Below are 228,224 nucleotides of genomic sequence, written 5' to 3'. Positions count from 1 at the left end.
GTGGCCGAGCAGGTGGCAGGGCGGGGCATCGAACAGCGGCGCGGGGCGGGACGAGGCAGCCGGCCCGGTCGAGGCCCCGTAGGGTGACCCTGCGAGCCGTAAGGGAACTGGAGACCCGTTGTGACAGCTGAACCGGGGGCCCGGCGGAGGGCGACCGGCCCGGGAGCCGCCGCCTCACCCGGCACCGTACGGCCCGGAGGACGTACGGCGCGGGTGCGCGAGGCGGTGCTGCGCGCCGCCGGGGACGCCCTCGCGGAGCACGGTTTCGCCCACCTCGACCTCGCCGAGGTGGCCCGCCGCGCGGAAGTGGGCAAGACGACGGTCTACCGGCGCTGGGGGACGGTCACCGCGCTGCTGGCGGATCTGCTGGACGACATGGCCGAGCAGTCCGAACCCCGCACCGAGACGGGCGCGCTCCTCGACGATCTGACGGCCAACGCCGCACTGGTGCGCCGCACCCTGACGGATCCCCGGCAGGGCGCCCTGTTCAAGGCGGTCATCGCCGCGGCCACCTGCGACGCGCCCGCCGCCGAGGCCCTGCACCGGTTCTACGCGGCCCGGATCGCGGAGTGGGCGCCCTGCGTGCGGCAGGCGGCCGAGCGGGGAGAGGTACCGTCCGACACGGATGCGGAGGAGGTCATCCGCGCCGTCTCGGCACCGCTGTACTACCAACTGCTGACCACCGGCGCCCCCGTGGACCGGGCAGTGGCCGAACGGGCGGCGCTGGCGGCGTACGAGGCGGCCCGCGCGGGCGCGTTCCGCACCGGCCGCTGAGCCGGAGGGCACCCACCCCGGACAGTAGGACAATCCGCATGGATCGGGCGCTGTTGACCGGTGTCGGCGGGGATCGGGTTCTTACGGAGCGATGACACGGTGCCGCCTACCGTTGCGCGGCGCCCGTGCGCCTCTAGCGTGGCTGTATGCGCGTTCTTGTCACCGGCGGTGCCGGATTCATCGGTTCCCACGTCGTGGAGGCCCTGACCGAAGCGGGCCACGAGGCGGTCGTCCTGGACGCCCTGCTGCCGTCGGCGCACGGAGCGGGCGCCGCGTCCCCCGCCGCCGCGCCCGGGGTGCGGCAGCTGCGCGGCGACGTGCGCGACGGGGACGCCGTCGCCGAGGCGCTGCACGGCGTGGACGCGGTGTGCCACCAGGCGGCGATGGTCGGGCTGGGCAAGGACTTCTCCGACGCCCCGGAGTACGTGAGTTGCAACGACCTGGGCACGGCGGTGCTGCTGACGGCGATGGAGCGGGCCGGGGTGCGGGCACTGGTGCTGGCCGGTTCGATGGTCGTCTACGGGGAGGGCCGCTACACCTGTCCGCAGCACGGGGTCGTCCGGCCGGGGCCGCGTGCCGTGCCGGATCTGCGTGCCGGGCGGTTCGATCCGCCGTGCCCCGACTGCGGCGCCGCGCTGCGCCCCGGACTGGTCGGCGAGGACGCGCCGCTGGACCCGCGCAACACCTACGCGACCACCAAGCTCGCCCAGGAGCACCTGGCGGCGGCGTGGGCCCGCGCGGTCGACGGGGCCGCGGTCTCGCTGCGCTACCACAACGTCTACGGGCCGGGGATGCCCTGTGACACGCCGTACGCGGGAGTGGCCTCGTTCTTCCGCTCGGCGCTCGCCCGCGGGGTGGCCCCCACCGTCTACGAGGACGGGGCGCAGCGCCGGGACTTCGTCCATGTGCGGGACATCGCGGCCGCCAACGTGACCGCGCTGGAGGCGCTGGGCACGCCGGGCGCCGACCGGGCGCCGGGGTCCTTCGCCGCGTACAACACCGGTAGCGGCGACCCGCACACCATCGGCGAGACGGCGAGCACGCTGGCCGAGTTCTACGGCGGGCCGGACCCGGTGGTGACGGGCGAGTTCCGGCTGGGCGACGTACGGCACATCACGGCGTCCTCCGAACGGGCCGCGCGGGAGCTGGGATGGCGCGCGCAGATCGGTTTCGCGGAGGGTATGAAGGAGTTCGCGGCGTCCGACATGAGGGCGCCGTCGGGCCGGGCGTAGCGGACCGTTGCGCCACCGTGCCCGCTCCCGCGCCGCCGGGTGCAGCCGCTTCGCCGGGTGCAGCCGCCCCCTCGCGTGCTGCCGGTCCGCCGGTGGACCGCTCGGCGCGGGCTCAGCCCGGCCCGGCGGTCGGCAGGGTGAGTTCGAAGCAGCAGCCGCCGGTCACGTTGCGGACGGCCGCCGTGCCCCGGTGGGCCTCGACGATGCCCCGGACGATGGCCAGCCCCAGGCCCGCGCCCGGGGGCGTGCGGGCGTGGGTGCCGCGCCAGCCGGTGTCGAAGACGCGCGGCAGGTCCTCCTCGGGGATGCCGCCGCAGCCGTCCGTGACGGAGAGGACGACCTGTTCCTGGACGCTGCGCACATGCACCGCGACGGTGCCGTCGGCCGGAGTGCGCCGGATGGCGTTGACGAGCAGGTTCCCCAGCACCCTGGTCATCTCGCGCGGGTCCACCTCCACCGGCACGTCGGTCAGCGCGTCGCCCACCAGCCGGACCCCGCTCTGCCGGGCCAGCGGGTCGGCGCCGGCCAGCGCCTCCGAGACGAGTTCGGCGGAGGCCACCCGGTGGGTGGTCAGGGCGAGCGCGCCCGCGTGGATCCGGGAGAGCTCGAACAGGTCGCCGACCATGGAGTTGAGCCGTTCGACCTCGGTGCGGATCTGCCGCAGGCAGCGGCCGGTGTCCTCCACCATGCCGTCCTCCAGCGCCTCGGACATGGCGCGCAGTCCGGCCAGCGGGGTGCGCAGGTCGTGCGAGATCCAGGCGACCAGCTCCCGCCGGGAGCTCTCCAGTGCCCGCTCGCGGTCCCGGGAGGCGGCGAGTTTCTCGCTGGTGGCGGCCAGCTCCCGGGTCAGTGCCGCGAACTCGGCCGGGTCGTCCGCCTCGGCGGCGCCGGGTGCCGGGAAGCTGCCGCCGTCCCCGAAGGACCGCGCCGCGCGGGTGAGGGCGTGGCTGCGGGACGCCACCCAGCGGCCCAGCAGCAGCGCGGTCGCCAGCGAGACGACGGCCGCCATGGCGACGACCGTGGTGATGACGAACAGGTCGTGCCGGGAGAGGAACATGGCCCAGGCGACGGCCAGCGTCCCGGAGAGCATGGCGGTCACGGCGACGGTGGAGACGACCGTCAGGGACACGGCGAGCGAGCGGTGCCGCAGGGCGCGCAGCGCGAGGGCGCCCAGCAGTCCGGCCGCGGCGGCCCCCAGGAAGGCGAACAGGGCGATGAGCAGCATGTCGTGCACGGTGGTTCAGTCCTCCTGCGCGCCGGCGACCGGGTCGAACCGGTAGCCGACCCCCCACACGGTCTGGATCAGCCGGGGCTGCGCGGGATCGTCCTCGATCTTGGCGCGCAGCCGGCGTACGTGGACGGTGACCGTCGAGAGGTCGCCGAAGGCCCAGCCCCACACCTCGCGCATCAGCTCCTCGCGGGAGAACGCGCGGGCGGGGTGCCGCAGCAGGTGGGCCAGCAGGTCGAACTCGCGCACGGTGAGCGAGAGCTCGGTGCCGTCCCGGCAGGCGCGCCGGGCGAGGGGGTCGACGGCCAGCCCTCCGGCGCGCAGCACCGAGGCGGGCCGGGGGGCCTCTTCGGCGCGGCGGCTGCGGCGCAGCACGGACTCGACGCGCAGCACCAGCTCGCGCGGGCTGAACGGCTTGGTGACGTAGTCGTCGGCGCCGACCTCCAGGCCCAGCACTCGGTCGCCCTCGTCGCCGAGTGCCGTGAGCATGATGACGGGCACGGGTCCCCTGCCGCGCAGTTGGCGGCAGACCTCCAGACCGTCCATGCCGGGCAGCATCAGGTCGAGCACGACCAGGTCCGGCCACCGGGCCGCGGCACGCTCCAGCGCGTCGGGGCCGGTCTCCGCGCGGTCGACGGCGTATCCGGCGCGCTGGAGGTACCCGGTGATGACCTCGGCGACGGTGGGGTCGTCGTCGACGACCAGGACACGCCCGGCGGGTGGTGGCTGCATGGCCTCAGGGTCGCACCGGATACCGGAGCGCGGGAGGCGGGTCGGCGGCAGCCGGGGCGATGTCCGTGTTTCGTAAGAACGCGAAGTCTGGAATGTCGCGTTTGGCTCCGTAGGGTGTGCGGAGCGTGATCGAACCTCGTCCGAAGGAGGCCGTGCCCGTGCCCGGTGTCGATGTCGTACTCCCCTGCCTCGACGAGGAAGAGGCACTGCCCTGGGTGCTGGAGCGGATCCCCCCGGGCTGGCGCGCGATCGTCGTCGACAACGGCTCGACGGACGACTCGGCGGCCACGGCTCGCGGACTGGGCGCGACCGTCGTGTCCGAGTCCCGGCGCGGCTTCGGCGCCGCCTGCCACGCGGGGCTGACGGCCGCCGAGGCGGACATCGTCTGCTTCTGCGACTGCGACGCCTCGCTCGACCCCGCCCTCCTGGTGCCGTTCGTGGAGGCGGTGCGGGAGGGCCGCAGTGACCTCGTCCTGGGCCGCAGGCGCCCGCAGACGCGCGGCGCGTGGCCCGCGCACGCCCGCGCGGGCAACCTCGCGCTCTCCAGGATGCTGCACGCGCGTACCGGCGTACGGCTGCACGATCTGGGCCCGCTGCGCGCGGCCCGCCGCGAAGCGCTGCTGGGGCTCGGACTGACCGACCGGCGCAGCGGATACCCGCTCCAGATGGTCGTGCGGGCGGCGGACGCCGGGTGGCGCATCGAGGAGCGCGACGTGCCCTACCGCCCGCGCACCGGCAAGTCCAAGGTGACCGGCACCTGGCGGGGCACCTGGCACGCGGTACGCGACATGCGGGCGGTGCTCCAGGAGCCGCCCGTCACCGAACAGGAGGCTGCCCGATGACGACGCCGTCCCGTCCTGCCGGGGAAACCGACCCGGAGGGAGCCATCCCGGCAGGAGCCGCCCCGGAAGAACCCGCCCCGGCGGGAACCACCACACTGCTCGTCATCGCCAAGGAGCCGCTGCCCGGGCGGGCCAAGACGCGGCTGTGCCCGCCGTGCACCCCGCAGCAGGCGGCCCGGCTGGCGGCGGCCGCGCTGCACGACACGCTGGAGGCCGTGCGGGCCATGCCCGCCGCGCGCCGGGTGCTGGTGCTGTCGGGACAGCCCGGCGCGTGGCTGCCGCCCGGCTTCGACGTCGTGCCGCAGTGCTCCGGCGGCCTGGACGAGCGGCTGGCCGCGGCGTTCGCCGCAGCGGGCTCCGGCCCGGCGCTGCTCGTGGGGATGGACACCCCGCAGGTGACCCCCGCACTGCTGGAACCCGCGCTCGGCCCGGACGGCTGGCAGGAGTGCGACGCCTGGTTCGGGCCCGCACTGGACGGCGGCTTCTGGACACTGGGGCTGGCCCGCCCGGATGCCGCACTGCTGCGCGGGGTCCCGATGTCCACCGCCACGACCGGCCAGGCGCAACTCGACCGGCTCACCCAGGAGGGGCTGCGGGTGCGCCGACTGCCCGCGCTGCGCGACGTGGACACCGCCGAGGACGCGGTGCGGGTCGCCGCCGAGGCACCGGACGGCCGGTTCGCGGCCACCGTGGCGGCGGTACCGGAACTGCGGCCCTACCGCACCGGCATCCCCGCGGGCCGGGCCCCGGAAGAGGCCGCGCCGCACCGGACGGCCGCCCCATGACGGCCACCACACGCGCCACGCCCCCGCACCAGGCGGCACCCGCGGACGCGGCGGCCCCGGCGGGCACCGCCGCGGCGCCCGAGAAGAAGGACGCCCCGGGCACCCCGTGGGGCGCCGACCCGTACGCGGACGCGCTCCGCAGCGGCCGCGGCCCGCTCTTCCTGCGGCGCAGCGACGGCTGGCTGCTGCCGCTGGAGGTGGAGCGCTGGTGCGCGAGCGCGGACTCCGCCGACATGTCGGTGCTGCGCCGCTGCGAGGGCGCGGTGCTGGACGTGGGGTGCGGGCCCGGCAGGCTGGTGGCGGCCCTGTCCTCGCTCGGCCACCGGGTGCTGGGCATCGACGTGAGCCCGGAGGCGGTCGCCCGCACCGTCGGTCTCGGCGGTACCGCGCTGCACCGCTCGGTCTTCGAACCGCTGCCCGGGGAGGGCCGGTGGGGCAGCGTGCTGCTGATGGACGGCAACCTCGGCATCGGCGGCGCCCCCGAGGCGCTGCTGGAGCGCTGCGCCCGGCTCCTGGCGCCGGACGGGCTGCTGCTGGCCGAGACCTCGCCGCTGGACGTGGACGAGCGGGCCCAGGTGCGCATCGACGACGGGCGCAGCGCGCACCACGCGCACCCCGGCAGCGGCCGGCCGTTCCCCTGGGCCCGGCTGGGCACCGCGGCCCTGCTGCGGTACGCGGCGCCCGCCGGGTGGACGACGGCGGGTCAGTGGGCGTCCGGCGGGCGCTCGTTCGTCGCGCTGCGGCGTCCCTGAGGGGCCGGCTGCCGGTCCCGGCGGCCGCGCAGGGTCCGCACGGCCAGCCACAGTCCGGAGGCGGCGAACAGGCCGACGGTCAGCCACAGCCAGTGCAGCGCGTAGCCGTTGTTGCCGGGCGGCCGTCCGGTGAGTCCCGCGTACCGGTCGGCCGGTCCGGTGATCAGCGGGAACCAGACCAGCAGCAGCAGGAGGGAGAGCAGGGCGGGGATCCGCAGGTGGTTGACGTACCGTCCGGCGAGCCGGGGCACCCGGTCGGCCAGCGTGTACAGCGGCACCAGCACCAGGTCGTGCAGCAGTGCCGCGCCCACGAACCAGACCGCGACCCCGAGCCAGTCGTCCGCCAGGAAGCGCGCGCCCGCGTATCCGGCGAGCACGAACGAGGCCAGCAGCAGGACGATCTGGAACGGGCTGCCCAGCAGTCGGCGCAGCCCGGCGGCTCCCGGCTGCCGAGCGGCTCCCGGCTCCCGGTCCGCTCCGGGCTCCGGGTCTGCTCCCGGCTTCGGCCCTGCTCCCGGCTCCCGGGCGGCCTCCGCCCCGGCACCCGCCCGGCCGTCCGCCTCGCCGCCCGCGGCGGCTTCCTCGGGGCCGCCGCTCATCGGTCCGCTCCGAACGCCAGCCGCTGCACCCACTTGGTGTTGTGCACCCCGGGCGCGGCCGGAACGATGACGCGCGCCGGGTAGCCGTGGTCGAGGGAGAGATCCTCACCACCCACGCGCAGCGCCAGCAGGGACCGCGGGTCGCGCACCTGGTTGTCCCGCAGCGCGGCGTGCCGGAAGGCGCCGGAGCGTTGCAGGGAGGCGACGAACACCCCGGGCATTCCGTCCCGGGGGTCGAACCCGGCCAACTCCGCCAGGTCGCGCAGCCGCACGCCGCTCCAGTGCTGGTCGGAGGTCGACCAGCCCTCCACGCAGGCGATCGGCAGCGCGGCGGTGTGCTGCGGCATGGCCAGCAGATCGGCCCGCGAGAGGCGCTGCGTGCGTCCGCCCGGGCGCTCCAGGGTCAGCCGCCAGCCCGCTCCGGTCTCCGCGTCGGTGACGCCGACGGCGGCAGCCGTCTTGTTGATCTGGAAGGCGTTCGCGCCGGTCCCCGGCTCCGGCCCGCCGTGCGGCGCCAGCAGAGCGGTGCGGCGGGGCAGTCCGTCGAAGTTCTGGCCGACGGTCACCGCCAGCAGCAGCACGGATCCGCCGCCCACCGCAGCGAGGGCGCCGCGCCGCGTCAGGGTCGGCGCCGCCGGACGGGGCGCGACCAGCCCGGTGTCCAGGTCCGGCTCGCGTGCTCCCGGATGGGCGCGCTCGGGCGTCCCGCCCACGGCCCGCCCGCCGGGCCGGTGGTACTCCTCGGGGCCGTCCTGCTCCCCGCCCTCGTCGTACTCCCCGGCGGCGGTCCGCTCCTCCGCTCCGCCGGACTCGTCGGCGGCGGCGCGCTCCTCGGCCTCGCCCGGCTCGGACTCGCCCGGCTCGCGCTCCCCGGTGCCGGCCCGCTCGGCGGCCGCCTCGTACCGGCGGGCCGCGCGCTCCTCCCGCCCGGCCCGTCCGGCGCCGGCCGAGGCGACGTCGCGCGGCGCCCCGTTCCGCAGCGCCTGGAGGGCCTTCGGCAGCCGCAGGACGACGTGCACCACGAAAGCGGAGATGAACACCCAGGCGCCGTAGAAGTGCAGCGGGTAGAACGAGCCGGGGAACAGGTAGTCGAGCTGGACGTTCAGCAGTCCCGTGACGAACTCGAACAGGACGCCCCCCACGAGCAGGAGCAGCGAGATCCGCTCCAGCGCGTGCGCCGCCGAACGCGCCGGCGGCAGGGTGAACAGCTTGGGGACGACCGACCAGAGCTTCGCCAGCAGCACGGGGACGAGCACCACACCGAGTGTGACGTGCACTCCCTGGGTGAGCCGGTAGAGCCAGTAGGGATCGGTCGGCCAGGCGAACAGGTAGAACCCCAGCAGCCCGCGGTCCGGTGTCCGGTCGTTGGGGGCCGCCAGGTCCGGGTTGTAGGCCGCGTACGACAGCAACCCGGTGACGAACAGCACGGTGATGCCGAGCAGCAGCACGACGCCGAGCAACGCCGTCAGCCAGGGGCCGCGCAGCGGACTGCGCCAGAAGCGGGGATCGGTGGGGAGCCGGGGGGACGGGGGTGGTCGAAGGGTGCGGTGGTCGCCCATGCGGCGACCGTATGCGCACGCACGGCTCCGCGGGGGCCCGGAACCCATGACGAAACGCTGACATCCTCCCCTGGTGGCCCCCGTACGGCCCCGCGCGGCCTAACGTGCCCCTGTGGCTGCCGAACCCTCCTCCACCCGCCCGGACAGCGCCGAGGCCGGATCCGCACCCGGAGCCCCGGACGCGCCCGACCACCAGCAGGGGCGCACAACGCACGCCCCGGGGGCGCGCGCGCCCGGCGGCGCCCGGGCCCCGCACCAGCGCGGGGCCGGGACCGTCCCGCGCACCCGCTCCCGGTGGCGGGGCCCCGGGGCGTGGCCGCGCGGGCTGCGCCCCGACCTGGCCGTCGTGGCGGCGGCCGGGGCACTGGTGACCGCGGCCGTCGTCATCGGCGGCGCCATCGAGCGGGAACACGGCACCCTGCGGGTCCACTGGCCGCCCTACTACGCCCACCTGGAACCGCACGTGGGCCCGGGTACGCCGGCCGCGCTGCTGGTGGCCGGAGCCGTGCTGGGCTACGGGCCCGCGCTGGCCGCACGGCTGCGGTGGCGGCGGCTGCTGCCCGCGGTCTGGCTCGCCTCCATGGCCTGGATCTGGTCGCTGGCGATGGTGGACGGCTGGCACCGGGGCGTGGAGAACCAGCTGACGTCAGCCTACGAGTACCTCCAGGAGATCGACCGGTTCGCGGACGCCGGTGCCGCGCTGCGCACCTTCACCGATCACATCCTGCTGCACTCCCCGGACAACTGGGTGCCCCATGTGGCGGGCCACCCGCCCGCCGCGGTGCTCACCTTCGTCGGACTCGACCGGATGGGGCTCGGCGGCGGCCCGTGGGCCTCCACCTGGGTCATCACCGTCGGCGCGTCCGCCGCGGCCGCCGTCCTGGTGGCCCTGCGCGCACTCACGGACGAGGAGCACGCCCGCAGCGCGGCACCGTTCCTCGTCCTGGCACCCACCGCCGTGTGGGTGGGGGTCTCCGCGGACGGCTACTTCACCGCGGTGGCCGCCTGGGCGCTGGCCCTCCTCGCCCTGGCCGCCCGCTCGGGTACCGGCACGGTCCGCGCGCCGCGCTCCGTCGCGTTCGCCGCCGGGCTGCTGTTCGGGCTCACCTGCTACCTGTCGTACGGACTGACCCTGTGCGCCCTGCTCGGCCTCACCGTGCTCGCGCTGTCCCGCACCCTGCGGCCCCTGCCGTGGGTGCTGGCCGGGGTCGCCGTGGTGGCGGCCGCCTTCACCCTCGCGGGCTTCAACTGGTGGGAGGGCTACCGGCTGCTGACCGAGCGCTACTACGAAGGGGCCGCGCGCATCCGGCCGTACAGCTACTGGGTGTGGGGCAATCTCGCCTGCGCCGTCACCGCTTCCGGCCCCGCCGCGGTCGCCGGGGCGCGGCGTGCGCTGGTGTCCGCGGCGCGGACCGGGCGGCGGGCCGCCGTACGGCTGCGGGCCCGGCAGCCGGACGGCGAGCTCGCGGCGGCCGGTCCGGACAGCCGGGCGCGGCTCGCGGCGGTGGTGGCCGCCGCGGTGCTGACGATCGCCGTCGCCGACCTGTCCGGCATGAGCAAGGCCGAGACCGAGCGGATCTGGCTGCCCTTCCTCACCTGGCTGCTGCCCGCGGCGGCGCTGCTGCCGCGGCGGGGGGCGCGGTACTGGCTGGCGGCCCAGGCGGCGACCGCGCTGGCGGTCAACCACCTGCTGCTGACCGGCTGGTGAGCCCGCGGCCGACCGCTGGCGAGCCGACGCTGACCGGCCGGCGAGCCGCACCGATTGTCACACCCCTTCCCTAGGCTGGCCGGTCGAGCACTTCCGTTGCGCCGGCCGGCGCGGGTCGCCGGCCGGGAACCTAGGAGAAGCAGGATGCCGGCCCAGAACACGCCGCTGACACCCGCCGACAACCACACCGTCATCGAAGTGCGCGGAGCGCGCGAGAACAATCTCGCGGACGTCTCCCTCGACCTGCCCAAGCGCAGGCTGACGGTCTTCACCGGAGTCTCGGGGTCGGGAAAGTCCTCGCTCGTCTTCGGAACGGTCGCGGCGGAGTCGCAGCGGCTGATCAACGAGACGTACACGGCGTTCGTCCAGTCGTTCATGCCGAGCCTGGGCCGCCCCGACGTGGACAGCCTGCGCAACCTGAGCGCGGCGATCGTCGTCGACCAGGAGCGGATGGGAGCCAACTCCCGCTCCACCGTGGGCACCGCCACCGACGCCTACACGATGCTGCGGATCCTCTTCAGCCGCCTGGGCACCCCGTACGTCGGCCCCGCGACCGCGTTCAGTTTCAACAGCACCGAGGGCATGTGCGCCGAGTGCGAGGGACTGGGCCGGACCACGACGATCGACATCGAGCAGATCGTCGATGCCGGGCTGTCCGTACGCGAGGGAGCGCTCACCGCACCGGGGTTCGCGGTGGACAGCTGGTTCTGGCAGGTGGTCGTCAACTGCGGATTCTTCGACCCGGACAAGAAGGTGCGCGACTTCACCCCGCAGGAGTGGGACGCGCTGCTGTACCAGCCGATGACGAAGGTCAAGGTCGGCACCTCCAACCTCACCTACGAGGGTGTGGTCGCCCGCATCCGGCGCACCTACCTGTCCAAGGACCGGGAGGCGTTGCAGTCCCACATACGGGAGTTCGTCGACCGGGCCGTCGTCTACACCGACTGCCCGGCGTGCGGCGGCAGCCGGCTCGGCCAGGCGGCGCTCTCCTCCCGGATCGGCGGGCGGAACATCGCCGACTGCGCCGCGATGCAGATCAGCGACCTCGCCCCGTTCGTCCGCGGACTGGCCGACACCGCCCCGGGCTCCCGGCCGTCCGGGGATGGCCGGGACTCCGGGGACTCCGGGGACTCCGGGGACTCCGGGGAAGGGGAGCAGCACGCGTCGAGCGGCGGGCACGCCAACGTCGCACCGCTGCGCGACGCGCTCTGCCAGACGCTCGACTCCCTGGTCGACATCGGGCTGGGGTATCTGAGCCTGGACCGCCCGGCCGGGACCCTCTCCGGCGGCGAGGCGCAGCGCGTCAAGATGGTGCGCCACCTCGGCTCCAGCCTCACCGACGTCACCTACGTCTTCGACGAACCCACCATCGGCCTGCACCCGCACGACATCCAGCGGATGAACGAACTGCTGCTGCTCCTGCGCGACAAGGGCAACACCGTCCTGGTGGTCGAGCACAAGCCGGAGGTCGTCGCCGTCGCCGACCACGTCGTCGACCTCGGTCCCGGCGCGGGCACCGAGGGCGGCCGGATCTGCTACGAGGGTGACGTGCCCGGGCTGCGCGCCTCCGGGACGCTCACCGGCCGCCATCTCCACCACCGCGCCCGGCTGCGCGAGACCGTCCGTGAGCCCAAGGGCGCGGTCCGGATCACCGGAGCGGATCTGCACAACCTCAAGAACGTCGACGTGGACATCCCGCTGGGCGTCCTCACCGTCGTCACGGGCGTGGCGGGGTCCGGCAAGAGCTCCCTGATCCACGGCTACCTCTCCGGGCGGGACGGCGTACGGGTGGCCGACCAGTCCCCCATCCGCGGCTCCCGCCGCAGCAATCCGGCCACCTACACCGGGCTGCTCGGGCCCATCCGCACGGCCTTCGCCAAGGCCAACGGCGTCAAGCCGGCGCTGTTCTCGGCCAACTCTGCGGGTGCCTGCCCGAACTGCAACGGCATCGGGCTCGTCTGGACGGATCTGGCGATGATGGCCGGCGTCTCCTCGGTGTGCGAGGACTGCGAGGGCAAACGCTTCACCCCGGCGGTGCTGGAGTACACGCTGCGTGGCAAGAACATCAGTGAAGTGCTGGGCATGTCGGTGGCCGAGGCGGCCGCGTTCCTCCCCACCGGGCAGGCCGCCGCGATCCTGGGCCGCCTCACGGACGTCGGCCTGAGCTATCTGCGGCTGGGGCAGCCGCTCAACACCCTCTCCGGCGGCGAGCGCCAGCGGCTGAAACTGGCCATCCACATGGCCGAGAAGGCCGCGACCTACGTCCTGGACGAGCCGACGACGGGGCTGCACATGGCCGACGTCGACCAACTGCTGGCGCTGCTGGACCAGCTGGTCGAGGACGGCAACTCGGTCGTCGTCATCGAGCACCACCAGGCGGTGATGGCCCACGCGGACTGGATCATCGACCTCGGTCCTGGCGGCGGGCACGACGGCGGGGAGGTGCTGTTCACCGGATCGCCCGCCGAACTCGTCGCCAAGGGCGACACCCTGACGGCGCAGCACCTGCGCGCCTATGTCGGAGCGCAGGCCGCACAGCCCGCCGACTGAGCCGATCTGGGGCGCTCACCCGGCGCTCCGCGCTCCGCGACCGTGCGGGGTGCCGGCCAGGTCATCACCGGGACCGGGTCCGGGCGTGTCGGCCAGGCACCAAGGGGCCGGGTCACCACGAGGGCGAGGTCACCACGAGGGCCGGGCCGACACCCCGCCGTCCAGCACGAGATCGTGCCCGTTGATCCAGCGGGCCCGCGGCGAGGCGAGGAACACGCACGCGTCCCCCACGTCCTCCGCGGCACCCAGCCGCCCGTCCGGCGCTGCCGCGCGCCAACGCCGGACCCCTTCGGGCCACTCCTCCTCGATGCCGTCCCGCGCCACCAGTCCCGGCGAGACGGTGTTCACCCGCACCCCGAGCGGCCCGTACTCCAGCGCGGCGGCCCTGGCGTGCGCGACGATCGCGGCCTTGGACGCGGCGTAGTGCGCGTGCCCCGGCGCGGGCTGCGCCGCCTCGACGGAGGCGATGTGCGTGACGCTGCCGCCGCCGCGCTCCGCCAGCAGCGGAGCCGCCACCTGAGTGCAGGAGAAGACGCTGGAGAGGTTGGTGTCGACGACCGCGCGCCACTCCTGGACCGTCATCCCGGCCAGCTCGCGCACGGGCTGCACCCCCGCGTTGTTGACCAGCGCGCCCAGCCCCGCGGCGCGCCACCCGGCCGCCTCGGCCACCACGGCGCGGCAGCCCTCCTCCGTGGCCAGTTCACCGTGCAGGGCCAGCGCTTCGCCGCCGTCCCGCTCGATCGCGGCGACGGTCGCGCGGGCCCCCTCCGGATCACCGCGGTAGTGCACCGCCACCGGTGCGCCCGCAGCCGCGAACCGCAGCGCGATACCGCGCCCGATGCCGCCGGAGGCGCCCGTCACCAGCACCGTGCGCCCCGGCGCCGCGCTCATCGGGCCAGCTCCCGGATCAGCCCGGCGTGCTCGGGGTACGCACGGACCAGGGCCTCCGCATCGCCGTGCTCGTAGTCCGCATCGGTGTAGCCAGGGGCCATCGTGCAACCGAACAGCGTCCACGCGCCCGCCCGGCCCCGCGGCTCGCCGGGCCCCGGCCCGCCCGCTCCCGACTGGCCCGGTCCCGGGTCGTCCGGTCCCGGGTCGTCCGTCGCGCGCCGGGCGACGCGGGCTGCCATCCAGGTACCGGCGGGCACCGTGAACTGCACATGGTGCCCCGCACCCAGCACGTCGGACCCGAGCACCGACGTCCTCGCCGTGCCCTCGGGCCCGAGCAGCAGCAACTCCAGCGGGGAGCCCAGATAGTGGTGCCACACTTCGTCGGAGGGCAGCCGGTGCAGCGCGCAGTAGTCGTCCGGGGCATCGGTCAGCAGCAGCACGATCGCGGAGCCCTCCGGCCGGCCGTCGCCCCGTTCGGGACCCGCCCACAGCCGCCGGAACCTGCCGCCCTCGCGCGGCAGCGGCTCCAGTCCGTAGTGCGCTGCCAGTGCCTCCGCTGTCGCGCGTGCCTCGTCTCCCGCCTCGCGTCGCATTCCTCAGCCCTGCCCCGGCGGCACATCCGCCATGCGCCCTCCATGCGCCCCTCCCGGCTCCGCAGCACCCTGCTGTCACTCGGACGGGTGAGATCGAGGCACTGAAGGGTTCGGTGTCCGCACTCGTGCCTCAGCAGCCCCGGGACATGTTTAGAGTGCACATGTTCGGCCCCGGACCCGGCCGAACGGCCGTACCGCCGGACGCGTCGCGCACGTACGGCCCGATCGGCGCCCGCGTCGCACCACCACCCCTCATCTCCCTCGCCCCCTCACCCCGTCGCCCCTTGTCCTGTCGCCGCACCACCCGCCCGCTCCGCCCAGCCCTCCGTACCGCCCGACAGTGGAAGGGGTCTTCGATGGTCGCCGTCCCGCGCTCCGACACCCCGGGCTCCGCCCGGTTCCGGACCGTACGCGCGAGGGGCGAACTGGACATCGCGACGCTGCCCGAGCTGGAGAGCGACCTGGTCCGGGCCCTCTCGGACACCGTGCCGCCCCGGGTCGTCCTGGACATGCGGGACGTGACGTTCCTGGACTGCTCGGTGCTCCGCGTCCTGCTGCGGGCCCGCTCGACCGCGCTCGCCCGGGAGGGCTGGCTGGTGCTGCTCTGCGGGCAGATGCCGGTCGGCAGGCTGCTGCGGCGGCTGGAACTGGGCCGGTCCCTGCCCCGCTACCCCTCCGTCGACGCCCTCGACGCGGCCCTGCCTCCCGCCGAAGACCTGCGCTGAGCCCCCGGCCCCCGCCTCCGCCGCGGCAGCGGGCCGGAGGAGCCACCGGGCCGCGCACCGCCGCACCACCCTCCCCGTACCCGGCCGGCACCCTGCTCCGGCCGCCCCGGGAACGGGACCACAACGACCACAACGACCAATACTTTTCTTGCTGTACGAGGGCAGACACCGCCCCGCCGCCCGGGCAGCATGTGGGCCTTCCCCACCTGTCCCCCCGGACTGCCTCGGAAAGGCGGTGTTCCGCGTGCGCTCGCGCGCCCTGCTCTCCCCTCTGGCCGCCGCAGCGGTCGTACTGCTCGTACCCCCGCTGATCACTTCCGGCAGTGGTGCCTCGGGCGGCACGAACATCCCCGGTCTGCGCTTCATGGTGCCCAACACCCCCGGCGGCGGCTACGACATCACCGCCCGTACGGCGGCGAAGAACGCCGAGGACGCCGGCCTCAACCACAACATCGAGGTCTACAACCTGCCCGGTGCCGGCGGCACCGTCGGCCTCAGCCGGCTCGTCAACGAGCGCGGCAACGGCAAGCTGACGATGTCCATGGGCCTCGGTGTGGTCGGTGCCGTCCACACCAACGACGCGCCCTCCACCCTCGCCGACGCGACACCCGTCGCCCGGCTCACGGAGGAGCCCGACATCGTGGTCGTCGCCAAGAACTCCAAGTACAAGACGTTCCGGCAGCTCCTGGCCGACTGGAAGAAACACCCGGGCGCCATGCCGGTCGGCGGCGGATCCTCACCGGGCGGACCCGACCATCTCGCACCGATGCTGATGGCCCGCGCGGCGGGGATCGGGACCAAGGAGGTCAACTACGTGCCGTTCGACGGCGGCGGCGAGCTGCTGGCCTCCGTGCTGGGCGGCAAAGTCGCCTTCGGCGTCTCCGGCCTGGGCGAGTACCGCGACCAGATCGAATCCGGCGAGCTGCGGCTGCTCGCCGTCACCGGCCCGAAGCGGGCCGCGGGCTTCGACGCGCCCACCCTCAAGGAGTCCGGCGTCGACGTGGAGTTCACCAACTGGCGCGGCATGATGGCGCCGCCCGGGCTCTCCGAAGCCCAACGGGACAAACTCGTGCGGTTCATGAGCGAGTTGCGGCGCTCCGAGCAGTGGCGCGCCTCGCTGCGGACCAACGGCTGGGAGGACGCCTGGCTGCCGGGCGACAAGTACGGCCGCTTCCTCAAGCGCGAGGACGAGCGCGTGAACACCGTCCTGAAGGAGCTGGGACAGTGAGCGACGCGAACAGCACCCGGTCCCCCCGCCTCCCGCGCAGCCCGCGGGCCGACCGGCAGCAGGGGAGAACCCGAACCGGATCCGGCGCCGCCCGGCGCCGCGGCTACTCCGAACTCGGACTGTGCGCCCTGCTGCTGGCCGTCGGCGTCCTCGTGCTGGGCGACGCGCTCACCATGGACACCGTCGCCTCGGCCCGCGGCCCGGTCGGCCCCCGCACGGTCCCCCTCGTCGTCGGGACGGCCCTGCTGGTCGTCTCCGTCGTGCTCACCGTCGACGTCCTGCGCGGCGCCACCGAAGACACCACGGCCGGAGGCGGTGCGACGACGCTCCCGGAGCCCGGGGACGCGGAGGCGGAGACCCCGCACCCGGAGCCGGGGTGCGAGGCGGCCGCGGTACCGGAGCAGGGGAGCGAGGCGGCCGCGGTACCGGGGCAGGGGAGCCCACGCACCGCGCAACCGGACGCGGAGGACAGGAAGGACGGGAAGGACGCAGCCGGAGCGGTCGACGCGGAGGAGGACGAGCCGGACGACTGGCGTACCGTCGCGCTCCTCGCCGGAGTCTTCCTCGCCTTCGCCGCGCTGATCGAGCCGCTCGGCTTCCCCCTCGCGGGCGCCCTGCTCTTCTGGGGCTCGGCCTTCACGCTGGGCAGCCGCCGCCATGCCCTCACCCGCGACCCGCTGATCGCGGCCGGGCTGTCCCTGCTGACCTACACGGTCTTCCACCTCCTCCTCGGCGTCCATCTGCCGGGCGGACCCCTGATGGGAGTGATGTGACCATGGATTCCGTCAACTCCCTGATCGACGGCTTCGGCACCGCGCTGACCCCGCTCAACCTGCTGTGGGCGGCCGTGGGCGTGCTGCTGGGCACCGCCATCGGCGTCCTGCCGGGCATCGGCCCCGCGATGGCTGTCGCGCTGCTGCTGCCCGTCACCTACGGCCTCGACCCGACCGCCGCGTTCATCATGTTCGCCGGGATCTACTACGGCGGGATGTTCGGCGGCTCGACGACCTCCATCCTGCTCAACACCCCCGGGGAGAGCGCGGCGGTGATCGCCGCCATCGAAGGCAACCCGATGGCCAAGGCCGGACGCGGCTCCCAGGCCCTGGCCGCCGCGGCCGTCGGGCACTTCGCGGGCGGCATGATCGGCACCGTCCTCCTCGTCCTGCTCGCCCCGACCGTGGCGAGCCTGGCGGTGGACATCGGCGCCCCCGACTACTTCGCCATCATGGTGCTGGCCTTCATCGCCGTCACCTCCGTCCTCGGCTCCTCCCGCGTCCGCGGCTTCGCCTCCCTGCTGATCGGCCTGACCCTGGGGCTGGTCGGCCTGGACCAGATGACCGGCCAGCAGCGGCTGACCTTCGGCAGCCTGCAACTCTCGGACGGCATCGACGTCGTGATCGTCGCGGTCGGCCTCTTCGCCATCGGCGAGGCCCTGTGGGTCGCCGCGCACCTGCGGCGCGACCCCGGCACCTCCATCCCGGTGGGCCGCCCGTGGCTGGGCCGCGACGAACTGCGGCGCACCTGGAAGCCGTGGCTGCGCGGGCCGCTCATCGGTTTCCCCTTCGGGGCGATCCCGGCAGGCGGCGCGGAGATCCCCACCTTCCTCTCCTACATCACCGAGAAGCGGCTCTCGAAGCACCGCAAGGAGTTCGGCAAGGGCGCCGTCGAGGGCGTCGCCGGACCCGAGTCGGCCGCCTCCGCCTCGGCGGCGGGCACGCTCGTCTCGATGCTGACGCTCGGGCTGCCGACGACCGCTGTCGCCGCCGTGATGCTCGCCGCCTTCCAGCAGTACGGCATCCAGCCGGGCCCGCTGCTCTTCGAGCGGGAACCCGAACTGGTGTGGGGGCTGATCGCCTCGCTCTTCATCGGGATGGCGATGCTGCTCGTCCTCAACCTGCCGCTGGCGCCCGTCTGGTCCAAGCTGCTGCGCGTCCCGCGCCCCTACCTGTACGCGGGCATCCTCTTCTTCGCGGCGGTCGGTGCCTACGCGGTCGGCGGCCAGGCCGTCGACGTGGTCATCCTCCTCGTCATCGGGCTCCTCGGCCTGCTGATGCGGCGCTACGGGCTGCCGGTGCTCCCCGCGATCATCGGCGTCATCCTCGGCCCCAACGCCGAGCAACAGCTGCGCAGGGCACTCCAGATCAGCGACGGGAACGTCACGGGACTGGTCGACACCCCGTTCTCCGTCACCGTCTACACGGTGATCGCGACCGTCCTGCTGTGGCCCCTGCTGAAGCGCCTGCTGCCCGCGCGGCGCGGCGGTCCCGCACCGTCTGCGGACACGGACGGGGAGGGCGCCACGCGCGTGGACGGGACTGGCGGGAAGAACGAGAAGGACCGCGCCGTGAGCGGGGACTGAGTCCCCCGACGACGCATCCCGCTGAGCCAGAGCGTCCCGTCCCGGTCCCCCGTCCGGGACGGGACGCGGTCTGCGCACCCCCAGCGCGTACGTGGCTCACCCACGCGGCTCACGTGCCCGTGGCGCGACTCGCCTGGAACGTCCGTTCCTCGTCCACTCCTCGTCCGGCCCGCCTCCGACCCGCATCCGGGCACTTCCGGGCACTTCCGAGCCGTCGGACCAGCGCGGCAGTCGCCTGGCACGGCGACCGCGAGGCCGGCCTTGAGTTGTTCTCCGGCACCCTGACGCCCTGACCCCGGCCTCCTGAGCAGGGCCGGGCTGCTCGGGAGTGCGAGGACCCGGGCCTCCTCGGCCCCCTCAGCCCCTCAGCCGATCCGCCGGACGTGTCTCAGCGGCGGGCGTGCCGACCGCGCCCGGTGCGGTTCTGGGGAGCGGACGGGTCCTCGGGCGGGGCGGGCGGGCCCTGCGGCGCCGCGCCGTCGTCGTACGGACCCGGCGCACCGCCGTGCGGGTTCTGCGCCCCCGCACCCGCGCCATAGGGGTCCTGGGGAACCTGGGAGCCCCCAGGCGCCGCGCCGCCGTACGGAGTGCCCTGCGGCGCGCCGCCGCCGGAGGCGCCGTACGGGACCTCGGGCGGAAGCGGATGGCTGCTGCCGTACGCACCCGAAGCACCCGGAGGCATCATCCCGCCGCCGGGTCCGTGGCCGGGCGCCGCCTGGCCGCCCTGGCCCTGGTACGGACCGGGTCCCTGATACGCGCCGTGCCCCTGGTACGGGTCCTGACCCTGATATGCGCCTTGGCCCTGGTGCGGTCCCTGGCCGGGACGGCCCTGCCCCGGTCCGCCGGGGGCGCCCGGGTGATTGCCGACGGCGCCCGGATGGTGTCCGGAGGCGCCATAGGGAGCGCCGGGCGCGCCAGGGGCCGGAGGGTGGTCCTGCGCGCGGCCGGGGGAGCCCGGCGCCTCGTCCTCGGTGTCGGCGGCACCGCCCTTGCGGCGGCTGCGCAGGTACTCGATCACGATCGGGAGGACCGACAGCAGCACGATGCCGACGAGGAACGACTCGATGTGCTCGTGCACCAGGTCGATCTGTCCCAGCGCCGCGCCCAGCAGGGTGACACCCGCGCCCCACAGGGTGCCGCCGATGACGTTGAAGAGGACGAAGGACCGGTACCGCATCCGGCTGACACCGGCGATGATCGGGGTGAACGTCCGCACGATCGGTACGAACCGGGCCAGCACCAGCGACTTCGGGCCGTGCTTCTCGAAGAACTCGTGCGCCTTCTCGACGTTCTCCTGCTTGAAGAACCGCGAGTCGGGCCGCTTGAAGAGCGTCGGCCCCACCTTCTTGCCGAACAGGTATCCAGCCTGGTCGCCCAGCACTGCGGCAAGCACGATCAGCAGGCACATCAGCCACAGCGGCATGTGGAGCTGGTCGGTGACGATCAGGAGCCCCGTGGTGAACAGGAGTGAGTCACCGGGCAGGAAGAAGCCGATGAGCAGGCCCGACTCCGCGAAGACGATCGCCAGGATCCCGACCGGGCCGAAGGTCTGGATCAGGAAGTCCGGATCCAGCCAGCTGGGTCCTAGTGCGAGGTTGGTCACGGAAGGCTCCTGATCAGGGGCGCGGGGCGGGGGTCTCCCGGCCGGCGGGCCGGCGGGCGGCGCGCAGAAACGGCACACAGGCGGTATCGGACGCTACACGCTACCAACGCGGTTCCCCGCCCCCTGCGTTCCCGGCCCGGGTTCCCGGGGCCGCACACCGGAGCCGGAAGCCGGGACCGTGAGCCGGAACAGGGGCCGGGACGGAAGTCCGAACGGGTCGCGTACCCGCCGGGCGACGCGGCGGTACACGCACAGGCGTTCCCTCGGGGCCCGTCGGCCACTAGCTTCCCTCTCACCGAGTCCGCGCGTCCGGATCCCGGACGCGCGGGCATGGAGCACCAGTGAGCACCACACGCCGAACAGCCGTTCCCGAAAGGACCACGACTGTGTCCGTACCGCTCCGCTCCCCCCGCTCCTCGCGCGCGCTGCGCCACAGATCCGTGGCAGCCCTGGCCGCGACCGCGCTGGCCACCCCGCTGCTGCTGATCTCGTCCCCCGCAGCCGCTGAGCAGTCCGCAGCCGACCGGAAGCCGCCCCGGCAGTCCGCGAAGCAGTCCGCGAAGAAGGCCGACAAGCTGGCCAGGAAACTGGTCCGGCGCACCAGCGGGCACGGTGCCCGCAAGCACCTGGCGGCGCTCAGCGCCATCGCCCACTTCAGCGACGGCAACCGCGGCGCCGGCTCCGCGGGCCACGACCGCTCCGCGCGCTACGCGGGCACCCTGCTCAAGGCGGCCGGCTACAAGGTCACCTATCAGAAGTTCGAGTTCACCTTCCGCGAGACCCTCGCCGAGAAGCTCTCCGTACTCGGGCCGAACCAGCGCGACGTCCCGATCACGCTGATGACCTACACGAAGAGCACCCCCGAGGGCGGCGTCGAGGCCCCGGTCGCGGTGGTTCCGGTCGACGCGGACGGCACCACGGGCTGCGAGGCCGGCGACTACGCACAGGGCGCGTTCGACGGCAGGATCGCGCTGATCAAGCGGGGCGGCTGCACGTTCGCGCAGAAGCAGGCGACCGCCGCCGACGCGGGCGCGGTCGGCGCGGTGGTCTACAACAACGAGGAGGGCGCGCTCAACGGCACCCTCGGCAGCCCCGACGCCGCCCGCATCCCCACCGGCGGCATCACGCTGGCCGACGGTGAGGCGCTCGCCGGGCAGGCCGCGGACGGCGACGTCACCGTCAACCTGGAGGTGCGCGAGCACCAGGAGCAACGCACCACGCAGAACGTCGTCGCGGAGACCCGCGGCGGCGACCCGGACAACACGGTGATGCTCGGCGCCCACCTCGACTCCGTCCCCGAGGGCCCCGGCATCAACGACAACGGCTCCGGCTCGGCGGGTGTCCTGGAGACCGCCCTCCAGCTGGCCAGGGCCGACCACAAGGGCAAGCACGCGAACAAGGTCCGCTTCGCGCTGTGGAGCGCCGAGGAGCTGGGTCTGCTCGGCGCCGAGCACTACGTGTCGGAGCTGTCGGCCGCCGAACGCGGGAAGATCTCGCTGTATCTGAACTTCGACATGATCGCGAGCCCCAACTACGGGATGTTCGCGTACGACGGAGACGACTCCGACGGCACGGGCGCGGGTCCCGGTCCGGAGGGCTCGGCGGTGCTGGAGAAGGATCTGGTGGACTTCCTCGCCACCCGCGGGACGGAGACCCGCGGCACCGACTTCACCGGCCGCTCCGACTACGGTCCGTTCATCGAGGCGGGTATCCCCTCGGGCGGCACGTTCACCGGCGCCGAGGGGATCAAGACCGCCGAGGAGCAGAAGCTGTGGGGCGGCACGGCCGGAGAGGCCTACGACGGCTGCTACCACCAGGCATGCGACACCCTGGGGAACGTCGACCCCCGCGCCTTCGACCTGAACGTCAAGGCCATCGCGAACGCCGTCGGCCACTACGCGTGGGACACCAGTGCGCTGCCGCGCGGCACCGACCGCCCGGCAACCCAGCGTCTGGCCGCCACGGAGTCGGCCGACAGCGCCCCGTCCGCGGCCGGGAAGCCGGTCACGGGCCCGTACAAGGGCGCCCGCCTGATCCGCTGACCCGGGCCCGGCGGTCCGCGTGCGGCGCCGGGCGCTCGGCGTCCGGCGCCCGTACGGCCGCGCCGCCGCATTGTCCACAGGCTGTGGACAATGCGGCGGCGCCGCACCCCTCCTCGCCCCGGCGGATTCGCCATGCGCTTCTCCACCGCCCGTCCACGGTCTGCCCACTTTCTCTCCGCTTTACCGGCGAATCGCCCGGATTGCACCACCGGCACAGGGCTGCGCCCGGTACCGGTGGCCCGGTAGGCTTTCCGTGTGATCTTCAAGCGAATCGGAAACGGGCGGCCGTACCCCGACCATGGCCGGGAGAGCACCCGTCAGTGGGCGGATGTGGCCCCGCGCCCGGTGCGCCTTGACCAGCTCGTCACCACCAAGGGCCAGCTCGACCTGGAGACGCTGCTCGCGGAGGATTCGACGTTCTACGGCGATCTGTTCGCCCACGTCGTGAAGTGGCAGGGCGACCTGTATCTGGAGGACGGACTGCACCGCGCGGTGCGCGCGGCGCTCCAGCAGCGCCAGGTGCTGCACGCACGCGTCCTCGAACTGGACTGAGCACAGCTCCGCGACCGAGCCGTCCACCGCGCCGCCGGCCGCCGCGCTGCCCGCGGCCGCGCCGGATCAGCCACCCACGAGCCGCGCCCGAACCCTCCCGGCCACGCTCTCGATTCGGCAACCGGAGGCTCCTCGCGTTCCTCCGTTCGGGTACGCGTCGCGGGCGCGGCGAGAAGCCTTTGATCATCTAGTAGGCAGTACTGCATCCGGCCACTACCCTGCGCACATGAGCATGCTCACTCCCCCGGGCCTGGGCGGGAAGTACCGCATCAGGGGTGACCGCTACCCGCGGATGCGCAGACCGCGCAGGTGGGGGCGGATCGTCGCCGCCTCACTGGCCTCGGTGCTGGCCGCGGCGGTACTGGGATGGGGCGCGCTCCAGGTCATCGGCATCTTCGCCGGCAGCGGCCCGGCCAAGGCCGCCGACCGCCCGGGCAAGGGGGCGAAATGCGCCTCGGCCGCCCCCGCCGCGGAGGCCCGCACCAGCGGCAGGAAGGCCGCGGAGGGCAAGCCGGAGAGCAAGAAGGCCGCGGGAGGCGAAGACCTCCCCGAACCCGGCGACATCACCGTGAACGTCCTCAACGCCACCTCGCGCAGCGGACTGGCCAAGGACACGGCCGACGAGCTGAAGAAACGCGGCTTCAGGATCGGCAGGATCGGCAACGCCCCGCCGGAGTTCGACAAGAAGATCAAGAAGGCCGCCTTCCTCGTCGGGGCCCCCGGCGCGTCGACCTCCGACCGCATGCACGTCCTGGGCACCCAGCTCGCGCACACCGAGACCCGGTACGACGAGCGGGACGGCAAGGACGTGGACCTGGTCCTCGGCAACGGCTTCGAGGACCTGGCGAAGAAGAAGGCCGCCACCGCGGCCCTGGCCGAACTGGCCGGGCCCGCGGCGGGTCCGGGAGAGCCCGGAAAGCCGGGAGCGTCACCCTCGGCCTGCTGAGCCCCCGCCCCGCGGGCCTGCGTGACGCGACCGGCCGCGTCAGGCTTCCGGGAGACGCGCGCCCCGGGCGGGAGCCACAGCCGAGCAGCCGGGTCCGCGATCGGCCGCGGCCGCAGGGACCTGCCGGACGGGCCGGACGGACGGATCAGACGGACGGACGGACCGCCCGGACGGACGGACCGGTCAGACGGTGCCGTACATCCGGTCGCCGGCGTCGCCCAGGCCCGGCACGATGAAGCCCTGTTCGTTGAGGCGCTCGTCGACCGAGGCGGTCACGACGGTCACCGGTGTACCGGCCAGGTCCCGTTCCATGACGGCGACCCCTTCGGGCGCGGCCAGCAGGCACAGCGCGGTCACGTCGTCGGCGCCGCGCCGGATCAGCTCCTGGATCGCGGCGACGAGTGTGCCGCCGGTGGCCAGCATCGGGTCGAGGACGTAGACCTGCCGCCCGGACAGGTCGTCGGGCATCCGGTTCGCGTAGGTCGACGCCTGGAGTGTCTCCTCGTCGCGGATCATCCCGAGGAAACCGACCTCGGCCGTCGGCAGCAGCCGGACCATGCCCTCCAGCATGCCGAGCCCGGCGCGGATGATCGGCACCACCAGCGGGCGGGGCCGGGACAGCTGCACGCCGGTGGTGTCGGTCACCGGCGTGGTGACCCCGACCTCCTCGACGCGCACGTCGCGGGTGGCCTCGTACGCCAGCAGCGTCACCAGCTCGTCCGCGAGGCGGCGGAAGGTCGGTGAGTCGGTGCGCGCGTCGCGCAGGGTGGTGAGCTTGTGCGCGACCAGGGGGTGGTCGACGACCTGCAAACGCAAAATGTCCTCCAAGGGCCTGAACAGCAGCGAAGGCCGCGCAGCGGCCCTGGGTCTCCAGGTTACCGAGCCCCCGTGCGCGGGCACCGGCCGACCGCGCACAGCAGTTGCGTACGCGCTCGGCGATCACGCACCACGGCACATCCGCCCCGCCCGTCGGCTGTCGAGGAGCGCCCTGCTCGGCGCGGTCACGGCTCGGCCGCGACCCGGGCACGAATCACCGGCTGCGGCCTCCGCCCCGCAAGCCGGACGGCCCGGCGGCGGCATCTTCCGCCCCGTCCTCCCGCCTCCCCGGCCGGCTTTCCGGACGTCTTCCCCTTCGTCGAAAGCGGACCCGAGGCGGGCACAGCACATGAATGAACGGGCAATCCTTCATTTCTTTTGGGGCATCGCTCCTGGCAAATCGAAGCGACCGGGCAACAAGCAAAACAGGACGGCAGTACCCGGCGATTGCCCGACACCCCCCGAGAGTTCCGGGATGAACCACCCCGAAAGTTCCCGGCTCTATCGATCCATTAACTTCCTTTTATGGCACAGGAGTTGCTCGCGCGCTTCACTCCACATACGTTGAATGCGACATCAACCCGTACCGCCCGGGAAGTCGAATGCGTTGTGCACGCGACGCGTTGACGCCTCCGCGCGGAGCGGAGACGACATCTCCACTTGTCTCCGGCCTCGACCGTCAGCGGCCACACCAGGCCGGACGCGTCCATGCGCAGCGTTTTCCCCGGCGTCGCCCGGACTCCACGAGGATCCGTTCAGGCGCAGCCCGGGGCGGTCAGCGCATCGCGGGCGGGCACAGGGACGCAATCCAGAACTGGAGAAGAATGCACACGACGAAGCGTAAGGCCGCCCTCGCCGCAGGCAGCCTGGCGGCGGCCATGGGAATCTCCCTGCTCGGCGCCGGCGCCGCGGCCGCGTCGCCGATCAGGCCCTGGACAGGCGTGATCGGCGACGGCAGCTACCGGGCCTGTCTGGAATACGGCAACACGATGGCCCAGAAGGGTGCACTGCACGGCTACACCTGCACCCAGCTGTCCAACGGCAAGTACTTCTTCCGCTGGTACTGACAGACCCCCACGGGCTTGCCCGGGCACGGTTCGAGCGAGGACAGCTCACACGACTTCCGTGCCCGGGCAAGCCCGTGTGCCGTGGCCAACCCGGGCTGTCCGGGGTGTGGCTGATCAGCGGCCCGGCAGCGGCAAGTCGTTCGTCGCAGGCGGACCACTGAGGCACGTGGCTCCCTCCGGCACCCGCCTACCCGGTACCGCGGCGCCCGGCGCACCCACCCGGCGCGCGCCGTACCCAACCGCGCCGGGGGCCGGGGGCGGGGATGGCACCGACCGCTACGCGGTACGCACCATGGCCGGATGCGCCGGGGCGCACTGGCATACGCCCGGCGGACCGGGGAAGGTGGCTCTACACCGGAGGTGCATATGTCAGAGCCACGTGAGCCCGGGCAGCGAGCGCGCCGACGTCCGGGAAGGCCATCCAGGCCGCACCCGGGATCGGGCGCCCGCACGGAACCCGACCGCCGCGGGGACCCTCGTACGCAGTCGGAGCTCCGGACGGAGGGGGACCGCGACACGGACGCCGAGCGGCTGCGCCGCCGCGCACGCTTCCTCCGCGAGCTGAACGAGGCGAAGGAGCTGCGCGAACGCGTCCATCCCCGCCGGTCGCGAGCGGTGCGCCGACGCCGGCAGGCGCTGCGGATGCGAGCCTTCCGCTGGTGAGCCCCTCCGCCGCCGAGCCCCTCCACGGACGAGGACCGGCCCGCGGCGCGACGGCCGCCCACAGGGCCCCGCCACGCGGCACCCCGGCGACACAACCGCACGAACCGCACTGAGTGGCGGCTTGTCACACTGGGTCGATGCAGGCGAGCGCGGGGTAAACGTTTGGGCAACAGTCGGGCAAACAGCACGACGACGCACTGCCGAAGACCCTTCGCACGGCGCAGGTTTCTGCCACGATTCCGATGGGGCGGGGCACGGTCCTCGTCAGCACTCGGGCACATCTTGAATCAGTGGGAGAGTCACGGTGTATTTCGCCGCACTGCTCGCGCGCACCGAAGACGGGTGGGAAGCGAGCGACACGGAGCTGGACGATGTGGAGACCCTGGCCGACTTGGCCGACCTGGCCCGCGAGGCCACGACAGACGACGAGACGGTACTGGTCTGCATCGAGCAGGACGGCATGTGGTTCGGCGTCGTCCGCGTGGACGGCGAGGACGACCCGCGGGTGTTCGTCTCGGACGCCGCGGCGGCGATGCGCAGCTCATACGGCGAGATACTGCTGTCGGACGAGCTGCTCGGCCGCCAACCGGAGGATCCGTCGGCCCTCGACCAACTCGTGGACCTGGACGGCACGGAGGACGGGGAGCCGGAAGGCAGCGAGGACGACGACGGGACGGCCGAACGCGCCGCGGCAGCCGACGTGGAGGGCGCACCGGCGGGACCGCTGGGCGACGCGGACCTCCTCAGCGACCTCGGCATGACGGAGAAGGTGCTGCTCACCCTCTCCCCCGAGGACGCACTGAGCGAGGTCGCCGACGCGCTCGGCTGCACGGATGTACTGGAGGCCGTCCGCTGAGCCGGAGCACAGCAGGCGCCACACTGGCACCATGACCCCCGCGACCCCCGCACCCGGCGACCGGCCGACCGCCGCGTCCCCCGCCCCCAGCCCGGACACCGCCTCCGGGCCGGGGGCCACTCCCGGCGACCCCGTACGCGATCCCTGGCGCGCACCCATGCGGCTCGCGCTCGCGGAAGCCGCACGGGCACCCGGGACCGGGGACGTGCCGGTCGGCGCCGTCGTGCTCGGGCCGGACGGCACCGTACTGGGCCGGGGGCACAACGCCCGCGAGGCGGACGGGGACCCCACCGCCCACGCCGAGCTGCTCGCCCTCCGCGCCGCCGCCCGGGCCCGCGGCGGCCGCGACTGGCGACTGACCGGCTGCACCCTCGTCGTCACCCTGGAGCCGTGCACGATGTGCGCGGGCGCGGCCGTGCTCTCCCGCGTCGACCGCGTCGTCTACGGCGCCCCGGACGCGAAGGCCGGCGCCGCGGGCTCCCTGTGGGACGCCCTGCGCGACCGCCGCCTCAACCACCGCCCCGAGGTCGTCAACGGCGTCCTGGCCACCGAGTGCGCCACCCTCCTCACCAGCTTTTTCCGCCCCACCGGCCCCACACCCCCCACGGCACAGGGCACCACCCCGGATACCGATTTCGACCCCGGGCCCTCAGTGGGCTAGAGTTCCTCTCGGTAGCGTGTCCGAGCGGCCGAAGGAGCTCGCCTCGAAAGCGAGTGAGGGGGCAACTCCTCCGTGGGTTCAAATCCCACCGCTACCGCTTCTGAGCAGGAACGATGGAGGGCCGGACCCCAGCAGGGTCCGGCCCTCCATCGTGCTCCGTCTCAGTTCACGTCTCAGTTGACTCGGCACCCGGTGCTCCGGTCTAGATCTCGCACCACGCTATGTCAGAGGCCTCCCGTTGTCCGACACAGCATGACCCGACAGCCTCGTTTCTGGCGTCGCGAACTCTCTTGGACTAACGGAACGCATCCGACCGCTTCGGGCGGGCTTGGCATGGTGGCGCCCCCTCGGGGGCAACATGGATAGGATCAGCACGCCTATCACAGAATAGGAGATCCCCTATCTTGGAACCCGTACTTGTAGCATCCTTAATAACCTCTTGCGTCGCCCTGGTAACAAGTGCTGCAGGTTGGGTTATAACTAGCCATCAAACAACCCGCAATATCCATATTGAGCGGGATCAATGGCGGCGCAAAATCCGTGGGGACGCATATGTCAACTTGATAACAGCGTTCCGGCGACTCCTGGAGATCTTCCAAAACACCCCCATGGCGAAGGGCCTGGAAGAATCCGCCGACGAATACGTCACGCCTGAGATGGACGAGGCACTTGCCGATTTGCGCCTCAAGGCTCTAACAGTCAAGTTCGAGGGGCCTGAGACGATGCGCAATCTCGCAGGGGGCGCCGAAACGTGCGGCAACCGTCTGATCCAGGGATGGCAGCATGAATACTGCATTGGCGAATCGGAGACCAATATCTCCCTGGAAGAAGCTCTTCAACTAGCTCGATCTCACGAGAGTGAACTCATGGCCGAAGCAGAGTCAATTCTCCATCGAACGTAACTAAGGAGCACAGAAGTCTTTTACCATCAGAATGGAAATGGGGCTGACTGGCGTCAGGGTCAGTGATCTGCCCAATTTTACAACCGAGGCCTACGAAGTAAACGCACACCTTCCCGGGATTTCCAGATAGGCGATGGACGGTCCGGTTGCCATGCACGTCGAGTGACGAATTCCCCCCACAGAGGGATACTGATGCAGCGGGTTCGCTACAGGGACGTCGTACATGAAACATTCCTGCACGACATGAGACTCCGAGCTCCGGCGGAAAGGCGTCGAATATGGAAATTCATCGACGCCATCTCGCCGCTATCCGAATCCGAAAAGCGACAAATTCAGGCCTCGTACATGCGGGCCTGGCGTCGCGACCAGTGGCATAGCAGCACTTTCTATCGAAATATTTCCTTTGGACTACTGTCTGTCACCTATCTGGGCTATGCCTCTTTCGTGGTGATCGCCGATCACGCCGGGGCAGGCTTTTGGGAAAATTATTCAGGCCTGGCGAACACGGCACTGGCAATCACAGTACTCGTCACTATTAATTGCCTGGTAGCTATGCGACGGTATGAGCGCAATAATTTCGCGGGCCCCAGAGCTCGCCGCTCGGACCTTCTCTTGAAGTTCCTCATTGAGATTACCGGCCAGGCCCACACAGTTAGACAAACGTGGTGGGATAATAGAGAGTGCAGAAGAGTAATGTTTCGCATCGACTTTGCGGCGCGGAACATGAAACTCACTCGCGTTCGATTAAGACGTACCGAGGTTTGGACGGACCGATCCTTCCGCGCCGAGATTCGCCTGGAAAACAGAAGGATCGCAGAAGTCCTACGCGAACACTCGCGTGCGCTCTCGAAGGCAGGGAATCAGGCGGAGTACGAGAGAATTCTCGACTCTCTACGCGACGGACTTACCGCAGCGGCCATTGACGACTGGGACTCCCTCCTGGAGAATTCCCCCAGCATCACTCAGAGTCCCATAGCACTTCGCATATTCGCCCGACTTTGGCCGTCCGGCCTGCTCCTTGGCACTGCCGCATTACTACCAATGGTCCCAGGGTTCGAGTCGTCGGCGGATGACATTCGAAAATTCCTCACCCCAATGGGCGTACTCGCGGCCTTGGGCGCCTCAGAGACGGTGACTAGCTCTGTACGTAACGTTCTTGACAAGGTCGTTTGGGGCTCGAAATAATTCGCGGCCCGTACGGGGTCACTACTCAAAAGCGACCTGCACCTCGTAGACGATCTCGACTTCCGCAGCGGGTACCACGATGTCGGCAGTTTCGACTGGAAGTCCTTCGTGGTCGTAGTACGTGCGCTCGATACGCGTTACAAGCGCACCACGTTGGATACCGAGGAGTTGGGCTTCCGCTACCGTCGCCTGTCCCGGATCCGGCTGCTCAATTGCCCGGCTGATCTCGACATCGATCGCAGCCATGCGCTCGACAACTCCGCGGCCAGCGTATGGCCCGCCTTCCGGTAGGACGATGATTGTCCCGCCCGTCAGGGCGTATGGTTCCCAACTGGTCGAGAGCTGTACCGGCTTGCTGTCCGACAGGAACTCATACCGCGTACGGACGCACAGGTCACCCTCGGCGATGCCGAGACGGGCCGCGATATCCGGCGGCGCTGGCACCTTCGCATCCGTCTGATGCTCCCATGAGCCGCTGCGGCCGAGCGCGGCCATGTCCGCGCGGAACGGTGACCCGCCCCGACGCTCCCGACTGAGCGAGCGCACCATGCGCATGCGCCGGCGAGGCTCCGAGACGTACGTGCCCGAGCCCGCACGACCCTCCAACAGCCCCTGAGAGATCAACAGCTCCTGAGCTCTGCGGATGACGTTGTCACCGACGCCGTACTCGGCGCCCAGAGCGGAGCGGGACGGGAGCCGGTCGCCGGGTGCCCAGTTGCCGTCAGCGATGCGCTGCCGGAACAGGTCGGCGATGCGGAGGTAGGGCGGCTGCTCAGGCATGTGGAAAATCTAGTCCACTAGCTCTAACCTAGTTAACTAGCTTTACTCCACGTGACTGACTCGTGGCGGAGGATCGCCGTGCCTCAATCCATTGTTCGAGTCCGTTCGATCGCGGCACGTCTCTCCGCCCTCGGGCTCGAACCACACCTCAAGCGCGATCGTGAGTGCGTTCGGATCGAGGTAACGCCTCCCAGCGCGCCGACCTCGGCAACCTGGCTGGCTCTCCTGGCTGCGCTGGAGCAAGGCGACCAGTTCGGGCTCCACACCGACGGCCATGCAGCCGTCGCGTGGGCCCTCGTCGTCAACGAGGGTCCCCCTGCGCCTCCGGCGCAGCGAGCGGATCCGCAGCCATAAGGAGCTGCAATTATGCGCGACTGCCTTCGCCGAGCATTCGGCCGGCTTCTGTGTCGGTCCTTCGACCCCACAGGCCGGTCCCACCAGGACGACGCCCCCTGGGCGCCCCCGTCCGCACTCCCGTGCCGCCCCCGCTCTTCTCACTGGCGGCCACCCCTCACCCCGGTCTTCGACGACGGCGCGCTCGTACGTCCGTACGTCCTGGCGCACGAAGCTCGCATGCGGGGGGCCACGCTCTCTCCGCTTCCGCTCGGCGGTGAGCGACCGTGAGCTACCGCTCTCCCGCGTGCGGGCTCGGTCGGCACCACGAATGCCGTCACGGGAACCCTAAGCAGCCGCCTCCGCACAGGGGCGTGTTCTTCGAACCGTGTGACTGCCCGTGCCATCGGGGGCGGCCCAGCTTCCCGGCCAGGGAGAGGACTGGTCATGGCGCGGAATGAGCAGCAGGTGGCTGTCATGGTCGACGGCGGATCGCTCCGACGAGGGGACGTCATCCACATAGGCGGTCAGCCGATGGCCGTATTCGATCTCCACCACGTCGCCGGCGGCGCGAAGCGCATCGCGTTCAGGAGCGGCGACGTACTCACCATCACCCCCCGGACGGCCCTGGTCGTCCTGCGCACCGTAGCGGGCTGGGAGGGCCCCCAATGCTGATCTACGACCGAGACATGACTCCTGTGCCCTCATCCGAGCTCCGGCTCCTGCCCTGGACAACGGAGACCGGGAAACCCTGCTATCTCAACGGCAACGCCAACTCCGGCCTGGCGCTGTACGCCGACGAGATGGAAGAGGCCCACCTCACTATGGGTGGTGACGCCCTCAAGCGGGCCGTGCAGGCGCTCGAAGCTCTGGCGGTCGAGGAAGAGAAGGAAGAAGCATTCCACGTGCTGGAAGCCGCAGCCGTCGCCCTCAGCAACGCCCTCCGCGTCGCCGACAGCAGGGGTGCACGCCTGCCAGGCCACGAGGGCACCGAGATCATGTGCGGCACCGTCGATGACGACCAGGACGACGGCGACGGCCCTCAGCTCCCCGCCGAATCCTTCGGCTGAGCTGCACCGATGCCAGCAGCCTCCGTCTCAGTTTCCGTCTCATTCATCCCCGTCCGGGCTCGTTCATCGGTGTCCGCCACCACCCCAGCACCGCTCCTGAGCAGCACCAGCGAACGGCCCTGAACGACCCCGTACACCCTCCTCTCCGCCCCGAACAGACCTCGAAAGCGAGTGAGGGGGCAACTCCTCCGTGGGTTCAAATCCCACCGCTACCGCTTCTGAGCAGGAACGATGGAGGGCCGGACCCCGGTGGGGTCCGGCCCTTCGTCGTGGGGCCCCGGTTCGGTTCTCAGTTGGCCGGTACGCGGGCTCCGCCCAGGCCATCGTTGTCCGGCGTGCCCCGTGACCGCTCCCAGATCAGCCCATCGACATGCTCGGCGATGCACGTATGCCCTGTGTCAAGCATGCGCTGATACCGGGCGGCCATCGAGGTTGGGAGCCAGCCCATGGGGCCCATGGCCGCTCACTCGGGTGCGCCGGGCAATCCGCAGCACGGTGGCGACGGTGTGAGTTCGTCATGCGGCGGCCGATTCTGGACCTTCGCGCCCCGAAACGGCTCCACAAGCTGTGAACAGTCCTGCCGCTCGACGACCGGCCCGCGACATGGCATCTGCTGTCTCCGGGTTGGTCCGGCGGCGCTGGGGCAGTGGTCGGACTTGAGGTCGCACGTTTCATCGCAACCATACGCGCAGCTTGGGCGCCGCCAGGTGCTGCGGACCCACAGGAGGCCTTCGACTGGGCTGCTCGCAACGACTTAGGACTGAGTGAGGCGGCGGGCTCAGGCGTGGCGGGGTCGCGGGGGTCGCCGGGAACTTCATCGCGCCTGTCTGGGGCCACTCCTGTCAAGAGCGGGAGGGGTCGCTGCCTTCCGGTGCTTCGTAGCAAGGCGAGACGAGGGTAATGCTGATCTGTGGCTTGAGGTCGCCTGAGCGCTTCTTGAGTGCCTCGATTGCCACACGATGTCCGGATGTGGTGTGTACCGCTTTGATCTCCGGATTGCGGGCCATGCTGTTCTGGGGCCCGTCCTTGGTGATACGCCAGCCCATACCCGGAAGTCGAGAGCGCAGGTTCTCCATGGCGGTGTCGATTCCGGGTCAACGGCGTCACACGGTCCGGCGGCGGCGGGAAGGGTACTTGGGGTGCCGGGGATGCCCATGGCCTCCAGCAGTCGGGACGAGATCCGGTTGACCTCATCCTCTGCTTGGGGCACCGCGCGCACCTCCGGTGTGTATCCGAGGATCTTGCGCACCTTCGACGGTTTGGCGACCGGTCCGGAGCCAGTGCTTTCCATGAGCGAGCATCCCCTCAGCAAAATCAGGATCAGCAGGGTGGCTGTAACGGTAGCTTTCCGCTGACCGGTCACTCTTCGAGCGTGACGTTGATGTAGTCGCCAACCACTACCTTGGACATGTTGCGCAGACTGACCGTCGGGTCGCCATCGGATTCCTCATCCCAGTACTTGCCATGGCCCGTGGCTCCTCCCCATGGGCCATAGTCCATGACGTTGCCTCCGAAGCGCTCGTCGGTGGGTATAGCCCGGTCCGGGCCGCCGCCGTGGAAGGCGCGCCCTCCCTGGCGCACCGTGGTGTCATCGACCGTGTTGTCGGCGCCGACGGCCCATACATGGTCGGCGCCGACACCGAGGTCTCCCGCGCGGCGTACGTGGACGCCGGGAGACCCCTGGAACATGATGTCGTCGGCCGGGAGTCGGTGGCCCTTGGCGGCTTCACCGACAACGGCGGAGCCGTGATCGGCGGTGTCGGGGTTTCCGTTGGCCAGGATGATCCGCCCGTCTCCGCGGCCTTTAGGGTCGAAGCCGAGCAGGTATGCAGCAGGGAGTCCTTTAACACCGGTTCGGTCGAAGCAGCTCTCGACGGCTTCGATGCCTTTTAGGGTGTCATTGATGTGATCCCTGCGGTCTCTCCAGCCGCGCGGTTTTTCTGCTCCCAGCTGGTCGAGTTCGGTCTCATAACGGCCTTTGGTCATGGCCATCTCGGCACGATTGGCTTCGTCGCGTATGTCAGCAGGCAGTCCGTCGAGTACGCCGATTTCTGCGGGATAGAGGGCGAGGTAGTTTTCCCTGTTCTCGTCGCTGAGGAGGTTCCACCACTGTTTGTTCTCCTGTGGATCACCTCCCTCGGGAGGAGGTGGAATGGAGGGTCCGCTTTGGGCGGCGGCCTTTCGAGAAGCTTTGGTGTCGGCAGCAGTGTCGTTCCAGTCCCCGGACGAGACGTATAGGTCGTCGTCTGCTTTCAGACGCCGCAGGACGCGAGCGTATACTCTGTCGGCTTCGGTTGCTTGCCCGACGGCCTCGGCGATTTCCTGGGCTACGGCCAGGGCTCTGCTCTTCTCAGGGTCGGCGCCGTGGGCTGTGCCGCCGTCGGGTTGGTTTCCATCGTCGTCGCCCGAGCTGGCGGCGGAGTGGGAGACCGAGCCGTCGAATTCGACGGTGAAACCTTCTCTCTTAGCTTCTTGCAATGCCTGGTTGAGCCTGACCTGGGCTTTACTGAGAACCTCTTGCAGCAGCTCGATGTTGGCGCGTATCAGTCCGGTCTGCACTTGCATGTAGTGGAAGTTATCTGACAACCGGCCCACTTGACGCAGGGCAGCATCGGCGGCGCACCCCTCAAGCTTGCCTCGAATTCCAGGAGCCACATTTTTGTTGAGCCTTTCCTTTCCCTGATCTCCGGCGGAAGAGAGGCTCTTGTAGAAGTCGGCGGCGCGGCCTAGGTCTTCGGTGTCAAGCTTGGCAAGCGTCTGCCATCTCACCTTCTCTCACCGCCCGGGGGTATCGCGGTAGCGGCGTGCGAGCCGGTCGAATTCGCTGCGGCGTTCCTCATCGTTGTCGTGCTGCATGGTGCCCGCGTTCTGCATGATGCCGGCAAGGCGAACACAGCGGTCTGCGAGGTTTGCGGCGTACTCATTCCAAGAATTCCGCAGGGTACCGGTAATAATACTGGCGCACTCGAAGTCCCCGTCGTCTCCGTCTATACCGAATAGCATGTTGACGGCCGTTTGAATTCCGACACCGATGAGGGGGCGCTTGAGCTGATCGGTATCGTGCGCGGCTTTGCGCCAGGTCGCCCGGTCGGAAATGGTCTGTCCGTCCGAACCTGTCCCGTGCGACTGTTGCGGGAGGTGGCTCGCCAGCTGCAAACGCGCCGACCCGGAGCGGTGGGAGGATAAGTCGTTGATCGCCGAAGAGCCAGGATCGACGATTGCACGCGGGTCGGATGCTCCGACCACATCGGAGATCGCCGAACGCTCAACCACGTGTTGCCCCCGTACCCTCTCGCTGGTTGAGTGAACCTGCCGGAAAGCAAGGCACCCGTAGGACGATGAGAACCATAGTTCGGAACCTGTCCAGTCGGCGGTTCTTCGGGCTGTTTGAGCCGAAGATGAGTATGTGCAATCAGGCGCTCTGCGTCGGTGGGGAACAGTTGGCCACCGGTTTCCCGTCGGCGAGCGAGGGAGGAAGACCTGTTGACCAGGTACAGGCGGTACAGCACTGTGGCGCGGTATCGGCTTTCGTTTCCAGCAACGCTGTCGCAGGCAGACGGAAGGGGCGGAGTTCCTATCCTGCCAATGGAAATCTTCGAATGGTGGTCTGTCAGGAGCGCACGACGGGGCTCATTCGTGAGCCTCCGGGGGCCATTCGTCGAGGTAGACGCGGACCACCGACCGGTGTCCTGAACGACCCCGCACCGCCCCCTCACCAGCCCGAACGGACGTCGGGAAGAAGGTTGAGGGGGCAACTCTCCGTGGGGCCGGCCCTTCGTCGTGGAGACCGGGGTCAGCTCGGGGTCGGGAAAGCGGGCAGGGTGAGGGCCGAGTGGGTCGGTCGGCCCTCCGCGGGGGGCATGGTGTCGAGGTTGCGCAGCATGTCGTTGCGCCGGGCCAGGGCCTGGGCGGTGGTCGGGAAGAGTACGGCGTCGCCCTCGCCGACCAGGTCCTGGTTGGCGGTGACGAACTCGCGGGTGTGCTGCTCGTATGCGGCGAAGCCCGCGGTGTGGTCCTGGTCGGCCAGGGCGGCGGCGAGCATGTACGCGCCGACGAGGGCGAGGCTGGTGCCTTGTCCGGTGAGGAACGAGGGCGCGTACGCGGCGTCGCCCACCAGCGCGACTCTGCCGCTGGACCAGCGGGGCAGGCGGATCTGGCTGACCGCGTCGAAGAAGAGGTCGTCCGCGTCGTGCAGTGCGGCGAGCATGCCCGGGACCTCCCAGCCCGCGTCGGCGAACACGTCCGCGACCAGGTCGCGTTGGGCCCGCGGGTTCCGGAACGCCTCGAACGGCGGTTCCGGGTGGGCGAAGTTCAGGAAGGCGTGCACCCCGTCGCCGCCGCCCGCGGCGGAGCCGTTCCCCGCGGAGCCGCCCTCCGCAGCGCCGTCCCCGACCGCGTACAGGACCGCGGCCCGGCCCGGGGTGTTCCAGATCAGGGCCTCGCGGGAGAGCCCGAGAGGGTTGCGCATGGTGAACCCGGCGAAGCAGTAGCCGAGGTAGCGGTGGAACTGCTCCTCGGGGCCGAAGAGGAACTCGCGGGTGTGGGAGTGCAGCCCGTCGGCGCCGAAGACGAGGTCGAACATACGTGTGTCGCCGCTGCGGAAGGTGACGTCGACGCCGTGGTCGGACTGGTCGAGGGTGTCGACGGAGTCGTCGAACACGAACTCCACGTCGTCGCGGACCGCCGCGTGGAGGGCGCCGACCAAGTCCCCGCGCGGCACCTCCAGATCGCGTCCCTCGACACCGCCGGTGACGGTGTGCGGGTGGATCGCCGCCACTTCGCCGCCGTCCCCGTCGAGGAAGGCCAGCCGGCGCAGGTCGATGTGCGCGTCCCGCAGCCGCGGCAGGATTCCCATCCGCCGCACGACCTCGAGCGCGGTGCCCCGCACGTCGATCGGGTAGCCGCCGCCGCGCAGCGCGCTCGCCTTCTCGACGACCGTCACCGCGAATCCACCGCGGTTGAGCCAGTAGGCGAGGGCGGGCCCGGCGATGCTCGCGCCGGATATCAGGGCGGTGCGGCGCGATGCGGCAGCTCCCGTACGTGCGGTGCCGCTCGGCAGGTCGGTGCGGGTCATTCGGTGACTCCCTTGCTCATGGTGCGGGCGACGAGGAGGGACAGCGCCGTGACGGCGCCGGCGAGGACGAAGCCGGTGACGAAGGCCGATTCGGCCGGGACATGCGAGCCGGAGGGGGTTCCGGCGGTGAGGATCGCGCCGCAGGCCTGCATCCCCACGGCGTAGCCGAGCACGCGGGTGACCAGGACCAGGCTGGTGGCGATGCCGGTGTCGCCGTGCTCGACGGAGGTGGCGGTGCTGGTCACCATCGCCGTGACGCAGAGGCCGCTGCCGAGCGCGATCGCCGTCTTGGCGACGACGAGGTGCCAGATCTCGGTGTGGACGGCTGCCAGCACGAGCAGCGAGCCGGCCATGAGGACGATCCCGGCGGTGACCACGGCACGCGAGCCGAACCGCCGCGCCCCCATCCCGCCGAGCGGCCCGGCCACCGACGCGGCCACGGTGCCGGGCAGCAGGAAGAAGCCGATCTCGGTGGCGCCGGCCCCGAACCCGTACGCGTCGGTGGGCACGTCGAAGAGCTGCGGGACGAGGTAGAGCGCCCCCGAGGTGCCGACGCAGATCATGAACGTCAGCACACACGACTTCCACACCGCGGGCCGCGCCAGCATGCGCAGGTCGACCAGCGGTGAGGCGGCTCGGCGCTCGGCGGCGATCCATCCGGCCACGAAGGCGGCCAGCACCACGACGAGCGCCCCCAGCGCGAGTGGCTGCGAGCCGGCTTCGGGCGCCAGCTGGAGCACGAGCATGAGCGTGATCAGCGTCCCGCTCAGCAGGACCAGGCCGGGCCAGTCGATCCCCGTCCCGTCCGACCGAACCGGCGGATCCTGCGGCATCAGCCGGTTCACCAGCAGGGTCGATCCGATGACGGCGAACGTCGGCAGTGCGAACATCCAGTGCCGGGACAGCCCTTCCGCCACGGGCCCGGCCGACAGCGTCCCCGCCATCCCGCCCGCCACGAACAGCCCGCTCACCACCCCGATGGCCACCTTCGACTCGCCCTCGGGGAGGTGCGCGCGCACCAGGATGAACGACAGCGGCAGCGCGCCGACCATCGCTCCTTGCAGCAGTTGGCCGAGCAGCAGCACCGGCAGGTTCGGCGCCAGCGACGACACCATTCCTCCGACGCCGACCACCGCCATCAGCCGGACTAGGACCCGCTTCCCGCCGTACCGGTCGCCGAACGTGCCTGCGACCGGTGTGACGAGCGCGCCCGTGATGAGCAGCATGATGCCGAGTAACGCCCCTTCGGCGGGGCTCATGTCCAGCTCGCGCTGCAGGAGCGGCAGCGTCGGTGTCACCACCGACTCCAGAGCGCCGGAGGCGACTGCCAGCAGGCCGAGGGCTGCGACAGCGGGCTTGCCGATGCGGATCGGGGGAGCCGTCGTCATGGTCATGGAGATCCTTCCGTCGGTGCCGGACGCGTTGTCGGCGGCGGGATACGTCGTCGGCGGCCGGATACGTCGTCGGGGCCGCCCGGTGGGTGGTCCCGGAAGAGCGATGGCGGGGGTCGGCCGATGTGGGCGCAGCTCCGCCGGGCAGGACGGTGCACGGGGCGGTGCGGAGGAGCAGTACGCGCCGCGATCCGAGAACTACACTACACGGTGCAGTGTAGACCGCTAGGATGTGCCCATGCCGACCACGAAGACACTGCGCGAGGGGTCAGCGCAGAAGCGGGCCGCGATCCTCTCGGCGGCCCGGGAACTGTTCCTCGCCGACGGCTTCGACCGGTCCAGCGTCGACGCGGTCGCCGCACGGGCCGGGGTCTCCAAACGGACGGTCTACGACTACTTCGGCGACAAGCAGACGCTGCTGCACGCGGTCGTCGACACCGTCGGCCAGGCTCTGATCACCACGGTCCGGAGCACACTGGACGACACCCTCACCGACCGCACCGGGACGGCCGACCTCGAGGACGCCCTGGTGGCCTTCTCGATGCAGATCGCGACCGAGATGCTCGACTCGGCAGAGTACGCGACGCTGCTCCGGCTGGTCCGGACGGAGTCCGGCCACCTGCCGCACCGGGGCTACAACCCCATGGCAGACACCCCCGACGAGGCGATCGGCGAGCGGTTCGCCGCCTTGGCGGACGCCGGACTGCTGGACGTCCCCGACCCGCGGCTCGCAGCCGACCAGTTCCTCGCGCTGACCTTCGGCGTCGCACTGGACAGGCTCGGTTCGGCGAACGCGGCGGAGGACGCCCGCGTCCGACCGCTCGTCGTCGAGGGAGTGCGGACCTTCTTGCGGGCATACCGCACCAGGTAGGCATACCGCACCCGGACGGCGCCGCCCTACGGCCGCCGGGACCGCTCTTCGCGATGCCCTCCGGTGTGTTCATTCGAGTTCGGTTCGAGTTCGGCGACGTTTCCCGCTGTGCGCTCGTGTTCGCCGCGAAGATCGATCGTGATGAACCGATGAACGCGATCTTCGCGTGACGATGATGTTCACGATTTCTCCATCGACTTCTCCGGCGACGCTTGCCGATGTCCGCCGGTGTTTATCGGTGTCCGTCGATGTTCACGGAAGTTCGCCGACGTTTCGGGTTCGGCGCGCACCCACCGCCACACCGGGCGAGACGCCACGGAACTCCGACGAAAATCCGTGCGAAACCCCGTGCGGAGGGTCGGATTCCGCGCGGTTCGTGCCGATAAGCGCGCGCGTGTTCCCTCTCGTCACCCGATACTCGCCGGTTCCGGCAGCCCCGGGTGGCGCGGGAACTGCGCGCGCATCACGATCCGGAACCGATCAAGTGGTGCGGCACCGGATTCCCTCGCCAGAAAGCGCTCCGTTTTCCTAAGCTCCAGCCCCCCGGCCCGAAAGTGTGACCGCGTACGCGGTATGTACCAAAGGCGCTCCGCAGCACAGGGAGTAATACATGATCGCCCTGACCGTCCCCGTCATGATCACCTTTGGCGTCTTCTTGATCGCGATGGTCATGGTCGGTGTTGTGACGCACGAAGAAACGACCACATTCGATGATTTCACCGTCGGCAGCCGTCGGCTCACCGCACCGGTGGCGGCGCTGTCCGCCGGAGCCGCCGATATGTCCGGCTGGCTCTTCCTGGGCCTGCCGGGCGCTGTGTACATGGCCGGGATCGGCGCCACCTGGATCGCCGCAGGACTGATCGTCGGCACGTATCTCAACTGGCGTTTCGTCGCACCCCGCTTGCGGATCTACACCGAGCGGGTGGGGGCTGTGACCCTGCCGTCCTATCTGGAGGAGCGGTTCGAGGACGGGAGCAGGGTGATCCGGCTGCTGTCGGCCGTCGTCACCGTCGTGTTCTTCACCGTCTACGTCGCCAGCGGACTCGTCGCCTGCGGGCTACTGGCGGACGAAATATTCGGCGCGGGCTTCGAGTTGGGGCTCACCGTCTTCGCCGTGGTGATCGTCATCTACACCATTCTCGGCGGATTCCGGGCCCTGAGCGTCAGCCACTCCATACAGGGAACACTGATGTTCCTCACGGCGATCGCCCTCCCCGCTATCGCCCTGTGGCAACTCGGCGGCTTCGGCGCGCTGCACGACCGGCTCACCGCCGCCACCCCGGCACTGCTCGACCCACTGGCCGAGGCGTCCTTCGCCGACAAGAAGTGGACATCGGGCCACTCGCTCGGGGCCGTCGCGACGATCTCGCTGCTCGCCTGGGGCCTGGGCTACTTCGGCCAGCCCCACATCCTGACCCGCTTCATGAGCATCCGCAGTACCCGGGACATACCGCTGGCCCGCCGACTGGGCGTCATGTGGGTGGTCGTCGTCCTGACCGGCGCCTCGCTCGTCGGACTCGCCGGGATCGTCGCTCTCGACAAGCCGCTCGACAACCCGGAGACCGTCTTCATCGCCCTGTCCACCCAGCTGACGTCCCCCTGGCTCGCGGGAGTCCTGCTGGTGGCGGTGCTGGCCGCGATCAAGTCCACGGTGGACAGCCAGCTTCTGGTCTCGGCCACGTCCCTCACCGAGGACCTCTACCGGGCGTTCTTCCGACGGCGGGCCCAGATCTCGGACACGATGCTGCTGCTGATCGGACGGCTGAGCGTGGTGGCCGTGGCACTGGTGGCCTATGTGATCGCGTTGAGCGGCGGTGCCGTGCTCGACATCGTCGCCTACGCCTGGGCGGGATTCGGCGCGGCCTTCGGTCCGGTCATCCTCCTGTCGCTGTTCTGGCCGCGGATGACGGCGGCCGGTGCGAAGGCGGGCATGCTCACCGGAGCCCTGACGGTGCTGCTGTGGAAGCAGATCGACCCGCTCCTCGGGCCGCTGCAGACCGGCATCTACGAGATGGTGCCCGGCGTGCTCGCCGCCACCGCGGCGGCCCTGTTCTTCGGCACGTTCGTCGGTCGCCCACCCGCGCTCGACTGGTCGAGGGTGGCGGAGGAGCCGCTGGGCACCGAGCCGCGGCACCCCGACGAGCAGCAGGTGGCGGGGCAGGTCCCGGGTCAGCCGCAGGGCCGGGAACAGCGGCAGGGCCAAGGCGCGTGGCAGGGCCAGGGCGGATGGCAGAGCCAGGAGCAGCGTCGGCCGCAGCGCCCGCAGCAAGGGGCCTCGCATCCGGGTTCTCCTCAGCCGCCTTCGTATCCCGCATATCCCACGTCGTATCCCTCGTCCTGGCCCGCACCGCCCGCGGACGGCGGCGGCAGCCCGTACCCCGGGCCGCCCGCCGACGGCTCCGGGAGGTGACCCGGCAGCGGGGGCGGTCCCGGCCCTGACGGGCGGCCCGTGAGCGTGCCGCCGACGGCGCGCCCGGGCAGGCCCTCCGCGGCCCGGCCCCGACACGGCCGGTCAGGCGCGTTCCGTACCGAACGCCTCCGCCGGCGCGGCGGGCGTCAGGACGCGCGGGAAGGGGAGGACGACGAGGGCGACCGCAGCGGCGAACACCAGGAACGCCGCCCGCACGCCGCACCATTCGGCCAGCAGGCCCATCAGTCCGGCCCCGAGCGGCATGGCACCCCAACTGAAAAGGCGGCTCACGGCGTTGTAGCGGCCGAGCATGCTGTCGGGCACCAGGTGCTGGCCGATCGTCCGGAAGTTGACGGCCCACAGCGTGCCCCCGGCGCCTCCGGCGAACGCCGCGGCGGCGACGCCCCAGACGCTGGTGGTGAGCGCCGGTACGGCCATCGTCACGAAGGTGCCGACCGGGTCGGCGAACATCACCCGGCGGCGGCCGAGGAGCCGGTTGGCCCGAGTGACGACGAGGGCGCCGACCAGGCCGCCGATCCCCAGCGCGCTCAGGATGGCGCCGTACCCCTGCGGACTCACCCCCATGGCATCGGTGGCGAACAGCGGCATCAGCGCCAGCCAGGCGCGCCAGCAGGCGCACAGGACGGTCAGGATCAGTGCCATCGTGCGCTGCTGCTGCCAGAGATGGCGCAGCCCGTCGGCGATCTGCCGGTTGACGCTCTCGGGCCGGTCCGGCACCGGCGTCTCCCGGGCCGCGCGGAAGCGGCCGACGAACAGGAGCGCCACGAACGAGACGGCCGGATAGGACACCCAGGTCGCCCCGAGGGCGACTCCCGTGCCCGCAGCGAGCAGCAGACCGCCGACGAAGGGGCCGCAGAACTCGTTGCAGACCGCCCACGCCCTCCGGAACCCGCCGAGCCCGCCGAGCCCGCCGGAGGAGCCCGGGGGGACGGGGGGCGGGGGAGCCGGAGGGAGCCGGAGGGAGCAATTCACGCATTGCCGGGATTGCCATTCGACAATTCGCCGGAACAATAATGGCGTTTTTCTTCGGGATGTGCTTGCGCGTTGCTGTATCGTCATCCCAACCTCCCTTTGAGAGGGGGTGAGGAGAAATGGCCGGTGCGGGCTGGAAGTCTGAACCGGCGAGGACGACATTGCAGCGTTTCGCTGATCTCGCACGAGCGATCGCCGGCCTCTTCCAGGCGGTGTACTACGCCGTCCGGACAGAGCAACTGTGGTAGTTCCCCTACGAGATGATGGGCCCACCCCCGGCACGGGATGAGCCCATCGGAGGTCCTCGTCCGCGGCCCCGCTCTTCGTTCCGACAAAGGTGCGGGGTCCGCATCCTGCGGACCGTCAGCAATGACGCTGCTGGCTGCAGACTAGCATTGTTCCCGCCCTTTATTCGGTACGGATCCGGTTCCGCCTCGCGCGGAATGCCGCTGCCCGGAGAGAACCCGCCTCTTTCCCGGACCCCCTGCATACCCCGCGCCTGCATACCCCGCGACGGCGCGCAGCGCCGGACGCCTGCTGCGCGCCGCCGAACGGCAGCTCGCCGCCGCTCGCCCCCGCTTCCGCACCCCGTTCCGCGCCGGATTCGCCGGTGCTCTGCGGGGGGCTGTGTGCTGTCGTACGTTGAGAGAGGTCCGCTGGTCCCAGGGGGGAGCAGGGAGGCGCGGTGGATGCGTGCTGTCGGTGTACGGGAGCGGAACGGGCGGCCCGAGATCCTGCAGGCGAGGCGGCCCGAGCCCGGCGAGGGCGAAGTGCTGGTCCGGGTCGTTGCGGCAGGCCTGAACCCGCTGGACTGGAAGATCGCCGAGGGCATGCTGGAGAGCCTGGTCCCCTACGACTTCCCGCTCGTCATGGGGGCGGACTTCGCCGGGACCGTGGAGAGCTGCGGCCCCGAGGCGTACCGCTTCACCCCGGGTGAGCAGGTCTTCGGCCACGTGGTGAGCGAGCCGGTGGGGGGCGGGACGTACGCGGAGTACGTGGTCGTCAACGAAGCGGGCAGTATCGCGCGCGCCCCCACCAGCATCCCGCTGACCACCGCGGCGGGCGCCCCCACCGCGGGGATGACGGCACTCGGCATCATGGATTCCGCAGCGCTGCGCTCGTACGCGAGCGTGCTGATCATCGGAGCCGCGGGCGGCGTCGGCACCTTCCTCACCCAGCTCGCGGCGGCTCGCGGACTGCGCGTGGTGGCCGCCACCCACGGCCATGACCGGGCCCGGATGGGCGCCTTCGGCGCGGCGTCGGCCGTCGACGTCCGTACGACGGACCTGGCTGCGGCCGTCCGGGAGGAGTACCCCGGCGGCGTGGACGCGCTGGTCGACCTGGGGTCGACGTCGGCCGCGGAGTTCGCCCGGAACACGGCACTGGTCCGGGACGGCGGCGTGGCCGTCTCCACCCTGGACGCGGCATCGCTGGACGCCCTCCACGGGCGCCGCATCGAAGGCATCAACTACCACCTCGCGGCCTCCGCCGAGCTGCTGGAACGGCTCGGCGAGGAGATCGACAGCGGGCCGCTGACCGTGCCGATCGAGGTCGAGGTACCGCTCGACGAGGCGCCGGGGGCCGTGGCACGCAACCGCGCGGGAGGCGCGCGGGGAAAGACCGTCCTCCTCACCTGAGCCCACCTGCGCCACTCCCCGGCCCGCGCCGCGTCCGCCCACCCGCACGGCCGTCCACCCGCGCCGCCTGCGGCCGTCCGGCTCACGTCCGGGGTCCGCCGGCTCCCCCGGATCGTCTCCCTTCCCCTGCCCGTTCCCGAGACCGGAGGGAGCCGGAGGGCCGGAGGGAGGAGCCGGCGGGGGAGCGCCTGCCTGCCCGGATCTGCCCCCAGGGCCCCTGGCCAGCTGTGAGCCGACCGGAAGCCCGCCGCTGCCCTCCCCTGCGTCTCCTGCGGGCCCCGCGCCTCCCGCACAGCCTCCGACGCCCTCCTACGGCCCCGCATGCCCTCGCACAGCCCCGCGAGGCCAGCGACGGAGCAGCAGAGCGGCGAGGAGCGAACAGTGGCCCCGAGGGGCCACGAGAGGCGGCGAGGGGGAAGGCGGGAGGGAGCCGGACCGGGAAGCAGGGGGGCGGGAGAGCCCGGAAGCTCCTGCGCCTGCTGGCCGCTCACTGTTCCCGCTACACTCGCACCGCCACATCGGTGGACAGGGTGTCGATGATCGAACACCCGGGGGTCGGAATGCCCGGGGGAGGGACAGCGCGATGGCGCAGACGAAGAAGATCGCGGGTTATGTGCTTGTCGTCTTCGTGCTGTACACGATCATCACGTCCCCCGAACGCTCGGCCGGCTTGGTCCAGATAGGTTTCGAAGGCATCTCCAGTGCCGCGCAGGGCGTCGGCCGGTTCATGACCTCTCTGGTCAACTGAGCCCACGCTCCGTCCGTCGCTCCCGCGGCTCGCGAACACCGCCGGACCCCGTCACGCCCCGGCGTGTCCCGCCGCGCCCTGCCGTTTCCCGCCGCGGCGCACGGACCGCCGCTGCGGCCTGCGTCCTCCTCGGCGATGCGACCGGCGTGCGCCCCAGCGCAACTGGTAGGCAACACGGAGTCATTCGGTGCTTGCACACGGTGCACATGTCTTGTGATGCTATGACCGCTTTTTGGCTGATGAATCGTGCCCGCACCGACACCGCGGGTGATACGGCAGGGGCACGCCGAGCGAGGGCAGCATGCGACGCGGTCCACGTGATCGACCAGGACAGATCTGCACCGTAAGGGGTGGTGGCTGAGTGGACGGGACCCGTACCCCCACCCAGACTCCCTCCGGCGACGCCGAAGCGCCCCCCTCCCCCGCCGAGGCGCAGCGGGAAAGAGCCGCGCGGACCCGGGCGCTGACGCAGTCCCTCTTCGAGCAGCTCGGCCGGCACGAGCACGGCACGGCGGAGCGCGAGCGGATCCGTGCCGCCCTCATCGAGGCCAATCTGCCGCTGGTGCGGTATGTCGCTGCGCGGTTCCGCAGCAGGAACGAGCCGATGGAGGACGTGGTCCAGGTCGGCACCATCGGCCTGATCAACGCCATCGACCGGTTCGACGCGGGCCGCGGGGTGCAGTTTCCGACCTTCGCGATGCCGACGATCGTCGGCGAGATCCGGCGCTACTTCCGGGACAACGTGCGCACGGTGCACGTGCCGCGCCGGCTGCACGAGATGTGGGTCCAGGTCAGCGGCGCCACCGAGGATCTGACGACGCTGCACGGCCGGTCCCCGACCACGGCCGAGATCGCCGAGCGGCTGAAGATCAGCGAGGAGGAGGTGCTGGCCTGCATCGAGGCCGGACGGGCCTACCGGGCCACCTCGCTGGAGGCCGCGCAGGAGCGCGAGGACGGCATGCCGGGGCTGCTGGACCGGCTCGGCTACGAGGACCCCGAGCTGGACGGGGTGGAACACCGGGACCTCGTACGCCATCTGCTCGTACAACTGCCCGAGCGGGAGCAGCGGATCCTGCTGCTGCGGTACTACCGGAATCTGACGCAGTCCCAGATCAGCGCCGAGCTCGGGGTCTCCCAGATGCACGTGTCGCGGCTGCTCTCGCGCAGCTTCGCGCGGCTGCGCGCCGCGAACCGGATCGACGCGTAACCGGATCGAGCGACGTCAACTTCTGTCCCATCGCTCTCAACTGTGCAGTTTTATCGACATGAGGCTACGTCGCGTTGCCTACTTGTGACATTCTGCAAGAGCTGCGTTTGCCGCAGTGGCGTGCCCGGTATGGAGGGGGAGGTGCTTCTCTCCGAGCCGAGGGCGCCGCAGCGACCGTCCGCGACCTCAAGGGGGTGGCATGTCCGTAGAACTGGGCAGCTCCAAGGTGCTCGCCGAGAACACGTCCCCGACCCCGGGGGCACCTCCCGGGCCCGCCGAGCCCGGCAGTGTGCCACCGATGCTCGACGAAGTGGCGCCGGACGACCTCGCGGCGGAGGCGCCGGCGGAGCTCGCCGGAGCCGCCACGGCGTTGCCGGGCAGCGACACGCTCGACACCCGCACCCTGTCCCGCTCCCTCTTCCAGCGCCTCGCCGCGCTGGACAGGGCGGCGGCCGACTCCCCGGGCGCGGCCAACACCGCGGAGCGGATGTATGTACGTGACACCCTCATCGAACTGAACCTGCCGCTCGTCCGCTACGCCGCGGCCCGCTTCCGCAGCAGGAACGAGCCGATGGAGGACATCGTCCAGGTCGGCACCATCGGTCTGATCAAGGCGATCGACCGCTTCGACTGCGAACGCGGCGTGGAGTTCCCCACGTTCGCGATGCCGACGGTCGTCGGGGAGATCAAGCGCTTCTTCCGCGACACCTCGTGGTCCGTGCGGGTGCCCAGGCGCCTCCAGGAGCTGCGGCTGGCGCTGACGAAGGCGAGCGACGAGCTGTCCCAGACCCTGGACCGCTCCCCGACCGTGACCGAACTCGCGACCTGCCTCGGCGTCTCCGAGGAGGACGTGGTCGACGGGCTGGCCGTCGGCAACGCCTACACCGCCTCCTCGCTGGACTCCCCGGCGCTGGAGGAGGACGGCGGCGAGGGCTCGCTCGCGGACCGGCTGGGCTACGAGGACAGCGCGCTGGAGGGCGTCGAGTACCGGGAGTCCCTCAAGCCGCTGCTGGCCAAGCTCCCGCCGCGGGAGCGCCAGATCATCATGCTGCGCTTCTTCGCGAACATGACGCAGTCACAGATCGGCGAGGAGGTCGGCATCTCCCAGATGCATGTCTCCCGGCTGCTGACGCGCACGCTCGCACAGTTGCGCGAAGGGCTGATCGCGGAGGACTGACCGGAACGGGGGCGGAGTGGCACGGGGGACACCGGCAGGGACATCGACCGGGACACCTGCGAAGACATCGACGAACACATCGACGGACATCTCGACCGTGCCCCCGGCAGCAGGACCGCGACGCACTTCTCGCGGCACACCTGCGGGGATGTCGGGGAGGCGAGTCGCCGGAACGCGGAGAGGGGCACCAAGAGGGACCGGGGCGACGAGAAGCACCGCGGAAGGGACACCTGGAACCGCCGACAGTGGCCGCACTTCTGACAGGGCGTCAGTACCATTGACGCCCTGCGGACCCAGGGGAGCACGACACGAAGCCGTCGAGGCAGCGGGATAGCCGCCTCGGCGGCTCTCGTCCGTCTCGGGCGCGTGCCGCTTGGCATGCACATCGAGACTCGCGAGGTCCGGCTCACCGGCTGGCAGTAGCGGGATACGGGCTCGGACCGGGCACCCGAGCCTGCCGGGACCGGAGCCGGGCGGGACCGGAGTCGGGCGGGACCGCCCGAACCGCCGGTGCCGTCGGGGCGTCAGGTCCGGACCGTCGGACACATCACCCTCCGGCCCCCGGCGAAGGCGTCAGGTCGTCAGAAGGCCGCACACCACCAGTACTTCACAGAGCGCGCCGGACGGTGCCGACGCGTCAGGCGTCACACCGTCGGCACCTCACAGGGCGCCAGTCGGCGTCACGCCGTCACCCCGTCAGGGCATCCGCGCCGTCAGGGCGCCTTCGCCGTGCGGGCGTTGCGCCGCCAGTCCGTCGGTCAGCCCGCCAGGGGAAGGCGAGGTCGGTCCGTCAGGAGAAGGCGAGCCAGGCGACACCGGCGAGTACGACGAGCGCGACGACGACGCCGACGATCAGACCGATCCGGGGACCCGCGGGGGCCGGTGCGGCCGCCTGCCTGCTGCCGGGCCGGGGGCTGCCCTCGTCGACGAAGGCGCGGAACATCTGCGTGCTGCCGGCCGGGTCGTGTCCCTGTCCATCGGGACCCTGCGGCGCCTGCGGGTTGTGAGCCATGCCCCAGGACCCTAGCGAACCCTCCCCCGGATGGCACAGCCGCACCGGGGCAGACACTGTGCACTCGCTCACACCCGGCCCACCGGCGGCCATCCCGCCCTCCTCTACATCCTCTTCCGGACTTCCTGTACACAGTCGACCGCGCTCCGTACCGGAGAGTCGGTCCACTACAGCAGCTCAGCCCGTACCCCGGGGGCGCACACCGGGAGCACACACACTCTTTACCAAGCGTTTGCCTGGGTTGTCCGAAATCAATTTGCCTACAGCAACCAACCATCCTTATGGTTGCCCTAAGCAACAAGTATCTGAGGTGCAGATGGCCGAACGCAGTCAGTACGAGGAGCTGGCCCGGCAGATCAGCGCCATCGGCGCCGTCAAACGAGAGATGGCGCGCGGCCTCCCCCCGGAGTGCCCACCCGCCTCGGCGGCCGTCCTGGCGCTCCTGGACAAGCACGGGGAGATGCGCACCAGCAGACTGGCCGAGCTGATGGCGATCGACATGTCGGTCACCAGCAGACACGTCACCCACGTCGCCGACCGCGGCTGGATCGAGCGCCGCCCCGATCCGCAGGACGGCAGGTCCCGACTGCTGCGGATCAACGAGAGCGGCGAACGGTTCCTCGCGGACCTCACCACGCATCTCGTCGAGGCGTTCGCCTGCCACCTGCAGGACTGGAGCGACGAGGACGTCGCCCGGCTCAACACCCTGCTCAGCCGGCTCCGTACCAGCTTCGGGGACTGCCGCGCCCGCGGCGGGACGCCCCACGAGACAACACCGACCGCACCACCGAGTTAGAAGGACGCCGAATGGCAACAACCCGATCCCAGCCGCCGGCTGGGGGGTCCCGCGACGCCGCGCCGGGAGCCGGCGGTGGGGCCCGGCACGCGGCGCACGCCGCGTCGTCCGGCCGCATCCAGACCGCCGGGGCCGAGTCGGCCGCGGCGGCGGGCACCACCGCGACGGCAGCCGAGCGCACGGCACCGATGACGCACCGGCAGATCATGGAGGCGCTCTCCGGGCTGCTGCTCGGTATGTTCGTCGCCATCCTGTCGTCGACGATCGTCTCCACCGCACTGCCCAGGATCATCTCTGATCTGAACGGCAGCCAGAGCTCCTACACCTGGGTCGTGACCGCGTCGCTGCTGGCGATGACCGCGTCGACCCCGCTCTGGGGCAAGCTCGCCGACCTCACCAGCAAGAAGCTGCTGGTGCAGATAGCCCTGATCGTCTTCGTGCTGGCCTCGGCCGGAGCCGGCCTGTCGCAGAACCCGGGGACGCTGATCTCCTTCCGGGTCGCGCAGGGCATCGGCATGGGCGGGCTCTCGGCCCTCGCCCAGATCATCATGGCCGCGATGATCTCCCCCCGGGAGCGCGGCCGCTACAGCGGCTACCTCGGCGCCACCTTCGCGATCGCCACCGTCGGCGGCCCGCTGCTCGGCGGCGTGATCACCGACACGAGCTGGCTCGGCTGGCGCTGGTGCTTCTACGTCGGCGTCCCGTTCGCCGTCATCGCGCTGATCGTCCTGCAGAAGACCCTGCACCTGCCCGTCGTCAAGCGGCCGGGCGTCAAGGTGGACTGGGCGGGCGCGTTCTTCATCGCCGCCGCCGCCTGCACCCTGCTGCTGTGGGTCACCTTCGCCGGGGACAAGTACGACTGGCTGTCCTGGCAGACCTACACGATGGTCGGCGGATCGATCGTGCTGGGCCTGATCTTCGTACTCGTCGAGTCGAAGGCCAAGGAGCCCATCATCCCGCTGCGGCTGTTCCGCAACAGCACCATCACGCTGGCCGCGGTCGCCTCGCTCTTCGTCGGTATCGCGATGTTCGGCGCGACGGTCTTCCTCAGCCAGTACTTCCAGCTCGCCCGGGGGAAGTCCCCCACGATGGCCGGCGTCATGACGATCCCGATGATCGGCGGACTGTTCGTCTCCACCACCATCTCCGGGCAGGTCATCACCCGGACGGGCAAGTGGAAGAAGTTCCTGGTCTCCGGCGGCGTGCTGATGGCGGCGGGCATGGGCCTGCTGGGCACGCTGCGGTACGACACCGAGTACTGGCACATGGCGATCTTCATGGCGCTGCTCGGCCTCGGCGTCGGCATGATGATGCAGAACCTGGTGCTCGCCACCCAGAACCAGGTGGCGGCGAACGACCTCGGGGCCGCCAGCTCCACGGTCAACTTCTTCCGTTCCCTGGGCGGCGCGGTCGGCGTCTCCGCACTCGGAGCGGTGCTCTCCAACCGGATCACCCACTACATCGAGGACGGCTTCGCCAAGCTCGGCATCAACCCGGGCGGCGCCACCGGCGGTGGCGGCAGCGCCCTGCCGGACCTGGACGAACTGCCCCCGCCGGTCCGTAGCGTCGTCGAGAGCGCCTACGGGCACGGCATCGGTGACATCTACCTGTACGCCGCGCCGGTCGCACTGCTGGCGCTGGTGTGCGTGCTGTTCATCCGGGAGGTCCCGCTGCGGACCACGTCCGCGAACCAGGCGAGCGCGGACGAGGACGCCGCCGCGGCGGCGGAACACCCCGCCGACGCGGTCGCGGACCCCATCCGGGCGGTCGAGGCCCCCGTTCCGGCCGCGGCGGTGGCCGGGGCGGCCCGCGGAGACGCACCGTCCGACCCTGCCGTGCCGCAGGACTCCGCGGCAGCCGCCCCCGCCTGGGCACCCGCGGGCGCCGCAGCGGGGGGCGACTCCCAGCAGCTCAGGGAGTACGCGGCCATGGCCACAGCACAGCCCCCGGCACCGATGCCGACCAGCGGCTACGGCGTCTACGGCACCGTCCGCAACGCGGAGGGCATCGGCGTCGCCCGTGCGGCCGTCACCCTGATCTCGCTCAGCGGGCGGCAGCTCGGCCGCTCCGTCGCCCACGCGGACGGCTCCTACGGACTGGACGCGCCCGGAGCCGGCTCCTACGTGCTGATCGCGGCCGCCGACGGCCACCAGCCGCAGGCGTCCACGGTCGTGGTCGGCGAGGAACCGCTCAGCCACGACCTGCTGCTCTCGGGCACCAGCGGCCTCTCGGGCCAGGTCCGCGGCCGGGCCGACGGCGCCCCCGTACAGGGCGCGATGGTCGTCGTCACGGATGTCCGCGGCGAGGTGCTCGCCACCGGAGTCACCGGCGAGACGGGCGAGTACCGGTTCGACGAACTGGTCACCGGCAGCTTCACGGTCGCCGTGAACGCACCCGGCCACCGGCCCACCGCGCTCCCGGTCGAGGTGCAGGGCCAGGGCACCACCCGGCTGGACGTCGACCTGGCCGCGGGCGCCCGGGTGACCGGCACCGTCCGCGCCGGGAGCACGCGCAGGCCGCTGCCCGACGCGCGGGTCACGCTCGTCGACGCGGCCGGCAACGTCATCGCCACGTCCACCACCGGTGAGGACGGCGCCTACGCCTTCTCCGACCTGGACGCGGGCGACTACTCGGTCATCGCCGGCGGCTACCCGCCCCAGGCGAACGCCCTGCATCTGACCGGGCCCGGAGTGGACGCATACGACATCGAGTTGCACCACCCGGACGAATGACCCCCCGGTCCTGGCGGCGCGTGAGACGAGCGGAGCACGCGCCGCCGGGTCCGGTTCGGGGAAGGGCCCCGGCGGCCCGGATCAGCGCGCTGCGCGAGCGCGGGCAAGGGACGGCCCGCCGCCGGGACGCCGGGGCCCGTCATCCATGAGGCTGTTGAGGCCGTGAGGCTGCGCGGCCATCAGGCCATCAGGCCACGGTCCGTCTTCGCCCGAGGGGCCGTGGTGAACGACACCGGGGAACCGGCGTGTACGTCGCCGGGGCCCGCCGTCGCAGGTGAGAGAGAGCTGGGAGAAAGATGACAGGCGGGGCAGACGGAACGGACCCGGGTGCGGCCGACGGCGTCACCGGCAACGGGGCCGACGGCGGTACCGGAGCCCGGGCCGGGACCGATTCCGCAGCGGTGGCCGAGACCGGGGCCGGGGCCGCGAGTGGCGGGGTACGGGCCCGGGTGCGCACCCGGGACGGATGGGCGGTGCAGCACGCGGTGCTCACCGTCACCGACATGACGGGGGCCCAGGTGCTGCGCGTCGAGGCCGACGAACACGGCGTCGTACGCAGCGGGCAGCCGCTGCCGCAGGGCGCGTACACGGTCATCGCCACAGCCGTGGGCTACGCGCCCGCCGCCTCCACGGCGATGGTCACCGCCTCCGGGCGCGCGGACCTGGGGGCGGTGGTACTGGCCAGGCAGGGCGGCGTCGAGCTGCCGCCACCGGGGCCGTGGACCATCGACCCGATGCACTCCACCGTGGCCGCGAGCGCCCAACACCTGGGGATGACCAGCGTGCACGGCCGCTTCACCGAATTCGGCGGCCGCATCGAGATCGCACAGGACGCGGAGAAGTCGTCCGTCGAAGCCGTCATCAAGGCGGAGTCCATCGACACCGGCAACGCCATGCGCGACCAGCACCTGCGCTCGGGCGACTTCCTCGACGTCGAGAACCACCCGGACCTCACCTACCGGAGCACCGGCATCGACACGGCCGGACCGGACCGGTGGACGGTGCACGGCCGTCTCGAGATGCACGGCGTCGTGCGCGAGGTGGACCTGGACCTCAGCTACCTGGGCAGCGGCCCCGACCCCTGGGGCGGCCTGCGCGCCGCCTTCCGCGCCACGGCCGAACTGCGGCGCTCGGACTTCGCGATGAACTACAACCAGGTCGTCGCCGCCGGGATCGCCGCTGTCGGAACCACCCTGAAGGTGGACCTGGACATCCAGGCGGTACAGGGGGAATCGCTGCCGTTCTGAGACCGGTTGCCCGGCCTCGGGAGGCGCCGAGGGCGGTCCCCCGGCGCTCGGCGCCCACTCCTGCGGTTCAGCGGTCCTCGGGAGCCGGAGGCTGGGGCGGAATCACGGGCGCGACCCGGTCCTGCGGGGCCGGGCCGCGCCCGTACCGCGCCATGGCCTCGATACCCGCGATCACGCAGCCCAGCGCGACGCCGAAATCCCGCTGCTCCACCGGGCGTACGGCCTCTCCGCGCAGGCCCGCTCCGCACTCCGCGTACTCGGGGCGCGCACCGACCGTCGAGCGCAGCGCGTCGACGCAGTCCTGCGAGCTGACGCCCGCCTCACTGCACCGGCGCTGCCAACTGGCATCCACCGCGGCGTGCCCGTAGACGAACGAGAACAGCGCCGCCAGCGCCCCGTCGGCCTGCTGCTCGGACAACCCGGAGCGCAGCAGCACGCGCCGCACCCCCAGTTGGAAGGACATCGCGCTCGGCCCGACGTTCAGGAAGCTGCCCAGCGTCCCCGACGCCCACGGGTGACGGTGCAGCAGCCCGCGCAGCGCGTAGGCCGACTGCCGCAGCTGCTCGCGCCAGTCCGCCCCGGCAGCATCCGCGTCCGGCACCTCCAGTTCCCCCTCGACGGCGTCCAGCGCCAGTTCGAGCAGGTCGTCCTTGCGGTCCACGTACCAGTACACGGACATCGCGGTGACGCCCAGACGGGCCGCCAGGCGGCGCATGGAGAACTTCGCCAGCCCCTCGGTGTCCAGCAGCCGTACGGCAGCCGCCGTGATCTTCTCCCGGTCCAGCCCCTCGGCCTGGCCGCTCCCGGTGGCTCTGCGGCGGTTCTCCGTCCGCTCCTCCAACCACACGCTGGTCCTGCGCATCCGGCTCGTGCGGCTGCCGTCGCTCATGGCACGCGCTCCTTGGGGGCCGGCCCCACGGGCCGGTCGGAAGACGGAACGGGGCGGCAACGGCCGAGAACAGCACGGACCGTCACCCCTCGATGTTAATCCGTATCCGACCCTTCATCCGCCTTCGGCGACCGGTACGCCGGTATGACGGACTCGCCGGGTTTGAAGACATAGCCCGCCCCCCGCCGCGTGTGGATCAGTGGCTGCCCGCCCGTGTCGATCTTCCGTCGCACGTACGAGATGTAGATCTCGACCAGGTTGACCCGGCGGCTCACGTCGTAGTTCCACACCCGGTCGAGGATCTGCGCCTTGCTGAGCACTCTGCCCGGGTTGCGCATCAGGAAGCGCAGCAACTCGAACTCCGTCGCGGTCAGCCGGATCCACGCCCCGCCACGCCGTGCCCTGCGCTTCTCCTCGTCCAGCGCCAGATCCCCGACGACCAGCATCCGCGCCGCCTCCCGCCGGGCCGGGTGCCGCTGCGGAGGGTTCCGCTGCTGCGGGGCTGCCTGCTCCCGCGGGGGTGCGTGCGTACGCGGGGCGGTTCGCTGCCGCGGGATGCCGGGCTCCCGCAGGGCACGTCGCTCCCGCGGGGCACGCCCGGCCTCCGGTGGCGCCCCCTCGGAGCACCCGGCTCCCTCCGCCCGCGCCTGCTTCCTCGTCCCGGCCCGCTGCGGTGCCGGTGGCTGCACCGGCACCGGCACCGCACTCGCTCCACTCCGCATCATGGGTTCACCTTCGGGCGCGGGAGTGAGAGGGAGCTTGCCGCCGCATGTGAATTGCCTGAGAAACACTCGGGCCCGGCCCCTCAGCCGGCCGGCCGGGGAGGGCAGAAGTGAGTGTCGTACCACGGCCCTACATTCCTCCTATGAAGCCCGAGATCCTGGAGAAACTGGACCGGTTCCGGCAGGAGGCGTTCGCGCGCGATGTGCCGCCCGCCGACGTGGAGCGGTGGCTGGCGACCGCGCGTCCGTGCGCGACGCTGTCACCGCACGTGGACGGCCCGGTCGTGGGCCGCTTCGGCGGTCCGCTGACGCTTCCCGTCGGCGCCCCCGGTCCGGAGCACCTGGACGAGTTGCACCTCATCGCGTCCCTGGATCTCGCCGCGCTCCCCACGGACGCGACGCGCCTCCCGCTGCCGCACGAGGGCCGGCTCCTGCTGTGCGCCCATCCCGACGCGCTGGACACACACGGCACGGCGATACACCTCCCCGCCGACACACCCGTGGAGGAACGTCACGTGGAACGCGACCACAGCGCGAGCGACGTGTTCGCCGAACTGGACGCGCAGTTGCTCCGCATGGGAGAGCTGCGGCTGCGCCACGACATCTCCCTGCCGGACCACGACTCGCTCGTCGACCCCGCCGAACATCCATACGCCGGAGAACTGCGCGAGGCATGGCGCCAGGTGCGGGGCGCGGATCTGCACCTCACCAAGTGGTCGCAGATACAGCTCGACGGCTACGCCATGGACGCGTACGGCGAACTGGACCCCGTCCAGGCCGCAGCCCGTGCCGCGGCAGCGGACCACCCAGCGCATGTCGACGTCGCGCGGCCGGAGGACTGGGTGCTCCGGGCCCAATGGCAGCCGGACATCGACGACTGGGAGAGCGCGGTGGTCCACTGGTCCATCGCCAGGCAGGACGTGGCGGCCCGCCGCTTCGACCGGACGGACGTCTCCATGTTCTTCGCCCCCTGACCGCCCCCTGACCGGCCGCCCACCGCGCTTGCCGCATACGTCTGCCATACGACGCCAGAGGGTCCCCCTCGCCCGCCCAGCCGGAGCCGCGGCGCACCCAGCCGACGCACGCCCGCCCGCGCCCCGCAACTGCCCGCACCGCGGGACGCCCTGCCCACGGGCCGGAGCACGCCCCAGGGCCCAGGCTTCACGCTGCTCATCCCCGTGCCTGAAGTTCCGCCCACACGACCTTCCCCCACCGCCGCTCGTCCGCGCCCCAGCCGACCGCGAGCTCCTCCACGAGCGCGAGCCCCCGCCCGTCTTCGTCCCCCTCGCCCACCGCGCGTGCCACGGGCCGCGCCCGGGAGAAGTCCGCAACGGCAACCCGCACCGTCCGCAGGCCGGTCCGCTCCACCACCACACGGATCGACTCACGCCGAGCATGCTGCACGGGCCACCAGCTCGGAGACGACCAAGGCGGCGTCGTCGGCCACAGCCTCCAGTGCCCATGCGGTGCAGGCGGCTCGGACCAGGCGCCGGGCTCTGGCGGCGCTCTCGGGCTCGCGCGGCAGGGTCTCGCTGTAGCCGGGGTGCCCGGTCGGTCGGGATGTGGTGGTCGCGGTCATCTGGACCCCTCGTCGATGGGCGGGAGGTGAGGCCCACCCCGACGGGAACGGGCCACGCCAGCGGCCGCACGGTCCCTCCGGTAGCGGCCTGCACCCAGTGAACGACGGGCTGTGACAGCACGTGAGGAAACATCGGGCTGCCGTACAGCGTGATCGACCGGAAATTTCGCGCCCGCTCCAGCCCGGCCATCCTGCTGTCTCGCTACCTTGAAGCCGTGGAGGCGAACAAACACCTGGCGGACGCCCTCGATGAAGCGGGTTTCACACAGGTCGAGTTGGCAGAAGCCGTGAACGACTACCTTCGGTCCCTCGGCCGGGAAGGCACCGTGAGCGACCGCACGGTGCGCCACTGGCTGACCGGGAAGACTCGCTGGCCGCACCCCCGACAGCGCGAAGCCTTGGAAGCCGCTTTCGGCCGTAGCGCCGAGGACCTCGGGTTCCGGCTCCCATCAGGTCGACGAAGCTCTACCAGGACGGAGGACCCTGTGCACCGCAGGAACTTCCTCACCGCGGCCACCGGCACGACCGCCGCCGCCGTGCCCTTTGTGGCCGCCCGGCCACACTCGGTCGGCACCACCGACGTGATCCGGCTGCGCAACGGCCTGGACACCCTGACGGCCCTGGACGCCGCCAAAGGCGGGCACGAAGCACTGGAGCGGGCCGCGCTCGCCGGTGCCGCCGAGGCGCTGGAGTTGCAGAAGCGGGCCGCCTCGCAGCGCATCCGGCAGCGCCTCTTCAGCGTGGGAGCGAACTACACCGCGTCGGCGGCATGGTCGGCCGTGGACGCCCGCCGGAGCGCCCGTGCCCTCAGTCACCTGAACCGGGCGCTCTACCTGGCGGGCATGGCGAAGGATCCCGTAGCGGAACTGCGCGTATGGAACTCACACGCCATGCTCGCCCTGCATCGCGGAGAGTTCTCACAGGCTGTGGACGCAGGACAGGCCGCACAGGCAACCGCCGTGACACGCCGGGACCCGCTGTTCGCCTCGCTCGCGCAGGCCCGTACAGCCATCGGGCATTCCAGCGCCGGGGACCGGCGGGGCGCCCTGCGCTCCCTCGGGTACGCGCAAGAGGCGCTGACGAAGGCGTCCTCGGAGGAAGCCCGGCCGTCATGGGTGGCCTTCTACGGGCCGGCCGAGCTGCTTGCCATCACCGCTATCGTCCGAGACGAAACCGGGGACCCGGCGGGCGCAGAGGCAGCCTCGCACTGTGCCCTCTCAGCCATCCCGCAGCACTACCGTCGGAACCGCGCGCTGACCACCCTCCAGCTCGCTACGGCTCAGCTTCATCAACGCGATGTGGACCAGGCGTGCGGCACCGCCGACCAGGTGTTCGTCCTGATGGACGGCACCACCCTCCCCGGCCGGATGCGCTCCTACCTCGGAGGCTTCTACCGCGACTTGACCACCCTCGCACCGGGCTCCAGTACCGCGCGGGAGTGGAAGGACCGCTACCGATCAGAATGGAGCCAGGCTCGATGACCTCAGCTCTGGAGCTGCGACACTACGGCCACGACGACCTCTCGGAGATCCGGCAGACGTTGATCGACGTACACGCGGACGTCCACGCCGAGCGGATGGCTGACGACGAGTTCCGGCAGAAGTTCCCCTGGTTCGTCGATCACTGGGGCAGCAATCCGGGCTTCGCGTGCGTGATCGCCTACGACGGGGACGAGCCCGCGGGCTTCACCTACGGCGCCCCCGGTCCGGAAGGCCGCGAGTGGTGGAGGGAGCACCTGGACCCGGCACCGGAGATGCCGCGCACCTTCCACTTCTCCGAACTGATGGTGCGTGAGCCATGGAGGAAGACAGGCACCGCCGAGCAACTGCACCGGGCGCTCATGGACGCCCGCGACGAGGCATTGGCCGCGCTGCTGGTCGACGTGACACATCCGAAGGTGGAAGCGCTCTACACGTCGTGGGGGTACCGAAAGGTGGGGGAGGACCAGCCGTTCCCCGACTCTCCCGTGTACGCGGTGATGATCGCGAACCTACCGCTGGACTGACCCCTTGAGGCGTTTCCCATGCGGCGAGACGGTCTGCGGTCCGTCGTCGGGGTACCAGGGCCTCCGAGGTCCGCACCGCGACGTTCACCGCTGGAGCAGCGGGCGGGATCACGCCCCACCCGCCACGCGGTACGGCCACCGACAGCTGACCCGCTCGCCGCACTTCGCTGCCGCATGACACACGAAAGAGCCCCACTCCGATGATCCAGAGCGGGGCTCTCGCTTGCTGCGCGCTCGGCAGGATTCGAACCTGCAACCTTCTGATCCGTAGTCAGATGCTCTATCCGTTAAGCTACGAGCGCTTGTCGTCCGGCGGTTTTCTTGCCGGTCGGCGTTGCGGGAACAACATTACATGACCTGCGGTCCCAGGCGAAATCCATTACCCGCAGCCCGACTGACCTGCGAAAATGCACCCACGAAGGGGCTTCGGGTGCGGACCGGTCCCTTGTCGTCCCAGTCGCCCGGCAGGGGCTCGGAGGCGTGAAGGTGGCGGGGAGACTGCCCCGGAACGAGTGAAGCCCCGGACGGGGCCGGGGCTTCGGTGATCTTGAGGTCCGTATGCGAGCACGGACCCGTAGACCTCAAGCGGAGGCTGAGGGATTTGAACCCTCGATCAGGGGGTTACCCCGAAACCGCATTAGCAGTGCGGCGCCATAGACCAGACTAGGCGAAGCCTCCAGACACACTCCGAGCGCCCGCAGGCGCGACAAAGTGTGTGCTGATGATGGCACAACCCTGGGGGCTGTCTCCAATCGGCTCCCACCGTACTCGGTCCGCGGACCCCTGGGCAAAGCACTTCGGCGGCCGGCGGGGAGGGGAGGCGCGGCCGGCCTCCGCGACGCTCGCCGCAACACGCCCCGGCCGCGCGCCCCGGCCGAGCGGCTCCGGGCCCTGCGGCGGGGGCACCCGCGCCGGCGGTGCGCCCATCCGGGGCGCGTCCCGGGCTCGGACGGGGCCGGACGGGTCCGTCCGCGCAACGGCGAGCCGGAAGCGGCGTTGAACACGGCGGGGGCGTACTCGCGGCGCCCCCGTCCCCTCGCCCTCGCGGAGTCGCCCCGTCCGGCCGGGCGGGAGCGCTCCCGACCTCTGGAGCCAGCCATGCCGCGCCGCACCGCCCCCGTACTCCTCCGCATCCGCCCTCTTCTCACCCTCACCGCGGTCACCTCGGCGACGGCCGGACTGCTCGCCCTCCTCGGGGCGCCCGAGGCATCCGCTGCGGGTCGGGCAGCCGCCCCCGCGACCGCTCCCGGCGAAGCCGCGGCAACTGTGTCTCCCGCGGACCGGCGCCCGGCCGCCGATCTGACCTTCACCGTGACCCGCAGCGGGCGGGCCGCGCGGGACGGGTCGTACACCCTGCGCTGCCACCCGGCGGGCGGCGAGCACCCCGCGCCGGGCCGGGCCTGTGCCGCGCTGGACCGGGCGGCTTCGGAGGGCAGGGACCCGTTCGCGCCCGTACCGGGGGACGCGGTCTGCACGATGATCTACGGCGGCCCCGCGCAGGCCCACGTGACGGGCACCTGGCGCGGGCGGAAGGTCGACGCCCGGTTCAGCCGGACCAACGGCTGCGAGGTGGCGCGGTGGAACCGCCTCGTTCCGGCACTGCCCCGGACCTCCTTCTGATCCTCCCCGGACCTCCTTCTGGTCCTCCCCGGGCCCCCTCCGGATCTCCTCCGGGCGCGGACAAAACCCCTCCACCCGGACGCCAAGCGGAACGACTAGCTCCGCAGCGTCCGGAGGAAGCGTCCGGCGGAGCCGCGTCCGCGCCCCGCCCGAGCCCCGGACAGTGGCCACGACGCAGCCGCGGACAGCGGCCGGAAGTCACCCCTGGCCGGCGACCGGAAGCCGCCTTGGCGGAGGTGCCCGGCAGAGGCCCCGGCGGGGGACCGGAAGGGTGGTCCGGCGGCGCTCGGCGTACTCGCCTCCGTGCGCCGCCCGTTGGGCACAGAGCGCTCCGAGGGCTGCCGCCCGGGCCCCCGTACCAGGTGACCTCTCTCGCATCCGGCGCCGCGCCCGAAAGGGTGGCCCGTAGACTCCCCCTAGTGACACGCCCGGGGTGAACGGCAGACTGGCAGCCGTGACCTGACCGGACCAACTGGGAAGAAACGGGCGGAAGGTCACGCGCACCTGAGGTCAGCAGGAGGGAATTGTCGCCGTGAGCAGCAGGCCATCCCGAGGCGCTGCTCGCCTCGCCGCCATACTCGACGCACTGCCCGACGCGCTGCTCCTGGTGAACTGCAACGGCACGGTGGTGAACGCCAACGCCATCGCGCTGGAGACCCTGGAGACGCCCGGCACGGCGCTCGTGGGGCGCGGGCTGCTGGACCTGCTGCCCGAGTTCGACTCGAAGCGCATCCCGGGGTCGATGCGGCGCCCGGACGAGGCCGAACAGGGTCAGGGGCGGCAGAAGCCGACCCGGATGGTGGCGCGGCGTACCGACGGCAGCGAGTTCCCGGTCGAGGTGACCAGCGCGAACCTGGAGGACGGCCGGACGCCCTACGCCTCCGCGATCGAAGCCGCCTTCGCCGACAATCCGGGCGGCGGGTACACCGGCGACGAACTGCTGATGCTCGTCGTGCGCGACCTCACCGGCACTCTCGACACCGAGGCCGAACTGGCGCGGCAGCAGCGTCAGACGGAGATGATCCTGCGTGCCGCCTCGGAGGGTGTCGTGGGGGTGGACTCCGAGGGCCGCGTGGTGCTCGTCAACCCGTCGGCGGCGCAGATCCTCGGCTACCGCGCCAGCGACCTCGGCGGCCAGGAACTGCACCCCCTCGTGCACCACTCGCGCCCCGACGGCACCCCGCTGCCGTTCGAGGAGACGCCGTTGGCGGACAGTCTGCGCTCGGGTCGCAAGCACCGGGTGCGGGCCGGGCAGGTGCTGTGGGCGAAGGACGGGCGCGCGGTGCCGGTCGACATGACGACGGCGCCGGTGCGGGACGGCGAGCAGTTGGTCGGCGCGGTGCTGACGTTCACCGACCGCCGCCCCTACGACGCGGTCGCGGGGCGGCAGGCGCAGTTGCGGGCCGTGCTGGAGGAGTCGCTGCGCGGGCCGCTGGAGCAGCTCCGCCAGGAGCTGTCGGGGCTGTCGTCCGACCCGGCGGCGCAGTTGTGGCCGGAGGCGAACCAGATCCTCCACCATCTGTCGGCGGGCTACGCCCGGATGACGACGCTGGTCGACAACGTGCTCGGCTACCAGCGGCTGGATTCCGGCCAGGAGCGGCTGCGGACCGAGCCGGTGCCGATGGACGCGGTGGTCTCGGCCGGCGTCGAGGGCGCCACGGAACTGATCGGTCCGGGGCGCGCGCAGTTCGCCGTGCACGCCCCGCCGATCGAGGCCGAGGTCGACCCCGAACGGCTCGCGGTGGCACTGGCGCACCTGATCGCGGACGTGGCGGGCGTGGACGCGACGGGTCGTGCGCAGGTCGCGCCGCCGCCCGGCGCCGACCCGACGATCGTGGTCGCGGCGGCGCAGCGGGGCGAGGTGGTCCGCATCGAGGTGCGCGGCCCGTACAGCGGTGGCAGTCCGGTGCACGAGCCGCTGGTGCGCGGCATCGTCACCCGGCACGGCGGCGTGCTGCAGACCCACGAGGTACCGGGTTCGGCGGGCGGCAGCGCGTACGTGCTGGAGGTCCCGGTCAAGGCGGTCGGCAACACGGCCAGGCAGTCCGGCAGCCGCGCCCGCAGGGGCGGCCCGGCCGACATGGACGGGTCCGGGACAGGCGACGGCCAGGGCGGCACGTCCGGTGCGGGCCGCGCGGCAGGCGGCGGTCACACGGCGGGCGGCGACTCGACCGGCGGCGGCGGCGCCCGCGGCCGTACGGGCAGCCACGCGCGGGGCGGTGGCCGTGCCCGCGGGGGCGCCTCGCACGGCGGCGAGGGCGGCGCCTTCGGAGTGCCGAGCGTGCTGCCCGGTGCGGAGCACGGTGAGACGACGGTCATGCCCGTGCCGGCGGCCCCGGCGCGGGGTGTCGTGGGGCAGGCTCCGGAGGGCACCGCCCGAGGCGGCCCCCCGGCCGCGCTCCCGGCACCGATCGAACGCCCCGGCGCGCAGGGCCTGACCGAGAGCCAGGGCCAGGGCCAGGGCCAGGGCCAGGGCCAGGGCCAGGGCCAGGGCCAGGACGACAATACGTCGGCGGCGGCGCTGGAGCCGGTGACCGATCCGCGGCAGGCGCGAACCGGGCCGGCCCAGGTGCCGGACCCACGGCAGAGCATGGAACTCACCGCCGGCCCGGGTCCGTCCGCGCCCGGCGGGGAACCCGGTGGCGCTCCCGGGGCCGTGCCGCCCGCGCTGGGCCCCGTCCCCTCCCCCGAGGGCGCCCGGCCGGGCGCCGGGAACGCGCAGCCGGGAACCGGGGGCGCACAGTCCGACGCCGGCGGCAGCTCCGAAGCCGGGCCCGTCGAGGGCCTGTCGGCGGTGCCCGGCCGTCCGGTCGCTCCGGTGCCCGCGCAGCGCCCGCACCAGCAGGACCCCCACGACGACGGCTCCGGCTCGACTTCTGACATGCCCCGGCCCACCGGGCGGCGGCGCGGACGCCCGAGTCCGGCGGAGGAGCAGCTCGCACAGGCGCCCTACGGGGGCGAGGCGGGCGCCGGCGGCGGATCCGGAGCGCTCGAACTGCCCGCGGGCGCCCCGAGCGGGAGCGCCTCCGTGCCGGTGGCCGCACAGGGGACCGGTAGGCGCGCCCGGCGTGCGCTGGGAGAGCGCACGGAGACCGCTCACGGCCCGCATGAGGTTGCAGGGGCGCAGGCTGCGGCAGAGGCTGCCGGTGTGGTGCCCGGACAGCCCGAACTGCCCGGACAGCCCGGCCCGCAGGACACGAGCGGCGCCGGGGCCGAAGAGGCCGCGGGCGGTCCGGAGCTCTCACCGCCCGACGGCGGGCGCAGGGCACGGCGCATCGCGGCGGCTCGCGCGCGGGCGGAGGCGGCGGAGGCCGAGGCCCAGCAGGCTCCGCGCCACGCGCCGTTCGCACTCCCTCCGGCCGCCTCGGAGGCGGGCCTCGCGTCCCCGGTCCAAGGTCCCGGTGCCGAACCCGGAATCGGTTCCGGTGCTGACGCCGGCGCCGGTCGGCCGCCCTCGGGAGCCCCGGCGGAAGCCGCGGGCGGGGACACCACTCCCCCTCCCGGCTCGCTCCCGGGACTCCCCGGAACGACCCCGGGGCCGGCCCCGGCGCCCGGCGCAGAGCCGGGGGCTGCGGCGGACGATCCGGCGTACGCCCCCCATCCAGCGCCCCCCGCACCCGACGGCGCCGGTCCGGGCACGTCGCCCCAGGCCGCCCCCGGCATGTGGGCGGCTCCGGGAACCGGCGCACCGGAATCCGCAGGCCCTGATGCCGCGGGCCGGGACGCCGCAGGCCCGGAAGCCGCAGGCCGCGACGGAAGCGTGCCCCCTCCCGGAGGCCTGCCCGCGGACGGAGGCGTGCCCTCCGGCGGACCCGCGGACACGGGCGGGGCAGCAGATACCCCGGACCCGCGCGAGGAGAGCGGTGAACCGCGGCGCGGGGACTCCTCGGTGGTCGCCGCCAGCCCGATCCTGGGCGGCGGGGCCCTCCCGGACCAGCAGCAGGCGGGGGCGCAGCAGGCGCACACGGCCTCTTCCCGGCGGGAGCAGGGACACCCGGGTGAGGCGGGCTCCTACGAGACCGGCCCGGGCCCCCGTGTGCGGACGCTGGGGCAGGGGGTCCCGTTCGCCGAGCGGATGGCGGAGCAGTCCGCGGCCCAGGCCCAGCAGTGGCCACCGACGCAGCATTCGACGCCCTCGGCCATGTCGGCCATACCGTCCACCCCGTCGACCCCCGCGCCCCCGGCCGGCTCCGGCCGCCGCCGGAAGCTGGCCACCCCGGAGGAACGCACGCAGGGCACCTCGCCCGGTACCCAGGGGGGCGCTCCGGCGGGCGCGCCCCAGAGCGGCGGCCCGACCGGCGCGCCGCACGGCGGTGCCGGCTCGTCGCCGGAGGCCCCGCACGGGCTGCCCCGTCCGGATACGGCTCCCGGCCAGGGCCGGTCCTGGCCGGGGCTGCCGGGACAAGCGCAGGCTCAGGGACAGACGCAGGCTCAGGGGCAGGGACAGCCACAGCCCCAGGCACCGGGACAGGCCCACGCGCAGCCGCACGGGCTAGCGCCGCCGCAGGGGCAGTCCGGCGCCGTGCCGGGGCCACTGCCACAGCCCCAGGCAGGTCCCCCAGGAGCGCCCGGTGCCCCGGGGGCAGGTCGGCCGGGCCCGGACCAGGCCCAAGGACAGCTCCAGGGGCAGAGCCAGGACGGACAGGTCCCCGGCCAGGGCGGCCCGGCGCAGGTCGGGCACGGTGGTCCCCAGGAGTTCGCCGTCGGCGGCCCCGGCGGCGGGCCGGGCGCGGAACTGGCAGAAGGGCCGGAACCACTGGACGGTCCGGACAGCCCCGTCGAGGTGACGGACGGGCGGGGTTTCGGCGTACCGCCGCACGCCCTGGACGACGAGCTGCCACCCGAGCCGCTCGACAACCCGCGGCGGCTGCTGGTCTGGCCGGAGCCGGACGTCTCCACCCAACAGGCGCTCTCGGACCGCGGCTACCGTCCCGTCCTGGTGCACTCGCGCGAGGAGGTGGACGCGCAGATCGCCGCGTATCCGGCCGCGCTGTTCGTCGACCCGCTGACCGGACCGATCACCAGGACGGCGCTGCAGTCGCTGCGTACGGCGGCAGTGGCTGCCGAGGTGCCGGTACTGGTGACGGCGGGGCTGGGCCAGGCCACCCGGGAGGCGGCCTACGGCGCCGACCCCGCGGTGCTGCTGAAGGCACTCGCGCCGCGCGACAGCGAGCAGCATCCGCCCCGGGTGCTGCTGGTGGAGGAGGAGCAGGCGATCGCGGCGGCCTTCGCCGCGACCCTGGAGCGGCGCGGCATGCAGGTCGCGCACGCGCCGACGGACGCGGAAGCGGTTCAGGTCGCCGCCCAGGTCCGGCCGAACCTCGTGGTGATGGATCTGATGCAGGTCCGGCGTCGGCGGGCCGGCATCATCGACTGGCTCCGGGTGAACGGGATACTCAACCGGACTCCGTTCGTCGTCTACACCTCGGCCGGTCTGGACCCCGACGAGCTGCCGCGGCTGGCCTCGGGCGAGACGGTGCTCTTCCTGGCCGAGCGCTCGACCAGTGCGGAGGTGCAGGCGCGGATCGTCGACCTGCTGACGAAGATCGGCGCGAACTGATTCACCGGGATCGGCCCGAACCGCACCACCAGGATCGGCCCGAACCACCAGGATCGGCCCGAACCGACCCCCCGGGGGCCGCTCCGGGTCCGGCCCGGGGCCTCGGTGCGGCCCCGGGGGCGTCCCGGGCCGGCGCGCCCTCGGGCGAGACCGTCGAACCGGTGCGCCTGACCATGCAGCTGCTGGCCGGCTCCTACCGCCACGCGCGGGACTACGCCGAGGTACCCGACACGGCACCGCGCCCCACATCATCAGCGCCCGCTACGCCCTGCCCGACGGCACACCCGAGCCGGTGCCGACCCGGCCCGGACCATCTGCCCCCACCCGGCGAAGCGCCCGCACCAGGCGCGGTGTGACCGCCCCCGCCGTTCTCGGATCCCGAGTGTGCGCCGAACTGCTGCGCCAGGGCAGGCCCGCGCCTGCATCGAGAGCATCCTGCACTGGGTCGACAGCATCGAGGGCGCCCCCGGACGAGGGCCGGGGGCGCCCTGCTGGGTGCTCTCTCAGACCTTCACGACCTGCAAAGCCCCCTCGGCGAAGCGCCCCCGCAGCACCTTCTTGTCGAGCTTCCCGACGCTGGTCTTGGGTACCTCGGCGATCAGGGCCCAGCGTTCCGGCAACTGCCAGCGCGCGATTCCCTTCGCTGCGAGGTGGTCACGGAGGGCGGCGAAGTCGGCCGCGGCACCGTCGCGGAGCACGACCGTGGCCAGCGGACGCTCGCCCCACTTCTCGTCCGGGACGGCCACGACAGCAGCCTCGGCGACGTCGGGGTGCGCCATCAGCGCGTTCTCCAGCTCGACGGAGGAGATCCACTCGCCACCGGACTTGATCACGTCTTTGGCGCGGTCGGTGAGCGTCAGATAGCCGTCCGGGCTGATGACGCCGACATCGCCGGTACGCAGCCAGCCGTCCGGGCTGAACTTGTCCTCGGGGCGCGAGGAGTCGCCCTCCACCCCGCCGAAGTACGCGCCCGCGATCCACGGGCCGCGCACCTCCAGCTCTCCGGCCGCCGCCCCGTCCCACGGGAGCTCGGTACCGTCCGGCCCGATGAGGCGCCCCTCGACACCGGCCGGGAACCGGCCCTGCGTCAGCCTGTAGGCGAACTCCTCGTCGGAGCCGGGTGCCACCGTGGCCGGCGGCCGGGCGACGGTGCCGAGCGGCGAGGTCTCCGTCATGCCCCATGCGTGGCAGACCCGCATTCCGAGGTCGTCGAACGCCTTCATCAGCGAGGGCGGACACGCCGACCCGCCGATCGTCACTTGCGACAGCGTGCTGACATCTCGCGGATTCGCCGTCAGCTCGGCGAGCAGACCTTGCCAGATCGTCGGGACGGCAGCAGCGTGCGTGGGCCGCTCCCGCTCGATCATCTCGGCGATCGGTCCGGGTTGGAGGAAACGGTCGGGCATGAGCATGCTGACGCCGGTCATGAAGACCGCGTGCGGCAGCCCCCACGAGTTGCAATGGAACTGCGGAACGATCACCAACGTGAGGTCCGCGTCCGTGAGGCCCATCGACTCGGCCATGTTGACCTGCATGGAGTGCAGATAGATGGACCGGTGCGAGTACGCGACACCCTTCGGTTCCCCCGTGGTGCCGGAGGTGTAGCAGAGGGACGCCGCGCGCCGCTCGTCCAGCTCGGGCCAGTCGTAGGCTGTGGGGCGCCCCGCGAGCAGTTCCTCGTACTCGTGCACCCGCACGCCGGAAACCCCGGCCAGCGCCGTCCGCGCCTCCTCCGCCATCGGCCCGGAGACGACCACGTGTTCCAGCCCCGGCAGCTGCGGGAGCAGCGGCGCCAGCAGCCCGACCAGCGACCCGTTCACCAAGATCACTTTGTCGCCCGCGTGGCGTGCGATGTAGCCGAGCTGGTCGGCAGGCAGCCGCAGGTTCAGGGTGTGGAGCACGGCGCCCATGCACGGAACGGCGAAGTACGCCTCCACGTGCTCGGCGTTGTTCCACATGAGGGTCCCCGTTACATCCCCCTCCGCGACGCCCAATTCCGCCAAGGCGTGCGCGAGCTGCGCGGCCCGCTCGCCGATCTCGGCGAAAGTGCGCCGCTGGGGGGTGTCGGTTCCCGTCCAGGTGGTGACCGTCGATGATCCGTGTACCCGTACGCCGTGCCGCAGGATGCGGCTCACTGTCAGCGGGGCGTCCTGCATGGTGCTATGCACGGTGGCCTCCCGAGATCACGCGGTTGCGACGGTTGCGGCGGGCACGTACGGCGCGGCGAGCCGCCCGCGCGGAGCGCCGCCTCGGCGGTGGGCGAGCTGCGCGGCGCGTTCCCCGGTCGCCCGGAAGGCCGCGCGGTGCGGCCCGGCCCCGCCGGTCCACGTGGTGATCCGCGCGTCCCCGTGGACGGTCATTCCGTGGCGCAGGATGCGCGAGATGGTCAGCGGTACGTCGTCCTGCATCGTGCTCAGCACCGGGGCCTCCCCATGGGCGGTGGATACGCGGAGCGGACGCACGCCGTGCGGTGCACACCCGATGCACTCACGCAGGGAAGCGGTTACGCACAGGTGTGGATTTACGCACGGGTAATGCGTCGGTTTCGCGGAAGCCTGCCACCGACCGCTCGGTATGTCACGGGGTCCTGTGCGGATCCGTCGCCGATCCCGGATCGCGGACCGCCCCCGACCCCGGTCGCGGGCCCGTCTCCCGGGCTCGTCGTCTCCCGGGCTCGCCCCCTTGTCCCCCGGTCCCCGTGTCCCCGTGTCCCCCTGTCCCCCTGTCCCCCTGTCCCCCTGTCCCCCGGACACCGTCCAGGAATTCCCTTCCGGCCGCCCGCCCGGCGGGGCGCCCCCGGCCGGCGGCCGGCCCACCCCGGGCTCAGGCCGCGACAGCCTCCTGGGCCGGGGTCTCGGCCGCGGTTCCGGTCACGGGGGCGTCCGCGCGGACGTCGGCGGCGAGCTGCGGGTCCTCCCGCAGCTTGGCCAGGGCACGCGAGACAGCGCTCTTGACCGTGCCGACGGAGACACCGAGCACCTCGGCGGTCTGTATCTCGCTCAGGTCCTCGTAGTAGCGCAGCACCACCATGGCGCGCTGCCGGGCGGGCAGCTTGAGCACCGCCCGCCACATGGCGTCCCGTACGGCCTGCTGCTCGGCCGGGTCGGGCGCGGGCAGCGGGTCGGGCTCCGGCAACTCCTCGCAGGAGAACTCGTCCACCTTGCGGCGGCGCCACTGCGACGTGCGGGTGTTGACCAGCGCGCGGCGGACGTAACCGTCCAGCGCGCGGTGGTCCTCTATCCGCTCCCAGGCCAGATAGGTCTTCGTCAGTGCCGTCTGGAGCAGGTCCTCGGCGTCACTGGGATTGGCGGTCAGGGAGCGGGCGGTGCGCAGCAGCACCGGGCCGCGCGCTTGGACGTAGGAGGTGAACGTCAGTGGCTGTCCCCCGGAGCCTGGCTGCACCGCAAGGGACCGCGCGTGCTTCGCATTGAAGGTCCGGGGAGTCCGAACTGTCCCAGGCGTGGTCATGGCATCCACGCTAGGAGTCGACCGGCCTCCCCGGATCGCCCGAAGGTCCCGATGCCGCGTCCGCCTCAGGGTGTAGTGGTGGTGCTTCCTACACCTCCTGAAGGTGGAGAGAATCCACCAGGCGGATCAGGGTGGGCCGGGGCCGGTCATCCGACGACCGCCACCGGCGCGTCCACGAGGTTCTCGTCGATGTGCACCGTGTGGCCGCCGTAGGTGCGCTTCACATTGCCCGTGTGCTGGTGGATGCGGCGGTGCGGCTGCCACGCCTGCGGATCGAGGTTGCGCTCCCCGTCGATGGACGGCTCGGTGCGCCAGCGGGCGAACCACACCGCCGACGGCAGGCCCCGGGCGCCCGCGGCGCGGGCCTTCTCCAGGTGTGCGACGCCGAAGTCCGCGCTGCTGTAGAAGCCGGCGACGTACCCCTCCGCACGCACCGCGCTGTTCCACCCCTGGATGAAGCGCAGCGTGGTGTCGGCGCACTTCTGCTGCTTGTACCGGTATGCCTCCATGTCGAGGTAGACGGCGCTGTTCCGGCCCATCCCGAGCTTCTCCGCCTGGCGTACCGCGTCCAGACCCTCGCGCTTCCCCTGCCCGTAGGGGTCCTTGTCGGACATCCGGAACCTGCGCTTGTTCTTGGCGATGACGCAGGGCGCCTGCGAACCCACGTAGACCGGCATCAGCTTCCAGCCCTGCTGGTCGACCGTCCGCACCCAGTCCGGGCTCAGATGCTTCTGCTTCGGGCACGCTCTGCCGCGGCCGCCGATGTAGACGCCGACGGCACCGAACGGCGAGGTGCCGTGCCAGGCCCGCATGGTGTCCGCCGAGGGAGCCTGGCAGGTGTCGAAGGCGTTGCCGCGGAAGATCTGCGCCCCGAAGTCGCGGGGGTCGCCCCGTACCAGGGAGGGCTGGTCCCCCGGGCCGGCGCCGAGTGCCCCCGGGTCGGCGGGCGCGTCCGGCGCGGCCGGGTCGTCCAGCCCCCGGGAGTCGCCGGGTTCGCTTCCGGCTTCTCCCGTTTCTACCTTCTCTCCCGTTTCGCGCGGTTCCCTTGACGCACCCGGCTCCCCGGGTGTCGGCGCTCCGCCACCGGGGGCGGGGTCGGACGGGGTGCCGTACGGGGCGGGAGCGGCGGGGCGGTAGGCGGCGGAGTCGGGGGGAGCGGGTTCGGCACCGGAGGCGGGGACAGCGCCTCCGGTGAGCACAGTGGCGAGCGCGGCCGACAGCAGGGCGGCCCGTCGCATCATCTGATTTTTGGTCGCCATGGGCCGAGTGAACGAGCCGGAACCCCCGGAACCGGTCAGGCACGCCCACCGCGCGCCACGATTCAGCCATCTGCCGCGCGCCTCCGGGGCTTCTCGCCTCTGCGGAACGCCGCCGGAGCACCGGCGGAGCACCAGGAGTTCCCGAGGAGGACCGGGAGCGCTCGGAGGGAGTGCGCAGCGGTCACCGGCACCAGTTCCGGCCGAGCATCCCGATACCCGCCATGCCGAACACCCGCGCGGATCCACCCGCCTGGTTGACGAACGCCCCGCGAAGCCGACGGGCCGACGAGCCCTGACGCCTTTCTCTCCACCTCGCACTACCTGATAGCGCGTCAGGCATGATGGGCCATCACTCACACGCACAGACTGCTGCTGACCCAGCGGGGGCGGCACAGGTCGAGCGCAGCACGGCACTGCGCGGCGCGGAGAATCCAGGAAACGGGGGCGCGAACGGCGACCGCGCGTCCGCGACAGCATCGCGAACGCGCGGCCTGAGCCCATCCCCACGAGCGACGGCCGCTCGATGCGAGCGGCCGTCAGCTCGTCACCACATGTTGCTGAAGACGACGGTGGCGGTCTCGTTGTGCGTCTCGTTGACCTGGTTCACGACGGCACCGTTCCCGTTGACGGTGGCGTTGTTGGCGTTGTTGGTGTTGTTCCCGTTGCCCACCGCGCCCTGCACCTGGGAGCTGGAGCTCGCGTTGGAGTTGGATCCGTCGTCCGCGAGGGAGCCGTTGTCCGCCTGGGCCACGCCGGACATGACGGCGAAAGCGAACGGAAGGGCGGCGGCCGCCGCGATGACGCGGGCGGTACGGATGCGTGCCATGTTCATTCCTCCAGGAACGGTAAGTGCGCCACGAATGGCGCTGCACCGGAAGTGCGTTGCTGCCGTGCACAGTTGGCCCACCGTCCACGGCTTCGCTTGCGACGTCGCGGGTCCAGAGTTGCCCACGGCACCCGGGGCGGATTCGCCCGGACGGCCTCATTCCCCCGCACGTATGACGAGCTGTCGATAAACCCCCTGTACGCCCCCAAGCCTGTGCTTTCCGCCCCCTGCTCCCCGTCCCGGTACGGCCGTTCCCGCACGTCGGAGCGAGATCGGCGACCGGAGCCCGGCCGTCGGCGAAGACGACTCCGCGCGGGGTCGCGTGCGCGTACCCGAACGACGGGGGCAGGGCTGACCGATCCGGAGCGCGTCCGGCGGCACCTCACCGCCCGCGACCGGCAGGCGGGAATCCGTGCGCCGACCCCGTCACCCGCCCACCACGGCACGGAGAGCACCCGCCGACCGCCACCCCTGCCCCCACGACTCGGACCCGGCGCTCGCCCCACCGCGCGCGCCGCCGTCCGAGCGCCGCCCCGAACCCCCACCACCCCGCGGGGACCTACGCCGAACGGCACCCAGGTGCGCCCACTGTCAGGCCGGAACCTCGTCGGGACGGCGCGCGTCGTCGGGACGGCGCGCGTCGTCGGGACGGCGCGCGTCGTCAGGACGGCGGCTCGTCAGGACGGCGGCTCGTCAGGACGGCGGCTCGTCAGGACGGCGGGCTCCAACCCGGATTCCGCCCGGCGAGGCCCACGATCCTGTCGAGCAGCGGGGCGTCCGCACCGACGTGCACGACCGGCCCGAAGATCCCCTGCTCCCCGTCCTCGGTGACCGCACCGGCCAGGAAACTGTGGACGGCGCGCAGACTCGGCTCGTCCAGCTCGTACTCCTGCCCGGTGGCCCGCGCCAGGTCCCAGCCGTGCACCACGAGCTCGTCCAGCGTGACCAGGCCGCCCTCCGTACCCGTCAGGGTGATGCCGCCCGCCTGCGTACTGCCCGTCCAGGCGTCGGGCGCCGACCACGCCACCGCCAGGTCCGCCAGCGCGTGCGGCAGGCTTTCGCGCCAGTCGTCGGGGAGCTGCTCTCCCGAGGAGGCGCCCGGAGCCCGGGCCGTACCCTCGCCCACCTCCTTGCGCGCCGTGCGCTGGAGGCCCACCGCCAGCAGGCCGATGTGCCGGAGCAGGTCCCGTACGGCGAACTCCGTGCAGGGCGTGGGGGCGCCGAGCTGGTCGTCCCCCACGCCGGTCACCACCGCCGCCGCGCGACGCGCCGCCGGACGCAGGTCGACGGGGACGTCCTCCCCGCCGCCCGGCCCGGCCCCCGCCCCGGACATCGCGTCACTGACACCGTCCACCATGCCGCTCGCCTCCCGTTCCGCGGATACGTCGCTGCCGCCAGAGCGAGGTGCCCGCGCGACGCGGTCGCCGCGCCCCGGCGCCGCCCCTGCGGACCGACGCCTGGGCCGTACAGCCGTGCGGCCGTGAACACCCCGTGACAACAGCCTCCGCCCCTGCAGACCATCCGGCACGGCGGAACTCATCGCCCCCGGGCCCGGCACCCTCCGGTGCCGCCTGTCGCCCCGGCTCGCGGGCGGGTGCTGTACGGCCGCCGCGCGGGAAGAGCCCTTCGCGGGTGCTCCGCCGTACGGGTGGATCAGCTACCGCCACACCCGCGGAGCAGCGGAGCTGCGGGCCGCTGCTCGCCCGCGCCCTCCGGCGGCCGGCGTACGCGGCGTGCCCGTATTCGGGCCCCCTTACCGTTTGGCAGTGATCTGCGCGGGAATGATCGACCCGCGGGGAGTATCGGAGCACCGGGGGGAAGCTCATGGGGGATAGGTCGCGCCCACGTCGCACCGACGCCGAGGCGGACGCAGCAGACGCCACAGGCGCCGCAGCGGGCGCCGGAGCCGCGGCGGAACGGGCCTCGATCCGCACCGGCGCGCGGGCACCGCTCCCGCGGCGCGACCCCGATCGGTTCGCCGACGGGCCTCCCGACCCACTCGCCTCGCTGCTGGCCAAGGTCACCAAGGGGGAGACGGTTCCGGCTCCCGGGAGCAGCACCCCCGGTGCCCATCCGGACGGCGAGGAACGCGACCCCCGCGAGGAGGAGTGGCGGGAGCACGACCGCCGCGGCCCGTACGGGCAGGGCCGTCGCCGCAGGAACTGACGGGCGCTCCGTTCTCCCCCCGTCCCCCGTCCCGACGGACCGCCCGCTGCCGGGGCCCGTGCGGCATGTCCGCCGGGCTTATACAGGGTGTTGCGGTCCCCGTCGAGACCTGCTTGTGCGCACGGCCGACCGGTCCACCGGAACAACCCGGAGCCGCACGGATCCCGCGGCTCCGTTTCAGAATGCTTCGGGGGTGGAGGTGGACACGATGTAGACGGTTTCGCCGGCACCTCGCGGGTCCACCAGGACGTCGCACCCGCTTCCGTTCCCGGTGAGGAAGTCGAGGTGGTGTTCATAGGTGACCTGCCGGTTCATGGACAGCCCGAAGGTCTCCATCACCTCCTTCCGGAAGGGCGGCCGGTACGGCGACACCGTCTCGCCGTTCGTGGTCCCCCTGACGCGGGAAGGCCATTCGAGGCCCCGGTCGAAGTCGACGCTGTGTGCCGACAGGTAGCTGTGCACGCACTCTTCCGAGGCGCGGAACCGGAGGAGCAGCTGGTGCCTCCAGTCGTCGGATTCGCCTCCGAACCTCACCCCCTCCACGTCGCAGTCGGGCAGCTGCAGGGCGAAGCTGCTGAGCATCTTCTCGAGGGTCTCGCCCCGGCCCGTGCCCGGAAGCGCGCGTGGGTCGTCGCTCTCCATGGAGCACCCGCCGAGCGACAGGCACACGAGTGCGGCTGCTGTCAGGGCCGTGCCGGCGCGGTTCTGTGCGGGTCTACTGCGTGCTGCCATGGCCGCGACTCCTCTGTGTGAGCGGTATTCCCGTCGATGTTCTCCGGGTGCGGGACATCGACGTGCGGGGAGCCGGTTCCGCCGCCGTCACGTCAGGCCCTTTCACGCCGTGCCCCGGGGCCGGCGAACGCGGCGCGCAAGCCCCCCGTCCGGTCCGGAACACCAGGTACACGAGGGTCACGTCCGGGACCGCCCGGCCTCGGTCGGCCCCTAGGCTGAGTGGGTGAGCGAACGTGACGTTGGGGATGTGCGGGGCGGAGTGCCGGCGTACGCGATCGAGGTGGGCACCGAGGTTCTGGCCCGGCCGGCGCGGAACTCGGTGGGCGGCCGGCCCTTCCTCGACGAGGGCCAGGAGTGGCCGCAGTGTTTCTGTGGCGTGCGGATGGTGCTGTTCTTCCAGCTCGACGTCCCTCCGGACCTGAAACCCTTCGGCGGAGACCATCTGTTGGTCTTCCACTGCCGCGCCCACAACGACGCTTCCAGCCCTGAGCTGTCCGACGGCCGACTCGTCCGCCGTTACTGGGACGCTCCCCAACCGCCCTATCCGCGCCCCTTCTGGCGGGTACTGCTCCAGCGTGCCGCGGCACAGCCGGCGGCCGAGCCCGAACCCTCCCTGCACGCCCTGCCCGTGTCGCTGCGCCCCTTCACGGACACCCCCGGTGAGAGGGAGCGAGGGGCCCGCACCTTCAAGGTGGGCGGCGTCCCCTCCTGGGCACAGTTTCCCGAGTCCTACCACTGTGCGTGCGGCGCGGAACTGGTGTACCTGTGCCAGGTGCCGGAGGACAGGGAGTTCGCCGCCTGTCCCGGTCAACCGGAGCAGCCCCACAGCGTAGGCATCGACACGTACCAGCTGTTCCTCGGCAACGAGGTCTACCTGCTGGCCTGCCCGGCCCACTGCGATCCGGCGGCGGTCTGGCCGGTGAACCAGCACTGAGGCAGACCGGGAGTCGGGCGAGCGCGTCGGTGCCGAGCCCGTGACTTCGCCACCGGGAGAGACCGGGGCCGTCCCGGAGGTTCGCCGGACGGCGGCCGCGGACGGCTTCGCCCCTCATGTGTGTACTGCTGAGCGCAGCGCCGTCGGGCACGGGATCCGGAGCGTTCCCCGCTCGTCACCGACCGGGGACAACCGGTCGCCCCTGGCCCCCGTATGGCCCGCACGCGCTGGTCAGCGCTGGCACATGAGGGAAACGGGATGCGACACGCACGCGCGGAGGGGGTTCCTCTCCGGCGGAGGAACCCCCTCTGACCTGCACGCTTTCTAGCTGTGCGGAGGCGGTGGGATTTGAACCCACGGAGGTGTCGCCACCTCTACGGTTTTCAAGACCGCTCCCTTCGGCCGCTCGGGCACGCCTCCAGGTGTCGTCGCGCGTACGACACGGGAACAGCCTAGCGTGTGATCAGTCGTCGCCCTTCCGGGATCCGAGGGTCAGCTCGACGGTCTTCTCCTTGCCGTTCCGCTCGTAGGTGAGCTTGACCTTCTCGCCCGGCTGGTGGGTCCAGATGGTGCCGATGAGGGTGGGCCCACTGTCGATCAACGTGTCGTCCAGCTTGGTGATGACGTCGCCGGGCTCGAGGCCCGCCTTGTCCGCCGGTCCGCCCGGGGTGACCGGGTCGGCGCCGCCCTCGCCGGTGTTGGAGATCGTGGCGCCCTTGCCGTTGCCGCCCAGCTGGACGGTCGCGCCGATCACCGGGTAGACCGGCCGGCCGGTCTTGATGAGCTGCTTCGCCACCCGCTTGGCCTGGTTGGAGGGGATCGCGAAACCGAGGCCGACGCTGCCGGACTGGCCACCCTCCATGCCGCCTCCGCCACCGCCCGGCTGGATGGCCGAGTTGACGCCGATGACCGCGCCCTGGGCGTTCAGCAGCGGGCCGCCGGAGTTCCCGGGGTTGATCGAGGCGTCGGTCTGCAGGGCACTCATGTAGGACGCCTTGCTGCCCTGGCCGTCGCTGGAGGCCACCGGACGGTTCTTCGCACTGACGATGCCGGTGGTGACCGTGCCGGAGAGGCCGAACGGGGCGCCGATGGCGATGGTGGCGTCACCGACCGCCACGTTGTTGGAGTCGGCGATCGGCAGCGGGTCCAGCTTGCGGCCGCCGAGACCGCTGAGCTTCAGCACGGCGATGTCGTAGCCCTGCGCCTTGCCGACCACCTGGGCGTCGTACTTCTTGCCGTCGGAGAACGTCGCGGTCAGCTTGCCGCCCTGCGCGCCGTTGGCCACCACATGGTTGTTGGTGAGGATGTGGCCTTCCTTGTCGAAGACGAACCCGGTTCCGGTGCCCTCTTCGCCGCCGCCGGAGGAGCGGATGGTCACGACGCTCGGCAGCGCCTTGGAAGCTATGCCGGCGACGGACTTGGGCGAGCGGTTCAGCTTCTCGGGGTCGCCGGAGGAGCTGATCGTGGTGGCGCCGCCGTCGCTGCGGTCGGCGGCCCAGAAGCCGATTCCACCGCCGATCCCGCCTGCCACGAGGGCGGCGACGAGGACACCGGCGAGCAGGCCGCCGCGGCGCTTTCTGCCGCCCGGTTCCGGGCCGGGCGGGCCGGACGGCATCGCCCAGGGGTCGTGCGGGGGCATTCCGCCGCCGCCCGGACCTCCGGCGCCGGGCCCCCCCGGGCTCCCCGGGCCCGCCGGACCACCGTAGGGCGGCGGCGGAGGAGGCATCGGGGTTCCCGTTCCGCCCTGGCCCCAGCCGCCGGACTGGCCCGCATCGGACTGCCCCGCGCCGGACGGGCCCGAGCCGGGGCCCGGGTCCCGTGCGGCACCGGCGCCCGGGTCGTCCCCGGGCTGCCGCGGGCCGCCGGCCTCGGTCGCCACCGGGCCCGGCGCGGCGGAAGCGGGCGGCGCGGGCGGCGTTCCGGGTGCGGCGGGAGCCGCTGCCGGGTCGGGGGCAACCGGTGCGTCGGCGGGCTGCTGCGGGGCGGGGATCCCCGGGTCGTCCGCCGCGGAGTGCCGGGCGGGGGGCGGCGCGTCCGTGTCCCCCTGCTGTGGCTGCACCAGCGTGTCGTCCATGGACTCCCTCTTCGATACGACCGTGTCCTGGACGTCCGGACCCTTCTGCGTACGGGCCGCGTCGGTGGCGGTGTCGGCGGAAGCGGGGGCGGAAGAGTCAGGGGAGGGCAGCGAGAAGTCGCCGTCCTCGCGGCTCGTCGGGGCGCCGGTCGACGGGGCCTGGACCGGCGCCGGGGGCGTGGGACCCGGCCCCGCCGCAGGCGTCACGGCAGCGCCCTCGTTCTCGGTGCTCACAGCTCACTCCTCATCAGGTACACGACATCGCAGAGATGGGCGTGTTCACGTACGCGGGTATCCAGAGACAGCTTTTCCCATCACACATCAGACGGGCGTAAACCGACGCTGAGCGTCCGCACCCCCTTCTTTACATCGGGCCAAAACCGGACAGAGCACTCTATTCTCCCCGCAGCTCCCGGATTTCCAGCCGCTGTCGGGCGCGCGCGGGTCGACTCCGGCGCGACGTCACCCACCCGCGTGATCACGGCACCCAGCCTAGGCGCGCCCGCTCCGGACCGCCCCTCGGCGGACCCGGCCCGAACCGTCCCTCGGCACACCGGAACCGGACCCACTGGATCCGGGCACCGGCCCGAAACCCCGCGACCGCCGGCGAAGTGCTCCGCAGAACCCTGCACAGTGTGTCCATTCGGCCCGGTGGCACGATATCCCGGTGAGCAACGAGATCCGTGCCGGGTCACGCCACCGCCCCGACCACCTGCCGTCCGTCATCGCCCATCGCGGTGCCTCCAAGGCGGCACCCGAGCACACGCTGGCCGCCTATCGCCGGGCCATCGAAGAGGGCGCCGACGGGCTGGAGTGCGACGTACGGCTCACCGCGGACGGCCATCTGGTCTGCGTCCACGACCGCCGGGTGAACCGCACCTCCAATGGACGCGGCGCCGTCTCGGCCCTGGAACTCGCCGACCTGGCCGCACTCGACTTCGGCTCCTGGATGGACCGGCACGCCGACCCGTACGAGTCGCCGGACAGCGCACTGGACAAGGACGCCGCCGACGCGCACGGCGGGAGCGCGGCCCCGGCCGCCGCCCCCGAGGCCACCGAGACCCCCGACCGCCGTGCCGGGACCCCGGTACGCCGCAGCGCGACCGGACACCCCCGCACCGCCGACCGCCCCGGCCCTGCGGAACCACCCGGCCCTGCGGAACCCCTCACCGCGGGGAGACCGCTCGGCGCGGCCGGACCACTTGGCGCGGCGGGACGGCTCGGGGTGGCGGCGGACCCGGAGAGCACCTCCGTCCTCACCCTCGACCGCCTGCTCACCCTGGTCGCCGAGGCACCGCGCCCGGTCGAACTGGCCATCGAGACCAAGCACCCCACCCGCTGGGCAGGGCAGGTGGAGGACCGGCTGCTGGAGCTCCTGGACCGGCACCGGCTCCGCACGCCGGTCCGCGTCATGAGCTTCTCCGCGCGCTCCCTGCAGCGGATCCGCGTCGCGGCGCCGGACATACCGACGGTGCTCCTGACCCAGTTCCTGCTCCCCCGCCACCGGGACGGCAGGCTGCCGTACGGCGTGCGCACCGTCGGCCCGAGCATCCGCATCCTGCGCACCCGTCCGGAGTACGTGGCCCGGGCGCACCGCGCGGGCCACGAGGTGCACGTGTGGACGGTCGACGAACCCGAGGACGTCGAGCTGTGCGTGCGGCTCGGTGTCGACGCCATCATCACCAACCGGCCCCGCCAGGTACGCGCCCAACTCCGGCGTGGGCTCGCCGGTTGACCTCGCGGGCGCCGGTCGGAGGGTGTGCCCCGGCGCACCCGGTGCTTATTGCAGCCGCGCGGGTGCGTCAAGAGAAGGGGCGTGGCCGGTTTCCGCCGCACTCTGCTGGGGCATTCATCCCGATGGCGTGGGGCAAAGGAGGTCTCGGGGGTGGCGTTGGTGGTGGCACAGGAAGTGCCTACTTCGTCGACCATGGCCGTGCCCCATGGTCCGTCGGGAGTACGCGTCGCACGGCGCAGGATGCGCGAGGAACTCCTCGCGTGCGGAGCACCCGACTCGGTGGTCGATGATGCGATCTTGATTCTTTCCGAACTCCTCAGCAATGCGTGCCGTCATGCGCGGCCGCTGCACGAGGAGACGACCGGAGCGAGCAGCGCGAGCAACCCGGTGGAGACCGTCAGGGCGTCGTGGCGCAGGGACGTACGAGGTGAGGTGACCATCGCGGTCACGGACGGGGGCGGCCCGACCCGTCCACTTCCGGCCAAGCCTTCCGTCACCGCCCGCGGCGGCCGAGGGCTCGCCATCATCACGGCTCTCGCCCGTGACTGGGGGGTGCGCTCGGAACCCGGCACCCCCGCGGACGAGCCACCCGGGGTGACGGTCTGGGCCGTGCTGCGACCGGACAGCTCGTTCAGCGGCCGAGTCGCCGCCAGCCTCGGGGGTGGGCTGAGCGGCGAGTTCGATCTGGCCTCCGTGGAGGAGCTGCGCTAGCCGGGGCGGCCCTCGACCGCCCCGCCCGGCAGCCGCCGGCCCGGCCCGGTCGGTCCGGGGTCGCCCGGGTCGACCCGTGGTCCCTGTCGGCCGCGTCGGTCCGTGTCGGCCCGTGGCCCGCGTCGGCCCATGCCGGCCCGTGGCCACTCGGCGCCAGGTGTCCGCCCGGCGCCACGGCATGCCCCGGCGCGCGACGAGCCGCAGCGGACCTCCCGATCGCCCCTGTTCGGCCATCGGACATCCCGCACGGAGCGACGCCCCCGCCCCCAGGCGGTCCGGCCGCGCCGAGTGCGGACGGCGGCGGATGCCGTCGAGCCACTAGGATCGCGGACTCCACAATCGCCGCACACCTGGAGAACCGCTCGCATGGCAAAGAAGCGCCGACCCCAGACAGCCGCCGCGGCGCCCGCCGGAACCTCCGCGGGCGCGGCAGCAGCCGGAGACTACCCGGTGGTGGGAGCCCGGCAGCCCTGCCCGTGCGGTTCGGGCCGCCGCTACAAGGCGTGCCACGGCCGGGCAGCAGCGCAGGCGGCCACCGAACTGGTGCGCCGCCCGTTCGAAGGACTTCCGCACGAGAGCGACTGGGTCGCGATGCGTGAGCTGGTCCCGGCCGCCACGGCACGCCTCACGCTCAAGGGGGGCCTGCCGGAGGGGGTTCCCGCAGTGACCCTGGCGACGGTGCTGCCGATGGCCTGGCCCGCGCTGCGCCGCGACAGCGGCGAAATCCTGCTGGGCCTGCAGAACGACACGGCGTCCGGCGACATCAGCCGCGATCTGGCGGACACCCTGAACCGGGCGCTGGCCGCCGAGCCGGGCACTCCGGTCGACGCGGGCCGGCCGGCGCCGGACGGGCCGCGGCTGCAGGACCTGCTGGATCTTGAGGCGCCGTTCGTGCCGGAGGTCCACTCGGGGTTCGAGTTCTGGCTGGACGGCGCGGAGCAGGCGGCCGGTGAGGTGGCGGCCTCTCTGGAGAGTGCCAACGAGGCGGTCATCCCGACCGCCAGGCTCGCGTCCGTGGCGGGCGCGTACTGGTGCGAGGCGCCGGAGAAGAACCATCTGCGCTGGGTGATGACCCACCCCGAGGAGCAGCTCCTGGACGCGCTGGCGCGGCTGCACGCGGCCGGTGCCTCGTCGCTGGGCGAGCCGGGCGACGGTTCCGGGGAGTCGCGGCTGGTGGGTTCCTTCCGCGCCCACGGGCTGACGGTGCCGGTGTGGGACCTGCCGCGCGGTATGAGGTCCGAGGACTGTGAGAAGCCCGCGGCGGCGTTCGCCGAACGGCTGGCGGAGGCACTGGCGGTGACGGCGCCGCTGACGGCCGAGGAGCGACGGGCGCGGAGCGGCCTCACCAACCGTCAGGTGACGCTGAGCTAAGGGGTTTCGGCGGATACCTGTGTGGATTCGGCGAAGGTTTCGTGACCGTGACTCCCGTCACACTGGCACCTCAACTCGCCCTACCCACAGGTAAATCGGCGTCCGGATCTGGGCGATCGAATTTGCTAACCGCCGATCTCTTGTTACCGTTCTAAGAGCCCGGTCGCTGGTGCATCCCCCGTCGCCAGCGACCGGGTTCTTTTGTGCCCGATGTCGGACGGCTGCGCCGGCGCCGACGAACTCCTCGTGCAGCACGGCGAGTTGACACCCCGTCGAGGGCTAGCGATGGCTTCCGGCACGCAGCAGCCGGTCCCCGTTCACCGAGCTGACCTCGGCCACCGCGGAGTACGCGTGCGCCGCCAGCGGCGCACGGTCATCCGAGGTCTCCGGGATCCCGCCGCGGGGCGTCTCGCAGACGCCGCCCTCGTGTCCGCCGCGCAGGACGCAGCGCACGCGCGCCGTCCACCCGTCCGGACCGTGCAGGGTGAGAAGAGCGGGCAGCCGGCTGCCGGTCGGGTTGCGGTAGTACGTACGGGCCCAGGTGTCACCGCCCTCGGTCAACACACAGACGCGGGCCGCCACTCCGTGGGGCGAGACGATTTCCAGCCCGCACGAGGTGGCCGGATTCCCCGCTTCGGGCGAGGGAGGGGCGGAGGAGTGCGCCCCGGGCGTTCCGTTCCCGGTCTGCCGCGGCTGGGAGGCCTGGAAGACTTCCGCGGCGAGGCGCGCGTCCTGGCCCGCCACCGCCGCCGCGAGAGGCACCGCGGCGACGAGCGCCACCACGCTGGCGAGTGTGACCACACGGAGCCGGGAAGCTCTCTGTTGCGGCTGGTGCATGAGGGAACCCACCTGGGACGCGGAGAGGACCGGACCGACTGATGAGGTGAACATATCGGGACCGAGGGGCCACCGAGGCACTACAGCGGCCCGTTTCCCCCGCAACTCCGGTCGGCTCCTACCCGTACGGGTGAATTCACCCGCTGCCGTACCGCCGCCGGTGAACCGGCGCGGCGGTACGAGCGACGCCACGAGCCGAGTACGGACGACGCTGGGCGACACCGAGCCGCCCACACGCCCGGGACAGCCGGCTCGGACTCCTCCGGCTCGGGCCCGTCCGCCTCGGGCGCCCTCGGCTCGGGGGGGCAGTCGGCTCTGGCACAGGCGTTCGGCGCGGTCGGTGCGCGGCGCGCACGCGCCGCGCACACGTCGTCAGTAGGCCAGCCGGCTTCCGCTGTCCGGGGAAGCGGCGCTCTCGGCGACCAGTACGTCGAGCAGCGTCTCCATCCGGGGCAGCCACGGGCGGCCCGCTTCCGGTCCGCCGGGCTCCCGCTCCCAGCGCACCTTGCCCGCGCCGGTGAGCGAACCGGGGAGCGCCACATAGCCACCGTCGCCGTGGAACCGCAGCGAGCTGGGCACCCGGTCCTGGGCGTACAGCAGCTCGCCCAGCTCTTCGAGGCCGTACGGCTCGACCAGCACCGAGAAGCGGGTGGGCGTCGCGATCACCGGGCCGACGCGGACGCCGGTGCGGTCGAACGTCGCGAGCGCCCGCGCCCCGGCGACGGCCGGAAGACTCAGCGCGCAGGGCGCGGCGCCGCCGGTCGCGAGGATGACGGGGGCGTCCGGCCGGTTCCGCCACCACCAGCGGACCATCGTCGGGTCGGTGGTGGCCGCCAGCAGTACGGGGTCGAAGGGGTGTGCCCCCGGAACCACGCACTCAGGGTCCGGGCACGCGCACACAGCCGACGCGCCGCGGGCCCCCGGGGCAATCAGCGCGGCGCCCGGCACCACCGGCCACTGCCACTCGGCGGCCGCCGTCAGCGCCGTGCTCCGCATCGGTGACCTGTGGTTGTACCGTCCGGACCGCGCCCAGAGCCGTCGGCCCTGGAGCTGCGCCCAGGCCCGGAGGGAGCGTCGCCTTCCGAGGATCTCGCGCATGAGCGCTCGTTCCTTTCCGTGAACGCCGAACAACGCCTATTTCATGAACACCGCAAACACCGCCAACTGGCCGTGCCGACCGATCTCTAGCTCAATACACCACGCGGAACTCTGGTGACCGTGCGTACCGAACAGCGCATCATGTTGCGGGTCGAGCGTGGAACGTGGCGGGGGGTGGCGCGCACATGGCGTTCGCTCCGTGGACTGCCACCTGCGCCGGTGCTGCTCGTACTTGCTCGTCTTCTACCGGGGACCGCTCGTGGCCCGCCGTACCGCGCATGTGCTGACTGGTGCAATCCTGCGGCTGGTGCCCTCCCGCAAGAAGCGGGCGGGTCAGCGCCCGCTGCTCCCTAGGACGCCGTGACTCTCCACAGGGTTCCGTACCCGCAACAGCGGTGCCAACGCGCCGCCGAATGGCCTCAGTCGACAGCAGTATGCGCGCCACGTGGGCGATTTTCCGCCAATCTTCTCACCCCTCGGCCTGCCCCCGTGGAACAGGCCCGCTCGCCGGACATTCTCGGCACTGCAGCGCACGTGCTGGACATGCCCCAACGGCATGTGTAGATGTAGTGGCATTGATAGCGGAGCAGCATGACATGGGGGTTTGCGATGCTATTGGGACAGTTCACCCGCAGCCCGAGCTGCCGCCCATGACCTCCCCGCACCTGCCGAAAGTGGCTGGAATCCAGTCGGCGGTTTCCTCGAACACGTCGCCGACCGCCGCGGCGTCCGCCGCCGCGGTCTCCACCGCGGGCCCGGGGCCCGCTCTCTCCACCTCTTCTGCCTCCTGCGCTGCGGATTCGTCCCCGCGTGCCGCCGCGCTCGACCCCGGAGGCTCGCCCGCCGACCGGGACCGGATCGGTGACCTCTCCTCTCTTCACGACCTCACCATTCGCCTCGTTCGCACCAGCAGTCTCGACTCGGCGCTCCGTGAGACGCTGCGCGCCGGCGCCGCGCTGCTGGGCGCCCCCCGCGGCATGGTCGCGCTCGCGCCCGGCACCGACCCTGGAAGCGAACCCTCCGATTCCCCGGAGCGGGCCACCGAACGCACCATCGGGCTCGGTCTCGGCCGCGCCGACCTGGGGCAGATCGAGACCGTTCCGCGCTTTTCCGCCACCTACGCGCGCGTCCTCGACGCAGACGACCCAGAAGACGGAGAAGACGCGGACACCGACCGCGGCCGTCCGGGCGGACCGAATGCCGGACGCGGCCATTCGGACGGACCGGACACCGGCCCGGCGGACGAGACGGGCGGGGCCCCTGCGGCGGACGGAGCGAACCGACCGCACAATCCCGGCCACGGTCCCGACCACGAAACCGGCCACGAAACCGGCCATGGAACAGGCCACGAACCCGGCCATGGAACAGGCCACGAACCCGGCCGGGCAAGTGGCCAGGGCCCCGGCCGTGGGGCCGGGCCGGGCGAGGCCGGGGCGGAGTCCGTACCCGGCCCGGGTGCCGGGCTCGCCCACTCCGCCCTGGTCTGCCCCGACATCGCGGCCGACCCGGATCTCTCCCCCCGCCACCGGGAGGTCGCGGCCCGCCTCGGCTACGCGGCCACCTACGGTGTGCCGCTCACCACCGGGTCCGGCACCCGGCTCGGTGCGGCGGTCTGGTTCTTCGACGAGCCGGGTGAGCCCACCGTCCGTCGGCGGGAACTCCTCGACAGCTATCTGCGGCACGCCACCGAGCACTGCGCGCGCCTGGGGGAGCGCGCACGCACCCGCGCGGACATGGTCACCCTCCGTGAGGAACTGCTGCCGAGTGCGCTGCCCCGCGTCCCCGGAGTCTCCCTCGCGGTGCGGCACCGCACGGGTCCGCGCGGAGGCGGCGACTGGTACGACGCGCTGCCGCTGCCGGACCGGGCGGTAGGACTCGCGGTCGGCGGTGTCACCGGCAGCGGGCCGGCGGCGGTGGCCGCCATGGGCCGGCTGCGGGCCTCAATGCGGGCGTACGCGGTGATGGAGGGGGAGGACCCGGTCGCTGTCCTGTCCGACCTGGAACTGCTGCTGCGGCTGACCGAACCCTCCTGCTCGGCCACCGCGCTGTTCGCCTACGCGGAGCCGGCGAGCCGAAAGATCCTGCTCGCCGGGGCCGGGCACTGCGCTCCGCTGATCGTCGGCCCCCGGCGCGTCGAACCGGTGGAGACCGCGGTCTCGGCGCCGCTGGGCATGCTGGCGTGCTGGGAGGCGCCGAGCGCGGAGGTCGTCCTGCGCGAAGGCGAAACGCTTCTGTGCTACACGGACGGGCTGCTGCACCGCACCGGCCACTCCATGGACCGCGCCTTCGCCCGGCTGCGCTCGGCCGCCGCCTCCGCCCCGCGCACGGCCCGGGACGATCCGGACGCCCTCGTCGACCACGTGCTGCGCACGGTGCTGCCCGGGCCGCTGGCGGATCTGCCCGACCATCCCGAGGACGTCGTCCTGCTGGCCGCCCGCTTCTGAACGGCGCCCCCGGCCCCGTTCCCGGCCTCCGGTTCTCTCCGGGCGCGGCCCCGGCCGGTGCGGGCGCGGCAGCAGCGCGCCCGCTCGACGGCGCCGTTCAACGTCACATGCGCACGGCTGTGGACCAACCGGGCCCCACCCATACGATGGAAGGTGGTTTTATCCGTCAAAGAGGAGGCAGACGTGGCAGACGCCGCCGACGAGCAGCCGATCAAGCAGCGGAAGAACGGCCTGTACACGGGCGTCTCCGACGAGCTCGCCGCGAACATGAAGTCCGGCTGGAGCGACACCGAGCTGCACGATCTGGAGCCCGTCGCACAGGCGGTGGAGCTCGCCGAGCGGCGCGAGCGGCTGTCGGCGCGCTTCCCCGGCGAGCGTCTGGTGGTCCCCGCGGGCAACCTCAAGACCCGGTCCAACGACACGGAGTACCCCTTCAGGGCCTCCGTCGAGTACGCGTACCTGTCCGGGAACCAGACCGAGGACGGCGTACTCGTCCTGGAGCCCACCGGTGCGCGCGGTCACCGCGCCACGCTGTATCTGCTGCCCCGCTCCGACCGGGAGAACGGCGAGTTCTGGCTGCACGGCCAGGGCGAGCTGTGGGTCGGCCGACGGCACAGCCTCACCGAGAGCGCGACGCTGTACGGGATGCCCTGCGCCGACGTCCGGACGGTCGCCGACACACTCCGCGCGGGCACCGGCCCGGTGCGGGTGGTCCGCGGCCACGACGCCGGGGTCGAGGCGGCGCTGGCCGACAAGGTCACCGCCGAGCGGGACGAGGAGCTGCGGGGCTTCCTGTCCGAGATGCGGCTGGTCAAGGACGCGTTCGAGATCGGTGAGATGCAGAAGGCCGTCGACTCCACGGTGCGCGGCTTCGAGGACGTCGTCCGCTCCCTCGACAAGGCGGAGGCCACCTCCGAGCGCTACATCGAGGGCACGTTCTTCCTGCGCGCCCGCGTGGAGGGCAACGACATCGGCTACGGCTCCATCTGCGCGGCCGGGCCGCACGCCACCACGCTGCACTGGATGCGCAACGACGGTCCGGTGCGCTCGGGCGAGCTGCTGCTGCTCGACGCCGGTGTGGAGACCCACACCCTCTACACGGCCGACGTGACGCGCACCCTGCCGGTCAACGGCCGGTTCACCGAGTTGCAGCGCACGATCTACGACGCGGTGTACGAGGCGCAGGAGGCGGGCATCGCCGCGGTCAAGCCCGGTGGCAAGTATCTCGACTTCCACCGTGCGGCACAGCGGGTGCTCGCCACCAGGCTGGTCGAATGGGGTCTGGTGGAGGGCCCGGTGGAGCGCGTGCTGGAGCTGGGTCTACAGCGCCGCTGGACGCTGCACGGTACAGGCCACATGCTCGGCATGGACGTGCACGACTGCGCGGTGGCCCGCCGCGAGACCTACGCGGACGGCACGCTGGAGCCGGGCATGTGCCTGACAGTGGAGCCGGGGCTCTACTTCCAGGCCGACGACGAGACCGTGCCCGAGGAGTACCGCGGCATCGGTGTGCGCATCGAGGACGACATCCTGGTCACCGAGGACGGCAACCGGAACATGTCCGCCGCGCTGCCGCGCAGCAGCTCCGAGGTGGAGAGCTGGATGGCGAAGCTGCGGGCGTGAGCCCGCACGCACCGGGCGGGCCCACCCCCGGTGCCTGCACGCCGACGGGCACCGCCCGGTAGCGGACGCCGCGGGGCGCACCCCGGCACCGGCCGGGCGCGGCCCCGGCGCCCGGCCGGGCGCGGCCCCGGCGCCCGGCCGGGATCCGGACCGGAACGGCCCACCGAGCACAGCGGCGATGACGGGAGACGACGTCACGGCACGAGCCTGCTGCGCCTGTCATCGACAAGGAAGAGAGCACGCTTTGGTCTCCCGGTTGCGGACCGGACTGCTGTCCGCGTTTCCCTTCCTCGCCATGGGTGCCGTCGGCGCCGCCGATCTGACCGGCGGGCCCGGCATCGGCCTGCAGCCGATGATGGCGCTCGGTCCGGCCTTCGCCGGGCTGAGCGGCGGCAAGCGGCGCACCGCGCTGGTCGGTGCGCTGGCCATGGCGCTGTCGATCGCGCTCGGCCTCTACAACGGCCAGTTCGGCGAGCGGCGCGGCAACGCGACGCTGATCTCCGTGGCCGGGGTCTCCGTGGCGGCGCTGGTGGCGACCGCGATGCGGCAGAAACGGGAGGCGGAGCTGGCCAACGTGCGCTCCATCGCGGAGGCCGCACAGCGGGTGCTGCTGCGCCCGGTGCCGCGCAGTGCCGGGCGGCTGCAGGTGGCCGTCTCCTACACCTCGGCCGTCGCCGAGGCCCGGATCGGCGGCGACCTGTACGAGGTGGTCACCTCGCCGCACGGGGTACGGGTGATCATCGGCGACGTCCAGGGCAAAGGCCTGGAGGCGGTGGAGACCGCCGCGGTGGTGCTCGGCGCGTTCCGCGAGGCCGCCTACGACGAGCCGGACCTGGCCACGGTCGGGGACCGGCTGGAACGGGCCCTGGACCGGCATCTGCTGGGCGAGAAGTTCGTGACGGCGGTGCTCGCCGAGGTGCCGCACGGCGCCGGGACACGCACCGCGACCCTGCTGAACTTCGGACACCCCGCCCCGCTGGCGGTCCGGCAGGACGGCAGCGTGCACTTCGCCGAGCCGCCGCGGCGCTCCCTGCCGCTGGGGCTGGGCCTGCACGGCAGCGAACCGCCGCGTCCGCACGAGGTGCCGTTCGCGCCGGGCGACCAACTGCTGCTGTACACCGACGGCGTCACCGAGGCCCGGGACAGCGACAACCTCTTCTATCCGCTCGACCACCGCGCCCATCTGCTCAAGGACCCGGACGCGGAGGGTGCACTGGAGGCCGTGCGGCTGGACATCCAGGAGCATGTGCGCTCTCCGCTGCACGACGACGCCGCCATGCTGCTGCTGCGCTACCGGAACCCCGCCGTGCCCCGCGGGCCGCGGTCGGCCGCGGCAGAGGCGTGAGGCAGCGGTCGGCCGCGGCCGAGGCGTGAGGCAGCGGACCGCCCGGTCCGGAGGCCCGTTCTTCCCTCGCGGCTGCCCAGGAGGTCCCGGATGGCCTGGCCCGGGCGTTCCCGGCCCCACCTGTCGCGCCTGCGGCCCGGACCGGGCCCTGCCGAATCCGCCCGGCTCAGGAGGCGGTCATCAGATGCCCGTCGCGGCGGGCGAGCACCTTGTCGAAGCTGACGACGGCTCCGCCGCGCCCGGAGCGGTTGCGGAACCGCACGTGGTCGGCGAGGGACTCGATCAGGTAGAGGCCGCGTCCGCTCTCCGCCTCGTTCCCGCAACGGGGGTCGTACCCGGCCGGGAAGCCGGGGCCGGTGTCCGCCACCTCGATGCGGCAGCGGTTGCCCTCCAGATAGGCCGACACGCGGTAGGCGCCGCCCAGGTCACCGGCGGCGCTGCCGTGCTCGACCGCATTGGCGCACGCCTCGGACAGCGCCAGGCACATGTCGTAGGCGACGTCCGGGTCGACACCGGCCGAGGCCATCGAGCTCAGCAGGAGTTGGCGCGCGAGCGGCACACTGGCGGCTTCGCGCCGTAGCCGGAGAGACCACCACAGGCTGCTCATGCTCACCCTCCATGCGGCTCGACACACGGCTTACCTATTGCCTGCGCGTACCGGCACTACGCGGTGCCGCGGCGATGCCCCCCGTACGGCGGAAGAGCGCGGCACCGGGTGGTGGGGCGGTGTCCCCGCGTGCGGGTACGCCGGAAACACGCACCGGGATGCGCACCCCGCCCGAGGGCACCCGCGCACGCTGGCCCCGGGCACCGGTGGGTCGGTCGAACACCGGTGGAGCGGGTGCGGCCCTGGTGTGTGCGGGCCGGGACGGCGGTGAGATGATGGCGCGGCCATGACTGCCGGTGCGGACCTGAGACTGCTGCGGGCCGCGGTGTTCGCCGCGGTCTGCGTCACCGTGTCCGCCGCGGGGCATGTACTCGCCGCCGGGACCGTCCTGCCGTTCGGCACGCTGACGCTCGGCTTCGGCTGCGTCTTCGCGGTCGCCGTCGCGCTCGCCGGGCGGGAGCGCTCGCTGCCGGGCATCGCGGGGCTGCTCGCGCTGGGGCAGATCGCCCTGCACCTGGTGTTCTCGATGGGCTCCCACAGGCTGCACGGCGGAGCGGCGGCGACCCCTCAGGCAGCGCCGCAGCCGGGCGGCATCCGGGCTCTGGCGGGAACGCTGCTGTGCCACGGCGGCGGCGCGCCGCTGAGCGACGCCGAGGCGCGGCGCGTGGTGGTGGACGCCGGACTCGATCCGCGGACCGCCGCGGGCGCGGGCGGCGCCGGAAACACCGGAAGCGCGGCGCACGCCGCACACGAGACCGCCACCGGCTCCTTTCCCGGCACCCCGCTCGACTGCCTGCACGAGGCGGCGCGCGCCGCGGCCGGACTGCTCGACGTACCGATGCTGCTCGGGCACCTGTGTGCCGCACTGCTGCTCGGCTGGATGCTGCGGCGGGGCGAGGCCGCGCTGTGGCGGCTGGTGCGGCTGTCCCACGCAGCCGCGGCGGTCGCCGAGGAGTTGCTGGCCGCGGGTGCCCTGCGCACCGCCCTGGCCTTCGTCCGGGCCCTGCACAGCGGGCTGCTGCCCCGGGTTCCGGAGCGGTCCGTCCGCGCGCGCCCGGAGGACGAGACGGCGCCCCCGTCCTCGCTGCTGCTCCAGCACTCCGTGCACCGGCGCGGTCCGCCCGCGCGGCAGGCGGACGCTTTCGCGCTCGCGGCCTGACGCACGCACGACGCTCACCGGAACCGAGCTGCCCGCCCCCGCCACGGGGTGCGGCCGGCGCGGCCATGGCAGCGGCGCGCGGTGCGGGTCCCCGCGCGCCCGCGTGCCCGCCTCCGATGCCATGCCATCCGTCCTGTGCCACTCAGGAGCTCATTTCATGAAGATCGCGAACCGTCGCGCCGCAACCGTCTGCGCGCTCGCCGCCGGAACCGTCCTGCTGGTCGCCGGGCCCGCGTCGGCGCATGTCGGCGTCGACCCGCAGGAGGCCGCCAAGGGCGGCTACAGCACCGTCAACTTCAAGGTGCCGAACGAGAAGGACGACGCGTCCACCGTCGAGCTGGAGGTCAACTTCCCGGCGGACCACCCGTTGACGTCCGTGATGCCGCAGCCGGTACCCGGCTGGGACGTCAAGGTCGAGAAGAAGAAGCTGGACAAGCCGATCACGATGCACGGCGAGAAGGTCACCGAGGCCGTCTCGAAGGTCACCTGGAGCGGCGGAAAGGTCGAGCCGGGCGAGTTCCAGCAGTTCCCCGTCTCCATGGGGCAGCTTCCGAAGGACGCGGACCGCCTGGTGTTCAAGGCGCTGCAGACCTATGACGACGACGATGTCGTGCGCTGGATCGAGGAGCCGAAGGAGGGCGCGGCGGAGCCCGAGCACCCGGCGCCGGTGCTGAAGCTGACGGCGGCCGAGGAGTCCGGCACGGACGCGGACGACTCGGCGGACGACGCCAAGGCCGCCGGAAAGGCCGCGGCAGCTCCCGAGGACGACTCCGGCTCCGGCTCCGACACCACCGCGCGCGTCCTCGGCACGGTGGGCATCGTCGTCGGCGTCGCCGGCGTCGCCTTCGGCGTCCTGGCGGGTCGCCGCCGTACCGCCTGACCCCGGCCCGTACCTTCCCCCGCGGTGGTGCGGGCGGCGCCGGCCGCCGCCCGCACCACCCCGGCCCTGCACGATCCCTACTGCACGATGCGGACAAGCACTATGCGCACCAAGAGAACGGCCGCGGCACTGGTCGCGGCCGCCGGGCTCGCCCTGGCGGGCTGCGGCTCCGACGACGGCGGCGGCAGCGCCGCAGACAAACCCGCGACGGTCGAGAAGCAGCAGCACAAGGGCGGCACGGTCCTCGACCAGCCCTTCAGCAAGCCCGATCTGACGCTCACCGACACACACGGCAAGAGCTACGACCTGATCGAGAAGACGAAGGGCCGCCCCACGCTGCTCTACTTCGGTTACACGCACTGCCCGGACATCTGCCCGCTGACCATGAGCAACATCTCCGTGGCCAAGTCCAAGCTGCCCGAGGAGCAGCAGAAGAAGCTGCGGGTCGTCTTCGTCACCAGCGATCCGAAGCGGGACACCCCCGAGGAGCTCCGGAAGTGGCTGGACGGCCAGGACCCGTCCTTCATCGGGCTCACCGGCGACTTCGACACCATCCAGGCCGGCGCCCGCAGTGTGGGCGTCAGCATCGCGCCCTCGTACAAGAAGAAGAACGGCGACGTCGTCTCCACGCACGGCGCCCAGGTGCTCGCCTTCTCCCCCGAGGACGACAAGGCGCACGTCCTCTACACGGAGGGCAATTCCGGCCCGGACGTCCTCGAGAAGGACCTGCCCAAGCTGATCGAGGGGAAGAACCCGTGACCGCCGCACGCCGCCCGCTCCCCGCCCTGGCTCTGGGCGCGGTGTTCGCGCTCGCCCTGACCGGCTGCTCCTCCGACGGCGGGGACGGGAAGGACGAAGGGAAGGGGGACGGCCGTCCGGAGCTGAAGGTCAGCGGCGCCTATGTGCCGCAGCCGCCGACCGAGGAGATGGCCGGAGGCTTCCTGACCATACGCAACAGCGGCGACAGCGCCGACAAGCTGACGTCGGTCTCCAGCGACGTGGCGGGCACGGTCGAACTGCACGAGACCGTCGACCAGCAGATGCAGCGGGTGAAGTCGCTGCCCGTGCCCGCACACGGCGAACTCGAACTGAGGCGCGGCGGCAACCATCTGATGCTGATGGATCTGGAGCGCAAGCCGACGAAGGGCCAGACGGTCACCTTCGTGCTGCACTTCCAGCGGTCCGGCGCGGTCACGGTCAAGGCACCCGTCGAGGCGACGAACTACACACACCGGAAGTGAGGTTCGCAGGCGTGTCGTCCACCGTCCCAGGCTCCCTCCGCACCACCTCCCGCACCGCCGTCCGCACCCTGTCGGCTCTGGCCGCGCTCACCGCCGCGCTGCTGGGCGTGCTGGCACTGGCGGGCCCGGCTGCGGCGCACGCCGCGCTGACGGGCAGCGATCCCGCGGAGGGCGCCGTGGTGGACGACGCGCCCCGGCAGGTCACGCTCGACTTCTCCGAGGGCGTGGCCATGTCGGACGGCGCCATCCGCGTCCTGGACCCGCGCGGTGCGCGGGTCGACACCGGGACGGTCCGCGACACCGGTACGAGCGGCACGGTGCGGCGCACGGTCGGGCTCGACCCGGGGCTGGACCAGGGCACCTACACCGTCGCCTGGCAGGCCGTCTCCGCTGACAGCCACCCGGTCTCGGGCGCCTTCACCTTCTCGATCGGCAAGCCGTCCGAGACGAGCGCGAAAGTCCCGCAGCAGGACGAGAACGCGGGCGGCGGGACCGTGGGCGCCCTCTACGGCATCGGACGGTACGCCGCCTACGCGGGCTACGTCCTGCTGATCGGCGGGGCCGCCTTCGTGCTGCTGTGCGCGCCGCGGGCCGCGTCCTCGCGCGCGGTGCAGCGGCTGGTGACGACCGGCTGGAGCCTCCTGGCGGCGTCGACGCTGGCGCTGCTGCTGCTGCGCGGGCCCTACACCGGTTCGGGCCGGTTCGCGGACGTCCTCGACCTGGGCGGGCTCAAGGACGTGGTCGCCACCAAGCCGGGAGCAGCGCTGGTCTCCCGGCTGCTGCTGCTCGCGGCGGGCGCACTGTTCACCTCGGTGCTCTTCGGCGTGTACGCGCGGCAGCGGGCATCCGACGACGAAGGGGATGAACGGGAGGAAGTCCCGCAGGAGGGTGCAGCCGTCCTGCCGCGGAAGGCCGGAGAATCCGAAGCCGCACCCCGGGACGGCACAGCCGCGTCCGGGGACGGCGCGGCCGTGCGGCAGCGGCGGGACCTGCACTGGGGACTGTCCGCCGGCGGTGCTCTGCTGGCCGCCGGTCTCGCGGCGACCTGGGCGCTGGCCGAACACGCCTCCACCGGTATCCAGACCGGGCTGGCGGTGCCCGTGGACGTGCTGCATCTGCTCGCCGTCGCCCTGTGGCTGGGCGGTCTGGCCGCGCTGTGCTGCCTGCTGCGCCGGGGGCCCTCGCCCACGGGCACGGAGGTGCGGCGGTTCTCGCGGCTGGCGTTCGGCTGCGTCGTGGTGCTGGCGGGGACGGGGCTGTACCAGTCGTGGCGTCAGGTGGGCTCCTGGAGGGCGCTGACGGACACCTCGTACGGGCAGCTGCTGGTGGTGAAAGTCCTGCTGGTGGGCGCCGTGCTGGCGATCGCCTGGTTCTCCCGGCGGTGGACGACCCGGTTGACCGAACTCCCGGAGCGGCCCGCCCCGGCACCCCCGAACGCCGCCTCCGGGAGCCAGGGGACCACCGCCGGCGCGACGGCAGCCGTCCCGCACGGTCGCTCCCCCGAACGTGCCGCTGTCCGGACCTCCGCACCGGGTGCCGACGGCACACCGCGGACGCGCGGCGCCCCCTCTCCGGAGGGCGGCCGCCCCGCGCAGCCGCAGGAGAGCGCCCCCCGCGACCCCGTCCGGGCCGCCCAGTTGGCCCGCCAGCGGGCCGCGGCCGACGCCGCCCGGCAGCGCCGGGAGCGGGAGGCCGATCCGGGGCGCAGCGGGCTGCGCCGCTCGGTGCTGGCCGAGGCGGCCCTGGCCGTGGTGCTGCTCGCCGTCACCACGGTCCTGACCGGCACCGAGCCGGGCCGCACCGAGGAGCAGGTGCGTGCGGCCGAGGCGGCGCGGGACCCCGGCGGGCCGGTGGATGTGGAGGTCCCGTTCGACACCGGCGGCCCGGGCGGGAAGGGGCGGGCCGCGCTGGAGATCTCCCCGGGCACCCGCGGCGGGAACACCCTGGAGCTGCGCACCACCGCGCCCAGCGGCAAGCCCGTCGAGGCGGCCGAGGTGAAGATCGCCTTCACGCTGCCCGCGCGGGACCTCGGCCCGCTGTCCGTTCCGCTCGAACCGGTCGGGCGGGAGAAGGGGCACTGGAGAGCCAGGGGGCTCCAGTTGCCCATGGCTGGAAAATGGAAGGTCGCGGTCACCGTCCGCACCTCCGACATCGACCAGGTCACCAAGACCACGACCGCCACCATCGGCTGAGCCGGAACCGAGCGACGACATGAGCACTCAGAACACCCGTAGGACTCCTCCCACGCAGCGCACGCCCGAAGCAGCGGGCACGCCGGACGGCAGCGCCGACGGCGACGGCCCGGCCGGCGGACAGGGCCGCGAGACCCGGCAGAGCGGGCGGATCACCCGTCGGCGGCTGCTGGGCACCGCCTCCGCGGCGGGCGCCGCCGGGCTGGCAGCGGGCGCCGCGGGCGGCGCCTGGGCCCACTCGGCGGCCCAGGACGCGCCGCCCGCGGCCCTGTCCTCGCTGGGCTCCACGGCCGTGTCCTTCCACGGCACGCACCAGGCCGGGATCGTGGCCCCGGCCCAGGCGCACGGCCATCTGCTGGCCTTCGACCTCGCACCCCGGGCCGGCCGCAAGCAGGCCGCGGCGCTGCTGCGCCGCTGGTCGGAGGCGGCCCGCCGGATGATGGGCGGCGAACCGCCGCAGGACGGCGAGCGGGACACCGGGATCGCGCTGGACGCCGGTCCGGCCTCGCTGACGGTCACCTTCGGATTCGGCCGTACGTTCTTCTCCCGTACCGGGCTCACCGACCGGCTGCCGGCGCAGCTCGCACCGCTGCCGGACTTCTCGGCGGACGCGCTGGACAAGAAGCGCTCGGACGGGGACCTGTGGGTGCAGATCGGTGCGGACGACGCGCTGGTGGCCTTCCACGCGCTGCGGGCCCTGCAGCGCGAGGCGGCGGACACGGCACGGGTGCGCTGGCAGATGTCCGGTTTCAACCGCTCTCCGGGTGCGACCGAGCAGCCCCGCACGATGCGCAACCTGATGGGGCAGGTCGACGGGACCAACAATCCCCGCCCCGAGGAGAAGGACTTCGCCGAGCGGATCTTCGTACCGGCCGCGGGTGACTCCTGGATGGCCGGGGGCTCGTACGTGGTGCAGCGGCGGATCCGGATGCTGCTGGACGCGTGGGACTCCCACTCGCTCGGCGAGCAGGAGCAGGTCATCGGGCGGCGCAAGTCCGACGGGGCCCCGCTCTCCGGCGGCCATGAGCGGACCGAGCCCGATCTGGACAAGCGCGGACCGGACGGACAGCCGCTGATCGCCGCGGACGCGCACATCCGGGTGACGGCCCCGGAGAGCAACGGGGGAGCGGCGATGCTGCGCCGCTCCTTCTCCTTCCACGACGGGTTCCGCGGCGACGGGGCGCCGGACGCCGGGCTGCTGTTCGTGGCCTGGCAGGCCGATCCGCTGCGCGGCTTCGTGCCGGTGCAACGGAAGCTCGACCGGGGGGACGCGCTGTCGCGGTTCCTGCGGCACGAGGCGAGTGCCCTGTTCGCGGTGCCGGGAGGCCCGGGCAAGGGCGAGTACGTGGGCCAGCGGCTGCTCGAGGGCTGAGATCGGCACCCGGTGCCCTGTGGACCGGACTACCGTGGCGGTATGTCATCTGCGAGCCGCTATACGTACCTCGGCCCCGAGGGCACCTTCACCGAGGCCGCGCTGCACACCCTGCCGGAAGCAGCCACCCGCCAGCTCACTCCCATGGTGTCGGTTCCGGCTGCCCTGGACCCCGTGCGGAACGGGGAGGCCCAAGCGGCGTTCGTACCGATCGAGAACTCGGTGGAGGGCGGCGTCACGGCCACCCTGGACGAGCTGGCGGGCGGCAGCCGGCTGATGATCTACCGCGAGGTGCTGCTGCCGATCGCCTTCGCACTGCTGGTACGGCCCGGCACGCCCCTGGCGGAGGTCAAGACCGTCACCGGCCATCCGGTCGCCCAGCCGCAGGTGCGCAACTGGCTCGCGGCGCAGCTGCCGGACGCCGTGTGGGAATCGGCGGCCTCCAACGCGGACGGCGCCCGGCTGGTGCAGGAGGGCCGGTACGACGCCGCGTTCGCGGGCGAGTTCGCCGCCGCGACCTACGGTCTGGAGCCGCTGGTCACCGACATCCACGACGCGGAGAACGCGACGACCCGGTTCGTGCTGCTGGGGCCGCCCGGGCGCCCGGCGGCGCCGACGGGCGCCGACAAGACCTCGGTGGTCTTCTGGCTGCGCGGGGACCAGCCCGGCGCGCTGCTGGAGGTGCTGCACGAGTACGCCTCGCGCGGCGTCAACATGATGCGGATCGAGTCGCGGCCCACGGGCGAGGGCATCGGGCAGTACTGCTTCCAGATCGACTCCGAGGGCCATGTGCAGGACCGCCGGGTGGGCGACGTGCTGATGGGGCTGCGGCGCTCGTGCCGAGCGGTGCGCTTCCTGGGTTCGTACCCGCGCGCCGACCGACAGCCGCCCACGGTGCGCTCGGGTACCGCGGACGAGGACTTCGTGGCGGCGGCCGACTGGCTGTCGCGGTGCCTGGACGGGCGGGACTGACCGGACAGGACGGACGGGGCCGGGCGCACGGGAGCGGGCGCGGACGGGCCGAGCTGACGGGGCCGAGCGGCGCCGGGGCGCCGCCCGGAGGCCGGGAGGCGCCGTACACAGGCCCCGCGAAGTTATCCACAGGGGTGGAGGGCGACCTGTGTACAAGTCGACAGAAAAAACGGACGCAGTCGACAAAACGGCATACAGACCGCATCCCCCTCCACAGGGAGCACCTCGCACCGCGTCACTACAATTCCCTTGATCAACTCTTTGGAGTGAGCTATTCCCCCTCGATTGAGTGGGCATTTCGGGTTTACCCCGGGAATTCCGCGCTGATCGCACAGGCGCCGGAACGGAACGCTCTCATTTCCACAGCCCCTCTTCCACCCCTGTGGAAAACTCGGCCGCCACCCTCCCCAGCTGTGGATAAGTGCACCCGGAGGCTCCGCTCAACTCCCCCGCGAGCGCCCTCAGTCCACGGGATCCCCGGCGCGGCGCACACGCGGATCCACCCCCGAGCGGAAGGCGTAAAGCAGGAGAACCGGAGAATCGGAAGAACGGAAATCCCCGAGGAGCGGCATTCTCCCGGAATACCAAAAACCTCAATTCGGGCAAACCGCATCAAAGGGATGTCGAATCGAGCGGCACCGGAGGCCACCGGTACCCTGGCGGGGTGATTGACCTTCGCCTGCTCCGTGAGGACCCCGACCGTGCGCGCGCCTCCCAGCGCGCCCGTGGAGAGGACGTCGACCTCGTCGACGCGGTGCTCTCCGCCGACGAGCGGCGCAGGTCCTCCAGTGTCCGCTTCGACGAACTCCGCTCCGAGCAGAAGCAGCTCGGCAAGCTCATCCCGAAGGCCGCGGGCGAGGAGAAGGACGAACTGCTGCGCCGCGCCGGGGAACTGGCCGGCGCGGTGAAGGCCGCCGACGCGGAGAAGGACGAGGCCGCGGAGGAGACCCAGCGGCTGCTGCGCCGGCTCAGCAACCTGGTGCACCCCGACGTCCCGGTCGGCGGCGAGGAGGACTTCACCGTCCTGGAGACCCTCGGGACGCCCCGCGACTTCGCGGCCGAGGGCTTCGAACCCAAGGACCACCTGGAACTGGGCCAGAAACTCGGCGCCATCGACGTCGAGCGCGGCGCCAAGGTGTCGGGCTCGCGCTTCTACTTCCTCACCGGCGTCGGCGCCCTGCTGGAGCTGGCCCTGGTCAACGCGGCGATCGCCCAGGCGACCGAGGCCGGCTTCACCCCGATGCTGACACCGGCGCTGGTCAAGCAGCAGGCCATGGACGGCACCGGCTTCCTCGGCCAGGCCGCGCAGGACGTCTACCACCTGGACAAGGACGACCTGTACCTCGTCGGGACCTCCGAGGTCGCGCTGGCCGGCTACCACATGGACGAGATCGTCGAGGCCGACCGACTGCCGCTGCGCTACGCCGCCTTCTCGCCCTGCTTCCGCCGCGAGGCGGGCTCGTACGGCAAGGACACCCGCGGCATCTTCCGCGTCCACCAGTTCGACAAGGTGGAGATGTTCTCCTACGTCGCGCCGGAGGACTCCCAGGAGGAGCACCGCAGGCTGCTGCAGTGGGAGAAGCAGTGGCTCTCGTCCCTGGAGCTGCCGTTCCAGGTGATCGATGTGGCCACCGGCGACCTGGGCTCCTCGGCGGCCCGCAAGTTCGACTGCGAGGCGTGGATCCCCACCCAGGGCAAGTACCGCGAGCTGACCTCCACCTCGGACTGCACCGAGTTCCAGTCCCGCCGGCTCGCGGTCCGGATGCGGGACGGCAAGACCGTCCGGCCGCTGGCGACACTGAACGGCACCCTGTGCGCGGTACCCCGCACCATCGTCGCGCTGCTGGAGAACCACCAGCAGGAGGACGGCTCGGTGTGGATCCCGCCGGTGCTGCGGCCGTATCTGGGTGGCCGCAGCGCACTGGAGCCGGTCGCCAGGTGAGCACGCCGCCCGCCGCGCCTTCCGGCCCGCCCGCCTTCCCCTACCGTCTGATCGCCACCGATCTCGACGGCACCCTGCTGCGCTCCGACGACACCGTCTCGGAGCGCACCCGGGCCGCCCTCGACGCCGCCACCGCGCGGGGTGCCGCACACATCGTCGTCACCGGCCGGGCCGTGCCGTGGACGAAGCAGATCCTGGCGGACCTCGGCCACCGCGGACTGGCGGTGTGCGCACAGGGGTCACAGGTGTACGACGCGGGCTCGGGCCGGCTGCTGACCTCCGTCACCCTCGACAGGCGGGTCGCCGAACAGGCCCTCACCCTGCTGGAGAAGGAGGTGGGCACCGTCGCGGTGGCCGCCTCCCGGGACGGCCTGGACGGCGAGGTGCTGGCCGGGCCCGGGTACCGGGTCCACGACGGTCCGCTGCCCTACGTTCCCTTCGAGGACCGCGAGACCGTCTGGCGGAAGCCGCTCAACAAGCTCTACATCCAGCATCCGCAGCTCGGCGACGACGAGTTGGTGAAGGCCGCACGGGCCGCCGTCGGCGATCTGGTGGGCGTGGTCATGGCCGGTGAGGGCATCGTGGAACTGCTCCCGCTGGGCCTCAGCAAGGCCAAGGGGCTCGCGCTGGCGGCCCGCCGGCTCAAGGTCCGCGCGGCCGAGACCCTCGCCTTCGGCGACATGCCCAACGACATCCCCATGTTCGCCTGGGCGGGGCGCGGTGTCGCCATGGAGAACGGCCACGAGGAACTGCTGGCCGTCGCCGACGAGGTGACCGCCTCCAACGACCAGGACGGCATCGCCCGGGTGCTGGAGCGGCTGGCCGCGTAGCGGGAGTCGGTCTCGGGGGCCGACGTCAGCCTCGGGGCCGGCCTCGGCCTCGTCACCCGACGTCGGTCTCGGGACGCGGCGGACGGCCGACCACGTCGCGCCGCCGACCCTCCGCCGGGCCGGCCAGGTCGCCGACGGCGCGCCTCAAGGCGCCCGGTTCGGATCCGGCCCGGCCCGTGTGCCGCGGATCCGGCTCTGCGGGAAGGGTCCCGGCCCCTTCAGGCTGCGCACCACCGGGTAGGTCTCGACGTTCTGCACCCCCGAGAGCCGGGCGACCGGACCTGTCAGGTACGCGTAGAGCTCCGCGGTGTCCCGGCAGACGACCGTCAGGAACAGGTTCGCCGCACCGGTGGTGGCGCACGCGAACGCCACCTCCTCGTGCGCGGCCAGTGCCTCCCCCGTGGCGTGCAGCCGGGCGGGCGGTACGGAGAGCCACACCGCTGCCCGCAGCCCCTGGCCGAAGACGCGCGGCCCGTACTCGACGTCGAAGTAGAGCGCTCCGCAGCCGCGCAGTTCCGCCATGCGCCGTCGCACCGCGGACGGCGACCAGCCGGTGGCCGAAGCCAGTTCGGCCACCGGGGTGCGGCCGTCGTGGGCCAGCCGGGTGAGCAGCGTGCGGTCGTCCGCGGTGAGCCGGACCGGCTCCTCGGGCGGGGTGGGCGGCGGCGGGGCGAGCTGTGCCACCTGGTCGGGCGAGAGCATCCCGGACTTGAGGATCAGTCCCTCGGCACCCCCGAAGAACTGGTGGAGCTGGCAGTAGGCGTGCACGGCCAGCACGCGCGGGGTGCGCGGCAGTTCGCGCAGCAGCAGCGCCTCGCCGCCGCCCTCGGGTGTCCAGTCGGAGCCGGCTCGCGCGACAGCGCTGACCTCGGTGCCGCCCGCCATCATCGCCACCCAGGTGGTGTCCGTGCGGCGCGCCAGCGCCTCCGCCAGCGGGACGGCCGCGTCCGGGGTCGTGGAGACACGGACCAGCCAGACGGTCTCGCCCAGCACGGCGGGCTCCGTGAGTCCCAGGACGCGCATGCTCCGGTCGGCGCGCAGCCGCGCCCAGCGGCGGGCGATCGTCTGGTCGGAGACGCCGAGCACCTCGGCGATCCGCGAGAAGGCGAGCCGCCCGTCGAGCTGCAGGGCGTGCGCGATCCGCCGGTCGAGGTCGTCCAGCGGCGCGGCATCCCCGTCCGTTCCGCCGCTTGCGCTTTTTCTCCATTTCCCGCCTTCTCTGTCCTTTCCGGCGGTGGGAGGAGGACCGGCTGAGGGCTTGCTGCCGCGGCGGCTGATGTCGGATCGCACCGTCTGAACGCTAGCCGATGTCGGATCCCGCCAACTCCGTGGCCGTGAATGGGCCCCGAGAGACGGTCAGGCCGAGCCTGGCGGCATGGAGAACGAGAACAACAGAGCCCGCTCATGGTGGCCGCTGACCGCCCTCTGCCTGGGCGGCTTCATGCTGCTGATCGATGTGACGATCGTGAACACCGCACTGCCCCGCATGGCGACCTCGCTGGACGCCTCGTTCACCTCCCTGCAGTGGGTGGTGGACGTCTACGCCGTCGCCCTGGCCGCGCTGCTCCTGGTGGCGGGCTCCCTGTCCGACCTGCACGGCAGGCGCCGGGTCTTCGTCGTCGGTATGGTGCTCTTCGCCCTCGCCTCGCTGGCGTGCGGGCTCGCGCCGGACGCCGGGACGCTGATCGCCGCGCGCGCCGTGCAGGGGGTGGGCGCCGCGGCGGTGTTCGCGGCGAACGCCCCGCTGATCACCGCGATCTACCAGGGGCGCGACAGGGGCATCGCCTTCGGCGTGTGGGGCGCGGTCAACGGCGCCGCGGCCGGCTGCGGGCTGGCCCTGGGCGGAGTGCTGACCGAATACGTCGACTGGCGCGCGGTGTTCTTCGTCAACGTGCCGCTGACGCTGATCGCCCTGTGGATCACTTTCCGCACCGTGCCGGAGTCCCGTGCGCCGCGCCGGCCAGGGGCGCGCGTGGACCGGGCGGGCGCCGTGCTGTTCACGCTGTGCGCGGGCACGCTGACGTACGGACTGGTGCGGGGCGGCGACGCCGGATGGAGCGATCCGCGCGCCGCCGGCTCACTGGCCGTTTCGGTGCTGACCGGCGCCGCCTTCGTCCTGGTGGAGCGGGCCCGCTCCGCCGCGCGGGCACACGGAGCCCAGGGGGACGCATCAGCGGGCCCGGAGCCGCTGCTGGACCTGGCGCTGCTGCGGAACCGGTCGTTCGCCGTCCTGATGGCCACCGCGCTGCTGACGCAGGCCGCCGCGTTCGCACACTTCATCTACAGCGCGCTGTGGGCGCAGTCGGTGCTGGGAATGAGCCCGCTGGAAGCGGGGCTGGCCATCCTTCCGATGGCCGGGTTCTCCTTCCTGGTCGCGAGCCTCTTCGGCGGCCGGTTGCAGCGGCTGCGGCCGCAGTACCCGCTGGGCGTCGGCGTGCTGGTGATCGGAGCGGGAGTGCTGTCCCAGCTCGCGGTGGCGCCGGAGTCCTCCTGGACTGTGCTGCTGCCCGGATGTGTGCTGATCGGCGTCGGGGTGGGCATGGCCGTCCCGGTGCTGATATCCGCCGCGCTGAGCGCCCTGCCGCCGGAGCGGGCCGGGATCGCCAGCGGCGCCGTGAACACCTTCCGGCAATTGGGCTACGCGCTCGGGGTCGCCGTGCTCGGTACCGTCTTCGCCGGCCGGGTGCGCGAGGTGCTGACCGGCCATGGCGTGCCGCGGGAGGCGGCCGAGGCCGCGGGAGGCGGGCGCGCGCGGGAGACCGGGGTGCCGATGGAACTGGTCCGCGAGGCGTTCGCCGCCGGGCTCGACCGGATCTTCCTGCTCTGCGGCGCGGCGGCGCTGGCGTCCGGTGCCGCGGTGCTGCTGTGCGTACGCGGACGTGCGGCCGCCGAGCACGGATCCGGTGGCGGCAGCGGCGCCGGACAGCCGGAGACACCGGAGCAGGACCACCGGCCGGACGGTGCGGCCGGGCCGGACACACGGCAGCCGGTGCACTCCCCGACGCCGTAGCAGGGCACGGGAAGGGAACGGTAGGAGGCCACACGCCGGACGGTGCGCCGGACGGCCTCAGCGCGGCCCCGGGGGCAACTCCGGCACCGCCCGCGGGGGCGCGCCGTCGGACGGGGCGCCCCCGCGCTGCTGGTCGTACAGCGCGGCCGTCTCGCGGACCCGGAGGAGCAGTTCCTCGATGGCTTCGGGCGGATCGACCACCCGCACCCAGGGGCCGAACTGGAGGAGCACCGACACGGCGGGGAGGGCGGAGAACGCGAGACGGGCGGTGACCCAGTCCCCCTCGTCCCCTTCATCCCCCTCGTTCCCCCCGTCTCCCCCGTCCGTTCTGTCACCCGCGTTCCCGCCGTCCCGCGCGTCCGGTCCCGCGGAGTCGCCGTCCGCCTCGGTACCGAGGGGTGCGGCCAGGACGGGCGCGACGATCCGGGCGAACATGCCCAGCCGGGACCTGTGCACCCGCGCGGTCACCCGCACGTCCCGGCTCCGCTCCTCCACCCGGCACCGCAGCGTGTGCCAGACGTCCGCCAGTTCGACACCCGCGCGCCGCCGCACGGGGTCCTCCAGCGCGGTCGCGGCGGCGATCCGATCCGCGCGGAAGAGGGCGGGGGAGCCGCGACGGTCGGCGACCAGATACCAGACACCGGCCTTGTTGACGAGACCGTACGGGTCGACGGTGTAGGTGCGCGGTCGGCTGTCACCGCTGTGCCGATAGCGGATGCGCAGCCTGCGGTCGCCGAAGACCGCGGTGTGCAGCACGTCCAGTTCCACCTCGGTACGGGGGCCGGGCAGCCACCGGTCCGGGTCGACCAGGATGCGGCGGCTGGTGAGGTCGGCGGCCGGGCGGTGCGGGGCGGGCAGCGCCGCCATCACCTTGCGGAGCGCGGACGCCAGCGCGCTGTCGAGACCGAGTGCCGCGTGCGGACCCGGCGCGGCCAGCACGAACAGCGCGCGGGCCTCGTCCGCCGTCAGCCCGGTCACGTCGGTGCGGTAGCCGGGCAGCAGCGTGATGCCGCCGTGCCGGCCGCGCTCCGCGTACACCGGGACCCCGGCCGCCGACAGCGCCTCGATGTCCCGGTAGATGGTGCGTGCGGAGACCTCCAGCTCCGCCGCCAGCTCCTCGGCGGGCACACGGCCGCGGGTCTGGAGGAGCAGCAGGATGGCAAGCAGCCGGTCGGATTTCACCCCACCAGAGTGCCGGAAAAATGTTGACGGGTCATGTCAGGTTTTCCCGGCAGACTCTCCTCCGCCGAAGCCGCGGCTCCGCCCTGCGGAGCCCGACCCACCAGGAGAGAACTGTGAGCAGCACACCCGCGATGCCCGACCCCCGCCCGCTGTACGCCCGCGCCACCGCGCAGTTGGCGACGGTGGTCGCCGCCGTCCGGTCCGAGCAGCTCGACGCACCGACGCCGTGCACCGAGTACGACGTGCGCTCCCTGCTGGGCCATCTCGTCGGCGGCACGCGGCGCATCTCCGCCGTTCCCGGGGGCGGCGACGGCAAGGGTGCCGACGTGCCCGAGTGGACGGCCGGTGTACCGGCCGGACAGTGGCCGCAACTCTTCGAGGACGGCCGCACGCGCATGCTCGAGGCCTGGGCGGACGACGCGCTCATGGAGACCGTCGTGACGGTGCCCTGGGGCCGGGTGCCGGGCCGGCTGGCGCTCTCCGGGTCGGTGATGGAGACCGCGGCCCACACCTGGGACCTGGCCCGCGCGATCGGCTGGAGCGGAACGCTGGACGAGGAAGTGGGACGGTTCGCGCTGGGTGTCGCCCGGCAGGCGGTGCCGGCGGCGGGCCGGGAGCAGCTGCCCTTCGGTGACCTGCGGGAAGCCGCGGAGGAGGCCGACGGCTACGGGCAGCTGGCCGCGTGGCTGGGCCGGGACCCCGAGTGGCGGGCGCCGGCCGCGGCGGACCGGTAGATCGGGGTCGGGCGGGAGGCCGGACGGATGCAGGAGCGACAGACGGAACCGGGCGACCGGTGGGCCGGGTCGGCCGGGTCGGCCGGCAGGCACCCAGGAACGGACAGGATGCGGACGAAGGCGCTGGAGACGCTGCGGGACGCGGTGCGCGGCAGCGTGCTCCTCCCCGGTGACGCCGGGTACGACCAGGAGCGCACCGGTTTCCAGAGCGGGGCCCGGCACGGTCCGGACGTGCTCGTCGCGGCACGCGCCCCGGAGGATGTGCGGGCGGCGGTGGACCACGCGCGGCGCCGGGGGATGCCGCTGGCCGTGCAGGCGACCGGGCACGGACTGCGCGCGGCGGCCCGCGAGGGTGTGTTGGTCGGTACGCGCCGCATGACGGGGATCCGGATCGACACGGCGGCCCGCAGCGCCTGGGTGGAGCCGGGGGTCCGGGCGGGCGACCTGGTGGCGGAGGCGGCGCGGCACGGCCTGGCGCCGGTCAACGGTTCGGCTCCCGGTGTCGGTGTCGTCGGTTATGCGCTGGGCGGCGGGGTCGGGCTGCTGGGGCGGGAGTTCGGCTACGCCGCTGACCTGGTGCGGCAGCTCGACGTGGTGACCGCCGACGCCCGGCTGCGCCGCGTGACCGCGGAGCGCTGCCCGGACCTCTTCTGGGGGCTGCGCGGCGGCGGTGGCGGGCTGGGAGCGGTGACCGGGCTGGAGCTCGGGCTGGTGCCCGTGGAGCGGTTCTTCGGCGGCCGTCTGGTGTTCGACGGCGGTCAGGTCGCGGAAGAGGTGTTGCGGACATGGCAGGAGTGGACTTGGTCGGTCCCCGACACACTCACCTCTGCCGTGACGCTGCTGCCGATGCCGGACCTGCCCGCGGTTCCCGCGGCACTGCGGGGGCGGTACCTCGCCCAGGTGCACCTCGCCTTCACCGGACCGCGGGAGGAGGGTGAGCGGTTGGTCCGGCCGCTGCGGGAGATCGGTGCGCTCCTGGTGGACGAGGTGCGGGAGAGGCCGTACACCGAATGCGCCACGGTCTTCAGCGAGCCGGAGACGCCGCACGCCTACCGCAGCTCCAACGTCCTGCTGGGCGAGGCGGGGCTGGACGACGGCGCACGGCCTGCCGTGCTGGCCGAGGCGGGTCCGTCCGCCGCGGCGATGTGTGTGCTGGGCGTGCGGCACCTGGGCGGCGCGTTCTCCCGCCCGCCCGAGGTACCGAACGCGGTGGACCACCGGGACGCGCGGTATCTGGTGTACGTGCTCTCACCGGTGCCGGAGCCGGACCGGGACGGCGCGGTGCGGAGTCTGCACGCGCGGGTGCTGGCCCCGGTGACCGGTCCGGCACCGGCCCGGAACGGCAACTTCCTCTACGGCCCGCAGGAGCCCGCCACCCTCCGGTCGGTGCACGGGGACCAGACGGCCGCACGGCTGGAGCGGCTGCGGGCCGAGTACGACCCGCAGGCGCTGTTCCGGGGCATCGGTCGGCTCGCCGGGCGCGGTTGAGCAGCTCACGGAGGGTGCGGAGGGGCGGGGAAGGTGCGGAGAGGGCGTCGGGTCCCCGGCCTCTCCGCATCGCGTGACTGTGCGACCGTCGAATCGTTGTACCTCTTGCGCGGAGGCGATGCGCGAGCGACGGCGGCGAGAGTTGTGAAGTGGTGGTAGCCGGTGGGGATGCGGCCCGATGCGGGGCCTCCCGCCGGTCGTGCGGTACGTGGGAAGACATGAGCTGACCTCCGCTCCTGGCTCCTGGATACGGACACCTGACCAACCCCCAGGTGAACGGGGTTTCCCAGACGTGTCCGAGACCAGAGCCCAGGAAGGTCTGCCATGTTCACCGAATCCGTCCTGCTGGAATCGCGCAGCGCGCGCTCCGGTATGACCCACCGGGTCGAAGTCCTCGACAGAGTGGCGGCGTTGGCGATTTCCACAGGTGGTGCACAGGCCACCACGCGGGATGTGGCCGACTACTTCGAAGTACCCCTCAAGACTGTGGAAAAGCTCGTCGAGCGGCACCGCGACGAGCTCCTCAGCAACGGAATGTCCGTACTCCGGAGCGTTGAGCTGCGGGAATATCAGACCGACAAGGTGTCGGTCCCCTCCGAGCAGGCGCAAGGTCGTCCACAGCACCGTAGTGGCCTCACCCTCTTCAGCCGCCGCGCCGTCCTCAACGTGGCGATGCTGCTGCGGGACAGCGTGATCGCGCAGCGGATCCGTACGTACCTCCTCGATGCCGAGGAGAGCGCTCGTGCACGCCCCGGGGTGGAGGACATGCGGCAGACGACGCGGGAGTTGCGGCAGACGGTCCGGACGCTGGCCGCCGGATACGGATCGCTCGACCGCAGGGTCGACAGCCTGGAGACGACCGGTGCCGAACTCGGCGCCGTTCTGCGGGAGCTGGCACCGGTCATCGGCCGTGTCTCCGCGCGCGCCGAGCACATGGACCACCGGTCGGCGGACACCGAACAGCGCGCGGAGCACGCCGAGCAGGTGGTGTGCGCGCTGAGTCGGCGGCTCGCCGACATGGGCGAGGAGATGCGGGGCGTTCGCCGGGAGTTGCGGGCTGTCGTACGCGCCGTGGGTGCCCAATCGACTCCCCCGGCGCCGCACACGGAGTCCTGAGCCGGCACACCGGGAGAGACGTCCGAGAGGAGTGACGTCGTGGGACAAGGGGTGATCCCGGCTCGTCGTTCCGGGCCGGGGTCACCGCCCGACCGGAAGTCGAGAACGACCACGGCGAGCGTCCGGAGCCATGTGGGCGGCAGCAGTCCCTGCTTCCGACTGCCTGCTCACTGCTCCCGCCTCCCCACTCGGTGCTGACGTGCGCGCAATCGTTGTGAGGCGCGTCTCGTCCAACAGTCCCGTGGAGCAGCCGAACACACTTGTAGGATGACTGGGCAACCGGGCGAATAGCTTGAGGAAGCCGAAGGAGCGGAAGCCATGACACTGCGGGCCGCGGGGCGGCAGTCCCTGGTGGACACCGTCGTCGCAGAGCTGCGCACGCAGCTCGCGGCGGGCGAGTGGCCGGTGGGCGCGCGCATCCCCACCGAACACAGGCTGGCCGAGCAGCTCCAGGTGGGACGCAACACCGTCCGCGAAGCGGTGCGGGTGCTGGTGCACGCCGGAATGCTGCGCTCCCGGCAGGGCGAGGGCACGTTCGTCGTGGCCACCGCCGACCCCGGCGAGATCGTCCGCGGGGTGCAGCGCGCCGACGTACGGGACGTACTGGAGCTGCGGATCGCGCTGGAGGCCGAGGGCGCCCGTCTGGCGGCCCTGCGCCACACCGCGGCAGACCTGGAGCGGATGCGCGCCGCTCTCGCCGCGCAGGCCGCCTTCCGCGACCCCCTCGGACAGCCCGCACACGGGCAGTACGAGCTGTACGCGGAGCACGACATCGAGTTCCACGTCGCGGTCGTCGACGCCGCGCACAACGCGGCACTGAGCGCGACCTACGGCTGGTTCAGCAGCTCCGTCCGGGACGCGCTGGTCGCCTCGCTGCACGACCGGCACATGCCCCGCATCCACGAGACCGACCACCACGACCTCGTGGACGCCATCGGGACCGGCGACCCGGAGGCCGCCGAACGTGCCGCGAGGTCGCTGCTCGCCAAACCGAAGCAGGCCGTGGACGCGCTGCTGGACAGCGGCACCGACCCCGGCGCCGGTCCGGACGCCGAACCCGGCACCGGAGCCGGCGGGGGCACCGGCTGAAGCACCGGCACCCCGCGCCACCACCTGCCCGTCGAGAAAGGCACCACCCCGCATGTCCCCGTCCCCGCACCCACCGTCGCCGAAGAAAGGGCTCAGCACCGAGGAGCTGCCGGCAGCCGAGCTGATCGACGCGGAGGAGGATCCGGCACCCGCGCCCGCCGTGGCGGCGGCCCGCCGCAGATTGCGCTCCCATCCGCTGCTGCTGCTGGCCGGCATCGTCCTCGCCTCGCTCAACATGCGCGCCGCACTGGCCGGGGTCTCCCCCGTGCTGGGGCAGATCAGCGACGACTTCGGCATGACGGCCACGGTCAGCAGCCTGGTGACGACCATCCCGCTGATCTTCATGGGGGTCGTCTCACCGCTCGCACCCGGGCTGGCCCGGCGCTGGGGCACGGAGACGGTGCTGTTCGGCGCGCTGGTGCTGCTGACGGGCGGCATAGCGCTGCGGATCGCGCCACCGATGGCCACACTCTTCCTCGGGTGCGCGGTGGTCGGCTCCGGCATCGCGCTGCTGAACGTCCTGATGCCCGGACTGATCAAGCGGGACTTCCCGGAGCAGGCCGCGGGGATGACGGCCCTCTACTCGACGGCGATGATCCTCGGCGCGACCGCCTCCGCTGCCGCTGCCGTGCCGCTGGAGCGCGCCCTGGGCGGCTGGCGCGGTTCGCTCGTCTCCTGGGCGCTGCTGGCCGGGCTCGCGGCCTGCGTATGGCTGCCCCAGGCCCTCCTCGTCCGGCGCGGAACACCGCACGGCCGCCCCGCCGCCACCGCGGCACCGCCCGCCGCGGCCGGTGCCGCGACGCCGCGGGAGGTGGCCGGTCCCCGGCTGACCCGGTCCGTACTGGCCTGGCAGATCACCCTGTTCATGGGGTCGCAGTCGCTCATCGCCTATGTGACCATCGCCTGGCTCCCGACCCTGTTCACCGACCACGGGATGAACGAGACGAACGCAGGCCTGGTCTTCGCGTTCAGCACGCTGGTGCAGATGGCCGGATCGTTCGTGGTGCCCGTGCTGGCCGGACGGATGCGCCGGCAGCGGCTGCTGTGCACGGCGGTTGCCCTGTCCATGGCAGCCGGAAGCGCCGGACTGCTGATCGCCCCGGTGGCCGGCGCATGGGTGTGGGCGGCGCTGCTGGGCCTGGGCCAGGGCGGTGCGCTCGGGCTGGCCCTCACGCTGATGGTGCTGCGCTCGGGGGACGCGCACACCGCTGCGCGGCTGTCCGGCATGGCGCAGACGTGGGGCTATCTGCTGGCCGCCGCGGGCCCGCTGCTGCTCGGCGCGGTACACCAGGCGACCGGCGGCTGGACGGTGCCGATCGTGCTGCTGCTGTGTGTGTGCGGGGGACTGGTGCTGCTGGGCCTGGGCGCGGGCCGGGACCGCAGGATCGGCGACGGCGGAACGGCTGGCTGAAGGCCCCGGCCCGGCGGGAGTTGCCCCGGGGCTGCGGAGCGGTCGGCCGCCCACGGCGGAGCGGTCGGCCGCGGCGGCCTGCCGGTGGGAACGTCTTCCTCCCACCGGCAGGCCGCCGTCCCGCTACTCCTCCCCGGCCAGTGTCAGGGTCCGCAGCTTCTGCCCCGCGAAGAGGGTGCCGCCCACGGTGACGACTGCCAGGAGCACCACCGCCGTCGGCACCGCCACCGACGAGCTGACGTCCGCACCGCTGCCCGCGACCTTCTCGGCGAGCGCGAGCGCCCACTGCTGCACGCTGAGCGTCTTGGCACCCGGCACCAGACTGCCGATGAGCGCCTCCCAGATCAGCGCGTACACCAGGCCGATCACGACGGCGTGCCTGCTGACCGTGCCCAGCAGCAGGAACAGCGCGCTGTAGGCGAGCGAGGCGACCGCGGCGGCCACCGCGTAGGCGACGGCGAGCTGCTGGCTGTTGCCGTTCAGGACGAAGCCCGCGACGAGGACCGGCACCGCCGCGAAGACGGCGGTCGTCCCGGCGGCGACGAGCAGCTTGGTGACGATGATCGAGGTGCGGCCGACCGGCTTGGCGAGCAGATAGACGACCGAGCCGTCGTCGATCTCCGGACCGATGGCGCCGGTTCCGGCGATCACGCCGATCAGCGGCACCAGGGTGGCGAGCGCGAAGCCGCCCAGCAGTTGGCTGGTGACCGCGTCGTCCGCGCCGTTCATGGCGCGTACGGCGGCGGCCACCACGAGCAGCAGCGCCGGCAGCGCGCACAGGATCAGCGCGCGGCGGCGGCCGAGGAGGGCGCGCCAGGTGAGCCGCGCGACCGTCGGGTTGTACATCGGGTCAGCTCCTTTCCGCCGCTCAGGCCGCGACGAGGTATGAGAAGACGCTCTCCAGGGACTCGTCGGAGGGCGAGACGGTGTGGAGCCGGATGCCGTGCTCCCGTGCGACCCGGGGCAGCAGCGTGGTGAAGCGGGTGAAGTCGACGGCCTGGATGCGCAGCGCCCCCTCGGTCCGGTCCAGCTCGATGCCCGCCGTGGAGGCGTCCGCGATGAGCGCGGCGGCCAGCCGCCGGTCGTCGCTGGAGCGCACCAGGTAGCGGTGCGGCCGGTCGGTCATCAGGCGGCGGATCTTGCGGAAGTCGCCGCTGGCCGCGTGCCGTCCCGCGACGATGACCTCGATGTGCGAGGCGAGCTGTTCGACCTCCTCCAGGATGTGCGAGGAGAACAGCACGGTGCGGCCCTCGTCGCCCATCCTGCGCAGCAGCTCCATCAGATGCATGCGCTGGCGCGGGTCCATCCCGTTGAACGGCTCGTCCAGCAGCAGCACCGTCGGATGGTGCACCAGTGCGGAGGCCATTTTCACGCGCTGCCGCATGCCCTTGGAGTAGGTGGAGATCCTGCGGTCCTGGGCGTGTTCCATCTCCACCGTCGCCAGCGCCTCGGCGGCGGCGGCACGCGGGTCGCGCAGGCCGTGCAGTTCGGCGTTGGCCAGGACGAACTCCTCGCCGGTGAGGAAGTCGTACATCCCCTCCCGCTCCGGCACCAGGCCGATGTGGCGGTAGGAGTCCTCGTTGCGCCAGATCGGCGCCGCCGCTGCCGGCCTGCTGTCCGGGCCGGGTGAGGGCTCCAGCGTGACGGTCCCGTTCGAGGGTGAGAGGAAGCCGCCCATCATGTGGATGAGGGTGGATTTGCCGGCGCCGTTGGGCCCGAGGAGACCGGTGACTCCGGGGGCGATGTCCATGGTGATGTCGTTGACCGCGACGACGTTCCCGAACCAGCGGGAGACGCGGTCGATGTGGATCGTGCTCACAGTCCGGCCTTTCGGTAGCGGCGCAGCAGCAGGGTGCAGAAGCAGACGATCAGTGCCGCGAGGACGACGAGGTAGACGGCGCCCTGGGCGCCGGTGAGGGTCTGCGCGTCCGGGAACCCGGAGCGGCCGCCCAGGAACCGGCTCTGCACGCCGTCCAGCAGCGTCCCCGGCGACCCCAGGCCGAGCCAGCCGATGGCGCCGTTGTTGTCCGAGGTCCAGGCGATGCCCTGGAGCGCGGTGACGAGGAAGTAGGGAACCGTGATCGCGACGATGATCGCGGCGACGCCGAAGCCGCGGCGCGGGGTGAGGGCCGCGATCCAGGCGGCGATGGCGGCGTGCAGCAGTGCGAACAGCGCACAGAACACCAGGCCCTGCGCGGCCGCCTCGGTCTGGTCGCCGAAGTCGAGCTTCACCAGCAGGGCACCGATGTACATGATCAGTACCGGGATGGCTGTGAACAGGAAGAGCGCCGCCGACAGCGCCGCGTACTTGGCGGCCACGTAGTCGCTGCGTTCCATGGGGCGCGAGAAGTAGAGCGGTGTCGTCTTGAAGCGCAGGTCCATGGAGATGGCCTGCGGCGCGGCCGCCGCCAGGTAGATGCCCAGCAGCGGCTGCATCAGCAGTACGTACTCCGCGTAGCCGACTTCCAGGTCTTTGGCCTTGGTCAGGGCCGCGACCGCCACCAGGATGGCGGCCGGGATGCACACGGCGGCGAACAGCAGCAGCGGCAGCACCTTGGACTTGGCCGAGCGGCCCAGCCCGTACGTACCGCGCAGCGACTGGCTGAACAGCGCCCGCCGGGCGTAGGAGCGGCCCAGCCGGGGCCCCTCGTAGCCGCGGTAGCCGATGTTGTGGATGACGTCCTGGCCGCGTTCGGCGGTGGCCGCCCCACCGCTCGCGGTGGCCGGGGGCGCGGGGGTCTGGTCAGGCGACATCGCCGGTGCTCCTTTCCGTGAAGACCTCGGAGATCTGGTGCCTGCGCCGTTCCATGCGGACCAGGCCCAGGCCGAGTTCGGCGACGGTGTCCCGCACGGTGTCCAGGACCGACTCGTCGGCGTCTCCGCTCTCGCCGCCGATGTCGAGGGTGACCAGGTGCCCGGCGCCGGGCGCAGGTGCGCTGCCGGGCGCGGGCTCGTGCGGGTCCAGGCCGCCCTTCCGGAGTGCGGCGCGGAGGACCGCCGTGCCGTCGGGGTGCTCTTCGGTGTCGGTCACCTCCACGGCCAGGACCGCGGTCCGCTGGGTGAAGTCGGCGGTCGAGGAGGAGCGCAGCAGCCGGCCGCCGTCGATGACGACTATGTGGTCGCTGGTGCGCTCCAATTCGCCCAGCAGGTGCGAGGTCACCAGGACGGAGATGCCGAAGTCGGTGTGCACCCGGCGGATCAGGCCGAGCATCTCGTCGCGGCCGACCGGGTCGAGACCGTTGGTCGGCTCGTCCAGCAGGACGAGCCGCGGGTCGTGCACGAGTGCCTGGGCGAGCTTCACCCGCTGCTTCATGCCGGTCGAGTAGCCGCCCATCGGCCGGTAGCGCTCCTCGTAGAGGCCGACGTGGCGCAGGGTGTCGGCGGTGCGCTCCCGAGCCGCGGTCGCGGGCAGTCCCGACATCCGCGCCATGTGGACGACGAACTCGGTGGCGGACACATCCGGGGGCAGGCAGTCGTGCTCGGGCATGTACCCCACGCGCTCCCGGATCGCGCCCCCCTGGGTGGCCACATCCATGCCGAGCACGGACGCGGTGCCCTCGGTGGCGGGTGAGAGCCCGAGCAGGATCTTGATGAGGGTCGACTTCCCGGCTCCGTTGGCGCCCACCAGACCGGTGACCCCCGGCTCTATGCCGACGGTCAGCCGGTCCAGGGCGGTCACCCGGGGGAACCGCTTGCTGAGGCTTTCGATCGCGATCACAGTCACGCTCCGACGCTATGAGCCGCTCGCCGCGTCCGCGTCAGACACTGCGCCGGTTTCGGCGCGGAGCACGTACCTCTCAAGTGCTCCGGCGCCTCACTCTCAGGTCGGAGGGACCCGTAGGGGAGGGCCACGACCGGGCCCGGAGCAGCCGCAGGCCACCGCGTCCGGGAGTTTTCCACAGGCGGGGAGGACCTCTTGACCCCGCCATGGACCGATGTCACATTCATCGGTGTCAAGTTGCGCAGGTGCCGGGAGCCGTCGACGAACGCACCGCGGAGGCAGGACAAGACGGGCGCGAAGTTCGAGGAGATCCTGGTCGTCACCGACTCCCGGGACCCGGTGGAGAGCGCGTTCTGGCTGGATGAGGATCTGCCGCATGTGCGGTGCCGGCAGGAGGAGGTACAGGCGGTATGAACGCGAAGACGGACGGTGGCACGGAGGCGGGCGGACTGCCGGCGGGCGCGCGGGTCCGCCGGGTCGCCACCGGGGGGATCGAGCTGTGCGTCGCGGAGCTCGGCGACACCGCACGGCCGACGGTGGTCCTGCTGCACGGCTACCCGGACAGCAAGGAGGTCTGGTCCGCGGTGGCCCGCCGGCTCGAGGACCGCTTCCACGTGGTCCTCTACGACGTGCGCGGCTGCGGCAGGTCCACGGCGCCCAAGCCGCTGCGCGGCGGGTTCACCCTGGAGAAACTCACCGACGACTTCCTCGCGGTGATCGACGCGGTCAGTCCGGGCGAGCCCGTGCACCTGGTGGGCCACGACTGGGGATCGGTGCAGGGCTGGGAGTTCGTGACGGTGCGCCGTACCGAAGGGCGGATCGCCTCCTTCACCTCGATCTCCGGCCCGTCGCTCGACCACTTCGGCCACTGGATCAAGAAGCGGACGACCCGGCCGACGCCGCGTCGCGCGGCCCAACTCCTCGGCCAGGGCGCCAAGTCCTGGTACGTGTACGCGCTGCACACCCCGATGCTGCCGGAGCTGGCGTGGCGGGGGCCGCTCGGCAAGCGCTGGCCCCGGCTCCTGGAGCTGTCCGAGAAGGTGCCGCGGGGCGGCTATCCGACCGACTCGCTGCCCGACGACGCCGCGCACGGCGCCTGGCTCTACCGCGACAACGTCCGGGCCCGGCTGCGCCGTCCGCGCACCGACTGCTACGCACACGCACCGGTGCAGCTCGTCACACCGACCGGGGACGCCTTCCTGAGCGAGCACCTGTACGACGACCTGGAGCAGTGGGCATCGCGGCTGACCCGGCGCACGCTTCCGGCCAAGCACTGGGTGCCGCGCACCCGGCCCGACCGGCTGGCTGACTGGATCGGCGAGTTCGTCGACGGCAGCGATCCGGAGCTGCCGGCCCCGGTGCCCGCGGCGGCCGGCTCGTACGCGGACCGGTTCGCCGGCCAACTGGTGCTGGTGACGGGAGCCGGCAGCGGTATCGGCCGGGCGACGGCGTTCTCCTTCGCGGAGGCCGGAGCCCGGGTGATCGCCGTCGACCGGGACGCGGAGAGCGCCGTCCGCACCGCCGACACGGCCCGGCTGGTGGGGGCGCCGCAGGCATGGGCGGAGACGGTCGACGTCGCGGACGAGCAGGCGATGGAGAAGCTGGCCGAGAAGGTGGCCGCCGAGTACGGCACGGTCGATGTGCTGGTCAACAACGCGGGCATCGGGATGGCGGGCGCCTTTCTGGACACCTCGACCGAGGACTGGAAGCGCACGCTGGACGTCAACCTCTGGGGGGTCATCCACGGCTGCCGCCTCTTCGGACGGCAGATGGCCGAACGGGGTCAGGGCGGGCACATCGTCAACACCGCTTCCGCCGCCGCCTATCAGCCCTCCCGCGCGCTGCCCGCGTACAGCACCTCCAAGGCCGCCGTGCTGATGCTCAGCGAATGTCTGCGCGCCGAGCTGGCGGGCAAGGACATCGGGGTGACGGCGATCTGCCCCGGATTCGTGAACACCGGCATCACCGCGTCCGCACGCTTCGCCGGGGTGGACGAGGCGGAGCAGCAGCGCCGCAGGCGCCGCACCTCCCGCCTCTACGGGATACGGAACTACCCGCCGGAGAAGGTGGCGGACGCCGTCCTGCGCGCCGTCGTACGCAACCAGGCCGTCGTCCCGGTGACACCCGAAGCCCGCGGCGCCCGGCTGCTGTCCCGCTTCACCCCGCGGGCGCTGCGCGGGATAGCCCGGATTCAACCGCCCGCCCAGGGAGTGTCTTCGAAGGAGCGTCGTCCGCCCGAAGGGTAGACGGGCTTCGAAGACACGACCCAGACCGAGGTGACGGCCGGCGGAGCCGAGGGCCCGTCGCGCCGTACCGGCCGTCAGAGGAGTTCACGACCATGCCTCCGTCCCCCCACTTCGCGGGGCCGACGTCGGCTTCGACGTCCGAGTCCGAGTACCGCATCGAGGACCTCGCGCAGCGCAGCGGCGCGACGGTGCGCACCATCCGCGCCTACCAGGACAAGGGCCTGCTGCCCAAGCCCGGGCGGCGCGGCCGTGCCAACGTCTACGACGACTCGCATCTGGCCCGGCTCCAGCAGATCGCCGACCTGTTGGAGCGCGGCTACACGCTGGCCTCGATAAGGGAGCTGCTCCGGGCATGGGACGAGGGCCGCGGACTCGCCGGGGTGCTGGGCCTGGTGACGGAGGTGGACGGACCGTGGACGGACGAGGTGTCGGGCCGCATCTCACGCGCCGAACTCGGTGAGCTGTTCGGCGGGGAGTACGACGAGGAAGCGGTCTCGGAGGCGCTGGCCCTGGGGGTGCTGGAACCACTTCCGGACCGCGGGGACGAGTTCCGGGTGCCGAGCCCGCAGGAACTCTCGGTGGCGGCCGAACTGCACAAGGCGGGCGTGCCGCTGCCGGCCATCACCGGGCAGCTGCGGGAACTGCGCGGTCAGGTGGAGCACATCGCCGCCCGCTTCCTGGACTTCACCAACGAGCATGTGTTCGTCCGCTATCTGGGCGTCCACCTCTCCGACGGGGACGCCTCCGAGGCGGCGGACCTGGTGCGCCGCCTCCGCCCGCTGGCGCAGCAGACCGTGGAGGCCGAACTGGCGCGGGCGATGCAGAAGTTCGCCGTGCGCAACCTGCGCGACCATCTCCGCTCGGCGGCCGCGGCCCCGGCCGAATCCGCACCGGCGGACCCGGCCCGCACCGCACAGATACGACTGCCGACCGAAACCGTCGAGGCGGTCGGCGCCCTCGTCGGCCAGGAACGGGTGCCGGACTTCATCGCGGCGGCGGCGGAGCGGGAGGTGCGGGCCCGGCAGATGGACCGGATGAGCACGGAAGGGAGATGAGCTACGGGCCCCCGGCCCGGTCGGCCCAGCCCGCCCGGCCCAGCCCGCCCGGCCCAGCCCGCCCGGCCGGCTCAGCCGGCGCTGCCGAGTTGGGCGGGGGCTTCGGTGGCGATCCGCTCGAAGATCCTCTCGTCGGCCTCGAAGCGGGTGCCCGGGAGGGGCCAATGGAGGACGAGTTCGTCGAAGCCGAGGGCGGCATGGCGGCCGGCGAAGTCCACGAAGGCGTCGAGGGACTCCAGCGGGCGGTCGGGGGTGAAGCCGGTGAGCAGGGTACGGCCCAGGGTGTCCGGCGCCCGGCCGGTGTCGGCGCACGCCTTCTCCAGGGCATCGGTCTGGCGGGCGAGGGCGGCCCGGGAGTCGGCAGGCGTACCGGACTCGTTGGCCGCCGGGTCGCCCGTCGTCACCCATGCCTGGCCGTGGCGGGCGGCCAGCCGCAGCCCGCGCGGACCGGTCGCGGCGACGGTGAACGGCAGCCGGGGCCGCTGCACACAGCCGGGGAGTCCGCGCGCTTCGTGGGCGGTGTAGTAGACGCCCTCGGCCGTCACCTCGTCCTCGGTGAGCAGCCGGTCGAGCAGCGGCACGAATTCGGCGAAGCGGTCTGCCCGTTCCCGGCGCGTCCACGCCTCCCCGCCCAGGGCGGTCGCGTCGAAGCCGGAGCCCCCGGCGCCGATACCCAGGGTGATCCGGCCGTCGCTCAGATCGTCGAGGGTGATCAGTTCCTTGGCCAGCGGGACCGGGTGCCGGAAGTTCGGCGAGGTGACCATCGTGCCGAGGCGCAGCCGGGAGGTGGCGGCGGCAGCGGCGGTGAGAGTGGGGACGGCACCGAACCAGGGGCCGTCGCGGAACGGGACCCGCCACGAGAGGTGGTCGTAGGTGTACGCGGCGTGGAAGCCCAGCTCCTCGGCTCGCTGCCACCTCTCCTGTCCGCCCTCGGACCAACGGCGGACAGGGAGGATCACGGTGCTCAGACGCATACCCCCGAGCTTAAGCGCACAGGCCCGCGCACCCCGCTTCGCGGTCCGGCGCGGGAACAGGCATCCTCGGTGGTATGGACCACACCCGCCCTCCGCACCGCACGCCGGAGCTCCACAGCACCGAGTCGGCCGTCTCCGTGCTGTGCGCACTGGCGGAGCGCAGGGGACTCCCGGTGTCGGTGGAGCACGCCATCGGTGCCGACGAGTCGTCCCGGCGCACGGCGGCCGGAGCGTTCGCGGTCACCGACGAGGACGGCTCCCTCCCGCACGAGGCCCTGCTGGAGATCCCCGCCACCGGCAGCACGGCGGACGACAGCGGTGCACCGCTCACCCCGAAGATCTCGGTCCAGCTCTTCGAGGAGGGCGACGCGCACCTCACGGTCGACGGGGTGACCTTCCACGATCTGCCGCGCGAAGCGACCCCGGCGTTCCTGGAAGCGGTCTTCGACCGGCGGGCTCATCTGAAGCGGACCTGGTACCCGCCGTTCTGCCGGCTGGTGGTCTCCCTGGACGACGAACTCTCCTACAAGGAGGTCGTCCCGATGGCGTACGGCGGCCTGTCCCGCTGGCTGAACTCCTTGCCGGGATGACCGGACAGCCGGGATGACCGGACAGCCGGGACGATGGGTACAGCCGGTACGACCCGGTACAGCTGGGACGCCGGGACAGGCGTGACGGGCACGAAGCCCAGGAGGACGGTCAGGAAGTCCAGGAGGCAGGACGGTCCGGGCAGGGCCTGGCGCCGTCGCCGGGTCAGTCCAGTCCGCAGACCCGTGCCGCGTTGTCGTGGCACACGGCCCGCAGCCACGCGGGGCCCAGGCCGGTGCGCTCCTCCAGCGACTCCAGCGCGTCGGCGTACGGATACGGAATGTTGGGGAAGTCGGTGCCCAGCAGTACGCGCTCACCGAGGTCGGCCAGCCGGGGCAGGGCGTCGCGCGGAAACGGGGCGGCCTGCTCGGCGAAGCCGGTGAAGGCCATCGTGGTGTCCAGCATGACCTCCGGATGGCGTGCGGCCAGCGCGAGGAACTCGGTGTACTCGGGCATGCCCAGATGGGCGACGACCAGGCGCAGCCTCGGATGCCGCTCCACTACGGCACCGATCGGTCCGGGGCCGGTGAACGCGCCGGGCACCGGTCCGGATCCGCAGTGCGTGACCACGGGGACGCCGGCGTCGGCGAGCAGGCCCCACACCTCCTCCAGCGCGGGGTCGCGCGGGTCGAATCCGCCGACCTGGAGGTGGCATTTGAAGACGCGGGCGCCCTGGTCGAGTGCGCGGCGCACGTCGTCGGGGGCGCAGGGCTCGGCGTAGAAGGTGGCCGTGTGCAGGCAGTCGGGCGTGCGGGCCGCGAAGTCGGCGGCCCAGTCGTTCAGGGAGCGGGCCATACCGGGCTTGTGCGGGTAGAGCATCGAGGTGAACGCGCGGACGCCGAAGCCGCGCAGCACATCCAGTCGGCGCTGCTCATCGGTGCGGTAGGTGATCGGCCAGGCGCGTCCGACCAGCGGCCCGGCCGCGTCGAAGTAGGCCCACACCTTGGCCAGCAGCCGCTCCGGCATGAAGTGCGTGTGGATGTCGATCAGCGCGGGCGCACCGATGCGGGTGCGGAACGCGGCCACGCGCTCCCGCTCCGCCGCGGCCCGGTCCGCCGCGGCCCGGTCCTGCCCGGCGTCGTCGGCGGCCCGCTCCGCCGCGGCTCGGGCTGCCGGTATCCGGGTCCCCGGCGCCCGGGTGTCCCGCGCCTGCTCGTACCTGCTCATATGAGACTCCTGTGACTCTCGGGGGTGGGCAGCGGATGCGACCCGCCGCGCTCGTCCGACCGCCCGCTCCGAGCCCGATCCCCCCGAACCCGCCCCGGCAGCCCTTCGACCGGGACGCTCCCGCGCGGGCAGCCGTAGCGGGCTACAGCACCTCGTTCGCGACCTCGGCCGGCCGTGCCAGCCGGGTGCCCTTGTCCGTCACCACGAAGGGCCGCTGGATCAGTGCGGGGTGTGCGGTCATTGCCTTGATCAGCTCGGCGTCGGTCACGTCGGCCCGGTCGAGGCCGAGTTCCTGGTAGGCGGCCTCCTTCGTCCGGACGGCGTCCCCGGTCCGGATCTCCGCGTCGGAGATGAGTCCGCGCAGGGTCTCCGCGTCCGGCGGGGTCTTCAGATACTCCACGATCTCGATGTCGTAGCCCGCGTCCTCCAGCAGTGCCAGGACCTTCCGGGAGGTCCCGCAGCGGGTGTTGTGGTAGAGCGTCGCCGTCTTCGCCATGGCGTCATGCTATGCGGGGCACCCCGGCCCGGCTCCGCTGCGCACCGCGTCAGCCCAGCACCGAGTCAGCACAGCACCGAGTCAGCCCAGCACCACGTCAGCCCAGCACCACGAGCAGTTCCCGTTCGCGCTCCGCGCCGAGCCCGGCCCGCCGCGACCTGTCCAGGCCCTGCTCGCGCTCCCAGCACAGGGTGTCGGCCAGCATCTCCTCGCGGGGCCGGTGGTGGAGTCCGGCGGCGCGCGCGGCGGCGCCGCTGCGGGCCGAGAACCCTTCCCAGCCGGGCTCCACCAGCCACATCGGCAGCGACTCGGGGCCCATGTACTGGGCCACGCCGTGGGCGAGCAGCCAATCCGACCCCGCGGAGCGCACCGGCCCGGTGTGGCCTCCCGCGTGCCGGGACAGCGCGATCCAGTCCGCGAAGGGAACGACCGGTCCCACCGCGTCGTACGTACCCGTGGTCCCGTTCCCGGCGGCGCGGAGCAGCCAGCCGGCCAGGTCCCGGACGTCGACCGTCTGGGTCGGCACGGCCGGGGTGTCGGGCACCAGCATCGTCCCGTGCGGGTCGCGGGCCGCGCGGGCCACCCAGTAGCCGGACCGGCCGCTTGCGTCGCCGGGCCCGCCGATGAGGCCGCAGCGGGCGGTCAGGAGCCGGTCGCCGACAGCGGCGGCCGACGCCTCCTCGCAGGCGACCTTGGCCTCGCCGTACAGCGAGCGGTCGACCTCGCCCCGGTCGGTGGGGGCGAGAGTGGGCGCGGACTCGTCGGCGCCGAGCGTGGCGTGGGAGGCGTAGGCGTTGCCGGAGGAGACGTAGGTCCAGTGCCCGGCCCGGTCGCCGAACGCGTCGAGCGCACCGCGGACGAAGTCCGGCTGCCACGAGACCTCGAAGACCGCGTCCCATGTCCGCCCGGCCAGCGGCGTGTACGCCGCGGGGTCACGCCGGTCGGCGGCGACCAGCGTGGCGCCGTCGGCGACCTCCCCGCTCTCTCCGCGCGCGAGGCACGTCACCGTGTGTCCGCACTCGATCGCCTGCCGCGCCAGTTCGCGCCCCACCCACGCCGTTCCGCCCAGAACGAGTATCTCCATCCCGCCACACAACCAGCGAACGTGCGGCCTGCCCAGCCCACTTCGCCCACAGCGCAGCCGCCCGACGGGGCCCGTCCGCCCGTGCGTCCGCCGGCCCACCCGCCCGCGAACGCCACGTGCGCGTCCCCGGTGACGGGGACGCGCACGTGGGAGGCGCCGGGACGCCGGGAGTGCCGCGAGCACCGGATGCTCGTCGGCCGCTCGGCTACTTGGTGACGGGCCACTCCAGCGGGGCCTTGGAGAAGCCCCGGTTCAGCTCGACCGCGGCGGCCTTCTGGCCCGCCGGGACGAGGAAGGCCGAGCAGATCTTCTCCGAGTCGCCCGGCTTCATCTCCTTGTCGGAGTCGAAGCTGGGGCAGTTGGGCCACTTGGCCTGGCCGAGGAGGACGATGAGGGCGCGGGTGCGCTTGTTCTTGTCCGTCTTGACGACCAGGTCGTCGTCCATGTCGCCGAGTTCCATGGGCTTGCCGCCCTTGTTCTCCAGGGTCGACCAGACGTAGACGGGGATCTGCGGGCCGTCGTCCTCGTCCTTCTTGAGGCCGGAGTTGTCCATGTCGGCCTTCGTACCGGTCTGCACCTTGGTCGGCGTGACCGTGTACCTGGCGCCCCTGGAGCTCGACTTGTCGCTCTTCTGGACCGGGCTGGCCTGGCCCAGCCGGAAGGTCGTCTTCTCCTTCGAGGAGCGGGAGTGTGAGGAGTGCGACCCCGCGTGGCTCTTCTTCTTCGACTTCTTCGAGCTCGAGTGGCTGTTGCACCCGGTCACCGCGACGGTCAGTACCAGCGCTCCGGCCACCGCCGGAACAGCACGAGTCCACGTACGCATGTCGTCCTCACTTCCCCGTTGATCCCCGTATCCGGCCGGGGCGCTTCGCCCGCACGGCCGGACCATGTTCTGAGCGCATGATCCTGCCAGAGCTGAATCCGCCCCCCGCAGGGAGGGGTTGCCAAGGCGCCGGCGGCGGAACGCGGCGGGGCGGTTCCGTGCGGTTCTCCGTCCGGGCTGCGCGTGCGCTCAGAGCCCGGGGGCGCCCCAGACGGGGAACCAGCGGCCGAGGTCCTCCTCCACCGTGAGGTCGTTCGCCAACAGTCCGCGCACCTGGAGCTCCAGCGCGTTGTCCCGTTTCTCCGCGCCGCCGAGCAGCGGGGCGAACGGGTAGAAGGTGCCGCGCTTGTAGAGGTAGATCAGCGCGAGCGCGGCGCCCGAGCTCTCGTGCCGGAAGGACACCAGCGAGCAGAGCAGCTGCGGGCCGAACCCGCCCTCGGCGAGGAGAGTGTTGACGGCGTGCAGATCGTTGACGAGCGCCGCCATGTCGTCGGGCGGCTGGCGCGCGGTGAGCCAGGTGTAGCCGTAGGAGTCCTGGCTGAACTCGACGGGGATGCCGCCGCGCGCGGTGTCCGCGTCCAGCAGTTCGCGCACGTCGCTCCGCAGCCGGTTGAAGGCGCCCCCCTCCACACTGGCGAAGCAGACGGCTCCGATGCCGGTCGGCAGGAACGCGGTCCCGGCCTGCAAGGTCAGCGCGGCGGCGGGCAGCGCGAAGAGCTGGTCGAGGTCGGGGCGCTTGGGCTTGCTGCGGCCCAGGAGCACGTCGAGAAAGCCCACGCTCGGCCTCCGTTCAGAAGTGAGTCGTCGTCCCTCGGTGGTCGTCGTCCCTCGGTAGTCGTCGTCCCTCGGTGGTCGTCGTCCCTCGGTAGTCGTCGTCCCTCGGTAGTCGTCGTCCCTCGGTGGTGAGCCGTCCTTCGTCGGTGGTGAGCCGTCGCCCGTCGGGCCGCCCTCGCCGGCCGGCCGCGCGCCGGAGCCGTCCCGATGAGGGGAGCGGTGGTCACTGGCCGAGCTGCGTCGATATCCGGCTGAGCTGCTCCAGCCGCTTCTCCAGCTTCGGGTGCGAGGAGAACAGCGAGGCGAGGCTCTCGCCGGAGAACGCCGGGACGAAGAAGAAGGCGTTGTACGGCTCGGCCTTCCGCAGGTCCTTGGTCGGGATCCGGGCCATGTCGCCGCTGATCTTGGTGAGGGCGGAGGCCAGGGTGGAGGGGCGTCCGGTCAGCAGCGCTCCGGCGCGGTCGGCCGACAGCTCGCGGTAGCGGGACAGCAGCCGGGTGAGCAGAAAGCTGATCACGTAGACGAGGGCGCTGACCAGCGGGACGAGCAGCAGGAGCAGCCCCACCCCGTTGTTGTCCCGGCCCGCGCTGCGGCCGAGGCTGCCCCACAGCGCCACGCGGGTCATGATCCCGGCGAGCACGCCGAGGAAGGAGGCGATGGTCATGACGGCGACGTCCCGGTGCGCGACGTGCGACAGCTCGTGCGAGAGCACCCCTTCGAGTTCGTCCCGCTCAAGCCGGCGCATCAGTCCGGTGGTGGCGCAGACCAGGGCGTTCTTCTGGTTCCGGCCGGTGGCGAACGCGTTGGGGACGTCGCTGTCGGCGATGGCCACCCGCGGCTTGGGCATGTCGGCGAGGGCGCACAGCCGGTCGACGGCGCCGTGCAGCTCCGGAGCCTGCTGCGGGGTGACCTCGCGGGCGCCCATGCTGAAGGCTGCGATCCGGTCGCTGAACCAGAACTGCGCCACGAACAGCCCGCCCGCGATCACCAGCACGAAGGGCCAGGCGTTGCTCAGCACTGCCACCAGGACGCCGACCAGAACGACGTAGAGCAGGCCGATCAGGAACATGGTGGTGACCATCCGTGCGGTCAGACCACGGTCTGCGACGTAGCGCGAGTGACGAGCCATGGCAGCCGCTCCTTCCTGAGGCGCGAAGGCTGTAGCGCGGGAGCGCAGCACGTATGAGGCGCTCTCTTCGATTGTGCCTGTTCGACCGCTTCAGGGACGACAAGAGTGCTTTGACCTGCCAAGAGCCAGGATGACCGGGATGACCGTCCCGCCGTCTCCGCGCCCGGCCGGGCGTGCGGCCCGTCCCGATCCTCTCCGCGTCCGGGTGGGCATAGGGGGTGGCTCACTTCCGTCTCGTGCGCCCCTTACGTGCGCTGGCGTGCCCCCTGTCCTCACTGTGTGCTCTTATTCGTCACTCATCCGTGCGAAGGTCCGCACACATGTTCAGGCATATGCGCGAAGATGGTTCACGTGACTCATCCGACTCGTTCGTCCGAACGCCCCGCCCCCCGGACCCAGCCGTCGCCCGGCAGGCGCACCGCCCCCCGGCTGATCGCCACCGATCTGGACGGCACCCTGCTGCGGAACGACAAGACGGTCTCGGACCGCACCATCGCGGCCCTCGCCGCGGCGGAGGCAGCCGGGATCGAGGTGTTCTTCGTCACCGGCCGGCCCGCCCGCTGGATGGACATCGTCAGCGAGCACGTGCACGGCCACGGTCTCGCCATCTGCGCGAACGGCGCGGCCGTCGTCGACCTGCACGCGGGCGGCCGGGTGATCCGAGTGCGCGAACTCGCGCGGCGGGACGCGGTCCATGTGGTGCAGGCGCTGCGGGAAGCGGCGCCCGGCGTGAGCTTCGCCGTCGAGCGCACCGCGGGCATCCACTACGAGCCCGCCTACCCGTCCTTCCCGCAGGATCCCGGGGCCTCCTACGCACCGGTGGACGAACTGCTGGCCGACGGTGGGGACGGCCACCTCGCCGATCCGATCGTCAAGCTCCTCGCCCACCACCCGACCGGCGACCCCGACGCCTTCCTCACGCTCGGCTGCACCGCCGCCGGGGCCCACGCCGAGTTCACCCGCTCCAGCCCCAGCGCGCTGCTGGAGATATCCGGCCGCGGCGTCAGCAAGGCCAGCACTCTCGCGCTGGCCTGCCAGGAGCGCGGCATCGCCCCGCACGAGGTCGCCGCCTTCGGCGACATGCCCAACGACCTGGCGATGCTCACCTGGGCCGGCAGGTCCTACGCGATGGCCAACGCCCACCCCGACGTGCTGCTGAGCACGGACCACGTCACCGGCTCCAACGAGGACGACGGAGTGGCCGCCGTGATCGAGAGCTTCCTGTGAGACACCCCCTGCCGGGCGCACCGGGCGGTCCGGACGTCGGGCCGAGAGCGCTCGCGGCGGACGGCGGCCCGCTCGCCGGGGTGCGTCAGGAGTGCTCCCGGTAGAGGTCGGTCAGCAGGGCGGCCGCGGCGTGGGTAGCGGGGTGCGGGTCGTGGTGCTGCCAGATGAGGTGGACGGGTACGGGGGCGGCGTCGCGCAGCGGGCGGTAGGCGATGCCGACGCGGCGGTACTGGGTGCTGGTGGCCTCGGGGGTGATGCCGACGCAGCGCCCGGTGGCGATGGCGGCCAGCCAGTCGTCGATGTCGTGGGTGTACTCGGTGGCCGGGCGCGACTCCGCGGGCCACAGTTCGAGGGTGGTGCTGCCGGTGCGCCGGTCCACGACGACGGTGCGCTGCCGCGCCTCGTCGAGGCGGATGCTGCGGCGCCTGGCCCAGGGGTCGTCGGAGGCCATGGCGAGGACGCGGCGCTCGTGGCCGAGGACCGCGTGCGCGTAACGGTGCCGGTCGACGGCGGTGCGCACGAGGGCGAGGTCGCACGCCCCTTCGGCCAGTCCGCCCGTCGGACTGTTGTGGCGGATCAGCTGCAACTCGATGCCGGGGTGGCGCTCGGCCCAGCGGCGCTGGAACTCCGCTGTGTGCCGGCCCGCGGAGGACCAGGCGTGCCCGAGGCGGAGGCGGGTGTGCCCGGCGGTGGCCGCGCGGACCAGGTTGTCGGCCTCGGCGAGCAACTGGCGGGCGCGGACCAGGACCTCCACTCCGGCGGTCGTGGTGGAGACGGTGCGGCTCGTGCGGTGCAGCAGCCGGACGCCGAGGAGCTGCTCCAGGGACCGCAGGGTGCGGCTGACCGCGGCCTGCGAGACGCCCAGTTCGAGAGCGGCGTCGGTGAAGCTCCCGGTGTCGACGATGGTGACCAGGCAGCGCAGCTGGCGCAGCTCCAGTTCCGGCCCTGACGCGTTCTGCATACGTACAGCGTATCGATGGCCGCTGCGATGCATTTTGCGTATGCATGGCGGCGGACGACAGTGCGGTCATGGCACGGTCCTCCGCACCCCGCGCGCACCCGGCACCCAGCGCACCCGCACCAGTCACCGACGCACCCGCACCCGCACCCGGCGCGCTCGATGCGACCGGCACACCCGACGCAGCCGGCACACCCGACGTGCCCGGCCCCTCCCACCGCGGCCGCGGCCGACTGTCCGGACTGGCACTGATGCTGTGCAGCAGCGTCTCCAACCAGTCCGGTGCGGCTCTCGCCTCGCTCGCCTTCCCGACGCTCGGCCCGGTCGGCGTGGTGGCGGTACGCCAGTGGGTGGCCGCCGTGCTGCTGCTGGCCGCCGGCCGGCCGCGGCTGCGGTCCTTCACCGCCGCGCAGTGGCGGCCGGTGCTCGGCCTGGCCGTGGTGTTCGCCGCGATGAACCTGTCGCTGTACGCGGCGATCGACCGGATCGGGCTCGGCCTGGCGGTGACGCTGGAGTTCCTCGGCCCGCTGACCGTGGCGCTGGCCGGTTCGCGGCGGCGGCTGCATCTGGGCTGTGCCGGGGCCGCCGCGGCGGCCGTGGTCGTGCTGGTACGGCCCGAGCCGAGCACCGACTACCTCGGCATCGCGCTCGCGCTGCTGGCGGCGGTCTGCTGGGGCTGCTACATCCTGCTCAACCGCACGGTGGGGGAGCGGCTGCCCGGGGCGCAGGGCTCGGCCGCCGCGGCGCTGGTCTCCGGAGCGCTGTATCTGCCGCTCGGGATCGGTGCGCTGCTGCACCACCGGCCCACGCTCGCGGCCGTGTCCTGCGCCCTGGCCGCCGGGGTGCTGTCCTCCGCCGTGCCGTTCCTGTCCGACCTCATGGCGCTGCGCCGGGTCCCGGCGCACTTCTTCGGGGTCTTCATGAGCGTCAACCCGGTCTCGGCGGCGCTGATCGGACTGGTCGCGCTGGGCCAGCACCTTCCGGCGCTCTCCTGGGCCGCCGTCCTGGTCATCGTGGCCGCCAACACGGTCGCGGTCAGCACCGAGGCGCATCCCCGCGGCGCGGGTGCGACGGTGGTGGAGAAACGCGGTGGACCGGCGGAGCGGCCCGGTCGATAGTTCTCCGTATGTCTTCCCTCGTGCGCCACCTCACCTTCGACTGCCACGACGCCTACCGCCAGGGCCTGTTCTGGGCCGCGGTGCTGGAGGGCACCCTGTCCGAAGAAGACCGGCCGGGCGACCCCGAGGCGCTGGTGACGGCACCGGGCGCGGCGCTGCTGTTCGTGACCGTCGAAGAGGCCAAGACGGTCAAGAACAGGGTCCACCTCGACCTCCAGCCGCAGGACCGCACCCGGGAGGAAGAGGTCGAGCGGATCCTGGCCCTGGGCGCCACGCTGGTCGCCGACCACCGCACCGCGGACGGCAGGGGCTGGGCGACGCTCGCCGACCCGGAGGGCAACGAGTTCTGCGTGGAGCGCAGCGCGGCGGAACGCGCCGCCTGAGCAGGCCGACTGCCGCGGTACCGGGTCGGTGCGCAGGTCACACCGCCGACACCGGAGCGGCGCCGGAAGCGGCGGCAGCACCGGGGGCGGCAGCGCGTTCGCGCTCCAGCGCCGCCGCGAACGGGCCTCCGGAACGTGCCAGTTCGGCATAGCCGCCGCGTTCGACGACGCGGCCGCGGTCCAGCACGACGATCTCGTCCACCGCGGCCAGCCCCTGGAGGCGGTGGGTGATCAGGACGGTCGTACGGCCCTCCGTGGCAGCCAGCAGGTCGGCGGTCAGCGCGTCGGCCGTGGGCAGGTCCAGGTGTTCGGCGGGCTCGTCCAGCACGAGGACGGGGAAGTCGGCGAGGAGGGCCCGGGCCAGCGCGAGGCGTTGCCGCTGACCACCGGAGAGCTGGGCGCCGTACTCGCCGACCAGGGTGTCCAGGCCGCGTGGGAGGGTCGCCACCCAGTCGTCCAGACGGGCGGCGGCGAGCGCCGCGTGCAGTTGGGGTTCGGCCGCGGACGGCCTGGCCAGCCGCAGGTTCTCCCGCACCGAGCTGTCGAACAGGTGGGCGTCCTGGGCGCAGAGACCGATCTGCCGTCGGACGGTGTCGGTTGTCGCGGCGAGCGCGGAGACGGCCGGGTCCGGGCCGTAGGTGTAGGTGCCCGCCTGTGGGTCCACGAAGCGGAGCAGCGCGTTGGCGAGGGTCGTCTTGCCGGAGCCCGAAGCGCCGACGACGGCCACCCGGCGGCCCGGTGTCAGATCCAGATCGAATCCGGCGAGGGCCGGCCGCACCCCGGCCGGGGTGTCCGGATAACGGACGGTCAGCCCGCGGACGCGGAGGGGGAACGGGTCGGCGGGCAGCGGTTCGGGGTGTTCGGGTTCCTGGACCGGCGCGGGTGCGTCCAGTACCTCGTACACCCGCTCCGCCGAGCGCCGCACCCGCTGCCGGAACTGCACAGCCTGGGGAAGCGGCGTCACCACCTCGAACACGGCGAGCGGGGTGAGGACGACCGTGGCCAGGAGGAGCCCGTCCAGCCCGCCGGCCGTGGTGGCGCGTGCGCCCGCCCATGCCGCTGCCGTCACGGTCAGACCGGCGGCCAGGGTGCTCAGCCCGGACGCCAGCGCGGTGCCGGACGCCGAGCGCGCCGCGATCCCGGTCAGCTCCGTGTCCGCCTCGGTCACACCGGCGCGGCGGGCAGCGAGCGCGCCGGTGACCGGCAGTTCACCGGACGCGGTACCGGTGAGCAGGTCCACGGTACGGACCGCCAATCGGGCCCGCGCGGGGGCCAGTCGGCGCTCCGTACGCCGGGAGAGCGCCGCTGTGAGCGCGGGTACCGCGATGCCCGCCACCGCCAGGCCCACCGCGAGGGCCGCCCCGGCGGCGGGCAGCAGCCAGGCGGCGAAGACGACCGCCGCCACGCTGACCGTTCCGGCGACGGTGGCCGGCAGCAGCCAGCGCAGGAAGTAGTCCTGGAGCGCGTCCACGTCCGAGACCAGGCGGGTGAGCAGGTCGCCGCGCGCCCGGTTCCGCAGGCCCGCCGGGGCCAGGCGCTCCAGTCGCCGGTAGACGGTGACGCGGAGCTCCGCGAGGACGCGCAGGGCGGCATCGTGCGAGACGAGGCGTTCCGCGTAGCGGAAGACGGCTCGGCCGATGCCGAAAGCCCGGGTCGCGGTGACCGCCACCATGAGATAGAGGATCGGCGGCTGCTGGGCGGCGCGTGAGATCAGCCAGCCCGAGGTCGCCATCAGCCCTGTCGCCGAGGCCGCCGCGAGGGCGCCCAGGGCGAGCGCGAGGGTGAACTTGCGGCGCAGGCCGTGGGCCGTTTCGCGGACGCGGGTGAGGGGGTTTCGGGTGGGGGCGGCGCCCACTGCTGGTGAGAGGCGGGCGTCGGTGGGTGTCTGCGGGCTGCCTCGGCCCTCCCCCACTCTCAGGCCGGGGGCGTCCCCGCTGCCGCCCCTGACCGCGGGCTGCTCCGATGCGGTCGCGGCAGCCCGCCTCGTCACCGGGTCGCCGGGCAGCTCGAACACCCGGTCCGCCGCTGCCAGCAGCGCCGGCCGGTGGGTCACCAGGACCACCGTCTTGCCCTTGGTCAGCCGCCGTACGGCGGCCAGTACGGCGGCCTCGGTCGCCCCGTCCAGCGCCGCCGTCGGCTCGTCGAGCAGCACCAGCGGGCGGTCGGCGAGAAAGGCGCGGGCGAGGGCGACGCGGCGGCGCTGTCCTGCGGAGAGACCCGTCCCCGACTCCCCCAGCTCCAGTGCCGGGTCGAGCTCCGGCGCCCCGGCGTCGGCGAGCGCCCGGACGACGGCTGCCTCACCGGCGTCGGGCCGTGCCAGACGGACGTTCTCCGCAACCGACCCCGCGAAGAGGTACGGGTGCTGGGGCACCCAGGCGATCTGCTGGTGCCAGGCGGCGAGGTTCAGCTCGGCGAGCGGCACGCCGCCCACCAGCACCCGGCCCTCGATGGGAGCGGTGAAGCCCAGCAGCACCGACAGCAGGGTGGACTTGCCCCCTCCCGAGGGGCCGGTGAGGGCAACCGTCTCACCGGGGCGCAGCATCAGGTCCGTCGGTGGCAGCGACCGTCCCGCACGCCCCTCGTGCCGTACGGCGACTCCCTCCAGCGCCACGGCGGCACCGGAGACGTCCACGCGGGCCGTGCCGGAGGACGGCATGGGCCGCTCCAGCACCTCGAAGACCGACTCCGCCGCCGCCAGCCCTTCGGCGGCCGCGTGGTAGTGGGTGCCGACCTGGCGCAGCGGCAGGTACGCCTCCGGCGCGAGGATCAGCACCAGCAGCCCGGTATGCAGGTCCATCTCCCCGTGCACCAGGCGGGTTCCGATGCTGACGGCGACGATGGCCACCGAGATGGTCGCCAGGAGTTCCAGCGCGAACGACGAGAGGAACGCCAGCCGCAGCGTGCGCAGGGTGGCGCGGCGGTAGTCGGCGGTGATGGTGCGGATGTTGTCGGCCTGGGCCTTGGCGCGGCCGAAGACCTTCAGCGTCGGCAGCCCGGCGACGACGTCGAGGAAGTGGCCGGACAGCCGGGAGAGCAGCTTCCACTGCCTGTCCATCCGCGACTGGGTGGCCCAGCCGATGAGTGCCATGAACACCGGGATCAGCGGCAGGGTGACGACGATGATGGCCGCCGAGATCCAGTCGGCGGTCACGATGCGGGCCAGTACGGCGGCGGGCACCACGACGGCGAGGCCGAGCTGGGGCAGGTAGCGGGCGAAGTAGTCGTCGAGCGCGTCGATGCCCCGGGTCGCGAGAGTGGTGAGCTCGCCGGTGCGCTGCGTGGTGAGGTAGCCGGGTCCGAGCGCGGTGGCCCGCTCCAGCAGTCGCACCCGCAGCTCGGACTTGACGGCGGCCCCGGAGCGGTGCGCGGCCAGTTCGGTCAGCCAGGAGACCAGTGCGCGGGCGAGGGAGACGGCGGCGAGCAGGAGCAGTGCGCCCTGCTCGAAGGTTCCGTTCCGGTAGGCGCCGACGACCACGTCCGCGAGCAGTACGGCCTGGGCGACGACGAGCCCGGCGCCGGCCAGCCCGAGGGCCACGGAGGCGACGAGGAAGACACGCGTGGCACGGGCGTAGCGCACAAGCCGCGGATCGACAGGCTTCATCAGGTGGCCCCGGTTCAGTGTCCGCCGGAGGGGGCGAGGTGCTGGGTTCCGATGCGCTTGCGGAACACCCAGTAGGTCCAGCCCTGGTAGAGCAGGACGACGGGAGTGGCCAGGGCCGCGCACCAGGTCATGATCTTCAACGTGTAGGGGGTGGAGGAGGCGTTGCTGACGGTCAGGCTCCACTGCTCGTTCAGGGTCGAGGGCATGACGTTCGGGAACAGGGACAGGAAGAGCATCGCCACCGCGGCGACGATCGCCAGTCCGGAGCAGGTGAAGGCCCAGCCCTCGCGGCCGGCGAGGTTGGTGGCGAGCGCGGCGACCAGGGCGGCGGCGGCCACCAGCAGGGCGGCCAGGGAGGCGGTGTCGCCTCGGTGGGCCTGGGTCCACAGCAGGAAGCCGAGTGCGAGCACGGCGGCGGTGGCGCCCGCGCCGGTCGCGGTGCGGCGGGCGCGGGTGCGGATGTCGCCGGCGGTCTTGAGCGCGGTGAAGACGGCCCCGTGGAAGATGAAGAGGGTGAGGGTGACCAGGCCGCCGAGCAGCGCGTAGGGGTTGAGCAGGTCGGCCAGGTTGCCGACGTACTCCATGTCCGCGTCGATCCGCACCCCGCGCACGATGTTGGCGAAGGCCACTCCCCACAGGAACGCGGTGATCAGGGAGGTCCAGAAGATGGCGTGCTCCCAGTTGCGCTGCCAGCGCTCGTCCTCCCGCTTGGCGCGGTACTCGAAGGCGACCCCGCGCACGATGAGGCAGAGCAGGATGATCAGCAGCGGCAGGTAGAAGCCGGAGAAGAGGGTGGCGTACCACTCGGGGAACGCGGCGAAGGTGGCGCCGCCTGCGGTGAGCAGCCACACCTCGTTGCCGTCCCAGACGGGTCCGATGGTGTTGATCAGTACCCGCCGCTCGGCCCGGTCCCGGGCGAGCAGCTTGGTGAGGATGCCGACTCCGAAGTCGAAGCCCTCCAGGAAGAAGTAGCCGATCCACAGGACGGCGATGAGGACGAACCAGACGTCGTGGAGTTCCATTGCGCAGCGCCCCTGTCTGTCAGTACGAGAAGGCCATGGGCCGGTCGTCGGAGTCGGCGTCGGCGCTGCCGCTGCCGCCGCCGATCCGGGTGGGCGGGTTGAGGTCGGCCTCGGTCAGCTCGGGCGGCCCGGCTTTGACGTACTTGACCAGCAGCCGGACCTCGATGACGGCCAGCAGCGCGTACAGCGCGGTGAAGGAGATCAGCGAGATGAGGACCTCGGCCTGGGAGACGCTGGGGGAGACGGCGGCGGAGGTGGGCAGCACGCCGTAGACGACCCAGGGCTGGCGGCCGGTCTCGGTGAAGATCCAGCCCCAGGCGTTGGCGATCAGCGGGAAGCCGAGGGTGAGGACGGACAGCCGCCAGTACCAGGTGCCGAGTCGGGTGCCCAGTTCGCGGTCCTTGGTCAGGGCGAGCCGCGGCACCTCGTCCTCGCCGGTGCGCAGCCGCTCGGCCAGCCAGAACCGTCGCCGGGTGAGGTAGAGGCCGGCGGCGCCGAGGGCGAGCGAGGACATCCCGAAGCCGATCATCCAGCGGAAGGACCAGTAGGCGACGGGGATGTTGGGCCGGTAGTCGTCCAGCCCGGTGCTGTCCTTGAACTTCTCCCTGAGCTGCGCGTTGGTGTCGTTGATCCCGGGAACGGCCTCGTAGAAGTTGTCGTGCGCGAGGAAGGAGAGGACGCCGGGGATCTCGATGGCGACCTTGTTGTGCCCCTTTTCGACGTCGCCGTAGGAGAAGACGGAGAAGGGCGCCGGTGCCTGGGTCTCCCACAGTGCCTCGGCGGAGGCCATCTTCATCGGCTGCTGCTCGTACATGATCTTGCCGAGCCGGTCGCCGCTGACGGCGGTCAGCAGTCCGGCGGCCACCAGGGTGACCAGGCCGAGCCGCAGGGAGCTGCGCATGACGGCGATGTGCCGCTTGCGCAGCAGGTGATAGGCGGCGATACCGACCATGAAGGCCGCGCCGGTGAGGAAAGCCGCGGTCATGGTGTGGAAGAACTGCGCGAGCGCGGTGTTCTGGAAGAGGATGCCGAAGAAGTCGGTCATCTCCGCGCGGCCGTTCTGCTCGTTGATCCGGTAGCCGACCGGGTGCTGCATCCAGGAGTTCGCGGCGAGGATGAAGTACGCGGAGGCGACGGTGCCGAGGGCGACCAGCCAGATCGTCGCCAGGTGCAGCTTCTTCGGGAGCTTGTCGCGGCCGAAGATCCACAGTCCGATGAAGGTGGACTCCATGAAGAACGCGATCAGCGCCTCGAAGGCCAGCGGTGCGCCGAAGATGTCGCCGACGAAGCGGGAGTAGGCGGACCAGTTCATCCCGAACTGGAACTCCTGGACGATGCCGGTGACCACGCCCATGGCGATGTTGATCAGGAAGAGCTTGCCCCAGAAGCGGGTCGCCTTGAGGTACTTCTCCTTGTTCGTGCGCACCCACGCGGTCTGGAGCACCGCCGTGAAGGTGGCCAGCGAGATGGTGAGGGGCACGAAGAGGAAGTGGTAGACGGTCGTGATGCCGAACTGCCAGCGCGCCAGTGTCTCCGGCGCCAACGCAAGGTCCACGTTGCTCTCTCCTTCAGGCACGCGCCTGAGCGCATTCGTGAATGCGTTCACATTCACAAGGCCCAGCGTACGACGGTCCCATTCCGGACATGTCACCGGGCCCCCCTACTCGCCGTGAAGGCATACCCAAAACGAGGCCGGGCGGGCCCCGCACCTCGGGAACCCGCCCGGCCACCGCCGCCGGCCACCGCTCCGCGCGGCGGAGCGACTGCCGGCGACCGGCTACACCTCTTTCCGGAAAGCCGCCGCGACCTGCAGGAAGAGGACATTGGCCGCGGGCTCCCCGAGGGAGACCCGCACCCCCTCGCCGGGGAACGGGCGCACGGTGACCCCGGCCTCCTCGGCGCGCTCCGCGAACTCGGCGGTCCGCTCCCCCAGCCGCAGCCAGACGAAGTTCGCCTGCGACTCCGGCACCGTCCAGCCCTGCGCACGCAGCTCGGCCAGCACATGTGTGCGCTCTTTCACAAGCGCCTCGACCCGCTCCAGCAGCGCGTCCTCGCTGCGCAGCGAGGCGATCGCCGCCTCCTGTGCGAGCTGGCTCACCCCGAACGGCACGGCGGTCTTGCGCAGCGCGGCGGCCACCGGCTCATGGGCCACCGCGAAGCCCACCCGCAACCCGGCCAGGCCGTACGCCTTGGAGAACGTCCGCAGCACACACACGTTCGGCCGGTCGCGGTACAGCTCCAGGCCGTCGACCACCCGCTCGTCCCGGACGAACTCGCGGTACGCCTCGTCCAGCACCACCAGCACGTCGCCGGGCACCCGGTCCAGGAAGCGCTCCAGGTCGGCGCGGGGGATCGCAGCACCCGTGGGATTGTTCGGGTTGCAGACGAAGATCAGCCGGGTGCGCTCCGTGACCGCGTCCGCCATCGCGTCCAGATCATGCGCCTCCCGCTCCGCGCCCCCGGTCAGCGGCACCCGGACCGAGGTCGCTCCGGAGATCTGGGTGATGATCGGGTACGCCTCGAAGGAGCGCCAGGCGTAGATCACCTCGTCTCCGGGTCCGGCCGTCGTCTGGAGGAGCTGCTGGGCCACGCCGACCGAACCGGTTCCGGTGGCCAGGTGCGCGGCGGGCACCCCGAACCGCTCCGCCAGCTCCGCGTACAGCTCCGTGCAGGCCATGTCGGGGTAGCGGTTGACGGTGGCGGCCGCCGCCGAGACCGACTCCAGCACGCCGGGCAGCGGCGGGTAGGGGTTCTCGTTCGACGACAGCTTGTAGGAGACGGGGCCGCCGGTGGCGGCCGGACGCCCCGGCTTGTAGCTCGGGATGCCCTCCAGCGCCTCCCGCAGCCGGGGGCCACCCGGGCTCCGCTCGCTCATGTCACTCACCGCTGCTCCTCCTCCGTCGTCACCCTCGGCTCCGCCGGCGCGCTGCGCCAATACTCCTCACCTTAAGAGGATTCACCCGCACGGCGTAGCTCCCCGGATGATCCCGTCCCCGACCGGTGCGCTCGCGGAAAGCTCCGGGCGGCGGGGGGCGCTCGAAGTTGTCGCGCTCTCCCATTCACGCCTGCGTGCGCCGGAAAACACGCGCGCTGGTGGCGAGCGCGGTAGCGCGCGTCACTCGTGAAGGTGAGTTGAGAGTGGCTCTCATCCCCGCCGACGCCCTGGAACAGCGCGCTTCCGGCAGCCGGACACGCCCCGGAGCCGCCCGTTCCGAGCTGGGGTTTCCCCGCTCGCCGGAGTAAGGGGCGGGCAACAGCGCCCCGCCTCGGCACCGCCCGACGACCGCCCTTCCGCCTGCCCTGTCCGGGCCTAACATCGGCTCGCCATGACAGCAGCAGAGAAGCATCAGGCGGGCCGGACATCGGCCGCAGCGCCCCTGCCCGGGGCCGGGAGGTGCCCTCCCCCACGCGGCGGGGCCCGGTCGAAGGGACGGGCGGGCATCAGAGATGTCGCCGCCGCAGCCGGTGTCTCCATCACGACTGTCTCCGACGCCCTCAACGGCAAGGGCCGCCTCCCGGACGCGACGCGCAGCCACGTCCGCGAGGTCGCGGAGCGGCTGGGCTACCGCCCGTCGGCCGCCGCACGCACGCTGCGCACGGGCAAGTCGGGGCTGATCGGCCTGACGGTGACGACGTACGGCGAAGAACCGTTCACCTTCACGGAGTTCGCCTACTTCGCCGAGATGGCCCGGGCCGCCACCTCGGCCGCGCTGGCCCGCGGCTACGCGCTGGTGATCCTGCCCGCGCCGGCCCGGCGCGGACCGGCGGAGGCGGGTGCCCCGGACGTCTGGTCCAACGTCGCGCTGGACGGGACCGTCGTCGTGGACCCCTCGGCGCAGGACCCGATCGTCAACGAGCTGCTCCGCTCCGGACTGCCCGTCGTCTCCGACGGGCGCCCCAGCGACTCCCTCCCGGTGACCACCTGGGTGGACAACGACCACGAAGCGGCTGTCCGGGACATCCTCGACCACCTCGCCGAATCCGGCGCCCGTCGCATCGGACTGCTGACCGGCACCAGCACCGACACCTACACCCGGCTGTCGACCACCGCGTACCTGGACTGGTGCGAGCGGGTCGGCCAGGAACCGGTCTACGAGCGCTACCCCGCGCACGACCCGTGCGCCGGAGCCGTCGCCGCCGACCGGCTGCTCGCCAGACCGGACCGCCCGGACGCCGTGTACGGACTCTTCGACCCCAACGGCACCGACCTGCTGGCCGCGGCCCGCCGCTACGGACTGCGGGTACCGGAGGACCTGCTGCTGGTGTGCTGCAGCGAGTCCCCCGCCTACGCCACCACGGCGCCCTCCGTCACCACCCTGTCCCTGAAGCCCCGACGGATCGGCAACACCGTCGTCCAGCTGCTGATCGACGCCATCGAGGGCCTCGCTCCGGCCCGCCCCGTCCAGCGGGTGATGCCGACCGAACTGATCGTCCGCGCGTCCTCCCGTCGCGGCAGCGCCCGCGCGACGGTCAGCGCCCCCCGTACGCCCGCGGCCGACTGAGCACGTCCCCGGCCGTTCGGACTCCGGCGCGGAACCCGAACGGCCGGGGGCGCGGGGCCTGGTACGGCCGGGCGCGGAGCGTTGTGCGGCCGGGCGGCGCGGCCGGGCGGGTCTCCGGGAGTATCCGGTGCCGGATTCCGTAGGGTACGACAGCGGAGAATTCAGGAGGAATTCCCCCTCGGCCCGGCCACCTCGTCAAATGCGCGCCCCCAGGTGCGTCACAAGCCGCGACCAGCGTTCCTATGATTGGGTGCACCCGGCCGAAGCCGGGGGAGGACGACACCGGGACCGGCTCCCGGCCTGGGGCGAAACCCCGGCCGACAGACCAGCGGATGGGGCCCACGGAAGGGGGAGGTCCTGCGGTGCACGGCGGCGGCGCGATGGTGGAGGGGTCGATGACTCAGGGGGCCGGTCAGGGACCCGACGTATGGCACGGCGGGGAGACAACACACGGCGAGGGGACCGCCCAGACACTGTCCGCTGTTCCCCGGTCCGACGGGTCCGGGGGACCGCGCGATCCGCGGGCGGCCGGGGCGGCGGACGCAGCGCGCACGGATCCCCGCGCGCCGATGGCCCCGGCAGCGCCGCGCGCCGCGGCGGGCGGCCGGCCGGCGGGCGTTCCGGCGGCGGACGGAGCGGCCCCCGCGGGCCCCGCGCCCGGCGGCGCCGCTCCCGGCGGACAGGTACCGGAGGGACCCGTACCGGACGGACCCGCGCCGTCGGCTCCGGCGGCGGCCACGGCTGCCGGAATCGGGGCCGCGGCCACCGGGACGACGGCGGGCGGCAGTGCCGGGATGCCCGAGGAGTACACACCGACCGAACGGGATCTGCCCGTCCTGGGGACCGCCGTCGCGGCGTCCGGTGGCCCGGAGCCGACGATGGTGGACGTGCCCGTTCCGGCCGGCGCGGTCAACGACGGGGACGGCCCGCTCTACGTCGTCGGGGACGTGCACGGCTACCTCGACGAACTGCGCACCGCACTGCGCCAGTTCGGCATCATCGACGCGGACGGCCACTGGATCGCGGGCAACGCCCGGCTGTGGTTCCTGGGCGACTTCACCGACCGCGGTCCGGACGGCATCGGCGTCATCGAGCTGGTCATGCAGCTCTCCGCGGAGGCCGCGGCCGTCGGCGGCTACTGCAAGGCGCTGATGGGCAACCACGAACTGCTGCTGCTCGGCGCGAAGCGGTTCGGGGACACGCCAGTCAACTCCGGTGCCGGCACGGCCTCGTTCCAGGCGGCATGGCTGCTCAACGGCGGCCAGCGCAGCGACATGGAGCGGCTCGCCGATCACCACCTGCAGTGGATGTCCCGGCTGGACGCCATCGCGCTGGCCGACAGCCATCTGCTGGTGCACTCCGACGCGAGCTGCTACCTCGACTACGGCGACACCATCGAGGCCGTCAACGACGCGATCACCGAGGCCCTCCAGCGCAACGACGCCGAGGAGACCTGGGAACTGTTCCGCAAGTTCACCAAGCGGTTCGCCTTCCGCGAGGAGACCGCCGGGCCGGCGGCCGTGCGGGAACTGCTGGACACCTTCGGCGGCACCCGGATCGTGCACGGACACAGCCCGATCCCGTATCTGCTGGGCGAGGTCGACAGCGAGGACGGCGAGAGCGCGCCGGACGTCACCGGACCGCACGTGTACGCCGACGGGCTGGCCGTCGCCATGGACGGCGGCGTCACCATGGCCGGCAAGCTGCTCATCGCCCAGCTCCCGCTGGTGCAGTGAACCGGTCCCCGTCCGTCCGGTCCCCCGCCGGGGGCGCGGGGGCCGGATCGACGGGGCGCGCGGAGCGGGGTTCCACACCCCTGCTGATTCACGCGCGGATATCCGGGCAGGTTTTTTCCAGAAGTGATCGGCTGGGGGGCGTCGCTGTAGCGGGTCAATTCTGGAAAGTGTCTGTCACGCGACGCGGGAACAGCTCTACCATCAGGGCTTGCCGTCCCGAGTTGTCCGCCTGCTGACCTGCCCCGCCCTCGACCGGCCGCCTGGGCCCTACGGAGCATCGGGGGATGCACATGAACAGCGCTCCGCACCTGCTGCGCGAGGACCGGCCCGAGTTCGAGCGGGTCCTCGACGAGGCACTGCGAACCGCTCACCGACGCCCCGACCTGGCGGCGATCGGCCAACGGCTGAACGCCGAGCAGTTGCGCACGATGGCGCTCAGCGCCGCCACCGCGATAGCCGCCTGCGCCGAGGCGGAGTACCAGCAGTTCGTCCGGCTCCGCGAGGAGCTGCGCCGCCCGGAGAACGCCCCCTCCGTCGCGGGCGCCCCCGTCTCGGGCGGCCCCGCGCAGGGCGGCTCCGACGGCGCCGCCGAGATGCGCGACCCCGGCCAGGGCGCCGGCAGCGTCGGGGAGCGGCTGGTGGGCGCGATGGGCGGCGAGAGCCTCGCCGAGACATCCGGCGCCGGGCTGATGGCGGTCGTCTCCGTCCTCGCCCCCGTGCTGGCGGCCACCGCCGCCGTCATCTTCCTGCTGCTGGGCTACGCGCTGCGGATGCTCTCCCCGGAGCCCGCCGTGGCCGGTCCGATCCGCAGCGCCGGCTGGGTGTTCGCGGCCTTCGCCGCGGCCGGGATCCTGGTGGCCATGGCCGGTCTGCTGCTCGCGGCACTGCGCAACGGTGCCAGTTCGATCCGGGCGGGCGGCGGCGGGACCGGCGCCGATCCGGGTGGCAGCCAGCTGTCCGAGGAGGTGGCGCTGGCCCGCTCCGCCTGGCGGGAGGCGCTGCTGGAGCGGGGCATCGTGCCGTTTCTGCGCGAGGCGCTGGCCGATCCGGACGGTCCGCGGCAGGCTCCGGCCGCCTACGTGCCGCAGCAGCCCGGCAGTCCGCTCGGCTACTCGCACCCCGGGTTCTCCAGCCGGACCTCCGCGGAGTCGGACGAGAAGTACTCCCGGCCGCGCTTCAGCAGCCCGGACTACTCCAGCCCCGAGTACGGCGGCCCGGAGACCTCGGGCTGAACCCGGCCCGGCCACGGCCGGGCTCAGCCCGGACACGGTCGACCATGACCGGCCACGACCGGACACGGACCGGCGGGGCGCGACCGACCGGCCCCGGGCCAGGCCGTGCCCGCCGCGACCGGTCGGGCCCGCCGCCGCTCCCGCGACCTGTCGACGCGCCCGGCCCAGGGCCGGGCCGCGGCAGCGGCGGGAGCGGCGGCGGACGGCCGTTCAGCCCGCCTGGTCCAGGGCCCGCCGGATGTCCGTCACCAGGTCGACGCTGTCCTCCACCCCGACCGACAGCCGAACGAAGCCCTCCGGGACCGCGTCCCCGCCCCAGCGGCCCCGGCGCTCGGCCGTGGAGCGGACCCCGCCGAAGCTGGTGGCGTCGTTCACCAGGCGCAGCCGGCCCAGGAAGCGGTTGGCGAACGCCTGGTCGGACAGGGTGAAGGAGACGACGCAGCCGTAGCGGCTCATCTGCCGGGCGGCCAGCTGGTGCGAGGGGTCCTGCGGCAGCCCCGGGTGACGCACGTCCCGCACCTCGGGCCGGACGGCCAGCGCCTCGGCCACGGCCAGCGCGTTGCCGGCCTGGCGCTGGGTGCGGACGTCGAGGGTCGCCAGCGACCGGTGCGCCAGCCACGCCTCCATCGGCCCCGGGATCGCGCCGACCGTCTTGCGCCAGCCGCGTACCGCCGCCGCGATGTCCGGGTTGCGGGTGGCCACATAGCCCAGGAGCACGTCCCCGTGCCCGGTGAGCGCCTTGGTGCCGCTGGCCACCGAGATGTCGGCGCCCAGCAGCAGGGGGCGCTGGCCGAGGGGGGTGGCGAGGGTGTTGTCCACGGCCACCAGCGCACCGCCCTCGCGTGCGGCCGCGGCCAGCTTGCGGATGTCGCACACGTCCAGCCCCGGGTTGGAGGGCGTCTCCAGCCACAGCAGATCGGCCCCCTCCAGTTCGGCGAGCTGCCCGTCGCCGCCGGTGGGAGCGGTGCGCACCTGGACACCGAAGTTCTCCAGCCGCTCGTGGAGCGCGGACAGCAGGTTGTAGCCGTCCGAGGGCAGCACCACCGTCCGGCCCGGACGGAGCTGCGAGAGCAGCACCGCGGAGATCGCACCCATGCCGGACGAGAAGACGACCACCTCGGCGTCCGGGTCGCCGGGGGCCTCCAGTTCGGCGAGCGCCTGTTCCAGATGGGTCCAGGTGGGGTTGGCGTCCCGTCCGTAGGCGTACGGTGCGCCCTCCACCTCGCCGGGCAGGTGGTAGTGGGCGGCGAAGACCGGCCCCGGCAGGGGCGGCTCGTACGGCTCCTCGGCGGGCAGTCCGGCGCGGACCACCCGGGTGCCGTCGGCGTCGTTCGCCGGGCCGTAGTCGAGATGCGGGCCGGTGAAGGGCGGATCGTCCGGAGCGGTCATGGCTGCCTCTCTGTCGCGCGACACGGCGGGCCGCGGTCGGTTCCCGCCCGGAGCGGTCGGCGGCCGGCGGGCAGCGCCCGCACCGGGCGGGGTCAGCCGAGCGCCGCGCGGGCCGCCGCGCCGCTCTCAGCACCGTATCCGCCGCCGAAGAGCACGGCATGGACCAGGAGGTGCTGGAGTTGGTGCAGCGGGACCCGGGACCGGCGGCCGGGCAGTGGACGGACCTCCTCGTACGCGGCGAGCAGCACCGGCAGTTCGGGGCAGCCGAACAGTTCGAGCATCGCCAGGTCCGTCTCCGGATGGCCGCCCTGGGCCGCCGGGTCGATCAGCACGGCCCGGCCGTCCGCCGTCCAGTGGACGTTGCCGGACCACAGGTCGCCGTGGATGACGGCGGGCGGCTGCGGAGGTCCCGCCACCGCCTCGTCGTCGAGCCGGTCGCACACCCGCTCGACGTCCCGCGCTTCCCGCGGGCCGATCCGGCCACTGTCCACGGCGGCGCGCAGCAGCGGCAGCAGCCGGTGCTCGGCGTGGAAGCCGGGCCAGGCGGCCGGATCAGCGGTGGGCCGGGGAGGCGAGGTCAGCGGCAGCGGCCCGAGGTAGCAGGGCTGCCCGGGAGTACCCCAGGACGGCGCCGCCGTCCCGTGCAGCGCCGCGAGCCCCCGGCCCAGCCGCTCCGCCGCCGCCCGGTCGGGCGCCCCCGGCTCGATCCACTGCAGGACGAGCACGTCCCGCTCGGCGGCGTACACCTCCGGCACCGGGACGGTCCCGGTGGCGCGCAGCCGGGCCAGCCCGGCGGCCTCTGCGGCGAAGAAGTCGGCGGGGGCGACATCCAGCGCCTTGGCGAAGACGGTGGTGGCGGAGTCGGCGGGGGTGGCATCGGCGGCCTGGGGAGGGGCGCCCGCGGGTTCCCGGGGGGCGCTCCCGTGCCCCCTGTCGTCCGGGGCCGGGTGCTCGCCGCGCGGGGCGAGCACCACCTGGTAGGCGTCGCAGATCGAGCCGCCGCCGACGGGGACGGCCCGGTCGGCCCGGCGGCCCAGCAGCTCGGCCGTACGGGCCACCGGGCGCGGAGGTGGCGGGGCGGCGCTCCCGCCGCCCGCGCCCGCCGCGGCCGTCAACCCGCCTCCCGGGCCCCGACGGCGGCGGCGACCTCCGACAGCAGCCCGGGGACGGCGGCCTCCACCATCGCCAGGCACCGGGCGAAGCCGTGTGCGCCTCCGTAGTAGGGGTCGGGCACGCTCAGCCCGTCCGGACCGCTGTCCGGGTCGTAGGAGCGCAGCAGCCGCACCGTGGCGGCCTCGGCCGGGTTGCGGGCCATCGCCCGCAGCTCCGCGGCGTGCCCCTCGTCGAGGGCGACGACGAGATCGTGCCGGTCGAACCAGTCCGGTTCGAACAGCCGCGCCGTGTGGCTGAGGGGATACCCGGCGGCCTCCAGCACGTCGCTCGTGCGGGGGTCGGCGGCGTCACCGAGGTGCCAGCTCCCGGTGCCCGCGCTGCCGGTCTCGACCAGACCGTCCAGCCCCGCCTCCCGCACCCGGGCGCGGAAGACGGCCTCGGCCATGGGGGAGCGGCAGATGTTGCCGGTGCAGACGAAGCAGACGCGGTACATCCCGTCAGTCCCGGTCCAGCGCCATGTTCAGCGCCCAGGAGACGACCGAGATGATCAGGCCGCCGAGGAACGCGGTGCCGAACCCGTCCACGTGGAAGCTCACGTCGAGCTTGTCCGCGACCCAGGAGGTCAGCATGAGCATCAGCGCGTTGATCACCAGCGTGAACAGCCCGAGTGTGAGCACCAGCAGCGGCAGCGAGAGCAGCTTCACGAGCGGCTTGACCACGACGTTGACGACGCCGAAGATCAGGGCGACGACGAGCAGCGTCAGCGCCTTCTCACCTGAGGAACCACCGGTCAGCTCGATATCGCTGAGCAGCCAGGTCGCCACGGCCAGAGCCGCCGCGTTGGCCAGCGTCTTGATGAGGAAGTTCATACTCAGATCGTCGCAGAACAGCTGCCGGGCCAGGGAGAGGGGACAGCGGTGAAGGCATTCCGGCTGGAGGAGCTGGAGGCGGAACGCGCCGTGAACGACGGCGCGTACCTCCGGTTCCTGCACGAGCGCAACATGTCGGCCGGCCTGTACGCGCTGGACGCGGGTGCCGTCGACCGGCAGCAGCCGCACGCCCAGGACGAGGTGTACTTCGTCGTCAGCGGCCGCGGCTCGATCACCGTCGGGGACGAGACGACGCAGGTGGCGCGCGGCAGCGTGGTCTATGTACCGGCCGGGGTGACGCACAAGTTCCACCACATCTCGGAGGACCTGCGGGTCCTGGTGGTCTTCTCGCCTCCCGAGAGCTGAGCGGCCCCGCGGGCGGGCCGAGCCGGTGCTGCCGGGGCGCGCCGGCTCTGAGGCCGAAGCCGGCTCTCGAAGGCCGAGCCGGTTCTTCAGGGTCGACTCAGGGTCGGATTCAGGGGAGGACAGGGGCCCGCAGCGGCCCATCGGCCCACCGACCGCTCTAGCATCGAGGGCAGAGGGTGCGAAGAGCCCTCGCCAACTCTCAGAGACGGAGCAGACAGTCATGGACGCGAAAGGCACCCTTGCCGGCCTGCCGTGGTGGGTCACGTGGATCGTCATACCGGTGATCGCGCTGGTCGTCTTCGGCGGCCTGATCGCCAGCCTGGTGGGCTTCCTGATCGGCCTGCTGTTCAAGGTGCTGATCTTCGTCGCCCTGGTCGGCGGTGTCGTCTACCTCGTCCGCCACTTCAAGGGCGGCGGCTCCTCGGGCAGCGGCTGGTGAACCCCGCCCGCACCGGGCGCACCCCGCGGTGGGTGGCGACGGCCCGCGGTGGGCCCACGGCGCCGGCACCACGCGAGTGCCGCGGAGCCGCCGCCGGGTCCGGACCCTGACCCGGGTCCGGGTCCGGGTTCACGGTCGGAGCGCGGGGCGCGGTACCTGGCCCCGGCTCACTTCGGCTTCCGCCGCCTCCCCCGGCCGCCGGTGACCCCGGCGCCGCGGGCCGGTGCGGGGCGGCCGCCGGACACCGGGACGCCGGACGCCGGTGCGGGTACGCCCGGAGGCGCGTCCCCGGCGGCACGGCCGGCCGCTTCCGCCGCCTCGGGCCGCCTGCGGTCCGCCGAGACGACGAGCACGGCCAGCAGCGTCGTTACCGGCACCGACGCGACGAGGCCGATGGAGCCGACCAGCGTGCGGATGATCTCTTCGGCGACCACCTCGCTCGTGGCTACCATCGTCACGTCGCTGCGCGCGATCGAGAACAGCAGCAGCAGCGGCAGCGCCGCTCCCGCGTAGGCCAGCACCAGGGTGTTGACGACGGACGCGATGTGATCGCGGCCGATCCGCATGGCGGCCCGGTAGATCCGGCGCCGACCGGCCCCGGGGTCGGCGTCCTTGAGTTCCCAGACGGCCGAGGTCTGGGTGACCGTCACGTCGTCGAGTACGCCGAGCGAGCCGATCAGCACCCCCGCCAGCAGCAGCCCCCGGATCTCGATACCGGGGTAGAGCCCGTGCACCAGACCGGTCTGGTCGTCGGTGTTGCCGGTCAGTCCGGCCCAGCCGATGAACAGCGAGCCCAGCAGCCCGATCAGCAGCAGCGACACCAGGGTGCCCAGCACCGCGACCGAGGTGCGGGCCGACAGGCCGTGGCACAGATACAGCGTGGCCAGCATGATGGCGCTCCCGCCGACCACCGCGACCACCAGCGGATTGGAACCCTGCAGTATCGCGGGCAGGATGAACAGCGTCAGCACGGCGAAGCTGATGACCAGTCCCACCAGCGCCAGCACTCCGCGCAGCCGCCCCACGAGTACCACCACGAGGGCGAAGAGGCCGGCCAGCAGCACCATCGGCAGATCGCGGGCGGTGTCGACGACGCTGTACTGGAGATCGCGCGGCGCCTTCGCGGCGTAGGCGACGACGACGCCCTGCCCCACGGAGTAGCTGCGGGTGGCGTCGGGCGGGACGACCTCGGTGAAGGTGTGCCCCTTGTCCTTGCCCTCGGTGATCTCGACGGTGGCCTTCCGGCACGGCTCGTGCGCCCCGCCCTCGCCGCCCTGTTCCCCGCCGCCCGGCCCGGAGGAACCGCCGCCGGAGGAGCCGGACGGCTGCCGGACGTTGGCCTTGCCGCAGTCCACCTCGGCCAGTTCCACGACCTTGGCGGTGAAGGTGGGCCGGTCGAAGCCGACCCCGGAATGGTCGTGCTGGTGTCCCGGAACGCCCCCTGGCCACAGCACCACCAGCCCGGCCAGCACGGCCGCCGCGAACGGCACCAGCACCGCCGCGATGACCTTCCGCAGCCGGCGGGAGACCGGCTCGGCGGGCCCGTGGCCGTGACTGTGCCCGTGGCCGTGGCTCTGCCCGTGGCCCCGGCCGTGGCTGGGCCCGTGGTCATGGGCGGGCGCATGGCCGGGTCCGGGACCGTGCCCGTGGGCACGGCCGGGTTCGGGTGCGGGGACGGCGGGGTCGGTGTGGGTCACCGCCCGATCATCGCAAGAACGGCCGGGCGGGGTGTTCAGTCCGGGCCGTGTGCCGTTAGCGTAGAGGCGCCTTTGCACATCGCGGGAGCTCCGAGCACGGGGCTGAGAGGGCGCTGACCTCCGTGGAAGGGACCACGGAACCGGCTGCGCCGACCGCCGAACCTGTTACCGGGTAATGCCGGCGTAGGGAGTGGGTCTCATGACCACGCAGGATGCACACGCGCGCGCCGAGAACGCCGAAGCGGCCGAGAACGCCGAAGCGGCCGGGAAAGCGCTCGGCTCGCACAAGGGATATCTGCAGGGGTCGCGCCCGGACATCCGGGTCCCCGTCCGACGGGTGCACCTCACCAACGGCCGGGACGTGACGCTCTATGACACGTCCGGGCCGTACACCGACCCCGAGATCGACACCGATGTGCGCCGCGGCCTGGCGCCGCTGCGCGAGAACTGGATCATCCAGAGGGGGGACACCGAGGAGTACGCGGGCCGTGAACTGCGGCCCGAGGACGACGGCCGCAAGCACACCAGCCCGCGCGGCGGAGTCGTCCGCGGCGGCGCCGACGATCTGGCGGGGCTCGACGCCGTCTTCCCGGGCCGCCCGCGCCAGCCGCGCCGCGGCCGGGACGGCGCGGCCGTCACCCAGCTCGGCTACGCGAAGCGGGGCGAGATCACCGCGGAGATGGAGTACGTCGCACTCCGCGAGAACCGCGGCCCCGAGTTCGTCCGGGACGAGATCGCCGCGGGGCGGGCCGTACTGCCCGCCAACGTGAACCACCCGGAGACCGAACCGATGATCATCGGGAAGAACTTCCTGGTGAAGGTGAACGCCAACATCGGCAACTCCGCCGTCACCTCCTCCATCGAGGAGGAGGTGGAGAAGATGACGTGGGCGACCCGGTGGGGCACCGACACCGTCATGGACCTCTCGACCGGCCGCAACATCCACACCACCCGCGAGTGGGTGCTGCGCAACTCCCCCGTCCCCATCGGCACGGTGCCGCTGTACCAGGCGCTGGAGAAGGTGGACGGCAAGGCCGAGGAGCTGTCCTGGGAGGTCTACAAGGACACCGTCGTCGAGCAGTGCGAGCAGGGCGTCGACTACATGACGGTGCACGCCGGGGTGCTGCTGCGCTATGTCCCGCTGACGGCGCGCCGCAAGACCGGCATCGTCTCCCGCGGCGGCTCGATCATGGCAGCGTGGTGTCTGGCGCACCACCGGGAGAGCTTCCTGTACGAGCACTTCAGCGAACTGTGCGAGATCCTGCGCTCCTACGACGTGACGTTCTCGCTCGGCGACGGGCTGCGGCCGGGGTCGATCGCGGACGCCAACGACACGGCGCAGATGGCCGAGTTGGACACGCTGGGCGAGCTCAACCGGATCGCCAAGGCGCACGACGTACAGACCATGATCGAGGGCCCCGGCCATGTGCCGATGCACAAGATCAAGGAGAATGTGGACCGCCAGCAGGAGGTCTGCGAGGAGGCCCCGTTCTACACGCTGGGTCCGCTGACGACGGACATCGCGCCCGCCTACGACCACATCACCAGCGGCATCGGCGCGGCGATGATCGGCTGGTGGGGCACCGCGATGCTCTGCTACGTCACGCCCAAGGAGCACCTGGGGCTGCCGGACCGGGACGACGTCAAGACGGGCGTGATCACCTACAAGATCGCCGCCCATGCCGCGGACGTGGCCAAGGGCCACCCGGGGGCGCAGGACTGGGACGACGCGCTCTCGGACGCCCGGTTCGAGTTCCGCTGGGAGGACCAGTTCAATCTGGCGCTCGACCCGGACACGGCCCGCTCGTTCCACGACGAGACGCTGCCGGCCGAACCGGCCAAGACCGCGCACTTCTGCTCCATGTGCGGCCCGAAGTTCTGCAGCATGAAGATCTCCCAGGAGATCCGCGAGCGGCACGGCGCGACGATGGAGGAGGTCGAGGCCGGGATGGCGGAGAAGTCCCGCGAGTTCGCAGAGGCGGGCAACCGGGTGTATCTGCCGATGGCCCCGTGAGGCCCGTGCACCGGTAGAGCGGGGGCGGGAGCCGCGAGGGCGGTTCGTGGCTCCCCCCTCCTGCCACGAACCGCCCGGCTCGACGCGCGCGGCGGCGCGGACGACAAGAGTAGTTGACTTAGCGTCAGTGTCCAATCACTTATGGATATGGACCTATTGCGTGATGTTCCGATCCAACACGCACAGTGAGGAAAACGGAGGGTTTGACGCGCCGTGATGCGGGCCAAATCTCCTGCATGTTCGTCGAACGCCCCGTGGTCAAGCGGACTGCCCGCGCCATCCTCCTCGCCACCGGGGAGGGTCCGGCGCCCGCCGTGGGACTGATCCTCATCAAACGCACCAAGCCCGGCCAGGAGCCGTACTGGATCACCCCGGGAGGCGGCGTCGAGCCCGGCGTGGACCGCACCGTCGAGGACGCCCTGCACCGCGAGGTGGCCGAGGAACTGGGCGCGGCGATCACCGATGTGGTGCCCGCCTTCGTCGACACGGTGAGTGACCCTGTGGAGACACCGGGTGGAGTGAAGGTACAGCACTTCTTCGTGTGCCGGCTCGTCTCACTCGACCCGCGCCTACGGCACGGACCCGAAGTGGAGGAGCCGCAAGGAGAGTACGAGATCGTACGGCTCCCCTTCACCCCGGAGGGCCTGAACTCCGTGGAGGTCGTCCCGCCGAGACTGCGGGCCTATCTCGCCGCGAACATCGAAGGGGTCCAGGCGCTGCTCGCACCCGACCTCCGCTGACCGACGCCGGGGCGCCGCCCGGACCCGCCGGGGCGCCGCCCGCGTGCGCACGCTAGCCGAACCAGCCCTGGAAGGCCGCGGGTTCCCGTGGTTCGCTCGGCTCCGCTTCCTGGCGGCCGCGCCGCTGCGCCTCCGCCAGCGCCCGCTCGGCCTCCAGCCGCCAGGCGGAGACGTCCCGGGCGTGCTCGGCGGACCCGGCGCTCCCCGAGCGGGCCGAGATGGCGGCCGAGACCGCGGAGGACGCGGAGGACGCGGAGGACGCGGAGGACGCGGCCGGCGCCGCCGCGGCGGCGCCCTCTCGCCGCCGCGGCAGCGGCGGGAGGGCGGCCGCCCGTGCGGCCGCGTCCTCCGGTACGGCGGTGGGTCCGGTACCGGGTGCCGGGGACGCCGGGGCGGTTGGTGCCTGCGGGGACAGCGGCGCCGAACCGCCGGACGGCGGCACCGGCGGGACGGCGGGTACGGCCGGGGCGGGGGCCGGGAGTCCCGACGCAGGGATGGAGGCCGAGGCGGGCGGGGAGGCCGACGCGGGCTGGGAGACCGACGCGGGTGAGGCCGTGGGAACCGGCGGTGCCGTGGGAACCGGCCCCGGCGACGGGGATTCCGCGGAGGCGGTCACCTCGCGCCGGCCCTCCCGGGCGTCCCGGGCGGCTCCGAAGAAGTCGCCGCCCTTGCGCTTGTAGTCGTCGGTGCCCCATTCGCGCGCCGCGCGGCGCGGGGCCTTCTGGAGGTGGGGGATGTGCTTGGCGCAATGTATGTACGCCTCCTCCACCTCGACCCGCACCCACAACAGGGCCCGCCGACCGGGTACCGGGTCCTGTGGCAGGTCCGGTACCGAGGGGCGCAGTTCCGCGTCGTCCAGCACCACGGCACGGCCGTTGATGTGCAGGCCGATCCGGGCGCGGAGGAAGTCGACGAGGAGCAGGCCCACATGCGGGTTCTCCCCGATGTTGCCGAGGCTGGCGTGGACGCCGTTGCCTCGGTACTCGGGAAACACCAGTGTCCGCTCGTCCAGCACGCGCAGGAACCCGGGCGGCCCGGCGCGGAAGCTGTTGTCGCACTCGCCGCGGCTGTCGGACGTGGCGAGGAAGAACATCTCCTGCTGCTGGGTGAACTCCCGCATCCGCTCGTTGAGGTGGTCGAGCACCTGGTCCTGGTAGAACCGCCCGGCGCGCTCCTGCGAACCGATCCGCTGCTGCAGCGCGTGCTCCCCGTCGCTGCCGGGCAGCCGCCGCGGCGGGCCGGGGTGCTGGTCGGCTCCGGGGCCCGCGCCCGCCGCATGCTCCGTGGAACCGTCGCCGTATCCGTTCGCGTCACTCAACGCCGCCACTCGTCCCTTTCCTCGACCGGCCGACCGGACGGCTGCCCCGCAACCGGCCCCGGACCACCCGCCCCGGGTGACCGGCTCCGGCAGCAGCCGCGATCCGAACACCCCACCACCTACGCCCCCTGTACGACCAGTTCGTCGAGGGAATCGTGCCGTATTCGGTGCGTCGGGATCCCGAGCCCGCGCAACGTCTCGACCCCGGTCCTGATCATTCCGGGCGGCCCGGAGAGGTATCCGTCGTATGCGGGCCAGGGGCCGTATCTGCGTACCGCGTCCGGGAGCTCGCCCGCGAGCGCCTCGGCGGCCGAGGCCGCGCCCGCCGCGACGACGGGGCGCACCGACAGCCACCGGTGGCGGTCCTGGAGGCGCAGCATCGTCTCCAGGTCGTAGAGGTCGTGGTCGGTGCGGGCTCCGTAGAAGACCTCGACCGGGCGCGCCCTTCCCCGGCTGACCACGTCCTCGACCAGCGCCTTGATGGGGGCGATACCGGTCCCGCCGCCCAGGCAGAGCAGCCCGCTGTCGGCCTCGTGGTCGACGAGCATCGAGCCCGCGGGCGGGCCGAGCCGCAGCACGTCGCCGGGGCGGGCGCGCTGCACCAGTGCCGTGGAGACCCAACCGGCGGGCACGGACTTCACGTGGAAGGTCAGCAGGCCGTCGGGACGGGGCGCGGACGCGAACGAGTAGTGCCGCCACACCCGGGGCCACCAGGGCGTCTCCAGGCTGGTGTACTGCCCGGCGCGGAACGGGTACGGCTGGTCGGGACGCACCGTGATCACGGCGATCTCCGAGGTGCGCAGTTCGTGCGAGACGATCTCCGCGTCCCACCAGGCGGGCGCCCGGCGCTCGTCCTCGGCCGCCGCGTCGATCATCGTCTGGGAGATCGCGGTGTAGGCGCGCACCCAGGCCGCCTCGGTGCGCGGACCCCAGGTGTCGGGTGCGTAGCGCGCGATGGCGGCCATCAGGCACTCGCCGACGGCCGGGTAGTGGGCGGGCAGGGTGCCGTACTTGCGGTGGCCCCGGCCCAGGCCGGCGAGGTACTCGCCGAGCAGCTTGCCGTCGTCGAAGAGGCGTACGGCCGTCAGCAGCGCGCGGAAGAGCCGGTCGCGCTGGCCGTCCATGGCGGCCGGGAACATCTCGCGCAGGTGCGGGTACTGGACGAACAGCAGCGCGTAGAAGTAGGCGGTCGCCGAGTCGGCGGAACGTTCCAGCTCCGCCATGGAGGCCCCGATCAGTTCGGGGTCGCCGAGCTGGTCACCCGCGGGCTCCGCGGGAACGCCGGGCGCCGCAGGCGCCGTCCGCCCGGTGGCGGCCGCCGGGGCCGCAGCGCCGGGTTCGGGAACCGCCTCCGGCTCGTGCGCGTGTTCGGGTTCCGGTTCGTGTTCCGGTTCCGGTGCGGCCGTCCCCGCGGTCTGCTGGGACGGTACCGCGTCAGGTCCGCCTGGCGCGGGGCGCTCCGCGGTCGCGGCATCGGACGCCGGGGTGAACCATCCCCGTCCGCCGCTGCCACCGGCGGACGCACCGTCGCTGCCCGACATGGTGGTCATGCTCGCCTCGCCTCGTACCTCTTCCGGACGTTCTGTGCACATCCGTGTTCCGAAAGTTCCGGTGAACCGCCCCCTGTGAACACCGTGCTCAGGACACTTTGCACTCCTTACCGCACGATGCGGGAGGGACCGACCATACCGTGAAGCCTTCACGCCACAACCCCCGTTCGCGGTTCCCGCGAATTCCGCCATTCGGAACCCGCGCAGGAATTACCGTGCCGTGGAGACGAGTCCGTGGGCCTCCCGGAGATCACTTCCGGTGTAGTGGTGGGAGGCGAGCGAGCGAACATGGTGGTCGGCGTTCACCGCCACGGAGACCGGCACGGCGGCGAACAGCTCCGCATCGGAGAGGGAGTCCCCGTACGCCACGCAGTCCGCCAACCCGAGCCCGAATTGGGCGCAGAGCTCCTCCGCGATCTTCACCTTCGACGAGGGCGAAAGAATCCCGGCGGGATCGAGGGGATGCGCCGGATACTTCGTACTTCCGTTCGGAATTGCGCGCGGAACCTCCGGCCACCGCGAACCGTGGGTAACCTCGGCCCCCCAATCCTGTAGTCTCCGCACAAAGAAATCCGGCGAGAGGGAAATCACGGCGCAGCGCTCATCCTCCGCCCTGAGCCCGGCCCACACCTCCCGGATGCCCGTCAGCCACGGCGCGGCCGAGAAGGCCGCGGACACGATCTCGTCGTCGAGCGCCGACCACAGCGCACACGCCCGGAGGGCGAACTCCGGCGGTGTCAGTTTCCGTTCCGCAAAAGCCCGTTCGAGCTCCCGGATCTCGGCGTCGACCCCGAGCTGCCGGGATATCTCCACGGAGGCCGCCGAACCGTACAGCAGAGTGCCGTCGAGGTCGAAGAGATGGAGCCGGGGGCGGCGTTCTCCCGGCGTCGGTCGCGGATTCGGATGCTGAGCCGGATGCATACCGGCGATCGTACGGGCGCGGGGCGGGCAGGGTCCCGGGCCGGGGCACGGACGCCGGGTGCCGTACGGGCCGCCGCCGGGCAACGAGCAGGCCGCGCGACGCCGCGTACTCGGAGCCGAGTAGCCCTCGATACTCCCGCTGTCGGACGCCCCGGACGCCGGACAGCGGCACAGTCGAGGGCATGCGGCAACTGTCCCGGCGTGCCCGCAGAGGCACTCTCGTGCTCCACGTCTGCTCCTCGGCCGGCTGGCTCGGCATGACGCTGTGCCTGCTCGCCCTCGGCCTCACCGCGGCCCTCACCGGGTCGGGACCGGCGGCCGAGGCGTCCTACCGCTCGATGAAGGTCTTCGCCGACTGGCTGCTGGCCCCGCTCGCGCTGGTCACCCTGGCGAGCGGCGTGCTGCTGTCGGTGGGCACCCGCTGGGGGCTGGCGCGGTACTGGTGGGTGTGGATCAAGTTCTGGCTCACGCTGGCCGCCACCCTGGCGAGCGTGCTCCTCTTCCGGACGCGGATCGACAGCACGGTCGCCGACGTGGCCGCGGGGCGCCCGGTCCTGCCGTACGAGCTGGTGATCCCGCCGCTCGTCTCGCTCAGCGCCTACACGTTCATGACCGTCATCTCGGTGCTGAAGCCCTGGGGGCGGACCAGGCGGGGCCGCCGCGGCGCCCCGGTGAGCCAGCGCCGGTCTGCGGCCCCGGACCCGCAGACCGAGGCACCGGGGTCCGGAGGCCGGGCCCGGTCACCCAGCGCCGATCGGTGGGGCCGGTCAGCGGCGTCGGGACGGGGAGACCGGTCAGCGACCGCGGCCTCCGGACGGCAGGGCGTCGGCTGACGGCCCGCCGGGGGCTGACGGTCCGCCGGGGGCATGAGCGGGGAGCACCGCGCTCAGGAAGGCGCTGGCCGCGGCCGAGGCCCGGCCCGAACTCGCCCCCCCTGGCCGCCGCCGCCGTCCGCGCCCTCGCCCCCGGCCGAACCGCGGAGTGACCGCCTGGCCCGGCCTGCGGGCACGGGGCGTAGAGTGCGGAGGATGACCACGACTTCCGGCGGTGCGGGAACCCCGGCCGAAACGCCCGCAGCGGAGCTCACCATCCGGCGGGCACGGACCGGGGACATCCCCGCCATCGTCGCCATGCTCGCCGACGACGCCCTCGGGGCCACCCGCGAGACCCCGTCCGACCTCGCCCCGTACCGCGCCGCGTTCGAGCGGGTCGACGCCGACCCGCACCAGCACCTCGTCGTCGCCGAGATCGACGGCAGAACCGTCGGCACCCTGCATCTGACGATCATCCCGGGACTGTCCCGCCGCGGCTCCACCCGCTCCCTCATCGAGGCCGTACGGGTGCACACCGACCTGCGCGGCAGCGGTCTGGGCACCCGGCTCATCGAGTGGGCCGTCGCCGAGTCCCGGCGCCAGGAGAGCGTGCTGGTCCAGCTCACCTCCGACGCCACCCGCGTCGAGGCGCACCGCTTCTACGAGCGCCTGGGCTTCCAGGCCTCGCACCTCGGCTTCAAGATGCCGCTGAGCTGAACGGGGCGCCCCCGCCGCGGCCGGGGCGGCCACGGCGGCTCGGGCCGCAACCGGCTCAGGCGGCGCCGCGCCGCTCGCGGCAGGAGGCCATCGAGCCCCTGGCCGCAGGCCCGGGCCCGGCGGCCCAGGGCCCCGCGCCGCAGGAGCCCGCATCCGGAGCCGCACCTCCGCCCGCACCGACCGTGGGGGCCGCCGTCGCGCTCCCCGCGGGGATACCGAGCCGCTGCCACACCCGCCCGCGCAGCAGCGCGTACTCCTCGCCCCTGCGCAGCGAGTGCCGCATCGGGCGCGGCACCGAGACGCCCTCCATGACGACCTGACCGGCGCGGAACTGGTCGCGGGTGAGGTCGATCTGGGCGCCGTCCGGCAGCCTGTTCCACCAGTGGAATCCCTGCCGCCCGCCGTGCACCCCGTACACCTCCCCGCACATCAGCTCTCCGCCCAGCAGGTCCTGCACCACCAGTGCCGTCACGTCGCACTGCCCCCACGCGGGGTTCGCCGGACTCCAGCCCGCACGCTCCAGATCGTCCGGGGAGCAGGTGTCAGCGCCCCAGGACGCGCGCAGCGCTCCCTCGATCCGGCCCAACTCCGAAGCACCCGCGCCCATACCGGAAACCCCGACCGCATCCGCACTCATGTCCGCAAGCATGCCCCACCCCACTGACAACGACCCCTGCCGACCGCATCGGACCGCAGCACAGCCGCTCCCCAGGGGGCCGAGCCCGCGACCGGGGTCAGCTCGGTCCGAAGCCGCCGTAGGGCCGGAGCGGCACGACGCGGAACTCCGACATCTCCTTCCGGGCCAGCGGAAGGGTGTCCACCGCCGCCTGCGCCTCCTGTGGCGAGCCGGCCTCCAGCAGGAAGCAGGCCCCCGGTCCGTCCCCGCGCAGCCAGATCTGCCGCAGTACCCCGTCCGCGTACAACTTCCGTACCGCCGCGGTCTCCTCGGGGAGCACGGCGGCGAACTCCTCCTCGGAATAGCGGTCGCTGTAGCGGCGGGTCGTCACCAGGAACTGCATGCTCCGACCCTACTCCGGACCCGTGTCCGCAGATCACCGGCCGGGCGTCCGGACCCGTGTACGCGACGTGGTCCACGTGCCCCGGACATCGGCCGCCCCGGCCTCCCCGGCCGGGCCCTCAGCCGTCTCGGCCGCTCGGCCGTCTCAGCCGTCGCCCAGCGTGCGGGCGAGGAGAGGCAGCAGCCGGTCCCAGTGGCGCCGCAGCCCCGCCGGGCTGAACGCGTCGGTGTCGGACATCGTGTAACCGTGCAGCGTGCCGGGGTAGATCTCCGAGGTGTAGCGGACCCCGGCGGCGTCCAGGGCCTGGTTCAGCTCACCGAGGGCCTCCGGCGTCAGATCGGTCTCGGCGTGCCCGAGGTGGATCTCGGCGCTGATCCTGGAGAGCAGGCGGTGCAGGCTGTCCGGCTCGTCGGCGCCCACCGGGCCGTGGAACCCGGCGACGGCGGCCACCCGGCCGGGCAAGGCCGAGGCCGTGCGCATCGCCAGCAGGCCGCCGATGCAGTAGCCCGTCACCGCGACGGGTCCGGGGCGGACCTCCGGCTGCGCGGAGAGGAACTCCAGGTAGGACTCGGCGTCGCGCACGATCCGTTCGTCGGTGTGCGCCTCGATCAGGGGCATCAGCTTGCCGATGGCCTCGTCCCGGGCCTCGTCCCCGATGTGCTCGGGGAGTTCGATCACCGGTGCCGGACCGCTCCGGTAAAAGAAGTTGGGGACGAGCACGTAGTACCCGTGCCCGGCCAGTTCCTGGGCGAGTTCGCGCAGCACGGGCCGGTTGCCGAAGGCGTCCCCGTACATCAGCACCCCCGGGTGCTGTCCGGCACTGTCGGGAAGGGCGGCGAAAGCGTCGGCCCGGCCGTCCGCGGTGGGAATCGACAGCATCTTGATGGGCATGGATCCTCCTGTCCGTTCGATCCCTCGAGCCTATGATCGTCACGGCCGGAACGGGGCCCTTCTCCGCTGCCGGGCCCAAGAGGCCGGCTCGCTCCCGGCCTGTTTCACCCGGGTGCCTCCGGCTGCTCCTCCGGGCCCGTCCCGCCGGTCGCCGCGAGCAGCTTGCTCACCCGGCGCATGACGTCCACCTGCGCGGGGTTGTAGAGGTCCACGAGGGCCCTGTCGATCGTCTCCCCGACGAACTCCTTGCCGCGCGCCGCGTCGGCGGGCAGCGTGGTCAGCCCCGGATGCTGCCGGTACAGCGCCCGCAGCGAGGGCACCAGGCGCTCGGACAGCTCGGCGCGGGTCCGCTCGTCGGCGTCGCCGGGCAGCTTCCCGAACTCCTCGCCGATCGGACCGATGGTCGGGTTCTGCAGGTAGTCGGCGTAGGACTCCATGCCCTGGGGGCCGAGCAGGGTGCCCATGACGGTGACGAACGAGCGGTCCGCCTCGGGCATCGGGGTGTCAGCGGTCGCGGCGAACTCGGGCGGCAGGTCGGTCGGCGCCGACCTGTCCAGGATGAGGGCGAGCTCCGCCCTGGCCCGCTGCAACCGTTCGATGGTGGCCGCCAGTTCGGCGTCGAGGGTGCGCAACGCGTCCTCCGGATGGTCGTCGGTGGCGCCCATCTCGGCGATCCGGGACAGCGAGAACCCGAGATCCACCAGGCGCTTGATCCGCAGCAGCCGGACTAGATGGGCCACGCCGTACCGCTTGTAGCCGTTGGCGCGGCGCTCCGGTTCCTCGAGCAGGCCGACCTCGTGGTAGTGCCGTACCGCGCGCAGGCTGGTGCCCGCGAGTTCGGCTATCTCCCGCGTGCTCCACGCCACGATGCTCCCGCTCCGTTCCGCCGCTGGACGTCGGCGCGGCGGCGCCGACGGACCCAAGTCCAAACCATGCCGTCGCGGCACAGTCAAGTGCTCCCGCGCGGAGAGGCATCCCGCGAAGCCCCCGACCGGTGGCCCGAACGCGACCGCCCCGGCGGGAAAGGCCGCCCGGCGGTGCACACGCGGCGGTACACCGGCCCGTGAACCCGCCGCAGAACGGGCTGTTCGGAAGCCGCCGGCGGGAACGTGATCCACCCCACAACCGCCGCGGCTTGAGTATGCCGTAACGGCACGGTCTTTCCTGGTCCCCAGTTCGCCAGCCGCTCACGACGGAATCCAGGAGGGCACCGATGACCACGACCGATCAGCGCACGCTCACCTCCACCGGAGCCACCCCCGCAGCCGCGCCGGAAGTCATGCCCGACGCCGCGCCCGGAGCCCCGGCCGATGCACGCAGGCCCACCCCGGCCCCGGAAGTCCCGGCCGCCGAGTCCGCTCCGGCGGCTTCGTCGCAGCAGCGGCTGCTGGACCAACTCGGCGGAACCCGGGGGATGGTCTACACAGCCATTCCGGTAGCGGCATTCGTCGCGGCCAACGCGGCCGTCACGCTGCCGCTCGCGATCGGCGTCGCCCTCACCCTGGCGACTGCCATCACCGTGTGGCGCATGGTGCAGGGCGAGCGCTTCGCCACAGCGGTCGGCGGTCTCGTCGGAGTGGCCACCGCCGGCGGCGTCGCAGCATGGACGGGCTCGGCGGGCGGCTTCTTCCTGATCGGCATCTGGGCGAGCTTCGCCGGGGCACTGGTCCTGCTCGGCTCGCTCCTCGCACGCCGCCCGCTGACCGGCGTGCTGTGGAACGTGTCGCACGGCAACACCTACCCGTGGCGCGGCGACCGGCCCAGCCTCCTCGCGCACGACATCGCCACCGGCACGCTCACCGTCCTGCTCGCGGCCCGGTTCGCCGTACAGCAGTGGCTCTACCTGACCGACGCCACCGGCTGGCTGGCCGTCGCCAAGATCGGCATGGGCACCCCGCTGCTGGCACCGGCGCTGCTGGTCGTCTTCTGGTCGTTCCGCCGCTCGACGAAGCGGCTGGTCCGCTGACCGGGCCCACCGCGCCCGGTGGCCCGCACCCTGCGCCCCCGACCGCGGCTCCGGCCCAGGCCCTCCGCGCCGGCTCCGGCGCAGAGGGCCTGGCCCCCGCAGCTCGGCGACCCGTTCACGTGACAGGTCTCGGGCTGCTCGCCGATCAGTCGGTCCGGGCGGCCTGTTGACGTTCCTCCCGTGGGTGTCCGGTGTCGGCTCCATCGGCGGGAGAGTGCTCGGCGGCGGGTGGGAACCTCCTGTCGACGGCCCACACGGCCAGCGCGCAGACCGCGAATCCGGCTCCGAGAAGGCTGGCGGCCGCCCAGCCCCGGAGGGTGAAGGCGGCGGTGGTCGTGGCCGCACCGAGGGCGGAGCCGAGCGAGTAGAAAACCATGTAGCTGCCGATGGCGCTGCTGGTGCGGTCGGGGTAGGCGGCGGTGAGCTGGTGCTGGTTGCTCACGTGCACGGCCTGGACGGCGAAGTCGAGCAGCACGATCCCGAGGACGAGGAGCGGGAGTGACCGCGGCAGCTGCGCGATCGCTGTCCAGGAGAGAGCGAGCAGGACGAGCGCCGAGCCGGTGACCGGGACCGCCCGTCCTGCGTCCGCCCAGCGTCCCGCGCGTGCGGCGGCGAGCGCACCGGCGAGTCCGACGAGGCCGAACAGTCCGATCCGGCTCTCGCCCAGGTGCCACGGTGCGCCCGCGAGAGGCAGGGACAGTCCGCTCCACAGGGCTCCGAACGAGGCGAACAGGAAGAACGCGATGAGTCCGCGCGTCAGCAGGAGGCGCTGCCCGAACAACCCGCGGAGCGCGACGATGACCTGCCGGTATCTCTCCGGCCCCGGGGACCGGTCGGAGTGCTCCTCCGGTGGCAGCGCACCGAGGACGAGGGCGGCGAGCCCGAGGGACAGCGCCGCGAGCCCGGCGTAGACGCTCCGCCAGCCCCATAGGTCGGCGAGTGTTCCGGTCACGACCCGGGCGCCCAGGATGCCGACCACGACGCCCGAGGTCACGACGCCGATGCTCCGCCCGCGCTCGGCGGGCCGCGCGACCGACGCGGCGTACGCCACCGCGGTCTGCACGACGACCGCGAACAGTCCGGCAACGGCCAGGCCGGTGAACGCCGTCCAGGCGGTGTGCGCCGAGGCGGTCAGGGCCATGCCCACGGCGCCGGCCGCCAGGTGTGCGGCGATGAGCCGCCGTCTGTCGACCACGTCGCCGAGCGGCACCAGCAGCACCAGCCCCGCCAGATAGCCCAACTGGCCGGTCGCGACGATCCACCCGGTGAGCCCCGCCGGCACACCGATTTCGCGTCCCATCGGGCCCAGGACCGGCTGGGCGGCATAGATGCCCGCCACCGCGGCACCGCACACCGTCGCGAGCAGCAACCGGCGCCATACGTCCATCGCACTCCCCAAATCAGTAGCAGATTGCAACTGTTTTGACGTTAGGGCATGCTGGTTTCAATCCGCAACTGATTGGGAGGCGTCATGCCGCGCAGCACCGAGCGCACCCCTGACCCGGACTGGACCGACGCCGAATGCCCCGTCGCCCGTACGTTGGACCTGGTCGGCGACAGATGGAGCCTGCTCGTCATCCGCGACGCCATGGACGGGGCACGCTCGTTCACCGAGTTCCAGCGACGCACCGGTATCGCGCGCAACATCCTCACCGACCGCCTCCGCAAGCTCACCGCTCACGGATTTCTGACCCAGCGAACCGCCCCCTCGGGACGCCGCCGTGAGTACGTGCTCACCGAGGCCGGCCGCGACCTCTTCCCGGTCGTCCTCGCGCTGCGGCAGTGGGGAGAACGCCACGCCTTCGCCCCCGGCGAGGCACACTCCACCCTCGTCGACGCGCACGGCACGCCGGTTCCGCAGCTCGCACCGACCGGCACCGACGGCACGCCCCTGGGAGCCGACACCACCCGGGTGCGGAAGGTCCGTTGACACCCTGCGCGGTCTGAGGGCCGGAACGCGGTACGGGAAGCAGGAGCGGAGCAGGATCCCAAAGGCCGACGATCCGCAGGCCCACGATCCGTGCACCGGTACCGGTGGGCCGGTCCGCGCCGCCCCCGGCCCGGGACACCTCTCACCTGCCGGCCCGGAACCTTTCCCGTGCCCGGCCGCGGGCGCGCGCTTCGGACCGTTCCGCCGACAGTGAAGACCGGCCCGGTCGGGTCCGGCGGTCAGTACCGTCCGTACTCATGACGACAATCAGCACCCGCGAGGTCGAGTATCCGGCCGACGGCCTCACGATGATCGGGCACCTCGCCCTCCCGGCCGGTACCGGCCGCCGCCCCGGCGTCCTGGTCGGTCCCGAGGGGCCGGGGCTGAACGACTTCCAGCGCCGCCGGGCCGACGCCCTCGCCGAACTCGGTTACGTGGCCCTGGCCTTCGACCTGCACGGCGGCGGACACTGGTTCACCGACCCCGAGGAGATGCTGGCACGTACGACACCGCTCCTCGCCGACCCCGACCGGCTGCGGGACATCGGCCGTGCGGCGCTCGACGTGCTGTGCGCCGAGCCGCGGACCGACCCCGGCCGGATCGCCGCCGTCGGCTACGGCACCGGAGGCGCGATCGCGCTGGAACTCGGGCGCGACGGTGTCGACCTGCGGGCGATCGGAACGGTCAACGCGCTGACCACGGGCCGACCGGGCGAAGCGGCACACATCCGCTGCCCGGTGTGGGCCGGGGTCGGCTCCGAGGACCCGATCATGCCCGCCGAGCAGCGGGACGCCTTCGCGGCCGAGATGCAGACAGCAGGCGTCGACTGGCGCCTGACGGTCTACGGCGGCGCCCTGCACGCGTTCCACCACCCGCCCGTCGACCAGACCACAGTCCCCGGCGTCGCACACCACCCCCGGCACGCACGGCGAGCCTGGCGCGACATCGTCGACCTGCTCGCCGAGTGCGTACCGGTGACGGAATGAGCCGGCCGCTCGGGGCCCTGCGCACTCCGGGCGGCCGCGGACCCGAGGCCGGATGCGCGCCCCCGGACAGCCCTCAGTCGAGGCAGAACTCGTTGCCCTCGACGTCCTGCATCACGAGGCAGGACTCGTTCTCCTCATCGGCGAGCAGCAGGCGCACACGCTGCGCGCCGAGCGTGACCAGCCGCGCGCACTCGGCCTCCAGCGCGGCGACACGCTCCTCGCCCACCAGCCCGGTGCCGACCCGCACATCGAGGTGCAGGCGGTTCTTGGCGACCTTGCCCTCGGGAACCCGCTGGAAGAACAACCGCGGGCCCGCCCCCGAGGGATCACCGCAGGCGAACGCGGCGTCCCGGCGCTCCGGTGGCAGCGAACGGTTGTACTCGTCCCACGTGCCGAACCCCTCCGGCGGCGGCGGTACGACGTACCCCAGCACCTCGCACCAGAAGCGGGCGACGCGCTCGGGCGACGCGCAGTCGAAGGTGACCTGGAACTCCTTGATCGACGCCATCGGCCCACCCTAGCGGCGCACACTGCGTCTTGGCCCCGGGAGACGCCGTCGTGACGCGGGACGCGGCCTCGCCGAGGTCCCGCTGCTCGGCCGCGTCCGGACCACTGCCACGTCCGGACTCCTCCGCCGCGTCCGGTCAGCCGACCCGGCCGACGAGTGCCGAGACATGGACCTGCTCGGGGAACACGTCGACAGCCGGCAGTGCCTTCCGGAGCCGGCCCTCGAACGCCGGTCGCTGCTCGGCTGTCGGCAGCAACTCTGCGGGGACGGCGGAGTAGAGGCCACCGACGACCTGCTCGAAGGTGAGCTCTTCGGTGTAGGACACCGCTGTGCTCCGCACGTCGGAGAAACCGGCCTCCTTCAGGGACTCGGCGTACCGGATCCGGTCCTGCTCGGCCGTCCCGCAGGACGCGGTGAGTTCGGTGCCGAAGTACTCCGCCAGGCAGCCGCGCAGCGCGCCGGACCAGTCGGAGTCCTGCTGCCAGAGCGGCGCCCCGTTGGCGAGCACGGCGATGCCTCCGCCCGCGCGGAACAGCGGCAACAGGTCCCGGAAGAGCGCGTCGTGCCGCATCCAGTGGAGGGCCTGTCCGATGACGGCCATCGCAAGGGGGGACGCCCGTCCCAGCAGCGCGCCGAGCGCGGGGACATCGGTGTCGGCGCCGAGCACCCAGGTCACATTGGCCGGCCCCCGCGCACCGGATCTCTCGCGCGCGAGGCGCAGCATGTCCGGCTCGGGGTCCATCCCGAGCACCGAGCGGACTCGCCGCGCGAGCGGAAGGGTGAGCTGCCCTGTGCCGCAGCCGAGGTCCAGGACGCAGTCGGCCGCTGTCAGGGAGAAGTACTCCTGGAGGGTGTCCAGCACGCTCTCCGGGTATCCCCGCCGGAATCTCGCGTAGTGCTCCGCCACTTCACCACTGAACCCCACAGTCATGAGAACACTGTGTCGGCCGCCGGCCCTTCTGCACAGCCTCCCGCACGGCCGATCGCTGCGGGCGGAACGCCACCGGCCGCGGCGGCCGGGAGCCGGCCTCACGCCACGGCACGGTCGCTCTCTCAGCGCGGGGGGACGCCCCTCGTCCGCGCTCCGGCCACGGCCCCGCCCGGCGGACCGCGGCGCCGGGGCAGGAGTCGGCTGCCGAGCAGTACGGCGCAGGACGCCGTGGTCAGCAGCCCGCCGACGAGGAAGGCGGCGCGCACGTCGGCACACGAGAGGACCAGTCCGCCGAGTGCGGCGCCTGCGGCGATACCGGCGTTGTAGAGGCCCGAGTTGGCCGCGAGTGCGAGATCCGTGCGGCCCGGTGCGCAGTGCAGCATCGCGTGCTGCGTGGCCATGAACACCGGGCCGAGGGCGCCGCCCATCAGCACCAGGAACGCCACTGCGGCCACCGGGTCACTTCCGACCGCGTACAGCCCGAGCATGCCCACCGCCTGGGTGCCCACGGCGGTGGTCAGCGCAGCCTGCGGAAAGCGGTCCAGCAGCAGCCCGGTGATGCTCACCCCGGCCAGGCACGCCGCGCCGAAGGCCAGGAAGAGGACGCTGACCGCGCCCGGCGGGTAGCCGCTCACCTCGCCCAGGAGCGCCGCGAGGTAGGTGTACCCGGCGAACGCTCCGGTGGCGGACAGCGTGCCGGCCAGCAGCACGGTCCCGAACCGGCGGGCGTCGGGGCTGGTCCCGTACGCGGCGGGCTCCCGGTCCGGACGCGAGGTCGGCAGCAGCGCGGCGACGGGCAGCAGGGCGACGCAGCCCAGTGCCGCCAGCACGGCGACGGGCGCCGGCCAGCCGTGCCGCCACCCCAGCCAGGTACCGGCGGGCACACCCAACACCAGGGCGAGCGACCCCGCGACGGAGATCGCGCCGACCACCCGCCCGCGGACGGCCGGTGCGAACAGGCCCACCGCGACCGGTCCCGCCACAGCCCAGAACAGCGCCTGGGCCAGCGCGGTCAGCAGCCGCGCCAGCAACAGCACCCCGTAGGAGGCGGCCAGCGCGGCGACGGTGCTGGACACGACCAGCGCGGCCAGCAGCCCGGTGAGCACATGGCGCCGGGGTACGGCCCGCGTGGCCTGGGCGAGCGGCACCGAGGCCACGGCCACCGTGAGGCCGTAGCCGGTGACCAGGAGGCCGACCGTCGGCACCGGCACCCGGAGGCGGTCGGAGAGGAGTTCCAGGAGCCCGATCGGCAGGTTCTCCGCGGTGTTGAAGCTGAAGGCGGCCAGCATCAGCGCCGCGAGGACCGCCACCCGGTGCCACGGCGGCGCCGCTACCGGGGCAGTGCCCGCCTCCGCTGCGGTCCCCCGTCCCGCCTGCCGCACGGCATCGCCCATGGCCGTACCTCACCGGGCCGCCCGCTCCCGCCGCAACCGGATTCCGCCGGTCCGGGGGCGGGCCCGCCCCCGGGCGGCGCAGCGCGGGATCCCGCCGGTCCGGGCGGGCTGCACTACACGCCCGCAATTGGAATGTCCCGTTCCACCGTGGAGACCTGCGTGTTCTTGGCTTGTCTCACCGGGCCACAACATCCTGTCTCACGATCTTGGTCCTTCGCGGCCGACCGAGGATGTGACGGGCTGGGCGTCCCCACCGTCCAGCCCGACTGCCGCCTCGGAGACATCACCCGCGCTGAAACATTGCCACCTGTCCCTTGGTGCGCCGCACGACAAGAAGACCCGCTGCATTTCGGATGGCGGTAGGCCGCGGCGAGCGCTTGGCCATTCAACGTCCGGAGTTCGTGGGATAGTTCAGGATGACCTTGTTGTATTCGTCCCGGGTCTCTTCGGCAGGGGCAATACCTCCGGGGCGTCCTGTCTGGACCATGAACCACAAGCCGTACGGCACGACGGATGCGTACGACATGACCAAGCGGGGCGAGCCGGCGACCGTGTACGGCCGGACGGCCTCGTACGGCGGACGGCCCTGTAGGTCCGGATCGATCTCGAGCAAATGGACGGAAACCGACGCACAAGGGGATGGCGACGGCTGGTGACGAACAGCAGGCATTCCCCCCTGCCGGGGCAGGGCGGGCCGGCTCCGGCCACGCTCGCCTTCACCGTCCCCTCGGGGCGACGCCGGGTCGCCCCGGTCCGCTTCGGCCGCGAGTCCCGCCGCGATCCGCAGTTGCCGCAGCGCATCCGCAGACTGCTCGACGACGAGGGACAGCAGTGCGTCCAGGTGCGGCTGACCGCGGCCGACGCGGCGAACCCGGCGGCCCGGGCCCTGCTGGACGCCGAGGCGGGCACCGCGCTGCGGCTGCGCCGGGTGCTCGCCGCCACGGCGTACGCGGCGCTCTTCCCGAGGATCATCGGCTACGAACTGGACGCCGCCGAGCCGTTCCTGCTGTACGCCGCGCCGCGTGGCACCGCCGCCGCGCGCACCCATGTGACGGGCGCCAACGACCAGCGGGTCATCGCCCGCGATCTGATGCTGGCGCTGTGCCTGTTGGACGGCCAGGGCCTGGTGCTGCGCGGGATCTCACCGGCCACCGTGCTCTGGGACGGCACCTCGGTCCAGCTCTGGGGGCTGGAGGGGGTGGCCCGCGCCGGAGCGCCGCGGACCCGGTGGGGCAGGGCGCCCTACTGCTCGCCCGAACAACGCCGCGGCGAGGGGCTCGTGGACTCCCGGGACGCGGTGTGGAGCGTGGCCCAGGTGCTCTACCGACTGGTGACCGGACGGCACGGCCCCACCGACCGCGCGCCCGTCGACCTCGACGAGCACCGGGTGCTCGCCGAGACGCTGCGCGGCGCCTTCGCCCCGCGGGCCGCCGACCGCCCCACTCCGGCCCGGCTGCTCGACCTCCTGGAACCGGGCGCCGCGCGCCGAGTCCGGCACGCGGAAGTCGCGGACGCCCTCGGCGCGGAAGACGTGCCAATTCCTGCACCGTTGGCAGCGCCGCGCTGCCGAGCGGACCTGATGCTCCTGGACGACCATCCCTGTGCTGGGACCCCCGTCCGCCTGAGCGTGAAGCTGGTGGCCGATTCCGCGCACCCCTGGGCCCGCCCTGATGCCGGACCCTCACTGGAAATCGTAGCGGTGCCGTTGAGTGGTGCGGAAGTTACGCCGGCCACGGTGGTCTACAGCCCTGGGAACGCCGATTCTGCGCAGTTCCGCGTCACAGCCGTGGAGCCCGGCATGCACCGGATCCGATTCACTTTCCTGCACCACGACACCGGAGTTGCTCTGCAGCAAGTGGAGGCGGACCTGGACATCGAGGGTCCCGAAACAGCCGAGGCGGGGCGGAGACGGGCAACGCCGCGCAGGGGGAGGTCCTGACCGGTGCCCCGCCCCGTGACCACGCGCGTCGTCCAAGACCCCAGCGACGGCTTCCGCTTTCTGCCGCACCTGGAGACGGAGCCGCCCGATCTCCGCGTCAGCTTCGACGTCCTCGGTGGCGGCCGAATCCGGGCCCGGATCTCAGGCACGTCCGTTCCGGCCATCCACGGCAGCGAGCACAAGGCCGACCTGATCGCCCGGTCCGACGATGTCCACGCCGAGGCGGCCCGGCTTTGCGATCTTTGGAGGACGTGGTTTGTTGAATTCCAGCCGACCGACGACCGACGCCGGGCTCTGGGGAGCCGGTGGCGTCCATACGCAACGAACGCCGACCTCAGCGGCGAACCAGAGGAGCAACTGCGCCTGGCAATAGCACGTCTGGCCCGTAGTGGAGAATCCCTGCTGTTTAACACGCTCCTGCGCGGAGACGACGTACGCACGGAGATGTTCCGCACGTACCTGCGATCAGCTCTTACCCAGGAGGGGCTACGGGTGCGGTTCGACTCCGACCTGCATCTGCCCTGGCCCATGCTCTGTATAGCCCAAGAGCCCACCGCGCCTGCAGCGACCTTGGACGCCCTCTTTTCCCGGTTCCTCGGGCATCGCCATCAGATCGAGCACACCGCCGACGCCTACACGTGGGTCGGACCTCCCTGCACGGCACACGAGCGGCCCAAGGTCAGTCTGAACCACGACGCCCGCCTGGGCCGCGGCACGAGGGCAGACGAGGTCGCGAAGGTCTTGGCGGAGGGCACGGAGTGCACCGTGCGCACGACCTACGAGGAACTGGTCCGCGACTTCGAAGAGTCGGCTCTGGACGAGCAAGTGATGTATTTCTGGTGCCACGGCGAGTTCAAGGACAACAAGCCGGAGCCCCACGTCCCGGTCATCAGGCTCACGGACGGCACGGAGATCGACAGCTACGAACTACGCACCTTGCTGGCGCCTCGCCGGGACACCGATTTCCGGCCGTTCGTCCTTCTCAACGCCTGTCACGCCGGAGTCTCCGGAGCGAGTGTGGCCCGTGCGTTCCTCGGGCGCGTGCTCATCGAGAATGGCGCGCAGGGCGTCCTCGGACCGTTGATCTCGATGCCGCAGGCGTTCGCCGCCGAATACGCGCTGGAGTTCGTCACGCGGTACCTGCGCGGCAACGCGACTGCTGGTGGGATCGCACACGAGTTGGCCCAGCACTTCACCGCCCGGTACCGCAACCCTCTTGGGTTCGCCTACGGGCTGCAAGGCGGCATGGACACCCGCCTGGAACTGACCAACGGAGGAAAGATATGAGCCGCGTCGCCTCGATCGCGGCCATCGACCTGGACGAGGACGGCTGGCTACTCGACGCTCACACCGGTGAGCCGGTGCCCGAGCCTTGGCTGCGCGACTACTTCGCAGAGCGTCTCGCCCCGCCCGCCTGGGCGACGGACATTCTTGTCTACGTCCACGGCTGGCAGACGTCCCCCAACTCTGCCCACCGCACCGCTGAACGGCTAATAGCCTTGGGACACGACAATCTATCGGCGGCTCCGGCCCGATATCCGGCCCTGGCGGCCGAGGGATTTGACCCATGGTGTGTCGTCGTGCGCTGGCCGTCATCCAGCCCGGTCACCCCCGCTGGCTACCGAAAGATAAGGGACCGGGCGCACGCCATGGGCGCACGCGACGGAGGCGGACATGCTGCCCACATTCTGGGCCGACTTCTCGGCTATCTGGACGCCGAGCGGGCGGACCCCGGCGCAGCGCCCGTGCTGGCCAACCGCGACGGTCAATTCCTCCACCTCATCGGACATTCCTTCGGCTGCCGGTTCGTATGCGAGGCGGTGCAATGGGCGGCGGACGTCCGGCTCGACTACACACTCGGCTGGCACTCAGTGAACGGCTCCTCCTCCCACCCGTTCGCCGCGGACAGCATGCTGCTGTTCCAGATGGCCGCACGACGCGATGCGTTCCTCTCGCTCTTTCCACACATCCTGCCGAGCGAGGAACACGACGGAGCTCCGCTAAGAGGCCCCATCGTCGCCACGTACTCCCGCCACGACCGAGCAACGGGATTCTGGCACCTGCGGGCCGAACAGCAGCCCGGCATCGGGCACTCCGGAATCGGCCCGGCGCCCGGGCCCATGTACACCACGCGTCTGCTGCCGCTCGCCGAGCGGTATCCGCTCTCCGCTCTGGACCATCGCTTCGTCAACATCGACGCCTCCGATGTGTTCGTCCGCGGTCGCCGCCTCAACCCGGCCGGAGCGCACTCAGACCACGTGCGCCCAGAGTCTGCCCACCTGCTGCTTACTCTCGCGGACTACTCACGCTGAACGGCGCCGATGGCTTCAATGCGACAGGACAAGAAGCCCGTCTCAGCGCAGTGGCCTTTGGGCCGGACAAGGGCCACGGTCAGTGAGAAAAGGACAGCGGAAACGGGAACCTACACCGGTGTAGGTCCTCACTTTCGGTGTCAGGCGCCGCCGCTGTGACCAGGAGGTTCCCCTTCAGTCTCACAGCCTGTCGGCCGGCTGCTGTCTCAGAGCGATGTCGTTTCCTCAGGCTGTCCGTCAGCCATCCGTTCCATCCACTCGCGCACTGTCACCGCATGCTCGATGCGGTTGACTATGTCCTTCTTGGACGCCGTGTCCAGAGTCTCCGGGATCTTGTCGAAGGTGTCGGGAAGGACGTCGAGCAAACCCCAGATCTGTTCGCCGGTGTTGACGGTCAGCAGTTGCTGGCACCTCCACTGCAGCGGCATCTCGAGACGGTGCGTGAGCCGCTGCACGAGCGTCGGGAACAGGTAGTGCGTCGCCTCCGCGGCGAGGTGCTCCCGGAGCCAGTCGACCGGGAGCCGCTGGCTGAAGCTATGCGTGGCGGCCTCCTGGGCCAGGTCCAAGAGCTGGGCGGTGTCGACGGCTCGGACAGTGCGGGGAAGGCTCGGGGTCATGTCGCGATGATGCCAAGAAGTCGCCGCGGGGCCGAGAGGTCAGCTGGGCCGGGATGCGATCTGCCGGCGGGCAGGACGCCAGACTTTCTCGAACTCCTCGGAGGTGAGTTGTTCGGGGTCGTAGCCTTCCCATTCCGAGACGGGCAGCTCAGCCGTGATCCCGAACCTGCTGTCGTACTCATCGAGGCGGCCGGCGTCGCGGGCCCGCTGCCACTCGGCGAGTGAGGCAGCCGCGATCGGGGTCAGCTCAGGCCCTTCGAGTTCGACCTGCCGAATCACCCAGCCTTCGGGGTCGATCTCGAAGTAAAACCAGGTGTCTTCCTCGTCCCAATAGCAGCGCATCCATGTCGTCACCAGGCCATGGTGCCGGGCCAGATGCGCCGCCCTCCTCCGCTTTGTGTCACGGCTGGGCGATGAATCCTGCGGATCGGTCGAGCCGGAAGGGCGAGCCGACCCGGGTCGGATCCCAGCCTTGATCCCGTGCCTCTCGAATGCTGGCAGCAACGCGAGCTGGGCGAAGGGGCTCCGCCTCGACACCCACCCAGTTACTGGGATGGGCCTGGCCGCTAGTGACGATCAAGGTCGTGCCCGGCTGGCTGCCGCTGGCCGCTTCGATCGCGTAGGTCATCGGTGTCCAGCAAAGCCCCTGCATGTAGGAGGGCTTCCTGCGGATCCGCCAACGGTACTCGATCCCGTCAACGGTTATGTTCCGGGAACCCTTCTTGTTCAGCACCGTCTTCCCTCCTTCGCTGTTGGACTCTAGCGCCGCGCGACAGGTCCGTCTCAGCCGGAATCTTCCGGGCTGCTGTGACGACGCGTTTCCCGAAGGGGGTCAGCTTCATGGCGGTGCCGCGTTCAGCTCGTTCGAGCAAGGGCTGTCCGAGATCCCTTTCCGGACGGTTGATCTGGATCACCAGGGTGGAGTGGTGGATGCCGAGGTCTCGGGCTGCTTCGGTGAGGATGGGGTAGGTCCGGACTGCCAGGAGGCGGGAAAGCCGCTGTCGTGCGTATAGACACGTTGGCAGACTGGAGCCTCCATCACCCGGAAGGCGTGGGCGCCTCGACCAGCACGCCTCACGCAGAGGGCACAAGTGCCGCCGATGTGCCATCGAGTCTGAGAATGTGTCGCGAAAATTCGAGACCTTACAACGACACGTCAGGTCTGGGCCATGTCGACGAAGCGGGAGTAGTGGCCCTGGAAGGCGACCGTGATGGTGGCGGTGGGGCCGTTGCGGTGCTTGGCGACGATCAGGTCGGCCTCGCCCGCGCGCGGGGACTCCTTCTCGTAGGCGTCCTCGCGGTGCAGCAGGATCACCATGTCCGCGTCCTGCTCGATGGAGCCGGACTCACGCAGATCGGAGACCATCGGCTTCTTGTCGGTGCGCTGTTCGGGTCCGCGGTTGAGCTGGGAGAGGGCGATGACCGGGACTTCCAGCTCCTTGGCGAGCAGCTTGAGGTTACGGGACATCTCCGAGACCTCCTGCTGGCGACTCTCGGGGCGGCGGGAGCCGCCCGTCTGCATCAGCTGGAGGTAGTCGATGACGATGAGTTGGAGGTCGTTGCGCTGCTTGAGGCGGCGACACTTGGCGCGGATCTCCATCATCGACAGGTTGGGCGAGTCGTCGATGTACAGGGGCGCGTCGGTGACCTGGGGCATCTGCCGGGCCAGCCGCGTCCAGTCCTCGTCCGTCATCGAACCCGAGCGCATGTGGTGCAGCGCCACCCGGGCCTCGGCGGACAGCAGGCGCATCGCGATCTCGTTGCGGCCCATCTCCAGGGAGAAGATCACGCTGGGCATGGTGTGCTTGATGGAGCAGGCGCGGGCGAAGTCCAGCGCGAGCGTGGAGTTGTGGGTGGGAACCAGCGCCCGGCCGGCCAGATAGAGGCTGTCGGGGTTGTCCACCTGTACGCAGCGCACCGGGACGCTGGGTACCGGGCGCACCTCGGTGATGAACCGGGCGTCCGCACGGGGGGCGTGCGCGGGTCTGCGCTCCTTGTGGAGCAGCCGCTTCCGCTCCAGCCGGAAGACCTCGTCGGGAGTGGTGAAGGTGACCTCGTGGAGCACCGGGTCCGCCGGGGGTTCCTCGCTGAGGTCATGGTCCTCGCGGGGGTCGTGGTGCCCGTGCCCCTCGTGCCCGTCCCGCAGCCGACGGGTGGTCAGGACGCAGCGGTAGCCGAGGCCGAGCAGCAGTTCGCGGAAGTCCTCGGCGAATTGCTCCCGGGCGACGGCGAAGCTGACGGCACCCGCCTCTCCGACTGTGCCGTGGGTGTCCAGCAGTCCGGCCAGGAGTGCCCGGCGCTGGGCCTCGGAGGCGCGCAGATAACTCCGCGGGATGCGCTTGCCCTCCGACACCGACATGCCCAGCGTGCGGAGAACCGTTCGGGCGTTCCCCGGCTGTGCGGGGGCGCCGGAGAGGTGGAGCGCGTGGTTCGCCGTCTGACCCACGCGCGAGGTGGCGTATCCGTCGGCACCGATGTGGAGCAGCACCTCGGGTTCGTCGGTGGTGACCCGGAGCGTGTCGGCGGCCCCGGTGCCGTCGGCGGGGACGTCGGAATCGGGAGAGCCGCCGAGCCAGGCGCCCAGGGTGTACGGCGCGAGCGGCAGTCGGCGCTCGGGCAGGTCCAGCGGGGCCGTGTTCCGCACCGAGTGGTCGGGGCGGCGGTCGGCCGCGGAGTGCAGCGACTCGGCGAGCTGCCGGGTGGTGCGCACCGCCGGGAGGTCCTGCGGGGGCCGGCCGTCGCCGCTGCGGGCCGCTTCCCGCGCGTCCCGGCGGGAGGCGCGGGTGTCCGTGAGCCACTGGTGCTCGGCGTCGGCGACGAGCGCGGTGCCGTCGTCGAACCGGACCTCGTAGCAGGGGCGGTCCGTCATGACCTCGGTGGCGGCGGTGACGCGGGTGGCGCGGCCGTGCGCGTCCAGCAGCCGCTCGCCGACCTTCACCTCGCCCATCGTCGTCCACCCGGAGGGGGTGGGGAGAGGGGTGTCCAGTGCGAGGGCCTTGCCCATGGCGGGACGGGCGGCGATGACGATCATCTGGCCGGGGTGCAGGCCGTTGGTGAGCGAGTCGAGGTCGGTGAAGCCGGTGGGGACGCCGGTCATCTGGCCGCTGCGGGAGCCGATGGCCTCGATCTCGTCGAGGGCGCCTTCCATGATGTCGCCGAGCGGGAGATAGTCCTCGGAGGTGCGCTGCTCGGTGACGGCGTAGATCTCGGCCTGGGCGCCGTTGACGATGTCGTCCACGTCGCCGTCCGCCGCATAGCCCATCTGGGTGATGCGGGTGCCTGCCTCGACCAGGCGGCGCAGGATGGCTCGTTCGTGGACGATCTCCGCGTAGTACTCGGCGTTCGCCGCGGTGGGCACGGCCTGGACCAGCGCCTGGACGTAGCCGGGGCCGCCGACGCGGGCGATCTCCCCGCGCCGGGTGAGTTCGGCGGTGACGGTGATGGGGTCGGCGGGCTCGCCCTTGGCGTAGAGGTCGAGGATGGCCTGGTAGACCGTCTCGTGCGCCGGGCGGTAGAAGTCGACGCCCTTGAGGACCTCGACCACGTCGGCGATGGCGTCCTTGGACAGCAGCATGCCGCCGAGGACCGACTTCTCCGCCTCCAGGTCCTGCGGGGGCACCCGTTCGAATCCGCCTGCCGGACCCTCGGCTCCGCGTTCGTGCTGCTCGGGAAGGGCGGACCCGGAGCGCCCTGCACCCGGTCCGCCGTTGCTCCCGCCGCCGCTGCCGTTGCGCCGGCGGCCCTGCGGTGGCTGCGCCGTCAGGGCGAAGCCCTCCTCGGTCGCGAGGTCGGCGGCCCAGGGGTCCTCCACGTGCTCGGGCTGCTGGGTCACCCCGCTTCGCCTCCTCCCACAGGTCCCGTCGTAGGGCACAGTCTTACGGCACAGCACTGACAAACGCTGGCAATCGGGCCGCCCGACCCGGGTTACGGCGCGTCGCTGCGACGGTGAAGAAGAGGGGAACGGGGAGTCGGGCGCTGGTACACCGTAGGCGGCCCGCACGGTTCAGCCAATCACCTTATCCACAGGGTGGTGTGGACAGTCGGGGCCAACCTGTGGAGAAGCCGCCGAAAGCTGTGCACGAGTCGGGGGACAGTGCTGTGGATTACTTCCGAACCTCGCCACAACAGCTACCCTGACCTGCACTTTCACCGTACACGCCCTGTGCGGCGAAAAAACTTTCCGCCGGTACCCCCGGGAGGATCACCGAGGGTGTTCACGCCTGTCACGTACACCGTAAAGTAAGCGCCACAAGCCCGTTGTGCTCATTACCTGTGGATGTTTGGATCGAACCTATGAGCCCCGCTTCCCCGACCACGCGCGCCACCGTGCGACGCCACGACCGCGAGATCGTCGCGCTCGCCCTCCCCGCCTTCGGCGCACTCGTCGCGGAGCCCCTCTTCGTCATGGCCGACAGCGCCATCGTCGGCCACCTCGGCACCCCCCAGCTCGCCGGGCTCGGCGTCGCCGCGGCACTGCTGCAGACCGGCGTGAACATCTTCGTCTTCCTCGCCTACGCCACCACCGCCGCCGTCGCCCGCAGGCTGGGCGCCGACGATCTGCCCGCCGCACTCCGCCAAGGCCTCGACGGCATCTGGCTCGCGCTCCTGCTGGGCGGACTCGTGGTGGCGGCGGTGCTGCCGACGGCCCCCTGGCTGATCGACGCGTTCGGCGCCTCACCGACCGCGGCGCCGCCCGGCACCACCTATCTGCGCATCAGCGCGCTCGGCATCCCGGCCATGCTCGTCGTCCTCGCCGCGACCGGCGTGCTGCGCGGCCTCCAGGACACCAGGACCCCCCTGTACGTGGCCGTCGGCGGGTTCAGCGCCAACGCGGCGCTCAACGCGCTGCTCGTCTACGGCGCCGGACTCGGCATCGCCGGTTCCGCCTGGGGCACGGTGCTCGCCCAGTGGGGGATGGCCGCCGTCTATCTGACCGTGGTGGTGCGCGCCGCACTGCGGCACCGCGCCTCGCTGCGTCCCGACCTCGCCGGGATCCGGGCCAGCGGGCGGGCCGGGGCCCCGCTGCTGATCCGGACGCTCTCGCTGCGTGCCGTTCTGCTGATCGCCACGGTGGTGGCGGCCCGCATGGGCGACGCGGACATCGCCGCCCACCAGATCACCCTCACCCTCTGGTCGCTGCTCGCCTTCGCGCTGGACGCCATCGCCATCGCCGGCCAGGCCATCATCGGGCGCTGTCTCGGCGCCTCCGACGTCGAGGGGGCCACGGCGGCCTGCCGGCGGATGGTGCTGTGGGGCGTGGTCTCCGGGGTGGTGCTGGGGGCGCTGGTGGCGCTGGTGCGGCCGCTGTTCATGCCGCTCTTCACGACGGACCAGGCCGTGATCGACCAGCTCACCCCGGTACTGCTGGTGGTGGCCGTCACCCAGCCGATCGCGGGCGTGGTCTTCGTCCTCGACGGGGTGCTCATGGGCGCCGGGGACGGCCCTTATCTGGCAGGCGCCATGCTGGTCACCCTGGCGGTCTTCGCGCCGGTCGCGCTGGCGGTACCGGCCCTCGGCGGCGGGCTCACCTCGCTGTGGTGGACGGTCGCCGGGCTGATGATGGCCACCCGGCTGGTCACCCTGGCCCTGCGGGCGCGCTCGGGGCGCTGGGCCGTCACCGGCGCGGTACGCGCCTGACGGAGGCGCCGGGTGGGGCACCCGGCGGAAGGGGACCGCGAGCCGGGGCCGGGCGGGGCGCCATCGGACAGGCCCTCGGTACCACGACCCCGATACGACGCAGCAGGGCGCACCCCCCGGAAGGGAGTGCGCCCTGCTGTGTGTCTCAGCCGGCTCGGGCCGGCCGCAGCCGGCCCCGGCCGATCTGGGTCGCGTGCGGCGTCAGGCCGCTGCGACCTCCACGCCGACCGTGGCGGTCACGTCGGCGTGCAGCCGCACGGCGACCTGGTGGGCGCCCAGCGACTTGATGGGCGAGCCCACCTCGATGCGGCGCTTGTCCACGTCGGGGCCACCGGACGCCTTGATGGCGTCGGCGATGTCCGCCTGGGTGACGGAGCCGAACAGCCGGCCCTGCTCCCCGGCGCGCACCGTGAGGCCGACGCGCAGGCCCTCGAGCTGGGCCTTGATCTCGTCGGCCTGCTCGATCGTCGCGATCTCGCGGATCTTGCGGGCGCGGCGGATCTGCTGGACGTCCTTCTCGCCACCCTTGGTCCAGCGGATCGCGAAACCGCGCGGGACCAGGTAGTTGCGGGCGTAGCCGTCCTTCACCTCGACGACGTCGCCTGCGGCGCCGAGGCCGGAGACCTCGTTGGTCAGGATGATCTTCATGGTGTGGTCACCCTTCCCTTATCGCGCGGTCGAGGTGTAGGGCAGCAGCGCCATCTCACGGCTGTTCTTGACGGCCGTGGCGACGTCGCGCTGGTGCTGGGTGCAGTTGCCGGTGACCCGGCGGGCACGGATCTTGCCGCGGTCGGAGATGAACTTCCGCAGCAGGTTCGTGTCCTTGTAGTCGACGTAGGAGATCTTCTCCTTGCAGAACACGCAAACCTTCTTCTTCGGCTTGCGAGCAGGCGGCTTCGCCATGTCTCTACTCCTATGAGTTTCGCTCAGAAGGGTGGCTCGTCCGAGTAGCCGCCACCGTTGCCCCCGCCGGGGGCACCGCCCCAGTTGCCGCCGCCGCCCTGGCCGCCACCGGCCGGGCCGGTGGCCCACGGGTCGTTCGCGGGGCCGCCGCCCTGGCCGCCCTGGCCACCGGGGCCGCCGCCCCAGTTGCCGCCGCCGCCCTGGCCGCCGCCACCGCCGAAGCCGCCGCCCTGGCCGCCGCGGCCGGTGGTCTTGGTGACCTTGGCCGTGGCGTTGCGGAGGCTGGCGCCGACCTCGTCGACGTCCAGCTCGTAGACCGTGCGCTTGATCCCCTCACGGTCCTCGTACGAGCGCTGCTTGAGGCGGCCCTGCACGATGACGCGGGTGCCCTTGGTGAGGGACTCGGCGACGTTCTCCGCCGCCTGCCGCCAGACCGAGCAGGTCAGGAACAGGCTCTCGCCGTCCTTCCACTCGTTGGTCTGCCGGTCGAAGGTGCGGGGGGTGGACGCGACACGGAACTTCGCGACCGCCGCACCGGAGGGGGTGAAGCGCAGCTCGGGGTCGTCGACGAGATTGCCGACGACCGTGATGACGGTCTCGCCTGCCATGGGTGAACCTCTCGGCGTGCTGCTGGCTGCTGTGGTGCCTGGTGGTGCTCGGTGGAGCTGTGGTGCTCGGTGCTACTCGGGAGTCGGCCTCAGTGGGTCGACGGGCGCAGGACCTTGGTCCGCAGGACGGACTCGTTCAGGTTCATCTGCCGGTCGAGCTCCTTGACCACAGCGGGCTCGGCCTGCATGTCGATGACCGAGTAGATGCCCTCGGGCTTCTTGTTGATCTCGTAGGAGAGACGACGACGGCCCCAGGTGTCGACCTTCTCGACCTTGCCGTTGCCCTCGCGGACGACGGAAAGGAAGCTCTCGATCAGGGGGGAGACAGCGCGCTCCTCCAGATCGGGGTCGAGGATGACCATCACCTCGTAGTGACGCATGTGGAACCCACCTCCTCTGGACTCAGCGGCCACGGTCGTTCCGTGGCAGGAGGGTCGTGATGCGTTTCCGCACCCACGGGATTCGTTTCCGCCCCGCGGGGTGCAGACGGGCCAGCCTACCCGGCCACGGCCTTCCGGTTGAAATCCAGGGGTAACCCGGAGCAATCTGGACACCTCAGATGTGAGCGGCGTTACAGTCCGCGCCGCGCTTCCCCCGGGAGCCGCGTCCCCGCCCGGAGCCGCGTCACACTGTCCACAGCTGCGTCGGGAGGTGCCACATGGCACAGGCAGTGCGCTGGAATCATCCCTTCTCCTATCTGAACTCCGACGGCAAGCGGCATCCCGTGGAGAACTCCTTCGCGAGCGTGACACTGCTGCTGGGCCTGGTGGCCGTGATCACCGCATGGTGGCCGGGGCTGCACATGATCGGCTCGTGGGCGGGGCTGATCGGAATCCTGACCGGGGCCTGGGGCCAGTTCATCTCCGCGACGACGGGTGAGCGGTTCGTGACGATCATCGGTCTCGGCGCCGCGGCGGTCGGGTTCTACCTGGGCGTGGCGCACGGCGGACTGGTGCCGTAGCCGGGGCGCCCGGTGTCGTAGCCGGTGCGACCGACGTCGTAGCCGGTGCCATGGGCGGCGCACCGCGCCGCAGCCCGGAGGGCGGCCCGCGCGGGAGCCGGCGGGGCGGCGCGAAACCGCCTCTCCGGCCCGGCCCTGGGCCGAACAGGGCGTTGCGGGGCACAGTAGGCTTCCCGGCGAGCATCGTCAGTTCGCCGGAGGAGCGTCCCGCCATGAGCCTGACCCTGAGGACCGTCAGCCGAGAGCAGCATCTGGCGTATATCCAGAGCCTGCCGTCGGCCAGCCACTGTCAGGTGCCCGCCTGGGCGGACGTCAAGAACGAGTGGCGCTCGGAGAGCCTGGGCTGGTTCGACGAGCGGACGGGCGAGATGGTGGGGGCCGGCCTGGTGCTCTACCGGCAGCTGCCGAAAGTCAAGCGCTACCTCGCCTATCTGCCCGAGGGCCCGGTGATCAACTGGTACGCGCCCAACCTGGACGAGTGGCTGCGCCCGATGCTCGACCACCTCAAGCAGCACGGCGCCTTCTCCGTGAAGATGGGCCCGCCCGTGGTGATCCGGCGCTGGGACGCGGCGGCCATCAAGAAGGGCATCCAGGACCAGGACGTCAAGCGGCTGCGGGACATCGAGGCCACGCACATCGAGCCGCGCGCCTTCGAGGTGGCGGACAAGCTGCGCAGGATGGGCTGGCAGCAGGGCGAGGACGGCGGCGCGGGCTTCGGCGACGTGCAGCCGCGCTACGTCTTCCAGGTCCCGCTGGAGGGGCGCTCGCTGGAGGACGTGCACAAGAGCTTCAACCAGCTCTGGCGCCGCAACATCAAGAAGGCCGACAAGGCCGGGGTGCAGGTGGTCCAGGGCGACATGGCCAACCCGTACGACCTGGACGAGTGGCAGCGGCTGTACGAGATCACCGCCGAGCGCGACCGGTTCCGGCCCCGGCCCAAGGCCTACTTCCAGCGGATGTGGAACGTGCTGAACGGCGAGGACCCGCAGCGGATGCGGCTGTACTTCGCCGAGCACGAGGGTGAGCGCATCTCGGCGGCCACCATGCTGGTCGTCGGCGGTCACGTCTGGTATTCCTACGGCGCCTCCGCCAACCACAAGCGCGAGGTGCGGCCCTCCAACGCGATGCAGTGGCGCATGCTCCAGGACGCCTACGCACTGGGTGCGAGCGTGTACGACCTGCGCGGCATCAGCGACTCGCTGGACGAGAACGACCATCTGTTCGGCCTGATCCAGTTCAAGGTCGGTACCGGTGGGCAGGCGGCCGAGTACCTCGGCGAGTGGGACTTCCCGCTCAACAAGCTGCTGCACAAGGCGCTCGACATGTACATGTCGCGCCGCTGACGCGCTCTCCGCGCCCGTCCGGGCTGTCCGCCCGCCAGCACGACCCCACCAGACGACCCCACCAGAAAGGTTCCGTACCGGCCATGGCGCTCTCCCTCTACGTCGACAACGATCGCTGGCGGGCGCACCAGCAGACCGTGATCCAGCAGTTCCCGGGCATCGTGCCGGTCTGCAAGGGCAACGGCTACGGCTTCGGCCACGAGCGCCTGGCCGACGAGGCCACCGCGTTCGGCGCCGACATCCTGGCCGTCGGCACCACCTACGAGGCGGCCCGTACGAAGGACCTGTTCGGCGGCGACCTGCTGGTGCTCACCCCGTTCCGCAAGGACGAGGAACCGGTGCCGCTGCCCGACCGCGCCATCCGCTCGGTCTCCTCGGTGGAGGGCGTGGGCCTCATGCGCGGGGCCCGGGTCGTCATCGAGGTGATGAGCAGCATGAAGCGGCACGGCGTCACCGAGCAGGACCTGCCGCGGCTGCACGCCGCCATCGACGAGGTCCGCCTGGAGGGCTTCGCCATCCATCTGCCGCTGGACCGGGCCGACGGCTCGGACGCGGTGGAGGAGGTCATCGGCTGGATGGACCGGCTGCGCGCCGCGCGGCTGCCGCTGGACACCATGTTCGTCAGCCATCTGCTGCCGGAGGAGTTCGCCGTCCTCCAGCAGCAGTTCCCGCAGACCCGCTTCCGCGCCCGGATCGGCACCCGGCTGTGGCTGGGCGACCACGCCGCCACCGAGTACCGGGGCGCGATCCTGGACGTCAGCCGGGTGGCCAAGGGCGAGCGGTTCGGCTACCGGCAGGCCAAGGCGTCCGGCGACGGCTGGCTCGTCGTCGTCGCGGGCGGCACCTCGCACGGGGTGGGCCTGGAGTCCCCCAAGGCGCTGCACGGCATCACACCGCGCGCCAAGGGCGTCGCCCGCGCGGGCCTGGCGACCGTCAACCGGAACCTCTCCCCGTTCGTCTGGGCGGGCAAGCAGCGCTGGTTCGCCGAGCCGCCGCACATGCAGGTCTCCATCCTCTTCGTCCCCGCCGACGCGCCGGAGCCGCATGTGGGTGAGGAGCTCGTCGCGATCCTCCGCCACACCACCACCGCGGTGGACCGGACGGTGGACCGCTGACGCCGGCCCGCTGACGGCGGCCCGGGCAGCGCGGGCCCGTCCGCCCCGGCCGCTGGGACGGATACAGCGGATACAGCAGTTGCAGCACACGCGCGGAGGGGCCCGGGGACGTTTCCCCGGGCCCCTCCGCGCAGTGGGCCGTCAGCGGCCGGCGGTCAGCGCTCCGCCTTGCCGTCGATGAAGTCCTGCACGTTCTGCCGGGCCACGTCGTCGAAGTACTGCACGGGCGGCGACTTCATGAAGTACGAGGAGGCCGAGAGGATCGGGCCGCCGATACCGCGGTCCTTGGCGATCTTCGCGGCGCGCAGCGCATCGATGATCACACCGGCGGAGTTGGGCGAGTCCCACACCTCGAGCTTGTACTCCAGGTTCAGCGGCACGTCGCCGAAGGCGCGGCCCTCCAGCCGGACGTAGGCCCACTTGCGGTCGTCCAGCCAGGCGACGAAGTCCGAGGGGCCGATGTGCACGTTGTCGGCACCCAGGTCGCGGTCGGGGATCTGGGAGGTGACGGCCTGCGTCTTGGAGATCTTCTTGGACTCCAGCCGCTCCCGCTCCAGCATGTTCTTGAAGTCCATGTTGCCGCCGACGTTCAGCTGCATCGTGCGGTCCAGGACGACCCCGCGGTCCTCGAACAGCTTCGCCATCACCCGATGCGTGATGGTGGCGCCGACCTGCGACTTGATGTCGTCACCGACGATCGGCACGCCCGCGGCGGTGAACTTGTCCGCCCACTCCTTGGTGCCGGCGATGAAGACGGGGAGCGCGTTGACGAAGGCCACCCCGGCGTCCAGGGCGCACTGCGCGTAGAACTCCACGGCCGACTGCGAGCCGACGGGCAGGTAGCAGACCAGCACGTCCGCCTGCGCGTCCTTCAGCGCCCGGACGACGTCGACGGGGGCGGCGTCGGACTCCTCGATGGTCTCGCGGTAGTACTTGCCCAGACCGTCGTGGGTGTGGCCGCGCTGCACGGAGACGCCGGTGGGCGGCACGTCGCAGATCTTGATGGTGTTGTTCTCGCTGGCGCCGATGGCGTCGGCCAGGTCGAGGCCCACCTTCTTGCCGTCGACGTCGAAGGCGGCGACGAACTCGATGTCGCGCACGTGGTAGTCGCCGAACTGGACGTGCATCAGCCCCGGCACCTTGCCGTCCGGGTCGGCGTCCTTGTAGTACTCGACGCCCTGGACCAGCGATGCGGCGCAGTTGCCCACGCCGGCGATGGCTACGCGAACCGAACCCATTCCGGTTGCTCCCTGTGTGTTCTCGCTGAGGCTCGCAACGGAGCGCGGCCTCATCTGTCGGTGTTGTCGGACGGACCCGGTGCTGGACGGTCCGGACGGGTCTCCCGTGCCGGGCGCCCCGCACGCTCGCTCTCGATGAGTTCGCTGAGCCAGCGGACTTCGCGCTCCACGGATTCCATGCCGTGGCGCTGGAGTTCGAGCGTGTAGTCGTCGAGGCGCTCGCGGGTACGGGCGAGGGAGGCGCGCATTTTCGCGAGCCTCTCCTCCAGTCGGCTGCGGCGTCCCTCCAGCACGCGCATGCGGACGTCGCGCGAGGTCTGGCCGAAGAACGCGAAGCGGACGCCGAAGTGCTCGTCCTCCCAGGTGTCGGGACCCGTCTGGGAGAGCAGCTCCTCGAAGTGCTCCTTGCCGTCGGCCGTCAGCCGGTACACGATCTTCGCCCGGCGCCCGGCCAGCGGGGCCGTCTGGGCCCGCGCGGACTGCTGCTCCTCCGGCTGCTCGCTCGGCTCCTCCACCAGCCAGCCGCGCTGCACCAGCGCTTTGAGGCAGGGGTAGAGCGAGCCGTAGCTGAAGGCGCGGAAGACGCCGAGCGAGGTGTTGAGCCGCTTGCGCAGCTCGTACCCGTGCATCGGGGACTCGCGCAGCAGACCGAGTACGGCGAACTCGAGAACGCCGGAGCGCCTGCTCACCGTCCGCCCACCTCCGTCCACAACCGCTTATCCCGTGCTTATCTCGCTCTGATGTATCGACTCGATACATCCCGACGATAGAACGCGGTGCCGGAAGCGACAAGAGGGGGGTCGGTGAAGGCCCTCACATCGCCGATTCACCGGAGTACCTTTGCGTCCTTTGTGGCGAATACCGGCTAAGGATGGTTTTGGAGCTGCGTAGTCTGTCCGCGTGCAGACCACCGGGAACCGTGCGACGCGAGTGCGCGTCCTCGTCTCCGGTGAAGTGCGTCCGGGTCCGGTTCTCCCGTCCCGGCGCACCCGGGGGGACCAGAAGCAAACTGCCACCTTCAGGCGCACGGGCCGCCTGCCCGAGGAGTAGCTGTTCCAATGAGCGGAAACCGTCGAAAGCCGCCGCAGGGGCGCGGCCGTCGCGCGGCGCAGCCGCCACCGTCCTCCGGCCGCCGGTCGGCCTCCCGCGGTGGCGGACAGCAGCCGCCCTCCGGTCCGGCCCCTGAAGCACAGGGCCACCGGTCGGAAGCCGGCGGGTCCGGCCACGGCGGCCGCGCGGAGGCCAGGAGGGCCGCCCAGGGCGGCGGACGGCGGCGGGCCGCGTCGGCGGCCGCGAACGCCCAGGGCGGGCGGCGCGGAGCCGGTCGCGGCCGCGAGACGCCGGAGCGCAAGCGCTTCATCGACTACCCGCGGGCCGGGAAGCACGGCGTACGGCGCTGGCTGCCGTCCTGGAAGCTGGTGTCCGCCACCTGCTTCGGCTTCGTCGGGCTGCTGATCGTCGCCTTCGCGATCGGCCTGTGGATGGTGGAGGTCCCCGACCAGGCCAAGGCGGACGCGCGCTCGCAGACGAACGTCTACTACTGGGAGAACGGCGACCGGCTCGCGGTGGCGGGTGCCGAAGGCGAGAAGAACCGGCAGAACGTGTCGCTGAGCCAGATGCCCAAGTCGCTCCAGCACGCGGTCGTCGCCTCGGAGAACGCCTCGTTCTGGGACGACTCCGGCGTCGACCCGATGGGTATCGCACGCGCCGGCTTCAACATGGCGACCGGCGGGGAGACCCAGGGCGGTTCGACGATCACCCAGCAGTTCGTCAAGAACAACTACCTCACCCAGGACCAGACCATCAAGCGCAAGGTCACGGAGCTGTTCATCTCCATCAAGGCCGGCGCCACGATGAAGAAGTCGGAGATCCTGGAGGGGTACCTCAACACCGCCTACTTCGGCCGCGGCGCCTTCGGCGTCCAGGCGGCCTCGCAGGCGTACTTCGGCAAGGACGTCGAAAAGATCGATGCCTCAGAGGGCGCGTATCTGACGACGCTGCTGAACGGCTCCGCGCTCTACGACCCCTACGAGGGCGACCGGAAGGCCAACGAGGCACGTTCGAAGAAGAAGTGGACGTCCGTCCTCAACCGCGAGGTCGAGGTCCACAAGATGTCCCGCGCCAAGGCGGACGATGCCATCAAAAAGGGCCTGCCGACGATCAATCCGCCGAAGAAGGCGATGGACAAGCGGGGTCAGAAGGGCTATCTGATCGACCTGGCCAACCGCTACCTGGTCAACAACGACGTCCTCACTCGCGAGCAGCTCAACCGCGGCGGCTACCAGATCACCACGACCTTCGACAAAGAGAAGACATTCGCCCTCCGGGACTCGGTCAACAAGATCTACAAGGAGAACATCGACCCGAAGAAGCGCCCGGATCTGGACACCCACGTCCAGTTCGGCGGCGCCTCGGTCTCTCCCAGCGACGGCAGGATCGTGGCCCTGTACGGCGGCAAGGACTACGTCAAGCACTTCACCAACAACGCGGACGAGACCGGTGTGCCCGTCGGCTCCACCTTCAAGCCGTTCGTGCTGAGTGCCGCCATGCGCGACGGGGTGCGCGACCGCAGCGGAGACGAGCAGCAGTCCGCCGACCAGCGCACCCTCGCCAACCCGGACAAGAGCTTCTACAGCGGCAAGAACAAGATGCTCGTCCGCAACTACAACGGCGAGATCTGGAAGAACAAGGAAGGCGAGTCCTGGCGGCAGACCAACGACGGCAACCAGGACTACGGCGATAAGTCGGAGGACTACCGGATCAATCTGCGCGAGGCCATGGTGCACTCGGTGAACACCCCGTACGTGCAGCTCGGCATGGACGTGGGCATCCCGACGGTGCGCAAGAACGCCGAGGATGCCGGACTGCTGCCCTCCAGCCTCAACAAGTCGAACAGCCCCTCCTTCTCGCTGGGCATCTCCACCCCGAGCGCGATCCGGATGGCCGGCGCCTACGGCACGTTCGCCGCGCAGGGCAAGCAGCGCGATCTGTACTCGGTGACCAAGGTCGTCGGCCAGGACGGCAAGCGCCTGACCCTGCCCGAGCACGAGGTCAAGCAGTCCTTCAGCCCGCAGGTGGCCAACAACGTCACCGACGTGCTGACGGACGTCGTCGAACGGGGCACCGGCACCGTCGCCAAGGGGATCGGCCGCCCGGCTGCCGGCAAGACGGGTACGACGGACGGCAACAAGTCGGCCTGGTTCGCCGGGTACACCCCGCAGCTGTCGACCGCGGTCGGCATGTGGCGGATGAACGACGACGCCTCCGCCAAGGACCGCAAGTTCCTGGAGATGTTCGGCACCGGCGGCCAGGAGAAGATCCACGGCGCCTCGTTCCCGGCGCAGATCTGGACCTCCTACATGAAGGCCGCCCTCAAGGGCACCAGCGTCAAGCAGTTCCCCAAGGCGCAGCCCATCGGCGAGAAGGTCTACGGGCCCGGTGAGAGCCCCGAGCCGACCCCGACCGAGACCTCGGCGCCGCCGAGCCCGTCGGAGACGCCGAGCGAGACGCCGTCCGAGGAGCCCTCGGAGTCCGAGTCGAACGACCCCTCCCCGTCCGAGACGAGTTGCCCGCCGCTCGACCCGCGGTGCCAGGAGAACGGCGGGAACGACAACGGCGGGAACGGGAACGGCAACGGCGGGAACGGCAACGGTGGGAACGGCGGAACCTCCGGCCCCGGCGGCGACGGGGGCGGTACCGGCGATCCCGGCGGCACCGACAGCGGCCAGATCTTCGGCGGCCCGGTCGGCTCCCGGAAGGAGTGAGCGCCCACCCACGGCGCTGACGCACCGCTGCACGGACGGCCCCCGGCCCGACTCCTGGAACCACGGGAGTCCGAGCCGGGGGCCGTTCCGGTATCCGGGGTGCGGCAGGATGACCCCATGACGAGCGCCCCCACCGCACGGAACCCCGCTCCGCGATCCGGCCGCCCCTCCGCCGCGCCGCCCGTCGTACGCCCCACGGACCACGACGAGGTGGCGACCGCCGCGAGCGAAGTGGCCGGCGGTCCCGCCGGGCGGCGCGCCCTGAGCGGAACCGGCTGGTGGACACCGATCCGCACCGTGGTGGCCCTCGCCCTGGCCATGTACACGCTCGGCCTGCTGCAGAAGGTCCCGTGCCTGGACGGGGGCTGGTTCTCCGGGCAGACCGCACAGTACGTGCACGCCTGCTACTCCGACATCCCGCACCTCTACCACGGCCGGGGCTTCGCGGACGGCTTCCTGCCCTACCTCGACCGCATTCCGGACCGGATCTCCGGCGGCATGGACTATCTGGAGTACCCCGTGCTCACCGGGGTCTTCATGTACATCGCGGCCAAGCTCACGGTGGGCGGGGACTCGCTCCAGCAGGAGGAGCAGCTCTACTGGGTGGTCAACGCCGGGATGCTGATGGTCTGCGCCGCGATCCTGATCGTCTGCGTGGTCCGCACCCACCGCAACCGCCCCTGGGACGGCATGCTCGTCGCGCTCGCCCCCGCGCTGGCACTGACCGCGACCATCAACTGGGATCTGCTGGCCGTGTCGATGACAGCCGCCGGGATGCTGCTGTGGTCCCGCTCGCGCCCGCTGGCGGCAGGCGTGCTGATCGGGCTGGCGACCGCGGCGAAGCTCTACCCCGCGCTGCTGCTCGGTCCGCTGCTGCTGCTGTGCTGGCGGGCCGGACGCTGGGGCGCCTTCGGCCGGGCGGTGGGTGGCGCGGCCGCCTCGTGGGCGGTGGTGAACGTGCCGGTGATGCTGCTCTCCTGGGAGGGCTGGTCGAAGTTCTACCGATTCAGCCAAGAGCGCCCGGTGGACTTCGGCTCGCTGTGGCTGATCCTCCAGCAGCGGACCGGGCGCACATTCGACGACGCCAACATCTACGCCACCCTCCTGATGGCCCTGGGCTGTGCGGGCATCGCCGCCCTCGCACTGTGCGCGCCCCGCCGCCCTCGTTTCGCCCAACTCGCCTTCCTGGTGGTCGCGTTGTTCGTGCTCACCAACAAGGTCTACTCACCGCAGTACGTGCTGTGGTTGATCCCGCTGGCCGCCCTCGCCCGCCCCAAGTGGCGGGACTTCCTCATCTGGCAGAGCTGCGAGGCGCTCTATTTCCTGGGGATCTGGATGTACCTGGCCTACAACGGCTCCGACAAACACCAGGGCCTGCCCGAGGACGGCTACCAACTCGTCATCGCCGCACATCTGCTCGGCACCGCCTATCTGTGCACGATGGTGGTGCGCGACACGCTGCGCCCCGAACAGGACCCGGTCCGCCGGGACGACGGCTCCGACGACCCGGGCGGCGGGGTCCTGGACCGGGCACCCGATGCGTTCTCTCTGACCTCGCTCACCCGCCCGCAGGTGCTCCAGCGCTCCGCGGTGCCGGTGGCGCGGGCGGCGGTGCACTGGGGCACGACGCTGCGGGAGTGAGCAGGCCGGTCCTTGGGGCCCGGCACGGGCCGCGGCAGGGCCGTAGCGGAGTCAGAACAGGGCGGGCAGTGGGGTCGGTAGCGTCGTTTCACGTGAAACCGACGTGGTCGGTCCGGACTGTGTGAGGCTGTCCCCATGTCCGTCGCCCGCGATCTCCGCACCCTGCTCCATTTTCCGGACTTCCGGAAGCTGCTGACGGTACGGCTGCTCTCCCAGTCGGCCGACGGCATCTACCAGATCGCGCTGGCGGCCTATGTCGTCTTCTCCCCCGAGAAGGAGACCTCCCCTGCCGCCATCGCCTCCGCGCTGGCGGTGCTGCTGCTGCCGTACTCCTTGCTCGGGCCGTTCGCGGGGGTGCTGCTGGATCGCTGGCAGCGCAGGCAGGTGCTCTTCTTCGGCAACCTGCTGCGCACCGCACTGGCGACCGTCACGGCGGCGCTGGTGTTCGGTGCCGTCCCCGAGTGGCTTGTCTTTCTGTCCGCGCTCACCGTCACGGCCGTCAATCGGTTCGTCCTCGCCGGGCTGTCCGCCGCCCTGCCGCGCGTGGTGGACGGCGAGCGCCTCGTAGTGGCCAACTCCCTCTCCCCGACCGCGGGGACGCTCGCAGCGACGTTGGGCGGCGGCGTCGCGTTCGTGGTCCGCTTCCTCGCCCCCGGCGCCGGACGGGACGCGGACGCCCTGGTCCTGCTGACGGCTGCCGCGGTGTATCTGCTGGCCGGCCTCGCCTCGCTGCGGATGGGCAAGGAACAGCTCGGTCCCGACCCCGCCGAGGTACAACCCCGCATCCTCGCTGCCGTCGCCAGCACCGCGCGGGGGCTCCTCGCGGGGCTGGTTCACCTCGGTGGGCGCCCCGCCGCCGTGTACGCGCTGACGGCCTCGGCGGTGATGCGCTTCTGCTACGGCGCGCTGACGGTCACGGTGCTGATGCTGGCCCGGTACGCATGGAACGGAAGCGGCGACACCGACGGTGGGCTCCCGCTGCTGGGGATCGCGCTCGGTCTCTCCGGGCTCGGGTTCTTCATCGCCGCCGTCGTCACACCCTCGGCGGTGCCCCGGTTCGGCATCTTCGGCTGGATGGCGCTGTGCGCGGGTGCCGGGGCCGTGTTGGAACCGGCCCTGGGACTTTCCTTCCGTCCCGTGCCGATACTGCTCGCCGCGTTCGTGCTGGGGCTGGTGACCCAGGCCGGGAAGATCGCCACGGACACCGCTGTCCAGACCTCCGTGGACGACGCCTTCCGCGGCCGGATCTTCTCCCTCTACGACATGCTCTACAACGTGTCCTACGTCGGCGCGGCCGGAGTCGCCGCGGCGATGCTTCCGCAGGACGGCCGGTCCGCGGTCATCGTCGTCGGAGTGGCCGTGCTGTACGCGCTCCTCGCCGCCGCGCTCTTCCGCGTTTCACGTGAAACAACGCTGCGCGGCGGGGCGGACCGGGTCAGCCCTCCTGCTGGGCCCACCACTTCCTGAGCTCCGCGACAGCGGCGTCGTACCCCAGCGGCCCATGCTCCAGCCGCAGCTCCAGCAGATGCTTGTACGCCCGCCCCACCACCGGCCCCGGGGGCACATCCAACTCCCGCATGATCTCGTTGCCGTCGAGATCGGGCCGGATGGCGTCCAGCTCCTCCTGCTCCTGGAGCCGGGCGATGCGCTCCTCCAAGCCGTCGTAGGCGCGGGAGAGCGCCTGCGCCTTCCGCTTGTTGCGGGTGGTGCAGTCGGAGCGGGTCAGCTTGTGCAGCCGGCTCAGCAGCGGCCCGGCGTCCCGCACATAGCGACGCACCGCGGAGTCCGTCCACTCCCCCGTGCCGTACCCGTGGAAGCGCAGATGGAGCTCGACCAGCCGGGAGACCTCCTTGATCATCTCGCTCGGGTACTTGAGCGCGGCCATCCGCTTCTTCGTCATCTTGGCGCCCACCACCTCGTGGTGGTGGAAGGAAACCCGTCCGTCCTTCTCGAACCGCCGCGTCCTCGGCTTGCCGATGTCATGCAGCAGCGCCGCCAGCCGCAGCGTCAGATCGGGGCCGTCCTCCTCCAGGTCGATCGCCTGGGCCAGCACCGTCAGCGAGTGCTCGTAGACGTCCTTGTGCCGGTGGTGCTCATCACGCTCCAGTCGCAGCGCGGGGAGCTCCGGCAGCACCCGGTCGGCCAGCCCGGTCTCCACCAGCAACCGCAGCCCCTTGCGCGGCTGCGGGGAGAGCAGCAGCTTGTTCAGCTCGTCCCGGACCCGCTCCGCCGAGACGATCCCGATCCGGTCGGCCATCTCCTTCATGGCGGCCACGACCTCCGGAGCGATCTCGAAATCGAGCTGCGCGGCGAACCGGGCGGCCCGCATCATCCGCAGCGGATCGTCCGAGAAGGACGCCTCAGGAGTGCCCGGTGTGCGCAGCCGGCGGGTGGCCAGATCCTCCAGCCCGTCGTGCGGGTCGACGAACTGCTTCTCCGGCAGCGCGACCGCCATCGCGTTCACCGTGAAGTCACGCCGGACCAGGTCCTCCTCGATGGTCTCGCCATAGGAGACCTCGGGCTTGCGGGAGGTGCGGTCGTAGACCTCCGACCGATACGTCGTCACTTCCAGGACAAAGTCGGATTTCTTGATCCCAACGGTGCCGAAGGCGATGCCCACGTCCCACACCGCGTCCGCCCACGGCCGCACGAGCGCGAGCACGTCCTCGGGCCGGGCGTCCGTGGTGAAGTCGAGATCGTTACCGAGCCGCCCCAGCAGTGCGTCACGTACCGAGCCGCCGACCAGAGCGAGCCGGAATCCGGCCTCCTGGAAGCGGCGCGCTAGCTCGTCCGCCACCGGCGAGACCCGCAGCAGTTCACTCACGGCGCGCCGCTGCACCGCACTGAGCTGCTCGGCCGCCGGACGGTCCGCTGCGGACATCGCGGGCACGACGGTGGGCTGGTCCTGGCTGTCACTCTTGGCGTTCGGCACAACAGCACAGGTTACGTTGCCGCCCCGCGCAGAGGCGCCCCCGTTCCCGGCAACCACCCGGGACCCGCGGCACCGGCCTGGGTGATCATGTGGTGGACGGCGCGGCACTTCCACCCTGCGGGCATCGTTACCATCAGGGATCCGGAACGGGACGCCGGCGCCCCGGAACGGGACGTCGGCGATCCCGCCGTACCCTCCGCGGCCGGAGCACCGGCACCGGGCACCGGCACACCGAGCGCCGAGCATCAAACACAGACAGCAGGCACCAGGCACCAGGCACCAGGCACCAGGCACCAGAACGACACAGCACATTCGACACACACGTCGACGCAGCAATCGAGACGACAGACGACGGGATGGACGAGCGCGTGGCCGAGGCGGCTGAGAGTCAGGCTCCCCCTGGCCCGGAGGGGACGAACCGCTGGAGGCGCCGGGCCGCGGCGCTCCTCATGGCCGCACTCCCCGTCCTGGCCGGAGTGCTCCCCGCAACAGCGCCGACGGCCGCCGCCGCGCCCGCAGCGTCCTCCGGGAACGCGGCGGCGACAGCGCCCTCGGCCCGCAGCGGCACCGGCTCCCGCAGCGCGCAGATCTCCCTCGACGAGGTCACGCCGTCCATCCCCGAGAAGGGCGACACGCTCACGCTGAGCGGTACCGTCACCAACACCAGCAAGACGACGCTGACCGATCTGCGGCTCGTCCCCCGGATCGGCCCCACGCTCACCTCGCGCAGCGCCATCCAGCAGGCAGCACGGCGCAAGGGCTACCTCTCGGGGGCCGACGGCACCGAGGTCGCCGGCGACCACGGCGCGCGGCTCAGCGGCCTCGCCTCCGGCGTCACCCGGCCCTTCACCCTCAAGGTGCCCGTCGACGACCTCCACCTGAGCAGCAGCGGTGTCCATCAGCTCGCCGTCTCCCTCACCGGGCAGACCCGCAACCGGCCCTACGCCCAGATCCTCGGTATCGGCCGCACCTTCCTGCCCTGGCAGGCGGAGGCGCCCGAGAACCGGACCCGGCTCACCTACCTCTGGCCGCTGATCTCCACCCCGCACGTCACGGCACGCACCCAGTCCGACGAGCAGCAGACCCCGGTCTTCGAGGACGACTCGCTCGCCGAGGAGCTGGCACCCGGCGGCCGCCTCCAGCAGATGCTGGAACTCGGCAAGGACCTCGACGTCACCTGGGTCATCGACCCCGATCTGCTGGCGAGCGTCGACATGATGGCCGGGCGCTACCGGGTGCAGAAGCCGGGCGGCAAGCCGGACGAGACCGTCGCGGGGAAGAATCAGGCGTACGCCAAGCGCTGGCTGGCCGAGCTCCAGCAGGCGGTCGAGGGCAAGGAAGTCGTCGCCCTCCCGTTCGCCGACCCGGACCTGGCCTCGCTCGCCCACCGCGGCACCAGGGTCCGCGGCGCCCTCAGCTCCCTGGGCCAGGCCACCACGCTGGCCAGGAGGACCGTGCAGGTGGTGCTCCACGTGAAACCGAGCACGGACTTCGCCTGGCCCTACCAGGGCGCCGTCGACTCCTCCATCGTGGACGTCGCCACCTCGGCGGGCGCGCACCACGTCATCGCCCGCAGCGACAGCGTCCGCGAGAAGGGGCTCTCCTACAGCCCCACCGCGGCCCGCCCGATCGGCAGCGGCAACACCGCGCTGGTCGCCGACGCGCTGCTCTCCACCGCGTTCGAGGGCGACATGTCGCGGGCGGGGAACTCCTCGCTCGCCGTCCAGCGGTTCGCCGCGCAGTCCCTCGCGCTGGCCCGGCAGGTGCCCTCCCGCAGCCGCAGCGTCGTCGTCGCCCCGCAACGCAGGCCCAGCGTGTCCCAGGCACAGGCGATGGCGGACGGCATCAAGGCGCTCGGGCGCAGCAGCTGGACGGAGACCAGCAGCCTGGCGGACGCCGCCGAGGCCAAGCCCGACCCCAACGCCCGGCGCCGGATGCCCGCGCCGTCCTCCTACCCCTCCTCGTTGCGGAAGAGCGAGCTGCCCACCGCCGCCTTCGAGCAGGTGCGGAAGACCAAGGACGGGCTGGAGGACTTCAAGCGGATCCTCAGCCAGGCCGACCGCGTCATGCCGCCGTTCACCACGGCGATAGACCGCGAGGTCTCCAACGCCTGGCGCGGCGAGGCCCGCGCCGGCCAGCGCTACCGCGACTCCGTGGAGAAGTACCTGCTGGAGCTGCGCGGCGCGGTCAAGCTCATCAAGAAGTCGGACATCACCCTCTCCGGCCGCGAGGCCACCATCCCGGTGACCGTCCAGAACAACCTCGCGCAGGGGGTCGACGGGCTCGTCCTGGAGCTGCGCTCCAGCCGGGTGGGGCTGGACGTGGGCGACGCCAAGCGGGTCAAGGTCGACGGGGAGCACACCCAGTCCCTCAAGTTCGACACCAGCGCCAAGAACAACGGCCGCGCCTACGTCTACGCACAGCTCTACACGGAGGACGGTGAGCGCTACGGCAAGGTGATGAAGTTCCAGGTCAATGTGACCTCCATCACCTCGACCGTGCTGCTGGTGATCGCGGGCGGCGTGCTGCTGATCGTGCTCGCGGGCATCCGGATGTACACCCAGCGCAAGCGCTCCGGCCCGGCCCCCGACCCGGACGCCCCGCTGGAGCAGCCGGACGGCGACGGCGAGGACGACGAGACCGGCGAGGAAGGCGACGGCGAGGACGGCGACGCGGACGACGGCAATGGTCCTCGCGACGACGGGGAAGCCGACCCCGAGGGCTCTCCCGAGGACCGTGCCGAGGGGACGGACCCAGCCGAGCGGGACGGCAGTGACGGAGACGACACCGAACGGGAAAGCGACAACCCCCCGGCGACGGGTGAGAAAGTGGACCGTTGACTCATCCGGGCGAGCAGGGGCAGGGGTAGGTAGCGACGATGAACGCGCCGTATGGCGGTGACCGGGGCCGGAACCCCGGTGACGGCTCTGGCCGGCCGGAAGACGCGTACGCACAGGACTCGTACGGGCCCGACCCGCACGATGAGCGCGACCCCTCGGCCCACGATCCGCACTCGTGGCCCTCCCCCGGACCGCAGCCCGAAGCTCCGCGCTCAGCCCAGGACCAGCCGCGCTCCCCCCGGAGCCGGCCGTATCAGGAGGAGCAGCCGTACCCGAGCCGGCCGTATCCCGGCCAGGCCCAGCAGGGACCGGGACATCCGGGTCAGGCGCCCCCGGGCCAGGTCCGGCCTGGGCCGGGACATCCGGGTCAGGCCCAGCAGAGCAAGCCGCCGCAGAGCCAGGCGTACCAGGGCCCGGGACCGGCCCAGCACCCGCTCCAGGCCCCGGGCACGGCCCACCGGCCACCGGCCCCGTCCACACCCCCCTCCTCGCCCCCGTCTCCGTCCGCACAGCAGAGCGACGCCTTCGCGCACCTCTACCGCGACCAGGGACAGGCACCGCCGCAGCAGACCGCACCCCCCGCGGAACCGCCCCCGGGGTACGGCCCGCCCGCCGACCGGAGACAGCCGCCCGGCTCAGCGCCGTGGCAGAACCGCTCGCCGGAGCACGACCCGGGCCGGGACCAGGCGCGGTCCGCCGGGTTCCACCCGGAACCCACGCAGCCACCGCAGCCCTACCCGCCCGAGCCGGGGGCGCCCGGTGCCGCCGAGGAGCCGTCCGCGCAGACGGTCGATCTCGGCACCGTCGTGCCCAAGGGAGCCCCGCCCGGCGAAGAGGGCTCGGCCCAGGCCGCGCCGCCCGCCTCCGGCGGCGGCGGAGGGCTCCTCAAGTCCAGCGCGATCATGGCCGCGGGCACGATGGTCTCCCGGCTCACCGGGTTCGTGCGCTCCGCGATGATCGTTGCCGCGCTCGGCGCCTCGGCCCTCGGTGACAGCTATCAGCTCGCCATCACGCTGCCGACCATGATCTATGTGCTGACCGTCGGCGGAGGCCTCAACTCCGTCTTCGTGCCGCAGTTGGTCCGCGCCATGAAGGAGGACGGCGACGGCGGCGAGGCGTATGCGAACCGGCTGCTGACGCTGGTCGCGGTGCTCCTCGGGGCGCTGGCCGTGGCCTCGGTGTTCGCGGCGCCCGTCCTGGTGCGGCTGATGTCGGTGAAGCTGGCCGACAACCCCGCGGCCAACGAGGTCACCGTGACCTTCGTGCGCTACTGCCTGCCCTCGATCTTCTTCATGGGTATCCATGTGGTGATGGGGCAGATCCTCAACGCGCGGGGCCGCTTCGGCGCGATGATGTGGACGCCGGTCCTGAACAACATCGTCATCATCGCCACCATCAGCATGTTCCTGTGGGTGTACGGCACCGCCGACACCTCCGATCTGACGGTCAGCACCATTCCGCCCGAGGGCGCCCGGCTGCTCGGGGTCGGCACGCTGCTGGGCCTGGTCGTGCAGGCGCTGGCGATGATCCCGTACCTCCGGGCCGCGGGCTTCCGCATCCGCCCCCGCTTCGACTGGCGCGGCCACGGCCTGGGCAAGGCCGCCAAACTGGCCAAGTGGACGATCCTTTTCGTGCTCGCCAACCAGGCAGGCGTCCTGGTCGTCTCGCAGCTCTCCACCTGGGCGGGCACCACGGCGGCCCAGAGCGGCCACTCCGGCACCGGCTACATCGCCTACTCCAACGCGCAGCTGATCTGGAACATGCCGCAGGCGATCATCACCGTCTCCGTGATGGCCGCGCTGCTGCCCCGCCTCTCCCGTTCGGCCGCCGACGGCGACAGCGGAGCCGTGCGGGACGACATCTCGCAGGGCCTGCGCAACTCCGCCGTCGCCATCGTCCCGATCGCCTTCGGCTTCGTGGCGCTCGGCATCCCGATGTGCACGATGATCTACGGCGCGGCCGGCGTGGACGCGGCCCGCTCCATGGGATACATGCTGATGGCCTTCGGCCTCGGGCTGATCCCCTTCTCCGTGCAGTACGTCGTCCTGCGTGCCTTCTACGCCTACGAGGACACCCGCACCCCGTTCTTCAACACGGTGATAGTGGCCGCCGTCAACGCCGCCGCCTCCGCACTGTGCTTCCTGCTGCTGCCCTCGCGCTGGGCGGTCGTGGGCATGGCCGCCTCCTACGGGCTCGCCTACATCATCGGTGTCGGCGTCGCCTGGCGCCGGCTCAGCCGCCGGCTGGGCGGCGACCTCGACGGGCGGCACGTGGTCCGTACCTACACCCGGCTCGCCGGGGCCAGCGTCCCGGCCACGCTCGCCGCCGGGGCCGCGGCCTGGGGCGTCACCCACGCACTGGGCAGCGGCACGCTCGGTTCGATCGCCGCTCTGCTGGGCGGAGGGATCGTTTTGGGCGCGGTTTTCGTCCTAGCGGCGAAGCGCATGCGCATCGAGGAGATGACGGCGATGCTCGGGATGGTGCGCGCCAGACTCGGCCGATGAAAAGCGAGTGGGAAACCGGCGTATACAACCATCATTCGCCCCCGCGTGTCGTGCATAGCGGCGAGGTGTAGGCACAATGTTTTTGGCCGTTTCCAGAAAACGGCCACCACGGATGGGGAGGCAGGAACGACGGTGGCGGAACGGAGCACAGCCGCTGTCGGCGTGGCCGAGACCAGTGGTGCGCATGACGCACCACTGACCGCCCAGCAGGACGGGGCCACGGGCGACGGTGCGACGGACGCGACGAACGGATACAGCCGCAACACCGGGACCTCGGACCACGACGAGTCCCCGGCCCACTCCACCGACACCGCACCGCTGACGGGTACGCGCGGTGCCACTCGCCCCGCCGCCTCCCCCGAAGGGAGCAGTGGGAACCAGCCGAACTCCGCTGGGGAGGAACCGGCCCCCAGCAACCGCGCCGACGCCGACGACGCCGCCGGAGCTCGCGGTGGTGACACCTCCGCGGCCGCTCCTGAGCGCGCCACCGACACTCAGGCCCGGGCCGAGGCCGGTCCCGACGCCGACGCGGCCTCCGACGCCGGCACCGAGACCGGGGCCGGAACGGCTTCCGGCTCCGGTGACGACAGCGCCACGGACGGCGCCGCCGCGGACGCCGGGAGTGCCGAGGAGAAGGACGCGGGACAGCACGCGGGGCAGCAGAGGCCCCGGAAGAAGGCCAAGGACCGCAAGGAGCCCAGAGCCGACCGACGGCAGCCCGAGGCTCCTGCCGGAGAGCAGCTCGGAGCAGCCTCCGATCCGGCCGACGGATCCGCGAAGCCCGCGCCCGCCGAGATGCGCGTCCCCGAACTGCACAGTGGCCACAAGCTGGCCCGGCGGTACCGGCTGGAGGAGTGCGTCACCCGGCTCGACGGGTTCAGCAGCTGGCGCGCGGTCGACGAGAAGCTCCGCCGTGCCGTCGGCGTGCACGTGCTGCCCGTCGGCCACGCCCGGGCCCGCCAGGTCCTCGCCGCGGCCCGCTCGGCGGCCCTGCTCGGCGACCCCCGGTTCGTGCAGGTCCTCGACGCGGTCGAGGAGGGCGAGCTGGTCTACGTCGTCCACGAGTGGCTGCCCGACGCGGTCCCGCTCAGCGAGCTGCTCGCCGCCGGGCCCCTGGAGCCCCACGAGGCGTATCAGCTCGTCAACCAGCTCGCCCAGGCGCTGGCCGCGGCGCACCGCGAGGGCCTCGCACATCTGCGGCTGACGCCCTCCTGTGTGCTGCGGACCGGCATGGGCCAGTACCGCATCCGCGGGCTCGCGGTGAACGCGGCGCTGCGCGGTGTCACGAGCGAGCACCCGCAACGCGACGACACGGAGGCGATCGGCGCCCTGCTGTACGCAGCGCTCACCCAGCGCTGGCCGTACGAGGAGGGTGCGCACGGACTGCCGGGCACCGGCTCGCTGGACATCGGGGCGCTCGTGGCCCCCGAGCAGCTCCGGGCCGGCGTCCACCGCGGTCTGTCCACACTGGCCATGCGCGCCCTGGTGAACGACGGCGCGACGGCCTCCCGGCAGGAGCAGCCCTGCACCAACCCGGACGAGCTGTGCAAGGCCGTCGCCTCGCTGCCCCGCATCCGCCCGCCGGAGCAGGCGTTCACCACCCCGCCGCCGTACCAGCGCACTGCCTACCAGCAGGGCAGCTTCGCGGCGCCCGGCGTTCCCGGCGGCGCTGCTCCCGGCAGCCCGGCCGCGGTGGCGGGTGCCGAGCCCCCGGCGCCGCCCACGCTGCCCGGGCGCACCGGCAAGGCCCTCAAATGGGGGGTCTCCGCGCTCCTGATCGCCGCCCTCGGTCTGGGGAGCTGGCAGATCGCCGACGCGCTACTCAAGGGCGAACCGGTCAAGGAGAAGCCCACCAAACCGGTGGAGGGCGAGGACAAGCCGGTGCAGACCGGCAAGCCCATCAAGATCCAAGAGGTGCAGGACTTCGACCCGGAGAGCTCGGACGGACGCGAGAAGCCCGAGCGGGCCGGCGACGCGGTGGACGGCGATCCCGGCACCTACTGGCTCACGGACAAGTACCTGGGCCACCCCACCTTCGGCAATCTGAAGTCCGGCGCCGGCCTCATCCTCGACCTGGGAACCACCCGGCAGGTCAGCCAGCTGAAGGTGGACTTCATCGGGAAGACCTCGGCGAGCTTCCTGGCCGCTCCGAAGAGCGTCACCAACACACCTTCCTCACTGGGCAGTTTCAGCAAGGTCACCAACGGCTCCGGGGAACACCTCACCCTGAAGGCCAAGAAGCCCATCAAGACCCGCTATGTGCTGCTGTGGCTCACCAAGCTCCCGGCCACCGACGGAGGCGACTACCGTGGTCGCGTCACGGAGGTTCAGGTCCTCAGCTGAGGCCGCGGGCGCCGTCTCCGGGCATACGGACGCGGCAGGGTGAGGGGAGGGGCCGCATGGCGAGCGAGGAGGCTCCCGGCGGAACGGCCGAGCCGGACGACAAAGAGCTGCTCGCCCGTCATGTCGCGGGGGACTCCGAGGCGTTCGGCGAACTCGTCCGACGGCACCGGGACCGCCTGTGGGCCGTGGCCCTGCGCACCCTCGGGGACCGCGAGGAGGCCGCCGACGCCGTGCAGGACGCGCTCATCTCCGCCTATCGGGCCGCACACAACTTCCGGGGGCAGTCCGCCGTCACCACCTGGCTGCACCGCATCACGGTCAACGCCTGCCTGGACCGCGTCCGGAAGGCGGCCTCCCGCCGGGCCACGCTCACCGACGACACCGAGCGGATGGATCAGCTCCTGGAGCCCCAGGAGTCCGCTGCCGCGCCCGTGGAGCGCCAGGAGACACATCGCCAGCTCGTCTCCGCACTCTCCGAGCTGCCGGTGGACCAGCGGGCGGCGCTGGTACTGGTGGACATGCAGGGATACCCCGTCGCCGAGGCCGCAGAGGTGCTCGATGTGGCGGTGGGCACCGTCAAGAGCCGCTGCGCCCGCGGCCGGGCCCGGCTGCTCCCTCTCGTCTCGCATCTGCGCAGGGGCGGCAGTGACGGAGTCAGCGGCGGGGACCGCGACAGCGGTTCCGAGGACGCGGCCGGTGCCGGAGGGAACCCTCCGCCGGGAGCATCCGTCCCAGCACCGAGAGCCGCGCCGCGCAAGGCACCGCGGAAGGCGGCCCAGCAGCCGCCACCGCGGACGGCTCCGCACACCACCCAGCAGGACACCACAGGCTCCGGGGCCGGGAAAGGAGGGGGACAGACATGACATCCACTCCTTCTCCGCACGACGAGCACCCGGAGATCGACGAGATCTCCGCGCTCAGCGAGGGAATCGTGCCCGTGGCGCGCCGGGCGGAACTCCGCGCGCACCTGGTCACCTGCGAGCTCTGCGCGGACGTGTCCGCCTCGCTGGAGGAGATCCGGGAGAGGCTCGGCACCCTGTCGGGCTCGGCGCGGATGCCCGAGGATGTGGCAAGCCGGATCGACCGGGCACTGGCAGCGGAGGCGACTCCGGTGGCCGGCGCACCGGGAGAGGCGGAGTCCGTTGCGGACACGGATACCGCCGACGCCGCCCGGGACGAGACGGATGCCGGTCGAGCAGCCGCTCGCGGCATCTCTTCCGACGGTGCCGGTACCGGCGCCCACGCCGATGACAGCGACAGCGACAGCGACAGCGACAGCGACAGCGACAGCGACAGCGGTGACGGTGTGGCGGTGCAGGAGCGTTCCGTTTCACGTGAAACGACTGCGGGGTCTCTTGAGTACCCTTCGGGAGCGGACGGGCACCCGGTTTCACGTGAAACCCAGCGCAGCCGTCACTCCGGGAATGCGGCGGGAGGCCGACCTCCGGGACATGCCGCGGGTTCCACAGGCTCCAGGGGAGCGGACCGTGGGGCCACCTCCCCCGGGCCGGGCAGGCGGAAAGGCGTCCGAGGCGCTCGACATCGGCGGCGCACGATCGTGCTGGTCGCGGCGGCGTCCATGGCCGTCCTCACACTGGGCGGCATCACCCTCCGCGCGCTCTCCGACCCGGCTCCCACCGAGGTGACCTCGAATACGGCGAAGTCGACCACGGGCAAACGGGCACCGCAGGCGCCGTCCAGTCCGACGGTCTCCGCCGACACCGACGCCGGGGGCAGCAGCGACGATCAGCAGCTGCGCAAGCGCGTCCAAGGGCTGCTTTCCGACAAGAGCTCGCCCCCACCGACCCGCGAGGTGCCGGACAGCCCCACGCCCCCCAGTGACACTCCCACGGTCGATGTCGAGCAGAGTCCCAGCAGCGACGGGAACACTCTCCGCGACGACGTGCTCGGCGACGGGCCGACCGTGCCGTCCTGCATCCGCGACAGTCTCCACCGCACGGAGAGCCCGCTGGCCGTGGACTCCGAGGCCACCTTCCAGAACCACTCCGGGTACCTGGTCATCCTGCCCCACCAGGGCGGTGATCCGAAGCTGGTCGATGCCTATGTCGTCGACCCTGCCTGTGTGAACGCCGACCCGTCCCGCCCCGGCAAGATCCTGTTCAAGGGCACCTACCCGCGCGGGTGACCCGCGGACGAGGGCAGGGGAATGTCTGCCCCGTAGGATCCGTTGGACGGGGTGCAAGCCTCGGCAGAAGTACCCGGAAGCAGTCGGCAGACAAGGAAGACTCCCGTGAGCGACGTCCGCAACGTCATCATCATCGGCTCGGGCCCGGCCGGATACACGGCAGCGCTCTACACCGCCCGCGCGTCGCTGAAGCCGTTGGTGTTCGAAGGCTCCGTCACCGCAGGCGGAGCGCTGATGAACACCACCGATGTCGAGAACTTCCCCGGGTTCCAGGAAGGCATCATGGGCCCGGAACTCATGGACAACATGCGCGCCCAGGCCGAGCGCTTCGGGGCCGAACTGGTGCCGGACGACATCTCCGCGGTCGACCTCTCCGGCCCGGTGAAGAGCGTCACGGACTCCAACGGCACCGTGCACCGCGGCCGGACCGTGATCGTGGCCACCGGCTCGCAGCACCGCACGCTGGGCCTGCCGCTGGAAGAGGAGCTCTCCGGCCGCGGCGTCTCCTACTGCGCCACCTGCGACGGCTTCTTCTTCCGCGAGCAGCACATCGCCGTGGTGGGCGGCGGTGACACCGCCATGGAGGAGGCCACGTTCCTTTCCCGCTTCGCGGCCTCGGTGACCGTGGTGCACCGCCGGGACACGCTGCGCGCCTCCAAGGCCATGCAGGAGCGGGCCTTCGCCGACCCGAAGATTTCCTTCGCCTGGGACAGCGAGGTCGCCGAGATCCACAGCAAGGACGGCAAGCTGTCCGGCCTCACACTGCGCGACACACAGAACGGTGAGACCCGCGAGCTGGACGCGACCGGACTGTTCGTCGCCATCGGCCACGACCCGCGAGTGGACCTGTTCAAGGACACTCTCACCCTGGACGAGGACGGCTACCTCAAGGTGGACGCGCCCTCGACCCGAACCAACCTCCCCGGGGTCTTCGCAGCCGGCGACGTGGTGGACCACACCTACCGGCAGGCGATCACCGCAGCGGGCACCGGCTGCTCCGCGGCGCTGGACGCCGAGCGCTACCTGGCGGCGCTCACGGACGTGGACGCCGAGGAAACCCCCGAGCCGGAGAAGACCGCGGCAACCGTCTGACCCACACAGCCCGCGGGGGACCGCTACCGGTCCCCCGCCCAGCTCCCCACCCCCGCAGTCAACAGAGAATGAGGAGAAGCACCATGGCCGGTGCCACCGTGACCGCGACCGACGCCGACTTCGAGGACGTCGTCCTGAAGAGCGACAAGCCTGTACTGGTCGACTTCTGGGCGGCGTGGTGCGGACCGTGCCGTCAGATCGCCCCTTCGCTGGAGGCCATCGCCGCCGAGAACGCCGACAAGCTGACGGTCGTCAAGCTCAACATCGATGAGAACCCGGGCGTCGCCGCCAAGTACGGCATCATGTCGATCCCGACCATGAACGTCTACCAGGGCGGCGAGGTCGTGAAGACCATCGTCGGCGCCAAGCCGAAGGGCGCCATCGAGAAGGACCTCGCCGATTTCATCGGCTGAGGATCCCTACCTCACTGAGGGCGCCGTTTCACGTGAAACGGCGCCCTCAGTCGTCTCGACGTCTCAGAGTGGCCGCAGGACCTCAGAGCGGCCGCAGGACCTCAGAGCGGCCGCAGGGCCGGCTCCTTGCTGTGCACCTTCCCCAGCAGTTGGTCCAGCGCCCGCTCCATGTCGTGCCGCCAGGAAACCGTGGAGCGCAGCTCCAGCCGCAGTCGGGGGTAGTGGGGGTGCGGGCGGACGGTCTTGAAGCCGACCGAGAGCAGATGCTCCGCCGGGAACATACAGGCCGGTTCCGTCCACTGGGCATCGCCGAACGCCTCTATCGCCTTGAACCCCCGCCGCAGCAGATCCTTCGCCACCGTCTGCACGATCACCCGGCCGATGCCCTGTCCCCGGAACTCCGGGAGCAGATAGGCGGTCATCAACTGCACCGCGTCCGGGGCGACGGGACTGGTGGGGAAGGCGAAGGAGCGCGGTACATACGCGGGCGGCGCGTAGAGCACATACCCCACCGCGACCTCGTCCACATAGACGACCCGACCGCAGGAGCCCCATTCCAGCAGGACCGAGGAGATCCAGGCTTCCTTCTCCAGATCGGGCCGCCCCGACCTCTGTGCCTCCTCTCCGCTGACCGGATCCAACTCCCAGAAGACGCAGCCTCGGCAGCGGTTGGGCAGATCCGGGAGGTTGTCCAGCGTGAGGGGAACGAGCTGTCGTCCCATGGCACACATCGTATCCGGAGGGCAGCCGCACGACCGCCGGATTCCGCCCCGTCCCCAACGCACCGCTGAGCCAGCACCACAACGGCGCTACGGCGATGCTCCTACGGCGCCGGGGAGGGGCGGCACCGCGATGGCACCGCGACGACGACACGAGGGCGGCACGACAGCAGTGGAAAGGCCCGGGCGACAGCGCCCGGGCCTTTCCACTGCGAGGTAGGCGATTGCCTACGAAGAGACCGCTTCCTCGTCGCTGTCGTCCTCGGCGAGCTTCTGCTCCAGCACCCGACCTTCACCGGGAGCGAGCTGGCCCAGAATCCGCTCCAGGTCGTCCATGGAGGCGAACTCGACGACGATCTTTCCCTTCTTCTGGCCCAGGTCGACCTTCACCCGGGTCTCGAAGCGGTCCGAGAGCCGCCCCGCCAGATGGTCCAGCGCAGGGGAGACCCGGGCGCCGGCCCGGGGCCCCTTGGGCTTGGCGCTCTTGGGCTTGCCGCCCATCAGCGTGACGATCTCCTCCACCGCCCGCACCGAGAGCCCCTCGGCCACGATCCGGTGAGCGAGCTTGTCCTGCTCCTCTCCGTCCTCCACGGACAGCAGCGCCCGTGCATGCCCGGCGGACAGCACCCCGGCTGCCACCCGTCGCTGCACCCCCGGAGAGAGCCGCAGCAGCCGCAGAGTGTTGGACACCTGCGGCCGGGAACGGCCGATCCGGTCGGCCAGTTCGTCGTGGGTGCAGTTGAAGTCCCGCAGCAGCTGGTCGTAGGCGGCTGCCTCTTCCAGCGGATTGAGCTGTGCTCGGTGCAGGTTCTCCAGCAGTGCGTCGAGGAGGAGCTTCTCGTCCTCGGTGGCGCGGACGATGGCCGGGATCCGCTCCAGCCCCGCTTCGCGGCAGGCCCGCCAGCGGCGCTCACCCATGATGAGCTCGAAGCTGCCGGGTGTGAGCTCCCGGACGACGACCGGCTGGAGAAGACCGACTTCCTTGATGGAGGTGACGAGTTCGGACAGTGCGTCCTCGTCGAAGACCTCACGAGGCTGGCGCGGGTTCGGAGTGATGGCGTCGAGGGGCACCTCCGCGAAGAACGCGCCTCCCGCGTCCTCGGAGGCGCCCTGCGCGGGAACGGCGGAGGCAGTTTCACGTGAAACGGCGTCGTCCGCCGCCTCTTCCTCCTGGTCCCGCTGCGAGAGTTCCGCGACCTTGGCCGCCGCCACACCCCGCACCCCCTGCTCCGGGGCCAGCACGGGAACGGCGGTGGGGGAGGTGGACCCTCCACTCATGTTCGGACGCTGCTCACCCTCTGCGTCAGCAGCGTCCGGCCCGGTCGGAGCCGCCGGGATCAGTGCGCCGAGCCCCCGCCCCAGACCCCTACGTCGCTCGCTCACTGAGTCCCCTCCGCCATGCTGCCGTGCTGCTGCGCCTGTAGTTGCTGTGCTTGAAGCTGCTGAGCCTGCTGTGCCTGCTCAACATGCGGATCCCGCAGCGCGATTTCCCGCGCCGCCTCCAGGTAGGAGAGCGACCCACTGGAACCCGGATCGTATGTCAGAACCGTCTGCCCGTAGCTGGGGGCCTCCGAAATGCGCACCGACCGCGGAATGTTGGTCCGCAGGACCTCCTTGCCGAAGTGACCGCGCACCTCCTCCGCCACCTGGGACGCCAGCCGGGTACGGCCGTCGTACATGGTGAGGATGATGGTCGACACGTGCAGTTTCGGGTTCAGATGGCCCTTCACCAGCTCGACGTTCCGCAGCAGTTGGCCGAGGCCCTCCAGCGCGTAGTACTCGCACTGAATGGGGATCAGCACCTCGGCACCGGCCACGAGCGCGTTCACCGTCAGCAACCCGAGGGAGGGCGGGCAGTCGATGAGGATGTAGTCCAACGGCTGCTCGTACGCCTCGATGGCACGCTGAAGGCGACTCTCCCGCGCCACCAGCGACACGAGTTCGATCTCCGCACCGGCGAGATCGATGGTCGCTGGCGCGCAGAAGAGTCCCTCCACGTCCGGCACCGGCTGGACGACTTCCGAGAGCGGTTTGCTCTCCACCAGAACGTCGTAGATCGACGGCACCTCGGCGTGGTGGTCGACCCCCAGCGCCGTCGAGGCGTTGCCCTGCGGGTCGAGGTCGACCACGAGGACGCGGCCCCCGTGCAAGGCCAGCGAGGCCGCGAGGTTCACGGTCGTGGTGGTCTTGCCGACGCCGCCCTTCTGGTTGGCGACGACCATGATCCGCGTCTGGGCGGGCCGGGGCAGGCCCTCCCCGGCACGGTTCATCGCCTCGACCGCCTGCTGTGCCGCGCGGCCGATCGGGGTGTCGTCCATGGGCGGTGGCGTCTCACGTGCCGCATCACCGCGGGGTGCGACCGCGCTGGTATCCCCTGGCTCTGAACGGGGACCGGGGACCGGGTCGGCCATCGGTCCCGCGATGTTGGCGTCGGACCGCAACGGTTCACTCTCCTCAACATCAGGCTCGCTATGAGCAGAGCCTCCCATGCTTTCGGTCCGGTGAACCAGCGAGCCCCACTCAGTTGTGGATGAATCCACTTCCGAGCGGGGCTCAGGGGCGGTCTGGCTGCGTCCGCCGGCGGCGGCGCGGCCTCGGTTGATGATTCCGTGCAACAGAGAGCGGCGTTTCACGTGAAACACGATGCACAGGCACCGCACCGTGTCCGCCGCGACACTCCGTTCCGCGGGGTCTTAAGCGTTTTTATGGAGTAACCGAATCAGCGTTTCAGCGCCCGACCGGACGACCAGCCGGCCCGACCAACAGATCGGCGGGGTCGGCCTGCCTCGTCCGGATCAGCGTCGCCGTCGGCCGCCCCGGGCAGAGCGGCCGTTCGCCCGGGCCGCCTTCTCGGCCTTGACCCGCCGTGCGGCGAAGCGCACCCCGCCGGGGCTCTCCCCGACTCTGGCGCGTACCACCGTCGAGGGCGGATCGATCAGCTCCTGGCCGATGTGCTCCACGGTCGTCTCCACGACCCCCAGCTTGTGCAACGCGTCCCGGGCTGTCCGCACCTCGTCCTCGGCGGTGTCGCCCTTGAGCGCCACCATCTCGCCGTACGGCCGCAGCAGCGGAACGCCCCAACCGGCCAGCCGGTCCAGCGGCGCCACCGCGCGGGCCGTCACCACGTGCACCGGCGTCAGCGTACCCAGCATCTCCTCGGCCCGCCCGCGCAGCACCGTCACATGATCGAGCCCGAGCAGCTCGACGACTTCCTGGAGGAACGTCGTGCGGCGCAGCAGCGGCTCCAGCAGCGTGATCTCCAGATCCGGCCGCACCAACGCCAGCGGAATGCCGGGCAGCCCGGCACCCGAGCCGACATCGCACACCGTGACACCCTCGGGCACCACCTCGGAGAGCACCACACAGTTCAGCAGGTGCCGCTCCCACAGCCGCGGCACCTCGCGCGGGCCGAGCAGCCCGCGCCGCACTCCGGCATCCGCCAGCAGTTCCGCGTACCGCTCCACCGTGCGGAGGCTGTCGCCGAACGCCCTGCGCGCCGCCTCGGGAGCGGGTGGCAGGCCCGGCTGCTCCTCCGGGGACTCCCCCGACTGCTGTGTCACGGGAGTACGACCACGCAGCGCTGCGGCTCCTCGCCCTCGGACTCGCTGCGCAGTCCGGCCGCCTTCACCGCGTCGTGCACGACCTTGCGCTCGAACGGCGTCATCGGGCGGAGCTTCACGGCCTCACCGCTGCTCTGGGCCTCCTGCGCCGCCTTCGCGCCCAGCTCCGCGAGCTCCTCGCGCTTCTGGGCCCGGAATCCGGCGATGTCCAGCATCAGCCGGCTGCGGTCGCCGGTCTCGCGGTGCACGGCGAGCCGGGTCAGCTCCTGGAGGGCCTCCAGGACCTCACCGTCCCGGCCCACCAGCTTCTGCAGGTCGCGGCCCGATCCCTCGCTGATCACCGACACCGCGGCGCGGTCGGCCTCGACGTCCATGTCGATGTCGCCGTCCAGGTCGGCGATGTCGAGCAGCCCCTCGAGGTAGTCGGCCGCGATCTCACCCTCCTGTTCCAGCCGGGTCAGGGTGTCGCTGTCGGCCTCGGTGCCTTCTGGCGCAGTCGTATCCGTCACGGCGGGGACTCCTTCGATGCTCACTTCTTGGAGGGGTGCTTGGGGCGCTGCGGGCCCTTGCGCTGGCCGGACTTCTTCTGGCCCGACTTCTGCTGCTGGCCTGCCGCCTTCGACCCGCCGCCCTGCTTCTGGCCGGACTTCTGCTGGCCGGACTGGCCGGACTGCTTCTCGTTCGTCTTCGGTCCGGTCTTCTGCATGGACGTGGCGGCCGAGGTGGACTCGTCCTTGTCCGTGCTCGTGGCGACCGCGCCGCCGCCCTGACGCTGCGACTTGCTCTGCCGCTTCGGCTGCTGCCGCCGGACCCGGGCGGCCTCGGCGGCCTCGCGCGCCTCGACCTCCTTGGGGTCCTCCTTGAGCTTGCCCTGGGCGCGCAGCTTCTCCTGGCGCTCGTTGAAGGCGCGGGAGCCGGGGGTCGGGTTGCGCTTGATCACGAACATCTGCTGGCCCATCGTCCACACGTTGGTGGTCAGCCAGTAGATGAGGACACCGACGGGGAAGTTGATACCGAAGACGGCGAACATGATGGGGAAGACGTACATCAGCATCTTCTGCTGCTGCATGAACGGCGTCTTCACCGTCAGGTCGACGTTCTTGGTCATCAGCTGGCGCTGCGTGTAGAACTGCGATGCCGACATCAGAACGATCATGATGACCGTGACCACGCGGACGTCGGCGAGGCTGGCGCCGAGCTGGCCCACCTTGTCGGCACTGTCCATGAACTTCGCGGCGATCGGGGCGCGGAAGATCTGGGCGTTCCGGGCGCTGTCGACCTGATCGATGCTGAGGACACCCACCGGCTTGTTGTCGGCGATGTGCTGGAGCACCCGGAAGAGGGCGATGAAGAACGGCGACTGCGCGAGGATCGGCAGGCAGCTGGAGAGCGGGTTGGTGCCCGTCTCCTTGTAGAGCTTCATCATCTCTTCGCTCTGGCGCTGCTTGTCGCTCTTGTAGCGCTCCTGGATCGCCTTCATCTTCGGCTGGAGCGCCTGCATGTTCCGCGTCGACTTGATCTGCTTGACGAAGAGCGGGATCAGGCAGATCCGGATCAGCACCACCAGGAAGAAGATGGACAGACCCCAGGCCCAGCCGCCGTCCGGGTCGAAGACCAGGCTGAACAGCGAATGGAACTGGACGATGATCCAGGAGACGGCTTTGTAGAGAGGACTCAGGATCGTGTCCACGAATCAGGCTCCTTGGGCGTTGGACTGGGTCCGGTGCTGCTGCCAGCGGGAGCGGATCCGCTGGTGCCATACCGGGTGCTTCCGGGCGGGGACATGGTCGACGCCACCGGGCGACCACGGATTGCAGCGCAGGATGCGCCAAGCCGTCAGGCCCGTTCCCTTCACGGCGCCATGACGGGCGATGGCCGTGTACCCGTAGTGGGAGCACGACGGGTAGTACCGGCACACCGGACCGAGCATCGGACTGATGGTCCACTGGTACAGCTTGATCAACCACAGCAGCGGGTACTTCACTGAGCTCTCCCTCCCGGTTCGCGTCCGGGATCCCGGGGGCTGTCCCCCGAGGCGGCAGAGCGGTGAGGGGGCCCGTTGAGCAGCTTCCGCAGCGCGGCATCCAGATCGCGGGCCAGTTCCACGTGGTCCGCGTCCGCCGCACCGGGTTGCGCCCGTACGACAACCAGGCTACCGGGGGGCAGCAGGGACAGCCGGTCTCGCAGCAGATGCCGCAGCCGTCGCTTCACACGGTTACGGATCACCGCGTTGCCGACGGCCTTGCTCACGACGAAACCCGCACGCGGCGGGGGAACCTCTCCCCCCGGCGCATGCGGGTCCGTTCGACTGCGTAGATGGACGACGAGAAGCGGGCGACCGGCCCTGCGTCCTCGGCGTACCGCGGCCGCGAAGTCCTCGCGCCGCCTCAGCCGGTTCTCGGTAGGCAGCACGTCATGGACCTGTGGTCGGGCTGCTCAGGCCGACAGGCGGGCGCGACCCTTGCTGCGGCGGTTCGCGACGATCGCGCGGCCGGCGCGGGTCCGCATGCGCAGCCGGAAGCCGTGGGTCTTCGCGCGGCGACGGTTGTTCGGCTGGAAGGTGCGCTTGCTCACTCGGGGGCTCCAGAGATGCTTGGTGTCCCACGCTCGCCGCAGGACTGGGTGCGGGGAGTCGACTGGCTGTCACCGTGCGCCCACGAGTAGCTCGCAACGCCCGAGTGTGCACCGCTTCATGATCGACCGGGAATCCCGTTTGATCTTGCCCATCGGAGGCAGGCGGCAGCAGCCGTCGACACTCGACCTGGTTACGGTACGCGTGTCCGCACCACCCGGTCAAACCGGGCCCGGCCACCCGCCCGACGGCCGCCCGGTGACGCATCGGTGGCGACTCGACTACTGCACTCGTGCACAGCCTGTGGACAACGACTTGAACGGGGCAGGTCCGCGTGACTACCGTGGCCGAACTTCCTTTCCTTCCCGACCGTCCCGAGAAACATGCATTCGTGGGACCGGGTCGGTCACCGGACGACCGTCACCCACCGAGTGACCCGTCACCCAGCGAGTGAGAGAGCGTGCCCCGTGGCTGACCTACCTGCCGATCTTGCCGCAGTGTGGCCACGGGTGCTGGAGCAGCTCCTGCGCGAGGGGCAGGGTGTCGAGGCGAAGGACCAGCGCTGGCTGCAGGACTGCCAGCCGCTCGTCCTGGTCTCCGGTACGGCTCTGCTCGGCGTACCGAACGAGTATGCGAAAGGGGTGCTGGAGGGCCGGCTCGCCCCGCTGATCACCGAGGCTCTCGGCCGCGAATGCCAGCAGCCCATCCGGCTGGCGATCACGGTGACAGGCCCGGCGCCCGAGGCCGCCCCGCCCGCTCCCGCCATCCCCGCGCCCACGCCGCCCCCGGAACAGCAGAACCCGCCCCCGCAGGCACAGCAGTCGCAGGCAACCCAGCAGGTACCGCAGCAGCAGGGCCAGGGCCCGGTGCAGCCGCAGGGGCAGGGGCAGGGGCAGGGGCAGGCCCCTGCGCAGCAGGAGCGGTACGGCCAGGAGCGCTACCCCGACGAGCGCTACGAGCAGTACGACCAGTACGACGGCCGGGATGTCCCCGGTGCCCGCTCCGCGTACCCCTCGGACTACGCCCGCAGCGCCCTCCCCTCCAGCGGCCCCGGATCGCCCACCGCCCCGCCCGCGTCCTGGCAGCAGCCGCGCGAGCCGTACCCGCCCCAGCGGCACCGCTCCTACGACCCGCAGCAGGGCTACGAGCGGCAGCAGTCCTACGACCAGCAGCCGTACGAGCAGCAGGGCACCGGCTACGACTCCTCCCAGGGCTACGAACGCGGCGGCGGCCAGGGCTATGAGCGCGGCGGTCAGGGCTACGACGGCGGTCCCGGCTACCAGGGCGGCCCGGCCGGGCAACGGAACCAGGGCTACGACCAGCAGTCGTTCGAGGGGTACGAGCCGCAGCACCAGCAGCGCCCCCGTCCCCAGGTGCCGCCCCAGGGCCGCCCCCCCGCGCCGCACTACGACAGTCCCGCACAGCTGCCGGCGCCCAGCGGAGCACCGGGGCCACTGGCCGCGCAGCCCGCGCCCGCCACCGGCCCCGGCGAGCCGACGGCGCGGCTGAACCCGAAGTACCTCTTCGACACCTTCGTGATCGGCGCCTCGAACCGGTTCGCACACGCGGCGGCCGTCGCCGTGGCGGAGGCACCGGCCAAGGCGTACAACCCGCTGTTCATCTACGGCGAGTCCGGGCTCGGCAAGACGCACCTGCTGCACGCGATCGGCCACTACGCGCGCAGCCTCTACCCCGGCACGCGGGTGCGCTATGTCAGCTCGGAGGAGTTCACCAACGAGTTCATCAATTCCATCCGGGACGGCAAGGCGGACGCCTTCCGCAAGCGCTACCGCGACATGGACATCCTGCTCGTCGACGACGTCCAGTTCCTGGCGGACAAGGAGTCGACGCAGGAGGAGTTCTTCCACACCTTCAACACCCTGCACAACGCCAACAAGCAGATCGTGCTCTCCAGCGACCGGCCGCCCAAGGCGCTGGAGACGCTCGAGGACCGGTTGCGCAACCGCTTCGAGTGGGGCCTGATCACCGACGTCCAGCCCCCCGAGCTGGAGACGCGGATCGCGATCCTCCGCAAGAAGGCGGTACAGGAGCAGCTGAACGCGCCACCCGAGGTGCTGGAGTTCATCGCGTCGCGCATCTCGCGCAACATCCGGGAGCTGGAGGGCGCCCTGATCCGGGTGACGGCCTTCGCCAGCCTCAACCGGCAGCCGGTCGACCTCGGGTTGACCGAGATCGTGCTGAAGGACCTGATCCCCGGCGGCGAGGACGCGACCCCGGAGATCACCGCACCCGCCATCATGGCCGCGACGGCGGACTACTTCGGGCTGACGGTGGACGACCTGTGCGGCTCTTCGCGCAGCCGGGTGCTGGTCACGGCGCGGCAGATCGCGATGTATCTGTGCCGGGAGCTGACCGACCTGTCGCTGCCGAAGATCGGCGGGCAGTTCGGCGGCCGCGACCACACCACGGTGATGCATGCGGATCGCAAGATCCGCGCGCTGATGGCCGAACGGCGCTCCATCTACAACCAGGTCACGGAGCTGACCAACCGCATCAAGAACGGCTGACGGCGGACTGCCGGCTGCCGGTTGCCGACGCCGCGGGGAGGCGGTAGCGGGCGGCCGCTGCCCCCTCTTCGCGGCGCCGACGGCGGCGTTCCCGGCACCCGCACCGCTCCGGCACCCGGCCTCCGAGACATGCCCGCGCCTCGGGAGCCGGCGGCAGGCCACGAGAGCCCCCAGCCCCCAGCCCCCAGCCCTCGGCCCTCGGCCCCGGCCGGCGCCTGCTCCCGCGCCCCGAGGCAGGACGAGGCACGGCGCGCGCCCCTCCAGCGACGATGTCCCGGGGTCTCCCACACACGGCGCGAGGCCTCCCACGGACGTCCCGTGCCCCCCTCCGCACTCCGCTCCGCAGCCGGCCCGCGGCCGGCCCGCAGCTGGGGACAACTCTCCGAAGGCTGCTCGCTGTTCGAATCGTGGCGTGCGAGGGGCTGGAATCCACAGCAGGGAGCGGTTTGCCGCTTCCACACCCTGGGGACTCTCTTCGTTGTCCCAAGGCCGTCCACAACCACCCCGTCATGGAGCCGGTTTGCCGAGGTCACTCGGCTGTGGACTTGTGGGCGCGCGCTGTCCACATGGTGTGGAGGGGGCTACGACCCGGGGACGAGACCCGCGGGTTGTCCACCGGCCGCCCACAGGATGCGGGGTCTTATCCCCAGTGATCGGCCTCTTCTCCACAGAGCTGTCCACTGTTCGGCAACTCAACGCGCCCGCTCACCGGTCCGAGTGAAAGCCGTCACATCCAGGGCGAGGTTTGGGCTGTGGGAAAGCCGGGGAAAGCTGTGGGCGGAGCTGTGGGGAAACCGCCCCTCCCTGTGGGCGGGGTGTGCAGAACTTTTCGCCATCCACAGCGAACCCCGCTTCCTCCACCGGTCCGCCCACAGGCGCGGTGGACAAAATTTCCCGGCTGAGCTGCGGAAACGTACTTTTCCACCGTTTCCACAAGCCCTACTACTACGACCACACAGAGAGAGCCCGGGAATCGCTTCGAAGTGGGGGCTGTGCACAAGTCGGCGCCGCGCGCTCCGGACCGCACCGCACCGACTTGACCCGCACCCGCGCCCGCTGTCAGTCGGGTACGTCAGACTGGTGCCCGGCAAAGCACGAGCAGAGGCAGCAGCAGGAGGCGGCTGAACGTGAAGATCCGGGTTGAACGCGATGTGCTCGCGGAGGCGGTGGCCTGGACGGCCAAGAGCCTCCCCGCCCGCCCGCCGGTGCCCGTGCTCGCGGGCCTGCTGTTGAAGGCGGACGACGGCACCCTGAGCCTCTCCGGCTTCGACTACGAGGTCTCGGCGCGGGTCTCGGTCGAGGCGGAGGTCGAGGAGGACGGCACGGTGCTGGTCTCCGGCCGGCTGCTGGCCGACATCTGCCGCGCCCTGCCCAACCGCCCCGTGGAGATCTCCACAGACGGGGTACGGGCGACCGTGGTCTGCGGCTCGTCGCGGTTCACCCTGCACACACTCCCTGTGGAGGAGTACCCGGCACTGCCCGAGATGCCGTCCGCGACCGGCACCGTCCCCGGCGAGGTCTTCGCGGCGGCGGCCCAGCAGGTCGCCATCGCGGCCGGGCGGGACGACACCCTGCCGGTGCTCACCGGTGTGCGCATCGAGATCGAGGGCGACACCGTCACCCTGGCCTCCACCGACCGGTACCGCTTCGCGGTGCGCGAGTTCCTGTGGAAGCCCGAGACGCCGGACGCCTCGGCGGTGGCCCTGGTGCCCGCCAAGACGCTGCTGGACACGGCGAAGTCGCTGAACGGGGGCGACAGCGTCACGCTGGCGCTCTCCGGCTCCGGCTCCGGTGAGGGGCTGATCGGTTTCGAGGGCGCCGGGCGGCGGACGACGACCCGGCTGCTGGAGGGCGACCTGCCCAAGTACCGCACGCTCTTCCCGACGGAGTTCAACTCCGTCGCGGTGATCGAGACGGCACCGTTCGTGGAGGCCGTCAAGCGCGTGGCGCTCGTCGCCGAGCGGAACACCCCGGTGCGGCTGAGCTTCGAGCAGGGCGTGCTCACTCTGGAGGCCGGTTCCAGCGACGACGCACAGGCTGTGGAGAGGGTCGACGCGGACCTGGACGGCGACGACATCTCGATCGCCTTCAACCCGGGCTTCCTGCTGGAGGGGCTGAGCGCCATCGACTCGCCGGTGGCCCAGCTGTCGTTCACGACCTCGACCAAGCCCGCCCTGCTGAGCGGCCGGCCGGCCAAGGACGCCGAGGCGGACGAGGCGTACAAGTACCTGATCATGCCGGTCCGCCTCTCCGGCTGAGCGGACACCGCCCGAGGCCGCGCCCCGCGGCCGTCGGCGCGCACCGCACCGACGGCCGGGCCCGGCGGGCGGGGAGCCGCGCGAGGGGCGCGGGCGACTGATCGCCGGCCCGTCCGGCGGACGCGACCAGGCAGTGGGCGGCCCGGGCCCGGCCTCCGGCGGGGCGCACCCAGCGGGCGGGCGGCGTGCCCCGGGTCGCCGTACCGCCGCGCCGAACAGGGGTGCGGCAAGGCGTAGGGTCGAATGCGTACGAAACTGCGGAAACTCAGCTAAGGGGCAGTGATGGAGCTCGGTCTGGTCGGTCTCGGGAAGATGGGCGGGAACATGCGCGAGCGCATCCGCCGCGGGGGCCACACGGTCATCGGGTACGACCGGAATCCGGACATCTCCGATGTGGACAGCATCGAGGAGCTGGTGGGCTCGCTCAGCGCACCCCGCGTGGTGTGGGTGATGGTGCCGGCGGGCGCGGCGACCCAGTCGACCGTGGACCAGCTCGCCGAGCTGCTCTCGCCCGGTGACCTGGTGGTGGACGGCGGCAACTCGCGCTGGACCGACGACGAGAAGCACGCCGAGGAGCTCCGGGCCCGGCGGATCGGGTTCGTGGACTGCGGCGTCTCCGGCGGCGTGTGGGGCCTGGAGAACGGCTACGCGCTGATGTACGGCGGCTCCGACGAGGACGTGGCGAAGGTGCAGCCGGTCTTCGACGCGCTCAAGCCCGCGGGCCGGTTCGGTTCGGTGCATGCGGGGAAGGTCGGTGCGGGCCACTTCGCGAAGATGGTCCACAACGGCATCGAATACGCGATGATGCAGTCCTTCGCGGAGGGCTGGGAGCTGCTGGAGGCCGCGGACTCGGTCACCGATGTGCGCGAGGTCTTCCGCTCCTGGCAGGAGGGCACCGTCATCCGCTCCTGGCTGCTGGATCTGGCCGTCAAGGCGCTGGACAGCGACGAGCACCTGGACGCGCTGCGCGGTTACGCGGCCGACTCCGGCGAGGGCCGCTGGACGGTGGAGGCCGCGATCGACAAGGCGGTGCCGCTGCCGGCGATCACCGCGTCGTTGTTCGCGCGGTTCTCCTCCCGGCAGGAGGACTCCCCGCAGATGAAGATGATCGCCGCGCTGCGCAACCAGTTCGGCGGGCACGCGGTCACGGCCGCGGACAAGGCCGGTGAGAAGGGCGCGGACGCACCGGGTGCCGACGTCACGCCGCCCGCGGGAGGCTGACGCCGGCCGATGCACGTCACGCATCTCTCGCTCGCCGACTTCCGCTCGTACACCCGGGCCGAGGTGCCGCTGGCACCGGGTGTGACGGCGTTCCTCGGGCCGAACGGCCAGGGCAAGACGAATCTGGTGGAGGCCGTCGGCTATCTCGCCACGCTGGGCAGCCACCGGGTCTCGGCGGACGCGCCGCTGGTGCGGCAGGGCGCCGAGCGCGCCGTGGTCCGTGCCGTGGTGCGGCAGGACGAACGCGAGCAGCGGATCGAGCTGGAGCTGAATCCGGGCCGGGCCAACCGGGCGCGGATCAACCGCTCGTCGCAGGTGCGGCCCCGGGATGTGCTGGGCATCCTGCGCACGGTGCTGTTCGCGCCGGAGGACCTGACGCTGGTCAAGGGCGACCCGGGCGAGCGCCGCCGCTTCGTGGACGAGCTGGTGACGGCCCGCGCGCCGCGGATGGCGGGGGTGCGGTCGGACTACGAGCGGGTGCTCAAGCAGCGCAACAGCCTGCTGAAGTCGGCAGCGATGGCCCGGCGGCACGGCGGACGCGGGGTGGACCTGTCCACGCTGGACGTGTGGGACCAGCATCTGGCGCGGGTCGGCGCGGAGTTGCTGGCGCAGCGGCTGGATCTGCTGGCGGTGTTGGGGCCGCTGGCCGACAAGGCGTACGAGCGGCTGGCGCCGGGCGGCGGCCCGGTGGCGCTGGCGTACCGGGGGCCGGTGACGGGTGCGTCCCGGGAGGAGCTGTACGCGGGTCTGGTGGCGGCGCTGGGCGAGGCGCGCAAGCAGGAGATCGAGCGCGGGGTGACGCTGGTGGGCCCGCACCGCGACGATGTGCTGCTGCGGCTGGGCGAGTTGCCGGCGAAGGGGTACGCCAGTCACGGGGAGTCCTGGTCGTATGCGCTGGCGCTGCGGCTGGCCGCCTACGAGCTGCTCAAGAGCGAGGGGCATGAGCCGGTGCTGGTGCTGGACGACGTCTTCGCCGAGCTGGACAGCAGGCGCCGGGCCCGGCTGGCGGAGCTGGTGGCTCCGGCCGAGCAGGTGCTGGTGACCGCGGCCGTGCCGGAGGATGTGCCGGGCGTGCTGTCGGGCGCCCGGTTCGCGGTGGCCGACGGTGAGGTGGCGCCGCTGTGAGCGAGCAGCCGGAGGCGGCGGGCCGGCCCCCCGAGCAGGGCGGTACGGGCGAACGGGGCGGGCCGGGCGGCGGTACGCCGCCCGCGCCGAGCGGGGTGGATCTGGCGCGGGTCGCGCTCCGTGCGGCCAAGGAGCAGGCGCGGGCGCGGGGTGCCGAGGCGCAGCAGCGCCGGCAGGCCCGCCGGGGTGGCGGGCTGCGCTCGGGCGCGCGGCGCGACGGGCGGGATCCGCTGCCGCTGGGTGCCGCCGTCAGCAGGCTGATCGCGGAGCGCGGCTGGGAGACGCCGGCGGCGGTCGGCGGGGTGATGGGGCGCTGGCCGCAACTGGTGGGGCAGGAGGTGGCGCAGCACTGCGAGCCGCAGCGGTACGACGAGGAGGAGCGCACACTGCTGGTGCGCTGCGACTCGACGGCCTGGGCGACGCAGCTGCGGCTGCTGGCGCCGCGGCTGGTGGCGCGGCTGAACGAGGACCTCGGGCAGGGCACCGTGCGGATGATCAAAGTGCGGGGTCCGGAGGCTCCGCGCAAGGGGTACGGGCCGCTGCGGGCGCCCGGCAGCAGGGGTCCGGGCGACACGTACGGGTGAGGCCGTGAGCTGCTCGGTCGCGGTGTGTGTACGGAGTGGAACAGCCGGATACGGATCGAAGCGCTCAGTGCCACTGTGAGGCTCCTGGCCCCCCGGTCCAGATATGGGGAGTCGATGGACGCCAGTTCAGGGCGCCACATGTGGACTCAGGCACCGGCAAACCCCCATTCACGTTGCGGCCACCGGTACACTGGGGGACTACCGCACCGTTGCGGAACATGTCGAACGACGCAGCCGCTCCGCCTTGCCTAGGAGACGGCCTGTGCTGTGCCAGAAAGGGCGCTTCGTGGCCGATTCCGGCGATCTCAACGAGAACGACAACACGACCCCGCCGCAGTCCGCGGAGGAACCCCCGAACCACGGCGAGGGCGCCGGTCCGGACCCCGCGGGCGGCGGCGCTGCTGCGGCGTCGGCCGGCGCCGGGGGGCCGTCGTACGACGCGAGCGCGATCACCGTCCTGGAGGGGCTGGACGCGGTCCGCAAGCGCCCCGGTATGTACATCGGGTCGACCGGTGAGCGTGGTCTTCATCACCTGGTGTACGAGGTGGTCGACAACTCGGTCGACGAGGCGCTCGCCGGGCACGCGGACACCATCGATGTGACGCTGCTCGCCGACGGCGGGGTGCGGGTGACCGACAACGGCCGCGGTATCCCGGTGGGCATCATCCCCTCCGAGGGGAAGCCGGCCGTCGAGGTCGTGCTGACGGTGCTGCACGCGGGCGGCAAGTTCGGCGGCGGCGGCTACGCGGTCTCCGGCGGTCTGCACGGCGTGGGCGTCTCCGTGGTGAACGCGCTGTCCAGCAAGGTCGCCGTCGAGGTCAGGACCGACGGCTACCGCTGGACGCAGGACTACAAGCTGGGCGCGCCGACGGCCCCGCTGTCGCAGAACGAGGCCACGGACGAGACCGGCACTGTGGTCACCTTCTGGGCCGACGGGGACATCTTCGAGACGACGGACTACTCCTTCGAGACGCTCTCGCGGCGGTTCCAGGAGATGGCGTTCCTCAACAAGGGGCTGACCATCTCGCTGACGGACGAGCGCGAGGGCCACGTCGACGAGGAGGGCCGGCCCAACACGGTCCGGTACCACTACGAGGGCGGTATTGCGGACTTCGTCCGCTACCTCAACTCGCGCAAGGGCGAACTGGTCCACGAGACGGTGATCGACTTCGAGGCCGAGGACGCGGAGCGGATGCTCTCGGTCGAGGTCGCGATGCAGTGGAACAGCCAGTACAGCGAGGGGGTGTACTCCTTCGCGAACACCATCCACACCCACGAGGGCGGCACCCACGAGGAGGGCTTCCGGGCCGCGCTGACCGGGCTGATCAACCGGTATGCGCGGGAGCGCAGGCTGCTGCGCGAGAAGGACGACAACCTCACCGGCGAGGACATCCGCGAGGGCCTGACCGCGATCATCTCGGTCAAGCTGGGCGAGCCGCAGTTCGAGGGCCAGACGAAGACGAAGCTGGGCAACACCGAGGCCAAGACCTTCGTCCAGAAGATCGTCCACGAGTATCTGACCGACTGGCTGGACCGGAACCCGAACGAGGCCGCGGACATCATCCGCAAGGGCATCCAGGCCGCCACGGCGCGGGTCGCCGCGCGCAAGGCGCGGGACCTGACCCGGCGCAAGGGGCTGCTGGAGACGGCGTCGCTGCCGGGCAAGCTCTCGGACTGCCAGTCCAGCGACCCGGTGAAGTGCGAGATCTTCATCGTGGAGGGCGACTCGGCGGGCGGTTCGGCCAAGTCGGGCCGCGATCCGGAGTACCAGGCCATCCTGCCGATCCGCGGCAAGATCCTGAACGTGGAGAAGGCGCGGATCGACAAGGTCCTGCAGAACGCCGAGGTGCAGGCGCTGATCTCGGCGTTCGGCACGGGTGTGCACGAGGACTTCGACATCGAGAAGCTCCGCTACCACAAGATCATTCTGATGGCGGACGCCGACGTCGACGGCCAGCACATCAACACGCTGCTGCTGACCCTGCTCTTCCGCTTCATGCGGCCGCTGGTGGAGGCCGGGCACGTCTTCCTGTCCCAGCCGCCGCTCTACAAGATCAAGTGGAGCCGGGACGAGTACCAGTACGCGTACTCCGACCCGGAGCGCGACAGCCTCATCCAGCTCGGCCGCGAGCAGGGCAAGCGCATCAAGGACGACTCGGTGCAGCGCTTCAAGGGCCTGGGCGAGATGAACGCGGACGAGCTGCGTGTCACCACCATGGACATCGAGCACCGCGTCCTGCGCCAGGTGACGCTGGACGACGCGGCCGCGGCCGACGACCTGTTCTCCATCCTCATGGGGGAGGACGTCGAAGCCCGCCGCTCGTTCATCCAGCGCAACGCCAAGGACGTCCGCTTCCTCGACATCTGACGTCGGCCCCTGGCCGCCGCGCCGGGACCCGAAGCGCCGCACACAGACAAGGACTTGATCTTTCACCATGGCCGACGAGACCCCCACCACACCCGAGCCGACGCCAGAGAACGCCCCCGCGCCCGACAGCGCGCTGGTGGACACCGAGGCGGGTGCCCGCGTCGAGCCCGTCAGCCTCGAGACGGAGATGCAGCGCTCCTACCTCGACTACGCGATGAGCGTGATCGTGAGCCGCGCGCTGCCCGACATCCGCGACGGCCTCAAGCCGGTGCACCGGCGCGTGCTGTACGCGATGTACGACGGCGGGTACCGCCCCGAGAAGGGCTACTACAAGTGCGCCCGCGTCGTCGGCGACGTCATGGGCACCTATCACCCGCACGGTGACACCTCGATCTACGACGCGCTGGTGCGGCTGGCGCAGCCCTGGTCGATGCGGATGCCGCTGGTCGACTCCAACGGCAACTTCGGCTCGCCGGGCAACGACCCGGCCGCCGCCATGCGGTACACCGAGTGCAAGATGGCGCCGCTGGCCATGGAGATGCTCCGGGACATCGACGAGGAGACCGTCGACTTCCAGGACAACTACGACGGCCGCAACCAGGAGCCGACGGTCCTGCCGGCGCGCTTCCCCAACCTGCTGATCAACGGCTCCGCCGGGATCGCCGTCGGGATGGCGACCAACATTCCGCCGCACAATCTGCGGGAGGTGGCCGCAGGTGCCCAGTGGTTCCTCGACCACCCCGAGGCGTCCAACGAGGAGCTGCTGGAAGCCCTCATCGAGCGGATCAAGGGCCCGGACTTCCCCAGCGGCGCCCTGGTGGTGGGCCGCAAGGGGATCGAGGAGGCGTACCGCACCGGGCGCGGCTCGATCACCATGCGGGCCGTGGTGGAGGTCGAGGAGATCCAGGGCCGCCAGTGCCTGGTCGTCACGGAGCTGCCCTACCAGGTCAACCCGGACAACCTGGCGCTGAAGATCGCCGACCTGGTCAAGGACGGCCGGATCGGCGGGATCGCCGACGTCCGCGACGAGACCTCGTCGCGGACGGGGCAGCGTCTGGTCATCGTCCTGAAGCGGGACGCCGTCGCCAAGGTCGTCCTCAACAACCTCTACAAGCACACCGATCTGCAGACCAACTTCGGCGCGAACATGCTGGCGCTGGTCGAGGGCGTGCCGCGCACCCTGTCGCTGGACGCCTTCATCCGGCACTGGGTCGCGCACCAGATCGACGTCGTCGTGCGCCGCACCCGCTTCCGGCTGCGCAAGGCCGAGGAGCGCGCCCACATCCTGCGCGGTCTGCTCAAGGCGCTGGACGCGATCGACGAGGTCATCGCGCTGATCCGGCGCAGCCAGACCGTCGAGGAGGCCCGCGGGGGCCTGATGGGCCTGCTGGACATCGACGAGATCCAGGCCAACGCGATCCTGGAGATGCAGCTCCGCCGGCTGGCCGCGCTGGAGCGGCAGAAGATCACCGCCGAGCACGACGAACTCCAGCTCAAGATCGACGAGTACAACGCGATCCTCGCCTCGCCCGAGCGGCAGCGGCAGATCATCGGCCAGGAGATGGGCCAGATCGTCGACAAGTACGGCGACGACCGGCGCACCAAGCTGATCCCCTTCGAGGGCGACATGTCCATCGAGGACCTGATCGCCGAGGAGGACATCGTCGTCACGATCACCCGTGGCGGCTACGTCAAGCGCACCAAGACCGACGACTACCGGGCGCAGAAGCGCGGCGGGAAGGGGGTGCGCGGGACGAAGCTGAAGGAGGACGACATCGTCGACCACTTCTTCGTCTCGACCACCCACCACTGGGTGCTGTTCTTCACCAACAAGGGCCGCGTCTACCGGGCCAAGGCGTACGAGCTGCCGGACGCCGGCCGCGAGGCGCGCGGCCAGCACGTGGCCAATCTGCTGGCCTTCCAGCCCGACGAGCAGATCGCCGAGATCCTCGCCATCCGGGACTACGACGCCACTCCCTACCTGGTGCTGGCCACCAAGTCGGGGCTGGTCAAGAAGACCCCGCTCAAGGACTACGACTCGCCCCGCTCGGGCGGTGTCATCGCGATCAACCTCCGCGAGATGGAGGACGGCCGCGACGACGAGCTGATCGGCGCCGAACTGGTCTCGTCCGAGGACGATCTGCTGCTGGTGAGCAGGAAGGCGCAGTCGATCCGTTTCACCGCGACCGACGAGGCGCTGCGCCCGATGGGCCGGGCCACCTCCGGTGTCAAGGGGATGAGTTTCCGTGAGGACGACGAACTCCTCTCGATGAATGTCGTGCGGGCGGGTACGTTCGTCTTCACGGCGACCGACGGCGGGTACGCGAAGCGGACGGACGTGGACGACTACCGGGTCCAGGGCCGCGGCGGGCTCGGCATCAAGGCCGCCAAGATCGTGGAGGACCGGGGATCGCTGGTCGGCGCGCTGGTGGTCGAGGAGACGGACGAGATCCTCGCCATCACGCTCGGCGGCGGGGTGATCCGCACGCGGGTCAACGAGGTGAGGGAGACCGGCCGTGACACCATGGGCGTTCAACTGATCAACCTGGGCAAGAAGGACGCGGTGGTCGGCGTCGCACGCAACGCCGAGGCCGGTCGCGAGGCCGAGGAAGTGGAGGCCGCGGCGGGTACCCCCGACGAGGGGGAGCAGCAGGACGCGCCCGACCCGGATGACGACTAGGACAACTAGGAGCAGGGCGTGAGTGGTGCTCAGCCGCAGCCGAAGGCGCAGCCGCAGGCAAAGCCCCCGTCCCCGGCCCAGCCGCAGACCGAGCAGCAGCCGCACCGGCCGCCGCAGGCGTATCCGTCTCCGGACCCGGGCCGGGCCGGCCCGTCGGACCGGCCGGAGCACTCCGGCCGGTCCGGGGGCTCCGACACCGTGCGCAAGCCCCGCACCGGGGCGCGCACGGTGCCGCGGACGCGCAAGGCCCGGCTGCGGGTGGCCAAGGCCGACCCGTGGTCGGTGATGAAGGTCAGCTTCCTGCTGGCGGTGGCGCTGGGGGTCTGCACCATCGTGGCGATCGCGGTGCTGTGGATGGTGATGGACGCGATGGGCGTCTTCTCCAGCATCGGCGGCACCGTCAGCGAGGCCACCAGCGCCGAGGGCAGCAGCGGCTTCGACCTGGAGACGTTCCTCTCGCTGCCCCGCGTTCTGCTCTTCACCTCCCTGATCGCCGTGATCAACGTCGTGCTGGCCACCGCGCTGGCCACGCTGGCGGCGTTCGTCTACAACCTCTCGGCCGGCTTCGTCGGCGGTGTCGAGCTGACCCTGGCGGAGGACGAGTAGGACCCGCCGCGGTCCCGCTCCGGCTGCCCGGGAACCGATTTGGGACCACGGCTGAAGTGCGCTAACCTTTCTGTGCAGCGCGCGGCTATAGCTCAGACGGTTAGAGCGCTTCCCTGATAAGGAAGAGGCCCCAGGTTCAAGTCCTGGTAGCCGCACAGCGACGGAAGGCCCGGCCCCTCGGAAGAGGCGCCGGGCCTTCCGCTTTTCGGCTCCGTCTCGGCGTCCCACTGCTCTGTTCGCCTGCTCCCGCCGGGATCGCGCGGAGGGCGCGTGAGCGGGACCGCACGCCACGGACGTTTGGCGCCGCTCCTGTTCTGGTACCGGTAGCCCCGTCCTGCTGTCGGCGCCGCCGGGCGCCTCCTGGCGAGCGGAGCGCTGCGATGACCGGATCCGACCCGGAGCCCGAACCGGGACCCGAGCCCGAACCGGGAACCGGCACCGAGCCCGAGCCCGACCGGGAGGCGGCCTCCGCAGGCGCCGAGGCCGCCGCCGGGCGGCTGCCCACCGGGCCGCCGCATCCGCGCAGCGGGACGCTCGGCCAGACGCTCAAGCGGACCGCGGCCGAGTTCAAGGAGGACGGCCTCGCCGATGTGGCCGCGGCGCTCACCTACTACGCCGTGCTGTCGGTCTTCCCCGCACTGATCGCGCTGGTCTCGCTGGTCAGTCTGGTGATGAGCCGCGAGAAGATCGTCGAGACCCTGAACGACCTGGTCGACACGGTCGGTCCCGCGTCCGCCGCCGAGACGTTCAAGAAGCCGATCGAGTCCATGGCGTCCGGCACCGGCGCCCCGTCGGTGCTGCTGGTCGTCGGGGTCCTGGGCGCGCTGTGGACGGCTTCGGGGTACGTCGGCGCCTTCGTCCGGGCCTCGAACGTCATCTACGAGGTGCAGGAGGGCCGCCCCTTCCGCACGCTGCGCCCGGTGCAGCTGCTGGTGACCGCGGGCGCGGTGCTGCTCCTGGCGGTGGTGCTGGTCGGGTTGGTGGTCAGCGGCCCGGTGGCGGAGTCGGCCGGGCGGGCGCTGGGCGTCGGGCACGCGGCGGTGACCGCCTGGGAGTGGGCCAAGTGGCCGGTGCTGGCACTGGTCGTCGTGGCGATCATCGCCGGGCTGTACCACGCCTCGCCCAACGTGCGGCTGCCCGGGCTCTCCTCGGTGCTGCCGGGGGCGGTGCTGGCGCTCGGGGTCTGGCTGGTGGCCTCGGCGGGCTTCGCGTTCTACGCGGCGAACTTCGGGTCGTACAACGAGACGTACGGGGCGCTCGGCGGGGTCGTGGTCTTCCTGGTGTGGCTGTGGCTGACCAATCTCGCTGTCGTGCTCGGTGCCGAGTTCAACGCCGAGCGGGAGCGCGGCCGGCAACTGGCGGCCGGGGTGCCGGGCGCCGAACGGCGGATTCGGCTGGCGGAGCGCTCCGCCGCCGCGCGGGAGAAGCGCGCGCGGACCGTCTGAGGGGCGCGTCCGGCGGGCGGGCCGACCGGGCTGTCGGAAGAGGTGGTTGGGTATCATCGGCCGCCTAAGAGGTCCCACTGTCTAAGAAGGACGAGGTAGCGCGGTGAAGAAGCTTTTCCTGGTCGCACTGGCCGCCATCGGCGGTCTCCTCGTGTACCGCCAGATCCAGGCGGATCGCGCCGAGCAGGATCTGTGGACGGAGGCGACCGACTCCGTGCCTGCAGGTTCCGGCGTGTAGCCCCAGCGAACAGCAACGAGAGGCCCCGGCCGCCGACTGCGGCCGGGGCCTCCGTCATGTGCCGGCCGCTCCGCAGGGTCGGCTCCCCAGTCGGTGGACCCGGCAACAAGCGGCTGCAAAAGGCCTCTTGGGGAGGGGAGGCGCCCGGGTGCGCGGCGGCCGTCGGGATGCCTGTGCTGTTGCTGTACCGTGACACCTCCCCCTTGCTGCTTGCTCTTGCAAAGCAATACCGTGCTTGCGCAAAGCTACCGGGGTCCGTACGGGCCGAAGGGGGAGACGAGCATGCGCACTGCGCGGAGGCGGCGGACCGGACCGTTGCCGAGAGGGGCGGCGGGAGGGGCGCTGCTCGCCCTGCTCGCCGGGCCGGCGGTGGCACCCGCCGCCGCGGCCCCGGCCGCTCCGGCCGCCCGGGACGCCGCGGTTGGCGGCACCCGTGCGCTGGAGATCGTGCTGGACTCCTCGGGCTCCATGGCCCGGGAGACGGGCTCCGGCGGGACCCGGATGGAGTCCGCCCGGGACGCGGTGGGCGCCCTCGTCGACAGCCTCCCCGACGGATACCCCACCGGGCTCCGGGCCTACGGCGCCGACCGGGCCGCGAGCTGCACCGACACCCGGCTCGTCGAACCGGTCGGCGCACTGGACCGGGCGGGGATCAAGAAGGCCGTCTCCGGGGTGCGGCCCAAGGGCGAGACCCCGATCGGCCCGGCGCTCCGGAAGGCCGCCGCCGACCTGCCCGACCCGCCGCGGAACACGCCGGCCCGCCACACGATCGTGCTGGTCTCCGACGGCGAGGACACCTGCGGTGACCCGGAGCCGTGCGAGGTCGCCGAGGAGCTCTCCCGGGACGGCCTGGACCTGCGGATCGACGCCATCGGCTTCCAGGTGCGCGGCGAGGCACGCGAGCAGCTGGAGTGCATCGCGGAGGCCGGGCACGGGAAGTACTACGACGCGCCGGAGGCCGAGGACCTGGCCCGCGAACTGGAGCGCGCCGGGCGGCAGTCGGCGGCCGGCTACCGGTTCGAGGGCAGGCGGGTCAGCGGGACGCGCTCCTCGGCCGACGCCCCTCGGCTGCGTGCCCCCGGCCAGTACCTGGACACCATCGGGCCCGGGGAGACCCGCTGGTACAGCACCGAACTCGGCGCCGGCTCCGCCGCGCGGGCCGTGGACCTCGCCGCCACCGGAGTGCCCGCGCCCGGCGCCCGCGTGGGCACCGCGGACGGTCTGGAGCTGACGATGCGCAGCTCCGACGGCAGCCGGTGCGGCAGCGGCCGCTCCTGGTTCGCACAGGACGAGGGCGGCGTCCCCCTCACCGCGGCGGTCAGCCGGATCCCCGACGGGGACGGCGCCCGCTCCTGCGACCGGCCCGGACGCTTCACCTTCGAGCTGACCCGCGCCACCGCCGACGGCTCCGACCGGGCGCGCTGGCCCGTGGAGCTGCGGCTCGGCACCGAGCGGGCGCTGCCCGGCGGGGCGGCACCGGCCCGCGCCGAGACCGACTACGGGCCGGGAGGCGAGGACGCGGCCCTGCCGACGGGCGCGCCCCGGGACATCGAGGGCGGCACCGGGTTCAACGACGCGAGGAAGCTGCGCGCCGGCGTGTGGCGGGACACCCTGGTCCCGGCCCAGACCCGCTGGTACCGGGTTCCGGTCGGCTGGAACCAGCAGCTGCGCTACGACGTCGAGTTCGCCAACGAGCCCGCGCGCCCGCGGAGCGGCTCCGTCCCCTCCTCATCCGTGTGGACGGAGCTGTACACGCCGGGACGGCTCCCGGTCGCGGGCGGTACGGAGTTCACCACCCGCCGCCCCTACCGGGGCGAGCCGGTGAAGGTGTCGCACGGTACCGTGCCGGTCTCGTGGCGGAACCGTACGGAGCCCGCCGCCTCCGTACGCCCGGTGCGGCGCGACGGCGACTACTACGTGGCGGTCACGCTGGGCGCCGGGGCCGACCGCATCGCCGCGCACGCCGCGGTCCGGGTGGTGCTGCGCGTCGATGTCAAGGGCCGCCGGAAGCAGGGCCCCGAGCACGACGCGCCGTACGCCGGTGCCGGTGGAGCGGCGGACGGGCGCCGCGGCGGCGCGTCCGCCGGGGGCGGGCCGTCGGGCAGTGTGCGGCACGCGGGGGAAGGACCGCATCCGGCGGTCGCGGCCGCGGGCGGCGCCGCGGCCGTGCTGCTGGCGGCGGGCGGGGCGGGGTACGCGCTGCGGCGCCGTGCCAGGGTTCGGAGCGCGACGGCGACGAGGGGTGGAACGTGGTGACGGGGGACGACATGCGCGACGGGTGTGACAGGAGTGACGGGCACGGCGGAAGCGGCCACGAACCCGGGCACGGCCACGACCCCGGCCACGGCCACGAACCCGACCCCGGCCACGAACCCGGGCACGGGCGCCGACGTGCGGCCCGCGCCGCCGCGTTGGCCGTCCTGCTGTGCCTGACCGCCGGGGTCCTGGGCGGCCAGACCGCACCGCGGGCGTGGGCGGCAGGTGCCCCGCGCGGCTGGGAACCGGCCGCCGACGCACAGCGGATCACCGGCGCCGCGAGCAGCGCGGACGCGCCCGAGGTGGCGTCCGGCCTGTTCACCGACCGGATCCGGCCGGGTCGGGAGAAGTACTACGCGCTCGACCTGGACGCGAAGGCGGACGTCCATGTGACCGCGACCGGGATTCCGGAACCGGGGTCCAGGGTCACCTTCCAGGACGGCCTCAAGGTGACGTTGCAGAACACCGACGGGGACTCCTGCTCCGAGGGCTCCGCCGTCGGGAACGGCGACACCGCCTTCCCGCTGGCCGCCACCGCCTCCCGGCTGATGGGCGACCCCGCGGACGAGGACTGCCGCACCGCGGGGCCCTACCTGGTCCATGTCGTCCGCGAGGAGGGCGACAACTCCGACCCCAGTTCCTGGCCGCTGGAGCTGTCGGTCATGACGGAGCCCGGCCTCAAGGGCGGTATCCCGGCACCCCGGCCCGGCGCCGAGGAGGAGACCGACGCCCACAACACCCGCCCCGCACCGCCCTCGGGCCCGGCGGAGACCCGCACCGGCGGTACCGGCTTCAACGACGCCCGCGCGCTCGGGGACGGGGTGTGGAAGGACCGCGTCCGCGCCGGGGAGACCCGCTGGTTCCGGGTGCCGGTGGACTGGGGGCAGCGGCTGTACGCGCGTACGGAGCTGCCCAACTCCGCGCGGCGGTCCGGGACCGGGAGCCGGTATGTGCCGCACGGCTTCCGGATGAACGTCTACAACCCGGCGCGCACCCCGCTCTACGACGAGGACTTCCAGGGCTACGACGGCGACGGAGCCAAGTTCGACCGCTACAGCAACCCGGTCCGCTACGAGAACCGCTTCCTCGACGCCGCCTCCGGGACCCGCTTCGCGGGCTGGTACTACGTGGCCGTCACCGTCGGCCCGGACATGGCGACGCAGTTCCCGGACGGCACCCCGGTCACCCTGCGGATCGACGTCAGAGGCCGGGCGCAGCAGGGTCCGGAGTACGACGGGGACGCCGCCGCTGCCGGATTCGGGGTCTCCGGCCGGGACCGGGAGATGGCCGAGAAGGGGCTGACCGAGGCCCAGGCCGAACACAGCGCGACCCTGCGCACGGTGGGCTGGGCCGGTGTCGGTGCGGGCACGGCGCTCCTCCTCGTCCTCGCCCTCTGGCTGCTGCTGGCCCGCCGCCGGGCCCGCACGGCCGGGTACCCGGCGCCCGCCCCCTACGCCGCGGTCCCGCCGGACGGTCCGCTCCCGCACCACTCGCCCTACGCCCCTCCGCGCGGCGGCCCTCCGCAGGGCTAGAGCCCGTCCGACGGGACCGCAGCGTGGGGAACGCCTGGGCTTTCCGCCGTGCCCGGTGGCGTCAGATGCCGCGTTCGATCATGTCGATGACATCCTGGCCCGCGTCCTGGACCTGGGTGGGGTGCAGGCCGCGCAGCGGGCCGTCGATGAGCAGGACTGCGAGCCCGTGCACCGCTGACCAGGCGAGGAACTCGGCGCCGGGGCGCCGGTCGGCGGCCAGGAGTCCGGCGTCCACGAGGCTGTCGAGGGCTTCGCCGAGCAGCTCGAAGGGGGTCTTGCCGGTGGCGCCCGCGGCGGTGCCGGCCGCGGCGTGGGTCATGTCGCCGGGAACGTGGAAGGCCGTGCGGAACAGGCCGGGTTCCTCCTGGGCGAAGCGCAGGTATCCGGTGCCGACGGCACGGAAGCGGGCCCGCGCGACGGCCTCCGGGTCCTCGCTGGGCGGCACGGCGGCCTGTTCGGCCTCCATGGTGCGGGCGACCCGGGCCATGGCCGCCTGGGAGACGGCGTGCAGCAGAGCGTCACGGTCGGCGAAGTGGCGGTAGGCGGCGTTGGGGACGACACCCGCCTGCCGGGTGGCGGCGCGCAGGACGACGGCCTGCGGGCCGCCCTGGCGGGCGAGTTCGAGGGCGGCCTCGAGCAGGGCGTTGCGCAGGTTGCCGTGGCGGTAGGTGTCCCGTTTGGGCTTCTCGTTCCCGGTTGCCGCCATGGTGACTCTCTCCAATGTGGACAGCATCCACTTTTGTCGTCTACGCTCTCGCTCATCACTCGGGGGTGCGGGTCACCACACCCTGTGAATGTGGACATCGTACACAAGGGCGGTCGTGCGCCGTCCGGTCCGGTTCACCTCACCACACAGAACGGAACCGTCATGACCACACCCGCGAAGGGCCCCGCGAGCTACTTCCCCGCCATCGAGAAGAAGTACGGCCGCCCGATAGCCGAGTGGAAGGACCTCATCCGGACCTCGCCCCTGACCAAGCACATGGAACTCGTCACCTGGCTCAAGACCGAACACGGCCTGGGCCACGGCCACGCCAACGCCCTGGTCGCGCACACTCTCGCCGAGGCGAGCGGCAACTGAGCCCCTCCCCGCAGAGCCCGGGGAGAGCGCCGCGGACTACGCCGCTGTCGAGAGCGCCCAGACGCCCGCGGCCAGGCACAGGAGCGCGACGAGCAGCATCGGCACCGCGACCTTGAGCGGCGGGCCGGGTCTCCGTGCGGGGGCCGGCACGTGCGCGGGCGGCGCCGTCGCGGCGGGCGCCACCTGGCTCGCCGGGCCCGGCGGCCCCGCCGGGTACCCGTACGCCGGGGAGGCGCGGGTGCCCTGGTCCGCCGCGACCGAGTACGGACCGGGCCGGGGGGGCGCCGCCGGTGGCGTAGCCGGCTGCTGCGGCACCGGCTGCGCGGCGGTGGCCGCTGCGGCGGAGACCGCCGCGGGCGGCTGCAGCGGAAAGCTCCCGGTGTCGGACGGCCGCGGGGTGGGCACGGCCCCCGGCGCCGGGGCGGCCGCAGCGGCGCCGGGGGCGGTCTCCTCGGCGGCCGCCCCGGCGGTGCCGCTCCCGGCCCCCGCCCCGCTGCCGGGCCCGCTGCCGGTTCCGGTGGCACCGCCGGCGGGCGTGTCCGGGCCCGGTGCGGCCGGGCGCAGCGGACCGTCGGGGCCGAACCCTCCCGGCAGCGGGCCGATGTGGTCGAAGACCTCGACGGCTTCCTGCTCCACCGTCGCGTCCCGGTCCAGCAGTTCGGCGGCTGCGGCCAGGGCCTTGCGGGCGCCGGTCGCGGTGCGGAAGCGCACGGCCGGGTCGGGCTGCAGCAACTGGCCCAGCACCTGCCACAGCGGCTCGGCCACCCCCTCGGGCGCCGCGGGCAACCCGTGCTCGTACTCCTCGAACAGCGCCTGTGCGTCGGGCTTCCGGCCGGTGAGCAGATGAAGGCCCACCAGCCCGACCGCGTACAGGTCCGAGGCGAAGTCCGCCTCCGCCTCCAGCATCTGCTCGGGTGCGAAGTAGCCCGGCGTACCCACGACGTAGTTGGTCTCGGTCAGCCGGGGCTCGCCCTTGCGCATGGAGATGCCGAAGTCGGACAGCCGCAGGTGCGGACGGCCCGTGCCGGTGCAGTCCAGCAGGAGGTTCGCCGGTTTGATGTCCCGGTGCACCACGTCCTCGGCGTGCACGGCGGCCAGGCCGGAGAGGAGCTGATCGAGCAGGGTGCACACGAACGTGGGAGGCAGGGCGCCGTAGTCGCCGACGAGATGGGCCAGCGAGCCGCCCCTGACCAGTTCCATCGTGAACAGGACCTGCTCGTCGTCGGCCGCCCAGCTCGCCGGGGCCAGCACGTGCGGGTGGTCGATGCGCAGGGACTGTTCGCGGACGAAGCGCAGCAGGGTGTGGGCGTCGGACTGCTGGAGCACCTTGGCGGCCACGTACCGCCTGCGCCGGTGGTCCCAGGCGCGCCAGACCGTCCCGGCGCCGCCGCGTCCGATCGGATCGACCAGCTCGTACCTGCCGGCGAAGATCTCACCCATGGTGCTCGCGCCCGCCCCTTGCTTCCGCGTTTCCGCTGTACCGCAGTGAACCGCGGTGCGGCTCGTGGTGATCAGCTCTGGTGCGACTCGTAGTGCTTGACCGCGTCGGAGGTGCGGCCCGCGCCGTAGACCCGGAGGAACTCTGCCAGTTCCGGGTGGGAGGGGGCGAGTGCGTTGGACGCCTCGATGATGTCGGCGGCGTCCGAAACCGACCGCAGCAGGGCCTGGATCTCCCGTACGACCCGCTTGACCGGGGTCTGGGAGGCGCCGGAGGAGGTGGTCTGCGTGGTGTTGTTGAGCACACTGCCGCCCGCGGTCCGGCGGATCTCGTCCATCCGGTCGGTCGCGTCGGCGGCGCTGATGTCGCCGCGCGCCACCTCGGCGGCCAGCTCCTGGAGGGCCTGGACGCGCTGGACGACGGCCGGGTTCCCGATCTTTGCCCGCTGCCCGCTCATGAGCTGCGAAAGCATAGGTGCGGACAGTCCGAGCACCGTCGCGAGGCGGGCCTGGTTGAGCCCCAGATCCTCGATCAGACGACGGAAGAGGGTTCCCAACGGCTCGCCGTACCACTGACTCTGGAGCTCGCGCGCCTTCGCCGTCGGGTCCTGTGCTGCTGCGTCCATGGCGTCTCCCCTGGGCTGCCCTGTGGTGCTTCGCTCGCGCGAACTTGCCGTGCATCCTACGGACGGTGGCGGGGGCGGGGCGA

General features: G+C 72.0%; 192 protein-coding genes, 5 tRNA genes, 4 pseudogenes and 1 riboswitch. Of the genes and pseudogenes, 110 read left to right on the top strand and 91 right to left on the bottom strand.

What is annotated here, in order from left to right:
- Positions 1 to 120 precede the first annotated feature (120 nt).
- Complete coding sequence (locus ACFYMO_RS13060; protein WP_366773258.1) at positions 121 to 774, top strand: TetR/AcrR family transcriptional regulator; 654 nt, start codon at positions 121 to 123, stop codon at positions 772 to 774.
- A gap of 146 nt (positions 775 to 920) precedes the next feature.
- The gene (locus ACFYMO_RS13055) at positions 921 to 2,006 is read left to right on the top strand and encodes an NAD-dependent epimerase/dehydratase family protein (protein ID WP_388546120.1); all 1,086 of its coding nucleotides are present in this window, start codon (positions 921 to 923) and stop codon (positions 2,004 to 2,006) included.
- A gap of 112 nt (positions 2,007 to 2,118) precedes the next feature.
- Here ACFYMO_RS13055 and ACFYMO_RS13050 read toward each other — a convergent pair whose 3' ends face one another.
- Positions 2,119 to 3,240, bottom strand: a complete 1,122-nt coding sequence (locus tag ACFYMO_RS13050) for a HAMP domain-containing sensor histidine kinase (protein ID WP_366773260.1) — start codon at positions 3,238 to 3,240, stop codon at positions 2,119 to 2,121.
- Between the two features lie 6 nt (positions 3,241 to 3,246).
- A complete protein-coding gene (locus ACFYMO_RS13045; RefSeq protein ID WP_388546117.1) occupies positions 3,247 to 3,966 on the bottom strand; it encodes a response regulator transcription factor in 720 nt (239 codons plus the stop codon).
- A gap of 125 nt (positions 3,967 to 4,091) precedes the next feature.
- Here ACFYMO_RS13045 and ACFYMO_RS13040 point away from each other — a divergent pair, with 125 nt between their 5' ends.
- From ACFYMO_RS13040 to ACFYMO_RS13030, 3 genes are read left to right on the top strand one after another with little or no spacing between them, the layout of a single operon-like run.
- A complete protein-coding gene (locus tag ACFYMO_RS13040) occupies positions 4,092 to 4,808 on the top strand; it encodes a glycosyltransferase family 2 protein (protein ID WP_366773262.1) in 717 nt (238 codons plus the stop codon).
- Positions 4,805 to 5,593: a DUF2064 domain-containing protein gene (locus ACFYMO_RS13035; protein WP_366773263.1), complete on the top strand. Its 789-nt coding sequence runs from the start codon at positions 4,805 to 4,807 to the stop codon at positions 5,591 to 5,593. The genes ACFYMO_RS13040 and ACFYMO_RS13035 overlap by 4 nt, the downstream gene beginning before the upstream one ends.
- Complete coding sequence (locus ACFYMO_RS13030; RefSeq protein WP_388546112.1) at positions 5,590 to 6,345, top strand: class I SAM-dependent methyltransferase; 756 nt, start codon at positions 5,590 to 5,592, stop codon at positions 6,343 to 6,345. Before ACFYMO_RS13035 ends, ACFYMO_RS13030 begins: the two co-directional genes overlap by 4 nt.
- Here ACFYMO_RS13030 and ACFYMO_RS13025 read toward each other — a convergent pair.
- Positions 6,297 to 6,944: a hypothetical protein gene (locus tag ACFYMO_RS13025; protein ID WP_388546109.1), complete on the bottom strand. Its 648-nt coding sequence runs from the start codon at positions 6,942 to 6,944 to the stop codon at positions 6,297 to 6,299. The genes ACFYMO_RS13030 and ACFYMO_RS13025 overlap by 49 nt on opposite strands.
- Positions 6,941 to 8,503, bottom strand: a complete 1,563-nt coding sequence (locus ACFYMO_RS13020) for a molybdopterin-dependent oxidoreductase (protein ID WP_366773265.1) — start codon at positions 8,501 to 8,503, stop codon at positions 6,941 to 6,943. The genes ACFYMO_RS13025 and ACFYMO_RS13020 overlap by 4 nt, the downstream gene beginning before the upstream one ends.
- A 112-nt stretch (positions 8,504 to 8,615) precedes the next feature.
- Here ACFYMO_RS13020 and ACFYMO_RS13015 point away from each other — a divergent pair, with 112 nt between their 5' ends.
- Positions 8,616 to 10,211, top strand: coding sequence for a hypothetical protein (locus ACFYMO_RS13015; RefSeq protein ID WP_388546106.1), 1,596 nt, complete (start codon positions 8,616 to 8,618; stop codon positions 10,209 to 10,211).
- Positions 10,212 to 10,355: 144 nt separating this feature from the next.
- Positions 10,356 to 12,761 carry an ATP-binding cassette domain-containing protein gene (locus ACFYMO_RS13010; protein ID WP_388546103.1) on the top strand — a complete coding sequence of 802 codons (2,406 nt, stop codon included), beginning with the start codon at positions 10,356 to 10,358 and terminating at the stop codon, positions 12,759 to 12,761.
- A 129-nt stretch (positions 12,762 to 12,890) separates the two neighbouring features.
- On the opposite strand, the gene ACFYMO_RS13005 is transcribed toward ACFYMO_RS13010, so the two are convergent.
- Together ACFYMO_RS13005 and ACFYMO_RS13000 are read right to left on the bottom strand one after the other, a co-directional pair.
- Positions 12,891 to 13,652 (bottom strand): SDR family oxidoreductase, encoded by a 762-nt coding sequence (locus tag ACFYMO_RS13005; protein ID WP_366773267.1) that lies wholly within the window; start codon positions 13,650 to 13,652, stop codon positions 12,891 to 12,893.
- Entirely contained in the window at positions 13,649 to 14,245 is a 597-nt protein-coding gene (locus ACFYMO_RS13000; protein WP_388546100.1) for a cupin domain-containing protein, read from the bottom strand. Before ACFYMO_RS13000 ends, ACFYMO_RS13005 begins: the two co-directional genes overlap by 4 nt.
- A gap of 356 nt (positions 14,246 to 14,601) precedes the next feature.
- Between ACFYMO_RS13000 and ACFYMO_RS12995 the strand changes: the two genes are divergently transcribed.
- The 4 genes from ACFYMO_RS12995 (at position 14,602) to ACFYMO_RS12980 (ending at position 18,557) form a co-directional block, all read left to right on the top strand.
- On the top strand, positions 14,602 to 14,970 hold the full coding sequence (locus tag ACFYMO_RS12995; protein ID WP_366773269.1) for an STAS domain-containing protein: 369 nt from the start codon (positions 14,602 to 14,604) through the stop codon (positions 14,968 to 14,970).
- A gap of 244 nt (positions 14,971 to 15,214) precedes the next feature.
- Positions 15,215 to 16,198 (top strand): tripartite tricarboxylate transporter substrate binding protein, encoded by a 984-nt coding sequence (locus ACFYMO_RS12990; protein WP_366773270.1) that lies wholly within the window; start codon positions 15,215 to 15,217, stop codon positions 16,196 to 16,198.
- On the top strand, positions 16,195 to 16,971 hold the full coding sequence (locus tag ACFYMO_RS12985; RefSeq protein ID WP_366773271.1) for a tripartite tricarboxylate transporter TctB family protein: 777 nt from the start codon (positions 16,195 to 16,197) through the stop codon (positions 16,969 to 16,971). Before ACFYMO_RS12990 ends, ACFYMO_RS12985 begins: the two co-directional genes overlap by 4 nt.
- Before the next feature lie 2 nt (positions 16,972 to 16,973).
- Positions 16,974 to 18,557, top strand: coding sequence for a tripartite tricarboxylate transporter permease (locus ACFYMO_RS12980; protein WP_366773317.1), 1,584 nt, complete (start codon positions 16,974 to 16,976; stop codon positions 18,555 to 18,557).
- Positions 18,558 to 18,945: 388 nt separating this feature from the next.
- Here the strand turns inward: ACFYMO_RS12980 and ACFYMO_RS12975 are convergent, their stop codons facing one another.
- Positions 18,946 to 20,160: a DedA family protein gene (locus ACFYMO_RS12975; RefSeq protein ID WP_388546095.1), complete on the bottom strand. Its 1,215-nt coding sequence runs from the start codon at positions 20,158 to 20,160 to the stop codon at positions 18,946 to 18,948.
- A 386-nt stretch (positions 20,161 to 20,546) separates the two neighbouring features.
- On the opposite strand from ACFYMO_RS12975, the gene ACFYMO_RS12970 reads away from it, so the two are divergent.
- The 3 genes from ACFYMO_RS12970 to ACFYMO_RS12960 all read left to right on the top strand — a co-directional run bounded on the left by ACFYMO_RS12970 (position 20,547) and on the right by ACFYMO_RS12960 (position 23,700).
- Positions 20,547 to 22,202 (top strand): M28 family metallopeptidase, encoded by a 1,656-nt coding sequence (locus tag ACFYMO_RS12970; protein ID WP_366773273.1) that lies wholly within the window; start codon positions 20,547 to 20,549, stop codon positions 22,200 to 22,202.
- A gap of 255 nt (positions 22,203 to 22,457) precedes the next feature.
- Positions 22,458 to 22,754 (top strand): type II toxin-antitoxin system VapB family antitoxin, encoded by a 297-nt coding sequence (locus ACFYMO_RS12965; protein ID WP_003999914.1) that lies wholly within the window; start codon positions 22,458 to 22,460, stop codon positions 22,752 to 22,754.
- Positions 22,755 to 22,980: 226 nt separating this feature from the next.
- On the top strand, positions 22,981 to 23,700 hold the full coding sequence (locus tag ACFYMO_RS12960) for a LytR C-terminal domain-containing protein (RefSeq protein ID WP_366773274.1): 720 nt from the start codon (positions 22,981 to 22,983) through the stop codon (positions 23,698 to 23,700).
- A 183-nt stretch (positions 23,701 to 23,883) separates the two neighbouring features.
- Here the strand turns inward: ACFYMO_RS12960 and upp are convergent, their stop codons facing one another.
- Entirely contained in the window at positions 23,884 to 24,516 is a 633-nt protein-coding gene (gene upp / locus ACFYMO_RS12955) for a uracil phosphoribosyltransferase (RefSeq protein ID WP_366773275.1), read from the bottom strand.
- An 824-nt stretch (positions 24,517 to 25,340) separates the two neighbouring features.
- Between upp and ACFYMO_RS12950 the strand changes: the two genes are divergently transcribed.
- The 6 genes from ACFYMO_RS12950 (at position 25,341) to ACFYMO_RS12925 (ending at position 28,665) form a co-directional block, all read left to right on the top strand.
- Complete coding sequence (locus tag ACFYMO_RS12950) at positions 25,341 to 25,583, top strand: hypothetical protein (RefSeq protein WP_366773276.1); 243 nt, start codon at positions 25,341 to 25,343, stop codon at positions 25,581 to 25,583.
- Between the two features lie 366 nt (positions 25,584 to 25,949).
- Entirely contained in the window at positions 25,950 to 26,246 is a 297-nt protein-coding gene (locus tag ACFYMO_RS12945; protein ID WP_366773277.1) for a hypothetical protein, read from the top strand.
- Between the two features lie 304 nt (positions 26,247 to 26,550).
- Entirely contained in the window at positions 26,551 to 27,102 is a 552-nt protein-coding gene (locus ACFYMO_RS12940) for a hypothetical protein (protein ID WP_366773278.1), read from the top strand.
- A 31-nt stretch (positions 27,103 to 27,133) separates the two neighbouring features.
- Positions 27,134 to 27,763, top strand: a complete 630-nt coding sequence (gene tadA / locus ACFYMO_RS12935) for a tRNA adenosine(34) deaminase TadA (RefSeq protein WP_388546088.1) — start codon at positions 27,134 to 27,136, stop codon at positions 27,761 to 27,763.
- A gap of 10 nt (positions 27,764 to 27,773) precedes the next feature.
- A tRNA-Ser gene (locus ACFYMO_RS12930) sits at positions 27,774 to 27,860 on the top strand.
- A gap of 511 nt (positions 27,861 to 28,371) precedes the next feature.
- Positions 28,372 to 28,665, top strand: coding sequence for a hypothetical protein (locus ACFYMO_RS12925; RefSeq protein ID WP_366773279.1), 294 nt, complete (start codon positions 28,372 to 28,374; stop codon positions 28,663 to 28,665).
- A 1,206-nt stretch (positions 28,666 to 29,871) separates the two neighbouring features.
- Here the strand turns inward: ACFYMO_RS12925 and ACFYMO_RS12920 are convergent.
- Positions 29,872 to 30,630, bottom strand: a complete 759-nt coding sequence (locus tag ACFYMO_RS12920) for a GntR family transcriptional regulator (RefSeq protein ID WP_366773280.1) — start codon at positions 30,628 to 30,630, stop codon at positions 29,872 to 29,874.
- 780 nt (positions 30,631 to 31,410) lie between these two features.
- Here ACFYMO_RS12920 and ACFYMO_RS12915 point away from each other — a divergent pair.
- Complete coding sequence (locus ACFYMO_RS12915; RefSeq protein WP_388546084.1) at positions 31,411 to 31,638, top strand: hypothetical protein; 228 nt, start codon at positions 31,411 to 31,413, stop codon at positions 31,636 to 31,638.
- A gap of 14 nt (positions 31,639 to 31,652) precedes the next feature.
- Positions 31,653 to 32,033, top strand: a complete 381-nt coding sequence (locus ACFYMO_RS12910; RefSeq protein WP_388546081.1) for a hypothetical protein — start codon at positions 31,653 to 31,655, stop codon at positions 32,031 to 32,033.
- Positions 32,034 to 32,875: 842 nt separating this feature from the next.
- Here ACFYMO_RS12910 and ACFYMO_RS12905 read toward each other — a convergent pair.
- From ACFYMO_RS12905 to ACFYMO_RS12885, 5 genes are all read right to left on the bottom strand, one after another.
- Entirely contained in the window at positions 32,876 to 33,079 is a 204-nt protein-coding gene (locus ACFYMO_RS12905) for a hypothetical protein (protein ID WP_388546078.1), read from the bottom strand.
- Positions 33,080 to 33,392: 313 nt separating this feature from the next.
- Positions 33,393 to 34,802 carry an alpha/beta hydrolase gene (locus ACFYMO_RS12900; protein ID WP_366773284.1) on the bottom strand — a complete coding sequence of 470 codons (1,410 nt, stop codon included), beginning with the start codon at positions 34,800 to 34,802 and terminating at the stop codon, positions 33,393 to 33,395.
- 6 nt (positions 34,803 to 34,808) lie between these two features.
- Positions 34,809 to 35,306 carry a hypothetical protein gene (locus ACFYMO_RS12895; protein ID WP_366773285.1) on the bottom strand — a complete coding sequence of 166 codons (498 nt, stop codon included), beginning with the start codon at positions 35,304 to 35,306 and terminating at the stop codon, positions 34,809 to 34,811.
- A 520-nt stretch (positions 35,307 to 35,826) separates the two neighbouring features.
- A complete protein-coding gene (locus ACFYMO_RS12890) occupies positions 35,827 to 37,107 on the bottom strand; it encodes an FAD-dependent oxidoreductase (RefSeq protein ID WP_388546074.1) in 1,281 nt (426 codons plus the stop codon).
- Positions 37,104 to 38,501, bottom strand: coding sequence for an MFS transporter (locus tag ACFYMO_RS12885; protein ID WP_388546071.1), 1,398 nt, complete (start codon positions 38,499 to 38,501; stop codon positions 37,104 to 37,106). Before ACFYMO_RS12885 ends, ACFYMO_RS12890 begins: the two co-directional genes overlap by 4 nt.
- A gap of 235 nt (positions 38,502 to 38,736) precedes the next feature.
- Between ACFYMO_RS12885 and ACFYMO_RS12880 the strand changes: the two genes are divergently transcribed.
- Entirely contained in the window at positions 38,737 to 39,369 is a 633-nt protein-coding gene (locus tag ACFYMO_RS12880; protein ID WP_366773288.1) for a TetR/AcrR family transcriptional regulator, read from the top strand.
- 610 nt (positions 39,370 to 39,979) lie between these two features.
- The gene (gene putP / locus ACFYMO_RS12875; protein ID WP_366773289.1) at positions 39,980 to 41,779 is read left to right on the top strand and encodes a sodium/proline symporter PutP; all 1,800 of its coding nucleotides are present in this window, start codon (positions 39,980 to 39,982) and stop codon (positions 41,777 to 41,779) included.
- A gap of 102 nt (positions 41,780 to 41,881) precedes the next feature.
- Here the strand turns inward: putP and ACFYMO_RS12870 are convergent, their stop codons facing one another.
- Positions 41,882 to 42,772, bottom strand: coding sequence for an MFS transporter (locus tag ACFYMO_RS12870; protein WP_388546067.1), 891 nt, complete (start codon positions 42,770 to 42,772; stop codon positions 41,882 to 41,884).
- 689 nt (positions 42,773 to 43,461) lie between these two features.
- Here ACFYMO_RS12870 and ACFYMO_RS12865 point away from each other — a divergent pair.
- The 4 genes from ACFYMO_RS12865 (at position 43,462) to ACFYMO_RS12850 (ending at position 47,541) form a co-directional block, all read left to right on the top strand.
- Complete coding sequence (locus ACFYMO_RS12865; RefSeq protein ID WP_366773290.1) at positions 43,462 to 44,409, top strand: NADP-dependent oxidoreductase; 948 nt, start codon at positions 43,462 to 43,464, stop codon at positions 44,407 to 44,409.
- Between the two features lie 583 nt (positions 44,410 to 44,992).
- The gene (locus ACFYMO_RS12860) at positions 44,993 to 45,157 is read left to right on the top strand and encodes a hypothetical protein (RefSeq protein WP_366773291.1); all 165 of its coding nucleotides are present in this window, start codon (positions 44,993 to 44,995) and stop codon (positions 45,155 to 45,157) included.
- Positions 45,158 to 45,518: 361 nt separating this feature from the next.
- Positions 45,519 to 46,364: an RNA polymerase sigma factor SigF gene (locus ACFYMO_RS12855; protein ID WP_366773292.1), complete on the top strand. Its 846-nt coding sequence runs from the start codon at positions 45,519 to 45,521 to the stop codon at positions 46,362 to 46,364.
- Positions 46,365 to 46,563: 199 nt separating this feature from the next.
- A complete protein-coding gene (locus ACFYMO_RS12850) occupies positions 46,564 to 47,541 on the top strand; it encodes an RNA polymerase sigma factor SigF (protein ID WP_366773293.1) in 978 nt (325 codons plus the stop codon).
- 790 nt (positions 47,542 to 48,331) lie between these two features.
- Here the strand turns inward: ACFYMO_RS12850 and ACFYMO_RS12845 are convergent.
- A complete protein-coding gene (locus ACFYMO_RS12845) occupies positions 48,332 to 48,553 on the bottom strand; it encodes a hypothetical protein (RefSeq protein WP_366773294.1) in 222 nt (73 codons plus the stop codon).
- A 316-nt stretch (positions 48,554 to 48,869) separates the two neighbouring features.
- Here ACFYMO_RS12845 and ACFYMO_RS12840 point away from each other — a divergent pair, with 316 nt between their 5' ends.
- From ACFYMO_RS12840 to ACFYMO_RS12830, 3 genes are all read left to right on the top strand, one after another.
- The gene (locus tag ACFYMO_RS12840; protein ID WP_366773295.1) at positions 48,870 to 49,349 is read left to right on the top strand and encodes a MarR family transcriptional regulator; all 480 of its coding nucleotides are present in this window, start codon (positions 48,870 to 48,872) and stop codon (positions 49,347 to 49,349) included.
- 11 nt (positions 49,350 to 49,360) lie between these two features.
- Positions 49,361 to 52,081, top strand: coding sequence for an MFS transporter (locus ACFYMO_RS12835; protein WP_388546061.1), 2,721 nt, complete (start codon positions 49,361 to 49,363; stop codon positions 52,079 to 52,081).
- 296 nt (positions 52,082 to 52,377) lie between these two features.
- Positions 52,378 to 53,328 carry a YceI family protein gene (locus ACFYMO_RS12830; RefSeq protein ID WP_366773296.1) on the top strand — a complete coding sequence of 317 codons (951 nt, stop codon included), beginning with the start codon at positions 52,378 to 52,380 and terminating at the stop codon, positions 53,326 to 53,328.
- A gap of 67 nt (positions 53,329 to 53,395) precedes the next feature.
- Here ACFYMO_RS12830 and ACFYMO_RS12825 read toward each other — a convergent pair whose 3' ends face one another.
- Together ACFYMO_RS12825 and ACFYMO_RS12820 are read right to left on the bottom strand one after the other, a co-directional pair.
- Positions 53,396 to 54,217, bottom strand: coding sequence for a TetR/AcrR family transcriptional regulator C-terminal domain-containing protein (locus tag ACFYMO_RS12825; RefSeq protein ID WP_366773297.1), 822 nt, complete (start codon positions 54,215 to 54,217; stop codon positions 53,396 to 53,398).
- A 95-nt stretch (positions 54,218 to 54,312) separates the two neighbouring features.
- A complete protein-coding gene (locus ACFYMO_RS12820) occupies positions 54,313 to 54,942 on the bottom strand; it encodes a winged helix-turn-helix domain-containing protein (protein WP_388546057.1) in 630 nt (209 codons plus the stop codon).
- A gap of 140 nt (positions 54,943 to 55,082) precedes the next feature.
- On the opposite strand from ACFYMO_RS12820, the gene ACFYMO_RS12815 reads away from it, so the two are divergent.
- The gene (locus ACFYMO_RS12815) at positions 55,083 to 55,913 is read left to right on the top strand and encodes a DUF1963 domain-containing protein (protein ID WP_388546055.1); all 831 of its coding nucleotides are present in this window, start codon (positions 55,083 to 55,085) and stop codon (positions 55,911 to 55,913) included.
- A gap of 196 nt (positions 55,914 to 56,109) precedes the next feature.
- Here the strand turns inward: ACFYMO_RS12815 and ACFYMO_RS12810 are convergent.
- Positions 56,110 to 56,518, bottom strand: a pseudogene (locus tag ACFYMO_RS12810) (ATP-binding protein).
- A gap of 215 nt (positions 56,519 to 56,733) precedes the next feature.
- Here ACFYMO_RS12810 and ACFYMO_RS12805 point away from each other — a divergent pair.
- Positions 56,734 to 57,999 carry an XRE family transcriptional regulator gene (locus ACFYMO_RS12805; protein ID WP_388546197.1) on the top strand — a complete coding sequence of 422 codons (1,266 nt, stop codon included), beginning with the start codon at positions 56,734 to 56,736 and terminating at the stop codon, positions 57,997 to 57,999.
- A complete protein-coding gene (locus ACFYMO_RS12800) occupies positions 57,996 to 58,523 on the top strand; it encodes a GNAT family N-acetyltransferase (protein WP_366773299.1) in 528 nt (175 codons plus the stop codon). The genes ACFYMO_RS12805 and ACFYMO_RS12800 overlap by 4 nt, the downstream gene beginning before the upstream one ends.
- Before the next feature lie 229 nt (positions 58,524 to 58,752).
- Here ACFYMO_RS12800 and ACFYMO_RS12795 read toward each other — a convergent pair.
- Both ACFYMO_RS12795 and ACFYMO_RS12790 read right to left on the bottom strand, forming a co-directional pair.
- A tRNA-Arg gene (locus ACFYMO_RS12795) sits at positions 58,753 to 58,825 on the bottom strand.
- A 284-nt stretch (positions 58,826 to 59,109) separates the two neighbouring features.
- Positions 59,110 to 59,201, bottom strand: a tRNA-Ser gene (locus ACFYMO_RS12790).
- A gap of 420 nt (positions 59,202 to 59,621) precedes the next feature.
- Between ACFYMO_RS12790 and ACFYMO_RS12785 the strand changes: the two genes are divergently transcribed.
- Together ACFYMO_RS12785 and ACFYMO_RS12780 are read left to right on the top strand one after the other, a co-directional pair.
- Positions 59,622 to 60,143: an SSI family serine proteinase inhibitor gene (locus tag ACFYMO_RS12785; protein ID WP_027760002.1), complete on the top strand. Its 522-nt coding sequence runs from the start codon at positions 59,622 to 59,624 to the stop codon at positions 60,141 to 60,143.
- Between the two features lie 532 nt (positions 60,144 to 60,675).
- The gene (locus ACFYMO_RS12780; RefSeq protein ID WP_388546051.1) at positions 60,676 to 65,703 is read left to right on the top strand and encodes a PAS domain-containing protein; all 5,028 of its coding nucleotides are present in this window, start codon (positions 60,676 to 60,678) and stop codon (positions 65,701 to 65,703) included.
- A 503-nt stretch (positions 65,704 to 66,206) separates the two neighbouring features.
- Here the strand turns inward: ACFYMO_RS12780 and ACFYMO_RS12775 are convergent.
- The 6 genes from ACFYMO_RS12775 to ACFYMO_RS12750 form a co-directional block, all read right to left on the bottom strand.
- Positions 66,207 to 67,871, bottom strand: coding sequence for a long-chain fatty acid--CoA ligase (locus tag ACFYMO_RS12775; protein ID WP_388546048.1), 1,665 nt, complete (start codon positions 67,869 to 67,871; stop codon positions 66,207 to 66,209).
- Between the two features lie 15 nt (positions 67,872 to 67,886).
- Positions 67,887 to 68,123, bottom strand: coding sequence for a hypothetical protein (locus ACFYMO_RS12770; protein ID WP_366773321.1), 237 nt, complete (start codon positions 68,121 to 68,123; stop codon positions 67,887 to 67,889).
- A gap of 403 nt (positions 68,124 to 68,526) precedes the next feature.
- Positions 68,527 to 69,171 carry a SigE family RNA polymerase sigma factor gene (locus ACFYMO_RS12765; RefSeq protein WP_366773302.1) on the bottom strand — a complete coding sequence of 215 codons (645 nt, stop codon included), beginning with the start codon at positions 69,169 to 69,171 and terminating at the stop codon, positions 68,527 to 68,529.
- Between the two features lie 146 nt (positions 69,172 to 69,317).
- A complete protein-coding gene (locus tag ACFYMO_RS12760; protein WP_388546045.1) occupies positions 69,318 to 70,430 on the bottom strand; it encodes a glycoside hydrolase domain-containing protein in 1,113 nt (370 codons plus the stop codon).
- Positions 70,431 to 70,974: 544 nt separating this feature from the next.
- The gene (locus tag ACFYMO_RS12755) at positions 70,975 to 71,256 is read right to left on the bottom strand and encodes a hypothetical protein (protein WP_019354473.1); all 282 of its coding nucleotides are present in this window, start codon (positions 71,254 to 71,256) and stop codon (positions 70,975 to 70,977) included.
- A 709-nt stretch (positions 71,257 to 71,965) separates the two neighbouring features.
- Positions 71,966 to 72,613: a TIGR03086 family metal-binding protein gene (locus ACFYMO_RS12750; protein ID WP_366773304.1), complete on the bottom strand. Its 648-nt coding sequence runs from the start codon at positions 72,611 to 72,613 to the stop codon at positions 71,966 to 71,968.
- Between the two features lie 467 nt (positions 72,614 to 73,080).
- Here ACFYMO_RS12750 and ACFYMO_RS12745 point away from each other — a divergent pair, with 467 nt between their 5' ends.
- Positions 73,081 to 73,422 (top strand): hypothetical protein, encoded by a 342-nt coding sequence (locus ACFYMO_RS12745; RefSeq protein ID WP_366773305.1) that lies wholly within the window; start codon positions 73,081 to 73,083, stop codon positions 73,420 to 73,422.
- A gap of 177 nt (positions 73,423 to 73,599) precedes the next feature.
- On the opposite strand, the gene ACFYMO_RS12740 is transcribed toward ACFYMO_RS12745, so the two are convergent.
- Positions 73,600 to 74,154 carry a hypothetical protein gene (locus ACFYMO_RS12740; RefSeq protein ID WP_366773306.1) on the bottom strand — a complete coding sequence of 185 codons (555 nt, stop codon included), beginning with the start codon at positions 74,152 to 74,154 and terminating at the stop codon, positions 73,600 to 73,602.
- A gap of 223 nt (positions 74,155 to 74,377) precedes the next feature.
- On the opposite strand from ACFYMO_RS12740, the gene ACFYMO_RS12735 reads away from it, so the two are divergent.
- Complete coding sequence (locus ACFYMO_RS12735; RefSeq protein WP_366773307.1) at positions 74,378 to 75,088, top strand: hypothetical protein; 711 nt, start codon at positions 74,378 to 74,380, stop codon at positions 75,086 to 75,088.
- 333 nt (positions 75,089 to 75,421) lie between these two features.
- Here ACFYMO_RS12735 and ACFYMO_RS12730 read toward each other — a convergent pair.
- Together ACFYMO_RS12730 and ACFYMO_RS12725 are read right to left on the bottom strand one after the other, a co-directional pair.
- Positions 75,422 to 75,508 (bottom strand) — tRNA-Ser (locus ACFYMO_RS12730).
- A 43-nt stretch (positions 75,509 to 75,551) separates the two neighbouring features.
- Positions 75,552 to 77,396 (bottom strand): S1C family serine protease, encoded by a 1,845-nt coding sequence (locus ACFYMO_RS12725; protein WP_388546039.1) that lies wholly within the window; start codon positions 77,394 to 77,396, stop codon positions 75,552 to 75,554.
- Between the two features lie 478 nt (positions 77,397 to 77,874).
- On the opposite strand from ACFYMO_RS12725, the gene ACFYMO_RS12720 reads away from it, so the two are divergent.
- The 3 genes from ACFYMO_RS12720 (at position 77,875) to ACFYMO_RS12710 (ending at position 80,979) form a co-directional block, all read left to right on the top strand.
- Positions 77,875 to 78,897, top strand: a complete 1,023-nt coding sequence (locus tag ACFYMO_RS12720) for a glycerophosphodiester phosphodiesterase (protein ID WP_388546194.1) — start codon at positions 77,875 to 77,877, stop codon at positions 78,895 to 78,897.
- Between the two features lie 192 nt (positions 78,898 to 79,089).
- Positions 79,090 to 79,608: an ATP-binding protein gene (locus ACFYMO_RS12715; protein ID WP_366773310.1), complete on the top strand. Its 519-nt coding sequence runs from the start codon at positions 79,090 to 79,092 to the stop codon at positions 79,606 to 79,608.
- A gap of 366 nt (positions 79,609 to 79,974) precedes the next feature.
- On the top strand, positions 79,975 to 80,979 hold the full coding sequence (locus ACFYMO_RS12710; protein ID WP_366773311.1) for a DUF5926 family protein: 1,005 nt from the start codon (positions 79,975 to 79,977) through the stop codon (positions 80,977 to 80,979).
- Between the two features lie 279 nt (positions 80,980 to 81,258).
- Here the strand turns inward: ACFYMO_RS12710 and ACFYMO_RS12705 are convergent, their stop codons facing one another.
- Both ACFYMO_RS12705 and ACFYMO_RS12700 read right to left on the bottom strand, forming a co-directional pair.
- A complete protein-coding gene (locus ACFYMO_RS12705; protein ID WP_366773312.1) occupies positions 81,259 to 81,762 on the bottom strand; it encodes a hypothetical protein in 504 nt (167 codons plus the stop codon).
- Between the two features lie 426 nt (positions 81,763 to 82,188).
- A complete protein-coding gene (locus ACFYMO_RS12700; RefSeq protein WP_366774936.1) occupies positions 82,189 to 82,914 on the bottom strand; it encodes a bifunctional DNA primase/polymerase in 726 nt (241 codons plus the stop codon).
- Between the two features lie 650 nt (positions 82,915 to 83,564).
- Between ACFYMO_RS12700 and ACFYMO_RS12695 the strand changes: the two genes are divergently transcribed.
- The 3 genes from ACFYMO_RS12695 (at position 83,565) to ACFYMO_RS12685 (ending at position 88,326) form a co-directional block, all read left to right on the top strand.
- Positions 83,565 to 85,358 carry a PP2C family protein-serine/threonine phosphatase gene (locus ACFYMO_RS12695; RefSeq protein WP_366774937.1) on the top strand — a complete coding sequence of 598 codons (1,794 nt, stop codon included), beginning with the start codon at positions 83,565 to 83,567 and terminating at the stop codon, positions 85,356 to 85,358.
- A 183-nt stretch (positions 85,359 to 85,541) separates the two neighbouring features.
- On the top strand, positions 85,542 to 86,981 hold the full coding sequence (locus ACFYMO_RS12690; RefSeq protein ID WP_366774938.1) for an aminopeptidase P family protein: 1,440 nt from the start codon (positions 85,542 to 85,544) through the stop codon (positions 86,979 to 86,981).
- 244 nt (positions 86,982 to 87,225) lie between these two features.
- A complete protein-coding gene (locus tag ACFYMO_RS12685) occupies positions 87,226 to 88,326 on the top strand; it encodes a PP2C family protein-serine/threonine phosphatase (protein WP_019359982.1) in 1,101 nt (366 codons plus the stop codon).
- 166 nt (positions 88,327 to 88,492) lie between these two features.
- Here the strand turns inward: ACFYMO_RS12685 and ACFYMO_RS12680 are convergent, their stop codons facing one another.
- Complete coding sequence (locus ACFYMO_RS12680; protein WP_019359983.1) at positions 88,493 to 88,933, bottom strand: ATP-binding protein; 441 nt, start codon at positions 88,931 to 88,933, stop codon at positions 88,493 to 88,495.
- A gap of 286 nt (positions 88,934 to 89,219) precedes the next feature.
- Between ACFYMO_RS12680 and ACFYMO_RS12675 the strand changes: the two genes are divergently transcribed.
- The 9 genes from ACFYMO_RS12675 (at position 89,220) to ACFYMO_RS12635 (ending at position 99,521) form a co-directional block, all read left to right on the top strand.
- The gene (locus tag ACFYMO_RS12675; RefSeq protein WP_366774939.1) at positions 89,220 to 90,092 is read left to right on the top strand and encodes a hypothetical protein; all 873 of its coding nucleotides are present in this window, start codon (positions 89,220 to 89,222) and stop codon (positions 90,090 to 90,092) included.
- Between the two features lie 157 nt (positions 90,093 to 90,249).
- Positions 90,250 to 90,972, top strand: coding sequence for a YcnI family protein (locus tag ACFYMO_RS12670; RefSeq protein WP_366774940.1), 723 nt, complete (start codon positions 90,250 to 90,252; stop codon positions 90,970 to 90,972).
- Between the two features lie 102 nt (positions 90,973 to 91,074).
- Complete coding sequence (locus ACFYMO_RS12665; protein WP_366772699.1) at positions 91,075 to 91,731, top strand: SCO family protein; 657 nt, start codon at positions 91,075 to 91,077, stop codon at positions 91,729 to 91,731.
- A complete protein-coding gene (locus ACFYMO_RS12660) occupies positions 91,728 to 92,213 on the top strand; it encodes a copper chaperone PCu(A)C (RefSeq protein WP_366772698.1) in 486 nt (161 codons plus the stop codon). The genes ACFYMO_RS12665 and ACFYMO_RS12660 overlap by 4 nt, the downstream gene beginning before the upstream one ends.
- An 11-nt stretch (positions 92,214 to 92,224) precedes the next feature.
- Positions 92,225 to 94,405, top strand: coding sequence for a copper resistance protein CopC (locus ACFYMO_RS12655; protein ID WP_366772697.1), 2,181 nt, complete (start codon positions 92,225 to 92,227; stop codon positions 94,403 to 94,405).
- Between the two features lie 19 nt (positions 94,406 to 94,424).
- Positions 94,425 to 95,777 (top strand): iron uptake transporter deferrochelatase/peroxidase subunit, encoded by a 1,353-nt coding sequence (efeB, locus tag ACFYMO_RS12650; protein WP_366772696.1) that lies wholly within the window; start codon positions 94,425 to 94,427, stop codon positions 95,775 to 95,777.
- 42 nt (positions 95,778 to 95,819) lie between these two features.
- Positions 95,820 to 96,749 carry a prephenate dehydratase gene (gene pheA / locus ACFYMO_RS12645; protein ID WP_276476227.1) on the top strand — a complete coding sequence of 310 codons (930 nt, stop codon included), beginning with the start codon at positions 95,820 to 95,822 and terminating at the stop codon, positions 96,747 to 96,749.
- A gap of 664 nt (positions 96,750 to 97,413) precedes the next feature.
- Positions 97,414 to 98,691 carry a serine--tRNA ligase gene (serS, locus tag ACFYMO_RS12640; RefSeq protein ID WP_366772695.1) on the top strand — a complete coding sequence of 426 codons (1,278 nt, stop codon included), beginning with the start codon at positions 97,414 to 97,416 and terminating at the stop codon, positions 98,689 to 98,691.
- A complete protein-coding gene (locus ACFYMO_RS12635) occupies positions 98,688 to 99,521 on the top strand; it encodes an HAD family hydrolase (protein ID WP_366772694.1) in 834 nt (277 codons plus the stop codon). The genes serS and ACFYMO_RS12635 overlap by 4 nt, the downstream gene beginning before the upstream one ends.
- A 144-nt stretch (positions 99,522 to 99,665) precedes the next feature.
- Here the strand turns inward: ACFYMO_RS12635 and ACFYMO_RS12630 are convergent, their stop codons facing one another.
- Positions 99,666 to 100,811: an AsnC family transcriptional regulator gene (locus ACFYMO_RS12630; RefSeq protein WP_366772693.1), complete on the bottom strand. Its 1,146-nt coding sequence runs from the start codon at positions 100,809 to 100,811 to the stop codon at positions 99,666 to 99,668.
- Between the two features lie 85 nt (positions 100,812 to 100,896).
- Between ACFYMO_RS12630 and ACFYMO_RS12625 the strand changes: the two genes are divergently transcribed.
- The gene (locus ACFYMO_RS12625; RefSeq protein ID WP_366772692.1) at positions 100,897 to 102,531 is read left to right on the top strand and encodes an MFS transporter; all 1,635 of its coding nucleotides are present in this window, start codon (positions 100,897 to 100,899) and stop codon (positions 102,529 to 102,531) included.
- A 57-nt stretch (positions 102,532 to 102,588) separates the two neighbouring features.
- Here ACFYMO_RS12625 and ACFYMO_RS12620 read toward each other — a convergent pair whose 3' ends face one another.
- On the bottom strand, positions 102,589 to 103,713 hold the full coding sequence (locus ACFYMO_RS12620; protein ID WP_388546025.1) for a helix-turn-helix transcriptional regulator: 1,125 nt from the start codon (positions 103,711 to 103,713) through the stop codon (positions 102,589 to 102,591).
- Between the two features lie 113 nt (positions 103,714 to 103,826).
- Here ACFYMO_RS12620 and ACFYMO_RS12615 point away from each other — a divergent pair, with 113 nt between their 5' ends.
- From ACFYMO_RS12615 to ACFYMO_RS12595, 5 genes are all read left to right on the top strand, one after another.
- Entirely contained in the window at positions 103,827 to 104,447 is a 621-nt protein-coding gene (locus ACFYMO_RS12615) for a TIGR03086 family metal-binding protein (protein WP_366772690.1), read from the top strand.
- 108 nt (positions 104,448 to 104,555) lie between these two features.
- Complete coding sequence (locus tag ACFYMO_RS12610) at positions 104,556 to 105,935, top strand: FAD-binding oxidoreductase (RefSeq protein WP_388546022.1); 1,380 nt, start codon at positions 104,556 to 104,558, stop codon at positions 105,933 to 105,935.
- 324 nt (positions 105,936 to 106,259) lie between these two features.
- Complete coding sequence (locus ACFYMO_RS12605) at positions 106,260 to 107,051, top strand: hypothetical protein (RefSeq protein WP_388546019.1); 792 nt, start codon at positions 106,260 to 106,262, stop codon at positions 107,049 to 107,051.
- Positions 107,052 to 107,369: 318 nt separating this feature from the next.
- Positions 107,370 to 108,140: a FadR/GntR family transcriptional regulator gene (locus ACFYMO_RS12600; RefSeq protein WP_366772686.1), complete on the top strand. Its 771-nt coding sequence runs from the start codon at positions 107,370 to 107,372 to the stop codon at positions 108,138 to 108,140.
- 52 nt (positions 108,141 to 108,192) lie between these two features.
- On the top strand, positions 108,193 to 109,551 hold the full coding sequence (locus ACFYMO_RS12595; RefSeq protein ID WP_388546016.1) for a CynX/NimT family MFS transporter: 1,359 nt from the start codon (positions 108,193 to 108,195) through the stop codon (positions 109,549 to 109,551).
- 123 nt (positions 109,552 to 109,674) lie between these two features.
- On the opposite strand, the gene ACFYMO_RS12590 is transcribed toward ACFYMO_RS12595, so the two are convergent.
- Genes ACFYMO_RS12590 through ACFYMO_RS12575 form a run of 4 tightly spaced genes read right to left on the bottom strand, consistent with a single transcriptional unit; the run spans position 109,675 to position 113,269 of the window.
- On the bottom strand, positions 109,675 to 110,397 hold the full coding sequence (locus ACFYMO_RS12590; RefSeq protein ID WP_366772684.1) for an ABC transporter permease subunit: 723 nt from the start codon (positions 110,395 to 110,397) through the stop codon (positions 109,675 to 109,677).
- 22 nt (positions 110,398 to 110,419) lie between these two features.
- Complete coding sequence (locus ACFYMO_RS12585) at positions 110,420 to 111,370, bottom strand: ABC transporter ATP-binding protein (RefSeq protein WP_366772683.1); 951 nt, start codon at positions 111,368 to 111,370, stop codon at positions 110,420 to 110,422.
- Entirely contained in the window at positions 111,367 to 112,305 is a 939-nt protein-coding gene (locus ACFYMO_RS12580; RefSeq protein WP_366772682.1) for an ABC transporter permease subunit, read from the bottom strand. The genes ACFYMO_RS12585 and ACFYMO_RS12580 overlap by 4 nt, the downstream gene beginning before the upstream one ends.
- Positions 112,295 to 113,269: an ABC transporter ATP-binding protein gene (locus tag ACFYMO_RS12575; protein WP_366772707.1), complete on the bottom strand. Its 975-nt coding sequence runs from the start codon at positions 113,267 to 113,269 to the stop codon at positions 112,295 to 112,297. The genes ACFYMO_RS12580 and ACFYMO_RS12575 overlap by 11 nt, the downstream gene beginning before the upstream one ends.
- A 291-nt stretch (positions 113,270 to 113,560) precedes the next feature.
- Between ACFYMO_RS12575 and ACFYMO_RS12570 the strand changes: the two are divergent.
- From ACFYMO_RS12570 to ACFYMO_RS12560, 3 genes and pseudogenes are all read left to right on the top strand, one after another.
- Positions 113,561 to 113,686 (top strand): annotated as a pseudogene (locus ACFYMO_RS12570) (Xaa-Pro aminopeptidase); the annotation flags it as partial.
- The gene (locus tag ACFYMO_RS12565) at positions 113,683 to 115,518 is read left to right on the top strand and encodes an SDR family oxidoreductase (RefSeq protein WP_366772681.1); all 1,836 of its coding nucleotides are present in this window, start codon (positions 113,683 to 113,685) and stop codon (positions 115,516 to 115,518) included. The pseudogene ACFYMO_RS12570 and the gene ACFYMO_RS12565, both read left to right, overlap by 4 nt.
- A 92-nt stretch (positions 115,519 to 115,610) precedes the next feature.
- Positions 115,611 to 116,573, top strand: coding sequence for a MerR family transcriptional regulator (locus ACFYMO_RS12560; protein WP_366772680.1), 963 nt, complete (start codon positions 115,611 to 115,613; stop codon positions 116,571 to 116,573).
- A gap of 71 nt (positions 116,574 to 116,644) precedes the next feature.
- Here ACFYMO_RS12560 and ACFYMO_RS12555 read toward each other — a convergent pair whose 3' ends face one another.
- Complete coding sequence (locus ACFYMO_RS12555; RefSeq protein ID WP_388546010.1) at positions 116,645 to 117,547, bottom strand: LLM class flavin-dependent oxidoreductase; 903 nt, start codon at positions 117,545 to 117,547, stop codon at positions 116,645 to 116,647.
- A 74-nt stretch (positions 117,548 to 117,621) separates the two neighbouring features.
- Between ACFYMO_RS12555 and ACFYMO_RS12550 the strand changes: the two genes are divergently transcribed.
- The gene (locus ACFYMO_RS12550) at positions 117,622 to 118,137 is read left to right on the top strand and encodes a hypothetical protein (protein ID WP_366772678.1); all 516 of its coding nucleotides are present in this window, start codon (positions 117,622 to 117,624) and stop codon (positions 118,135 to 118,137) included.
- A 163-nt stretch (positions 118,138 to 118,300) separates the two neighbouring features.
- Here ACFYMO_RS12550 and ACFYMO_RS12545 read toward each other — a convergent pair whose 3' ends face one another.
- From ACFYMO_RS12545 to ACFYMO_RS12530, 4 genes are all read right to left on the bottom strand, one after another.
- Positions 118,301 to 119,302 (bottom strand): amidohydrolase family protein, encoded by a 1,002-nt coding sequence (locus ACFYMO_RS12545; RefSeq protein WP_388546007.1) that lies wholly within the window; start codon positions 119,300 to 119,302, stop codon positions 118,301 to 118,303.
- Between the two features lie 142 nt (positions 119,303 to 119,444).
- Positions 119,445 to 119,798, bottom strand: a complete 354-nt coding sequence (arsC, locus tag ACFYMO_RS12540; protein WP_366772676.1) for an arsenate reductase (glutaredoxin) — start codon at positions 119,796 to 119,798, stop codon at positions 119,445 to 119,447.
- Between the two features lie 97 nt (positions 119,799 to 119,895).
- Positions 119,896 to 120,882, bottom strand: a complete 987-nt coding sequence (locus ACFYMO_RS12535; protein WP_388546004.1) for an oxidoreductase — start codon at positions 120,880 to 120,882, stop codon at positions 119,896 to 119,898.
- A 205-nt stretch (positions 120,883 to 121,087) separates the two neighbouring features.
- Positions 121,088 to 121,435, bottom strand: a complete 348-nt coding sequence (locus ACFYMO_RS12530) for a hypothetical protein (protein WP_366772673.1) — start codon at positions 121,433 to 121,435, stop codon at positions 121,088 to 121,090.
- Here ACFYMO_RS12530 and ACFYMO_RS12525 point away from each other — a divergent pair.
- A complete protein-coding gene (locus ACFYMO_RS12525) occupies positions 121,434 to 121,727 on the top strand; it encodes a hypothetical protein (protein WP_366772672.1) in 294 nt (97 codons plus the stop codon). The genes ACFYMO_RS12530 and ACFYMO_RS12525 overlap by 2 nt on opposite strands.
- 167 nt (positions 121,728 to 121,894) lie before the next feature.
- On the opposite strand, the gene ACFYMO_RS12520 is transcribed toward ACFYMO_RS12525, so the two are convergent.
- Together ACFYMO_RS12520 and htpX are read right to left on the bottom strand one after the other, a co-directional pair.
- The gene (locus ACFYMO_RS12520) at positions 121,895 to 122,482 is read right to left on the bottom strand and encodes a hypothetical protein (protein WP_366772671.1); all 588 of its coding nucleotides are present in this window, start codon (positions 122,480 to 122,482) and stop codon (positions 121,895 to 121,897) included.
- A 220-nt stretch (positions 122,483 to 122,702) separates the two neighbouring features.
- Positions 122,703 to 123,608, bottom strand: a complete 906-nt coding sequence (htpX, locus tag ACFYMO_RS12515; RefSeq protein WP_366772670.1) for a zinc metalloprotease HtpX — start codon at positions 123,606 to 123,608, stop codon at positions 122,703 to 122,705.
- Positions 123,609 to 123,950: 342 nt separating this feature from the next.
- Here htpX and ACFYMO_RS12510 point away from each other — a divergent pair, with 342 nt between their 5' ends.
- Positions 123,951 to 124,835 carry an HAD family hydrolase gene (locus tag ACFYMO_RS12510; RefSeq protein WP_388545999.1) on the top strand — a complete coding sequence of 295 codons (885 nt, stop codon included), beginning with the start codon at positions 123,951 to 123,953 and terminating at the stop codon, positions 124,833 to 124,835.
- 85 nt (positions 124,836 to 124,920) lie between these two features.
- On the opposite strand, the gene ACFYMO_RS12505 is transcribed toward ACFYMO_RS12510, so the two are convergent.
- Positions 124,921 to 125,796, bottom strand: coding sequence for a LysR family transcriptional regulator (locus tag ACFYMO_RS12505; RefSeq protein ID WP_366772668.1), 876 nt, complete (start codon positions 125,794 to 125,796; stop codon positions 124,921 to 124,923).
- A 248-nt stretch (positions 125,797 to 126,044) separates the two neighbouring features.
- On the opposite strand from ACFYMO_RS12505, the gene ACFYMO_RS12500 reads away from it, so the two are divergent.
- Both ACFYMO_RS12500 and ACFYMO_RS12495 read left to right on the top strand, forming a co-directional pair.
- The gene (locus ACFYMO_RS12500) at positions 126,045 to 126,911 is read left to right on the top strand and encodes an EamA family transporter (RefSeq protein ID WP_366772706.1); all 867 of its coding nucleotides are present in this window, start codon (positions 126,045 to 126,047) and stop codon (positions 126,909 to 126,911) included.
- Positions 126,912 to 126,919: 8 nt separating this feature from the next.
- A pseudogene (locus ACFYMO_RS12495) lies at positions 126,920 to 127,291 on the top strand (VOC family protein); the annotation flags it as partial.
- Between the two features lie 40 nt (positions 127,292 to 127,331).
- On the opposite strand, the gene cydD reads toward ACFYMO_RS12495, so the two are convergent.
- The 4 genes from cydD to hisC all read right to left on the bottom strand — a co-directional run bounded on the left by cydD (position 127,332) and on the right by hisC (position 134,792).
- Positions 127,332 to 130,895 (bottom strand): thiol reductant ABC exporter subunit CydD, encoded by a 3,564-nt coding sequence (cydD, locus tag ACFYMO_RS12490; RefSeq protein ID WP_388545995.1) that lies wholly within the window; start codon positions 130,893 to 130,895, stop codon positions 127,332 to 127,334.
- 14 nt (positions 130,896 to 130,909) lie between these two features.
- On the bottom strand, positions 130,910 to 131,917 hold the full coding sequence (gene cydB, locus ACFYMO_RS12485; RefSeq protein ID WP_366772666.1) for a cytochrome d ubiquinol oxidase subunit II: 1,008 nt from the start codon (positions 131,915 to 131,917) through the stop codon (positions 130,910 to 130,912).
- A 19-nt stretch (positions 131,918 to 131,936) separates the two neighbouring features.
- Positions 131,937 to 133,472: a cytochrome ubiquinol oxidase subunit I gene (locus ACFYMO_RS12480; RefSeq protein WP_388545992.1), complete on the bottom strand. Its 1,536-nt coding sequence runs from the start codon at positions 133,470 to 133,472 to the stop codon at positions 131,937 to 131,939.
- Between the two features lie 222 nt (positions 133,473 to 133,694).
- Positions 133,695 to 134,792 carry a histidinol-phosphate transaminase gene (gene hisC, locus ACFYMO_RS12475; protein WP_388546190.1) on the bottom strand — a complete coding sequence of 366 codons (1,098 nt, stop codon included), beginning with the start codon at positions 134,790 to 134,792 and terminating at the stop codon, positions 133,695 to 133,697.
- Between the two features lie 451 nt (positions 134,793 to 135,243).
- Between hisC and ACFYMO_RS12470 the strand changes: the two genes are divergently transcribed.
- The 3 genes from ACFYMO_RS12470 (at position 135,244) to ACFYMO_RS12460 (ending at position 139,387) form a co-directional block, all read left to right on the top strand.
- Positions 135,244 to 136,419 (top strand): LacI family DNA-binding transcriptional regulator, encoded by a 1,176-nt coding sequence (locus ACFYMO_RS12470; RefSeq protein ID WP_366772664.1) that lies wholly within the window; start codon positions 135,244 to 135,246, stop codon positions 136,417 to 136,419.
- 380 nt (positions 136,420 to 136,799) lie between these two features.
- Positions 136,800 to 138,155 carry a metallophosphoesterase family protein gene (locus ACFYMO_RS12465; RefSeq protein WP_366772704.1) on the top strand — a complete coding sequence of 452 codons (1,356 nt, stop codon included), beginning with the start codon at positions 136,800 to 136,802 and terminating at the stop codon, positions 138,153 to 138,155.
- Between the two features lie 284 nt (positions 138,156 to 138,439).
- Entirely contained in the window at positions 138,440 to 139,387 is a 948-nt protein-coding gene (locus ACFYMO_RS12460) for a hypothetical protein (RefSeq protein ID WP_388545988.1), read from the top strand.
- A 210-nt stretch (positions 139,388 to 139,597) separates the two neighbouring features.
- Here ACFYMO_RS12460 and ACFYMO_RS12455 read toward each other — a convergent pair whose 3' ends face one another.
- The 4 genes from ACFYMO_RS12455 to ACFYMO_RS12440 form a co-directional block, all read right to left on the bottom strand.
- Positions 139,598 to 140,776 (bottom strand): cystathionine gamma-lyase, encoded by a 1,179-nt coding sequence (locus ACFYMO_RS12455; RefSeq protein ID WP_366772662.1) that lies wholly within the window; start codon positions 140,774 to 140,776, stop codon positions 139,598 to 139,600.
- A gap of 92 nt (positions 140,777 to 140,868) precedes the next feature.
- Positions 140,869 to 141,891 (bottom strand): fructosamine kinase family protein, encoded by a 1,023-nt coding sequence (locus ACFYMO_RS12450; protein ID WP_366772661.1) that lies wholly within the window; start codon positions 141,889 to 141,891, stop codon positions 140,869 to 140,871.
- Complete coding sequence (locus tag ACFYMO_RS12445; RefSeq protein WP_366772660.1) at positions 141,888 to 142,382, bottom strand: low molecular weight protein-tyrosine-phosphatase; 495 nt, start codon at positions 142,380 to 142,382, stop codon at positions 141,888 to 141,890. Before ACFYMO_RS12445 ends, ACFYMO_RS12450 begins: the two co-directional genes overlap by 4 nt.
- 4 nt (positions 142,383 to 142,386) lie before the next feature.
- Positions 142,387 to 142,758, bottom strand: coding sequence for a phage holin family protein (locus ACFYMO_RS12440; RefSeq protein WP_019356699.1), 372 nt, complete (start codon positions 142,756 to 142,758; stop codon positions 142,387 to 142,389).
- A 48-nt stretch (positions 142,759 to 142,806) separates the two neighbouring features.
- On the opposite strand from ACFYMO_RS12440, the gene ACFYMO_RS12435 reads away from it, so the two are divergent.
- Positions 142,807 to 143,124, top strand: a complete 318-nt coding sequence (locus tag ACFYMO_RS12435; RefSeq protein ID WP_019356700.1) for a cupin domain-containing protein — start codon at positions 142,807 to 142,809, stop codon at positions 143,122 to 143,124.
- Positions 143,125 to 143,344: 220 nt separating this feature from the next.
- Positions 143,345 to 143,563: a DUF5326 family protein gene (locus tag ACFYMO_RS12430; protein WP_019356701.1), complete on the top strand. Its 219-nt coding sequence runs from the start codon at positions 143,345 to 143,347 to the stop codon at positions 143,561 to 143,563.
- 167 nt (positions 143,564 to 143,730) lie between these two features.
- On the opposite strand, the gene ACFYMO_RS12425 is transcribed toward ACFYMO_RS12430, so the two are convergent.
- Positions 143,731 to 145,260 (bottom strand): YibE/F family protein, encoded by a 1,530-nt coding sequence (locus tag ACFYMO_RS12425; protein WP_388545982.1) that lies wholly within the window; start codon positions 145,258 to 145,260, stop codon positions 143,731 to 143,733.
- Positions 145,261 to 145,331: 71 nt separating this feature from the next.
- A riboswitch (TPP riboswitch) is annotated at positions 145,332 to 145,467 on the top strand.
- On the opposite strand from ACFYMO_RS12425, the gene thiC reads away from it, so the two are divergent.
- A complete protein-coding gene (gene thiC, locus ACFYMO_RS12420; protein WP_388545979.1) occupies positions 145,460 to 147,274 on the top strand; it encodes a phosphomethylpyrimidine synthase ThiC in 1,815 nt (604 codons plus the stop codon). Its footprint overlaps the riboswitch before it by 8 nt.
- 236 nt (positions 147,275 to 147,510) lie before the next feature.
- The gene (locus ACFYMO_RS12415) at positions 147,511 to 148,014 is read left to right on the top strand and encodes an NUDIX domain-containing protein (protein WP_366772657.1); all 504 of its coding nucleotides are present in this window, start codon (positions 147,511 to 147,513) and stop codon (positions 148,012 to 148,014) included.
- Between the two features lie 52 nt (positions 148,015 to 148,066).
- Here ACFYMO_RS12415 and ACFYMO_RS12410 read toward each other — a convergent pair whose 3' ends face one another.
- From ACFYMO_RS12410 to ACFYMO_RS12400, 3 genes are all read right to left on the bottom strand, one after another.
- Positions 148,067 to 149,341: a pyridoxamine 5'-phosphate oxidase family protein gene (locus ACFYMO_RS12410; RefSeq protein WP_388545976.1), complete on the bottom strand. Its 1,275-nt coding sequence runs from the start codon at positions 149,339 to 149,341 to the stop codon at positions 148,067 to 148,069.
- 110 nt (positions 149,342 to 149,451) lie between these two features.
- On the bottom strand, positions 149,452 to 150,882 hold the full coding sequence (locus tag ACFYMO_RS12405) for a globin domain-containing protein (RefSeq protein WP_366772656.1): 1,431 nt from the start codon (positions 150,880 to 150,882) through the stop codon (positions 149,452 to 149,454).
- A gap of 210 nt (positions 150,883 to 151,092) precedes the next feature.
- Positions 151,093 to 151,803: an HAD-IB family phosphatase gene (locus ACFYMO_RS12400; RefSeq protein ID WP_366772655.1), complete on the bottom strand. Its 711-nt coding sequence runs from the start codon at positions 151,801 to 151,803 to the stop codon at positions 151,093 to 151,095.
- Between the two features lie 182 nt (positions 151,804 to 151,985).
- Here ACFYMO_RS12400 and ACFYMO_RS12395 point away from each other — a divergent pair, with 182 nt between their 5' ends.
- On the top strand, positions 151,986 to 152,636 hold the full coding sequence (locus ACFYMO_RS12395; RefSeq protein WP_366772654.1) for a DUF2269 domain-containing protein: 651 nt from the start codon (positions 151,986 to 151,988) through the stop codon (positions 152,634 to 152,636).
- Between the two features lie 195 nt (positions 152,637 to 152,831).
- On the top strand, positions 152,832 to 153,332 hold the full coding sequence (locus ACFYMO_RS12390; protein ID WP_366772653.1) for a GNAT family N-acetyltransferase: 501 nt from the start codon (positions 152,832 to 152,834) through the stop codon (positions 153,330 to 153,332).
- Positions 153,333 to 153,387: 55 nt separating this feature from the next.
- Here ACFYMO_RS12390 and ACFYMO_RS12385 read toward each other — a convergent pair whose 3' ends face one another.
- From ACFYMO_RS12385 to ACFYMO_RS12370, 4 genes are all read right to left on the bottom strand, one after another.
- Positions 153,388 to 153,969, bottom strand: a complete 582-nt coding sequence (locus ACFYMO_RS12385) for a hypothetical protein (protein WP_366772652.1) — start codon at positions 153,967 to 153,969, stop codon at positions 153,388 to 153,390.
- Positions 153,970 to 154,066: 97 nt separating this feature from the next.
- Positions 154,067 to 154,351, bottom strand: a complete 285-nt coding sequence (locus ACFYMO_RS12380; RefSeq protein ID WP_366772651.1) for a muconolactone Delta-isomerase family protein — start codon at positions 154,349 to 154,351, stop codon at positions 154,067 to 154,069.
- A 144-nt stretch (positions 154,352 to 154,495) separates the two neighbouring features.
- Positions 154,496 to 155,242, bottom strand: coding sequence for a dienelactone hydrolase family protein (locus tag ACFYMO_RS12375; RefSeq protein ID WP_388545971.1), 747 nt, complete (start codon positions 155,240 to 155,242; stop codon positions 154,496 to 154,498).
- Between the two features lie 104 nt (positions 155,243 to 155,346).
- The gene (locus ACFYMO_RS12370; protein WP_366772649.1) at positions 155,347 to 156,108 is read right to left on the bottom strand and encodes a MerR family transcriptional regulator; all 762 of its coding nucleotides are present in this window, start codon (positions 156,106 to 156,108) and stop codon (positions 155,347 to 155,349) included.
- 347 nt (positions 156,109 to 156,455) lie between these two features.
- On the opposite strand from ACFYMO_RS12370, the gene ACFYMO_RS12365 reads away from it, so the two are divergent.
- Positions 156,456 to 157,208: a DUF3159 domain-containing protein gene (locus ACFYMO_RS12365; RefSeq protein ID WP_366772648.1), complete on the top strand. Its 753-nt coding sequence runs from the start codon at positions 156,456 to 156,458 to the stop codon at positions 157,206 to 157,208.
- 145 nt (positions 157,209 to 157,353) lie between these two features.
- On the opposite strand, the gene ACFYMO_RS12360 is transcribed toward ACFYMO_RS12365, so the two are convergent.
- Positions 157,354 to 158,595 carry an MFS transporter gene (locus ACFYMO_RS12360; RefSeq protein WP_366772647.1) on the bottom strand — a complete coding sequence of 414 codons (1,242 nt, stop codon included), beginning with the start codon at positions 158,593 to 158,595 and terminating at the stop codon, positions 157,354 to 157,356.
- Between the two features lie 84 nt (positions 158,596 to 158,679).
- Between ACFYMO_RS12360 and ACFYMO_RS12355 the strand changes: the two genes are divergently transcribed.
- The gene (locus ACFYMO_RS12355) at positions 158,680 to 159,138 is read left to right on the top strand and encodes a helix-turn-helix domain-containing protein (protein ID WP_366772646.1); all 459 of its coding nucleotides are present in this window, start codon (positions 158,680 to 158,682) and stop codon (positions 159,136 to 159,138) included.
- 257 nt (positions 159,139 to 159,395) lie between these two features.
- Positions 159,396 to 160,124 carry a dienelactone hydrolase family protein gene (locus tag ACFYMO_RS12350; RefSeq protein ID WP_366772645.1) on the top strand — a complete coding sequence of 243 codons (729 nt, stop codon included), beginning with the start codon at positions 159,396 to 159,398 and terminating at the stop codon, positions 160,122 to 160,124.
- Between the two features lie 73 nt (positions 160,125 to 160,197).
- On the opposite strand, the gene ACFYMO_RS12345 is transcribed toward ACFYMO_RS12350, so the two are convergent.
- From ACFYMO_RS12345 to ACFYMO_RS12335, 3 genes are all read right to left on the bottom strand, one after another.
- Positions 160,198 to 160,632, bottom strand: a complete 435-nt coding sequence (locus ACFYMO_RS12345) for a VOC family protein (protein ID WP_366772644.1) — start codon at positions 160,630 to 160,632, stop codon at positions 160,198 to 160,200.
- A 136-nt stretch (positions 160,633 to 160,768) separates the two neighbouring features.
- The gene (locus tag ACFYMO_RS12340) at positions 160,769 to 161,563 is read right to left on the bottom strand and encodes a class I SAM-dependent methyltransferase (RefSeq protein ID WP_388545965.1); all 795 of its coding nucleotides are present in this window, start codon (positions 161,561 to 161,563) and stop codon (positions 160,769 to 160,771) included.
- A 122-nt stretch (positions 161,564 to 161,685) separates the two neighbouring features.
- Positions 161,686 to 162,852 (bottom strand): MFS transporter, encoded by a 1,167-nt coding sequence (locus ACFYMO_RS12335; protein ID WP_388546187.1) that lies wholly within the window; start codon positions 162,850 to 162,852, stop codon positions 161,686 to 161,688.
- Positions 162,853 to 163,609: 757 nt separating this feature from the next.
- Here ACFYMO_RS12335 and ACFYMO_RS12330 point away from each other — a divergent pair.
- From ACFYMO_RS12330 to ACFYMO_RS12320, 3 genes are read left to right on the top strand one after another with little or no spacing between them, the layout of a single operon-like run.
- Positions 163,610 to 164,896 carry a hypothetical protein gene (locus tag ACFYMO_RS12330; protein ID WP_388545962.1) on the top strand — a complete coding sequence of 429 codons (1,287 nt, stop codon included), beginning with the start codon at positions 163,610 to 163,612 and terminating at the stop codon, positions 164,894 to 164,896.
- Positions 164,897 to 164,911: 15 nt separating this feature from the next.
- Entirely contained in the window at positions 164,912 to 166,183 is a 1,272-nt protein-coding gene (locus tag ACFYMO_RS12325; RefSeq protein ID WP_388545959.1) for a CHAT domain-containing protein, read from the top strand.
- Positions 166,180 to 167,208, top strand: a complete 1,029-nt coding sequence (locus ACFYMO_RS12320) for a hypothetical protein (RefSeq protein ID WP_388545956.1) — start codon at positions 166,180 to 166,182, stop codon at positions 167,206 to 167,208. Before ACFYMO_RS12325 ends, ACFYMO_RS12320 begins: the two co-directional genes overlap by 4 nt.
- A 206-nt stretch (positions 167,209 to 167,414) precedes the next feature.
- Here ACFYMO_RS12320 and ACFYMO_RS12315 read toward each other — a convergent pair whose 3' ends face one another.
- From ACFYMO_RS12315 to dnaB, 5 genes are read right to left on the bottom strand one after another with little or no spacing between them, the layout of a single operon-like run.
- Positions 167,415 to 167,825 carry a hypothetical protein gene (locus ACFYMO_RS12315; RefSeq protein ID WP_366772639.1) on the bottom strand — a complete coding sequence of 137 codons (411 nt, stop codon included), beginning with the start codon at positions 167,823 to 167,825 and terminating at the stop codon, positions 167,415 to 167,417.
- A gap of 39 nt (positions 167,826 to 167,864) precedes the next feature.
- Positions 167,865 to 168,167: a hypothetical protein gene (locus tag ACFYMO_RS12310; protein WP_366772702.1), complete on the bottom strand. Its 303-nt coding sequence runs from the start codon at positions 168,165 to 168,167 to the stop codon at positions 167,865 to 167,867.
- A 58-nt stretch (positions 168,168 to 168,225) separates the two neighbouring features.
- Positions 168,226 to 168,558: a hypothetical protein gene (locus ACFYMO_RS12305; RefSeq protein ID WP_366772638.1), complete on the bottom strand. Its 333-nt coding sequence runs from the start codon at positions 168,556 to 168,558 to the stop codon at positions 168,226 to 168,228.
- Complete coding sequence (locus ACFYMO_RS12300; RefSeq protein ID WP_366772637.1) at positions 168,521 to 168,934, bottom strand: LysR family transcriptional regulator; 414 nt, start codon at positions 168,932 to 168,934, stop codon at positions 168,521 to 168,523. The genes ACFYMO_RS12305 and ACFYMO_RS12300 overlap by 38 nt, the downstream gene beginning before the upstream one ends.
- A 47-nt stretch (positions 168,935 to 168,981) precedes the next feature.
- Positions 168,982 to 171,657, bottom strand: coding sequence for a replicative DNA helicase (gene dnaB / locus ACFYMO_RS12295; protein ID WP_388545952.1), 2,676 nt, complete (start codon positions 171,655 to 171,657; stop codon positions 168,982 to 168,984).
- Between the two features lie 461 nt (positions 171,658 to 172,118).
- Here dnaB and ACFYMO_RS12290 point away from each other — a divergent pair, with 461 nt between their 5' ends.
- Positions 172,119 to 173,462 carry an MATE family efflux transporter gene (locus ACFYMO_RS12290; protein WP_366772636.1) on the top strand — a complete coding sequence of 448 codons (1,344 nt, stop codon included), beginning with the start codon at positions 172,119 to 172,121 and terminating at the stop codon, positions 173,460 to 173,462.
- Between the two features lie 201 nt (positions 173,463 to 173,663).
- On the opposite strand, the gene rplI is transcribed toward ACFYMO_RS12290, so the two are convergent.
- From rplI to rpsF, 4 genes are all read right to left on the bottom strand, one after another.
- Complete coding sequence (gene rplI, locus ACFYMO_RS12285; protein ID WP_388545948.1) at positions 173,664 to 174,110, bottom strand: 50S ribosomal protein L9; 447 nt, start codon at positions 174,108 to 174,110, stop codon at positions 173,664 to 173,666.
- An 18-nt stretch (positions 174,111 to 174,128) separates the two neighbouring features.
- A complete protein-coding gene (gene rpsR, locus ACFYMO_RS12280; protein WP_003978893.1) occupies positions 174,129 to 174,365 on the bottom strand; it encodes a 30S ribosomal protein S18 in 237 nt (78 codons plus the stop codon).
- A gap of 23 nt (positions 174,366 to 174,388) precedes the next feature.
- Positions 174,389 to 174,973, bottom strand: coding sequence for a single-stranded DNA-binding protein (locus tag ACFYMO_RS12275; protein ID WP_276476280.1), 585 nt, complete (start codon positions 174,971 to 174,973; stop codon positions 174,389 to 174,391).
- Between the two features lie 89 nt (positions 174,974 to 175,062).
- On the bottom strand, positions 175,063 to 175,353 hold the full coding sequence (gene rpsF, locus ACFYMO_RS12270) for a 30S ribosomal protein S6 (RefSeq protein WP_019356728.1): 291 nt from the start codon (positions 175,351 to 175,353) through the stop codon (positions 175,063 to 175,065).
- A 278-nt stretch (positions 175,354 to 175,631) separates the two neighbouring features.
- Here rpsF and ACFYMO_RS12265 point away from each other — a divergent pair, with 278 nt between their 5' ends.
- The 3 genes from ACFYMO_RS12265 (at position 175,632) to ACFYMO_RS12255 (ending at position 178,392) form a co-directional block, all read left to right on the top strand.
- A complete protein-coding gene (locus tag ACFYMO_RS12265) occupies positions 175,632 to 175,934 on the top strand; it encodes a hypothetical protein (protein ID WP_019356729.1) in 303 nt (100 codons plus the stop codon).
- 212 nt (positions 175,935 to 176,146) lie between these two features.
- The gene (locus ACFYMO_RS12260) at positions 176,147 to 177,277 is read left to right on the top strand and encodes a peptidoglycan bridge formation glycyltransferase FemA/FemB family protein (RefSeq protein ID WP_366772634.1); all 1,131 of its coding nucleotides are present in this window, start codon (positions 176,147 to 176,149) and stop codon (positions 177,275 to 177,277) included.
- Between the two features lie 83 nt (positions 177,278 to 177,360).
- Complete coding sequence (locus ACFYMO_RS12255) at positions 177,361 to 178,392, top strand: alanine racemase (RefSeq protein WP_019356731.1); 1,032 nt, start codon at positions 177,361 to 177,363, stop codon at positions 178,390 to 178,392.
- Between the two features lie 155 nt (positions 178,393 to 178,547).
- On the opposite strand, the gene ACFYMO_RS12250 is transcribed toward ACFYMO_RS12255, so the two are convergent.
- Positions 178,548 to 179,630 (bottom strand): inositol-3-phosphate synthase, encoded by a 1,083-nt coding sequence (locus ACFYMO_RS12250; RefSeq protein ID WP_074999076.1) that lies wholly within the window; start codon positions 179,628 to 179,630, stop codon positions 178,548 to 178,550.
- Between the two features lie 50 nt (positions 179,631 to 179,680).
- Positions 179,681 to 180,319, bottom strand: coding sequence for a PadR family transcriptional regulator (locus tag ACFYMO_RS12245; RefSeq protein WP_019356733.1), 639 nt, complete (start codon positions 180,317 to 180,319; stop codon positions 179,681 to 179,683).
- Positions 180,320 to 180,688: 369 nt separating this feature from the next.
- On the opposite strand from ACFYMO_RS12245, the gene ACFYMO_RS12240 reads away from it, so the two are divergent.
- The 3 genes from ACFYMO_RS12240 (at position 180,689) to ACFYMO_RS12230 (ending at position 186,502) form a co-directional block, all read left to right on the top strand.
- Positions 180,689 to 183,394: a transglycosylase domain-containing protein gene (locus ACFYMO_RS12240; RefSeq protein ID WP_366772633.1), complete on the top strand. Its 2,706-nt coding sequence runs from the start codon at positions 180,689 to 180,691 to the stop codon at positions 183,392 to 183,394.
- A 117-nt stretch (positions 183,395 to 183,511) separates the two neighbouring features.
- Entirely contained in the window at positions 183,512 to 185,035 is a 1,524-nt protein-coding gene (locus ACFYMO_RS12235) for a glycosyltransferase 87 family protein (protein WP_366772632.1), read from the top strand.
- A 135-nt stretch (positions 185,036 to 185,170) separates the two neighbouring features.
- Positions 185,171 to 186,502 (top strand): MFS transporter, encoded by a 1,332-nt coding sequence (locus ACFYMO_RS12230; RefSeq protein ID WP_388545940.1) that lies wholly within the window; start codon positions 185,171 to 185,173, stop codon positions 186,500 to 186,502.
- Here the strand turns inward: ACFYMO_RS12230 and ACFYMO_RS12225 are convergent.
- Positions 186,471 to 187,967 (bottom strand): CCA tRNA nucleotidyltransferase, encoded by a 1,497-nt coding sequence (locus ACFYMO_RS12225; RefSeq protein WP_388545937.1) that lies wholly within the window; start codon positions 187,965 to 187,967, stop codon positions 186,471 to 186,473. The two genes, ACFYMO_RS12230 and ACFYMO_RS12225, sit on opposite strands and share 32 nt — an antisense overlap.
- Before the next feature lie 356 nt (positions 187,968 to 188,323).
- On the opposite strand from ACFYMO_RS12225, the gene ACFYMO_RS12220 reads away from it, so the two are divergent.
- The 7 genes from ACFYMO_RS12220 (at position 188,324) to trxA (ending at position 199,305) form a co-directional block, all read left to right on the top strand.
- On the top strand, positions 188,324 to 190,807 hold the full coding sequence (locus ACFYMO_RS12220) for a DUF6049 family protein (protein WP_388545935.1): 2,484 nt from the start codon (positions 188,324 to 188,326) through the stop codon (positions 190,805 to 190,807).
- A gap of 38 nt (positions 190,808 to 190,845) precedes the next feature.
- Positions 190,846 to 193,311 (top strand): murein biosynthesis integral membrane protein MurJ, encoded by a 2,466-nt coding sequence (murJ, locus tag ACFYMO_RS12215; RefSeq protein ID WP_366772629.1) that lies wholly within the window; start codon positions 190,846 to 190,848, stop codon positions 193,309 to 193,311.
- A 132-nt stretch (positions 193,312 to 193,443) separates the two neighbouring features.
- Positions 193,444 to 195,654: a hypothetical protein gene (locus ACFYMO_RS12210; protein WP_388545932.1), complete on the top strand. Its 2,211-nt coding sequence runs from the start codon at positions 193,444 to 193,446 to the stop codon at positions 195,652 to 195,654.
- A gap of 56 nt (positions 195,655 to 195,710) precedes the next feature.
- Positions 195,711 to 196,517 carry an RNA polymerase sigma factor SigM gene (gene sigM / locus ACFYMO_RS12205; RefSeq protein WP_366772627.1) on the top strand — a complete coding sequence of 269 codons (807 nt, stop codon included), beginning with the start codon at positions 195,711 to 195,713 and terminating at the stop codon, positions 196,515 to 196,517.
- Positions 196,514 to 197,800: a hypothetical protein gene (locus ACFYMO_RS12200; protein ID WP_388545929.1), complete on the top strand. Its 1,287-nt coding sequence runs from the start codon at positions 196,514 to 196,516 to the stop codon at positions 197,798 to 197,800. The genes sigM and ACFYMO_RS12200 overlap by 4 nt, the downstream gene beginning before the upstream one ends.
- Before the next feature lie 105 nt (positions 197,801 to 197,905).
- Positions 197,906 to 198,892 (top strand): thioredoxin-disulfide reductase, encoded by a 987-nt coding sequence (gene trxB, locus ACFYMO_RS12195; protein ID WP_366772625.1) that lies wholly within the window; start codon positions 197,906 to 197,908, stop codon positions 198,890 to 198,892.
- 83 nt (positions 198,893 to 198,975) lie between these two features.
- Positions 198,976 to 199,305, top strand: coding sequence for a thioredoxin (gene trxA, locus ACFYMO_RS12190; RefSeq protein WP_366772624.1), 330 nt, complete (start codon positions 198,976 to 198,978; stop codon positions 199,303 to 199,305).
- Positions 199,306 to 199,406: 101 nt separating this feature from the next.
- On the opposite strand, the gene ACFYMO_RS12185 is transcribed toward trxA, so the two are convergent.
- The 9 genes and pseudogenes from ACFYMO_RS12185 to rpmH form a co-directional block, all read right to left on the bottom strand.
- Positions 199,407 to 200,027, bottom strand: a complete 621-nt coding sequence (locus ACFYMO_RS12185) for a GNAT family N-acetyltransferase (RefSeq protein WP_366772623.1) — start codon at positions 200,025 to 200,027, stop codon at positions 199,407 to 199,409.
- Positions 200,028 to 200,252: 225 nt separating this feature from the next.
- Complete coding sequence (locus ACFYMO_RS12180) at positions 200,253 to 201,407, bottom strand: ParB/RepB/Spo0J family partition protein (RefSeq protein ID WP_366772622.1); 1,155 nt, start codon at positions 201,405 to 201,407, stop codon at positions 200,253 to 200,255.
- A complete protein-coding gene (locus ACFYMO_RS12175; protein ID WP_078534239.1) occupies positions 201,404 to 202,513 on the bottom strand; it encodes a ParA family protein in 1,110 nt (369 codons plus the stop codon). Before ACFYMO_RS12175 ends, ACFYMO_RS12180 begins: the two co-directional genes overlap by 4 nt.
- Before the next feature lie 306 nt (positions 202,514 to 202,819).
- Positions 202,820 to 203,584 carry a 16S rRNA (guanine(527)-N(7))-methyltransferase RsmG gene (gene rsmG / locus ACFYMO_RS12170; protein ID WP_019356748.1) on the bottom strand — a complete coding sequence of 255 codons (765 nt, stop codon included), beginning with the start codon at positions 203,582 to 203,584 and terminating at the stop codon, positions 202,820 to 202,822.
- A complete protein-coding gene (locus tag ACFYMO_RS12165) occupies positions 203,581 to 204,093 on the bottom strand; it encodes a protein jag (protein ID WP_388545923.1) in 513 nt (170 codons plus the stop codon). The genes rsmG and ACFYMO_RS12165 overlap by 4 nt, the downstream gene beginning before the upstream one ends.
- Before the next feature lie 20 nt (positions 204,094 to 204,113).
- Entirely contained in the window at positions 204,114 to 205,274 is a 1,161-nt protein-coding gene (gene yidC / locus ACFYMO_RS12160) for a membrane protein insertase YidC (protein WP_388545921.1), read from the bottom strand.
- Positions 205,275 to 205,277: 3 nt separating this feature from the next.
- Positions 205,278 to 205,568 carry a membrane protein insertion efficiency factor YidD gene (gene yidD, locus ACFYMO_RS12155; RefSeq protein WP_019356751.1) on the bottom strand — a complete coding sequence of 97 codons (291 nt, stop codon included), beginning with the start codon at positions 205,566 to 205,568 and terminating at the stop codon, positions 205,278 to 205,280.
- Between the two features lie 71 nt (positions 205,569 to 205,639).
- Positions 205,640 to 205,996: pseudogene (gene rnpA, locus ACFYMO_RS12150) on the bottom strand (ribonuclease P protein component); the annotation flags it as partial.
- Positions 205,997 to 206,020: 24 nt separating this feature from the next.
- Complete coding sequence (gene rpmH, locus ACFYMO_RS12145) at positions 206,021 to 206,158, bottom strand: 50S ribosomal protein L34 (RefSeq protein ID WP_016906158.1); 138 nt, start codon at positions 206,156 to 206,158, stop codon at positions 206,021 to 206,023.
- A 465-nt stretch (positions 206,159 to 206,623) separates the two neighbouring features.
- On the opposite strand from rpmH, the gene dnaA reads away from it, so the two are divergent.
- The 13 genes from dnaA to ACFYMO_RS12080 all read left to right on the top strand — a co-directional run bounded on the left by dnaA (position 206,624) and on the right by ACFYMO_RS12080 (position 224,997).
- Positions 206,624 to 208,684 carry a chromosomal replication initiator protein DnaA gene (gene dnaA / locus ACFYMO_RS12140; RefSeq protein WP_388545917.1) on the top strand — a complete coding sequence of 687 codons (2,061 nt, stop codon included), beginning with the start codon at positions 206,624 to 206,626 and terminating at the stop codon, positions 208,682 to 208,684.
- 1,127 nt (positions 208,685 to 209,811) lie between these two features.
- Entirely contained in the window at positions 209,812 to 210,942 is a 1,131-nt protein-coding gene (dnaN, locus tag ACFYMO_RS12135) for a DNA polymerase III subunit beta (protein ID WP_019356754.1), read from the top strand.
- A gap of 282 nt (positions 210,943 to 211,224) precedes the next feature.
- Positions 211,225 to 212,163: a phosphogluconate dehydrogenase (NAD(+)-dependent, decarboxylating) gene (gene gnd / locus ACFYMO_RS12130; protein WP_366772616.1), complete on the top strand. Its 939-nt coding sequence runs from the start codon at positions 211,225 to 211,227 to the stop codon at positions 212,161 to 212,163.
- A 9-nt stretch (positions 212,164 to 212,172) separates the two neighbouring features.
- Positions 212,173 to 213,288 carry a DNA replication/repair protein RecF gene (gene recF, locus ACFYMO_RS12125; RefSeq protein WP_360289838.1) on the top strand — a complete coding sequence of 372 codons (1,116 nt, stop codon included), beginning with the start codon at positions 212,173 to 212,175 and terminating at the stop codon, positions 213,286 to 213,288.
- A complete protein-coding gene (locus ACFYMO_RS12120; protein ID WP_366772615.1) occupies positions 213,285 to 213,872 on the top strand; it encodes a DciA family protein in 588 nt (195 codons plus the stop codon). Before recF ends, ACFYMO_RS12120 begins: the two co-directional genes overlap by 4 nt.
- Positions 213,873 to 214,134: 262 nt before the next feature.
- Positions 214,135 to 216,240 carry a DNA topoisomerase (ATP-hydrolyzing) subunit B gene (gene gyrB, locus ACFYMO_RS12115; RefSeq protein WP_366772614.1) on the top strand — a complete coding sequence of 702 codons (2,106 nt, stop codon included), beginning with the start codon at positions 214,135 to 214,137 and terminating at the stop codon, positions 216,238 to 216,240.
- 67 nt (positions 216,241 to 216,307) lie between these two features.
- A complete protein-coding gene (gene gyrA, locus ACFYMO_RS12110; protein WP_366772613.1) occupies positions 216,308 to 218,920 on the top strand; it encodes a DNA gyrase subunit A in 2,613 nt (870 codons plus the stop codon).
- 18 nt (positions 218,921 to 218,938) lie between these two features.
- Positions 218,939 to 219,526, top strand: a complete 588-nt coding sequence (locus ACFYMO_RS12105; RefSeq protein ID WP_276476304.1) for a DUF3566 domain-containing protein — start codon at positions 218,939 to 218,941, stop codon at positions 219,524 to 219,526.
- 81 nt (positions 219,527 to 219,607) lie between these two features.
- A tRNA-Ile gene (locus tag ACFYMO_RS12100) sits at positions 219,608 to 219,681 on the top strand.
- 225 nt (positions 219,682 to 219,906) lie between these two features.
- The gene (locus tag ACFYMO_RS12095) at positions 219,907 to 220,971 is read left to right on the top strand and encodes a YihY/virulence factor BrkB family protein (protein WP_366772612.1); all 1,065 of its coding nucleotides are present in this window, start codon (positions 219,907 to 219,909) and stop codon (positions 220,969 to 220,971) included.
- 103 nt (positions 220,972 to 221,074) lie between these two features.
- The gene (locus ACFYMO_RS12090; RefSeq protein ID WP_019356762.1) at positions 221,075 to 221,209 is read left to right on the top strand and encodes a DLW-39 family protein; all 135 of its coding nucleotides are present in this window, start codon (positions 221,075 to 221,077) and stop codon (positions 221,207 to 221,209) included.
- 282 nt (positions 221,210 to 221,491) lie between these two features.
- Positions 221,492 to 223,465, top strand: a complete 1,974-nt coding sequence (locus tag ACFYMO_RS12085) for a VWA domain-containing protein (protein ID WP_388545910.1) — start codon at positions 221,492 to 221,494, stop codon at positions 223,463 to 223,465.
- A gap of 11 nt (positions 223,466 to 223,476) precedes the next feature.
- A complete protein-coding gene (locus tag ACFYMO_RS12080) occupies positions 223,477 to 224,997 on the top strand; it encodes a hypothetical protein (protein ID WP_388545907.1) in 1,521 nt (506 codons plus the stop codon).
- A gap of 61 nt (positions 224,998 to 225,058) precedes the next feature.
- Here ACFYMO_RS12080 and ACFYMO_RS12075 read toward each other — a convergent pair whose 3' ends face one another.
- Positions 225,059 to 225,703: a TetR-like C-terminal domain-containing protein gene (locus tag ACFYMO_RS12075; protein WP_366772609.1), complete on the bottom strand. Its 645-nt coding sequence runs from the start codon at positions 225,701 to 225,703 to the stop codon at positions 225,059 to 225,061.
- A 162-nt stretch (positions 225,704 to 225,865) separates the two neighbouring features.
- On the opposite strand from ACFYMO_RS12075, the gene ACFYMO_RS12070 reads away from it, so the two are divergent.
- A complete protein-coding gene (locus ACFYMO_RS12070) occupies positions 225,866 to 226,078 on the top strand; it encodes a DUF4287 domain-containing protein (RefSeq protein ID WP_366772608.1) in 213 nt (70 codons plus the stop codon).
- A 36-nt stretch (positions 226,079 to 226,114) separates the two neighbouring features.
- On the opposite strand, the gene ACFYMO_RS12065 is transcribed toward ACFYMO_RS12070, so the two are convergent.
- Both ACFYMO_RS12065 and ACFYMO_RS12060 read right to left on the bottom strand, forming a co-directional pair.
- A complete protein-coding gene (locus ACFYMO_RS12065; protein ID WP_366772607.1) occupies positions 226,115 to 227,518 on the bottom strand; it encodes a serine/threonine-protein kinase in 1,404 nt (467 codons plus the stop codon).
- Between the two features lie 71 nt (positions 227,519 to 227,589).
- The gene (locus tag ACFYMO_RS12060) at positions 227,590 to 228,141 is read right to left on the bottom strand and encodes a helix-turn-helix transcriptional regulator (protein WP_366772606.1); all 552 of its coding nucleotides are present in this window, start codon (positions 228,139 to 228,141) and stop codon (positions 227,590 to 227,592) included.
- Positions 228,142 to 228,224 lie beyond the last annotated feature (83 nt).

Origin of the sequence: Streptomyces sp. NPDC007025 (assembly GCF_042869455.1) — a bacterium.
Lineage (GTDB): Bacteria > Actinomycetota > Actinomycetes > Streptomycetales > Streptomycetaceae > Streptomyces.
Note: the sequence above shows the minus strand (reverse complement) of the source record. Positions and strands in the feature narration are given on the sequence as shown.

Bases quoted from the DNA above. Each gene is read 5' to 3' on its own strand.
- ACFYMO_RS12460 (WP_388545988.1), top strand. From the start codon at position 138,440: ATGCACATGAACAGCGCTCCGCACCTGCTGCGCGAGGACCGGCCCGAG.
- ACFYMO_RS12335 (WP_388546187.1), bottom strand. From the start codon at position 162,852: ATGCTGGCCGCCTTCAGCTTCAACACCGCGGAGAACCTGCCGATCGGG.
- ACFYMO_RS13055 (WP_388546120.1), top strand. From the start codon at position 921: ATGCGCGTTCTTGTCACCGGCGGTGCCGGATTCATCGGTTCCCACGTC.
- ACFYMO_RS12675 (WP_366774939.1), top strand. From the start codon at position 89,220: ATGACTGCCGGTGCGGACCTGAGACTGCTGCGGGCCGCGGTGTTCGCC.
- ACFYMO_RS12760 (WP_388546045.1), bottom strand. From the start codon at position 70,430: ATGGCGACCAAAAATCAGATGATGCGACGGGCCGCCCTGCTGTCGGCC.
- tadA (WP_388546088.1), top strand. From the start codon at position 27,134: ATGACCCCCGCGACCCCCGCACCCGGCGACCGGCCGACCGCCGCGTCC.
- ACFYMO_RS12445 (WP_366772660.1), bottom strand. From the start codon at position 142,382: ATGTACCGCGTCTGCTTCGTCTGCACCGGCAACATCTGCCGCTCCCCC.
- ACFYMO_RS12075 (WP_366772609.1), bottom strand. From the start codon at position 225,703: ATGGCGGCAACCGGGAACGAGAAGCCCAAACGGGACACCTACCGCCAC.
- murJ (WP_366772629.1), top strand. From the start codon at position 190,846: ATGAACGCGCCGTATGGCGGTGACCGGGGCCGGAACCCCGGTGACGGC.
- ACFYMO_RS12340 (WP_388545965.1), bottom strand. From the start codon at position 161,563: ATGACTGTGGGGTTCAGTGGTGAAGTGGCGGAGCACTACGCGAGATTC.
- ACFYMO_RS12815 (WP_388546055.1), top strand. From the start codon at position 55,083: ATGAAGCCCGAGATCCTGGAGAAACTGGACCGGTTCCGGCAGGAGGCG.
- rpsR (WP_003978893.1), bottom strand. From the start codon at position 174,365: ATGGCGAAGCCGCCTGCTCGCAAGCCGAAGAAGAAGGTTTGCGTGTTC.
- ACFYMO_RS12745 (WP_366773305.1), top strand. From the start codon at position 73,081: ATGGGGGATAGGTCGCGCCCACGTCGCACCGACGCCGAGGCGGACGCA.
- ACFYMO_RS12300 (WP_366772637.1), bottom strand. From the start codon at position 168,934: ATGGCACATCGGCGGCACTTGTGCCCTCTGCGTGAGGCGTGCTGGTCG.
- ACFYMO_RS12070 (WP_366772608.1), top strand. From the start codon at position 225,866: ATGACCACACCCGCGAAGGGCCCCGCGAGCTACTTCCCCGCCATCGAG.
- ACFYMO_RS12200 (WP_388545929.1), top strand. From the start codon at position 196,514: ATGACATCCACTCCTTCTCCGCACGACGAGCACCCGGAGATCGACGAG.
- ACFYMO_RS12915 (WP_388546084.1), top strand. From the start codon at position 31,411: ATGGCGCGGAATGAGCAGCAGGTGGCTGTCATGGTCGACGGCGGATCG.
- ACFYMO_RS13025 (WP_388546109.1), bottom strand. From the start codon at position 6,944: ATGAGCGGCGGCCCCGAGGAAGCCGCCGCGGGCGGCGAGGCGGACGGC.
- ACFYMO_RS12400 (WP_366772655.1), bottom strand. From the start codon at position 151,803: ATGCATCCGGCTCAGCATCCGAATCCGCGACCGACGCCGGGAGAACGC.
- ACFYMO_RS12560 (WP_366772680.1), top strand. From the start codon at position 115,611: ATGCCTCCGTCCCCCCACTTCGCGGGGCCGACGTCGGCTTCGACGTCC.
- ACFYMO_RS13005 (WP_366773267.1), bottom strand. From the start codon at position 13,652: ATGAGCGCGGCGCCGGGGCGCACGGTGCTGGTGACGGGCGCCTCCGGC.
- hisC (WP_388546190.1), bottom strand. From the start codon at position 134,792: ATGAGCGAGCGGAGCCCGGGTGGCCCCCGGCTGCGGGAGGCGCTGGAG.
- ACFYMO_RS12065 (WP_366772607.1), bottom strand. From the start codon at position 227,518: ATGGGTGAGATCTTCGCCGGCAGGTACGAGCTGGTCGATCCGATCGGA.
- ACFYMO_RS12255 (WP_019356731.1), top strand. From the start codon at position 177,361: ATGGCGCTCTCCCTCTACGTCGACAACGATCGCTGGCGGGCGCACCAG.
- cydB (WP_366772666.1), bottom strand. From the start codon at position 131,917: ATGGAACTCCACGACGTCTGGTTCGTCCTCATCGCCGTCCTGTGGATC.
- ACFYMO_RS12175 (WP_078534239.1), bottom strand. From the start codon at position 202,513: ATGGGAGGCTCTGCTCATAGCGAGCCTGATGTTGAGGAGAGTGAACCG.
- ACFYMO_RS12430 (WP_019356701.1), top strand. From the start codon at position 143,345: ATGGACGCGAAAGGCACCCTTGCCGGCCTGCCGTGGTGGGTCACGTGG.
- ACFYMO_RS12820 (WP_388546057.1), bottom strand. From the start codon at position 54,942: ATGATGCGGAGTGGAGCGAGTGCGGTGCCGGTGCCGGTGCAGCCACCG.
- rplI (WP_388545948.1), bottom strand. From the start codon at position 174,110: ATGAAGATCATCCTGACCAACGAGGTCTCCGGCCTCGGCGCCGCAGGC.
- ACFYMO_RS12670 (WP_366774940.1), top strand. From the start codon at position 90,250: ATGAAGATCGCGAACCGTCGCGCCGCAACCGTCTGCGCGCTCGCCGCC.
- ACFYMO_RS12250 (WP_074999076.1), bottom strand. From the start codon at position 179,630: ATGGGTTCGGTTCGCGTAGCCATCGCCGGCGTGGGCAACTGCGCCGCA.
- ACFYMO_RS12610 (WP_388546022.1), top strand. From the start codon at position 104,556: ATGCGGACGAAGGCGCTGGAGACGCTGCGGGACGCGGTGCGCGGCAGC.
- ACFYMO_RS12710 (WP_366773311.1), top strand. From the start codon at position 79,975: ATGGCAAAGAAGCGCCGACCCCAGACAGCCGCCGCGGCGCCCGCCGGA.
- ACFYMO_RS12555 (WP_388546010.1), bottom strand. From the start codon at position 117,547: ATGCGTCTGAGCACCGTGATCCTCCCTGTCCGCCGTTGGTCCGAGGGC.
- ACFYMO_RS12085 (WP_388545910.1), top strand. From the start codon at position 221,492: ATGCGCACTGCGCGGAGGCGGCGGACCGGACCGTTGCCGAGAGGGGCG.
- ACFYMO_RS12530 (WP_366772673.1), bottom strand. From the start codon at position 121,435: ATGGACAACTCCGGCCTCAAGAAGGACGAGGACGACGGCCCGCAGATC.
- rpsF (WP_019356728.1), bottom strand. From the start codon at position 175,353: ATGCGTCACTACGAGGTGATGGTCATCCTCGACCCCGATCTGGAGGAG.
- ACFYMO_RS12835 (WP_388546061.1), top strand. From the start codon at position 49,361: ATGGCAACAACCCGATCCCAGCCGCCGGCTGGGGGGTCCCGCGACGCC.
- ACFYMO_RS12565 (WP_366772681.1), top strand. From the start codon at position 113,683: ATGAACGCGAAGACGGACGGTGGCACGGAGGCGGGCGGACTGCCGGCG.
- ACFYMO_RS12550 (WP_366772678.1), top strand. From the start codon at position 117,622: ATGGACCACACCCGCCCTCCGCACCGCACGCCGGAGCTCCACAGCACC.
- ACFYMO_RS12880 (WP_366773288.1), top strand. From the start codon at position 38,737: ATGCCGACCACGAAGACACTGCGCGAGGGGTCAGCGCAGAAGCGGGCC.
- ACFYMO_RS12405 (WP_366772656.1), bottom strand. From the start codon at position 150,882: ATGACCACCATGTCGGGCAGCGACGGTGCGTCCGCCGGTGGCAGCGGC.
- recF (WP_360289838.1), top strand. From the start codon at position 212,173: ATGCACGTCACGCATCTCTCGCTCGCCGACTTCCGCTCGTACACCCGG.
- ACFYMO_RS12290 (WP_366772636.1), top strand. From the start codon at position 172,119: ATGAGCCCCGCTTCCCCGACCACGCGCGCCACCGTGCGACGCCACGAC.
- ACFYMO_RS12375 (WP_388545971.1), bottom strand. From the start codon at position 155,242: ATGCCCATCAAGATGCTGTCGATTCCCACCGCGGACGGCCGGGCCGAC.
- ACFYMO_RS12980 (WP_366773317.1), top strand. From the start codon at position 16,974: ATGGATTCCGTCAACTCCCTGATCGACGGCTTCGGCACCGCGCTGACC.
- ACFYMO_RS12605 (WP_388546019.1), top strand. From the start codon at position 106,260: ATGTTCACCGAATCCGTCCTGCTGGAATCGCGCAGCGCGCGCTCCGGT.
- ACFYMO_RS12785 (WP_027760002.1), top strand. From the start codon at position 59,622: ATGCCGCGCCGCACCGCCCCCGTACTCCTCCGCATCCGCCCTCTTCTC.
- ACFYMO_RS12625 (WP_366772692.1), top strand. From the start codon at position 100,897: ATGGAGAACGAGAACAACAGAGCCCGCTCATGGTGGCCGCTGACCGCC.
- ACFYMO_RS12365 (WP_366772648.1), top strand. From the start codon at position 156,456: ATGACCACGACCGATCAGCGCACGCTCACCTCCACCGGAGCCACCCCC.
- ACFYMO_RS12465 (WP_366772704.1), top strand. From the start codon at position 136,800: ATGGTGGAGGGGTCGATGACTCAGGGGGCCGGTCAGGGACCCGACGTA.
- pheA (WP_276476227.1), top strand. From the start codon at position 95,820: ATGTCATCTGCGAGCCGCTATACGTACCTCGGCCCCGAGGGCACCTTC.
- ACFYMO_RS12275 (WP_276476280.1), bottom strand. From the start codon at position 174,973: ATGGCAGGCGAGACCGTCATCACGGTCGTCGGCAATCTCGTCGACGAC.
- ACFYMO_RS12095 (WP_366772612.1), top strand. From the start codon at position 219,907: ATGACCGGATCCGACCCGGAGCCCGAACCGGGACCCGAGCCCGAACCG.
- ACFYMO_RS13010 (WP_388546103.1), top strand. From the start codon at position 10,356: ATGCCGGCCCAGAACACGCCGCTGACACCCGCCGACAACCACACCGTC.
- ACFYMO_RS12865 (WP_366773290.1), top strand. From the start codon at position 43,462: ATGCGTGCTGTCGGTGTACGGGAGCGGAACGGGCGGCCCGAGATCCTG.
- trxA (WP_366772624.1), top strand. From the start codon at position 198,976: ATGGCCGGTGCCACCGTGACCGCGACCGACGCCGACTTCGAGGACGTC.
- ACFYMO_RS12825 (WP_366773297.1), bottom strand. From the start codon at position 54,217: ATGAGCGACGGCAGCCGCACGAGCCGGATGCGCAGGACCAGCGTGTGG.
- ACFYMO_RS12265 (WP_019356729.1), top strand. From the start codon at position 175,632: ATGGCACAGGCAGTGCGCTGGAATCATCCCTTCTCCTATCTGAACTCC.
- ACFYMO_RS12380 (WP_366772651.1), bottom strand. From the start codon at position 154,351: ATGCAGTTCCTGGTGACGACCCGCCGCTACAGCGACCGCTATTCCGAG.
- ACFYMO_RS12315 (WP_366772639.1), bottom strand. From the start codon at position 167,825: ATGACCCCGAGCCTTCCCCGCACTGTCCGAGCCGTCGACACCGCCCAG.
- ACFYMO_RS12845 (WP_366773294.1), bottom strand. From the start codon at position 48,553: ATGGCTCACAACCCGCAGGCGCCGCAGGGTCCCGATGGACAGGGACAC.
- ACFYMO_RS13030 (WP_388546112.1), top strand. From the start codon at position 5,590: ATGACGGCCACCACACGCGCCACGCCCCCGCACCAGGCGGCACCCGCG.
- ACFYMO_RS12580 (WP_366772682.1), bottom strand. From the start codon at position 112,305: ATGTCGCCTGACCAGACCCCCGCGCCCCCGGCCACCGCGAGCGGTGGG.
- ACFYMO_RS13000 (WP_388546100.1), bottom strand. From the start codon at position 14,245: ATGCGACGCGAGGCGGGAGACGAGGCACGCGCGACAGCGGAGGCACTG.
- ACFYMO_RS12590 (WP_366772684.1), bottom strand. From the start codon at position 110,397: ATGTACAACCCGACGGTCGCGCGGCTCACCTGGCGCGCCCTCCTCGGC.
- ACFYMO_RS12715 (WP_366773310.1), top strand. From the start codon at position 79,090: ATGGCCGTGCCCCATGGTCCGTCGGGAGTACGCGTCGCACGGCGCAGG.
- ACFYMO_RS12060 (WP_366772606.1), bottom strand. From the start codon at position 228,141: ATGGACGCAGCAGCACAGGACCCGACGGCGAAGGCGCGCGAGCTCCAG.
- ACFYMO_RS12840 (WP_366773295.1), top strand. From the start codon at position 48,870: ATGGCCGAACGCAGTCAGTACGAGGAGCTGGCCCGGCAGATCAGCGCC.
- ACFYMO_RS12525 (WP_366772672.1), top strand. From the start codon at position 121,434: ATGTCGGCCTTCGTACCGGTCTGCACCTTGGTCGGCGTGACCGTGTAC.
- ACFYMO_RS12220 (WP_388545935.1), top strand. From the start codon at position 188,324: ATGGACGAGCGCGTGGCCGAGGCGGCTGAGAGTCAGGCTCCCCCTGGC.
- ACFYMO_RS12230 (WP_388545940.1), top strand. From the start codon at position 185,171: ATGTCCGTCGCCCGCGATCTCCGCACCCTGCTCCATTTTCCGGACTTC.
- ACFYMO_RS12750 (WP_366773304.1), bottom strand. From the start codon at position 72,613: ATGGTGGACGGTGTCAGTGACGCGATGTCCGGGGCGGGGGCCGGGCCG.
- ACFYMO_RS12925 (WP_366773279.1), top strand. From the start codon at position 28,372: ATGGCGAAGGGCCTGGAAGAATCCGCCGACGAATACGTCACGCCTGAG.
- ACFYMO_RS12455 (WP_366772662.1), bottom strand. From the start codon at position 140,776: ATGACCGCTCCGGACGATCCGCCCTTCACCGGCCCGCATCTCGACTAC.
- ACFYMO_RS12345 (WP_366772644.1), bottom strand. From the start codon at position 160,632: ATGGCGTCGATCAAGGAGTTCCAGGTCACCTTCGACTGCGCGTCGCCC.
- ACFYMO_RS12235 (WP_366772632.1), top strand. From the start codon at position 183,512: ATGACGAGCGCCCCCACCGCACGGAACCCCGCTCCGCGATCCGGCCGC.
- ACFYMO_RS12545 (WP_388546007.1), bottom strand. From the start codon at position 119,302: ATGAGCAGGTACGAGCAGGCGCGGGACACCCGGGCGCCGGGGACCCGG.
- ACFYMO_RS12505 (WP_366772668.1), bottom strand. From the start codon at position 125,796: ATGCAGAACGCGTCAGGGCCGGAACTGGAGCTGCGCCAGCTGCGCTGC.
- ACFYMO_RS12320 (WP_388545956.1), top strand. From the start codon at position 166,180: ATGAGCCGCGTCGCCTCGATCGCGGCCATCGACCTGGACGAGGACGGC.
- ACFYMO_RS12860 (WP_366773291.1), top strand. From the start codon at position 44,993: ATGGCGCAGACGAAGAAGATCGCGGGTTATGTGCTTGTCGTCTTCGTG.
- ACFYMO_RS12350 (WP_366772645.1), top strand. From the start codon at position 159,396: ATGACGACAATCAGCACCCGCGAGGTCGAGTATCCGGCCGACGGCCTC.
- ACFYMO_RS12240 (WP_366772633.1), top strand. From the start codon at position 180,689: ATGAGCGGAAACCGTCGAAAGCCGCCGCAGGGGCGCGGCCGTCGCGCG.
- ACFYMO_RS12830 (WP_366773296.1), top strand. From the start codon at position 52,378: ATGACAGGCGGGGCAGACGGAACGGACCCGGGTGCGGCCGACGGCGTC.
- efeB (WP_366772696.1), top strand. From the start codon at position 94,425: ATGAGCACTCAGAACACCCGTAGGACTCCTCCCACGCAGCGCACGCCC.
- ACFYMO_RS12535 (WP_388546004.1), bottom strand. From the start codon at position 120,882: ATGGAGATACTCGTTCTGGGCGGAACGGCGTGGGTGGGGCGCGAACTG.
- ACFYMO_RS12390 (WP_366772653.1), top strand. From the start codon at position 152,832: ATGACCACGACTTCCGGCGGTGCGGGAACCCCGGCCGAAACGCCCGCA.
- ACFYMO_RS12510 (WP_388545999.1), top strand. From the start codon at position 123,951: ATGGTTCACGTGACTCATCCGACTCGTTCGTCCGAACGCCCCGCCCCC.
- gnd (WP_366772616.1), top strand. From the start codon at position 211,225: ATGGAGCTCGGTCTGGTCGGTCTCGGGAAGATGGGCGGGAACATGCGC.
- ACFYMO_RS12395 (WP_366772654.1), top strand. From the start codon at position 151,986: ATGCGGCAACTGTCCCGGCGTGCCCGCAGAGGCACTCTCGTGCTCCAC.
- ACFYMO_RS12905 (WP_388546078.1), bottom strand. From the start codon at position 33,079: ATGGGCTGGCGTATCACCAAGGACGGGCCCCAGAACAGCATGGCCCGC.
- ACFYMO_RS12500 (WP_366772706.1), top strand. From the start codon at position 126,045: ATGCTGTGCAGCAGCGTCTCCAACCAGTCCGGTGCGGCTCTCGCCTCG.
- ACFYMO_RS12680 (WP_019359983.1), bottom strand. From the start codon at position 88,933: ATGAGCAGCCTGTGGTGGTCTCTCCGGCTACGGCGCGAAGCCGCCAGT.
- ACFYMO_RS12885 (WP_388546071.1), bottom strand. From the start codon at position 38,501: ATGACCATGACGACGGCTCCCCCGATCCGCATCGGCAAGCCCGCTGTC.
- ACFYMO_RS12960 (WP_366773274.1), top strand. From the start codon at position 22,981: ATGAGCATGCTCACTCCCCCGGGCCTGGGCGGGAAGTACCGCATCAGG.
- ACFYMO_RS13045 (WP_388546117.1), bottom strand. From the start codon at position 3,966: ATGCAGCCACCACCCGCCGGGCGTGTCCTGGTCGTCGACGACGACCCC.
- ACFYMO_RS13020 (WP_366773265.1), bottom strand. From the start codon at position 8,503: ATGGGCGACCACCGCACCCTTCGACCACCCCCGTCCCCCCGGCTCCCC.
- ACFYMO_RS12260 (WP_366772634.1), top strand. From the start codon at position 176,147: ATGAGCCTGACCCTGAGGACCGTCAGCCGAGAGCAGCATCTGGCGTAT.
- ACFYMO_RS12385 (WP_366772652.1), bottom strand. From the start codon at position 153,969: ATGAGTGCGGATGCGGTCGGGGTTTCCGGTATGGGCGCGGGTGCTTCG.
- ACFYMO_RS12440 (WP_019356699.1), bottom strand. From the start codon at position 142,758: ATGAACTTCCTCATCAAGACGCTGGCCAACGCGGCGGCTCTGGCCGTG.
- ACFYMO_RS12910 (WP_388546081.1), top strand. From the start codon at position 31,653: ATGACTCCTGTGCCCTCATCCGAGCTCCGGCTCCTGCCCTGGACAACG.
- ACFYMO_RS12360 (WP_366772647.1), bottom strand. From the start codon at position 158,595: ATGGACGTATGGCGCCGGTTGCTGCTCGCGACGGTGTGCGGTGCCGCG.
- ACFYMO_RS12415 (WP_366772657.1), top strand. From the start codon at position 147,511: ATGTTCGTCGAACGCCCCGTGGTCAAGCGGACTGCCCGCGCCATCCTC.
- ACFYMO_RS12800 (WP_366773299.1), top strand. From the start codon at position 57,996: ATGACCTCAGCTCTGGAGCTGCGACACTACGGCCACGACGACCTCTCG.
- ACFYMO_RS12890 (WP_388546074.1), bottom strand. From the start codon at position 37,107: ATGACCCGCACCGACCTGCCGAGCGGCACCGCACGTACGGGAGCTGCC.
- ACFYMO_RS12695 (WP_366774937.1), top strand. From the start codon at position 83,565: ATGACCTCCCCGCACCTGCCGAAAGTGGCTGGAATCCAGTCGGCGGTT.
- ACFYMO_RS12595 (WP_388546016.1), top strand. From the start codon at position 108,193: ATGTCCCCGTCCCCGCACCCACCGTCGCCGAAGAAAGGGCTCAGCACC.
- ACFYMO_RS12185 (WP_366772623.1), bottom strand. From the start codon at position 200,027: ATGGGACGACAGCTCGTTCCCCTCACGCTGGACAACCTCCCGGATCTG.
- gyrA (WP_366772613.1), top strand. From the start codon at position 216,308: ATGGCCGACGAGACCCCCACCACACCCGAGCCGACGCCAGAGAACGCC.
- cydD (WP_388545995.1), bottom strand. From the start codon at position 130,895: ATGAAGCCTGTCGATCCGCGGCTTGTGCGCTACGCCCGTGCCACGCGT.
- ACFYMO_RS12765 (WP_366773302.1), bottom strand. From the start codon at position 69,171: ATGACCACGCCTGGGACAGTTCGGACTCCCCGGACCTTCAATGCGAAG.
- ACFYMO_RS12700 (WP_366774936.1), bottom strand. From the start codon at position 82,914: ATGCGCGAGATCCTCGGAAGGCGACGCTCCCTCCGGGCCTGGGCGCAG.
- htpX (WP_366772670.1), bottom strand. From the start codon at position 123,608: ATGGCTCGTCACTCGCGCTACGTCGCAGACCGTGGTCTGACCGCACGG.
- arsC (WP_366772676.1), bottom strand. From the start codon at position 119,798: ATGGCGAAGACGGCGACGCTCTACCACAACACCCGCTGCGGGACCTCC.
- ACFYMO_RS12080 (WP_388545907.1), top strand. From the start codon at position 223,477: ATGCGCGACGGGTGTGACAGGAGTGACGGGCACGGCGGAAGCGGCCAC.
- sigM (WP_366772627.1), top strand. From the start codon at position 195,711: ATGGCGAGCGAGGAGGCTCCCGGCGGAACGGCCGAGCCGGACGACAAA.
- ACFYMO_RS12665 (WP_366772699.1), top strand. From the start codon at position 91,075: ATGCGCACCAAGAGAACGGCCGCGGCACTGGTCGCGGCCGCCGGGCTC.
- ACFYMO_RS12470 (WP_366772664.1), top strand. From the start codon at position 135,244: ATGACAGCAGCAGAGAAGCATCAGGCGGGCCGGACATCGGCCGCAGCG.
- ACFYMO_RS12920 (WP_366773280.1), bottom strand. From the start codon at position 30,630: ATGCCTGAGCAGCCGCCCTACCTCCGCATCGCCGACCTGTTCCGGCAG.
- ACFYMO_RS12310 (WP_366772702.1), bottom strand. From the start codon at position 168,167: ATGCGCTGCTATTGGGACGAGGAAGACACCTGGTTTTACTTCGAGATC.
- putP (WP_366773289.1), top strand. From the start codon at position 39,980: ATGATCGCCCTGACCGTCCCCGTCATGATCACCTTTGGCGTCTTCTTG.
- ACFYMO_RS12755 (WP_019354473.1), bottom strand. From the start codon at position 71,256: ATGGCACGCATCCGTACCGCCCGCGTCATCGCGGCGGCCGCCGCCCTT.
- ACFYMO_RS12850 (WP_366773293.1), top strand. From the start codon at position 46,564: ATGTCCGTAGAACTGGGCAGCTCCAAGGTGCTCGCCGAGAACACGTCC.
- ACFYMO_RS12600 (WP_366772686.1), top strand. From the start codon at position 107,370: ATGACACTGCGGGCCGCGGGGCGGCAGTCCCTGGTGGACACCGTCGTC.
- thiC (WP_388545979.1), top strand. From the start codon at position 145,460: ATGACCACGCAGGATGCACACGCGCGCGCCGAGAACGCCGAAGCGGCC.
- ACFYMO_RS12995 (WP_366773269.1), top strand. From the start codon at position 14,602: ATGGTCGCCGTCCCGCGCTCCGACACCCCGGGCTCCGCCCGGTTCCGG.
- ACFYMO_RS12950 (WP_366773276.1), top strand. From the start codon at position 25,341: ATGCACACGACGAAGCGTAAGGCCGCCCTCGCCGCAGGCAGCCTGGCG.
- ACFYMO_RS12740 (WP_366773306.1), bottom strand. From the start codon at position 74,154: ATGGCAGCACGCAGTAGACCCGCACAGAACCGCGCCGGCACGGCCCTG.
- ACFYMO_RS12945 (WP_366773277.1), top strand. From the start codon at position 25,950: ATGTCAGAGCCACGTGAGCCCGGGCAGCGAGCGCGCCGACGTCCGGGA.
- ACFYMO_RS13035 (WP_366773263.1), top strand. From the start codon at position 4,805: ATGACGACGCCGTCCCGTCCTGCCGGGGAAACCGACCCGGAGGGAGCC.
- ACFYMO_RS12355 (WP_366772646.1), top strand. From the start codon at position 158,680: ATGCCGCGCAGCACCGAGCGCACCCCTGACCCGGACTGGACCGACGCC.